The 227,617-nt window shown below is 58.3% G+C and carries 212 protein-coding genes, 4 pseudogenes and 2 riboswitches (1 of these 218 running past the window's edge); of the genes and pseudogenes, 102 read left to right on the top strand and 114 right to left on the bottom strand.

The genetic code is table 11. From position 1 onward, the window contains the following. Positions 1-150: 150 nt before the first annotated feature. The 12 genes from betI (at position 151) to yccS (ending at position 16,420) form a co-directional block, all read left to right on the top strand. Positions 151-744, top strand: coding sequence for a transcriptional regulator BetI (gene betI, locus KFS80_RS13300; protein ID WP_212545045.1), 594 nt, complete (start codon positions 151-153; stop codon positions 742-744). 88 nt (positions 745-832) lie between these two features. Further along, on the top strand, positions 833-2,305 hold the full coding sequence (gene betB, locus KFS80_RS13305; protein ID WP_159814756.1) for a betaine-aldehyde dehydrogenase: 1,473 nt from the start codon (positions 833-835) through the stop codon (positions 2,303-2,305). Between the two features lie 181 nt (positions 2,306-2,486). Then, complete coding sequence (betA, locus tag KFS80_RS13310) at positions 2,487-4,190, top strand: choline dehydrogenase (RefSeq protein WP_212545046.1); 1,704 nt, start codon at positions 2,487-2,489, stop codon at positions 4,188-4,190. Between the two features lie 196 nt (positions 4,191-4,386). Continuing rightward, positions 4,387-5,385 (top strand): hypothetical protein, encoded by a 999-nt coding sequence (locus KFS80_RS13315; protein ID WP_212545047.1) that lies wholly within the window; start codon positions 4,387-4,389, stop codon positions 5,383-5,385. Further along, positions 5,385-6,110 (top strand): AzlC family ABC transporter permease, encoded by a 726-nt coding sequence (locus tag KFS80_RS13320; RefSeq protein ID WP_212545048.1) that lies wholly within the window; start codon positions 5,385-5,387, stop codon positions 6,108-6,110. The genes KFS80_RS13315 and KFS80_RS13320 overlap by 1 nt, the downstream gene beginning before the upstream one ends. Beyond that, positions 6,107-6,451, top strand: a complete 345-nt coding sequence (locus tag KFS80_RS13325; protein ID WP_159814760.1) for an AzlD domain-containing protein — start codon at positions 6,107-6,109, stop codon at positions 6,449-6,451. The genes KFS80_RS13320 and KFS80_RS13325 overlap by 4 nt, the downstream gene beginning before the upstream one ends. Positions 6,452-6,682: 231 nt before the next feature. Then, positions 6,683-8,125: a TldD/PmbA family protein gene (locus KFS80_RS13330; RefSeq protein ID WP_212545049.1), complete on the top strand. Its 1,443-nt coding sequence runs from the start codon at positions 6,683-6,685 to the stop codon at positions 8,123-8,125. Next, entirely contained in the window at positions 8,125-9,462 is a 1,338-nt protein-coding gene (locus KFS80_RS13335; RefSeq protein ID WP_212545050.1) for a TldD/PmbA family protein, read from the top strand. The genes KFS80_RS13330 and KFS80_RS13335 overlap by 1 nt, the downstream gene beginning before the upstream one ends. A gap of 149 nt (positions 9,463-9,611) precedes the next feature. Then, positions 9,612-11,039, top strand: coding sequence for a multidrug transporter subunit MdtD (gene mdtD / locus KFS80_RS13340; RefSeq protein WP_212545051.1), 1,428 nt, complete (start codon positions 9,612-9,614; stop codon positions 11,037-11,039). A 256-nt stretch (positions 11,040-11,295) separates the two neighbouring features. Continuing rightward, complete coding sequence (gene dbpA, locus KFS80_RS13345) at positions 11,296-12,681, top strand: ATP-dependent RNA helicase DbpA (RefSeq protein WP_008085781.1); 1,386 nt, start codon at positions 11,296-11,298, stop codon at positions 12,679-12,681. A gap of 152 nt (positions 12,682-12,833) precedes the next feature. After that, positions 12,834-14,012 (top strand): BaiN/RdsA family NAD(P)/FAD-dependent oxidoreductase, encoded by a 1,179-nt coding sequence (locus KFS80_RS13350; protein WP_159814763.1) that lies wholly within the window; start codon positions 12,834-12,836, stop codon positions 14,010-14,012. A gap of 215 nt (positions 14,013-14,227) precedes the next feature. Further along, a complete protein-coding gene (yccS, locus tag KFS80_RS13355; RefSeq protein WP_159811845.1) occupies positions 14,228-16,420 on the top strand; it encodes a YccS family putative transporter in 2,193 nt (730 codons plus the stop codon). A 113-nt stretch (positions 16,421-16,533) separates the two neighbouring features. Here the strand turns inward: yccS and KFS80_RS13360 are convergent, their stop codons facing one another. Next, the gene (locus KFS80_RS13360; RefSeq protein WP_053124610.1) at positions 16,534-17,271 is read right to left on the bottom strand and encodes a substrate-binding periplasmic protein; all 738 of its coding nucleotides are present in this window, start codon (positions 17,269-17,271) and stop codon (positions 16,534-16,536) included. Between the two features lie 255 nt (positions 17,272-17,526). On the opposite strand from KFS80_RS13360, the gene KFS80_RS13365 reads away from it, so the two are divergent. Continuing rightward, complete coding sequence (locus KFS80_RS13365; protein ID WP_212545052.1) at positions 17,527-17,979, top strand: GNAT family N-acetyltransferase; 453 nt, start codon at positions 17,527-17,529, stop codon at positions 17,977-17,979. A 97-nt stretch (positions 17,980-18,076) separates the two neighbouring features. Here the strand turns inward: KFS80_RS13365 and KFS80_RS13370 are convergent, their stop codons facing one another. From KFS80_RS13370 to KFS80_RS13380, 3 genes are read right to left on the bottom strand one after another with little or no spacing between them, the layout of a single operon-like run. Beyond that, positions 18,077-18,373, bottom strand: coding sequence for a winged helix-turn-helix domain-containing protein (locus tag KFS80_RS13370; RefSeq protein WP_016772794.1), 297 nt, complete (start codon positions 18,371-18,373; stop codon positions 18,077-18,079). Between the two features lie 50 nt (positions 18,374-18,423). Next, the gene (locus KFS80_RS13375; RefSeq protein ID WP_159811846.1) at positions 18,424-18,912 is read right to left on the bottom strand and encodes a YgjP-like metallopeptidase domain-containing protein; all 489 of its coding nucleotides are present in this window, start codon (positions 18,910-18,912) and stop codon (positions 18,424-18,426) included. Between the two features lie 46 nt (positions 18,913-18,958). Beyond that, positions 18,959-21,082 carry a putative bifunctional diguanylate cyclase/phosphodiesterase gene (locus tag KFS80_RS13380; RefSeq protein ID WP_212545053.1) on the bottom strand — a complete coding sequence of 708 codons (2,124 nt, stop codon included), beginning with the start codon at positions 21,080-21,082 and terminating at the stop codon, positions 18,959-18,961. Between the two features lie 322 nt (positions 21,083-21,404). On the opposite strand from KFS80_RS13380, the gene KFS80_RS13385 reads away from it, so the two are divergent. Next, positions 21,405-22,073: a polysaccharide lyase family 7 protein gene (locus KFS80_RS13385; protein WP_212545054.1), complete on the top strand. Its 669-nt coding sequence runs from the start codon at positions 21,405-21,407 to the stop codon at positions 22,071-22,073. A 341-nt stretch (positions 22,074-22,414) separates the two neighbouring features. Further along, positions 22,415-22,726: a hypothetical protein gene (locus KFS80_RS13390; RefSeq protein ID WP_159811849.1), complete on the top strand. Its 312-nt coding sequence runs from the start codon at positions 22,415-22,417 to the stop codon at positions 22,724-22,726. Positions 22,727-22,820: 94 nt separating this feature from the next. Here the strand turns inward: KFS80_RS13390 and fba are convergent, their stop codons facing one another. From fba to tkt, 6 genes are all read right to left on the bottom strand, one after another. Further along, entirely contained in the window at positions 22,821-23,885 is a 1,065-nt protein-coding gene (gene fba / locus KFS80_RS13395; protein WP_007913760.1) for a class II fructose-bisphosphate aldolase, read from the bottom strand. 271 nt (positions 23,886-24,156) lie between these two features. Beyond that, positions 24,157-24,489 (bottom strand): MliC family protein, encoded by a 333-nt coding sequence (locus KFS80_RS13400; protein ID WP_159811850.1) that lies wholly within the window; start codon positions 24,487-24,489, stop codon positions 24,157-24,159. A gap of 57 nt (positions 24,490-24,546) precedes the next feature. Further along, complete coding sequence (locus KFS80_RS13405) at positions 24,547-24,768, bottom strand: hypothetical protein (protein WP_007913756.1); 222 nt, start codon at positions 24,766-24,768, stop codon at positions 24,547-24,549. A 34-nt stretch (positions 24,769-24,802) separates the two neighbouring features. Next, on the bottom strand, positions 24,803-25,966 hold the full coding sequence (locus KFS80_RS13410; protein ID WP_008081033.1) for a phosphoglycerate kinase: 1,164 nt from the start codon (positions 25,964-25,966) through the stop codon (positions 24,803-24,805). Positions 25,967-25,978: 12 nt separating this feature from the next. Further along, on the bottom strand, positions 25,979-27,031 hold the full coding sequence (gene epd, locus KFS80_RS13415; RefSeq protein WP_053124623.1) for an erythrose-4-phosphate dehydrogenase: 1,053 nt from the start codon (positions 27,029-27,031) through the stop codon (positions 25,979-25,981). A gap of 150 nt (positions 27,032-27,181) precedes the next feature. Next, positions 27,182-29,179 (bottom strand): transketolase, encoded by a 1,998-nt coding sequence (gene tkt / locus KFS80_RS13420; protein WP_212545055.1) that lies wholly within the window; start codon positions 29,177-29,179, stop codon positions 27,182-27,184. Between the two features lie 283 nt (positions 29,180-29,462). On the opposite strand from tkt, the gene KFS80_RS13425 reads away from it, so the two are divergent. The 4 genes from KFS80_RS13425 (at position 29,463) to KFS80_RS13440 (ending at position 34,099) form a co-directional block, all read left to right on the top strand. Further along, a complete protein-coding gene (locus tag KFS80_RS13425) occupies positions 29,463-30,458 on the top strand; it encodes an ArsR/SmtB family transcription factor (protein ID WP_212545056.1) in 996 nt (331 codons plus the stop codon). A gap of 18 nt (positions 30,459-30,476) precedes the next feature. Continuing rightward, positions 30,477-31,667 carry a methionine adenosyltransferase gene (metK, locus tag KFS80_RS13430; protein WP_053124627.1) on the top strand — a complete coding sequence of 397 codons (1,191 nt, stop codon included), beginning with the start codon at positions 30,477-30,479 and terminating at the stop codon, positions 31,665-31,667. Positions 31,668-31,929: 262 nt separating this feature from the next. Beyond that, the gene (gene ligB, locus KFS80_RS13435; protein WP_212545057.1) at positions 31,930-33,606 is read left to right on the top strand and encodes an NAD-dependent DNA ligase LigB; all 1,677 of its coding nucleotides are present in this window, start codon (positions 31,930-31,932) and stop codon (positions 33,604-33,606) included. A 97-nt stretch (positions 33,607-33,703) separates the two neighbouring features. Continuing rightward, positions 33,704-34,099 (top strand): DUF1090 domain-containing protein, encoded by a 396-nt coding sequence (locus KFS80_RS13440; RefSeq protein WP_159811855.1) that lies wholly within the window; start codon positions 33,704-33,706, stop codon positions 34,097-34,099. A gap of 167 nt (positions 34,100-34,266) precedes the next feature. Here KFS80_RS13440 and KFS80_RS13445 read toward each other — a convergent pair whose 3' ends face one another. Next, positions 34,267-34,716 (bottom strand): c-type cytochrome, encoded by a 450-nt coding sequence (locus KFS80_RS13445; protein WP_212545058.1) that lies wholly within the window; start codon positions 34,714-34,716, stop codon positions 34,267-34,269. Positions 34,717-34,843: 127 nt separating this feature from the next. Between KFS80_RS13445 and mltA the strand changes: the two genes are divergently transcribed. Continuing rightward, the gene (mltA, locus tag KFS80_RS13450) at positions 34,844-36,022 is read left to right on the top strand and encodes a murein transglycosylase A (RefSeq protein ID WP_212545059.1); all 1,179 of its coding nucleotides are present in this window, start codon (positions 34,844-34,846) and stop codon (positions 36,020-36,022) included. A 121-nt stretch (positions 36,023-36,143) separates the two neighbouring features. Here the strand turns inward: mltA and KFS80_RS13455 are convergent, their stop codons facing one another. Then, positions 36,144-36,527 (bottom strand): MAPEG family protein, encoded by a 384-nt coding sequence (locus KFS80_RS13455; RefSeq protein WP_053124636.1) that lies wholly within the window; start codon positions 36,525-36,527, stop codon positions 36,144-36,146. 39 nt (positions 36,528-36,566) lie between these two features. Beyond that, entirely contained in the window at positions 36,567-37,400 is an 834-nt protein-coding gene (locus tag KFS80_RS13460) for an EamA family transporter (RefSeq protein WP_212545060.1), read from the bottom strand. Between the two features lie 314 nt (positions 37,401-37,714). Between KFS80_RS13460 and KFS80_RS13465 the strand changes: the two genes are divergently transcribed. Beyond that, on the top strand, positions 37,715-38,884 hold the full coding sequence (locus KFS80_RS13465) for an MFS transporter (protein WP_212545061.1): 1,170 nt from the start codon (positions 37,715-37,717) through the stop codon (positions 38,882-38,884). 239 nt (positions 38,885-39,123) lie between these two features. Then, positions 39,124-39,636 (top strand): annotated as a pseudogene (locus tag KFS80_RS13470) (cation:proton antiporter domain-containing protein); the annotation flags it as partial. Between the two features lie 153 nt (positions 39,637-39,789). On the opposite strand, the gene KFS80_RS13475 reads toward KFS80_RS13470, so the two are convergent. The 3 genes from KFS80_RS13475 to KFS80_RS13485 all read right to left on the bottom strand — a co-directional run bounded on the left by KFS80_RS13475 (position 39,790) and on the right by KFS80_RS13485 (position 42,126). Then, positions 39,790-40,917: a nucleotidyltransferase-like protein gene (locus KFS80_RS13475; RefSeq protein WP_095023257.1), complete on the bottom strand. Its 1,128-nt coding sequence runs from the start codon at positions 40,915-40,917 to the stop codon at positions 39,790-39,792. Further along, entirely contained in the window at positions 40,901-41,545 is a 645-nt protein-coding gene (locus tag KFS80_RS13480; RefSeq protein WP_095023256.1) for a Cap15 family cyclic dinucleotide receptor domain-containing protein, read from the bottom strand. The genes KFS80_RS13475 and KFS80_RS13480 overlap by 17 nt, the downstream gene beginning before the upstream one ends. A gap of 326 nt (positions 41,546-41,871) precedes the next feature. Then, entirely contained in the window at positions 41,872-42,126 is a 255-nt protein-coding gene (locus KFS80_RS13485; RefSeq protein WP_011167585.1) for a hypothetical protein, read from the bottom strand. Positions 42,127-42,900: 774 nt separating this feature from the next. Here KFS80_RS13485 and KFS80_RS13490 point away from each other — a divergent pair. Then, entirely contained in the window at positions 42,901-43,722 is an 822-nt protein-coding gene (locus KFS80_RS13490) for a hypothetical protein (protein WP_070414817.1), read from the top strand. A 270-nt stretch (positions 43,723-43,992) separates the two neighbouring features. On the opposite strand, the gene KFS80_RS13495 is transcribed toward KFS80_RS13490, so the two are convergent. The 5 genes from KFS80_RS13495 to arsN2 form a co-directional block, all read right to left on the bottom strand. Next, positions 43,993-44,745, bottom strand: a complete 753-nt coding sequence (locus KFS80_RS13495) for a hypothetical protein (protein WP_153338151.1) — start codon at positions 44,743-44,745, stop codon at positions 43,993-43,995. A gap of 423 nt (positions 44,746-45,168) precedes the next feature. Beyond that, positions 45,169-45,600, bottom strand: a complete 432-nt coding sequence (locus KFS80_RS13500) for a hypothetical protein (protein ID WP_227496826.1) — start codon at positions 45,598-45,600, stop codon at positions 45,169-45,171. Positions 45,601-45,675: 75 nt separating this feature from the next. Next, entirely contained in the window at positions 45,676-46,848 is a 1,173-nt protein-coding gene (locus tag KFS80_RS13505) for a DUF3800 domain-containing protein (RefSeq protein WP_131670581.1), read from the bottom strand. Positions 46,849-46,909: 61 nt separating this feature from the next. Next, complete coding sequence (locus KFS80_RS13510; RefSeq protein ID WP_131670582.1) at positions 46,910-47,278, bottom strand: hypothetical protein; 369 nt, start codon at positions 47,276-47,278, stop codon at positions 46,910-46,912. A 72-nt stretch (positions 47,279-47,350) separates the two neighbouring features. Further along, positions 47,351-47,803 carry an arsenic resistance N-acetyltransferase ArsN2 gene (gene arsN2 / locus KFS80_RS13515; protein ID WP_131670583.1) on the bottom strand — a complete coding sequence of 151 codons (453 nt, stop codon included), beginning with the start codon at positions 47,801-47,803 and terminating at the stop codon, positions 47,351-47,353. 140 nt (positions 47,804-47,943) lie between these two features. Here arsN2 and KFS80_RS13520 point away from each other — a divergent pair, with 140 nt between their 5' ends. From KFS80_RS13520 to KFS80_RS13550, 7 genes are read left to right on the top strand one after another with little or no spacing between them, the layout of a single operon-like run. Next, positions 47,944-48,366 carry an arsenate reductase ArsC gene (locus KFS80_RS13520; protein WP_131670584.1) on the top strand — a complete coding sequence of 141 codons (423 nt, stop codon included), beginning with the start codon at positions 47,944-47,946 and terminating at the stop codon, positions 48,364-48,366. A gap of 8 nt (positions 48,367-48,374) precedes the next feature. After that, positions 48,375-48,719, top strand: coding sequence for a metalloregulator ArsR/SmtB family transcription factor (locus KFS80_RS13525; protein ID WP_007247283.1), 345 nt, complete (start codon positions 48,375-48,377; stop codon positions 48,717-48,719). 24 nt (positions 48,720-48,743) lie between these two features. After that, positions 48,744-50,027 (top strand): arsenic transporter, encoded by a 1,284-nt coding sequence (locus tag KFS80_RS13530; protein WP_131670585.1) that lies wholly within the window; start codon positions 48,744-48,746, stop codon positions 50,025-50,027. A 16-nt stretch (positions 50,028-50,043) separates the two neighbouring features. Further along, positions 50,044-50,514 (top strand): arsenate reductase ArsC, encoded by a 471-nt coding sequence (locus KFS80_RS13535; RefSeq protein WP_131670586.1) that lies wholly within the window; start codon positions 50,044-50,046, stop codon positions 50,512-50,514. A gap of 47 nt (positions 50,515-50,561) precedes the next feature. Next, positions 50,562-51,275 (top strand): arsenical resistance protein ArsH, encoded by a 714-nt coding sequence (gene arsH / locus KFS80_RS13540; protein WP_131670587.1) that lies wholly within the window; start codon positions 50,562-50,564, stop codon positions 51,273-51,275. A gap of 20 nt (positions 51,276-51,295) precedes the next feature. Next, positions 51,296-51,718 carry an arsenate reductase (glutaredoxin) gene (gene arsC, locus KFS80_RS13545; protein ID WP_131670588.1) on the top strand — a complete coding sequence of 141 codons (423 nt, stop codon included), beginning with the start codon at positions 51,296-51,298 and terminating at the stop codon, positions 51,716-51,718. Positions 51,719-51,755: 37 nt separating this feature from the next. Continuing rightward, the gene (locus KFS80_RS13550; RefSeq protein WP_131670589.1) at positions 51,756-52,829 is read left to right on the top strand and encodes an ArsO family NAD(P)H-dependent flavin-containing monooxygenase; all 1,074 of its coding nucleotides are present in this window, start codon (positions 51,756-51,758) and stop codon (positions 52,827-52,829) included. Positions 52,830-52,855: 26 nt separating this feature from the next. Here KFS80_RS13550 and KFS80_RS13555 read toward each other — a convergent pair whose 3' ends face one another. Further along, positions 52,856-53,407 carry an arsinothricin resistance N-acetyltransferase ArsN1 family B gene (locus KFS80_RS13555; protein ID WP_131670590.1) on the bottom strand — a complete coding sequence of 184 codons (552 nt, stop codon included), beginning with the start codon at positions 53,405-53,407 and terminating at the stop codon, positions 52,856-52,858. An 808-nt stretch (positions 53,408-54,215) separates the two neighbouring features. Here KFS80_RS13555 and KFS80_RS27400 point away from each other — a divergent pair. Together KFS80_RS27400 and KFS80_RS27405 are read left to right on the top strand one after the other, a co-directional pair. Continuing rightward, a pseudogene (locus tag KFS80_RS27400) lies at positions 54,216-54,986 on the top strand (MCP four helix bundle domain-containing protein); the annotation flags it as partial. 129 nt (positions 54,987-55,115) lie between these two features. After that, positions 55,116-55,844 (top strand): methyl-accepting chemotaxis protein, encoded by a 729-nt coding sequence (locus KFS80_RS27405; RefSeq protein ID WP_442968582.1) that lies wholly within the window; start codon positions 55,116-55,118, stop codon positions 55,842-55,844. A 323-nt stretch (positions 55,845-56,167) separates the two neighbouring features. Here the strand turns inward: KFS80_RS27405 and chrA are convergent, their stop codons facing one another. Beyond that, on the bottom strand, positions 56,168-57,388 hold the full coding sequence (gene chrA / locus KFS80_RS13565) for a chromate efflux transporter (protein ID WP_372242223.1): 1,221 nt from the start codon (positions 57,386-57,388) through the stop codon (positions 56,168-56,170). 591 nt (positions 57,389-57,979) lie between these two features. Here chrA and KFS80_RS13570 point away from each other — a divergent pair. The 3 genes and pseudogenes from KFS80_RS13570 to KFS80_RS13580 all read left to right on the top strand — a co-directional run bounded on the left by KFS80_RS13570 (position 57,980) and on the right by KFS80_RS13580 (position 60,956). Then, a complete protein-coding gene (locus tag KFS80_RS13570) occupies positions 57,980-59,467 on the top strand; it encodes a SulP family inorganic anion transporter (RefSeq protein WP_131670592.1) in 1,488 nt (495 codons plus the stop codon). An 11-nt stretch (positions 59,468-59,478) separates the two neighbouring features. Then, positions 59,479-60,330 (top strand): universal stress protein, encoded by an 852-nt coding sequence (locus tag KFS80_RS13575; protein ID WP_131670593.1) that lies wholly within the window; start codon positions 59,479-59,481, stop codon positions 60,328-60,330. 92 nt (positions 60,331-60,422) lie between these two features. Further along, a pseudogene (locus KFS80_RS13580) lies at positions 60,423-60,956 on the top strand (NUDIX hydrolase). A 112-nt stretch (positions 60,957-61,068) separates the two neighbouring features. Here KFS80_RS13580 and nhaA read toward each other — a convergent pair. From nhaA to KFS80_RS13610, 6 genes are all read right to left on the bottom strand, one after another. Beyond that, on the bottom strand, positions 61,069-62,271 hold the full coding sequence (gene nhaA, locus KFS80_RS13585; protein WP_106115699.1) for a Na+/H+ antiporter NhaA: 1,203 nt from the start codon (positions 62,269-62,271) through the stop codon (positions 61,069-61,071). Positions 62,272-62,581: 310 nt separating this feature from the next. Then, the gene (ppa, locus tag KFS80_RS13590) at positions 62,582-63,112 is read right to left on the bottom strand and encodes an inorganic diphosphatase (RefSeq protein ID WP_131670594.1); all 531 of its coding nucleotides are present in this window, start codon (positions 63,110-63,112) and stop codon (positions 62,582-62,584) included. A gap of 2 nt (positions 63,113-63,114) precedes the next feature. Next, entirely contained in the window at positions 63,115-63,468 is a 354-nt protein-coding gene (locus KFS80_RS13595; RefSeq protein ID WP_131670595.1) for a DUF190 domain-containing protein, read from the bottom strand. 10 nt (positions 63,469-63,478) lie between these two features. After that, a complete protein-coding gene (crcB, locus tag KFS80_RS13600; RefSeq protein ID WP_017337059.1) occupies positions 63,479-63,862 on the bottom strand; it encodes a fluoride efflux transporter CrcB in 384 nt (127 codons plus the stop codon). Between the two features lie 138 nt (positions 63,863-64,000). Then, a riboswitch (Fluoride riboswitch) is annotated at positions 64,001-64,062 on the bottom strand. A 144-nt stretch (positions 64,063-64,206) separates the two neighbouring features. After that, positions 64,207-64,542, bottom strand: coding sequence for a hypothetical protein (locus tag KFS80_RS13605; protein ID WP_131670596.1), 336 nt, complete (start codon positions 64,540-64,542; stop codon positions 64,207-64,209). A 473-nt stretch (positions 64,543-65,015) separates the two neighbouring features. Next, positions 65,016-65,498: a helix-turn-helix domain-containing protein gene (locus KFS80_RS13610; RefSeq protein ID WP_131670597.1), complete on the bottom strand. Its 483-nt coding sequence runs from the start codon at positions 65,496-65,498 to the stop codon at positions 65,016-65,018. Between the two features lie 230 nt (positions 65,499-65,728). On the opposite strand from KFS80_RS13610, the gene KFS80_RS13615 reads away from it, so the two are divergent. The 3 genes from KFS80_RS13615 (at position 65,729) to KFS80_RS13625 (ending at position 67,083) form a co-directional block, all read left to right on the top strand. Further along, positions 65,729-66,121, top strand: coding sequence for a DUF6957 family protein (locus KFS80_RS13615; protein WP_131670598.1), 393 nt, complete (start codon positions 65,729-65,731; stop codon positions 66,119-66,121). Between the two features lie 41 nt (positions 66,122-66,162). Continuing rightward, positions 66,163-66,609 (top strand): hypothetical protein, encoded by a 447-nt coding sequence (locus KFS80_RS13620; protein WP_131670599.1) that lies wholly within the window; start codon positions 66,163-66,165, stop codon positions 66,607-66,609. A gap of 90 nt (positions 66,610-66,699) precedes the next feature. After that, the gene (locus tag KFS80_RS13625; RefSeq protein WP_131670600.1) at positions 66,700-67,083 is read left to right on the top strand and encodes a hypothetical protein; all 384 of its coding nucleotides are present in this window, start codon (positions 66,700-66,702) and stop codon (positions 67,081-67,083) included. Positions 67,084-67,124: 41 nt separating this feature from the next. On the opposite strand, the gene KFS80_RS13630 is transcribed toward KFS80_RS13625, so the two are convergent. Together KFS80_RS13630 and KFS80_RS13635 are read right to left on the bottom strand one after the other, a co-directional pair. Further along, complete coding sequence (locus KFS80_RS13630; RefSeq protein WP_131670601.1) at positions 67,125-67,733, bottom strand: hypothetical protein; 609 nt, start codon at positions 67,731-67,733, stop codon at positions 67,125-67,127. Further along, positions 67,723-68,853, bottom strand: coding sequence for an XRE family transcriptional regulator (locus tag KFS80_RS13635; RefSeq protein WP_131670602.1), 1,131 nt, complete (start codon positions 68,851-68,853; stop codon positions 67,723-67,725). The genes KFS80_RS13630 and KFS80_RS13635 overlap by 11 nt, the downstream gene beginning before the upstream one ends. 235 nt (positions 68,854-69,088) lie before the next feature. Here KFS80_RS13635 and KFS80_RS13640 point away from each other — a divergent pair, with 235 nt between their 5' ends. Together KFS80_RS13640 and KFS80_RS13645 are read left to right on the top strand one after the other, a co-directional pair. Further along, on the top strand, positions 69,089-71,077 hold the full coding sequence (locus KFS80_RS13640; protein WP_131670603.1) for an ATP-binding protein: 1,989 nt from the start codon (positions 69,089-69,091) through the stop codon (positions 71,075-71,077). Positions 71,078-71,203: 126 nt separating this feature from the next. Next, entirely contained in the window at positions 71,204-71,851 is a 648-nt protein-coding gene (locus tag KFS80_RS13645; RefSeq protein ID WP_131670604.1) for a transglutaminase-like domain-containing protein, read from the top strand. 31 nt (positions 71,852-71,882) lie between these two features. Here KFS80_RS13645 and KFS80_RS13650 read toward each other — a convergent pair whose 3' ends face one another. From KFS80_RS13650 to KFS80_RS13660, 3 genes are all read right to left on the bottom strand, one after another. Continuing rightward, positions 71,883-72,359 (bottom strand): hypothetical protein, encoded by a 477-nt coding sequence (locus tag KFS80_RS13650; protein WP_131670605.1) that lies wholly within the window; start codon positions 72,357-72,359, stop codon positions 71,883-71,885. Continuing rightward, on the bottom strand, positions 72,356-72,565 hold the full coding sequence (locus KFS80_RS13655) for a hypothetical protein (RefSeq protein WP_127649286.1): 210 nt from the start codon (positions 72,563-72,565) through the stop codon (positions 72,356-72,358). Before KFS80_RS13655 ends, KFS80_RS13650 begins: the two co-directional genes overlap by 4 nt. A 191-nt stretch (positions 72,566-72,756) precedes the next feature. Then, on the bottom strand, positions 72,757-73,437 hold the full coding sequence (locus KFS80_RS13660) for a competence protein CoiA (RefSeq protein ID WP_033898335.1): 681 nt from the start codon (positions 73,435-73,437) through the stop codon (positions 72,757-72,759). 547 nt (positions 73,438-73,984) lie between these two features. On the opposite strand from KFS80_RS13660, the gene KFS80_RS13665 reads away from it, so the two are divergent. The 4 genes from KFS80_RS13665 to KFS80_RS13675 all read left to right on the top strand — a co-directional run bounded on the left by KFS80_RS13665 (position 73,985) and on the right by KFS80_RS13675 (position 77,620). Then, entirely contained in the window at positions 73,985-74,392 is a 408-nt protein-coding gene (locus tag KFS80_RS13665) for a hypothetical protein (protein ID WP_038448081.1), read from the top strand. Between the two features lie 18 nt (positions 74,393-74,410). Then, a complete protein-coding gene (locus tag KFS80_RS27165) occupies positions 74,411-74,626 on the top strand; it encodes a hypothetical protein (RefSeq protein WP_007246723.1) in 216 nt (71 codons plus the stop codon). Between the two features lie 518 nt (positions 74,627-75,144). Then, positions 75,145-75,312, top strand: coding sequence for a hypothetical protein (locus KFS80_RS13670; RefSeq protein ID WP_010203399.1), 168 nt, complete (start codon positions 75,145-75,147; stop codon positions 75,310-75,312). A gap of 94 nt (positions 75,313-75,406) precedes the next feature. Further along, positions 75,407-77,620: a hypothetical protein gene (locus KFS80_RS13675; protein WP_010203400.1), complete on the top strand. Its 2,214-nt coding sequence runs from the start codon at positions 75,407-75,409 to the stop codon at positions 77,618-77,620. Positions 77,621-77,956: 336 nt separating this feature from the next. Here the strand turns inward: KFS80_RS13675 and KFS80_RS13680 are convergent, their stop codons facing one another. After that, positions 77,957-78,508: a hypothetical protein gene (locus tag KFS80_RS13680; RefSeq protein WP_007246725.1), complete on the bottom strand. Its 552-nt coding sequence runs from the start codon at positions 78,506-78,508 to the stop codon at positions 77,957-77,959. 672 nt (positions 78,509-79,180) lie between these two features. Between KFS80_RS13680 and KFS80_RS13685 the strand changes: the two genes are divergently transcribed. The 5 genes and pseudogenes from KFS80_RS13685 to KFS80_RS13710 all read left to right on the top strand — a co-directional run. Further along, positions 79,181-80,593 (top strand): site-specific integrase, encoded by a 1,413-nt coding sequence (locus KFS80_RS13685; protein ID WP_103452362.1) that lies wholly within the window; start codon positions 79,181-79,183, stop codon positions 80,591-80,593. Positions 80,594-80,919: 326 nt separating this feature from the next. After that, positions 80,920-82,512 (top strand): hypothetical protein, encoded by a 1,593-nt coding sequence (locus tag KFS80_RS26960; RefSeq protein WP_227496829.1) that lies wholly within the window; start codon positions 80,920-80,922, stop codon positions 82,510-82,512. Beyond that, a complete protein-coding gene (locus tag KFS80_RS26965) occupies positions 82,512-84,470 on the top strand; it encodes a tyrosine-type recombinase/integrase (protein WP_131670606.1) in 1,959 nt (652 codons plus the stop codon). The genes KFS80_RS26960 and KFS80_RS26965 overlap by 1 nt, the downstream gene beginning before the upstream one ends. Further along, positions 84,467-84,865, top strand: a complete 399-nt coding sequence (locus KFS80_RS13705) for a hypothetical protein (protein WP_095023237.1) — start codon at positions 84,467-84,469, stop codon at positions 84,863-84,865. Before KFS80_RS26965 ends, KFS80_RS13705 begins: the two co-directional genes overlap by 4 nt. Before the next feature lie 444 nt (positions 84,866-85,309). Continuing rightward, positions 85,310-86,068: pseudogene (locus KFS80_RS13710) on the top strand (cation:proton antiporter); the annotation flags it as partial. A 4-nt stretch (positions 86,069-86,072) separates the two neighbouring features. Here the strand turns inward: KFS80_RS13710 and KFS80_RS13715 are convergent. Both KFS80_RS13715 and KFS80_RS13720 read right to left on the bottom strand, forming a co-directional pair. Continuing rightward, on the bottom strand, positions 86,073-87,371 hold the full coding sequence (locus tag KFS80_RS13715) for an amidase (protein WP_212545063.1): 1,299 nt from the start codon (positions 87,369-87,371) through the stop codon (positions 86,073-86,075). Continuing rightward, the gene (locus KFS80_RS13720; RefSeq protein ID WP_212545143.1) at positions 87,358-87,774 is read right to left on the bottom strand and encodes a VOC family protein; all 417 of its coding nucleotides are present in this window, start codon (positions 87,772-87,774) and stop codon (positions 87,358-87,360) included. Before KFS80_RS13720 ends, KFS80_RS13715 begins: the two co-directional genes overlap by 14 nt. 112 nt (positions 87,775-87,886) lie before the next feature. On the opposite strand from KFS80_RS13720, the gene KFS80_RS13725 reads away from it, so the two are divergent. Further along, the gene (locus KFS80_RS13725; RefSeq protein WP_212545064.1) at positions 87,887-88,783 is read left to right on the top strand and encodes a LysR substrate-binding domain-containing protein; all 897 of its coding nucleotides are present in this window, start codon (positions 87,887-87,889) and stop codon (positions 88,781-88,783) included. On the opposite strand, the gene KFS80_RS13730 is transcribed toward KFS80_RS13725, so the two are convergent. Next, the gene (locus tag KFS80_RS13730) at positions 88,750-89,640 is read right to left on the bottom strand and encodes a formate/nitrite transporter family protein (protein WP_053124651.1); all 891 of its coding nucleotides are present in this window, start codon (positions 89,638-89,640) and stop codon (positions 88,750-88,752) included. The two genes, KFS80_RS13725 and KFS80_RS13730, sit on opposite strands and share 34 nt — an antisense overlap. A gap of 184 nt (positions 89,641-89,824) precedes the next feature. Continuing rightward, entirely contained in the window at positions 89,825-90,232 is a 408-nt protein-coding gene (locus tag KFS80_RS13735; RefSeq protein ID WP_007913723.1) for an acyl-CoA thioesterase, read from the bottom strand. Between the two features lie 198 nt (positions 90,233-90,430). Beyond that, positions 90,431-90,530, top strand: a riboswitch (S-adenosyl-L-homocysteine riboswitch). A 23-nt stretch (positions 90,531-90,553) separates the two neighbouring features. Between KFS80_RS13735 and ahcY the strand changes: the two genes are divergently transcribed. The 4 genes from ahcY (at position 90,554) to KFS80_RS13755 (ending at position 96,067) form a co-directional block, all read left to right on the top strand. Further along, positions 90,554-91,963 (top strand): adenosylhomocysteinase, encoded by a 1,410-nt coding sequence (gene ahcY / locus KFS80_RS13740; protein ID WP_159811865.1) that lies wholly within the window; start codon positions 90,554-90,556, stop codon positions 91,961-91,963. Positions 91,964-92,136: 173 nt separating this feature from the next. Then, entirely contained in the window at positions 92,137-92,982 is an 846-nt protein-coding gene (gene metF, locus KFS80_RS13745; protein ID WP_212545065.1) for a methylenetetrahydrofolate reductase [NAD(P)H], read from the top strand. Between the two features lie 169 nt (positions 92,983-93,151). Beyond that, the gene (locus tag KFS80_RS13750) at positions 93,152-93,964 is read left to right on the top strand and encodes a substrate-binding periplasmic protein (protein WP_212545066.1); all 813 of its coding nucleotides are present in this window, start codon (positions 93,152-93,154) and stop codon (positions 93,962-93,964) included. A 222-nt stretch (positions 93,965-94,186) separates the two neighbouring features. Next, positions 94,187-96,067, top strand: a complete 1,881-nt coding sequence (locus KFS80_RS13755; protein WP_053124657.1) for an RNA helicase RhlE2 — start codon at positions 94,187-94,189, stop codon at positions 96,065-96,067. 250 nt (positions 96,068-96,317) lie between these two features. On the opposite strand, the gene KFS80_RS13760 is transcribed toward KFS80_RS13755, so the two are convergent. From KFS80_RS13760 to KFS80_RS13770, 3 genes are all read right to left on the bottom strand, one after another. Then, positions 96,318-96,893 carry a YceI family protein gene (locus KFS80_RS13760; RefSeq protein ID WP_053124658.1) on the bottom strand — a complete coding sequence of 192 codons (576 nt, stop codon included), beginning with the start codon at positions 96,891-96,893 and terminating at the stop codon, positions 96,318-96,320. Positions 96,894-96,924: 31 nt separating this feature from the next. Continuing rightward, complete coding sequence (locus KFS80_RS13765) at positions 96,925-97,476, bottom strand: cytochrome b (protein ID WP_053124660.1); 552 nt, start codon at positions 97,474-97,476, stop codon at positions 96,925-96,927. 337 nt (positions 97,477-97,813) lie between these two features. After that, positions 97,814-99,577 (bottom strand): flavin monoamine oxidase family protein, encoded by a 1,764-nt coding sequence (locus tag KFS80_RS13770; RefSeq protein WP_212545067.1) that lies wholly within the window; start codon positions 99,575-99,577, stop codon positions 97,814-97,816. 222 nt (positions 99,578-99,799) lie between these two features. Between KFS80_RS13770 and KFS80_RS13775 the strand changes: the two genes are divergently transcribed. Both KFS80_RS13775 and KFS80_RS13780 read left to right on the top strand, forming a co-directional pair. Further along, complete coding sequence (locus KFS80_RS13775; RefSeq protein WP_008083109.1) at positions 99,800-101,206, top strand: adenosylmethionine--8-amino-7-oxononanoate transaminase; 1,407 nt, start codon at positions 99,800-99,802, stop codon at positions 101,204-101,206. 209 nt (positions 101,207-101,415) lie between these two features. Beyond that, complete coding sequence (locus KFS80_RS13780; protein ID WP_212545068.1) at positions 101,416-102,135, top strand: 16S rRNA (uracil(1498)-N(3))-methyltransferase; 720 nt, start codon at positions 101,416-101,418, stop codon at positions 102,133-102,135. 121 nt (positions 102,136-102,256) lie between these two features. On the opposite strand, the gene KFS80_RS13785 is transcribed toward KFS80_RS13780, so the two are convergent. Both KFS80_RS13785 and KFS80_RS13790 read right to left on the bottom strand, forming a co-directional pair. Beyond that, on the bottom strand, positions 102,257-103,159 hold the full coding sequence (locus KFS80_RS13785) for a transporter substrate-binding domain-containing protein (RefSeq protein WP_212545069.1): 903 nt from the start codon (positions 103,157-103,159) through the stop codon (positions 102,257-102,259). Positions 103,160-103,210: 51 nt separating this feature from the next. Next, a complete protein-coding gene (locus KFS80_RS13790; protein ID WP_212545070.1) occupies positions 103,211-104,452 on the bottom strand; it encodes a D-amino acid dehydrogenase in 1,242 nt (413 codons plus the stop codon). Between the two features lie 108 nt (positions 104,453-104,560). Between KFS80_RS13790 and KFS80_RS13795 the strand changes: the two genes are divergently transcribed. Further along, a complete protein-coding gene (locus KFS80_RS13795; RefSeq protein ID WP_053124671.1) occupies positions 104,561-105,472 on the top strand; it encodes a LysR family transcriptional regulator in 912 nt (303 codons plus the stop codon). A gap of 102 nt (positions 105,473-105,574) precedes the next feature. Here KFS80_RS13795 and trhA read toward each other — a convergent pair whose 3' ends face one another. Continuing rightward, the gene (gene trhA, locus KFS80_RS13800) at positions 105,575-106,192 is read right to left on the bottom strand and encodes a PAQR family membrane homeostasis protein TrhA (protein ID WP_212545071.1); all 618 of its coding nucleotides are present in this window, start codon (positions 106,190-106,192) and stop codon (positions 105,575-105,577) included. A 208-nt stretch (positions 106,193-106,400) separates the two neighbouring features. Here trhA and KFS80_RS13805 point away from each other — a divergent pair, with 208 nt between their 5' ends. Further along, a complete protein-coding gene (locus KFS80_RS13805; protein WP_053124675.1) occupies positions 106,401-107,321 on the top strand; it encodes a LysR family transcriptional regulator in 921 nt (306 codons plus the stop codon). Between the two features lie 114 nt (positions 107,322-107,435). Here the strand turns inward: KFS80_RS13805 and madM are convergent, their stop codons facing one another. The 15 genes from madM to pilG form a co-directional block, all read right to left on the bottom strand. Further along, positions 107,436-108,200 carry a malonate transporter subunit MadM gene (gene madM / locus KFS80_RS13810; RefSeq protein ID WP_053124677.1) on the bottom strand — a complete coding sequence of 255 codons (765 nt, stop codon included), beginning with the start codon at positions 108,198-108,200 and terminating at the stop codon, positions 107,436-107,438. A 1-nt stretch (position 108,201) separates the two neighbouring features. Then, positions 108,202-108,618, bottom strand: a complete 417-nt coding sequence (gene madL / locus KFS80_RS13815) for a malonate transporter subunit MadL (RefSeq protein WP_053124679.1) — start codon at positions 108,616-108,618, stop codon at positions 108,202-108,204. 66 nt (positions 108,619-108,684) lie between these two features. Next, complete coding sequence (mdcH, locus tag KFS80_RS13820; protein ID WP_212545072.1) at positions 108,685-109,605, bottom strand: malonate decarboxylase subunit epsilon; 921 nt, start codon at positions 109,603-109,605, stop codon at positions 108,685-108,687. Next, positions 109,602-110,222 (bottom strand): malonate decarboxylase holo-ACP synthase, encoded by a 621-nt coding sequence (locus KFS80_RS13825; protein ID WP_212545073.1) that lies wholly within the window; start codon positions 110,220-110,222, stop codon positions 109,602-109,604. The genes mdcH and KFS80_RS13825 overlap by 4 nt, the downstream gene beginning before the upstream one ends. Next, entirely contained in the window at positions 110,216-111,001 is a 786-nt protein-coding gene (gene mdcE / locus KFS80_RS13830) for a biotin-independent malonate decarboxylase subunit gamma (protein ID WP_212545074.1), read from the bottom strand. The genes KFS80_RS13825 and mdcE overlap by 7 nt, the downstream gene beginning before the upstream one ends. Continuing rightward, positions 110,998-111,849 (bottom strand): biotin-independent malonate decarboxylase subunit beta, encoded by an 852-nt coding sequence (locus KFS80_RS13835; RefSeq protein WP_212545075.1) that lies wholly within the window; start codon positions 111,847-111,849, stop codon positions 110,998-111,000. The genes mdcE and KFS80_RS13835 overlap by 4 nt, the downstream gene beginning before the upstream one ends. Next, the gene (locus KFS80_RS13840; protein ID WP_007913697.1) at positions 111,842-112,141 is read right to left on the bottom strand and encodes a malonate decarboxylase subunit delta; all 300 of its coding nucleotides are present in this window, start codon (positions 112,139-112,141) and stop codon (positions 111,842-111,844) included. Before KFS80_RS13840 ends, KFS80_RS13835 begins: the two co-directional genes overlap by 8 nt. Further along, positions 112,141-113,013: a triphosphoribosyl-dephospho-CoA synthase gene (locus KFS80_RS13845; protein WP_212545076.1), complete on the bottom strand. Its 873-nt coding sequence runs from the start codon at positions 113,011-113,013 to the stop codon at positions 112,141-112,143. The genes KFS80_RS13840 and KFS80_RS13845 overlap by 1 nt, the downstream gene beginning before the upstream one ends. Continuing rightward, positions 113,013-114,683 carry a malonate decarboxylase subunit alpha gene (gene mdcA / locus KFS80_RS13850; RefSeq protein ID WP_212545077.1) on the bottom strand — a complete coding sequence of 557 codons (1,671 nt, stop codon included), beginning with the start codon at positions 114,681-114,683 and terminating at the stop codon, positions 113,013-113,015. The genes KFS80_RS13845 and mdcA overlap by 1 nt, the downstream gene beginning before the upstream one ends. A 291-nt stretch (positions 114,684-114,974) precedes the next feature. Further along, the gene (locus KFS80_RS13855; RefSeq protein ID WP_053124693.1) at positions 114,975-115,442 is read right to left on the bottom strand and encodes a chemotaxis protein CheW; all 468 of its coding nucleotides are present in this window, start codon (positions 115,440-115,442) and stop codon (positions 114,975-114,977) included. Further along, positions 115,435-121,335, bottom strand: coding sequence for an Hpt domain-containing protein (locus KFS80_RS13860; protein WP_212545078.1), 5,901 nt, complete (start codon positions 121,333-121,335; stop codon positions 115,435-115,437). The genes KFS80_RS13855 and KFS80_RS13860 overlap by 8 nt, the downstream gene beginning before the upstream one ends. Before the next feature lie 11 nt (positions 121,336-121,346). Continuing rightward, positions 121,347-123,395: a methyl-accepting chemotaxis protein gene (locus tag KFS80_RS13865; RefSeq protein ID WP_212545079.1), complete on the bottom strand. Its 2,049-nt coding sequence runs from the start codon at positions 123,393-123,395 to the stop codon at positions 121,347-121,349. A 143-nt stretch (positions 123,396-123,538) separates the two neighbouring features. After that, entirely contained in the window at positions 123,539-124,078 is a 540-nt protein-coding gene (locus tag KFS80_RS13870; protein ID WP_007913675.1) for a chemotaxis protein CheW, read from the bottom strand. 10 nt (positions 124,079-124,088) lie between these two features. Next, a complete protein-coding gene (pilH, locus tag KFS80_RS13875) occupies positions 124,089-124,454 on the bottom strand; it encodes a twitching motility response regulator PilH (RefSeq protein WP_053124759.1) in 366 nt (121 codons plus the stop codon). Between the two features lie 60 nt (positions 124,455-124,514). Beyond that, positions 124,515-124,919: a twitching motility response regulator PilG gene (pilG, locus tag KFS80_RS13880; protein WP_007913673.1), complete on the bottom strand. Its 405-nt coding sequence runs from the start codon at positions 124,917-124,919 to the stop codon at positions 124,515-124,517. A 225-nt stretch (positions 124,920-125,144) separates the two neighbouring features. Here pilG and gshB point away from each other — a divergent pair, with 225 nt between their 5' ends. The 7 genes from gshB (at position 125,145) to KFS80_RS13915 (ending at position 131,108) form a co-directional block, all read left to right on the top strand. Continuing rightward, on the top strand, positions 125,145-126,098 hold the full coding sequence (gene gshB / locus KFS80_RS13885) for a glutathione synthase (protein ID WP_053124703.1): 954 nt from the start codon (positions 125,145-125,147) through the stop codon (positions 126,096-126,098). A 77-nt stretch (positions 126,099-126,175) separates the two neighbouring features. Beyond that, positions 126,176-127,075 carry an energy transducer TonB gene (locus KFS80_RS13890; RefSeq protein ID WP_053124705.1) on the top strand — a complete coding sequence of 300 codons (900 nt, stop codon included), beginning with the start codon at positions 126,176-126,178 and terminating at the stop codon, positions 127,073-127,075. 136 nt (positions 127,076-127,211) lie between these two features. Next, positions 127,212-127,784, top strand: a complete 573-nt coding sequence (locus tag KFS80_RS13895) for a YqgE/AlgH family protein (RefSeq protein WP_053124707.1) — start codon at positions 127,212-127,214, stop codon at positions 127,782-127,784. After that, complete coding sequence (gene ruvX / locus KFS80_RS13900) at positions 127,784-128,221, top strand: Holliday junction resolvase RuvX (RefSeq protein WP_007913667.1); 438 nt, start codon at positions 127,784-127,786, stop codon at positions 128,219-128,221. Before KFS80_RS13895 ends, ruvX begins: the two co-directional genes overlap by 1 nt. Before the next feature lie 80 nt (positions 128,222-128,301). Beyond that, positions 128,302-128,808: a bifunctional pyr operon transcriptional regulator/uracil phosphoribosyltransferase PyrR gene (gene pyrR / locus KFS80_RS13905; RefSeq protein WP_212545080.1), complete on the top strand. Its 507-nt coding sequence runs from the start codon at positions 128,302-128,304 to the stop codon at positions 128,806-128,808. Positions 128,809-128,835: 27 nt separating this feature from the next. Next, entirely contained in the window at positions 128,836-129,840 is a 1,005-nt protein-coding gene (locus KFS80_RS13910; protein ID WP_007913665.1) for an aspartate carbamoyltransferase catalytic subunit, read from the top strand. After that, positions 129,837-131,108, top strand: coding sequence for a dihydroorotase (locus KFS80_RS13915; RefSeq protein WP_159811883.1), 1,272 nt, complete (start codon positions 129,837-129,839; stop codon positions 131,106-131,108). The genes KFS80_RS13910 and KFS80_RS13915 overlap by 4 nt, the downstream gene beginning before the upstream one ends. A gap of 147 nt (positions 131,109-131,255) precedes the next feature. Here KFS80_RS13915 and KFS80_RS13920 read toward each other — a convergent pair whose 3' ends face one another. Then, positions 131,256-131,687, bottom strand: a complete 432-nt coding sequence (locus KFS80_RS13920) for an NINE protein (protein WP_053124713.1) — start codon at positions 131,685-131,687, stop codon at positions 131,256-131,258. Between the two features lie 250 nt (positions 131,688-131,937). On the opposite strand from KFS80_RS13920, the gene KFS80_RS13925 reads away from it, so the two are divergent. Next, positions 131,938-132,561: a C40 family peptidase gene (locus tag KFS80_RS13925; protein ID WP_053124715.1), complete on the top strand. Its 624-nt coding sequence runs from the start codon at positions 131,938-131,940 to the stop codon at positions 132,559-132,561. Positions 132,562-132,641: 80 nt separating this feature from the next. Here the strand turns inward: KFS80_RS13925 and rpoH are convergent, their stop codons facing one another. The 4 genes from rpoH to ftsY all read right to left on the bottom strand — a co-directional run bounded on the left by rpoH (position 132,642) and on the right by ftsY (position 136,819). Continuing rightward, a complete protein-coding gene (gene rpoH / locus KFS80_RS13930; protein ID WP_042561557.1) occupies positions 132,642-133,496 on the bottom strand; it encodes an RNA polymerase sigma factor RpoH in 855 nt (284 codons plus the stop codon). 115 nt (positions 133,497-133,611) lie between these two features. Continuing rightward, positions 133,612-134,637, bottom strand: a complete 1,026-nt coding sequence (ftsX, locus tag KFS80_RS13935) for a permease-like cell division protein FtsX (protein WP_053124717.1) — start codon at positions 134,635-134,637, stop codon at positions 133,612-133,614. Further along, on the bottom strand, positions 134,634-135,305 hold the full coding sequence (ftsE, locus tag KFS80_RS13940) for a cell division ATP-binding protein FtsE (protein ID WP_003229148.1): 672 nt from the start codon (positions 135,303-135,305) through the stop codon (positions 134,634-134,636). The genes ftsX and ftsE overlap by 4 nt, the downstream gene beginning before the upstream one ends. After that, entirely contained in the window at positions 135,302-136,819 is a 1,518-nt protein-coding gene (ftsY, locus tag KFS80_RS13945; protein ID WP_212545081.1) for a signal recognition particle-docking protein FtsY, read from the bottom strand. Before ftsY ends, ftsE begins: the two co-directional genes overlap by 4 nt. Between ftsY and KFS80_RS13950 the strand changes: the two genes are divergently transcribed. From KFS80_RS13950 to KFS80_RS13975, 6 genes are all read left to right on the top strand, one after another. After that, positions 136,818-137,012, top strand: a complete 195-nt coding sequence (locus KFS80_RS13950) for a hypothetical protein (protein ID WP_053124721.1) — start codon at positions 136,818-136,820, stop codon at positions 137,010-137,012. The genes ftsY and KFS80_RS13950 overlap by 2 nt on opposite strands. A 152-nt stretch (positions 137,013-137,164) precedes the next feature. Further along, on the top strand, positions 137,165-138,520 hold the full coding sequence (locus KFS80_RS13955) for a M16 family metallopeptidase (RefSeq protein ID WP_212545082.1): 1,356 nt from the start codon (positions 137,165-137,167) through the stop codon (positions 138,518-138,520). Next, the gene (locus KFS80_RS13960; protein ID WP_212545083.1) at positions 138,513-140,003 is read left to right on the top strand and encodes a M16 family metallopeptidase; all 1,491 of its coding nucleotides are present in this window, start codon (positions 138,513-138,515) and stop codon (positions 140,001-140,003) included. The genes KFS80_RS13955 and KFS80_RS13960 overlap by 8 nt, the downstream gene beginning before the upstream one ends. Then, positions 140,003-140,617 (top strand): 16S rRNA (guanine(966)-N(2))-methyltransferase RsmD, encoded by a 615-nt coding sequence (gene rsmD, locus KFS80_RS13965; protein ID WP_212545084.1) that lies wholly within the window; start codon positions 140,003-140,005, stop codon positions 140,615-140,617. The genes KFS80_RS13960 and rsmD overlap by 1 nt, the downstream gene beginning before the upstream one ends. Positions 140,618-140,798: 181 nt before the next feature. Then, on the top strand, positions 140,799-141,794 hold the full coding sequence (locus KFS80_RS13970) for a hydrolase (RefSeq protein WP_212545085.1): 996 nt from the start codon (positions 140,799-140,801) through the stop codon (positions 141,792-141,794). Next, positions 141,791-142,621 carry an AraC family transcriptional regulator gene (locus KFS80_RS13975; RefSeq protein ID WP_212545144.1) on the top strand — a complete coding sequence of 277 codons (831 nt, stop codon included), beginning with the start codon at positions 141,791-141,793 and terminating at the stop codon, positions 142,619-142,621. The genes KFS80_RS13970 and KFS80_RS13975 overlap by 4 nt, the downstream gene beginning before the upstream one ends. A 77-nt stretch (positions 142,622-142,698) precedes the next feature. Here the strand turns inward: KFS80_RS13975 and KFS80_RS13980 are convergent, their stop codons facing one another. Together KFS80_RS13980 and KFS80_RS13985 are read right to left on the bottom strand one after the other, a co-directional pair. Further along, positions 142,699-143,553, bottom strand: a complete 855-nt coding sequence (locus KFS80_RS13980; RefSeq protein ID WP_212545086.1) for a sulfurtransferase — start codon at positions 143,551-143,553, stop codon at positions 142,699-142,701. 31 nt (positions 143,554-143,584) lie between these two features. After that, on the bottom strand, positions 143,585-144,256 hold the full coding sequence (locus tag KFS80_RS13985; protein WP_053124733.1) for a TetR/AcrR family transcriptional regulator: 672 nt from the start codon (positions 144,254-144,256) through the stop codon (positions 143,585-143,587). Between the two features lie 128 nt (positions 144,257-144,384). Here KFS80_RS13985 and KFS80_RS13990 point away from each other — a divergent pair, with 128 nt between their 5' ends. The 5 genes from KFS80_RS13990 (at position 144,385) to KFS80_RS14010 (ending at position 149,116) form a co-directional block, all read left to right on the top strand. Then, positions 144,385-145,833, top strand: a complete 1,449-nt coding sequence (locus KFS80_RS13990; protein ID WP_305728908.1) for a coniferyl aldehyde dehydrogenase — start codon at positions 144,385-144,387, stop codon at positions 145,831-145,833. A gap of 29 nt (positions 145,834-145,862) precedes the next feature. Next, positions 145,863-146,408 carry a twin-arginine translocation pathway signal protein gene (locus KFS80_RS13995; RefSeq protein WP_212545087.1) on the top strand — a complete coding sequence of 182 codons (546 nt, stop codon included), beginning with the start codon at positions 145,863-145,865 and terminating at the stop codon, positions 146,406-146,408. Positions 146,409-146,527: 119 nt separating this feature from the next. Then, positions 146,528-148,123: a GMC family oxidoreductase gene (locus KFS80_RS14000; protein WP_053124738.1), complete on the top strand. Its 1,596-nt coding sequence runs from the start codon at positions 146,528-146,530 to the stop codon at positions 148,121-148,123. 115 nt (positions 148,124-148,238) lie between these two features. Continuing rightward, positions 148,239-148,718, top strand: coding sequence for a pantetheine-phosphate adenylyltransferase (coaD, locus tag KFS80_RS14005; RefSeq protein WP_003176711.1), 480 nt, complete (start codon positions 148,239-148,241; stop codon positions 148,716-148,718). Between the two features lie 146 nt (positions 148,719-148,864). Further along, positions 148,865-149,116 (top strand): YfhL family 4Fe-4S dicluster ferredoxin, encoded by a 252-nt coding sequence (locus KFS80_RS14010; RefSeq protein WP_038358877.1) that lies wholly within the window; start codon positions 148,865-148,867, stop codon positions 149,114-149,116. A 150-nt stretch (positions 149,117-149,266) separates the two neighbouring features. Here KFS80_RS14010 and KFS80_RS14015 read toward each other — a convergent pair whose 3' ends face one another. From KFS80_RS14015 to KFS80_RS14025, 3 genes are read right to left on the bottom strand one after another with little or no spacing between them, the layout of a single operon-like run. Continuing rightward, on the bottom strand, positions 149,267-149,590 hold the full coding sequence (locus tag KFS80_RS14015) for a multidrug transporter (protein ID WP_212545088.1): 324 nt from the start codon (positions 149,588-149,590) through the stop codon (positions 149,267-149,269). A 56-nt stretch (positions 149,591-149,646) separates the two neighbouring features. Beyond that, positions 149,647-150,459: a bifunctional DNA-formamidopyrimidine glycosylase/DNA-(apurinic or apyrimidinic site) lyase gene (gene mutM, locus KFS80_RS14020; protein ID WP_053124742.1), complete on the bottom strand. Its 813-nt coding sequence runs from the start codon at positions 150,457-150,459 to the stop codon at positions 149,647-149,649. A 12-nt stretch (positions 150,460-150,471) separates the two neighbouring features. Further along, positions 150,472-151,284 (bottom strand): HDOD domain-containing protein, encoded by an 813-nt coding sequence (locus tag KFS80_RS14025; protein WP_212545145.1) that lies wholly within the window; start codon positions 151,282-151,284, stop codon positions 150,472-150,474. Positions 151,285-151,511: 227 nt separating this feature from the next. Here KFS80_RS14025 and KFS80_RS14030 point away from each other — a divergent pair, with 227 nt between their 5' ends. The 6 genes from KFS80_RS14030 (at position 151,512) to ilvD (ending at position 159,386) form a co-directional block, all read left to right on the top strand. Next, positions 151,512-152,051, top strand: a complete 540-nt coding sequence (locus KFS80_RS14030; protein WP_212545089.1) for a type 1 glutamine amidotransferase domain-containing protein — start codon at positions 151,512-151,514, stop codon at positions 152,049-152,051. Between the two features lie 323 nt (positions 152,052-152,374). Further along, on the top strand, positions 152,375-153,571 hold the full coding sequence (locus KFS80_RS14035) for a class I SAM-dependent rRNA methyltransferase (protein ID WP_212545090.1): 1,197 nt from the start codon (positions 152,375-152,377) through the stop codon (positions 153,569-153,571). A 445-nt stretch (positions 153,572-154,016) separates the two neighbouring features. Continuing rightward, positions 154,017-155,090, top strand: coding sequence for a SagB family peptide dehydrogenase (locus KFS80_RS14040; protein WP_212545091.1), 1,074 nt, complete (start codon positions 154,017-154,019; stop codon positions 155,088-155,090). Continuing rightward, on the top strand, positions 155,087-156,064 hold the full coding sequence (locus tag KFS80_RS14045; RefSeq protein WP_212545092.1) for a diiron oxygenase: 978 nt from the start codon (positions 155,087-155,089) through the stop codon (positions 156,062-156,064). The genes KFS80_RS14040 and KFS80_RS14045 overlap by 4 nt, the downstream gene beginning before the upstream one ends. Beyond that, positions 156,057-157,289, top strand: coding sequence for an MFS transporter (locus KFS80_RS14050; RefSeq protein ID WP_212545093.1), 1,233 nt, complete (start codon positions 156,057-156,059; stop codon positions 157,287-157,289). Before KFS80_RS14045 ends, KFS80_RS14050 begins: the two co-directional genes overlap by 8 nt. 255 nt (positions 157,290-157,544) lie before the next feature. Further along, entirely contained in the window at positions 157,545-159,386 is a 1,842-nt protein-coding gene (gene ilvD, locus KFS80_RS14055) for a dihydroxy-acid dehydratase (RefSeq protein WP_212545094.1), read from the top strand. 140 nt (positions 159,387-159,526) lie between these two features. On the opposite strand, the gene KFS80_RS14060 is transcribed toward ilvD, so the two are convergent. Next, a complete protein-coding gene (locus KFS80_RS14060) occupies positions 159,527-160,588 on the bottom strand; it encodes an HAD family hydrolase (RefSeq protein ID WP_212545095.1) in 1,062 nt (353 codons plus the stop codon). Between the two features lie 241 nt (positions 160,589-160,829). Between KFS80_RS14060 and KFS80_RS14065 the strand changes: the two genes are divergently transcribed. Continuing rightward, on the top strand, positions 160,830-162,221 hold the full coding sequence (locus KFS80_RS14065) for an L-cystine transporter (protein WP_212545096.1): 1,392 nt from the start codon (positions 160,830-160,832) through the stop codon (positions 162,219-162,221). 110 nt (positions 162,222-162,331) lie between these two features. On the opposite strand, the gene KFS80_RS14070 is transcribed toward KFS80_RS14065, so the two are convergent. Beyond that, positions 162,332-162,844, bottom strand: coding sequence for a dihydrofolate reductase (locus tag KFS80_RS14070; RefSeq protein ID WP_212545097.1), 513 nt, complete (start codon positions 162,842-162,844; stop codon positions 162,332-162,334). Positions 162,845-162,929: 85 nt separating this feature from the next. Between KFS80_RS14070 and KFS80_RS14075 the strand changes: the two genes are divergently transcribed. Beyond that, positions 162,930-164,303 (top strand): DUF2868 domain-containing protein, encoded by a 1,374-nt coding sequence (locus KFS80_RS14075; protein WP_212545098.1) that lies wholly within the window; start codon positions 162,930-162,932, stop codon positions 164,301-164,303. Further along, positions 164,296-165,681, top strand: a complete 1,386-nt coding sequence (locus KFS80_RS14080; RefSeq protein ID WP_212545099.1) for a GTPase/DUF3482 domain-containing protein — start codon at positions 164,296-164,298, stop codon at positions 165,679-165,681. The genes KFS80_RS14075 and KFS80_RS14080 overlap by 8 nt, the downstream gene beginning before the upstream one ends. Before the next feature lie 161 nt (positions 165,682-165,842). On the opposite strand, the gene KFS80_RS14085 is transcribed toward KFS80_RS14080, so the two are convergent. From KFS80_RS14085 to KFS80_RS14115, 7 genes are all read right to left on the bottom strand, one after another. Next, positions 165,843-166,403, bottom strand: coding sequence for a phosphonate degradation HD-domain oxygenase (locus KFS80_RS14085; protein WP_212545100.1), 561 nt, complete (start codon positions 166,401-166,403; stop codon positions 165,843-165,845). Further along, the gene (locus KFS80_RS14090; RefSeq protein ID WP_212545101.1) at positions 166,403-167,536 is read right to left on the bottom strand and encodes a TIGR03364 family FAD-dependent oxidoreductase; all 1,134 of its coding nucleotides are present in this window, start codon (positions 167,534-167,536) and stop codon (positions 166,403-166,405) included. The genes KFS80_RS14085 and KFS80_RS14090 overlap by 1 nt, the downstream gene beginning before the upstream one ends. A 169-nt stretch (positions 167,537-167,705) precedes the next feature. Continuing rightward, positions 167,706-168,731, bottom strand: a complete 1,026-nt coding sequence (locus KFS80_RS14095) for a putative 2-aminoethylphosphonate ABC transporter substrate-binding protein (RefSeq protein ID WP_212545102.1) — start codon at positions 168,729-168,731, stop codon at positions 167,706-167,708. Between the two features lie 35 nt (positions 168,732-168,766). After that, a complete protein-coding gene (locus tag KFS80_RS14100) occupies positions 168,767-170,491 on the bottom strand; it encodes a putative 2-aminoethylphosphonate ABC transporter permease subunit (RefSeq protein WP_212545103.1) in 1,725 nt (574 codons plus the stop codon). Then, complete coding sequence (locus KFS80_RS14105; RefSeq protein ID WP_122594646.1) at positions 170,491-171,567, bottom strand: putative 2-aminoethylphosphonate ABC transporter ATP-binding protein; 1,077 nt, start codon at positions 171,565-171,567, stop codon at positions 170,491-170,493. Before KFS80_RS14105 ends, KFS80_RS14100 begins: the two co-directional genes overlap by 1 nt. A 221-nt stretch (positions 171,568-171,788) precedes the next feature. Next, positions 171,789-172,652 (bottom strand): LysR family transcriptional regulator, encoded by an 864-nt coding sequence (locus KFS80_RS14110; RefSeq protein WP_008088437.1) that lies wholly within the window; start codon positions 172,650-172,652, stop codon positions 171,789-171,791. Between the two features lie 14 nt (positions 172,653-172,666). Further along, the gene (locus KFS80_RS14115; protein WP_212545104.1) at positions 172,667-174,976 is read right to left on the bottom strand and encodes a heavy metal translocating P-type ATPase; all 2,310 of its coding nucleotides are present in this window, start codon (positions 174,974-174,976) and stop codon (positions 172,667-172,669) included. An 84-nt stretch (positions 174,977-175,060) separates the two neighbouring features. Here KFS80_RS14115 and cadR point away from each other — a divergent pair, with 84 nt between their 5' ends. After that, positions 175,061-175,510 (top strand): Cd(II)/Pb(II)-responsive transcriptional regulator, encoded by a 450-nt coding sequence (gene cadR, locus KFS80_RS14120; protein WP_008088440.1) that lies wholly within the window; start codon positions 175,061-175,063, stop codon positions 175,508-175,510. Positions 175,511-175,636: 126 nt separating this feature from the next. Here the strand turns inward: cadR and KFS80_RS14125 are convergent, their stop codons facing one another. The 3 genes from KFS80_RS14125 to KFS80_RS14135 all read right to left on the bottom strand — a co-directional run bounded on the left by KFS80_RS14125 (position 175,637) and on the right by KFS80_RS14135 (position 178,336). Further along, positions 175,637-176,608 carry a thymidylate synthase gene (locus KFS80_RS14125; RefSeq protein ID WP_212545105.1) on the bottom strand — a complete coding sequence of 324 codons (972 nt, stop codon included), beginning with the start codon at positions 176,606-176,608 and terminating at the stop codon, positions 175,637-175,639. 50 nt (positions 176,609-176,658) lie between these two features. Further along, positions 176,659-177,474: a prolipoprotein diacylglyceryl transferase gene (gene lgt / locus KFS80_RS14130; RefSeq protein WP_007913003.1), complete on the bottom strand. Its 816-nt coding sequence runs from the start codon at positions 177,472-177,474 to the stop codon at positions 176,659-176,661. A 79-nt stretch (positions 177,475-177,553) separates the two neighbouring features. Continuing rightward, complete coding sequence (locus KFS80_RS14135; RefSeq protein WP_212545106.1) at positions 177,554-178,336, bottom strand: sulfite exporter TauE/SafE family protein; 783 nt, start codon at positions 178,334-178,336, stop codon at positions 177,554-177,556. 129 nt (positions 178,337-178,465) lie between these two features. Between KFS80_RS14135 and KFS80_RS14140 the strand changes: the two genes are divergently transcribed. Next, a complete protein-coding gene (locus tag KFS80_RS14140) occupies positions 178,466-179,212 on the top strand; it encodes an NRDE family protein (protein ID WP_212545107.1) in 747 nt (248 codons plus the stop codon). Positions 179,213-179,328: 116 nt separating this feature from the next. Here KFS80_RS14140 and ptsP read toward each other — a convergent pair whose 3' ends face one another. Further along, the gene (gene ptsP, locus KFS80_RS14145; RefSeq protein ID WP_159811911.1) at positions 179,329-181,608 is read right to left on the bottom strand and encodes a phosphoenolpyruvate--protein phosphotransferase; all 2,280 of its coding nucleotides are present in this window, start codon (positions 181,606-181,608) and stop codon (positions 179,329-179,331) included. A 22-nt stretch (positions 181,609-181,630) separates the two neighbouring features. Next, positions 181,631-182,110 (bottom strand): RNA pyrophosphohydrolase, encoded by a 480-nt coding sequence (locus KFS80_RS14150; protein ID WP_003229203.1) that lies wholly within the window; start codon positions 182,108-182,110, stop codon positions 181,631-181,633. A 143-nt stretch (positions 182,111-182,253) separates the two neighbouring features. Here KFS80_RS14150 and KFS80_RS14155 point away from each other — a divergent pair, with 143 nt between their 5' ends. Next, positions 182,254-182,910: a histidinol-phosphatase gene (locus KFS80_RS14155; protein ID WP_159811912.1), complete on the top strand. Its 657-nt coding sequence runs from the start codon at positions 182,254-182,256 to the stop codon at positions 182,908-182,910. A 113-nt stretch (positions 182,911-183,023) separates the two neighbouring features. On the opposite strand, the gene KFS80_RS14160 is transcribed toward KFS80_RS14155, so the two are convergent. Further along, complete coding sequence (locus tag KFS80_RS14160) at positions 183,024-183,449, bottom strand: DUF2269 domain-containing protein (RefSeq protein WP_212545108.1); 426 nt, start codon at positions 183,447-183,449, stop codon at positions 183,024-183,026. 39 nt (positions 183,450-183,488) lie between these two features. Further along, positions 183,489-185,003 carry a threonine ammonia-lyase, biosynthetic gene (gene ilvA / locus KFS80_RS14165; protein WP_212545109.1) on the bottom strand — a complete coding sequence of 505 codons (1,515 nt, stop codon included), beginning with the start codon at positions 185,001-185,003 and terminating at the stop codon, positions 183,489-183,491. Positions 185,004-185,263: 260 nt separating this feature from the next. Between ilvA and rpiA the strand changes: the two genes are divergently transcribed. Then, positions 185,264-185,938 carry a ribose-5-phosphate isomerase RpiA gene (gene rpiA, locus KFS80_RS14170; RefSeq protein ID WP_007913886.1) on the top strand — a complete coding sequence of 225 codons (675 nt, stop codon included), beginning with the start codon at positions 185,264-185,266 and terminating at the stop codon, positions 185,936-185,938. A gap of 150 nt (positions 185,939-186,088) precedes the next feature. Here rpiA and KFS80_RS14175 read toward each other — a convergent pair whose 3' ends face one another. From KFS80_RS14175 to KFS80_RS14190, 4 genes are all read right to left on the bottom strand, one after another. Further along, a complete protein-coding gene (locus KFS80_RS14175) occupies positions 186,089-187,006 on the bottom strand; it encodes an SdiA-regulated domain-containing protein (RefSeq protein WP_212545110.1) in 918 nt (305 codons plus the stop codon). Between the two features lie 218 nt (positions 187,007-187,224). Then, entirely contained in the window at positions 187,225-188,148 is a 924-nt protein-coding gene (locus tag KFS80_RS14180) for an SdiA-regulated domain-containing protein (protein ID WP_212545111.1), read from the bottom strand. 288 nt (positions 188,149-188,436) lie between these two features. Beyond that, on the bottom strand, positions 188,437-189,102 hold the full coding sequence (locus tag KFS80_RS14185; protein WP_053124802.1) for a fumarylacetoacetate hydrolase family protein: 666 nt from the start codon (positions 189,100-189,102) through the stop codon (positions 188,437-188,439). A 41-nt stretch (positions 189,103-189,143) separates the two neighbouring features. Then, a complete protein-coding gene (locus tag KFS80_RS14190) occupies positions 189,144-190,538 on the bottom strand; it encodes an FAD-binding oxidoreductase (RefSeq protein WP_053124803.1) in 1,395 nt (464 codons plus the stop codon). A 204-nt stretch (positions 190,539-190,742) separates the two neighbouring features. Between KFS80_RS14190 and serA the strand changes: the two genes are divergently transcribed. After that, positions 190,743-191,972 (top strand): phosphoglycerate dehydrogenase, encoded by a 1,230-nt coding sequence (gene serA, locus KFS80_RS14195; protein ID WP_053124806.1) that lies wholly within the window; start codon positions 190,743-190,745, stop codon positions 191,970-191,972. Between the two features lie 119 nt (positions 191,973-192,091). On the opposite strand, the gene KFS80_RS14200 is transcribed toward serA, so the two are convergent. Beyond that, the gene (locus KFS80_RS14200; RefSeq protein ID WP_053124809.1) at positions 192,092-192,517 is read right to left on the bottom strand and encodes a DUF4399 domain-containing protein; all 426 of its coding nucleotides are present in this window, start codon (positions 192,515-192,517) and stop codon (positions 192,092-192,094) included. 135 nt (positions 192,518-192,652) lie between these two features. Between KFS80_RS14200 and KFS80_RS14205 the strand changes: the two genes are divergently transcribed. Next, positions 192,653-193,228, top strand: coding sequence for a transporter substrate-binding domain-containing protein (locus KFS80_RS14205; RefSeq protein WP_212545112.1), 576 nt, complete (start codon positions 192,653-192,655; stop codon positions 193,226-193,228). 87 nt (positions 193,229-193,315) lie between these two features. Here the strand turns inward: KFS80_RS14205 and KFS80_RS14210 are convergent, their stop codons facing one another. Together KFS80_RS14210 and KFS80_RS14215 are read right to left on the bottom strand one after the other, a co-directional pair. After that, positions 193,316-193,807, bottom strand: coding sequence for a 2-thiouracil desulfurase family protein (locus KFS80_RS14210; RefSeq protein WP_212545113.1), 492 nt, complete (start codon positions 193,805-193,807; stop codon positions 193,316-193,318). Further along, entirely contained in the window at positions 193,807-194,439 is a 633-nt protein-coding gene (locus KFS80_RS14215) for a 2OG-Fe(II) oxygenase (protein WP_212545114.1), read from the bottom strand. The genes KFS80_RS14210 and KFS80_RS14215 overlap by 1 nt, the downstream gene beginning before the upstream one ends. A gap of 108 nt (positions 194,440-194,547) precedes the next feature. On the opposite strand from KFS80_RS14215, the gene KFS80_RS14220 reads away from it, so the two are divergent. Beyond that, positions 194,548-195,279, top strand: coding sequence for a DUF2059 domain-containing protein (locus KFS80_RS14220; protein WP_212545115.1), 732 nt, complete (start codon positions 194,548-194,550; stop codon positions 195,277-195,279). 104 nt (positions 195,280-195,383) lie between these two features. Here KFS80_RS14220 and bipL read toward each other — a convergent pair whose 3' ends face one another. Continuing rightward, a complete protein-coding gene (bipL, locus tag KFS80_RS14225; RefSeq protein WP_053124818.1) occupies positions 195,384-196,331 on the bottom strand; it encodes a phospholipase BipL in 948 nt (315 codons plus the stop codon). 99 nt (positions 196,332-196,430) lie between these two features. Here bipL and KFS80_RS14230 point away from each other — a divergent pair, with 99 nt between their 5' ends. Together KFS80_RS14230 and KFS80_RS14235 are read left to right on the top strand one after the other, a co-directional pair. Further along, positions 196,431-197,009, top strand: a complete 579-nt coding sequence (locus KFS80_RS14230; RefSeq protein WP_212545116.1) for a DUF6436 domain-containing protein — start codon at positions 196,431-196,433, stop codon at positions 197,007-197,009. Positions 197,010-197,111: 102 nt separating this feature from the next. After that, the gene (locus KFS80_RS14235) at positions 197,112-199,523 is read left to right on the top strand and encodes a penicillin acylase family protein (RefSeq protein ID WP_212545117.1); all 2,412 of its coding nucleotides are present in this window, start codon (positions 197,112-197,114) and stop codon (positions 199,521-199,523) included. A gap of 180 nt (positions 199,524-199,703) precedes the next feature. Here the strand turns inward: KFS80_RS14235 and KFS80_RS14240 are convergent, their stop codons facing one another. Further along, positions 199,704-200,669 carry a GlxA family transcriptional regulator gene (locus tag KFS80_RS14240; RefSeq protein WP_212545118.1) on the bottom strand — a complete coding sequence of 322 codons (966 nt, stop codon included), beginning with the start codon at positions 200,667-200,669 and terminating at the stop codon, positions 199,704-199,706. Positions 200,670-200,975: 306 nt separating this feature from the next. Between KFS80_RS14240 and KFS80_RS14245 the strand changes: the two genes are divergently transcribed. Next, a complete protein-coding gene (locus tag KFS80_RS14245) occupies positions 200,976-201,617 on the top strand; it encodes an HD domain-containing protein (RefSeq protein WP_212545119.1) in 642 nt (213 codons plus the stop codon). Between the two features lie 89 nt (positions 201,618-201,706). On the opposite strand, the gene KFS80_RS14250 is transcribed toward KFS80_RS14245, so the two are convergent. From KFS80_RS14250 to KFS80_RS14285, 8 genes are all read right to left on the bottom strand, one after another. Further along, entirely contained in the window at positions 201,707-202,597 is an 891-nt protein-coding gene (locus KFS80_RS14250; RefSeq protein WP_053124828.1) for an ABC transporter permease subunit, read from the bottom strand. Next, positions 202,594-203,475: an ABC transporter permease subunit gene (locus KFS80_RS14255; protein WP_212545146.1), complete on the bottom strand. Its 882-nt coding sequence runs from the start codon at positions 203,473-203,475 to the stop codon at positions 202,594-202,596. The genes KFS80_RS14250 and KFS80_RS14255 overlap by 4 nt, the downstream gene beginning before the upstream one ends. A 35-nt stretch (positions 203,476-203,510) precedes the next feature. After that, positions 203,511-204,653: an ABC transporter ATP-binding protein gene (locus KFS80_RS14260; protein ID WP_008085321.1), complete on the bottom strand. Its 1,143-nt coding sequence runs from the start codon at positions 204,651-204,653 to the stop codon at positions 203,511-203,513. 66 nt (positions 204,654-204,719) lie between these two features. Then, positions 204,720-205,817: a polyamine ABC transporter substrate-binding protein gene (locus KFS80_RS14265; protein WP_053124832.1), complete on the bottom strand. Its 1,098-nt coding sequence runs from the start codon at positions 205,815-205,817 to the stop codon at positions 204,720-204,722. Between the two features lie 186 nt (positions 205,818-206,003). Further along, the gene (locus tag KFS80_RS14270) at positions 206,004-207,116 is read right to left on the bottom strand and encodes a polyamine ABC transporter substrate-binding protein (RefSeq protein ID WP_053124834.1); all 1,113 of its coding nucleotides are present in this window, start codon (positions 207,114-207,116) and stop codon (positions 206,004-206,006) included. 171 nt (positions 207,117-207,287) lie between these two features. Beyond that, the gene (locus KFS80_RS14275; protein WP_212545120.1) at positions 207,288-208,652 is read right to left on the bottom strand and encodes an aspartate aminotransferase family protein; all 1,365 of its coding nucleotides are present in this window, start codon (positions 208,650-208,652) and stop codon (positions 207,288-207,290) included. A 56-nt stretch (positions 208,653-208,708) separates the two neighbouring features. After that, positions 208,709-210,067: a glutamine synthetase family protein gene (locus tag KFS80_RS14280; protein ID WP_007913846.1), complete on the bottom strand. Its 1,359-nt coding sequence runs from the start codon at positions 210,065-210,067 to the stop codon at positions 208,709-208,711. A 93-nt stretch (positions 210,068-210,160) separates the two neighbouring features. Then, the gene (locus KFS80_RS14285; RefSeq protein ID WP_156316191.1) at positions 210,161-210,517 is read right to left on the bottom strand and encodes a glutamine amidotransferase; all 357 of its coding nucleotides are present in this window, start codon (positions 210,515-210,517) and stop codon (positions 210,161-210,163) included. A 278-nt stretch (positions 210,518-210,795) separates the two neighbouring features. On the opposite strand from KFS80_RS14285, the gene KFS80_RS14290 reads away from it, so the two are divergent. Both KFS80_RS14290 and KFS80_RS14295 read left to right on the top strand, forming a co-directional pair. Beyond that, a complete protein-coding gene (locus tag KFS80_RS14290) occupies positions 210,796-212,172 on the top strand; it encodes a glutamine synthetase family protein (RefSeq protein WP_007913842.1) in 1,377 nt (458 codons plus the stop codon). 269 nt (positions 212,173-212,441) lie between these two features. Next, the gene (locus KFS80_RS14295) at positions 212,442-213,068 is read left to right on the top strand and encodes a TetR/AcrR family transcriptional regulator (protein ID WP_159811925.1); all 627 of its coding nucleotides are present in this window, start codon (positions 212,442-212,444) and stop codon (positions 213,066-213,068) included. Between the two features lie 160 nt (positions 213,069-213,228). Here KFS80_RS14295 and KFS80_RS14300 read toward each other — a convergent pair whose 3' ends face one another. The 8 genes from KFS80_RS14300 to KFS80_RS14335 all read right to left on the bottom strand — a co-directional run bounded on the left by KFS80_RS14300 (position 213,229) and on the right by KFS80_RS14335 (position 220,468). Further along, positions 213,229-213,444 (bottom strand): TOBE domain-containing protein, encoded by a 216-nt coding sequence (locus KFS80_RS14300; RefSeq protein WP_003229256.1) that lies wholly within the window; start codon positions 213,442-213,444, stop codon positions 213,229-213,231. 32 nt (positions 213,445-213,476) lie between these two features. Further along, a complete protein-coding gene (ssuB, locus tag KFS80_RS14305) occupies positions 213,477-214,283 on the bottom strand; it encodes an aliphatic sulfonates ABC transporter ATP-binding protein (RefSeq protein WP_212545121.1) in 807 nt (268 codons plus the stop codon). Then, a complete protein-coding gene (gene ssuC / locus KFS80_RS14310; RefSeq protein WP_003229260.1) occupies positions 214,280-215,062 on the bottom strand; it encodes an aliphatic sulfonate ABC transporter permease SsuC in 783 nt (260 codons plus the stop codon). The genes ssuB and ssuC overlap by 4 nt, the downstream gene beginning before the upstream one ends. Before the next feature lie 8 nt (positions 215,063-215,070). Then, positions 215,071-216,219 carry an FMNH2-dependent alkanesulfonate monooxygenase gene (gene ssuD / locus KFS80_RS14315; protein WP_008085337.1) on the bottom strand — a complete coding sequence of 383 codons (1,149 nt, stop codon included), beginning with the start codon at positions 216,217-216,219 and terminating at the stop codon, positions 215,071-215,073. A 25-nt stretch (positions 216,220-216,244) separates the two neighbouring features. Then, positions 216,245-217,210 carry a sulfonate ABC transporter substrate-binding protein gene (locus KFS80_RS14320; RefSeq protein ID WP_053124845.1) on the bottom strand — a complete coding sequence of 322 codons (966 nt, stop codon included), beginning with the start codon at positions 217,208-217,210 and terminating at the stop codon, positions 216,245-216,247. Between the two features lie 90 nt (positions 217,211-217,300). Next, on the bottom strand, positions 217,301-217,894 hold the full coding sequence (ssuE, locus tag KFS80_RS14325) for an NADPH-dependent FMN reductase (protein ID WP_008085340.1): 594 nt from the start codon (positions 217,892-217,894) through the stop codon (positions 217,301-217,303). A gap of 283 nt (positions 217,895-218,177) precedes the next feature. Further along, a complete protein-coding gene (locus KFS80_RS14330; protein ID WP_159811927.1) occupies positions 218,178-218,816 on the bottom strand; it encodes a peroxiredoxin in 639 nt (212 codons plus the stop codon). A gap of 293 nt (positions 218,817-219,109) precedes the next feature. After that, complete coding sequence (locus KFS80_RS14335; RefSeq protein WP_053124851.1) at positions 219,110-220,468, bottom strand: OprD family porin; 1,359 nt, start codon at positions 220,466-220,468, stop codon at positions 219,110-219,112. Between the two features lie 367 nt (positions 220,469-220,835). Between KFS80_RS14335 and tauA the strand changes: the two genes are divergently transcribed. Beyond that, positions 220,836-221,822, top strand: coding sequence for a taurine ABC transporter substrate-binding protein (gene tauA / locus KFS80_RS14340; RefSeq protein WP_218959284.1), 987 nt, complete (start codon positions 220,836-220,838; stop codon positions 221,820-221,822). 146 nt (positions 221,823-221,968) lie between these two features. On the opposite strand, the gene argA is transcribed toward tauA, so the two are convergent. Together argA and argE are read right to left on the bottom strand one after the other, a co-directional pair. Beyond that, the gene (gene argA, locus KFS80_RS14345; protein WP_053124855.1) at positions 221,969-223,267 is read right to left on the bottom strand and encodes an amino-acid N-acetyltransferase; all 1,299 of its coding nucleotides are present in this window, start codon (positions 223,265-223,267) and stop codon (positions 221,969-221,971) included. Between the two features lie 239 nt (positions 223,268-223,506). Then, positions 223,507-224,664: an acetylornithine deacetylase gene (argE, locus tag KFS80_RS14350; protein ID WP_212545122.1), complete on the bottom strand. Its 1,158-nt coding sequence runs from the start codon at positions 224,662-224,664 to the stop codon at positions 223,507-223,509. A gap of 155 nt (positions 224,665-224,819) precedes the next feature. On the opposite strand from argE, the gene KFS80_RS14355 reads away from it, so the two are divergent. Further along, entirely contained in the window at positions 224,820-226,190 is a 1,371-nt protein-coding gene (locus KFS80_RS14355; RefSeq protein ID WP_053124859.1) for a CYTH domain-containing protein, read from the top strand. Between the two features lie 135 nt (positions 226,191-226,325). Here KFS80_RS14355 and KFS80_RS14360 read toward each other — a convergent pair whose 3' ends face one another. Further along, positions 226,326-226,790, bottom strand: coding sequence for an Lrp/AsnC family transcriptional regulator (locus KFS80_RS14360; protein ID WP_016983809.1), 465 nt, complete (start codon positions 226,788-226,790; stop codon positions 226,326-226,328). A 126-nt stretch (positions 226,791-226,916) separates the two neighbouring features. On the opposite strand from KFS80_RS14360, the gene KFS80_RS14365 reads away from it, so the two are divergent. Both KFS80_RS14365 and tfpB read left to right on the top strand, forming a co-directional pair. Next, positions 226,917-227,255: a hypothetical protein gene (locus KFS80_RS14365; RefSeq protein ID WP_212545123.1), complete on the top strand. Its 339-nt coding sequence runs from the start codon at positions 226,917-226,919 to the stop codon at positions 227,253-227,255. A gap of 92 nt (positions 227,256-227,347) precedes the next feature. Continuing rightward, positions 227,348-227,617 carry the start of a type IV pilus assembly ATPase TfpB gene (gene tfpB / locus KFS80_RS14370; RefSeq protein WP_212545124.1) on the top strand. Its footprint extends 1,515 nt past the window's final position, so the window shows 270 of its 1,785 coding nt (coding positions 1-270); its start codon is at positions 227,348-227,350; the stop codon falls past the right edge of the window.

Here is a 227,617-nt window from a genome sequence, read left to right on the forward strand (position 1 = left end):
CCATTCACATGTGGGAAAAATCTGTAAACAGCGACGATTTGTCGCAGATCTTATTCTTTGTTGATTGAACGTTCAATCAAAACAAAATAGACTGGCCCTCAATCCGATGAGCGTTGATCGCCCCTCGGAAGGCCTAAGGAGATGTGCAAGATGCCCAAGGTCGGTATGCAACCCATCCGCCGCCAACAACTGATCGAAGCCACTTTGCAGGCGGTCGATCAGGTCGGAATGGGGGACGCCAGCATTGCGCTGATCGCCCGTTTGGCCGGTGTCTCGAATGGCATCATCAGTCATTACTTTCAGGACAAGAACGGCCTGATTGCCGCCACGATGCGGTATCTGATGAGCGACCTCAGCGAGAACGTCACCCTGCGCCGCCAAGCGCTGGCAGATGACAGCCCACGGGCGCATCTGCAGGTGATCATCGAAGGCAACTTCGACGCCAGCCAGGTCAATGGCCCGGCAATGAAAACCTGGCTGGCCTTTTGGGCCACCAGCATGCACCAGCCGTCTTTGCACAGGTTGCAGCGGATCAACGATCACCGTCTGTATTCCAACCTGTGCTGCGAGTTCCGCCGTGTGTTGCCGCTTGAAGATGCGCGCACCGCAGCGCGTGGCCTGGCAGCGTTGATTGACGGTTTGTGGTTGCGCGGCGCGCTGTCGGGAGATGCTTTCGACACGGCGCAGGCGCAACAGATCGCTTACGAATACATGGATTTCCAATTGGCCAAGAAGGTGAGCTAGAGCACACAGAAAACGCTCGGCCCCTCACTGCCACCGCAGCCTCACCGCGGTGGTCAACGCCAACCACTAATGCACTTGCGAGGACACTATGGCCCGTTTCGAACTGCAAAAACTTTACATCGATGGCGCGTACTCGGACGCCGGCAGCGATGCCACCTTCGAAGCCATCAACCCGGCTAACGGTGAAGTCCTCGCACAGGTGCAACGTGCGACCAAGGAAGACGTCGAGCGCGCTGTAGTCGCCGCTGAAAAGGGCCAGAAAATCTGGGCCGCGATGACTGCCATGGAGCGTTCGCGCATCCTGCGTCGTGCCGTCGACATCCTGCGCGAGCGCAACGATGAACTGGCCGCGCTGGAAACCCTGGACACCGGTAAATCCTTCTCCGAAACCAAGTACGTCGACATCGTTACCGGCGCTGACGTGCTGGAATACTACGCAGGCCTGGTGCCGGCGATCGAAGGCGAGCAGATTCCACTGCGCGACACTTCTTTCGTCTACACCCGTCGCGAGCCGCTGGGCGTTGTCGCCGGTATCGGCGCGTGGAACTACCCGATCCAGATCGCGCTGTGGAAATCCGCGCCAGCCCTGGCCGCCGGTAACGCGATGATCTTCAAGCCAAGCGAAGTCACCTCGCTGACCACGCTGAAGCTGGCCGAGATCTTCACCGAAGCCGGTCTGCCAAACGGCGTGTTCAACGTCCTGACCGGCAGCGGCCGTGAAGTCGGTACCTGGCTGACCGAGCACCCGCGCATCGAAAAAATCTCCTTCACCGGCGGCACCGACACTGGCAAGAAGGTAATGGCCAGCGCTTCGGCTTCGTCGCTGAAAGACGTGACCATGGAACTGGGCGGCAAGTCCCCGCTGATCATCTGCGACGACGCCGATCTCGATCGCGCTGCCGACACCGCGATGATGGCCAACTTCTACAGCTCCGGTCAGGTCTGCACCAACGGCACTCGCGTGTTCGTTCCGGCGCACCTGAAAGCCGCTTTCGAAGCCAAGATCGTTGAACGCGTTGCACGCATCCGCATCGGCAACCCGGAAGACGAAAACACCAACTTCGGCCCGCTAGTCAGCTTCGCGCACATGGAAAGCGTGCTGGGCTACATCGCCAAGGGTAAAGAGCAAGGCGCCCGCGTACTGTGCGGCGGCGAGCGTCTGACCGACGGCGAATTCGCCAAAGGCGCATTCGTCGCACCGACCGTGTTCACCGATTGCACCGACGACATGACCATCGTTCGTGAAGAAATCTTTGGCCCGGTCATGGCGATCCTCTCCTACGAAACCGAAGAAGAAGTGATCCGCCGCGCCAACGACACCGACTTCGGCCTGGCCGCCGGTATCGTCACCAAAGACCTGAACCGTGCCCACCGCGTGATTCATCAACTGGAAGCCGGTATCTGCTGGATCAACGCCTGGGGCGAGTCCGACGCAAAAATGCCGGTCGGCGGCTACAAGCAGTCGGGTGTTGGCCGTGAAAACGGCATCAGCTCGCTGAACAACTTCACCCGCATCAAATCGGTACAGGTCGAGCTGGGCGATTACGTTTCGGTGTTCTAAAACCCGAGATCTGTATTGCCCGCGAGGGCCTCTTCGCGAGCAAGCCCGCTCCCACAAGGAGCCCGTGGCGGACACATATCCTGTGTACACCAGAGTTCAAATGTGGGAGCGGGCTTGCTCGCGAATCGAGTGCGAAGCACTCGTCAGGCCGACATGACCACATCTAAAGAGGGTGCATTCAATGTCCCAAGAATTCGATTACATCATCATCGGTGCCGGCTCGGCCGGTAACACCCTGGCGACCCGTCTGACTGAAGACGCCGGCGTCACCGTTCTGCTGCTCGAAGCAGGCGGCCCTGATTACCGTCTCGACTTCCGCACGCAAATGCCGGCTGCTCTGGCGTTCCCGCTGCAAGGTCGTCGCTACAACTGGGCTTACGAAACCGACCCCGAGCCACACATGGACGGTCGCCGGATGGAATGCGGTCGCGGCAAAGGCCTCGGCGGTTCCTCGCTGATCAACGGCATGTGCTACATCCGTGGTAACGCAATGGACTACGACGGCTGGGCGAAACTGCCGGGCCTGGAAAACTGGTCGTACCTCGACTGCCTGCCGTACTTCCGCAAAGCCGAAACCCGCGACATCGGCCCGAACGATTACCACGGTGGCGAAGGCCCGGTCAGCGTGACCACGCCGAAGGCTGGCAACAACCCGTTGTTCCACGCCATGGTTGAAGCGGGCGTACAAGCCGGTTACCCGCGCACCGAAGACTTGAACGGTTACCAGCAGGAAGGCTTCGGCCCGATGGACCGCACCGTGACGCCGAACGGCCGTCGTGCTTCCACCGCCCGTGGCTACCTCGACACCGCGAAAAAGCGTTCGACCCTGACCATCGTCACCCACGCCCTGACCGACAAGATTCTGTTCGAAGGCAAGCGTGCGGTTGGCGTGCGTTATCTGGTCGGTTCGGCTGAAGAGCGCGTTGAAGTCAAAGCGCGCAAAGAAGTGCTGCTGTGCTCCGGCGCCATCGCTTCGCCGCAGATTCTGCAGCGTTCCGGTGTCGGCCCGGCCGAACTGCTGAAGTCGCTCGACATCCCGGTGGTTCACGACCTGCCAGGCGTCGGTGAAAACCTGCAGGATCACCTTGAGCTGTACCTGCAATACGCCTGCACCCAACCGGTTTCGCTGTACCCGTCGCTGCTCTGGTACAACCAGCCAGCCATCGGTGCCGAATGGTTGTTCAACGGCACCGGCATCGGCGCCAGCAACCAGTTCGAAGCCGGCGGTTTCATCCGTTCGCGTCCGGAATTCGAATGGCCGAACATTCAGTACCACTTCCTGCCGGTGGCGATTAATTACAACGGCAGCAACGGTGTGAAAGAGCACGGTTTCCAGGCGCACATGGGTTCCATGCGCTCGCCAAGCCGTGGTCGCATCCAGGCCAAGTCGAAAGACCCGCGCCAGCACCCGAGCATCCTGTTCAACTACATGGCCACCGAGCAAGACTGGCAGGAATTCCGCGACGGCATCCGCCTGACCCGTGAAATCATGCAGCAGCCTGCGCTGGACGCTTTCCGTGGCCGCGAAATCAGCCCGGGCATCGAAGTGCAAACCGATGAGCAACTCGACAAGTTCATTCGCGAGCACGCCGAAACCGCGTTCCACCCGTCCTGCTCGTGCAAGATGGGCACCGACGAGATGGCTGTGGTTGATGGCGAAGGTCGCGTGCACGGCATGCAGAGCCTGCGTGTGGTCGATGCTTCGATCATGCCGATCATCACCACCGGCAACCTCAACGCGCCGACGATCATGATCGCCGAGAAAATCGCCGACAAGATCCGTGGCCGCCAGTCGCTGCCACGCAGCACCGCACCGTACTACGTCGCGGGCGATGCACCGGTGAAGGGCAAGCCGATGCGTGATATCACCCCGGCTGCGCACTGACAGCCCGCTACTCACGCAATCGAAAGCCGCCGTTTCTTTTTATAGAATCGGCGGCTTTTTTATTCGCTTTGCACAACTCACTCTGGGCAATTAGCCATCCGCAGAACAAACAAGTCTTGTAATAATTGCCAACAACTGCTTTCAAATAAAAACATTAGTATGCGCGCCAGCAAAAACCATAACCCAAGGAAGGCCAATGGCGCTCAACTGCAATAAACGATTTATGTCTGCCGATTTATTTCGCCAGAAACTTTCCCGAGAAACAACTGTTACTCTTGATTTCAGTTACCTGAGCGGCGTCATTGAGTCGTGGTGGAAAAAGAACAGCGCACAAGATATACACACCCTCAAAATAAAACTGACAAGCTTGTTTCTCGAACACCTTCACTCAGAAGACGCTGCCTATTTTGATAAAATCGGCTGCGCTGGCGGCGTTGCCGCCGTATGCATCCGAAACATATTCAAAATCGACTCTCCCAAACTGGCCCTCACTGTCCACGAAGCATTGGCCGACCTGTTCCACTTGACCGATATTAAATATGAGTATGAAGATCATAAAGCGCTGTATCTGAAACCGTTCGGTGAAAACTTTCGGGAATGGGGTAACGGCCACGGCGACATTACGCCGCACTCTGATGATCTTTATGAACATCTGAATGTCGATTTACTTGCGCTCACCGTATGCCGAGACACAACCCAAACGCCGACCGCTTATTATTATCCTGCCGACTTGCTGCTCCCCCTCGACGACGAAGAACTGCAAACTTTATTCGGCATGCGGGCGATTTTTGTGTCCGGCAAAAACGTCACCGGGACGAAAGAAAGAGTGCGTAATGTCGTTGAATATGACGATTGGAATGGTTACCGATTTTCACTGGACTTCCGTATCGACGCTCAAAGTGGCGAGCGGATGCGGGCAATCAACGGTGGTCAAGAGGTGCTGGATAAAATCCGCGCAGGACTGTCAGCCGCGAAATGCAACCTTTCCACTGCAGAAACAGGCACGTTCCTGATTGTTGCCAACAACAAAGTACTGCATGCGCGCCCCACGCTTGATATCAGCGTCAATGAGGCTCGCTCACGCGCTGCCGAATCAACATTTGCTACAACACCACGCCTGCTGTTTCGCAGTAAAGGGCCTCGCAAGCAGTACTATTCGTTGAACGAACAGCCAGCCCTGTTGGTAGCCAACTGATGAGTGCTTGCCAACCACTACACCAATCCACTTTCATGCAAACGCTTAGAGATGGCGGACGCGACGCTATCAGTTTTGGCGTCGCGTTCATCTTTCTATATCTATCAATCGGGATGCTGGGCGCAACACAAGCACTCTCGCTGAGTCAGGTGCTGGCGACAACGTTGTTCATTTTTTCCACACCTTTGCAGTTTCTGCTAATACAAAACCATAGCGACGGCTGGTTGTTGATTCCAATCATCCTGGCGCTCAATGCTCGTTTTGTCTTGCTTTCAGCGACACTGGTACCTCATCTGAAAACGACGTCGACGCGCCAGATTCTGGCGTCGCTGATTTTGTTTACGCCATCAATCTTCACAGCCTGCATGACACGTTTCAAACAAAGCGCCAGCTTCCCTTTTGCGTATTTGCTTGGCGTAGGCGCGCCGATCTTCGCCGTATCGATTATCTGCACCTACATCGGATTTGTGGCTGGAGCAGGTTTGAGCTCACCGGTGATCGCTGCCGCCATTACCATGCTACTACCCCTTCAATTTACCGCGCTGGCCGGCAAGCACTGGCCACACTACATGGAGGTTTCCAGCTATTGGCTGGGTTTCATCAGCGCCCCTCTGCTAGTCCTGCTGTTCAAAGACTACAGCCTGTTGATAACGCCCTTCGTCATTGGCGGCTTGATAGTGATGATTGAAAATTGCTGCAGTCGCAAAGGAGCAACCAGTCAATGATGCTCTGGTTACTCATCAGCTTCGCGGCTGTAACAGCTTTTGCTTTCAGGGCTCTGCCATTCGCTTTCAAGAACACTCCGGCGCTGACGCACACCAACGGTTCGTTCTACCGTTTTGTCAGTTACAGCGCCCAAGCCATGTTAGGCGTGATCATCTACGACACCGCTTTCAACAAACTTGATGCGCCGAGTTTTCTACAGCAGTTTCAGATAATCGACGGGTTGAAAATACTGCTGCTGGCAGGAACATTCGTTGTCGTCGCCAAAACGAAAAAAATACTCCCCAGCTTCCTTGCAAGCCTGGTGATTTATTTACTCGCGTTCGTCTATCTGAATAACTGATTTTAAACACCTGTACTTCGTGCACAGTTACCCCTCGTGGGCAGCCCGGGACTGGCGTGCTCACGAATTCACGCGCGCCTGTCGCGATGAACGTCCACTCGGCAACAGATTCCCCTCTTCGGCACCGCCCTTGATCCTACCCCCACGCAGGCCTACTCTAGACCTCGCGCAACCGTTTCACCCCCTCCCCGCCGTCGCTTTACCGCTTCCCCCTGACAAGGAGGTTCCCGAATGTTCGATTTCCACCCCCAGCTCAAGCAGCGCTTCGCTGCCTTGCGCACGGGCGCTGAGTTTTTTTCCCTGCGGTATGTACGCGAGTCCGGGCAGTACCTGTCGGTGCGCAAGAACGTCGCCGAACCGCCAAGCCTGAGCCGTGACGAAGGCGCTATGCTCACCGTTCGCGTCAACGGCGTTGAGGCCTACGCGGCGACCAACGACCTCTCGCAACAAGGCCTGCAAGCTGCGCTTGAACGCGCCGAAACTCAGGCCCGTCGCCTGAAGCCGCACGCCTTGCTCGACCTGCGCGATCAGCCAGTGTCCAGCGATCGCGCTGATTACTTTTCGCCCAATCTCGAACAACCCTTCCCTTCCCTGAGCGAATGCTTTGAGCTGCTCGGCGCGGAATCCGCCTCGGTGCCAAAGGATGAGCGCCTGGTGAATTGGCAGGTGAGCATCGGCATTACTCACGTCGAACAGATCTACCTGAGCAGCGCCGGGGCTGAATTGCGCCAGGCCCAGCGCTTCGTCTACCCAGGCCTCGACGTTACCGCCTACGACGGCAACGACAGCCAGACCCGCAGCCTCGGCCGCGAAAACTTCGGCCAACAGGGCGGCGCTGATGTGATCAGCCGCTGCGGCTTGATCGGCGCCGGCCCGCAAGTCGCCGATCAGGCCCTGCAATTGCTGCTCGCGCCAAACACCCCGCAAGGCCCGCGCGATCTGCTGTTGATGCCCGATCAGATGATGCTGCAGATCCACGAATCCATCGGCCACCCGCTGGAGCTCGACCGCATCCTCGGCGATGAACGCAATTACGCCGGCACCAGTTTCGTCAAGGCCAGTGACTTCGGCAGCCTGCAATACGGCTCGAAGCTGCTCAACGTAACCTTCGATCCGGGCATTCCCGAAGAACTCGCCAGCTACGGCCATGACGACGACGGCACCGAGGCCAGCAAACAATTTCTGATCCGCGAAGGTCTGTTGCTGCGGCCGCTGGGCGGTGCGCTGTCGCAATTCCGTGCCGGCATGGATGGCGTTGCCAACAGCCGCGCCTGCGGCTGGAATCGTGCGCCGATTGATCGCATGGCCAACCTCAATATCGAACCGGGCGATCAGCCGTTGAACAAGCTGATCGAAGGCATCGAGCACGGCATTTTGATGAGCACCAACCGTTCGTGGTCGATCGACGATGCTCGCAACAAATTCCAGTTCGGCTGCGAATGGGGCCAGTTGATCGAAGACGGTGAACTTAAAGGCGTGGTGAAAAATCCGAACTACCGGGCGATTTCCGCGCACTTCTGGAAAAGCCTGCGCGCCGTCGGCGACGCCAACACCGTCAAGGTGCTCGGCACGCCAAACTGCGGCAAGGGCGAACCGAATCAGGTGATCCGCGTCGGCCACGCTTCGCCGGCCTGCGTATTCAGCAACGTTGATGTGTTTGGGGGAGACGCCTGATGAGCATTTCGAAGAGTCAGTCCGACGCCTTCAAGGTCATGGTCAATTGGCTGCGCGACAGCGTCCGTGAGCCGGAACAGTTCACCCTCAGCTATGCCGCTGAATCCTCGGCGTTCGTGCGTTTCAATCACGCCAAAGTGCGTCAGGCCGGGCAGGTGCAGCAGGCCAACATCGTTCTGAAGCTGATCAACGACGGCCGTCATGCCGACCTGCAAGTCACCCTCTCGGGTGATCAGGAAGGCGATCTGCAACGCCTCGCCGAAGGCCTGCAACAACTGCGCGAAACTCTGCCGCTGTTGCCGCAGGATCCGTATCTACTGCTCAATCACAACGGCTGGCAGAGCAAGAATGTGCAGGAACATCCGCTGCCGGACACGGAACAGGTGGTCGATGAAATCTGCGCCGCTGCTGAAGGTCTGGACTTGGTGGGCTTCTATGCCGCCGGGCCGATCAGCCGTGGTTTTGCCAGTTCTTCGGGGGCGTTTGGCTGGCATCAGGCCAATAGCTTCAACTTCGATTTCAGCCTGTTTCACGAGAACGGCGAAGCGGTGAAAGCCAGCTACGCCGGGCATGACTGGAGCAGCGAAGGGTTCGCCAAGCGCTTCGGTCAGGCGCGCGAGCAACTGGAATTTCTCGGTCGGCCGTTGCGCACCCTGGCGCCGGGGCAGTACCGCGCCTATCTGGCGCCAGCGGCGCTGGAAGAAATCATGGGCATGTTGAGCTGGGGTGGATTTTCGGCGCAGTCGATTGCCAGCAAAAGCAGTCCGTTGCAGAAGCTGTATGTCGGCGATCAAGCGTTCAGCCCACTGGTGTCGTTGGACGAAAAGGTCAGCGACTCGCTGAGCCCGGCATTTTCCGGCGAAGGTTATCCACGCAGTGATCTGCGTTTGATCGCCGAGGGCAAGGCTGGGGATCAATTGGTTGGTTCGCGCAGTGCGGCGGAATACGGTCTGGCCGCCAACGGCGCCGGTGGTGGTGAAATGCCAAGTGCGTTGAACATGGCGGCGGGGGATCTGTCGCAAGCAGAGATCCTCAAGCAGTTGGGCACCGGGCTGTACATCAGCAACCTCTGGTACCTGAACTACTCGGATCAACCGGCGGCGCGCATGACCGGCATGACCCGTTTTGCGACCTTCTGGGTCGAGAACGGCGAAATTCAGGCGCCGGTGAGCACCATGCGTTTTGACGACAGCGCGTACAGCCTGCTGGGTTCGCAGCTGGAAGCGTTGACTGCGGAGCGTGAGTTGCTGCTGTCAGCGAGCACGTACAGCCAGCGCAATACCTCGTCGGCATTGCTGCCGGGGGCGCTGGTTAGCCGACTCACGTTAACGCTCTGACAGCGATCGTTCCCACGCTCTGCGTGGGAATGCAGCCCGGGACGCTCTGCGTTCCTGCCAAAAGCGGACGCGGAGCGTCCGTTGAGGCATTCCCACGCAGAGCGTGGGAACGATCATCAAATTTGGATTAACCACCCATCAGAGGTTCCATGCCCAACCGCCCGCCTCTCGACGCCATCACCGCCCGCTGGTTGCCTTGGGTCGTCGCCATTGCGTTTTTCATGCAGTCCCTCGACGGGACAATCCTCAATACCGCCCTGCCCGCCATGGCCCGCGATCTCGCCGAGGATCCGTTGCGCATGCAGGGTGTGATCATCGCCTACATGCTCACCGTGGCGTTGCTGATCCCCGCCTCAGGCTGGATCGCCGACCGCTTCGGCACCAAGAAAATCTTCTTCGGTGCGATTCTGCTGTTCAGCTTCGGCTCGCTGCTTTGTGCGCTGTCGAGCAGCCTGAGCATGCTGATCGGCGCTCGCGTCATTCAAGGCCTGGGCGGTGCGCTGATGTTGCCGGTCGGGCGGCTGGTGGTGTTGCGTGCTTATCCGCGATCCGAACTGGTGCGGATCATGGGCTTCATCACCATCCCCGGTCTGCTCGGCCCGTTGATCGGCCCGACCATGGGCGGCTGGATGGTCGAATACCTGACGTGGCACTGGATCTTTCTGATCAACCTGCCGGTCGGCGTGATCGGCTGCTACGCGGTGTGGAAATTCATTCCCGACCTGCGCGGCAGCGAGCGTACGCGTTTCGATAGCCTCGGTTTCCTGTTGTTCGGCGCGGCGATGATCCTCATCACCATCGCCATGGAAGGCCTCGGCGAACTGCACTTGCCGCACCTGCGGGTGATGTTGCTGCTGTTCGGCGGCATGGCCTGTCTGGCGGCGTACTGGTTGCGCGCCGGGCATATCGAAAACCCGCTGTTCGCGCCGTCACTGTTCAAGACCCGCACGTTTGCCGTCGGCATTCTTGGCAACCTGTTTGCCCGTTTGGGCAGCGGCGCGTTGCCGTTTCTGGTGCCGTTGCTGCTGCAGGTGGCGCTGGGTTATTCACCGTCGCAAGCGGGGATGAGCATGTTGCCGCTGGCCGCTGCGGCGATGATCGCCAAGTGGGTGGCGCGACCGCTGATTGAGCGACTTGGTTATCGCATCGTCCTCACCGGCAACACGCTGGCGCTGGGGATCATGCTGGCGAGCATGGGCCTGGTCAGCGAGCAGACGCCGTACTGGTTGCTGCTGTGTCTGCTGGCGGTACTTGGCGCGATCAACTCGCTGCAATTTACGGCGATGAACACGGTGACGTTGATCGATCTGGATGACGCGAGCGCCAGTAGCGGCAACAGTTTGCTATCGGTGGTCGCGCAGTTGTCGTTGAGTCTAGGTGTTGCCTGCGCGGGTGCGTTGCTTGGCGGGTTTACGGCGGAGGTCGGTAATGATGGTGTGGAGACTGTGCTAGGTGCCTTCCAGCTGACCTTTGTCACGGTCGGGATCATGGCGATGTTGGCGGCGACGATATTCTCACAGCTGTCGAAAGAAGACGGCCGCCGCGCGAAACGGCCGGAAGAACACATTGAACATTAATTTGCCATGCTGGCTTTTGTGGCGAGGGGATTTATCCCCGTTGGGTTGCGTAGCAGCCCCAAAAGGTTGAATGCGATCGGTCTGATGTACCGAGGTGGCAGGTATAGGGGGGTGCTGCGCACCCCAACGGGGATAAATCCCCTCGCCACAGGTAAATCCTTCACTTCTGGTTTTAGTCGCTGTTCGTCCAGAACTTTCGAGGAAAGTGGCACGGGGCTGCTACACTGCGCGACATTTTGTTTTGCAGGCCAGTCCCGTGACCACCATCGCCACCGCTTTTAATACTCTGCCGCTGTCCGCCGCCATGCTGGCTAACCTCGAATCCCTCGGTTATGCCCAGATGACGCCGATCCAGGCGCAGAGCTTGCCGGTGATCCTCAAAGGGATGGATCTGATCGCTCAGGCCAAGACTGGCAGCGGCAAGACCGCCGCGTTCGGCATCGGTTTGCTGAATCCGATCAACCCGCGCTACTTCGGTTGCCAGGCACTGGTGATCTGCCCGACGCGTGAGCTGGCCGACCAGGTCGCCAAGGAAATCCGTCGTCTGGCCCGTGCCGAAGACAACATCAAGGTCCTGACCCTGTGCGGCGGCGTGTCCTTCGGCCCGCAGATCGCTTCGCTGGAGCACGGCGCGCACATCATCGTCGGCACCCCGGGGCGCATTCAGCAGCACCTGCGCAAGGGTTCGCTGGTACTCGATGGCTTGAACACGCTGATCCTCGACGAAGCCGATCGCATGCTCGACATGGGCTTCTACGACGCCATCGAAGACATCATCGTCAAGACCCCGGAGCGTCGTCAGACCCTGCTGTTCTCCGCGACGTACCCGGTGGGCATCAAGCAACTGGCGTCGAAATTCATGCGTGACCCGCAAACGGTGAAAGCCGAAGCGTTCCACGATGACACGCAGATCGAGCAGCGCTTCTACGAGATTTCCCCGGAAGATCGCATGAGCGTGGTGACCAAGGTCCTGCACCACTTCCGCCCGGCGTCGTGCGTGGCGTTCTGCTTCACCAAGCAGCAAGTGCAGGAAACTGTTGATCACCTGACCGCCAAAGGCATTTCCGCCGTCGGCCTGCACGGCGATCTGGAACAGCGTGATCGCGATCAGGTGCTGGCGATGTTCGCCAACCGCAGTACTTCGGTATTGGTTGCCACCGACGTCGCCGCCCGTGGTCTGGACATCGATGCACTGGACATGGTGATCAACGTCGAACTGGCGCGCGATTCGGAAATCCACATTCACCGCGTCGGCCGTACCGGTCGCGCTGGCGAGAAAGGCATCGCGATCAGCCTGGTTGCTCCGGGTGAAGCGCATCGCGCGCAAGCCATCGAACAGCTGCAAAAATCGCCGCTGAACTGGGATCAGGTCGATAACCTCAAATCCCAGGGCCTCGCCCCGCTGCAACCGCCGATGACCACGCTGTGCATCGGTGCTGGCCGTAAAGACAAAGTGCGTCCGGGCGACATTCTGGGTGCACTGACGGGTGATGCCGGTATTCCGGGCGCGCAGGTTGGCAAGATCGCGATCTTCGATTTCCAGGCTTATGTGGCTGTCGACCGCACCGTGGCCATGCAAGCGTTGCAGCGCCTGAACGACGGCAAGATCAAGGGCCGTTCGCTGCGCGTGCGTATCCTGTAACCGATCTTCCATTTAACGAAGATCCCCTGTGGGAGCGAGCTTGCTCGCGAATGCAATCTGTCAGTCGACATCACGTTGAATGACACACCGCTTTCGCGAGCAAGCTCGCTCCCACAGTTTGTTTTGTAGCGACCCACCATGAGGACACCGTTTTGCGCTCTACCGAAGTCGTGATCATTGGCGCTGGCGCCGCTGGGTTGATGTGTGCACTGACCGCCGCCGGGCGTGGGCGTCAGGTGTTGCTGCTCGACCACGCGAACAAGGCCGGCAAGAAAATCCTGATGTCGGGCGGTGGCCGCTGCAATTTCACCAACATGTACACCGAGCCGAGCAATTTCCTCTCGCAGAATGCGCACTTCTGCAAATCCGCACTGGCGCGTTACACCCAGTGGGATTTCATCGGCATGGTCGGCAAACACGCCGTGCCGTATCACGAGAAAAAACTCGGCCAGCTGTTCTGCGATAACAAATCCAGCGACATCCTCGAAATGCTCCTCACCGAGTGCGATCAGGCCGGCGTCGAGTTGCACCTCGACACGTCGATCCAGACCATTGAGAAAGTCGAGAGCGGTTACCTGCTCGACACCACCCTCGGCCAGGTTCAGTGCCAGTCGCTGGTGATCGCTACCGGCGGCCTGTCGATCCCGACGCTCGGCGCCACCGGTTTTGGTTATCAAGTGGCCAAGCAATTCGGCCATGAACTGCTGCCGACCCGCGCCGGCCTGGTGCCGTTCACCATCACCGACCAGCTCAAGGAATTGTGCACCGAGCTGTCCGGGACGTCGGTGGATTGTCTGGTCAGCTGCAACGATCAGAGCTTTCGCGAGAACATCCTGTTCACTCACCGCGGCCTCAGCGGCCCGGCGATTTTGCAGATCTCGTCGTTCTGGGAATCGGGCGATACAGTGGAGATCAACCTGCTGCCGGATCACGACGCGGCGAGCTGGCTGCAACAGCAAGTGGCCGAGCGTCCGAACAGTGAATTGAAAACTTTGCTGGGTGAGATTTTCACCAAGAAGATGGCCAATCTGCTGGCGGATAACTGGTTTGTCTCCAAGCCGATGAAGCAGTACACCCACGCAGAGCTGGCGGAGATCGCCGAGAAGCTGGGCAGCTGGAAAGTCGTGCCGGCGGGAACTGAAGGTTATCGCACGGCCGAAGTGACTCTCGGTGGCGTTGATACCCGCGAAGTGTCGTCCAAGACCATGGAATCGCTGAAAAGCCCCGGCCTGTATTTCATTGGCGAAGTGCTCGACGTCACTGGCCACTTGGGTGGCTTCAACTTCCAGTGGGCCTGGGCCTCCGGCTACGCCGCCGCGCAATACGCCTGACCGAAACAACACTCCCCCTGTAGGAGCTGCCGAAGGCTGCGATCTTTTGATCCTGTTTTAAGATCAAGATCAAAAGATCGCAGCCTTCGGCAGCTCCTACAGGGGTAGCGGGCGATCAAGGAACACTTTTTGCTGTCAGATGTGATCGCCGCCATTGCGTCGGCGTCATTACTGGCTCAATTTAGCGGCATCGCCTCGGAAGGCCTTCGCACTTCATGTCCTCGACCTCGTTTCGTCAGTCTTTGCGGCGCCTGTGGGCGCTGGATAAATTCAGCTACAGCGTGCGGGTGTTCATCGCCCTGACCGGCAGCATGGCGCTGTGTTGGTATCAGGATGAAATGGGCCTGTTGATCCCGTTGTTCCTCGGCATCATCGCCAGCGCCCTGGCCGAAACCGACGACAGTTGGCAGGGCCGCCTCAACGCCCTCGCCGTGACGCTGGTGTGTTTCAGCATCGCCGCGCTGTCGGTGGAATTGCTCTTCCCCTACCCCATCGTGTTTGCCATTGCCCTGGCGCTGGCGAGTTTCGGCCTGACCATGCTCGGTGCGCTCGGCGAGCGCTACGGGGCGATTGCCTCGGCGACGCTGATTCTGTCCGTGTACACGATGATCGGCGTCGATCAACGCGGCGGCGCGGTCACCGATTTTTGGCACGAACCGATGCTGCTGGTCGCCGGCGCCGCGTGGTACGGCTTGCTCTCGGTGTTGTGGCAGGCGCTGTTTTCCAATCAACCGGTGCAGCAAAGTCTGGCGCGACTGTTCCGCGAACTGGGCTTTTACCTGAAGCTGAAATCCTCGCTGTTCGAGCCGATTAGGCAGATGGACGTCGAAGCGCGGCGTCTGGAACTGGCCCAGCAAAACGGTCGTGTGGTGGCGGCGCTGAACAGTGCCAAAGAAATCATCCTGCACCGGGTCGGCAACGGTCGCCCCGGCTCGAAAGTCAGCCGCTACTTGAAGCTGTACTTCCTCGCGCAGGACATTCACGAACGCGCCAGTTCTTCGCACTATCCGTACAACGCCCTCGCTGATGCGTTTTTCCACAGCGACGTGCTGTTCCGCTGCCAACGCCTGTTGCGCCAGCAAGGCAAAGCCTGCCGAGCGCTGGCCGAGTCGATCCAGTTGCGTCAGCCGTTCATCTACGACGCCAGTTTTGCCGAAGCCCTCAGCGACCTCGACGCGTCCCTCGAACACCTGCGCATCCAGAGCAACCCGGCCTGGCGCGGGCTGCTGCGCTCGCTGCGCGCACTGGCGGCCAACCTCGGCACCCTCGACCGCTTGCTCAGCGACGCGAGCAATCCCGATGCCTTGGCTGACGCGACCGACAGCAGCCTGCTCGACCGTTCACCACGCAATTTCAAAGACGTCTGGATTCGCCTGCGCACACAACTGACGCCGACGTCGCTGCTGTTCCGTCATGCCCTGCGCCTGCCATTGGCGCTGAGTATCGGCTACGGCATGGTGCATTTGATTCACCCGTCGCAAGGCTACTGGATCATTCTCACCACGCTGTTCGTCTGCCAGCCGAACTACGGCGCGACGCGGCGCAAACTCGGTCAGCGGATTTTCGGCACCGCCATCGGCCTGACCGTGGCGTGGGCGCTGTTCGATCTGTTCCCGAACCCGTTGGTGCAATCGTGTTTCGCCATCGCCGCCGGCGTGGTGTTCTTTACCAACCGCACCACGCGCTACACCTTGGCGACCGCGGCGATCACCATCATGGTGTTGTTCTGCTTCAATCAGGTCGGCGACGGTTACGGGCTGTTCCTGCCACGGCTGTTCGATACCTTGCTCGGCAGCTTGATTGCGGGGCTCGCGGTGTTCCTGTTCCTGCCGGACTGGCAGGGTCGACGCCTGAACAAAGTGCTGGCCAACACCCTGACCTGCAACAGCATCTATCTGCGGCAGATCATGCAGCAATACGCCGCCGGCAAAAGCGACGACCTCGCTTATCGTCTCGCCCGGCGCAATGCGCACAACGCCGATGCGGCGCTGTCGACGACACTGGCGAACATGCTCATGGAGCCGGGGCATTTCAGGAAGGAAGCGGATGTCGGTTTCCGCTTTCTGGTGCTGTCGCACACGTTGCTGAGTTATCTGTCAGGCCTGGGCGCGCATCGCGAGACGCAGTTGCCGGCGGAGGTGCGCGAACAGTTGATCGATGGCGCCGGAGTGAAACTGGCGGCGAGCATTGATGAAATCGCTCAAGGGCTGGCGAGCAAGCAGCCGATTGCGATTCAGAGTGATGAAGAAGAAGCGCTGGCCAATGAGCTGGAGCAGATGGCCGATGAGATTGATGAAGGGCAGCGGTTGGTGCAGACGCAATTGGCGCTGATTTGCCGGCAGTTGGGGCCGTTGCGCACTTTGGCGGCGCATCTGATCAAGGATACCAGTGAGGTTAGTGCTGGCTGACCAGACGCCTTCGCGAGCAAGCCCGCTCCCACAGTTGGAATGCGGTTTAAATGTGGGAGCGGGCTTGCTCGCGAAGAGGCCATCAGCAACAACACTACTCCGGGATCAAAAACTCACATCCCATGCTGGCGCAGCATCCGCTCATAACTCCCATCCGCCTTCATCGCCGCAATCGCCTTATCAAACCCCGCGACAATCTGCGCATGCTGCGGATTCTTCAGGCTGACCAAAATATGCAGGCTGTTCTCACTCAACGGCTTGGGCAAAAACTCCACCGAGTTGCGCACCTTGGCTGATTCCCGCGCCAGGTAATACTTCGCCACGTACTCATCTTCCAGCGTCAACTTGACCCGATCCGCCGCGAGCATGCGCACGGCCATGGCGAAGTTATGCACAGGGACTTTCTGCAATGCCGTGTCGGCATCGAACGGCGCCGAATAGGCATAACCGCGCACCACCGCAATCGGATAGGTGTGCAGTTGTTGCAAATTGGAATAGTCGAGTGGCGTGTCTTTGCGCTTGAGAAAGCGGATGCGGTTGAGCAGATATTCGCCGGAAAACTGTCCGAGTCTGGTGCGGTCTTCGTTGTACCAAGCGTTGACCAACACGTCATAACGCCCTTCGCCCACCCCCATCAGCGCCCGCGCCCACGGCACTTGCTCGTAGCCACTGGCATATCCGGCGCGGGCCAGCGCGGTGCTGACGATGTCGGTGGCCAGGCCGCCATTGACCAGCGTGTCGTCGGTAAAGGGCGGCCAGATATCAAACACCAGCCGCAGCTTGTCCGCTGCAGCGGTTTGAGCCAGCAGGAGCAGTCCGATCAACGCAAAGGCTCGATACACACGCGGCATGCTTGAAAATCCTTAGCGGGCGGGCTGCCCGGCCTGTTTTCAGTCAAAACCCCAAGGCCCCTTACCGGCAAAACCCAGGCACTAACAGTAGCTCAACGGAGCCAGTGCACAGCGCTCTCCAGCAGATTACACAAAGACGTGACGACCGCGAGAAAGGAATGATGGCATTTTGATCTTTGTCACAGACTCTTACGCCATGCAGACATCAAAGGCGTGGGCGCTTAGTATCCGGACACACGTTCAAGGAGTCGGCAAATGAATATCGAGTGGATCTGCAAACATCACAGCGATCTGGGCAAGGAGCAGCTGTACGCCATTTTGAAGCTGCGCTCGGAAGTGTTCGTGGTCGAACAGAAATGTGCCTACCTGGATCCGGATGGTCAGGATCTGGCGGGCGACACCTACCATTTGATGGGTTGGGCCGATGATCAACTGGTCGCCTACCTGCGCCTGCTGGATCCGGAATCCCAGGGCGGTGACGTGGTGATTGGCCGCGTGCTGACCTCAACGGAGGGACGCGGTAAAGGCCTGGGCCACGAGATGCTGGAAGAGGCGTTGAAACAGGCTGAGAAGAACTGGCCAGCGATACCGATCTATCTGTCGGCGCAGGCGCATTTGCAGGGGTATTACGGCAAGTACGGGTTTGTGGCGGCGGGTGAGGAATATCTGGAGGATGACATTCCGCATATTGGAATGCGTCGCTCTTAAGGGCCCTTTCGCGAGCAAGCCCGCTCCCACACCTGGGATGCATTCCCCTGTGGGAGCGGGCTTGCTCGCGAAGGCGTCAGCTCAGGCACAGCAACTTTCAGGGATATTCCAGCACCGCTTTTATCTGCCGCAAATTACGCTCAATCCACCCCCGATCAATCGCCCCCCACTCGCGAATCCGATAACGCCCGGCATGGTTGCGTGCGCCCTCTTCCTGCTCGAATTCACAAATGATATCCAGATCCGCCAGCGCCGCGATCGTGTCCTGCGCCGTGCGCCGGGGCATGCCGGTCACTTCGGTCAGCGTCGGCACACTCGGCGCCAGGCCGCTGTCGATCAGGTACGCTACGTATAGGCGGCGATAGAAACTGCTTTTGGTCTTGCTGACGTCCATGCATGGGCCCATTAATTGGAAAATCAAAAGATCGCAGCCTGCGGCAGCTCCTACAAATCCCGCCACGTCAGGTACACACGCAGATCAAACTCGATCTGGTGATACCCCGGCAGCATGTGCTCGCACAATTTATAAAACGCCTTGTTGTGATCCGACTCTTTGAAGTGCGCCAGTTCGTGCACGACGATCATTTTCAGAAAGTCCGGCGCGGCGTCCTTGAACAACGAGGCGATACGAATTTCTTTCTTCGATTTGAGCTTGCCGCCCTGCACCCGCGACACCGTGGTGTGCAGACCGAGGGCGCGGTGGGTCAGGTCGAGGCGGTTGTCGAACAGCACCTTGTCGATGGCCGGGGCGTTGCGCAGGTATTCCTGCTTGAGATCCAGCGCGTAGCTGTACAACGCCTTGTCGCTCTGCACATCGTGCCGCCCCGGATAACGCTGGCTCAGGTAATCGCCCAAACGCCCTTCGGCGATCAGTTGGCGCACCTGATCCTGCAATTGCGCGGGATAGGCCTGGAGGTACTTCAACACGGTCATGGACGGGCGGCACGGTTCGAAAAAAAGGTGCGCCAGTGTAGCGAATTCAACCGGGCAGCGCGCTCCAGTCGAAAGGCTCGGCGAAGCTGGCGGCGTCTTCGGCGATCAACGGCCGCGCGACGAGGAAACCTTGCACGTACTCGCAGCCATGCGCCTGCAGCCATTGGTATTGCTCGATGGTTTCGACCCCTTCGGCGATCACCAGCAAACCGTACTGTTTGCACAGGTTGAGCACGGTGCTCACCAGCGAAGCGTCGCGTGCAGAGTCGGGTAATCGAGCGATGAGGTGGCGATCGAGTTTAAGCGTGTCCAGCTCCAGATCACGCAGATGCGCCAGCGAACACGGGCCAGAACCGAAATCATCCAGCGCCACCCGCACGCCGAGATTGCGCAACAAGCGCAGTTGCTTGCGGGTTTCGTCAGGGTTTTGCATCAAGGCTTCTTCGGTGACTTCAACTTCCAGTTGCCGAGGCTGCAGCGCATGGCGCTCCATGACCTGACGCAATTCAGTGACCAGATTCGGCATGCTGAACTGGGTGTTGCTCAAACTCACACCAAGCACCAGATCTTCAGCGAACAAGGCTTCCCAGGCTTTGCGTTGACCAGCGCCGCGATGATAAATCCAGCTGCCGAGCCGACTGATCAACCGCGCCTCTTCCAGCAACGGCAAAAACAGCCCCGGCGGGACATCGCCAACGCTCGGGTGCTGCCAGCGCAGCAGTGCTTCAAACCCACGGATCTGGCCAGTGTCGATGGCCACTTGCGGCTGATAAACCAGATTGAAATCACGGTTCTCGATGGCGGTGCGCACGCTCTCTTCGAGCATCAAGCGCGAACGGGCGCGGCCATTCATTTCGTGATCATAGAAGCGATATTGCTGACGACCGGCGCGTTTGGCTTCGTACATGGCAATGTCGGAGGCGCGCAGCAAACCGTCGAGGTTTGAGCCGCAGTCCGGAAACGTCGCGATACCGATACTGGCGCCGAGGGCGATATCCAGTCCTTCGATCTGCTGGCAGATGGAAACGCGCTCGATGAGTTTCTCGGCAATCTTTGCCGCTTGCTCAGGGAATTCCAGATCCAGCAGTGCGGTGAATTCATCGCCGCCCATACGCGCGAGGATATCGAACGGTCGCAGGCAAGCCTTCAACTGTTCAGAAACCCAACGCAATACGCGGTCGCCAGCATCGTGACCCAGCGAATCGTTGACCCGTTTGAAGCCATCGAGATCCAGATACAGCAGCACCCAACTGCTGTCGCTGCGCTCCCCACGCAGCAGCAGGTTTTCAACGGTCTGGTAGAAACCTCGGCGATTGAGCAAACCGGTCAAAGGATCGGTAACCGCTTGGAATTCCAGTTGCTGATGAAGGTGACGTACGACCGACATGTCCAGCACGGTCACCACCATCGCGTGCTGCTCAGACGGCAGCGCAGCACATGAAAGCGCCACCGGCACCTGCTGGCCCGGCGCGGTGCGTAATAAAGCGTCGTGCAGTCTTAGCGTTTCCCCACGTTTGTAGCCGGCATAAAACTCGGAATCGGCCCACACGGGAATGTGCGGTTTCTGCAGGTAGTCGAGAAACTCCTTACCCTCCAGCTCCGTTACTGGCGCGTTGAGCAGCCGGGAAATCGCCGGGTTGGCAAAACGGATCACGCCGTCCTCGCCCACCACCAAAATCCCTTCGGCAGCGTTATCCAATACCGAAGCATTAAAGGCTCGCGCCGCTTCCAGATCATGACTCAAACGCTGCAAGGCGCGGCGATTACGCTGGTGTTCCAGCAACGCCTGCACCTTGGGCTTGAGAATCTGTGGATCGAACGGTTTGAACAGGTAATCCACTGCACCGCTGGCGTAACCCTTGATCACGGCATCCTGAGATTGCTCGTTGGCGGTGAGGAAAATAATTGGCGTAAGGCGCGTACGCTGACTGCCGCGCATCAGCCGCGCGACCTCGAAACCGTCCATACCCGGCATCTGCACATCGAGCAGTACCAGATCGACGTCGTGTTCCAGCAACAGACTGAGCGCCTCGAAACCGGAGGCGGCGGTGATGACCTGCCAGTCCTGACGCTGCAGCAACGCGCGCATGCTGATCAGGTTTTCAGGGTAATCATCAACAATCAATAGGACAGAGTTGCCTTCACCTGGCGGGGGTTGCGCGCATTCCATGCTGCTTCTCTTCTCGGGACTACAGGTCGGTTCCGGTAAAAACCGTACACATACTGAGCGTTCACTCTAGTCCGGGATCTGTAAAAGCAATAGCTGTCATCAGGCCATCATTTAACCAAACGTGCCATTTACCGACTAACGGTCACCGCTGCAGCCCCCGGAATCCGGGAAAGATGGCATTTCGACAGGATGTTGACGTCAATCATCTGCCAAACGGGCGTTAACAAAAAACGCCTCTACGCTTATAAAGGCCGCCCCCCAAAAGGCGCGGGCTAGAGCTTCTGGCACCCGCGTTCAGGATGAACTGAGTGGAAGAACCGACATGATCGATCTCGCAACCTGGAACCTCAGCGTTCCCGTCGGCAGTCCGCCGTACACCGTCGAAACCTCAAAACTGGTGAATGGCTTCAAAGATCAGTACTTCCATTCCGACACCGGCACCTTGTTCTTCTGGTCACCGGTCACCGGCTCTAAAACCGAAAACGCCATCTATCCGCGCACTGAACTGCGCGAGACCTACAGCAATGGCACGCTGCGAAACTGGTACTACCCGGATGCGGACAACCTGCTGCGCGCGACGGTCACGGTCAACAAAGTGCCGAGCTCGGGCAAAATCGTGATCGGCCAGATTCATGCGTATGAAAGCCAGCGGCCAATGGTGAAACTCGAATATCAGTACAAGACCAAGACTGAAACCGGCAATCTCGTGATCAAAGTGCGCATGCACCCGGATGACAAAGAAAGCCGCGTTATTACTTTGGCCACCGGGATCAAACTGGATAACGAATTCAACTACCTCATCCACCTGAGCCCGGGCGGCGCGCTAGGCGTGAGCGCGGCCGGTTATCAATGGGATTCCCAGATCAGCGCAACGTGGCGGGATAAGCCGCTGTACTTCAAGGCCGGGGTTTACGTACAAGACAACACCGGTTACACCAGCGAAGGCGGCCAGGTGACCTTCACCAAACTGGATATCGATCACGATAAATAACCCACCGAGGCCCCCCTGTGGGAGTTGGCTTGCCAACGATGACGGCCTCGCAGACACCTCCTACCTGGCAGATCACATCCGATCCAACTGTAGGAGTGAGCCTGCTCGCGATGTCGGACCAGCATTCAACATCTGTGCTGAATGACCCATCGCGATCGCGAGCAGGCTCACTCCTACAGGTGATCACTTGTTTACTGCACAAGTATCGCGAAATGTTATTAAAAACTGTCAACTCTGACAGGCGACACAGAAAAAGGCATAGTTTAAGTTTCTCTCTGCAATTAAAAATCAAGCATCAATTCTGGTTCACCTAGAAACCTTATACAAAAAGGATTTTTATCATGGGCAAGCTAGTTGGAAACTACTATGGCGCTTTCGGCGGAGCCAATATTTACCTTTACGTAACTTACAGTGATGACATCGGCGGAGCAGTGACAGCAACTGCCAGCATCAGCGGCCCCACAGGCACACTGACGGGACATCAAACCATCGGTGCAACCACCACGACTGTGATGCTGACCGGGACTGTCGGAGAAAACGCCGAAAGCTGGACATTTAACACGTCGGACTTTAATACCTTAAGTGGAGGCCGCAACTATGCAGGCCCCAATGGTGTTTGGACATATCAAGGTTTTGGCCTCGGCCGAACTTAATACGTATCAACACTCAAGGAGAAAAGTTGCCGCGTTCAAAACCAACAAAAAACCCGCCTCTCGGCGGGTTTCCTTAACAGGTCAGACCAAACGCTTAGTTAACCTTAGCGTTCAACTCACCTTTCAGATAACGCTGATACATCGCTTCCAGCGAGATCGGTTTGATCTTCGAAGCATTGCCCGCAGTACCGAACGCTTCATAACGAGCGATACACACATCACGCATTGCGGTCACGGTCGCGCCGAAGAATTTACGTGGGTCGAATTCGCTCGGGTTGGTGGCCATCAGGCGACGCATCGCACCGGTGGATGCCAGACGCAGGTCGGTGTCGATGTTGACTTTGCGTACGCCGTATTTGATGCCTTCGACGATTTCTTCAACCGGTACGCCGTAGGTTTCTTTGATGTCGCCGCCGTACTGGTTGATGATCGCCAGCCACTCTTGTGGCACCGACGAGGAACCGTGCATCACCAGGTGGGTGTTCGGGATGCGTTTGTGGATTTCCTTGATACGGTCGATCGCCAACACGTCGCCAGTAGGTGGCTTGGTGAACTTGTAGGCGCCGTGGCTGGTGCCGATGGCGATGGCCAGGGCATCGACCTGGGTGCGTTTAACGAAGTCAGCGGCTTCTTCCGGGTCGGTCAGCATTTGGCTGTGATCCAGAACGCCTTCGGCGCCGATGCCGTCTTCTTCACCGGCCATGCCGGTTTCCAGCGAACCCAGGCAGCCCAGCTCGCCTTCTACCGAAACGCCGCAGGCGTGAGCCATGGCCACGGTTTGTTGGGTAACGCGGACGTTGTAGTCGTAGTCGGTCGGGGTCTTGCCGTCTTCGCCCAGCGAGCCGTCCATCATTACCGAGCTGAAGCCCAGTTGGATCGAACGCTGGCAGACGTCAGGGCTGGTGCCGTGATCCTGGTGCATGCACACCGGGATGTGCGGGAACTCTTCGATCGCGGCCAGGATCAGGTGACGCAGGAATGGTGCGCCGGCGTATTTGCGAGCGCCGGCCGAAGCCTGAACGATCACCGGGGAGTCAGTCTTGTCAGCGGCTTCCATGATGGCGCGCATCTGCTCAAGGTTGTTGACGTTGAAAGCTGGAACGCCGTAGCCGAATTCGGCTGCGTGGTCCAACATCTGGCGCATGCTGATAAGTGCCATTGTGTGTGTCTCTCCCGGTTGAGGGTCGTTAATCGTGCCAGCCTGCCGGAGCGGCGGCGGCTATTCAAGTGATTGCAGATCGGGGGTTGAGGCCCGGTCTGGTGATTCGATAAAGCAGAATCCTGAGAGCTACACAGAACCCCTGTGGGAGCGAGCTTGCTCGCGAATGCATTTCAACACCCAACATTGATGCAAGCTGATCCACCGCTTTCGCGAGCAAGCTCGCTCCCACAGTTGGATCTGTTTCCACATTGGGCCTGCGGTGTTGCAATTACTCGGCTTTGCAGCCGCGGCCGATCAGGTCATTGGTGGCGACCCAGTACACCAGGCCTTCCTCTCCCTTGACGTGAAACGCCAGCATGCCGTCGCTGTACAGCGTGCCCGAAGCGCCCGGCTCTTCTTTCAGGCGATAGACCTGATCACCGCCACCCAGTCGAACGTCGACTTCCTTCTTGTCGGCATCGGCGTAGCGCCACAGCACTTTGGCCTGGCTGTCGCAGGTCCAGGTCGTCCAGTTATCCGCCGGGGCAGACGACTGGAACAGGTTCAACTGCGCGCAACCGCCCAACAATGCCAACGCCGCAATGGCGATCAAGCCTTTCATCCGTGTTCCTCGACTGACGGCGCACGCCGCCAGCCCTGAGTTAAAGAGTCAGACCCGTCAAGGACAACCATGTTCCTTGGCCGGGGTTTGCGTCTCGTATTTGTCCAGACCGTCCGGCCCCGAGCGCTTGTTCAGCACCGGGTTGGTTTCGGCCTGCCAGTCGGCCTGATAACAGCCCTTCTGCGACTCGCTCGGCGCCGGCGTAGCTTCGGCCTTCGGGTTACTCCCGCAGGCCGCCAGCGTACCGGTCAGCAACAACAGCGCTAACGACTTGACCATGTAAACACTCCTTTGCCTGGCCAAACGGGCGGCCTCAGGCCTTGGCCCGGCTTTCCAGGACTTCAACGGCTGGCAGCACTTTGCCCTCGACGAATTCGAGGAACGCGCCACCACCGGTGGAAATGTAGGAGATTTGCTCAGCCACGCCATATTTATCGATGGCGGCCAGGGTGTCGCCACCGCCAGCAATGGAAAATGCCGAGCTTTCAGCGATGGCCTGAGCCAGCACTTTGGTGCCGTTGCCGAACTGGTCGAATTCAAACACGCCGACCGGGCCGTTCCACAGAATGGTTTTCGACGACTTCAGCAGTTCGGCGAAGTTGGCTGCGGTTTGCGGGCCGATGTCCAGAATCATGTCGTCAGCAGCGACGTCAGCGATCAGCTTAACCGTGGCTTCTGCGGTTTCGGCGAATTCTTTGGCAACCACGACGTCAACCGGCAATGGCACGCTGACTTTGGCGGCGATTGCACGCGCGGTGTCGAGCAGATCCGGCTCGTACAGCGATTTGCCCACCGGGTGACCAGCCGCCGCGAGGAAGGTGTTGGCGATGCCGCCGCCGACGATCAGCTGATTGCAGATCTGGCTCAGGCTGTTCAGCACGTCGAGTTTGGTCGACACCTTGGAGCCGGCAACGATGGCTGCCATTGGTTGAGCCGGTGCGCCAAGGGCTTTGCCCAGTGCATCCAGTTCAGCGGCCAACAGTGGGCCAGCAGCGGCGACTTTGGCGAACTTGGCCACGCCGTGGGTCGAACCTTCGGCGCGGTGAGCGGTGCCGAACGCGTCCATCACGAACACGTCGCACAGGGCGGCGTATTGCTGGGCCAGTTCGTCAGCGTTCTTTTTCTCGCCTTTGTTGAAGCGCACGTTTTCGAACAGCACGATGTCGCCAGCCTTGACGTCAACGCCACCGAGGTAATCAGCCACCAGCGGCACTTCGCGGCCCAGCGCTTTGCTCAGGTAGTCAGCGACAGGCTTGAGGCTGTTCTCGGCGGAGAACTCGCCTTCGGTCGGACGGCCAAGGTGCGAGCAGACCATCACGGCCGCGCCTTTTTCCAGGGCCAGCTTGATGGTCGGCAGCGAAGCCAGGATACGCGCATCGCTGGTGACAACACCGTCCTTGACTGGGACGTTGAGGTCTTCGCGGATCAATACGCGCTTACCTTGCAGATCGAGGTCGGACATCTTCAACACGGTCATGGGTCGCACTTCCTACGGTTTTTTTGAAATGGCTGTTTGCAGATAGTGTTCTGCAACGTCCAGCATTCGGTTGGCAAAACCCCATTCGTTGTCGAACCAGGCCAGGATGTTCACCAGTTTTGGGCCGGAAACACGGGTCTGACTGGCATCGACGATGGCCGAATGTGGGTCATGGTTGAAATCACAGCTGGCGTGCGGCAACTCGGTATAGGCGAGCAGGCCTTTGAGCGGGCCGCTGGTGGCGGCCTCGCGCAGGATCCGGTTGACCTCATTGGCGTCGGTCGCGGTGGCGGTCTGCATCGTGATGTCGAGGCAGGACACGTTGACCGTCGGCACGCGTACGGCTTTGGCTTGAATTCGCCCGGCAAGTTCCGGCAGCAGACGCTCGATCCCGCGCGCCAGACCAGTGGACACCGGGATCACCGACTGGAACGCCGAGCGCGTGCGGCGCAGGTCTTCGTGGTGATAGGCGTCGATCACTGGCTGATCGTTCATCGCCGAGTGAATGGTGGTGATCGACACGTAATCGAGGCCGATGGCCTTGTCGAGCAGGCGCAACAGCGGCACGCCGCAGTTGGTGGTGCAGGAGGCGTTGGACACCAGCAGTTCGTCGCCGGTCAGGCAATCCTGATTGACGCCGTAAACGATGGTGGCGTCGACATCCGCCTCGCTGGCCATCGGCTGCGAGAACAACACGCGTGGCGCGCCGGCGTCGAGAAAGCGCTGGCCGTCTTCGCGGGTGTTGTAGGCACCGGAACACTCAAGCACCAGATCGACGCCAAGCGACGCCCAATCAATACCTTCGGGGGTGGCACTGCGCAGAACCTTCACGCAGTCGCCATTAATATAGAGACAATCGCCTTCTACTCGCACCTCGCCCGGAAAACGGCCGTGGGTGGAGTCGAAGCGTGTCAGGTATTCGATGCTGGCCATGTCCGCCAGATCGTTGATCGCGACAATTTCAAACCCGGCTTTCTCGCCTCGCTCAAACAACGCACGCAAGACGCAACGACCAATCCGGCCGTAGCCGTTGAGTGCAACTTTGTAAGGACGCGGTTGAGGCATGGGGTTCTCGATTACCGTGGTGAATCAGGCAGTGCGATGTTGCCCGAACCAACGCTTTCGCGAGCAGGCTCGCTCCCACAGGGAAATGCATTCCAATGTGGGAGCGAGCCTGCTCGCGAAGACGTCAGCTCAGGCGACATCTTTTCCGGATCAGTCTTCCAGCAGTTCTTCAGCCTGACCCAGGATGTTTTCCAGGGTGAAGCCAAACTCTTCGAACAGTGCCGAAGCCGGAGCCGATTCGCCGTAAGTGGTCATGCCGATCACGCGACCTTCCAGCCCCACGTACTTGAACCAGAAGTCGGCGTGCGCCGCTTCGATCGCGATACGCGCGCCAACCTGCAACGGCAGCACGTCCTGCTTGTAGCCAGCGTCCTGAGCATCGAACACGCTGGTGCAAGGCATCGAAACAACGCGCACCTTGCGGCCCTGTTCGGTCAGCTTGTCGTAAGCCTGAACCGCCAGACCGACTTCCGAACCGGTCGAAATCAGGATCAGCTCAGGCTCGCCTGCGCAGTCCTTCAGTACATAACCGCCACGGCTGATGTCGGCAATCTGGCCAGCATCGCGTTCCTGGTGTTGCAGGTTCTGACGCGAGAAGATCAGCGCCGAAGGGCCGTCCTTGCGCTCCAGCGCATTTTTCCAGGCCACGGCCGATTCAACGGCATCGGCTGGACGCCAGGTGTCGAGGTTCGGTGTGGTACGCAGGCTGGTCAGTTGCTCGATCGGCTGGTGCGTCGGGCCGTCTTCGCCCAGACCGATGGAGTCGTGGGTGTAGACGTGGATGACTTGCTTCTTCATCAGCGCGGACATGCGCACGGCGTTGCGCGCGTATTCCATGAACATCAGGAAGGTCGCGCCGTAAGGCACCAGGCCGCCGTGCAGGGTCACGCCGTTCATGATCGCGGTCATGCCGAATTCGCGCACGCCGTAGTACATGTAGTTGCCGCTGGCATCTTCAGCGCTGACGCCTTTGCAACCTTTCCACAGGGTCAGGTTGGAACCGGCGAGGTCAGCGGAGCCGCCAAGCAGTTCCGGCAGCAGCGGGCCGAAGGCGTTCAAGGTGTTCTGGCTGGCTTTACGGCTGGCGATGGTTTCGCCCTTGGCCGCGACTTCAGCGATGTAGGCCGAAGCTTTTTCGGAGAAGTCAGCCGGCAGCTCACCGCTCAAGCGACGGATCAGTTCGTTGGCTTCGGTCGGGAACGCGGCGGAGTAAGCAGCGAAACGCTGATCCCACTCGGCTTCGGCCGCGCGACCTTTTTCCTTGGCATCCCACTCGGCATAGATGTCGGCCGGGATTTCGAACGGGCCGTAGTTCCAGTTCAGCGCCTTGCGGGTCAGAGCGATTTCCGCGTCACCCAATGGGGCGCCGTGGCAGTCTTCTTTGCCCTGCTTGTTCGGCGAACCGAAACCGATGGTGGTCTTGCAGCAGATCAGGGTCGGCTGCGCGCTCTTGCGCGCGGTTTCGATGGCAGTCTTGATCTCTTCCGGGTCGTGACCGTCAACGTTGCGGATCACTTGCCAGTTGTAGGCTTCGAAACGCTTCGGGGTGTCATCGGTGAACCAGCCTTCGACTTCGCCGTCGATGGAGATGCCGTTGTCATCGTAGAAAGCGATCAGCTTGCCCAGACCCAACGTACCGGCCAGGGAAGCAACTTCGTGGGAAATGCCTTCCATCATGCAGCCATCACCCAGGAACACATAGGTGTGGTGGTCGACGATGTCGTGGCCTGGACGATTGAACTGCGCGCCCAGGACTTTTTCAGCCAGGGCGAAACCGACGGCGTTGGCAAGACCCTGACCCAACGGGCCAGTGGTGGTTTCAACGCCCGGGGTGTAACCGAATTCCGGGTGGCCCGGGGTGCGGCTGTGCAATTGACGGAACTGCTTGAGGTCGTCGATCGACAGGTCGTAACCGGTCAGGTGCAGCAGCGAGTAGATCAACATCGAGCCGTGGCCGTTGGACAGCACGAAGCGGTCACGGTCGGCGAACGATGGATTGCTCGGGTTGTGCTTGAGGTAGTCGCGCCAAAGCACTTCGGCGATATCTGCCATACCCATAGGTGCACCGGGATGGCCGCTGTTGGCTTTTTGCACGGCATCCATGCTGAGGGCACGAATGGCGTTGGCACGCTCACGACGGCTAGGCATCGCTGATCTCCTGGGGTTCTGAAACTAAGGGTGAATAATCGGAACGGAAAAAAGGCGAGCATTTTCCCTCACCGGGACGCCTCGGGGCAATGATAGATAGTCATCGGCAGGCGTTTTTCCCATGCTTAACGGCGGTTTCGGCTGGTGAAACCTTTCCGCTGTTCGTTTGTAGAGTGAACCGCTTGGTTAGAAGTGCAATAAAAAGCGCCATTGATCGAGCAATATCAAAACTTTTTGATATTGCCCTTGCGAGGAATTCTCACCGTCACTAGACTGCGGCCCTATGAATTTACGCGTGCCTTCCATTCGCCATGACGATTGCGACGAGCTGGCGGCCCTGTGCAAGGCCGGCGGCGATCCGTTGCGGCTGAATGTATTGCGCGCGCTGGCCAACGACTCGTTCGGTGTACTGGAGCTGGCGCAGATTTTCGGCATCGGTCAGTCCGGCATGAGCCATCACCTTAAAGTGTTGGCGCAGGCCGATCTGGTGGCAACGCGCCGCGAAGGCAACGCGATTTTTTATCGCCGCGCCCTGCCCCACACCGAATTGCTTGGCGGCAAATTGCACGCTGCATTGTTAGAAGAAGTCGACAACCTCGACCTGCCTGACGACGTGCAAGCGCGGATCGAACAGGTGCATGGCCAACGTGCCGCGGCCAGTCAGGACTTTTTCGCTCGGGTCGCGGAGAAATTTCGCGCCCAGCAAGACTTGATCGCCGGCCTGCCGCAGTACCGCGACAGCGTGCTGGCCCTGCTCGACAAACTGAACTTCAATGGTGCGGCCACGGCCATTGAAATCGGCCCCGGCGATGGTGCTTTTCTGCCGGAACTGGCGCGTCGCTTCGGCACTGTAACCGCGCTGGACAACAGCCCGGCGATGCTCGAACTGGCGCGTCAGGTATGTGAACGTGAACAGCTGGCTAACGTCAGCCTGCAATTGGCCGATGCATTGAACGGCACAAGCCTTCAGGCCGATTGCGTTGTACTGAATATGGTCTTGCACCATTTCGCCGCGCCGGCCGATGCGCTCAAGCACATGGCCGACCTGCTGCAACCGGGCGGTAGTCTGCTCGTGACAGAGTTATGTAGCCACAACCAGAGTTGGGCCAGGGAGGCCTGCGGTGATCTATGGTTGGGGTTTGAACAGGACGATTTGGCCCGTTGGGCCACCGCTGCGGGACTCGTTCCCGGGGAAAGCCTCTATGTAGGCTTACGTAATGGTTTCCAGATCCAGGTTCGCCACTTTCAGCGACCGGCTGGCGACACTCACCATCGGTAAATTCAGGAAAACATCGAGATGAGCGAATACTCCCTCTTCACCTCCGAGTCCGTGTCTGAAGGACATCCGGACAAAATCGCCGACCAGATTTCCGATGCGGTGCTGGACGCCATCATTACCCAGGACAAACACGCACGCGTTGCCGTGGAAACTCTGGTCAAGACTGGCGTGGCCATCGTTGCCGGTGAAGTGACCACCAGCGCCTGGGTCGATCTGGAAGAGATCGTGCGTAACGTGATTCTCGACATCGGCTACGACAGCTCCGACGTCGGCTTCGACGGCGCGACCTGCGGCGTGATGAACATCATCGGCAAGCAGTCCCCAGACATCAACCAGGGTGTTGACCGTGCCAAGCCTGAAGATCAGGGCGCCGGCGACCAGGGCCTGATGTTCGGCTACGCCAGTAACGAAACCGACGTTTTGATGCCTGCACCGATCACCTTCTCGCACCAGTTGGTGCAGCGCCAGGCTGAAGCCCGTAAATCGGGTCTGCTGCCTTGGCTGCGCCCGGACGCCAAGTCGCAAGTGACTTGCCGTTACGAAGGCGGCAAGGTTGTCGGTATCGACGCGGTTGTTCTGTCGACCCAGCACAACCCTGAAGTGTCGTACAAAGACCTGCGCGAAGGCGTGATGGAGCTGATCGTCAAGCACGTACTGCCTGCCGAACTGCTGAGCAAAGACACCCAGTTCCACATCAACCCGACCGGCCAGTTCATCATTGGCGGCCCGGTAGGTGACTGCGGTCTGACCGGTCGCAAGATCATCGTCGACAGCTACGGCGGCATGGCCCGTCACGGCGGCGGCGCGTTCTCCGGCAAAGATCCATCGAAGGTTGACCGTTCGGCTGCGTACGCTGGCCGTTACGTTGCCAAGAACATCGTCGCTGCCGGCCTGGCCGAGCGTTGCGAGATTCAGGTTTCCTACGCGATCGGTGTGGCTCAGCCTACTTCGATCTCACTGAACACCTTCGGTACCGGCAAGATCAGCGACGACAAGATCGTCAAACTGGTGCGTGAAGTGTTCGACCTGCGTCCATACGCAATCACCACCATGCTCGACCTGCTGCACCCGATGTACCAGGAAACTGCAGCGTACGGCCACTTCGGTCGCACGCCAGAGACCAAGACCGTTGGCGAAGACACCTTCACCACGTTCACCTGGGAAAAAACCGACCGCGCCGACGCCCTGCGCGCTGCTGCTGGTCTGTAAGACTTTCCCCGGCGGCACAAAAAGCCCCGCACGGTTCGCGCCGTGCGGGGTTTTTTTGTGCTTGAAACCCGGAGTTCAACTCAGAACGTTCAGGTCGATGCATATCCAACAAACCACTCGGTCAGTCCCCTCTCCCCCCCGGGAGAGGGCTAGGGTGAGGGGCTCTTTTCATTGCACAGAAACAAGCCGTAAAACACCCACCCGGCAGAGTAAATATCTTCGCCTAACCTTCAATCATTCCCCTCGAGCAAGGACGCTCACGATGCTTGCCACGCTGCGCCTGTTATTTATTGTCCTGCTGATGCCCGCAACATTCAGCGCCCACGCCACCTGCCCGAACTGGCCCGGGCCCCAAGCCCAACGCGAAATCACCACCCTGCAAAAACAGATCAACCAATGGGACGACGCCTACCACCGCGAAGGCCGTTCACTGATTGCCGACGAACTCTACGACCAATCCGTTGCGCAACTGAACGAATGGCGGGCGTGCTTCAACCTGCCCTCGCCGCCCGATCCCTTGCGCACAGCCGCAGGCTCGGTCGCGCACCCTATCGCCCATACCGGTCTGGATAAAATCCACAAAGATGAGGCCGTGGGTGCATGGCTACATGATCGCAAGGATGTCTGGATTCAACCCAAAGTCGACGGTGTCGCCGTGACGCTGATTTATCGCGCGGGCGTTTTGCAACAAGCCATCAGCCGTGGCGACGGGGTTAGCGGGCAGGACTGGACGGCCTCAGCGAAGAAAATCGGCGCCATCCCGCAACGCCTGTCACAACCCTTGGATTTGCTGGTGCAGGGCGAACTCTACTGGCGTCTGAACGAACACGTGCAAGTTCGATCCGGCAGCGTTAACGCGCGCGCCACCGTCGCCGGCCTGATGGGGCGAAAATCTTTGGATGCCGAGCAAGCTTCCGGGGTTGGATTGTTCGTTTGGGACTGGCCCCAAGGCCCAGCGCAATTGCCCGAGCGAATCGCCACGTTGGCGACGCTGGGTTTCGCCACAATTGAACCGTACAGCCACCCCGTCACCGATTTTGCTGCAGCTCAGAAATGGCGCGATCACTGGTATCGCTCGCCCCTGCCCTTTGCCACTGACGGCGTGGTATTGCGCCAGAGCCAACGACCACCCGCCGAGCGCTGGCAGGTGCGCGCTCCGTATTGGGCAATTGCCTGGAAGTATCCTTTTGCCCAAGCGCTGGCCGAAGTACGTAAGGTCAACTTCAAGATCGGGCGCACCGGGCGCATCACGCCGGTACTCGAACTCAAACCCGTCATGCTCGATGACCGCGAAATCAAACGGGTCAGCGCCAGCTCGTTCAAACGCTGGCAAGACCTGGACATTCGCCCCGGTGATCAAGTGTCAATCAGCCTCGCCGGCCTGACCATTCCACGGCTCGATAGCGTTGTGCTGCGCGCCACCGAACGCACAGCCCTCAACATCCCCAACGCCGACGACTTCCACGCGCTGAGCTGCTGGCAACCCACCCCCGGTTGCGAGAGCCAGTTTCTCGCGCGCTTGACCTGGCTCAGTGGCAAGCAAGGATTGGCGATGCAGAATGTCGGGCGCGGCACTTGGGAGAAACTTCTCGAAACACGCCGCGTGAACAACCTGCTGGATTGGTTAACCCTCGACGCGCCAGAGCTTGCTAACATTACCGGCTTCGGCGAGCGCAGCAGCGCGCGTTTGCTCAACAGTTTTAACAGCGCGCGCCAACGGCCGTTCGCTCAATGGCTGAAAGCTTTGGGCATGCCGCCAACCGGTCAGGCACAACTGCCTGACTCGTGGCAGGCGCTGGCACAACGTGACACCGAACAATGGCAGGCAGAAGCCGGTATCGGCCCGGGACGCGCGGCGCAATTGAGCGCATTCTTTCGCGACCCGCAAGTGCTGGCTCTGAGTGAAACCTTACAGGCCGCCGCAATCGACGGTTTCTGAACACGCAACCCCCGCAAGCCGGGAACCCAACGGCCGGCAAAGCGCTCCAACAGCGCAGTGCCCTACCGACCCGATTGCCTTTGCACATGGAGCTTTTATGAAATTTCTCGCACCGCTCGCCCTGCTGACCCTTTGCGGCGTAATGGCCGCCCCCGTGATGGCTGACGAAGACGCCCCGGGCCTGACCGGTTGCGCTGCTAAAAAGCAGGGCATCATGAACCAGATCGAACAAGCCAAATCCCGTGGCAATGCCGATCAGCAGGCCGGTCTGGAAACTGCACTGAATGAAGTGACCAAGAACTGCACCGACGCTGGCCTGAAGAAAGAACGCGAAAACAAAGTGCTCGAAGCCAAACACGAAGTGAGCCAGCGCCAGGCTGATCTCGACAAGGCGATGAAGAAAGGCGATCCGGAAAAGATCAACAAGCGCAAAGACAAACTCGCCGAGTCGCGCAAAGAACTGCAAGACGCGCTGGATGAAATCGATAAGTAATTGATGCCCTTGTGGCGAGGGGATTTATCCCCGCTCGGCGGCGAAGCCGTCGCAAATCCGGCTGGCCGGGTCTGACTGAAAAAACTCGGCTGTATGGTTTTGGGGCTGCTTCGCAGCCCAACGGGGATAAATCCCCTCGCCACAGGGTTACTCAGCAGTATTGAAGATCAATGATCCCGAAACTGTTTATGGCAAGCGCTGCAGGCGTCTTCAACCTTCTGCACCGCAGGCCCGAGGTTACTGGCCTTGTACGGCTGAACCTGGCTGGCGATCACCAATTCACCGGTGGCCGCTTCCAGCTTGCGGGCCATGTCCTGAAACTGCGCCTGTTTTTGCCAGACATCGTCCTTGGCGCTGGTGTGATCTTCTTCGCGCACCTGCGGGAAATGCTTCCACGGCTCATGGGACAGCGCATCGAGTTTGACCGCGCCTTCGGCAAATTTCGGCCCGTCGAACGGAATGCGTCCGCGCAACATGCCACCGAGGTCTTCGCCGGTTTTGAGCATTTGTTTGAAGATTGCCTTGCGTTGACCCAGTGGAGAGTTCGGATCGACACCGCCACAGGCGGACAAGGTCAGACAGGCCAGCAATACAACAGAAAGTCTTTTAAGAGTCATGGTGGCTTCAGGTCACGGAATCGGCGGCCAGTATCCCCGCGTCACCGACAAACACCAATAGCCCTATTAAAATTAAGGGTTGTCTGAACGCATGGAGCATTCGGGCGACCGGCACAGGAATTACTCCATGAACAGCCGCTTCAAGGCCTGGCGTCACCCACTGATCGCAACCCTTCCGCTGCTGGCGATCCTCGCCGGCTGCACCGGTGGCGAGACTGCCAAGCCGAAAACCCACGCACTGGCCACTTACTCCAGCGCCAAGTGGGAAGCACTGCCGGTTGTGTCCGACAGCGATTTGGTCGCCGGTTTTGGCTCGTGGCGCAGCGCCTGCACCCGACTCAAGGCTGATACGGTCTGGGGCCCGACCTGCGCAGCAGCGGCCACTGTGCCGCAGAGCGCCGACGAGATTCGCGCCTTTCTCAAACAGAACCTCGATGTCTTCGGCCTGCGTGCTGAAAACGACAATCCCAACGGCTTGATCACCGGTTACTACGAACCGGTCTACCCCGGCAGCCTGACTCCAACCGACGTAGCGAATGTCCCGGTGTACGGCGTGCCCGAAGACATGATCATCGTCTCGCTCGACAGCATCTATCCGGAATTGAAGGGCAAACGCCTGCGCGGTCGTCTCGAAGGTCGCGTGCTCAAACCTTACGACGACGCCGCGACCATCGAAGCCAAAGGTGTGAAAGCCCCAGTGGTGGCTTACCTGACCGATCCAATGAACCTGCAATTCCTGCAAATTCAGGGTTCCGGGCGCATCCAGACTCAGGACGGCAAACAGCTGCGCATCGCCTATGCCGATCAGAACGGTCATCCGTACCGGCCGATTGGTCGTTGGCTGGTCGAGCAAGGCGAGTTGAAGAAAGAAGACGTGACCATGAGCGCGATCAGCAATTGGGCCAAGGCCAACCCGTCGCGCATCCCGGAATTGCTGGGCAGCAACCCGAGCTACGTGTTCTTCACCCGCAACCCGGACAGCAACGAAGGCCCGCGCGGTTCGCTGAACGTACCGCTAACGGCTGGCTATAGCGCGGCGGTGGATCGCAAGGTGATTCCATTGGGCAGTCTGTTGTGGCTGTCGACCACACGCCCGGATGGCACCGCACTGGTTCGCCCGGTCGCGGCGCAGGATACCGGCGGCGCGATTGCTGGCGAGGTGCGTGCGGATCTGTTTTGGGGCACGGGTGATGCAGCCGGGCAACTGGCCGGGGACATGAAACAGCAGGGGCAAATCTGGATGCTCTGGCCAAAAGGCGCGCCGCTGCCGCAAGTGCCGCAGGTGGCTGATACAGAGAAGAAGTAAGCCCTGAGATTATCGATGGCTGTTAGATAGCCTTCGCGAGCAAGCCCGCTCCCACATGGATAGGCATTCCAACTGTGGGAGCGGGCTTGCTCGCGAAGAGGCCATCAGCCACACCCGATAATCAGACTGATACAAAGAAGAACGAAGCAATCAACCCCATCCCCACAAACCACACCAGCGAGCGCAAGATCGCCCAGTCGGCCAGATAGCAAATGATGTACAGCAGGCGACTGGTGATAAACATCACCGCCAGCACATTCACTGTCACCAACTGCGCAGTCCCCACCAGATGCGCGACGAGCACCGCCGCGGCAAACGCCGGCATCACTTCAAAGCTGTTCAATTGCGCCGCATGCGCCCGTCGAGCCACACCATTCAGGCTTTCGAGAAAGTCGCGCGGATCATGATTGTCACTCAGCCGATAGCCGCCAACAGCCTTGGCCACACCGGTGCAGACATACGGCAAAAATATCGCGATCAACACACACCACAGAGCCACCGTCATAACGCCGTCCTTTTTTCGAGTTATAGAATTCGCGGGCTGTCAGAACTTCATGATCAGCATGCCAATCAGCACCAGCCCACAGGCTAAGAGCCGCGGTCGGCCGAAAGGTTCTTTGAGGTAGCGCATTCCGAACAGCACCACCAGGATCACGCTGATCTCACGTAACGCCGCCGCTTCGGCAATCGAGCCCAACTGCATCGCCCACAGCACCAGAGCGTAGCTGGCCAACACGCAGAAGCCCACCGCCAGACCGAGCTTCCATTGCTCGCGCCAGAACAGCATGAACGCCGGACGCTTGGCGACCCACGCCAGCAACGGAAACGGCCAGGCGCTGAGCAGCGTGACCCAGACCAGATAATCCAGCGGATGCGACCAGCGCCGCAGCGCCTGGCCATCGATATAGGTGTAGCAACCGATGCACAAGCCGATCAGCGCCACCACGGGCAGCATCGACCACGGCAAGTGTTTGCCACCGCCGCCCTGCCAAAGCAGGCAGACCATGCCAAACGGAATCAGCATGATCCCGAAGATCTGCTGGGGGGTGAGCACCTCACCGGCGAAGATCAGGGTCAGCGCCAGTACCACCAGCGGCGACAATCCGCGCATCAGTGGATAGACCAGCCCCAGATCGCCCACCCGATACGCCTGAATCAACAAATAGCGATAGAGCAGTTCAAACGCCGCCGACGCCAGAATCCATGGCCAGATTTCCATGGGCGGCAGGCTCACAAACGGAAACGCGATGGCGACGACCAGCAGCGCCACGGTGTCCATGCACGCCACCACCAGCAGCCGCTCGGCGCTGAATTTGATCAACGTATTCCACGTCGCATGCAACAGCGCCGCCATCAATACCAAACCCGTCGCCAGCACCTTTCACCTCTTATTTTTTTGAATCCCCGTGTAGGAGCTGCCGCAGGCTGCGATCTTTTGATCCTGATTTTTAAGAGCAAGATCAAAAGATCGCAGCCTTCGGCAGCTCCTACAGTGAAAATCGATAATTCGAATAGTCAGATTATTGATTCGCGATGTGTCAGCAGCTGTTTATACTGCAAGCGACCACGCCGCACTCAGTTGCGCACAGAAAAATTCCAATAATTCCCGCCTGCACCGCCTCTCTCCGAGAACGGTCGATGGCCTGCGTACGCCTGATCACAGCGTCAAGACTACCGACAGAGACCTTGCGCATGCCACTCGCTTTGCTTGCCCTCGCTGTTGCCGCATTCGGCATCGGCACTACTGAATTCGTCATCATGGGCCTGCTGCCCGACGTCGCCCGCGACCTCGCCGTGAGCATTCCCCACGCTGGTTTGTTGATCACCGGGTACGCGCTGGGCGTGGTTTTCGGCGCGCCGATCCTGGCGGTCGGCACCGCCAACATGCCGCGCAAAGCGACGCTGCTGGGCATGACGCTGATGTTCATCCTCGGCAACATCCTCTGCGCCCTCGCCCCGAACTACGCGACGCTGATGGCTGCACGCGTGGTCACGGCGCTGTGCCACGGTGCGTTTTTCGGCATCGGCTCGGTGGTTGCCGCCGGGCTCGTTGCGCCGAACAAACGTGCGCAAGCAATTGCGATGATGTTCACCGGCCTGACTTTGGCCAACGTCCTCGGCGTGCCGCTGGGCACAGCGCTCGGCCAGTACGCCGGGTGGCGATCGACGTTCTGGGCAGTGTCGGTAATCGGCGTCATCGCCGCCCTCGCGCAGTGGTTCTGGCTGCCGAAACACATCCCGATGGACAAGGCCAACCTCGCCAGCGAGTTCAAAGTGCTGGGCAAGGTCAATGTGCTGCTGGCGCTGGGCATGAGCGTGCTGGCCTCGACCAGTCTGTTCAGCGTGTTCACTTACATCGCGCCGATCCTGCAGGACATCACCGGCGTCAGCCCGCATGGCGTGACCGTGATGTTGCTGTTGTTCGGCGTGGGCTTGACCGGTGGCAGCATGCTCGGTGGACGTCTGGCGGACAGCCGTTTGTTGCCTTCGCTGGTCGGTGTGGCGCTGGCGGTTGTGGTGATTCTGGCGGCGTTTAGTCAGACCAGCCGTTCGGTGGTACCCGCCGCAATCACGCTGGTGCTGTGGGGGATTTTTGCCTTTGCGCTGTGCCCGATTTTGCAGTTGCTGATTATTGATCAGGCGCATGAAGCACCGAATCTGGGTTCGACGTTGAACCAGAGCGCATTCAATCTGGGTAACGCGGCGGGTGCATGGATCGGCGGGCTGGTGGTTGCCAGCGGTGCGGATCTGGCGGATCTGCCGTGGACGGGGGCGCTGGTCGGCGGGTTGACGGTGCTGACGGCGCTTTTGTTTATTTATCTGCAACGTCGAGGGGCGGTTGCGGTCAATGTGTCCGGCTAGCCCTCACCCTGACCCTCTCCCAGAGGGAGAGGGGACTGACCGAGGTGAATGTGCGAGTTACGCCGACCTGAAACTTCGAGTCGAACTCAGGATTTGAACTCGACCAAGATCGGCTCCTTCTCCCTCCGGGAGAGGGCTGGGGTGAGGGAAGCTTGTGCCCTCAGCCACTGTCACCCCATCAAACCCTTGCGCCCAAGTATGGCCGCACCTCAAAAACCCCTCCATCCAAAGGACCCCGGATGCTTGAACTTGTCGCCGCTTTCATCTGCCTCACCACCCTCCTCACCTTCGTCAACTTCCGCTTCATCGGACTGCCGCCGACCATCGGCGTGATGGTCACCGCGCTGCTGTTCTCGCTGATCCTGCAAGGCCTGAGCGTACTCGGCTACCCCGGTCTCGAAGAACGCGTGCAGCAACTGATCGGCCAGATCGACTTCGGTGATCTGCTGATGAACTGGATGCTCTCGTTCCTGCTGTTCGCCGGCGCCTTGCACGTCAACCTCAACGACCTGCGCAGCTACCGCTGGCCGATTGGCCTGCTGGCGACCTTCGGTGTGTTGATCGCCACCACGGTGATCGGCAGCCTCGCCTTTTACATCTTTGCCCTGTTCGGCTGGCACGTGAGTTTCCTTTACTGCCTGCTGTTCGGCGCGCTGATTTCGCCCACCGACCCGATCGCGGTGCTCGGCGTGTTGCGTACCGCCAACGCCTCGAAACCACTGAAAACCACCATCGTCGGCGAGTCACTCTTCCCCCCATATGGCCGTATGGACAGACACCTGAACGTCCCGTTTTCATTGGCCTGCGTCTAAATAGGCACTGTCCATACGATATTTGGTTTCTATGGACACCCGTCGTTGTCTCAAGGTTGCGTGCATGCTTCCTCAATTCCCCACTGACTGCCTTTAAAAAATTAGCGCGTTGGTCACCGCTGCCCTACTGGCATCCAAGAGTGGTTTCTCGGATAAGCTCAGCAGGAAGCTTTGCTCTTTAGCGACCTCCCGAAGGAGACTGTCCATGGCCACGGAGAGATGCATCAAGCCGTTAAACTTGTCTTCCGTGTTAAATATAAAGCGAGATCCATCTGGCACTATCAGTCGCCTCGCTTCTTCCTTGTTGTTCCACAAGTAATCCAAATATCTTTGGGTCTCAGCTAATATCGCTAATTCATAGTAGGCGCCAACGGAGAGACTATGCATGTTGGCGTGGTACATTATTGAGGCAATATCAAAGCTGGAGATCGTTACAGCTTTTCCTTCCGCCTCGAGATCTGCCTTTATGTTTTTACATAATCTTATTGATTTGCGGAGCCCGCCACTCGTGGTTTCACATCGTTCTCGTATTTTTTTGATGTGCAGGAAAGGCCAGTTTTCAATCGTGGTGTTTTTATGCGAATCTAGGATGGTGACAGCACGGTCGTGTTTCTGACCAGATGCTTGATAACTAATAGTGTCATGCCAGTGGGAAGGCACGACATCAACTGGACGCGCTAACGACCCTCCTTGCAATTTAATGGCCTTGGAGCCAGAGGTGTCAATTGTCGCTGCGGGAAACGCATCGCGAAGAGCTTTACTAATTTCCCCCCTGCGAGCAGTCAACACGCCAACTGAGGTGCGTGAGGTCGGTGAACGATACTGACCCGATGTACTCATGTACCCACGCGCATCATAGGTATGAAAGTCAGCTTCTATCGCTAAAAGGTCGACATCACTGACCCCTCGAATATGGACATTAAGCGGTACTGAACCCTGTAGCTCGAATTCAAGATTGCCGCTTGTCCTCTTCGACAACTGGTTGCTAACCCGTTCTGCGGTTTCGATGCTGATGCGTGTGTAGGTAGGGTCTACCTCTTGCATAGCGCCTAAAGCAAATGTTGTATTCGGCTTGTCTTTAACCCTATGTTCCCACGCCTCTTTTGTAAGGCTTCGGTTCACGATGAAATCCTTCGCATCCATCGCGATTACAGCGGATCTATCAAGGCCCGAGCGTCTGGAGCGCAGACGATTGATTCGTTCGTTAATTGGTGTGTTCATTTTTTCTCCTAAGCTCCATTCGCCCATAGGTGGGCCGACCGTAACCGTTAAAATAGTCACCCTTTGCGCAATCTAGTGATTTAGCAAACAAAAGGTTTGCGCTGCCAACATGTCCCCGAAGCTCAGGTTCGCCGGGGTTAGGATCATTCTGGTAGTTATAAAGAAGGCGGTATCCGTCAGCTTCATCGTGAACCAATGCCGCAGTGATACTGTTGGAGCCTGATTGATGTGTCTTCAATCGCACTCTAATCTTGTCCCAAGTTTGACAAATATATACATCGGCTTGCCAAGAACGAATCGGATTTCCTTCGGTGTCCAGTGTTGTTCCAGTGCACTGCCACTCTCCCGAAAGATCAGGAACTTTTAGATATTTAACTGCCCAGCGCCATTTCCAAACTGTCTTATTGAATAGTGCGTACAGCAGGGCAAAAACTATACCTGCGCCAATTAGTGACAGGGCTGTCGGTGGAAGATTTACAGGCAGGTCATACTTTTTAGCCAAATCTTCAGCTGACAGCAGCAAAAAAACCGCAATGCCGGAAATCGCGCTTGCCAGTAGTGTCAAGTACCGGCCAATCAGAGCTCGATTTACCCCGCCCAATAGGCTGTATTCATGATCGTGAATCATTAGACGCAACCTTCATCAGACGCAACTTTGAATAGACTTAATGTCCCGGAAGCCCATTAACCTGCAGAAGATGGGCAGCAGCAAAGCCGCCCAGAGCTTCCGATGAGACTTCAAAAATTACTGGGTATGGCATACCGAGGAACACGTCCGGCAACCGTTCGACTGCTGGTAGGTGTTGCGAGCCTGGCGAACAGCGGTCACACAGGTGGTGTGATAGCCAAGATCAAGGCGGTTATGGAGTGCCGGCAAATAGATGCACGTACTGGTATGCACCTCGTGGTCACCATTGGTCTGTGCATTACGGTTCACGAAATACTGAGCCATTTTTACTCACCCCGCTCTTTGTTCGATTGGGCGAGTACCGAGGCCGCTAGGGTCTTGGTGGTGGCGTTGTACTTGTTGCTGTCGAGGACATGACTGGCTTTAGTCTCCATATCGGCACCGGTTTGCTTGCCGGTCGAAGCTTGAGCCATGGCCGACCCTGCCAATTCCTTCTGGATGGCCGAGGAGCTATCACTACGCAGGATTTTGGAGGCCAAGCTGGCCACGTGAGACGAAGTTTGTTTAGGATTTTTCGGCACGATTAGGTGCTCCTGTATCTAGAAAAAATCGAGTAGGCAGGAGCAACCCTTGAGCGGAAAGCCGAGCTGAATGGTTGACATCCAAAGTCGGTTTTTCTCTAATGCGCGTCCCACCAATGTCCGCATTGGCTCAGGGATTGGCGGGTATGTGTGCTCGGCGTCCAAACTTTGCACGCATACCCGCTGTGTTCACTGAAACCTCAGCCTCTCGCCAAAAACACAACATGTAGTGTTGTTGTCGAGATGACCTACAAGATAATGGGGTCAAAATGACATTGCAAGGCAACAAGCCTGTGGATAACTTGTGCGCAAATCAGTGGTTGGATCCACTTTGCCCCTGTATGCATGCCCAGCCCTTCTAAATCGCGGGCTACGACGTTTCGTTCTTGAAATATTTTGAAACACACTCATTTCGCATGTCTCTGTTCACTCTCGAACAGTGCCCCTCAGCGTTTAAAAGTGACAATCTAGTGGCGTCATTTCTTCGTTAAATCTAGTTTGGTTTTACCATCAGTTGCTGTTCTTGAACTCTTTCCACTGCCAGTAGGTGACGCTAAAAAACCGTCCATTGAAAACATTCGGGCGGGGTATTGCGGGGCTATTTCCTCTGACCTATGATCCCAATAGGCGGTGATGGTCGCCTGGCGCCTGTTTCGCGAAGCAATAGCCCATCTGTGACACCCTTCAGTTTTACATCGGCATGTCCCTAACCAGACGCTGCCCGGTGAACAGGCAATCGGACACCTAAGCGTCGTAGATTTAGGAACCATTGCCATGTCTGATTTTTCCCCGCTAAACATCTTTAAATCCCAAGCTAAACAGCTTGCTCGTGATCAGGGCCTGAAGCTTTCTGTCGCTCAAGAAACCCTTGTGCAAAAAGCGGGCTTCGCTGATTACCATGAGTTTTCTGTCGTCGCCCAACGGAACCTCAAGGATCCGCGTCTGATGTTGGCCGTTTTTGGGATCAAAGACTTTTCCCAAGCGATCCATGAGGATGATGTCTACGCCAACCTGGATCTAGAATTGGAGGATCAGCTCTCCGGCGCGATTGCGGATACCAATGCGAGTGGATTCACTATTGATGCTCTTGAAGTTGAAACCGCTGACTACAGCGACGCAACCGGGAAGCTTTCTTTAGAGGTTTCCCTGACCTACCAGGGGCAGCAAGATCAGGAGAGGATGTATCACGGTGCAGCGTTCTATCTCAAAGCCACGGTCGAATTGCTACGCCGTGATGGTATATGGCTGCTTGCTGAGAAAGGTGTGGTCATCTCCAGCGGTGAATCTGATGCTGACCGCGACCGTAGATCTGAGCAGGAGTATTGGGCAACCGTGGAAGAAGCCCGGAGTAGTAACCGGATGTCCATGGCTCAAGCGCTTGCTATTGAGCTGGGGATATCTGTCGATGACGCCGAGCTTTTGTCCGGAGCAGAGATCACGACTAACGAATCGGATGACGGGCTCGTATATAGCTACTGGATCAATCTCGAACCGGAAGCTGAAGGCGAGCTGAGAGCAGACCTGCTTGCGCGATTCGGCTCTCTGGAGTACGAGTTAGACCCAAACTTCTTCGATGATGTTGAGCACGAGTTCTGAAATCAATGAGGAAGTGGCCAGCTGAAAGCTGGCCATTCAAAACAACCTCACTCACATCTCTGCTCACAAAAAATGGCCCCTCTTTACCGGATTTACCTATCTTCTGGCCGACAGCCAGCAGATAGTGATCGACCTTTCGTGAGCGTTCCACGCAGCAGATTCTGCCAATGCGCTGAAGGGCTGTGTGAGCGCTTCGATCCTGTCCACGGGAGACACCATCGACGCTTCCCGTCGTAACAAGAAACCGGCCCGGTAGACCGGCTTCCTGAGTCATCTAAACTTTACGAACTGGGGATGAGCTTGCTGAAGGTAGTCTTTGACAAGACCCGTGATGAACTGATGGCCTTCATCAATCGTCATTGATACCTGCGCGGGCTGTTGCATCATTTCTTGAAAGCCGTGCCTAGCATCGAACCCGTTCAAACTGAAATTGTTGGCTGAACAGGTGAATTTCTTCTCTTTTCGCTTGCTTCTAAAAGCCTTTAGACCCTTCCGCCTTTCCCATGTCTCAAGAGTGTCCAGTATCTTGTAGTAGGTGATCCAACTGCTGTCTTGGTCGAGAAATTTGAGGAAGAGGTAAATATCCTCATGCTCAGCGGCCAGCATCATAAGGCTGATTTTCTGTGATGTGCCAAGAGCCTTCCTGAGATCATCGGCCCAAGCTTGGCTGGAGACAGCAGGCTTGGTAAGCATCCCCGGAATGTTCCTTTTTTCTTGCCTAGCGAGCTCGCCCCCCTCAAGCAGGATCTTGTAGATACTCAGCTTGTATGGTTCGCGCTCCAACAGCGTCGATGCACCATTGAAAAGACTCAAAAGCTCATAGGTGATCTGCCAGACTCCTTCCTGAGTTTGACCCTCGAACAGATTTGAATTAAATCGGAAGTCGTCGTTAGGGCAGTCGTTCCAGTCATCTACTCCCCCCCAGAGCCTGAAGTAATTGATGCTGTGCCCCCATGTGCAAAGCTGCCTGATCTCCTGCGGGTCGCCGTTGAGCAACACTTCCCAATCACCTTGCATTTGCATCAGATCCCCCCAAACTTGAGATCCAGATGCTAGCAAAAAAAGCAGTCAGTAACCGGCCCTCCTGGGCTCCCAAAGTTATCCGTAGCTGGCAACCGGAGATGATTGATCAAGAGCATCCCGTTTCCCGAAGCACATTGGATTGGATGCAAGCTATCTAACCGCGCACCTTGAAATCAGGCTTCGGTCTGGTGTTGTTTGGTTAGGTGAGATGCCAGCTGAGCAGTCATGGTGCAGGTCGCAGCTGGTGAGGGATGTGAAGCCTTCCTCTCATCGTAGTCTGCATTCCGTCGCTCAGCTTAATGTGCCCAAATAGGGTCATTAAGCCTAAAAATTGTGGTTAATGTGCCGTATTAGGGACATTAGCCTGGCTCGTCACACGGGGCATATCCACAGCATTCTGCGTCCAGACGGCGGTTAATACTCTTAGTCGCTAGGCTCATGGCGAGCCCAGCGCAACGTAGCTATCGACATGAATTGCCTAATAGCCAACGCACCACGTTCATTTCTGGCTTTCGACCCAGGCACGGTCAGCGCTGCCTCTACCTTGGCACGACTTGCTTCGTACATTGCAAATGCGTTGAACTCAGAATCAAGCAGTACCAAGAGCACAGTATCAAAGGGTTGTCGTAGATCAATTGCACCCATACGGCCCGTAATCTTTTGCGGGTTCAGGATACAGCGCCCCTTGATCTTGATTCTCGCGACGCCAACTTCCAGCGTCTCTGTAGCGTCGTAACCTGCCTGCCTTGCAGGATGTAGTAACAGGCCGAGTCTAGTGGCAGCTTCGTACTCTGCGATCTCGCCTGTCACGCCCAGCGGCTTGCCGGTCAGGCGATAGAATCTACGCGCGAGCACCTGGCCTCTTTCAAGATCTCTAGGATTTCATCCTGGATCAATGCAGCCTGCTGAGGTTCGTTGCCATGACTGAGCTCAGTCATCTGCAAACGCCTCGAGCGCAGTGAGCAGCTTGGCAAGCTCAGTCAGGTTGGCTGCAGTCACGATGTCATATTCTCCTCGACTACTCAGCCGATACACCTCTCGAGCCTTTTTGACACGTTCCAGCAGAGGGACGACTATGCCTGACGCCCTTTCCAGAAACTCGTTGATGTCAGCCCGTGTCTGAGGAATTTTGTAGCCTTTGGCCGCGCTTGTGATAATCACGTCCGAATCGCGAAGCTTGGCGATGCCGCTGGAGCGGATCCTCTGGTCGTTGATATCTCCGAAGCCGCTATCTTTTAGGTGGCCGACTATTTCTGCGGTTGGCACGTAGTCTTTGGTGACGAATTCGCTTTGGAATCTCAGGAACCGCAAGATGCTCAGCTGCAGGCGCTCATCCTCATTAGGGTGCTCACCAGCCCGTTCGCTAAAAAGGTCAGCCTGGCGGAGAGCTTCTTGGTGTACCTGGTAGTCTGCATACCCAGATTCATCCGCCGGCGGCGGCAGAAGAGACTGGTACTTGGATGGCCACTCAAGCATTCCAAGGGTCAGGCTTCGTAGAATCTTTTTGTAGGCAAGAACTGCTTCTTCCGATGCTTTCTCTTCGTAGATCTGAGCGACTGAGCCAGCAAAAAAATCTGCAACCTGAACCAAGACGTTGTCCTTACTGGCCATCGTCTGGAAGGCATCCTTATCGCCAAATAGGTCGTCCACGAATCGTTCTGCAACGTAGCTTTTGAGGCTCTCCTGAAATTCCTGGCCACCATGTTCGTCTACGACCATCTGGAGGTCAGGGTATGCGCGGAACAAACGTTCATAGAGCAACCCGTTCACGTATTTTATGAACGAGGTCTTGATACGGAGGCCGCCGTCTTTGTGAATTCGAGACTTATCAACGACGGTGAAATAGAGCTTGAATGGCAGCTCAGCTAGCTCGTTGAGGATTCGGGCACGGCGATCTGAATCTTTGGGCTTCAGATTGCTAGATTTGATCTCGCCTGTTTGAAAATGACGCATGCGGAGTGCTTCAGCTTGGGCATAAGCAGCTTCCAGATCTTTCTCTGCCACCAGAATGGAGCACACGATGAAGAAGCCCGAGCTTCCTCCCTTTGACGTATCAAGGTCGGAATTCCCGGACTCATCCACGAATGCATACGTTCTGTCCATGAGCTTGCTCCATCAACAACGTACTGAGTGCGGTGGGTCGCCCAATGGCAAGGTGGCGAACTTAGTTCGTCGCAGTGGTACTGCCTGGAGCGGGGCCTTCGCTGAACGTGTAGTTGATGACCACGTCATTTCGGATCAAGACGTCGAGAGTTTTCTGGGTGCCCCTAGTCGTCACCTTCATGGTGACCACGTAGCTTTGAGCATGGGCTGAGCCATTGGTGTAGGTGTAGATCCACTTTTCGTCAGTCTCGCTGACTGCGCTCTTGGCGTAGGGCTCACCAAACAGGGACTTCAACTCGGTAGTCGTCGTTTTGCCTTTGGTGATGCTAGCTACACTGGCCGACGGAAAGTCTCGTCCTGCGGTGTAGTGGGACGTAGCGCAACCGCCGAGCGCGACACACACACCCATTACTGCGATGAGCTTTTTCATATCCTTCCTTGATCGTAGAAAGCTTTAAATCTAGCTGGCATCGAGGCTAAAAGCCATCACCAAGGTGATCAGCTACTTTCGTGCATTCGCAGATAATGCTTTGCACATGTAGCAAGCCGAGCCAGGGCAAAGCCCCCTGAACTGCTCCGTCTGAGAAATAAGAGGTGGCGCAGAGCCTTGTTGATTTACTGCATAGCCCTGCTGCTTAAAAAAGCCTGAAGCAGTTGTTGTCAGCAAATGAAATCGAGCGATTCCCTGCTCGGCGGCTTTCGCTTCAATGACCCGAAGCACCGCGACACCGACCCCCTTCGATCTGAATGTCGACACTACGACCAGAGAACGCAACAACCCGTCCGTACCATGCGTTTCGAATCCTCCCCATGCGACCGTCTCGCTATCCAGTGTGAACTCAAAAAAGGTTCGGCCTGGAAGATCAATATCGCCTGCTGGAAGGTCAGCAGATTTCAGTGCATCGCGAAAGCGCTGCGACTGCCCTCCGGCTATTTCCGTTGCCTGGATCATCATACCCCCTCCCTCCTCTGATCACCGTTATGCCGACACGCATGGAACGTTAGAGCACATGCCGAAACAGCAGACATCATATTCGCTTTACCGAATATTCGCCAAAGCGTATATTCGATTTTCCATATGCGTCGAGTTCCACAATGAGCCCTGCTATCAAAGTGCTTTTCGTGTGCGTTGCCAACTCAGCCCGCTCCTTGCTTGCAGAGGCTTTGCTGCGGCACACCGACCCGCGCTTCGAGGCCTTCAGCGCAGGGTCTGAACCGTCTGAGGTTGATCCGCGCACGACTCAGGCATTGGAGGCAGTTGGAGCCGATGCAACGGGCCTGCGCAGCAAGTCCCTCAGCGAGTTTCAAGCTGATCGATTCGATTACGTAATCACTCTTTGTGATAAATCCGCAAGCGAGTGCCTACCAATGCCTAATGCAGGTGAAATCATTGCCTGGGATTTTCCTGACCCAGTAACCAGCGATGATCCTGGCGCATTTCGCCACACGCTCCACGACATCCACGAGCGCATCAAGCTCTTCGTTTTGGTCAAGACCAAACACCTGGAGGATCTGTGACAGAACCTATGAACCCCACCACCTTATTCAAGTGCCTGGCGGATGACACCCGAGCAAAAATTTCGCTGCTTGTCGTGAGTGAAGGTGAGCTGTGTGTTTGCGAGCTAACGGCAGCACTCGACCTGAGTCAGCCAAAGATTTCTCGTCATTTGGCGCTGCTGCGCTCTGCCGGTTTGCTGTTGGATCGTCGCCAAGGCCAATGGGTGTACTACCGGCTGAATCCTGATTTGCCCACGTGGGTGACTGCAGTTTTGAAGGAAGTGGTAGACGCCAATCAGCAATGGCTGGAAACCGAGGCTAAGCGCCTCTGCGGCATGAACGACCGTCCGATCAACCAAGCCGTGTGTAGCTGATTCACGCCCAACCGGATTAATGAAATGCTGATTGCCGTATTGATCTTTATCGCCACCATCGTCCTTGTCATCTGGCAGCCCAAGGGGCTTGGGGTGGGCTGGAGTGCGATGTTCGGTGCCATCGTGGCGTTGCTGGCAGGTGTCGTTACCCTTGCCGACATACCAGAGGTTTGGCGCATTGTCTGGAATGCCACTGGGACTTTCATCGCGGTCATCATCATTAGTCTGCTGCTTGATGAGGCAGGTTTTTTCAAGTGGGCTGCGCTGCATGTGGCCCGATGGGGAGGCGGGAGCACCCGCAAGCTGTTCGCATTTATCGTCCTGCTGGGCGCAGCGGTGTCGGCCCTGTTCGCCAATGACGGAGCAGCATTGATCCTCACACCCATTGTGATCGCGATGTTGCTGGCGTTGCGTTTTTCTCCTGCGGCCACTTTGGCATTCGTCATGGCAGCTGGTTTTATCGCCGATACGGCGAGCTTACCGCTGGTGGTTTCCAACCTGGTCAACATCGTCTCTGCCGACTACTTCGATATCGGCTTCAACGAATATGCTTCGATCATGGTGCCGGTAAACATCGTCAGCGTGGCGGCGACATTAGCCATGCTGTTATGGTTTTTCCGCAAGGATTTACCAAAGACGTATGACCTCAACCAACTGGACAATCCGGACGAGGCAATCCACGACCGGGCCACTTTCGTAGCTGGCTGGTGGGTGTTGGCACTACTCCTGATCGGCTTCTTTGTCATTGAGCCACTGGGGGTGCCAATCAGCGCCATTGCAGCAGTCTGTGCATTCATTCTTTACATCATCGCGGCTCGTGGTCACGCCATCAATACAAGCAAGGTACTCAAAGAGGCGCCATGGCAGGTAGTGATCTTTTCTTTGGGTATGTACCTGGTTGTTTATGGTCTGAAGAACGCCGGTCTGACCGACCACATTGCACAGATCCTGAACGTGTTCGCCGGTTATGGCGTTTGGGGCGCGTCCCTTGGTACAGGGCTGCTAACAGCGTTGCTGTCTTCGATCATGAACAACATGCCCACCGTTCTGGTAGGTGCCTTATCCATTCATGCCGCTGAAGTCGATGGTGTAGTCCAGCAAGCGATGGTTTACGCCAACATCATCGGCTGCGATTTGGGCCCGAAGATCACTCCAATTGGGAGCTTGGCAACTCTGTTGTGGCTGCACGTGCTCGCCCGGAAAAACATAACGATCAGTTGGGGTTACTACTTCAAGACTGGGATCGTGCTGACCGTACCCATCCTCGTCGCCACATTGTCCGCCCTGGCACTGCGCCTCAGTTTCTGAATCAAGGAATCGTCTGATGAAAGTCTTGTTCATGTGCACCCACAACAGCTGCCGCAGCATTCTGTCCGAGGCGCTTTTCAACCACTTGGCGCCCGAGGGTGTAGAAGCAGTCAGCTCAGGAAGCTTTCCCAGTGGCCGGGTGAATCAACGGGCATTGCAAACGCTGGAGGCGGCGGGTATCTCCACGGCGGGCTTGAGCAGCAAGGCTTCGGATGCTTTTGAAGGCTCACCTCCAGACATCGTGATCACTGTCTGTGACCGGGCAGCGGGTGAGGCATGCCCAATCTTCTTTGGGCCAGCTTTGAAGGCGCATTGGGGTCTGGCCGACCCGTCTGACGCTAGCGGTTCGCAAGCCGAGATCACCGCAGCGTTTGAAACCACACTCGCCAAAATTCACGAGCGCGTGAGCGCGTTTCTTGCGCTGCCACTGAAGACCATCAGCGCTGAACAGTTGAAAGCTGAACTGAACCGCATCGGTTCGCTTTAAAGATCAACCGAGGCGGCACCCAACCAGGCGCCGCCTTAGGAGTTTATATGCAAGACACATTGCCGAACGTACACGCCGACCTGATCGACATTCCGTCGCTGGAGCAACTGTCGCCTCGCACGCCTTCGCTCCATAAACCTCGCATTCTTCTGCTGTATGGATCAACGCGAGAACGCTCATTTAGCCGATTAGTCACGCAAGAGGCGGCACGCCTGCTGAATGAGTTTGGTGCTGAAACCAAGATCTTTGACCCAGCGGGTCTGCCGCTGCCGGATGACGCTCCCGACACACATCCCAAGGTCGCTGAGCTGCGCGAGCTGATGCAATGGTCTGAGGGGCAGGTATGGTGCTCCCCTGAGCGTCACGGCTCCATGAGTGCAGTATTCAAAGCCCAAATTGACTGGGTTCCGCTGGCGATAGGTGCTGTACGACCTACGCAAGGAAAGACCCTTGCAGTGATGCAGGTATGCGGTGGCTCGCAATCTTTCAACGTGGTTAATCAGCTGCGCGTACTGGGCCGATGGATGCGGATGTTCACCATCCCAAACCAATCTTCGGTTGCCAAGGCATTTACCGAGTTCGACGAGGCAGGTCGTATGAAGCCGTCCTCGTACTACGACCGTCTCGTGGACGTGATGGAAGAGCTGATGAAGTTCACCCTGCTTTTGCGGGATCGCCAGGATTATTTGGTTGATCGGTACTCCGAGCGTAAAGAGTCCGCCGAAGAGCTTTCCAAACGCGTCAACCAGCGCTCCATCTAACGTCATTACGAGGAAGCGATATGAGCCAGATCACGATCTACCACAACCCAGAATGCGGCACCTCTCGCAACACCTTGGAGTTGATCCGTAACAGCGGGGAAGAACCGACGGTTATCGAGTACCTGAAGACCCCGCCTGATCGCACCACACTTGCAAGGCTCATCGGGGATATGGGTATCGGGGTGCGGGCTCTTTTGCGTATCAAAGGAACTCCGTACGAAGAGCTGGGATTGGGTGAAGCTTCGCTGACGGACGAACAGCTCATCGATGCCATGATGGCTCACCCTATCCTGATCAATCGCCCCATCGTCGTGACGCCTTTGGGGACGCGTTTGTGTCGTCCGTCAGAAGCTGTGCTCGATTTGTTACCGCAAGAGCAGCATGGGAGTTTCGCCAAAGAGGACGGCCAAGTGGTCATTGATGAGCACGGTCGCAGAGTCTGATACGACGACGGTGAGGTGCCGCGATTGAGCCTGGAGGATGCTGGTGAGTCAGAATTCGAAACTTGATGTTGTGGTCATTGGCGGTGGTCAATCAGCGCTCACAGTCGCCTATTTTTTGAAGCGGTCAGGCTTGTCTTACGTGCTGCTCGATGCGGAGTCGGCACCAGGAGGAGCCTGGCGGCATGGCTGGGACTCGCTGCGACTCTTCTCTCCATCGGCGTGGAGCTCGATTGCGGGCTGGCCGATGCCTGCCGTATCAGAAGAAACGCCTCAACGTGATGATGTTATCGACTATCTGACTCTGTACGAGCGTCGATATGACTTCCCCATCATCCGATCCACCAGGGTGACCCGTGTCGAGAAAATCGAAGAAGGATTACGGGTTGTCTCCGGGGATAGATACTGGGATGCCAAAGCAGTTATCAGTGCAACAGGCACCTGGAGCCGCCCATTTACCCCAAGCTATCCCGGACAGGAGTTGTTCGTAGGGCAGCAGCTTCATTCCGCTCATTACGTTGGGCCGGATGAGTTTGAGGGGAAAACCGTCCTTGTCGTGGGTGGCGGCAACTCGGGAGCCCAGATTTACGCCGAGGTATCTAAAGTGGCTCAGGCAACCTGGGTGACTCAAGAGGCTCCAAAGTTTCTACCTGATGAGGTTGATGGGCGCGTCCTGTTCGAACGAGCTACTGCTCGATTGAAGGCGCAACAGGAAGGTGTGGAGCCTGAACAACCCGCTGGGGGGCTGGGCGACATCGTAATGGTGCCATCGGTGAAGGACGCTCGTGAACGCGGTGTATTGAGCGCAGTACGGCCATTCACGCACTTCACTTCAACAGGCGTTGTCTGGTCATCAGGAGGCGAAACAACGGCGGATGTCGTCATCTGGTGCACTGGGTTTTCCCCAGCGCTCGACCACCTAAACAGCTTGGGCATTGTAGGCCAGGATGGCAAAGTGGCTGTGAACGAAAACCGGAGTGTTGCTTCACCCAATCTGTGGCTGGTGGGTTACGGCGATTGGACGGGGCTCGCCTCTGCGACATTGATCGGAGTAACCCGCACCGCTCGAGATGTAGTCAAGCAAGTGCAAAGCTATCTCATAAGCGAATCCTAGTGGCTCGCAACGCAAATCGAGTGAGCCTACTGTAATGCGACTTCCAGCTGGGGGAAGAGAATAGGCTCCAGTGGCGGAGTTGCCTGGCACAGTCCGAGCCGCCAGTAGCCGACGTCGTGCCATTTCCCAAGCTTGAAGCCAACCTCCGGATATGTACCGATATGGACGAATCCCAGCGACTCGTGCAGACCCACACTGCCTTCATTGGGCTGAGCAATTCCAGCGTAAGCTGCGCGAAATCTCTGTTTTTCAAGTATAGGAAGCAAAGTCTCATAAAGCTTACGGCCAACGCGCTGTCGGCGAGCCGATTCAGCTATGTATACCGTCACGTCCACCGCCCACCTGTAGGCCGGACGTGCGCGGTGCTGGCTGGCATAGGCGTAGCCCTTGATCTCCCCACCGTCTTCGGCCACAAGGTAGGGATATGTCTGAAGCGTTGTAGCTATTCGCTGAGCGATTTCCTCAGCGCTTGGCGGAATCTCTTCGAAGGAGATCGCTGTTTTAGAAACGATGGGGGCGTAAATGCGCTGTATGGCTACAGCATCTGCTACCGCCGCCGTACGGATTTTCAAAGCCATGTATGTCGTCCCTGATTCGAAAGCTGAACATTACCCTTTTTAGATCAGCCTTGGACATGCTCGAGATAGAGAAATGTTACGGGCGCTGCCATTCGCCTAAGTAGGGCAGATGGGGCGTCTGCAACGATTTGGTCGGAACTACGTCCACATACTTGCATTTCTTCTTAGTAGCCTTTAGAGCCGCTTGCCCAGCAATCAACGAGATCAACGTATCAGCCTAGTGAATCAACTCAATAATTTCCCCTCAAACCCATCCCCAACCGGAGAGTGCACATCGAACTACGAGACGCTTTTCGATACCATCATATTGTTTACTGGGTTTGCTCCAACGCTCCATCATCTGGGCAATCTACGAATCGCTGGTAATGACGCCAAAGTCGTCGTGTATGAAATTCGAAGTGTCGCCTCATTTGATCTGTGAATGGTGGCTTATGGAGATTGGGCGGAGCTTGCCTGGTCTACATTGATCGAATTAACACTCGCCGCTCTGAATATAGTGAAGCAAGTGAAAATACCTCACTGGGTGATGGCGAAAGCACTCATATGCAATGCGAATACCCTATAAATGATTTACTAGGTTATTACTTGGTAAGCGCTAATTTAAAATTTCTATATGTTCAAATGAAGCATGCCCTAAATCCTATTTCGGTCGACGCCTCCGCATAAATCCTCAATGCTCACATTCAGAAACATAATATCTAAAATAGAAGGCCAGCCTTCTCGAGCTACATTGAATTGCCCGACGAACGGTGCTCAAGCTCGCGTGGCGATTGACGACATTGCTGATAATTCACACGAGGCTCTAATTATGATACTGCGCAAACTCAACCTTGCTCCGCGCTCGGCTCTATGCTTTGGTTTCTTTTGCCTTATGATTATTGCACTTGGGATCATCGCCCTTAAGCAGACGTCAAGTTTGAAGGATTCTGAAAGTTTCGTTGAAACGAATGTTGTTCCCAGCATATCCATACTTGGGATAATTGACAGGGAGTTTGTAAGCATCAGAGGTAGCAACGCACGGTTGCGCAACCCTGTAGAGCCCGCAAGTCGCAAAACTCAAGCTCTAGAGGAATTAAATAAGGCTAGAGTTAATATCCAGAATTCGCTGACGAATTTGCAACCTCTAATCGTAACCCCGATAGGCAAGCAGAAAATTGATGAGCTTTCAAAAAGCCTTGCCAGCTATCAAACTGTTCAAGATCAATACTTATCTCTAATTTCCTCAGGAAGTTTAGATGAGGCAGTCAAGCTTTCCAGCGAGTCGATGAAACAATCTGCTGATGCTGTTGAAGGCCATATCGAAGAAATGATAGACGTTAATAATAACAAAGCTAAACGAGCCGGGGAGGAGGCGAGTCAAACTTATGAGCAAGCTAAGTTAATCGTTGGGGCATTTATATTGATAAGTACCTTGGCAGCTATTGCACTGGCCTTGATGTACACCCGGAGTATTACCAGCCCGATCAGCCAATTACTAGCTATTGCCGAGCGCATTGCTAAAAACGATCTCACCGGAGTTATCGAAGCTCAAGGACACGATGAGGTGGCTAGACTTATGCGAGCTTTAAGTGTAATGCAGCATGGTCTACGAAATACCCTTTCTTTGATATCTGATTCCTCCAACCAGTTGGCTTCGACGTCTGAAGAAATGCATGCTGTCACCGAAGACGCAAATAAAGGCATGCTGCGTCAAAATAACGAAGTTGAAATGGCAGCCACTGCCGTCACTGAGATGAGTGCAGCGGTAGAAGAGGTAGCTAGAAATGCCTCGCAAGCCTCTGAAGCAGCCAATCGATCCAACTCCGCCGCGTTGGCTGGTCGTGCACGCGTCGATGAAACCGTGCAGGCCATCAGCCTGATGGTCGCAAATGTTGAAGACGCATCCCAAGAGGTACAAGGGCTCGCCGTAATGGCCACCGACATCAGCAAGGTTTTGGATGTGATACGCGCTATCGCCGAACAAACCAATCTTCTTGCGTTGAATGCGGCTATCGAAGCCGCTCGTGCGGGTGAGGCGGGTCGAGGCTTCGCAGTAGTCGCTGATGAAGTCCGAGCTTTAGCTCATCGTACTCAGCAATCAACCAGTGAAATTGAGCAGATGATCAGCTCAATTCAAAAAGGCACTGGGTCTGCTGTGTCTGCAATGACTCACACAAACACCCAAGCCCAGAAAACACTGGACACTGCTCAAGGCGCTGGTTCCGCGTTGGTGGAGATTACCGAATCTATCGACAATATTACTGAGCGCAACGTTTTGATTGCGACCGCATCGGAGGAGCAGGCTCAGGTTGCAAGGGAGGTAGATCGCAGCCTGGTGAGTATCCGTGATCTTTCAAATCAAGCGGCAGAGGGCTCAAGTCAGACAGCTATTGCAACGTCCGAACTCACAAAACTAGCGGTCGAGTTGAACAGGCTGGTAAAGCAGTTTCAAATGTAGTTATAGCCCTCTTTACTGGAGCGTTACGTGCATAAACTATCAATTTTTATCAGGTAGTTCGCAACTTTCAAGTGGGGTTTAGGTGCTCCGGGCCTGCGGAGCACCGGTAGCTCGACTCTTTGATATCCGCCGTGGGATTGCCATCCTGTAGAAGTAGAACGTATCTGGGATTGATGAGCAGGCTGAGTTGGAGGATCGCTGGAGTCACTCACGCTGAGCTTAACAGTGTGTTGCAGTCAACGTCTGCTTGAGCGCGGTCGCAAAAATTGTGGGCACAGCGACTACCCAAAATTCGAGGCAAGCACATATCTGTTTAACCGACCTCAAAACTCTATGCTGAGTAACCATCCGAGAAGACCTCCCACCAGGACGACCAACCATGGAGGAACCTTCCAGAACATCAAAGCCACAAGCGCTATCAGCGCCAAGCCAAAGTCTGTAGGAGTCAATATGGCGCTCGTCCAGACTGGATTATACAAGGCTGCCAGGAGAAGACCTACAACTGCTGCGTTTACGCCTGAAAGTGCGGCTTGGGTGCGTAAGCTTTTCCGCAGTTGCTCCCAAAATGGCAACACGCCGATTACGAGCAAGAACGAAGGAGCAAAAATTGCAACGACGCACGCGGTAGCCCCGAGCCAACCAGAAGGTTGGGCATTCATGGACGCGCCAAGAAATGCTGCGAATGTAAAAAGCGGGCCTGGTACGGCCTGTGCTAAACCATATCCGGCAAGAAACGTGTCATTGGCTACCCATCCGTTCGGTACGGTAGCTGACTGAAGCAACGGCAGCACAACGTGCCCACCTCCGAAAACTAATGACCCAGTACGGAAAAAGACGTTTACCACAGCTAACGCTTGAGAGGGCCACACTTGAACCAGTAATGGCAAGCCAGCTAACAGGCCGAAGAACAGCAGCAATAACACCGCACCGACTTTCCTGCTCACCGATATCGGCAAAGACTCCGTAGTTTGGCTCTGATGGGTTTTGAAGAGCATCAATCCTATGACGGCACCGAAGAAAATCACGCCAATCTGCCCCCAAGCATGCGGCCAAAGCAGTGCAGCATAAGCAGCAAACACGGCGACGGCTATTCGAGGGGCATCAGTGCAAAGACTACGGCCCATTCCCCAGACGGCTTGAGCAACGACAGCCACTGCAACAATTTTAAGACCATGTAAAAGACCGCTCGGAAGAGCCCGTCCCCACGAGGACATGCCCTGAGCGAATAAAACCAGGATTGTTGCCGAAGGCAATGTGAAGCCTGCCCACGCAGCTACTGCTCCAGGAACCCCGGCACGAGATAGTCCTAAACCTATTCCAACCTGGCTACTGGCGGGCCCCGGTAAGAACTGGCACAGAGCAATCAAATCCCCATAACTACGCTCGCTCAGCCATTGGCGTCGAGCGACAAATTCTTCGCGAAAGTAAGCTAGATGTGCAATCGGGCCTCCGAAGGAGGTGAGCCCTAGGCGCAGAAACACCAGAAAAACCGCCCAAGGGGAGTCAGTCGTGACGGCCTTTACACTATCTTCGGCTGCCAATATCCATCCCTCCCAAAATGACTGCTGCACAAAACCAAATACTTTGGAGCCAACGGTATATAGGCTAACCGATGGCCTTCCTTAGGCATACGCGGCTAGCCCTGCGAGTGGATCAGAACTTGGTTTCATAATGATGTACCAACTCAGCGAAAACCAGTTCGAGCTCTAAGCGGGTCTCGCGAGATGCTTACCGCTTTCACCGTTGCCACCCGTAACAGAGCCATACTTGCAAATTAGACGTTGCTCAAAAACCAACTCTTCAGCTACCTCTCTTTTAGCATTAAATGTTCGTGGAGCTTGACACTGGGTCGCGATCAAGGGTGGATTTACTGTATACTGCCTGCTCTGCATACCCTTGAGCTACAGGAACACTCGCATGACTGTACTCCAAACGATCTACTGGCAGCCTACGCCGCCTTAGCGCTACGCCCCCTCGCAACATCCTGCTTCCGCTAGCCTCGCTCGCGGGTGCGCACTGCTGTACGCCTGGTTTTACACCTTAAGCACACAGCAAAAAATCCTCAAAATTTGAATTTGTATCGATTCGCTCGCCGTTCCCTTGGCGTGCGCGATGCTTTGCCTTGGATATTTTCTATGCTGCAAAAACTTAGACAAACGTGGTTTTCCAATGTCCGTGGCGACGTGCTCGCGGGGTTAGTGGTCGCACTCGCGCTTATCCCTGAAGCAATTGCCTTTTCCATCATCGCCGGTGTAGACCCCAAAGTCGGTCTCTACGCCTCATTCTGTATCTGTGCTGTCATCGCCTTTGTCGGTGGGCGCCCCGGAATGATCTCGGCGGCTACCGGCGCCATGGCACTGCTCATGGTTACGTTGGTTAAAGAGCACGGACTTCAGTATTTGCTGGCCGCGACCCTTCTATGTGGCGTACTTCAAATCCTTGCCGGCTACCTGAAGCTTGGCTCGTTGATGCGGTTCGTTTCACGGTCGGTAGTCACCGGTTTCGTAAACGCATTGGCGATCCTGATTTTCATGGCGCAGTTGCCGGAACTTACGAATGTCACCTGGCGCGTCTACGCCATGACGGCAGCGGGCCTCGGGATCATCTACCTGTTCCCATACGTACCGAAGATCGGCAAGCTGATTCCGTCACCGTTGGTGTGCATCCTGACGCTGACTGCCGTCGTCATTTACCTCGGTTTGGATATCCGCACCGTCGGTGACATGGGCCAACTGCCGGATACGTTGCCGATTTTCCTTTGGCCCGAAGTGCCGCTGAACTTTGAAACCCTGCGCATCATTTTCCCGTACTCGGCTGCCTTGGCCGTAGTGGGTCTACTCGAGTCAATGATGACCGCGACCATCGTCGACGACCTTACCGATACCACCAGCAACAAAAACCGCGAGTGCAAAGGCCAGGGTGTGGCCAACATCGCTGCCGGCATGCTTGGCGGCATGGCAGGTTGCGCCATGATCGGCCAGTCGATCATCAACGTGAAATCTGGTGGCCGCACCCGTCTCTCGACATTGTGTGCCGGCGTTTTCCTGCTGCTGATGGTGGTATTTCTTGGCGAATGGCTCTCCAAAATCCCTATGGCGGCACTCGTGGCTGTGATGATCATGGTGTCCATCGGCACCTTTAGCTGGGATTCTTTGCGTAATCTGAAAGAGCATCCGCTGTCGACCAACCTTGTCATGGTGGCGACCGTCGTGGTCGTCGTGGCTACTCACAACCTGGCCTACGGCGTACTGGTAGGTGTGCTGCTAGCTTCGCTGTTTTTTGCCAATAAGGTTGGGCACTACCTGGATATCAAGAGCACTCTGGAAGAGACGGAATCGCATCGGACTTACCACGTCGTGGGCCAGGTGTTCTTTAGCTCTGCGGACAAGTTCACTGAAGTTTTTGACTTCAAGGAAGCTCTCAACAAAGTCACCATCGATCTCACACAGGCGCATTTCTGGGATATCACCGCCGTCGCAGCCCTAGATAAGGTCGTGATCAAGTTCCGACGTGAAGGGGCTGAGGTTGAAGTGCTAGGTCTCAATGATGCCAGCGCAACAATCGTTGACCGCTTCGGCGTTCATGACAAACCCGGTGCCATCGACAAGCTCATGAGCCACTAAGGAGAACAACAATGACCCACGTAATGGCGTGCATTGATAACTCACAATCCTCACTGGCGGTCTGCGATTACGCAGCATGGGCCTCGCAACGACTCAGCGCTCCCCTGACCTTGCTTCATGTGCTGGATAAGGAGAAATATCCTGCATCCACTGACCTCAGCGGCAATATCGGTCTCGGTAGCAGAGAACATCTACTGGAGGAGTTGGCCACGCTGGATGCGCAGCGTGCAAAACTGGCCTTGGAGCATGGGCAGCACATGCTTGAAAAAGCTCGCGAGCGAACAGTCATCTCTGGCGCCATGTCACCTGATCTGAAGCAGCGCCACGGCCATCTCGTCGAGAGCCTGAGCGATCTCCAAGACGACATTCGATTGCTGGTGATTGGAAGAGTCGGTGAGGACAGCGCGCGCAGTGCCCAAAGTCTTGGCAGCCAGATTGAAGCGGTAGTCCGAACTATCCACCGCCCCATCCTGATTACAACCAGCCATTTCAGAAAACCTGAAACGGTCATGGTGGCATTTGACGGCAGCGCTGCAGGCCACAAGACCGTACAGATGCTTGCTTCAAGCCCGCTATGCGAGGGCCTGCCAATTCATATCGTCATGGTTGGTACGGACTCTGAAGAAAATCAAAACGAGCTGGAGAAAGCACGAGCCACACTTGCCTCTTCTGGCCTGCTAGTGCATGCCGAGATCCACCCAGGCGAAGTAGAGTCGGTACTGCATGCGTATCAGGCAGAGCATGGCATTGACCTCCTGGTCATGGGTGCGTACGGGCACTCACGCATCAGGCAGTTTCTTGTAGGCAGCACGACCACGACGATGCTGCGGACATCCACTTTACCCGTATTGCTGCTTCGCTGAGCCAGTGCCACTGGCCACAGTATTTCCAGAATTGCGGAAATGCCGTGGCCACCCTGGACGATGACTAACTGATCTTGCGGTAACGAAACTACATGCAACTCATAACTGAAATTGTTCACCCCGAGCTGAAATCCAAACAGGGCAGAGTATTCCGTCGACATGCAGCACGCGGCATCGTGATGCGGGATGAACAGATCCTGTTGCTGTTCACCGAGCGCTATAACGACTTCAGCTTTCCTGGAGGCGGTCTTGATGGTGACGAGAGCATTGTCACAGGCTTGAAGCGTGAGCTTGAGGAAGAGACTGGTGCCCGTGAAATACAGGTGCTCCAGCACTACGGTTACATCGAGGAGTACCGGCCCTATTGGAAGCCACAGTACGATCTGATGCACATGACCTCGCATTTTTATCAATGCGAAGTCGCGCCCCAGCTAGCGCCCGTAAGAATGGAAAGCCACGAAATCGCTAATGGTATGCGGCCTGTCTAGATCAACCTGCATGAAGCCATAACGCATAATGAAGCCGTGATGCAGCGTCAGGAGTCATCGATGGGGCAGTTCATTCAGCGCGAAACGTTCATGCTGAAAAAAATCGCGTCCGAGTTGATGCCGCCAATCAGCCTTTGAGGGGATATTTCAGCAACTTGTGGCGTAAAGCACGATGACCTCGCTTCGCGAGACGATGTTCCGGCCACAGGATTTCTGTCAGGGAGAAACTCCGTGGCCGGCTCGCTTACGCTTATTTAGAAACCGTGGCGGCGACAATGGCGGGCGCAGCGCTGCGTCGCAAAATCAGGACTCCACCGATTGCAGCCAGGGTCGAACCAATCAACACGCCGACTTTTACCTCATCGATCAGGTGAGCTGATCCAGCAAACGCCAGGTTTCCGATGAACAGGCTCATGGTGAAGCCGATGCCACACAAGAGCGCAACGCCGTAAAGCTGTGCCCAATTGCTGCCTTCCGGCAGTTTGGCCAAGCCCATACGAATGGCCAGAGCAGCCAATAGGAAGATGCCAATCTGCTTGCCCACCAACAAGCCGAGCGCAACACCCAGCGGAACCGGATCGACTAGGTTTTCCATCGAAATACCGGCCAATGAAACACCCGCATTGGCGAAGCCAAAAATCGGCACCACAGCGAACGCTACCCACATATGCAGCTTTTCTTCTAGGAACAGCAGTGGAGACCGGGCTTCCTCTTCAGGCTTACCCATTGGAACGCACAGCGCTACAGCGACACCCGCAAGGGTGGCGTGCACTCCCGATTGCAGCACGAAGAACCACAGCACACCACCTACCAGCAGATACGGGAACAATCGTCTGACGCCCAATCGATTCATTGCGATCAGAATGGCCAAGGTTGCAAGCGATGCCAGCAACATCGGCATGGAAAGACCAGAGGTGTAGAAAAAGGCAATGATGACTACAGCACCCAGGTCGTCAATGATCGCCAAGGCGGCGAGGAAGACCTTCAGCGACGTAGGGACTCGCCTCCCCAGCAACGACAAGACGCCCAAGGCGAATGCGATGTCGGTAGCGGCTGGGATAGCCCACCCCTTCAAAGTCTCAGAATTACCCCAGTTGATTGCGATGTAGATCAGCGCAGGCACAACCATGCCACCTAAAGCACCAAACCCCGGCAGGGCGCGCTGGCCCCAAGTAGAAAGCCCACCTGCCAGAACCTCTCTTTTGATCTCTAGGCCGACCATCAGGAAGAAGATGGCCATGAGGCCATCATTGACCCAATGCTCCACAGACATGCCCAACCAGACACTGTGCAAGGCGGCAAAATAACCTTGCGAGAGAGGCGAGTTCGCCACGATTAGGGCCGCGAGTGCTGCGCCCATCAGTACAAGACCGCCAGCGGATTCCGACGATAGGAAGCGAGCCAGAATCGCGGCTGCTCTAGGGGTTTCTGCGGGAGCTCTACTATGAGTCATCAGTGTCCTTGCGCTTTGATCCAAAGCGATTATTTTAACATCCGAGGTTTACCAGCGCGGCAGGGCACATAGCCTGTAACGATTTACACCGAGCCTTAATCAGCCTTCAGTGTGTTCCCAGGCACGGGCTCGCTCATGAAACGTAGGAGCGCGCTCCAAGCACATAGCCTCACTAGGCGAGCGAGCATCGATCCTTCTTTACAGGCGTGTGGCTCCTCGGATATTTGATGATTGAAGCAACTGAGGCCCAGCATAAATGCACGCACCTCAGCGCGATCCTACGACAGTGGCATTTGAATCTGGAGTAAGCCTATTTGGGGATATACGCCGCTACCGACTTGCGAATCTCTTCCCGCGCCTCATCCGCGCTCCCCCAACGCCCCATCTTCACCCACTTACCCGGCTCCAATGCTTTGTAGTTTTCGAAGAAGTGCTGGATCTGTGCGAGGAGTAACGCAGGGAGGTCTGAGCACTCTTTCACGTCGGTGTACATTGAACTAAGTTTTTCATGAGGCACTGCGATCACCTTGGCATCCGCACCAGCTTCATCCGTCATGTAGATCACACCAACCGGGCGACTGCGGATGACAACTCCAGGTGAGACGGGATATAGGCAAACCACCAGGACGTCCAGCGGATCGCCATCGTCGCTCAGCGTGTTCGGGATAAACCCGTAGTTGGCCGGGTAGAACATCGGCGTGCTGAGGAAGCGGTCAACAAAAATTTGTCCGCTCGGCTTGTCCACTTCGTACTTAATCGGCAAGTGGTTTGCAGGAATCTCGATAACGGTGAAAAAGTCATCGGGGATGGCGTTGCCAGCTGGGATGTCCGCGTAGCTCATGTTCATAGCTCCGAAGTTGTGGAGGGTGTTGAGCTGGAAGGTGTTTTTCCAAGGGTGCCCATCTCGATTGGCGTCTTCGTGAAAAACACCGATATTTCCTCAGAGTCCAATCGTTTGAACAATCGTTTTGCCTCATCTTCCGTGATTGCAAAGCGAATCTCCGTGGGTTGATCCGCCAGCTCAAAAAAGTGCGATGAATGCAGTTTTCCTGTGTGCCCAAACCCTTCGATTCCGGTGCAGAGCGTGGCGCCTCGCAACCCCATTTCTTTAGCCACGTCGACGATCCATTCGCCTAGCATCTTTCCCTGATAACGACGGTTTTGTTGGGTGAAGAAAACGACCATATAGCCTTTCATTTCTATCTCCTCAGCGAGTACCAATCATTTGGTAGGACAGAAGCCCGGCAGCGGTCATCGCTAACGAGCCTGCAACGTGCAACGAAATTGAGCCAAGCGCCCATACCAGTCTGCCCTCCTGAATCAAGGCAACCGTTTCGGCTGAAAATGTAGAGAAGGTAGTAAGCCCACCACAGAAGCCCGTGATGATCAGGAGACGCCACTCTGGACTAAGGGTAGGGGAAGCGGCCAAGAAGGCGATGGCCAGGCCGATGATGTAGCCCCCAACCATGTTCGCGACCACAGTACCTGGAGGAATCGTAGGAAACAGAGCATTCAGTTTCATGCCCAATATCCAGCGCAACCAGGCTCCAAGTGAAGCGCCAACGGCGATGACCATTAATGACTTCAGCATGGCGAGCCCACCTCATCAGACCTGAGTGGACTAACTCGCAAGCGGCTCGCGCTGAAAGAAAAGGGAAACTCGGAGGGTAAGATCATAGCCTGTCCTAAAATGGAGGACAGGGAGACGCACCTACGCACCCTGTCCAGGGTTCACGTAGGCATCATCAGCACGAAGGCGGTTAAAGGAGGAATGCCATCTCCTGATCTGATCCTATAGCATCAGCGCCAATGGCATCAAGAGGCATCAAGAGCAGTTGCATGTAAGCGATCTGAAGGCCCTTTAGCCATGCAAGATGTTTGATCAATGATCCATGTACGGGCCGACCCTTTGCACGATTAGGTCATTTGGCGCATTTACATGGATTTAACCGATACCACTTCCACGTACTTGTACTTCTTCCTAGCAGCCTTCACAGCCTCCTGCTCAGCAAGCAATGAGCTCAACGTATCAGCCTCGTGAATCAACTCGACCATTTTCCCTTCAAACTCGTTTCCAACGCGTAACGTGACCCTCAACCTGGGCGTGAATGCTTTCGCTACTTTCTTCTTGGCTGCTGGAGCGACCACCGGTTTCGCGAGCACAACTTCTTCCACTGGCTCCTCTACTACAGGAGCAGACATCTGCTCCTCGGACTGAGGCGTACCGAATAACGCACGACGCATTTCTTCTTCAGTTAATTCAGAGTTCATAGAACATCTCAAAGGGGGCCGTAATCAGCTCGACGAATTCTACTAGGATGGCTGCTCCAGCGTGTCCTCTGGAAGTATGTATGAATCACCCGTTGCTCGACCTACATTCCTAGATCGACCTCGAGCCTGGCCCCCTTCAAGCTGGGCGGCAGCTTTTCGACTGGCATGGCCTTCAACAACTTGTCGGCGAGATGCTCCGCGTGAGCCGAATAGATCGCGATCCTGTCTGGCTCTAGTGGCCTGTAAGGTACTACCGCACCGACAGATGCTTGGGCAATTCTCAGTATATTCAGCACGTCATTGCTAATGTGAAGACTTTCCAGGTACTCGACGGTTGCGCGTGCTCGCGGCTCTGCCTTTGTCCATAGTTCGACAACGATGTGATGAAGCCCTACGGGCCAAGGTGTTGCAGAGCACTCTTCCACAGCAAACCTTCTTGGGACATTTTCAGCCTGGTGCTGGTCATCCAGAAGTCACGGCTGTTCGGGCTTGGTTGTTTTCAAATACCTACGAACAGTCGCTTCAGAAAGCCCCAACCTTTCCGCGATCTCAGCAACAGAAATTCCCCACTGCTTCAATCGATTGGCCTCAATGGTATTTCTAGCCGCATCAGGACGAGCTGGCCGCCCAGGACGTGGCTTTCCAGTTCGAGCCTGCGACTCAATCTCAAGATCGATCCCTGCCTTCCTAATTCTTGCGAGTTGCTTCGTAAGACGTTTCTGACCGTCCTTGAATGACTCGTGATTTTGCATGGAGGTCGCCATCAGCAGGAGCGTAGCCGGATCGAGGTCTAGGATCCCGGCGAGCCTCACCAGGACGTCGAGTCCAATACTGACTTCTCCGCGCTCTATACGGCTGAAATGAGAGCGCCCAAGATTGTTGATGTCCTCTTGGGACAGACCTTGGCCTCTGCGAATTCCACGAACCACGACAGCCAGTGCTTCTGCCGCATCCATCGGTATTTTCCCCAACCAAATCTGAGGATAAAGCCACACCCAGTCGCTTCATAACACGCCCAATCAGGTTCGTTATGATTGCCTTGGGGCTTATCTAGAGGTTTAATAGCTTTACCCATGCGCCACGGCCACGAAAAAGCAGCCCTGTCGTGGATCAGCCAAGCCATCGTGAACGGCGGGCAGAGAGAGTTGAATTGTCAATTTGATGGTAATTACTGAGGGGAAGCCTTATGGCTAGCGTCGTAGAACCCGACTTTATGAAGGGGCCACGTACACCACTGGAAGGCCTGTCGAGCAGCTCTGATGCACGAGCGCTGGCGAACCAACGTTTTCCCGAAAAGCCTTACTGCTTGGTTCGAGACTGGACAATATTTCGCATTGAAGTCACCCGCGACGAACTCTTCAAATGCCAAGCAGCGGGCCAGCTCCCGATGATCCTGTTTGCTCACAACGTGGCAGAGGACAGCCAAGGTCGTTTCGAACGCGGCGATTGGGTTCGTTCAAGCATGTGCACAGGTCTCCACGACGGTGTTGCGTTCGAGACCAGAAACTCTATTTACGTGTTGATTGGCCCTGGTCATGAACAGCTCGCGAGCCTGAAAGACGTTTTCTCCCTCTTTTAACTGCGCTCTATATCGGAGCCCGTTCAGGCCAAGGACATACGATGTTTAGAACACACGACGCCGACATGCTCGGTCTACCAGGTATGTTTGGTGAAGGTCAGTACCAATGGCATCAGGTATCCAAAGTGCTTCGTAATCACTGGTATCACGTAACTGTCCAGGCCAAGTACGAGGACAGAATTTCAGAGGCGGTTCTGATGATCGACAGCGAACCACGGCTTCAGCAACTGCTGATTTCCCAGGACGCGGAGACGATCATCACAGAGGTGCAAGTAGTCACACCTGCCCACATGAATGGCACGGGAGTTTGGCGCATGGAGAAACTGACCAAAGTGACGCTTGGTGAAGACCAAAACGAGTGTGTTGTGTGCCTGCTAGAGGTGGAGACCGGCTCCAAATACCACAGCTCTCACCAACCTGGCTTCAACACTGATGTGCTGAGCAACCTTCGTCCGATCTATCACGCAAACATGATTCGTACAGCCTGAGATTTACCAAGATTCCTGCACGATACCAGCACAGTTGGTTGCGTGTGGTTTTCCTGGTAACGCCATACTGGCTGCGAAAGGAGCGCAATTATGCTGAACACTGTGGATGTGAATCTTCATGGAAAACGACATACAGATTTCGATCTTGCACGAATCCTAAAAGCACAGGCGCAAGGCTTCGACAAACCGATAACAGCCTATCTCTGCGGAGTATCCATAAAGGCTCGTGCTGGATTAGGCGTCGTGTTTGGTCACAACCGCAAAGACCAATATGGACGGTTCGGCGACGGTCACCTGATCCGGACTTCTGACGTGATTAAGGCGGAGCGCGAGGGCCGATTTTGGGTACTTACCACAGAGAATTCACGCTACGTGATCGCGACGTTTCAGCACGGTAATGGGCGTGCGAGTCTTCGCCAGTTTCTGCGATTGTCAGACGGCCAACACCATCTTTCCCCGCACTTACTGCAGTAGTGGCGCAGCCCTCAACGCCCTCATTCTGCGGTATGCCTTTTTCAAAGCAAGGCATCGAAATCTGGTGTCTTGTTGGAAGCATGGATGTTCAGCCGGCACTGCAGCGCCATACCGTAAGCTGTCTCCAGATGCGTAGCCAGCGAGCCACCCATTTCGATATGTTGAGATAAAACCACCTGGTGATCTGCATCTGTAAGAACATTGGTGAAAATGAGCCAGGAATGCATGTGTGGCGTTGTCTGGGTTATCGCTTGAGCAACACTTTCTGAGAGAGCTCTGGCCTTGCGATCATCAGTGATGAAGGCTTGGCGGATTCTGCTTGCGAAGGCGATTGACGACAGCTCGCCTTTTCCGAGTTTTTTTCGGCTTTCAAGGGCTGCGATGGCTTGGAGATCGTCAATGCTGCAGGAATGGGACGCGAATTTGCCCTTGGTCTGCTCTTGCTTGAGGCGCTCTCTCAACTCGAGGTCTGCTTCGGTGGCGGCTGTGCGGGGCTTGACCAGGCATTCGTATAGGACGAATCCAGTCATGCAGAACTCACACTTGGCTTCTTGAGCTGCCGCATACAGTCGGCGCGAAGACAAAATGTTCCACACCGAGCAGGTGTCGGCCACATTGATCTTGTGGAATTTCGATGGATCAATAGCCATGTATTGTCCTTCCATATAGAGAGGCAAGTGCTGCCAGTTCGCCATAGCCGCAGAGAAGAGCTTCGGCCAGCCTGCCGAGGCTGATGATGCCTTGGCTATGTGCGTCCAGGCAAAGCTTCACGTAATGGTCGGACAGACCGCGTTCGAGCAGAGCGACTTTTCTCGCGCGTTGCTGGAGGGTGAGGCTCTCAGGTAGTTCGGGGTCTATCTTGGCTTGTCGAGTAACACGGTAACCTCGGATTCGTCGACTGGTATCAATGTCGGCTCGCTTCGCGGCCTTCAAGGCTATACCCAAGGCGTCACAGCTCACTCGAAACTTATTAGCCCATCCTTGAGCTTCCTCTTCAGACCAAGTAGTTGGGTCAGGAAGCAAGCTGAGCGTTTCTGGAGGCATGAGGTAACAGGAGGCGAACCTATTCGCCCGCACCTCCCGGATGTCTTTGTCTCCCGGGATGGTTACGCTTGCTCCTTCTTCACTATCAAAAATGCAGTGAGCCATCTCGTGCGCTGCACTGAATCGCTGTCGGTAAACGTCCTCGGTGTAGTTAACTAAAATGCATTTGCCGGCGACGGGGTGCATCACAAAGAGGCCTGAGATTTTGGAGTTGTCTAGCTTTCGCCGGAACACATGCACACCGACTGAGCGAAACTCGGAGTAGATGTCTCGGGGCACCTCTCGGTCTGTATGACCCATTTGCCGGCGAAATGCCTTTGCCGCGCCCTCGGCATGAGATAGGAAGTAGTTACCCCGTGGGGTGTAGGCAAAGGTACTGACAGCACCACGGAGTTCTTGGGTTAAAAATTCTTCGGTTTCGCAGATGTACAGAAACTCTTGAATGGCAGAGCGATCTTCCTTCGAGAACTCACGGCCATGCGCCCGGTAGAGCGTTTCAGTTTGCTCAAATGGGGCGACCTGCTCGTTTGAAATAAAGAATTTGAAGTCGCATCGATAGTAGTCGGCAAGGATGAGCACCTCGTCTCCGGTAGGCTCCAACGCACCTTTCTCGATACTACTCAGGCGCTCAACGTTGATTGCTGTGAAAGCTGCGACTTCGTCAACGGTTCGCTGAAGCTGAATACGGTAGCGTTGAAGCTTGTCACCAAGGGCCTGGAGATTCATGCGCTGTTTGACGTCCTGTTAGGCAATGCACCGAGACATCATAGTCGGTTTTCAAGGCGCTCCACTTCTCGAGTCCACATCTATATCGCTTTATTGGAGCTTGAATCGCCGGATTGTTAGTTGGATCGCTGAGGGTGCGAGTCTTCCCCATCTCACCATTCGTTGAGGTAGCATCAGCAGCACAAACTGCGCTTACCAGCCCAAACCGCGCTATGCAATTTCCAGGAGGAAGTCCATGTCCGACGAATCTAGTCGTTTGTCTTTGTTTGAAGAGGACTATCTTCTACGTGAGCTTGGGCCTGTGGCCCATGTACCGCAGGTGGCGCTTACTGAGCTGGTCGCGAACGCTTGGGATGCAGGCGCAAGTCTAGTTGAACTGTTTCTTCCATCTGAACTGGGTGGCACCTTGACTGTGATCGACGATGGTCATGGCATGACGCCCAAACAGTTTAGTCGGCGTTGGATGACGCTTCGCTACAACCGACTGAAGCATCAAAGCTGGAAAGTGGAGTTTCCTAAAGGGAAGGATGGTAAAGCCAGAAAAGCTTATGGCCGAAATGGTGTCGGTCGCCACGGACTTCTCTGTTTCGCGGATGAGTACCGTGTAGAAACATGGCGAGATGGGATACTCAGCACATTTGTCGTGGGTACGGAATCAGGGCCGAGTCCATTTGTGGTTCGCTCTGAAGAGTTCAGTGAGCGAGAGGGTGAAGGCACTAGGTTGTCGGTTGTAGTCAATCGCAAAATGCCCGACCTTGAAGAAATCATCACCGTTCTTGCAGCACGCTTCATCCACGATCCTGGATTTCAGATCCGAGTTAATGGAACCCCCCTGACGTTAGCAAAGCTTGAGCAGCACGCCAGGTCGCACACGCTGACCCTCAGTGAGGGGCGGACGGCGAAGGTGATCGTTATTGATTCTACTCAGCAGAATCACTCATCGATTCATCAAGGCGTTGCGTTTTGGGTAGATCATCGACTTGTCGGTGATCCAACATGGGCTATCGGTCAGGTAGCAAATTTCGATGGCCGAACTCGATTCGCCAAACGGTACAAGATCATCGTCGACACTTTGGGTTTCGAGGATCACGTACTTGCGGACTGGACAGGATTTCGTACAACGCCAGCAGTAAAAGAGTTGTATCAGGCTACAGCCGACCACATCAGTCAGGTTGCTGATGAGTTAGCAGCAGAAGTTGTCGAGTCCACTTCAGAAGACGCTCTTGTCCAGAATCGTGCTGAACTCAAGTCGTTGGGCCAGGGGGCGCAGCTCGAAGTCACTGAATTTACCAAAGCTGTTGCTCAGGCGCATCCGATGGTATCTCCGGAGTTTTTGGCGACAGCAGTCAAAGCGGTGATCAATCTGGAAAAGTCCAAGAGTGGGGCTGCGCTCCTTCATAAACTCGCCAACCTAGATACAAAGGATGTTGAGGGACTCGATACGTTGTTGGCTGATTGGTCTGTCAAAGACGCACTTCGCGTGTTGGATGAGATAGATGACAGACTGAGCGTCATAGAGGCCATTGCTAGGCTGGCAGAGGATCCGAACACAGATGAGCTCCACACCCTCCACCCACTGATCCTGCGATCCCGCTGGCTTTTCGGCCCGGAGTTCGAATCAGTGGAATACTGTTCGAACACCACATTGCGAAGCGTAGCCAAACAGCTATGGGGCGACGGGGACGCATCGTTTCAGAACGAGAAAAAACGCCCAGACGTTGTTGTCTTGCCTGATCGCAGCATGGTGCAGCTGGTGGGTATAGAGCGATTTGATCCGCAAGACCCGACCATCGCGCAGATGCAGAACATCCTTCTGATCGAGCTGAAGAGAGGGGGATTCAAAATCAAGCGGGACGAGGTCAATCAGGCCGACGGTTATGTGCAGGATATTGCTAATTCTGGATATGTAAATGGCGCGCCCTTTGTCACGGCCTGGGTGGTCGGACAGTCAATTGCATCGGGAGTGGGTACCGAGAAAACTGTAGGTGATGACTCGCGCAAATATGGTCAAGTCAGAGCAACGACTTATGGGGCACTTGTGGGCACGGCTAACCTGCGACTGATGCGCTTGCGTAAGACGCTGGAGGAACGATATGACAACCTGCCAACCGACACGTTGCTCGCTAAGGTGTTATCGATCCAAGAACAGGCAACGCTCGATTTAAATACGTCAAACCCAGTGCAACATCAGGATGAGAGTGCTGCGCTGGCAGTCGCTCAGTGAAGCATCGTATCAATCTATGGGTTGATTACAGGTATTAGCGCCGTCGCAATTCCGGCCTGTCGTCAGCATCATAGATTTTTCCGCCTGTGCTGAAGCAATCAGCAAGGCTAGTTTTGCCAAAACCCAATGAAAGATACCTTCAAGCCGGTGTCAAATACTCAAGGACTCTTTGTGCCTTCAACTCTAGTAGACATTATCATCCGCGACCGAGGCGCGCAGGCTTATACCGATTACGCGGAGTTTCAAATTACCGATCCTGATGTGATCGTTAGTGCCGCTAGGCAAACGCTCGAATCGATCCCTCCATCATTTGGTTCTTGCGTCATGGTCAGTGCTGGCTTCACTGCAATTCTCAAATCTCAAGGGATACCCGCAGTTGTCGTCCTGGGAGACCTGCTGATTAACGGCCAGTATGCTTTCGAATGCAGGGGGAACATTCCAGGGGCAACCTACGAGGGAGAGTTTGTGGACGCCAAGTGGGACGGTCACGCCTGGGTAATGCTCGCAGGTGTCCTCTGCGACCTGTCGATCTTCCGAAGCGCCTACGCCACTAAAACGCCAAGCAACCTCAAAACCTTCATCAGCCAGCAGTTCGGTGAGGGTAAGGGAGCACTGATGTGTCCTCACGATAGCTTGCCGGTCGGCATGGAGTTTGTGCCCAAATTTGCGCTCAATGACGATCAGATTCTGGGGATTCTGGACGGTTTGTCCAGGCAGCACTTGAGACTAAGTGACGAAATTCGAGGCGGCATTCCCGGCTGTGTCGGGAGCTGAATACGGCTAGAAAATAAGGGCGGCGCTGACATCAGTGCGAGATTAGCCAGGCTTCCATTTTTTGCAGTCTGCCCATTTCGAGAAGCTTCGGTTTTCCTAAATCTAAAAGCATGAGTAGCTCTTGCCTGCACTCTGGTGATGAAAACCATTCAGCGACCTCGACATTGCAGTGCCTGGACTCACTCAGGGCCCATTTCACAACCATGTCCGCTGCTGCTCGGTAGTGATCCGCCATGAAGAGTCGTCGCCCCTCTGCAAACCAACCAAGCTTGGCTAGTTGTTCAGTGACGTCAATGACGCCCGCGTGATCAAAAAAACCGGTGGTGTCTGGATAGTGAATACCTGCCAGGGACACCTTCGCCGCCCCTGCTTCTCGGTCAAAGTAGGACAGAAAATGCCACCCACCTGTAGTGCTTCCAGCGTGCGGAAAGTTGATCGCGGCCTTGCCAGTGATGTAGTGCGTGCGGGAAACGCGTTTGAGATCAAAATCGAACAGTGGCTGCCTCATGGGAGCTTTTTGAGCCGGGCTAGACCCTGTTTGATATGACCAGCGTTCTCACCAATTGTGTAGAGCGCGCCACGAACGTTGTCCCCGACCTCCGCATGCCCCTGGGCTTCGACCTGGAGGGTCAGCTCCATGAGAGCAGCTTCAAGGGCGAGCTGATTTTGGTACATCCTTTCCAGCACATCTGATAGCGAGTATTCACTGGGCATCTACATGGACTCCTTGATGTCGACCCAGCATAGCTCGATGATGAGTCAGCAAGTGTCTTGCGGGTATAGGCATACCCTGAGAGCACCTTATGAGCGTCCCGTCCCTAAGTAGTCTCAAGGTGTTTGATTTGCAAGCTAGAACAGCAAGAAGCCCGAAGGACAGAGATGCCCGCTAGACACTTGGTCGGTTTTTATTGACCCGCCGTACCGGATTTATCAGAGGCCGGGCCTCCATTGAAGCTAAAATCGGTGGTGCCGTTGGTGATCCATTCGACCAGCTTTTCCTTGTGAGTGTAAGCCACCACTCCACGTTTTTGAGTCGGATCGAATCTTAAGACGCGCCATATACCGAAATCGGGGCCGAAGTCGATGAACACGGGTTTGGAAACCCACCAGCGAGCAAAAAGCTTGCTGCGGGAATGCCAGCTAAATGAAGCCAGTCCATTCTCCGACACTTTCGACAAACCCATTCTGAAGTTGTACCTGTCGAACTCAGTCCGCGTGCCATCGATCACCCAGATCATATTTTGATAGTAGTTTTGCCTCGCGATTACCTCTTCAGGATGTATCGTCGATCTCTGAAACTCAATAACCATCCCTGAAGGCGTTCGGACATCTGCTATATGTCTCTCCCCTGAGGACGCTTGCAACACAACTTCCTGCCACTCGGTTGGGAACATATTCTTCCAATCGCGATGCCATGCCGTTTCCGTTTCCCACCACGGATCGCAATTGTCCAAACGTTTATGAGCCCAATGCCAGACGACATGGTTCCCGCATTTAGCGACAGTCTGGGAACCACAAAAACTGCAAACACCACGTGCTTTTGGAGTGGCCTCTACACGAGCGCCTTCAAGCAATGAGTATTTCATTTTCTTCCTTGATGATAAAAATGAGGGGCGGTAGCTCTTAACTTCCTAGTTGTCAGTACCTTGTGACCCACAGGACGAAAGACAAATATCTGAACACGGTAGTCGTCGTGTCGCTCTGGCCTCTTTCAACAATTGCTCAGCGTACATAGCCGGATCATCATCTGGCAGCGGGTAGCCTGCAGCAGATAGAGCTTCGGCGCGCTCTTCAATGAGCAGACGCTCGGGATCGCGAACCGTTTGGTAGGCTCTGCCTGGTACGCGTCGAGTCGTGTCCATTCTCGGCTCCCCAGAAGGCTGATGGCTAAGAGCGACTAAATTACTTTTAGAACGATAACAGAACGCTCTGAATAGCGATGCTCCGCTGCGAGTCACGAGGGAGGGTGCGTTACGATCTATGTTTCACAGAGGCGCAAACACCAAGCAAGCGGAGCGCGCAGGCGTGAGGGATGCGAGCCCGCAGGGTCGAGACACGCCTTGGCGGGGCTCGATTTACGGCAGCCTGACGCCGCAGGCGGCACGCCATCAACGCCAACAAGAGGTAACTCAAATGCCCGACGATGAACTGCGCGAACTGGAGGCCAAGAGACGAAAGGCTTTGTGGATACTTGCGCACATATCTCCAGGCGATTCGAAGGCGTTCGATGCCTTATCCATCCTTGATGACCTTGACCTTCAAGAACGGAAATACTCCCCCAATGCTGACAAGGCACTTGATCTCAACCAGCTTCGGGATTGTGTCACGCTGCAGCATCACAACTCCGGAATCGACATCATTTTGGAGCAGACTATCCCCCAGCCCTGGAGGGAGCGCTTCAATCAGGCGAGTATCGGGTCGACCAGATTGTTAGATGGGCCTTACGCTGCGGACTGGTATAAATTCCTGGCTTGTTGGGAATCAGAGATGCAGCACCTCGAGGCACACAGAACTGCCAGAAGTAAGCCCAAGCTGGATTGATGCAGACGGAGAATAGACGTGGAACGAGACAGCGATGACACCGTGTATTGCGACATCCAAATGCCGGTGGCTCAAGGGCGTGAGCTATTGGCGTTAGTGAATGCCCTGCGAGAGTCGAAAGCTCATCCAAGTCTCGACAGAGTTTTTGAACACATGCAGGACGAGCTCAGCACCTCAATCGACATCGTTAAGAATCCTCCATCGTGGGGCCCATGGGGGCCGACGCATAACTGAGCCTTTAGTCGGCTATCCTTTCCATTCAGACGAGCAAACGCTGACTGGGAGCATGGAAGACTCAAAAAACGTCGCTCCGGCGCCCTATAAAGGGGCGAAAATAACGGCAAAATACACTTTAAGTGGGTGATTGCCATATGCCATACTCGGTTATCAACGATTTTTCGCCCAGCTTGGCCACCTCCCTGATGGAGGTTTTAGTCGCTATGGTAACGACTAGCAGGAGAAGAGCCTTAATGGCGTTCCTGAGAAGCGGAGCTGTGACGGGGCTGCCGTTTGCCGAGTTCTGAGGCTGCTTGTTTATTGAACCTTGGGGGCTTTCGCCAAGTCTGAACTATAGTCGTAAAGCCGCTTGTCGGCTGACGGCAGGTACTGCTTGTGAAGCTTGGTGAACGAGCTCGATAATCCGCACCGCTTTTGCTAGCGAGGCAGTATTACGTTTTTTTCCATTGAAAGCAGTGGTCGCGCATTGGAATTCGTTGATGCACCGTGGAACAAAATTCTTAGAGGATGGAGCTATGACTCTTGAGCGTATGATCGAAGAGGCCCGTAACCGTAACGGTTCTCATGAAGCCAGCCTAAAGGCGGCTCGTGATCGCATGGCCGCGACTAACCACCGTCTGGCACGTGAATTCGCTAAACAAGAAGTCACTGCGACGCTGCTTGCCAAGACCTGCAGCCTCTAATAAATCCCTTCATCCGAAAGCAGCCTAATGGGCTGCTTTTTTTTGCGCGATCACAATGACTCCATACCTCATCACCAGCTTCGAAGAGGCGACGATGGCAGCGTTGATTCATGAGCCATACGGCTATGATCACGCTGACATCTTCAAAAAACCTCAGATCAAGTACATCTATAACTACTTGAAGTCCTTCATGCCCGAGATTCCGAAGGGTAAGAAGACGGTAGGAAGCATCCTGCTTGAGCACGAATACATCGACCGAGACTTCCTCGAGGACTACTCGCGTTTTTACCTGGGGCGTTTCGGCAACGATGGCTACAAGTGCGCTCGGCTTCACTTCTTCAGTTGCGATCTGACTCACAAGCGGCTCGACGCTCTACTGGCGGGTGACGTGGGAGAAATGTTAGATGATGCTGAGGATGACAATGCTGTAAAAACTCTAGAGCAACTCCAGTCGCACTACCTCGGTTTCATGGTTATCAAACCTCTCACCAGGACATTCGTGGGGAAAACCTGCCTTCGTGTCAGTGGTGACCGAGGTGTGGGCAAGAAGAAAATTGACAAGCCTTATGATGTGAATCTCTTTGGCATCAAGCTGACAATCGACTCAATTGCATTCCAAGAACAGGACAAGGTGGTTGCCGCGTGTGCTACCACCGCCATTTGGACAGCGTTGCACAGTTCGCCTGGTCGTAGTGTTAAGGACATTAAATCCTGCAGTGAGATCACCACCGCCGCCCTGAATTTTGTGGACGGTTCCAGTAATGGATTCCCAAATAAAGAGCTTACCAATAAGCAGATCCAGCGAACGCTTGATATTGAGGGGCTGCGATATCACAACAATAGCCTTGAGGAATCAACTCCTGAATCTTTCCGAGAGTCCCTCGTTGCTCACATTAATAGCAACCTGCCCGTCATTTTGACGGGAAAAGTATACGGCGTGGAACCCAACGAAGCTGGTGAGTACGTCAAAGCTGGGCACGCAATTACCGCCCTTGGTTATGACTTCCGGGGTGATTCGAAATGGGTATACGTTCATGACGACCGACTCGGGCCGTACGCACGAGCAGAAATGGTCATGCTTGACGAATTTTTCGGGGAATCCACTCCTGAGGCCGTAAAAGGTCGTTGGGGGCTGGCGATGTCCATTCGAGAACCGGATGCCACTAACTGGGTGGCTCCCCATGAGATTATTGTTCCAGATATCTCGATCATCCCGGCAGATAGAAAGACGCGCATCGACTTCAAGTTCGCTCATGGCACAGCAGAGCGTATTCGTGATCAGGTATTGGGATACCTGGAAGATGAAATGTGTCCTCTGCTTGAGATCCCGGTTCCTTCGGTCAGGTACGAGATCAAACTGGCATCGATTGCTCAAGCGCGAGACGATGTCCGTAAACATTACACCCACCGCAAGGTCAATGACGTGTTGGGTACTTACACCCTCGATGAAGAGAGAATGATTCGCTGGCGTAAGGAAAAACTCAGTTTCTTGACTGGCAGCCTCGCACGCTTACAGTGGCAAATTGATGTCTACTGGGATTCCGAGTGTGCTTTCCAGGTGTTCTTGGATGCGACTGACATTCCCTTGGGCAACGCTGTATCTGGCATTTACATTCATGACCCAATTTATGCAGATGCGATGCTGGCCGGCTTCAAGGGGCAGGAGAGCCAGATCGCCGGTCTAGATGATCAGCACTTCTTCCCGGCGTTCACCAGGGCTGTGAAGCAGCGCCGAGATGACTACGAAAGTCATCTCAATAGCATGTATGGGACATTGCGTGCGCCCAACCACATTAAAGAGAACGAGGTCTCGCGGAACGGAAAAGGCACCAACAAGACCGCGAAAAAATTCTGGGATCCGCAACAAATCCGTTTGGTTGATGTTCACGAGGCCTACAAGAAAGTGGCCGATTCAGTGGCTAACGACCCATCCTCTGAGAGTAAGCTTATCTGGGCCATAGGTAAGGACGGCGTGTTATTCGTCGCTGAGGACATTCCAAAACCTGATGAGCTCGGTCACCCAAGTATGACTGGGATGCAGGCCGCTCGGATTGCGGGAGAAATACGGCCAAAGGCTGGCTATTGGGAGGTCAACTTCTTCTCTGGAAGGTACAGCGGTGATTACGCCGATATAGAGAAGACTCAGTTTCTTACAAACGCCGTGTACAAAATTCAGTCACTCTTCCCGTATGACAAGTTTGAAGCTTTTTACCCTTATGCCCCTTCCTCCCAAGGTCTGGTTTCGCCTGATCTAGCGGCACAGGGAGGCGGTGACGATACGGCGGAACCCGCTGCTGTGCTCGCTTAATCCGAATAAACCCGGCTTCAGGGCATCGCCCTCGGTCGGGTTCACTCCTATCAAGCTGTTCACCGCACTGGTGAATGCCCTTTTCTCAGCCTGCATCCAATCTGGGCGTTTATCCCTTCAGAAAGCCAGTGCCAGACTCACGTTTGACTTTTCAATGGATCAGAATGTGCGAGCTACAGGCACTGTCCAGGGAGGAACTGATCTCTGCATACCGCAAGCGGAGCGCGCAGGCGTGCGGGATGAAAGCCCGAAGGGCCGAGACGCAGGCTTTGCCAAGGCTCGGTTCACGACAGCCGCTACCCGCAGGGGCACGCCGTGACCGAAAACTCAGGGTCATCAGAGCTCCGCATTCCATGCATCCATAGCCTCGCTCACAGCCGCGTACCACTGGAGATCATCGAGCTGTAGGGCATTCGCGATTTGCCTGTTGGTATTGCCGTCGACCCAAGTCGGGAGACTCTCCATGGCCTCTGTGAACAGACTGGCTGTAGCGACAGCGAATCGCCCCGTACTTGTAGACTGGAGGCACACGTAGCGCACAGCAGCGCCACTATGGAGCCGACGCCAAGCCACCACCTCAATACAGTCCTGCAGCTCTACAGGGGCCTCAGCAGCGGGGTAAGCCTTCTGCCCCACCTCGTTCTCTGCCACAGGTTGGAATGGCCTGCTTGGCTTTCCTGGCTGGTGGACAAGGTGCTGCAACTGCTCGCGTGCCGCGATTATCTGATCTCGGAGTTCTTCGGGATCGATGGACATTCCGCCCTCTGGTGTCACCTTGAGGGTCTTCAAGGAGTTGGCCGCCTGGATGAACTCGCGTTCACGCACTTTCTCACGCTCGGGGCGGCGGTCAAGGAATAGCCAGGCGGCGAGTCGCTGGAAAGTGATCATCGATAATCCGGAGGTAACAATGGGATGAGCTGTTGTTAGCAAGTAGACTAACACCTGATACGAATGAAGGATTAACGGGCTTCATAAAGAGCATCCGTGTGCGGTGCCCGTAGGCCTCAGTGCGATGTGAAACACAGGCAGAACCCGCCATCAATGATGCACGCCGCCGGAAAGCTGCAGTGAACCTGAATTAGCAATCCTATCTGCTTCATCATAGGAAAAATAAGCTCGCGTCTACGATGCACAGCGGCCTCTGCCACCAAGCCGTCTTAGGCTGAAACCGTGCACCCCTCCCAGAAAGACAATCAAAACGGAAAAAATTCTCATAGATATGGGATATAAACATTTATCCACAAATTGACAATATATCTACTAGCCCTGACTTTTTAAGTTAACAACTATAGATTTCATCACCCCCCCTCAAGAACATTGGGCCCGCCTGAATACAAGCAGATAATCTCTCCTGCAAAGTCCTGCCAACCTCTGCTAGGAGACGGTAATCAGATCATATAAATATTTAACGGATATTGTCATACAAGTATATATTCTCTTAAAAAAACCTATTGCAAAGCCAATTACACGACGCTAGCCTTTTCAAATCACTTGAAACCTAAGCTACTCGCAGCGAGCACTCACTCGACTGCGCCCCTTGTGTATGGACATAAGAAAATCATGAGCAATGCAGGCCTGATCAGAATCGAAAACCGTCCTCCGACAGGGGAACTTTCGATTAAAAAAATTGCAAAACTAAAACTACTTCAAGCAGTAGAACTGGAAGAGCGTGAGCCTAAAAAAAATATAACTTACTACTCAGCCAGCAAATCTCCAGATAACTTGTTCCCCCTAATGCCTATGGAGAGTGTTGAGAAACAAATTTTCAGCCACTTTCCATGTTTGCTGCAACCGGACGGTTCTCCATGGGCACTTGGCAATCTTTACCTGCTCGATCTTGTGGCTACCGGCGCTACAGCCAGCCAGGCGACTGTAGAAAAGCATGCAATAGCTTTAAAAGACTTCTTTCGCATCATGTTGGATCTCGGCCTTAACTTTTTAAACTTCCCCCTAAGAAAGGCCAGAAGACCCACATACGCTTACTCGGACTATTATCGTGATGTCGTCAAAGAGTTCCCTAAAGAAGGACAAAAAGCCAATGCAATGATTCGAAAAATCATTGCATTCTATCGCTGGTTACTGCACAGAGGATTCGTTCCCGAGCAGGCTATGTGGAGGGAATCAACAGGATACATACGCATCAAGAACAAAGCAGGTATGTCTTATGACAAGAAAATCACACGCACCGATCTGACGCTAAAAGTTATAAAAAACCTAGGCGCTAAAGCTCTCAGGGCGTATGACGAAACAGAGCAAAAAGCACTCATTGAGACACTGCTCCAAATCGACAATACGGAGATGACCCTAGGTTTTCTTCTCGCAATCCTTACGGGAGCTAGGCTTCAAACAGTATTCACGCTACAAGCTAGTGCTTTGGATGACTACGACGGAAGTGACTACCATCCAGTAGTGGTCGGCGAACAGGGATTCGCAGATAGTAAATTTCAGAAAAGATTTCCGATACTGATCCCTGGATGGCTTGTGTTAGCTCTCAAAACATATCTCGTTTCTGAGAGGTACGCAGCACGCAAGGATAAATCCTTTTACTCTAATGCGAAGAGCACCTATATTTTTTTGACAAAAACCGGAGCACCGTATTACGCCAAGGGAGACGATACTTTCGCAAGTGAATATCGAAGTCAACGCGTAGGGAAGTCCGTACAAGCTTTTATCTTTCAGCAATTAAACCCTGCGCTAGCGCAATCGGGTAATACATTTAAAGTTCGCTTCCACAACTTGCGCGCATCGTTCAGTGAAAACGTAGTGATTGACAATCTTGATCGCCTCAACTCTGGTAGTATCACGTGGCTTGAACTCCTGAATATTGTTTCCGAAAGGCTTGCCCATTCAAGCATAGAGGAGACTGAAAACTATATTAATAGCGTACGCAAGAAACAAATAAAAGCAGTAGCTCAAAGAAAGTTCGAATCCTATTTGGAGGCAAAGCTCCGAACCACCTGGGAAGCGAATTAATGGCAGAACAAGTGGCTTTCGTTTCGCGCCAAATAAATCTGGACGAAAGTAGTTACGACGAATGCATGCGACTATTGGATGAAATTCCTGTCGCCTCATTGCAGTTGTCACTTCGATGTGGCGCGACTGTGCACCGGCTAAATGTCGGCGCGTATCTATATCACGTAAGAGTCAAGGCAAGGCCCTACAACCCAGCGTTCGTGGATCTCCAAACAGTCTCCTACAGCAGAATACAGGCTGTTCTAAACTGGGCTATAAGCATAGTAGAGCAATACTTTCGCATACTACGACCTGCATCTGTGCATGAGGATTGGAGTCGAACGGCTATGTTTTTGGACTGGTGCGATACAAATGGCCATCCAGCAGCGCTTGATAGTATTGAAGACTATCACCTTGCACTTGTGGAATACTCTCGCCACCTTTGTTCGACAGCAGATCCTGAGCGTCGAAACACCCCACAACGCAAACTCACGGTCGCAATGCAATCAGCTGAGAAGTTCTATCCAGAACATACTCATAACGTAGGTATTGGTATACAACATCCTGGATACAGTAATAATGAGAAAATCAATACTGAAGTTCCGTCCGAAGACGCATTTCTTCCGACCTTAGCAGGTGCGCGCGGCCTGTTTGACTCTATTAGCGCATTCATGGAGGGAACACAAAGTGTACCTGTCGCCCTGAAAGGTTTTGGGCATACTTATTGGTTTACTTCCTGCTATTACCCTGTGATGTCTGAGTCGGCGATCTTACATTACCAGACCAATAAAACACCGGGTAGGATTTTGAGCTCAATTAGGCGTGATGTGCTGAATCACGTGCAAGCAACAGGGAACGACGCTTCAGATGGATTCCAAATCGTATTTGACCTTCTAAAAGACAGAGGTTGGATCCAAGATGCAGCAAATAATGAAAAACTCATTTCCCTCGATAGAATACTGACCAAAACGGAGCAATTGCAGTTATGCAAAGTCGCTCACGACTGTTTCTTGTTCATGTTCATTTTGTACACTGAGGGAAACGAGTCTCCAGTGGGCGCAATACCTTGGGATGCAACATCGTCTGTTGATACGGTTATACAAAGTTTTCGAACGATCAAATGGCGTAGCCATACCGAGTTAGACTTGTCGTTCGAGGCGAGATTTCTTGTGCACTTTCGCGCATATCTGCGAATCAGGGAAACTCTCGTTGATGGTCACGATTTCAAGTATCTTTTTGGTACGTTTGGTCGCAAGAACGGCCCACTCCCTCTAGACAATGGCTACTCATCAACTGTAGGAAAACAGCTTAGGCGTCTGGTGGATCCAAATCTTACGATCTTTGGGTTTCGGGAGCTCCGCGCCTACCACCATCATTATAAAACCACGCATCATGGCATCGAAGCCGCCGCTGCGGATGCAAACCACACTCTGGGCACCGCCCTTGCCAGTTACCAGGCAGGTAACGTTGCAGACAACATTGCTCAAGCTGGAGCCTTCTTCACCAATTTGGGCTTGATTCTGGCCAGCGTAGAGCAGCAGCAGGCAGCTCGAACGACTCAAGCTGGGTCATGTGATGGTCAACTCATACCAGCAAAGCAGCTGGATGAAGTTTCAATTCAGCCAAACTGCCGCAACTTCCTTGGCTGCTTATTTTGTGATAGCAACTTAATTCATTTTAATGCCCAAGATGCCCACAAACTATTAAGCATGGCCTACATCATAGAACAGCTTCGGCTGATACAGATCAGCCCAACAGAACATGGCCAGGTTTTTGATCTCACCTTGAATAAGATCTACTGGATTATCAAGAAAATGGAGGGCAACCCCTCCCTCGCGGCAGAGATTACTCAGATTCGAATTGATGTTTTCGAATTTGAAAACCTGACTCCCTACTGGCAAAACAAGCTACGAATATTTTCTGAAATTGGGGTTCTGTAATGCAGTTTGCAAAATTTTTTCTAACTGAATATTTGGATTCCGAGCAAACACCTTGGTCGGCATCTGCTGAAGATTATGTATATCCATCGGATTATTTCGTGGTCGCGACCCAGGCTGACGGTACCCCAGTCGAATTTTGGGAGAACACTTGGCCGATTCAGGGGCGCGAGCGAGGGATATCGCAAAGAAAGGTTGTTTATTTGGGTTACGAGGGAGAGCACACCGAGACAAATTGGGGAACCAATCTGAAACAGTCCAAGAGCATTCTGCTTGCCTTGGACAGGCACGCTTATAAATCACCTGGAACACCGCTAGGTGTCGACTCCATGAACAGGTACAACCTGGTTCTGCAAAAAGCACGAAAGTATTGCTACCAAAACAACATATCGGTATTCCAAGCCTTGTCTTCAATCGAGCACGTAAAAGGCATCCATAAGCTGTGCCTTGAACAAGCTAAGAGCAATGCGGCAGCACTTGAAGACTTGCTGCCAAAGATTTCAATGCTGCCGTTTAGATACCTGGGATTTAAGCCTGCAGTGGCTAAATTCCAGGCACCGCCCCTCTCTAAAAACACTAAAAACGACCAAACACTGGTAATACCTACTGCCATCTACGTTGAGTTGCTTGTCGAGTACAAAAAGAAGATCGCCAATTACATGGAGCATCGCGGACAATTACAACAGCTGGCAGTGCTGATCTCATGGAATAACGACCACGGCACAGCTCCATCAGAAGACCATAAAGAAAGTTTCGTAAAAGCTCTAGCTCACTGCGATCTCGCTAACTACGCAGATGCCAACAATATCACGGACAAAAAGGAGCTGTTGGGACATTTTGGCGTCATAAACTATTGTTCAGCAATGTTGATTTACTCCTTCACAGGCATGAGGCGGTCTGAACTTTATTCCTTGCGGCTTAGCGCACTTCGGCAAGACATAAAAAATGGGGTGGTGATTTCTAGAAGTCTGCATGGTTTCACGACCAAACTGCATAAAAGAAGAAAACATGTGGACTGGTATTCATCATCTGACGTTGAGTTGCCATTTGCGGCAGCGTCTCACGTCTGTAAAACGATTTTAGCTTGTAACGGAATGTTCCCAGACGATCAGTATGTTTTTATCTCTACCGCGTATTTCCCTTTCAGCAACACTGTACTGGATGCGGCGACCATTAACTCAGATGAACCGGTCGCCGGGAACTATGAACCATCTCGTTTCCAACGGAGGCTTACCACTCCGACAATCAACTCCGCCGATATGGTGGAGCTTAAGAACGTTGATCCATTGCGCATCTGGAATGCAACCAGTGAAGTCAATATCGGAAACGCATGGCCTCTAAGCATTCACCAGCTTCGGCGCTCTACTGCAATTTACGCAATCAGAAGCGGAATCGTTACCCTTCCAGCCCTGAAGTCCATGCTCAAGCACATAAGTATAGTCATGACCAAATACTATAGTCGTGGATCTATCTACGCGCCCGACATCCTTAAAGCTTTTAGCGGCAAGAAAGATAGCATGGTAGCTCTTTTCCAAGAGTCTGAACGTCACGTTGCATCCTGGCAATATACTAATGAGGTGATTATGTCAGAAGAGGCTCTCTATGGCGCTCATGGCGTCTGGGCTCAAATCCATGGCAAGAAAGCGTTGCTCAAGTTGAACTATGCAGAGCGTTTCGATGAAACCCTCAAGCGAGTGAACAAAGGTCAGCTATCGTATCGCGCCACACCACTGGGCGGGTGTACGTCGAATAGCATTTGTACTAAACGTATTACCGTTGATCTCCTAGGCTGTGATGGCTGCGCTTCTGCAGTCGTTATCAAGCCAAAACTCCTCAAGCTTATTGCCCTTCAGAATGTGACCGTAGAGGCCTGCAACCAAGGAAGCATGGAGCACACTGCAGAGCTTCAGACGCAGTATGAGTTGTCATCCTTCGCTACTCGCCTGGGGATCCAAGCATGACCGAACTCTGCGATCTAATCATCTTTTGGGATGCCTTAAATAGAATCCTTGCTGGCAAACCGCTGATCGTCAGCAGAAACATGCCTATCACCTATGACTTGGTCGCGCTTGAGGCTGGGAGAACTAGGGGGTCGATCAGAGCTGATCGCCCTCAGTTCGCGGCGCTGAGGCAAGCCGTCAGGGACGCAGCGGCTGCGCAGAAGCCCCCACCAAAGAAAGCTTCCGCTCAGCAGGAAAAAGACAAACTCAAAGCTAAGAACCGGGAAATTGCCGACCTCAAAAATGAGTGCGACGGAGTTCGTAGTCGCGAGTTGATGCTTGTCCGATACATCGACGAGCTTGAAAGGGAGATTGTAAGGCTGCGTAAGCCAAGGCTGGTCAGTTCCATTGGCTGAGTCTCTTGGCAAAGTTTCCAGAGTACGAATGTTGGGATGCCTCATTGCCAACATTCGTTCTCCCGTCAGGAAGCTGGCAATGCACCTTGTCTCGCAATCGTCCAGTTCTAAGAAGGTTTAATATCAACTTCGCATCGGGCAATTCATTACGTCCGGTCGCCTACATCATGCAAGTTCTATTTTGACTCACAGGCTCATTCCTACTCTGGAATAGTGCCCCGAGTCCTGGAGCGCCGAGCTGCTAGAGCAATCGCCCAGCCAAATTCCATTGCCCCTCATCCTTCTAGTCATGTGTATAGGCTCTCTCCCTATGTCCATGCTTGCCTGAAGCTTTCTGAAGTCTGCTCTGATGCGCGTTCAAGGTAGCCGGCACGCTCCATGGAAAGGTGTCTGTCCACATGGTCACATGTACGGCATAGGTTTTAGGTGTCTATATAGACCGTATCGCTGTTCAACGACGGCACTGCCGTTGTGGTGTTCACCGTGTTGCTCGGCATCGCCCAACTCGGCGAAACCCCGACCGTCAGCGCCACGGCCATGCTGTTCGTTCACGAAGCGATTGGCGGTGTGCTGTTCGGCGGGCTGATCGGTTACCTGGTCTATCGGATGATCAAAAGCATCGAGCAGCACCAGATCACTGTGATGCTGACGCTGGCGCTGGTCATCGGCGGTTCGGCGATGGCCACCGAGATTCATGTGTCAGCGCCGATCGCGATGGTGGTCGCCGGTCTGATCATCGGCAACGTCGGGCGCAATCTGGCGATGAACGAAATGACTCGTCGTTATCTCGACGGTTTCTGGGAATTGCTCGATGACATGCTCAACGCGCTGCTGTTCGCGCTGATCGGCATGGAGCTGTTGCTGCTGCCGTTCAACTGGTTGCACATGGCCGCGGCCGGTGTGTTGGCGGTCGCGATTCTGTTGTCGCGTCTGCTCACCGTCGCTCCGGCGATTCTGCTGCTACGGCGCTGGCGCACAGTGCCCGCCGGCACCATCCGCATTCTGACCTGGGGTGGTTTGCGCGGCGGTGTTTCGGTGGCACTGGCGCTGGCCCTGCCGCTGGGGCCGGAGCGTGACCTTTTGCTGAGCATCACCTACATCGTGGTGCTGTCGTCGATCCTGTTGCAGGGCCTGACCATCGGCAAACTGGTCAAGCATGCAACGCGCAATGAGCCGAAAGCGGCGACTGAATCTGCGCACTGACGCATCACTGTGGCGCCGCCTGGCGGGCAGTGCTCAGCACTGCCTCAACCTGCCCGGCAGCGTGTAACAGATGACTGTCGGCTCTGAACGCGCCAATCATTTGCAGGCCAATGGGCAACGCCCCGGTCTTGCGGACGAGAGGAAGGTTGATTTGCGGCAAGCCAAACGCCATCCAGAACTTGCTGAAATCGGATGGGCCCGTCGCGCCAAGCCCCAACGGCGCGACGATACCGCAGCTCGCACCCAGCACCGCGTCGAACGGTTGGAATATCGGCTCCAACACCGCGGCTAACGTTGCCAGGCGTTTCTTCGCCGCTGACTCTTGCGCCCACGTCGTCAGACGGGCGCGCTCGATCATCGCCAGTAATTCCTCACTGAGTTGGTCAGGGTGCGCTTGCAGCTCCTTGGCCAGTGATCGGGCGCCCTCACAATCGTTGATCAACAGATGATCATCGAATACCGACGCAAACTCTTCAGGCAGCACCACCTCAATGACTTGATGGCCCGCCATTCGCAAATCCTCAACAGCGCCTTCCAATGCTGTGGCTACCTCTTCATCAACCTGATCCCAACGCGCCGTACGACAGAAGCCGAACGTGCAAACGCTCTGTTGATGAGCAAGCGTCGGGAGACCGGGGATCAAGACTTGCGCCATCAGCTCGAGATCGCGCACCGAGCGGCCATACCAACCCACCGTGTCGAAACTCGGCGCCAATGGCTTTACCCCTTCCAGCGAAACCAGCCCGTACGAAGGTTTGAACGCATACAGACCGCAGTAGGATGCTGGCTTGATCAATGACCCGGCGGTCTGCGTGCCCAACGCGAGCGGAAAAAAACCGGCCGCCATCCCCGCTGCCGAGCCGGCACTGGAGCTTCCGGGCGTTCTGTAAAGATCATGCGGATTGCGAGTTGGCCCGGTGTGCATGTAAGCGAATTCGGTGGTGTGGGTCTTGCCCATGATCACCGCCCCGGCCTGGCGCAGCAGTGCGACGACATGGGCATCACGCGAAGGACGATTGTCCTCGTAGATCGGCGAGTAAAAACGGGTCGGATGATCCACGGTGTCATAAATGTCTTTGACCCCCACCGGCACACCCGCCAGCAGGCCTTTCGCGTGACCGTTCTGCAGTTGGCGAGCCTGGCGGCGTACCTCTTTCGGGTCGAACGAAACAAACGCTTTTATGATGGGCTCGCGCGTATCGACGCATTCAAGAAAATGCTCGGCAACGGTCTCCGTATTCACAACAGCGGAGCGCACGCTTTCGGCAATGGCGGTGGCATCAGCGTGATCAAAATTGTGCATAAACACCCTGCAAGTCAGTGAAGCCCTTTATCTCAATCGGATTGCCGGCAGGATCCAGAAAAAACATCGTGGCTTGCTCACCGGGCTCTCCGAGAAAACGAATGTGTGGACGAAGCACAAATTGTACCTGGCCTTCGATCAAGCGCTCCTTCAACGCAACCCAGTCCGACATCTCGAGGATCACGCCGAGATGGGGCATCGGCACGTCATGCTCACCGACTTTGCCGGTGTTGCTGACCGCAAAGGGTTCGCCCAAGTGCAACGACAATTGATGGCCGAAAAAATCGAAATCGACCCACGTCTCGGTACTGCGACCTTCTTTACACCCCAGCAAGCCTCCATAAAAATCGCGGGAAACCTGCAAATCGCGGACGTGCATAGCGAGATGAAAAATCGACTGCATAAAGAACTCCTGACGATCACCGGACGATGGAAACAGCGGAATGCTTGAAGACTGTGCGGTTTCGATCAAAAGAGATAGCCTGTAATTCTTACTGCCATCGAAAGCATTTCTTATGGATACGCGATATTTAAAGAGCCTGATCACCGTCGTCGAATGCGGCTCGATCGCCCATGCTGCACGAATTGAGGGACTGACGGCCGCCGCAATCAGTCAGCGCATTCTCGCGCTCGAACGGCAGCTCGGTTTTGAGCTGTTATCCCGCGTCGGGCATGCCGCCAAACCGAGTCAGGCCTGTCTCGGTTTGTTGCCCAGAGCCAGACGTATCGTTCGTGAAGTGGCCTTATTGGCGGGAGACGCTGACGGCGCGGGGCTGACCGGACAGTTGCGAATCGGCGCGATTTCCACGGTTCTGACCGGGCTGATGCCGGAAGCATTGCGCGCGCTGACCGTGTCGGCGCCGGGTTTGACGCCGGTGATCGTGCCGGGAACATCGCGATCGCTGTATCAGGCACTTCTTTCAGGCGAGGTGGACGCGGCGATCCTCGTCGCTCCGCCGTTCGAATTGCCCAAAGCCCTGCAAGCGGTGTCCCTGCGCAAGGAACCGCTGGTGTTTCTGTCGAAAGAAAAGTCCTCGATCAGCATTCCTGCGCAACTCATGAGCCAGCCTTACATCCGCTACGACCCGGACGCTTGGGGCGGACGCTACGCCGAGCAATATCTGGCGGATCAAGGATTGAAGCCGACACCGATGGTCGATCTGGATGCGCTGGAGACCATTGCCATGCTGGTGACGGGCGGCATGGGTGTGAGCCTCGTGCCCTATTGGTCCGGTTTTGAGCAATGGGGCCATCAATGCGCAGTGAGCCAGATTGGCAATGATCGCTATGACCGCGAGATCGCGCTGATCAGCCCGGCCCAGACCGATCGGCCAAACATGATCAGCGCTTTGTGCGCGGCACTTTCAACGACCACGCCTCATCGCTCGGAATCCTTCTTCGACTCGCCTTGATCCTCATCAGGGCCGCTGGATTTCGGCGTCCCGCTCTCACTGCGAATCTGCGCGTGGCTGATCAACGCAAAGATAAAACTGCCGCCGATGATATTCCCCGCCAGCGTCGGCCCGGCGAAGACCATCCAGAAATCACTCCACGGCAACTCGCCGGCAAACACCAGGTACGAAACCTCCGCCGAACCGACGACGATGTGGGTGAAGTCGCCGAGCGCCATCAGGTAGGTGATGAGGATGATGATCCACATCTTCGCGCTCTCCATGGACGGGATCATCCAGACCATGGTGGCGATCATCCAGCCGGAGACGATGCCTTTGGCGAACATCTGGCTGGCGTGGTTTTCCATGACCTTGCGGCCAATTTCGAGGAAGGCGTGATCGGTCTTGGTGTCGAAGATCGGCAGTTCGAGCATCACGTACGCCACCAGAATCGTGCCGCAGAGGTTGCCGACCAGCACCACCGTCCACAGACGAATCAGCCGGCCGAAGTTTTGAAGGGTCGGTTTGGTCATGACCGGCAGCACGGCGGTCAGGGTATTTTCGGTGAACAGTTGCTGGCGGGCGAGGATCACCGCGAGGAAACCGGCGCAGTAGCCGAAACTGGCGATCACTTTGAATTCGTCACCGTCGGGCAGGCGCGAGTTGAGCAGGCCCATGCCCATCAGCGACAGGCCCATGGTCAACCCGGCCGCCAGCGCCGACCACCAGAGTGCGGCGATGCTGCGCTCCAGCTCCTGATCGCCTTGCGAGCGGATGATTTCATGCAGAACGGCCGCGCGGGGCGGCTGGTTTTTCTCGACTTCGTGCTGTTCTTTGGCCGAGAGATCGGGGGTCTTGCCGTCGGTGGGGGTGGTCATGGCGTGGGAACCGTGGGGGTGGTGTTTAGCTACGACCCTCGCGGCTTGGAATACGTTCTGTAGGTGCCACGCAAATCCTGCGTCGGACATGTAGGAGCTGCCGAAGGCTGCGATCTTTTGATTTTGATTTTTTAGAAACAAGATCAAAAGATCGCAGCCTGCGGCAGCTCCTACGGGGCTCGCATTACTCGCTGACTAACTCATCTTCCTGAAACTGGTCTTTCACATATTTGATTTCAGTGCGGCCGTGCGGTGCCGGCAAGCCGTCTTCGCCGAGGTTCACGAAAACCATCTTCTCAACGGTGAGAATGCTCTTGCGGGTGATCTTGTTGCGCACTTCGCAGGTCAGGGTGATCGAAGTGCGACCGAACTCGGTGGCGGTGATGCCCAGTTCGATGATGTCGCCCTGACGCGAGGCGCTGACGAAGTTGATTTCGGAAATGTACTTGGTCACCACGCGCTGATTGCCCAACTGCACGATCGCGTAAATCGCCGCTTCTTCGTCGATCCAGCGCAACAGGCTGCCACCGAACAGGGTGCCGTTGGGGTTGAGGTCTTCGGGTTTTACCCATTTGCGGGTGTGGAAATTCATCTTCACTCCTGAGTGTCTTGCCGAACGATGGGCGGTATCTTGGCAGACTGAGCGGTCATGCTCCATGCGGCTTCGACTATGGTCGCCATTAGCGATCTTCATTTGGCCGACAGAAACCCTTTGGAAGATCAGTCTAGACGGCTATAATCGCCACCGTTTCAAAACGGTCATCTTCAATTGATACCGTTTTCCCGCCACCTGTCCGAGGGGCGCTGCAGCAGGTTCAACCTGTCAGGCTCGGATGGGGCGTTGACCGGCCTGACGCTGGACACTAAACGCACAACGGCGCCCATTCGCATACATTACGAATGGAGGCTCTTCATGAGCGCTGTTATCACGCCTGCAGATTTTAACGATTACAAAGTTGCCGACATGTCCCTGGCTGCCTGGGGCCGTCGCGAAACCATCATCGCCGAATCGGAAATGCCGGCTCTGATGGGTCTGCGTCGCAAGTACTCCGGCGAACAGCCGTTGAAAGGCGCCAAGATCCTCGGCTGCATCCACATGACCATTCAGACTGCCGTGCTGATCGAAACCCTGGTTGCCCTGGGTGCCGAAGTACGCTGGTCGTCGTGCAACATTTTCTCGACTCAGGATCAGGCTGCTGCCGCTATCGCTGCTGCCGGCATCCCGGTTTTCGCCTGGAAAGGCGAAACTGAAGAAGAGTACGAGTGGTGCCTGGAACAAACCATCCTCAAGGATGGCGCGCCATGGGACGCCAACATGATCCTCGACGACGGCGGCGACCTGACTCAGCTGCTGCACGACAAGTACCCACAAGTACTGGATCGCGTACACGGCGTGACCGAAGAAACCACCACCGGCGTACACCGTCTGCTGGACATGCTGGCCAAGGGCGAACTGCGCATCCCGGCCATCAACGTCAACGACTCGGTAACCAAGTCCAAGAACGACAACAAGTACGGCTGCCGTCACAGCCTGAACGACGCGATCAAGCGTGGTACTGACCACCTGCTGTCCGGCAAGCAAGCGCTGGTCATCGGTTACGGTGACGTGGGCAAGGGCTCCGCGCAGTCCCTGCGTCAGGAAGGCATGATCGTCAAGGTTTCCGAAGTTGACCCGATCTGCGCCATGCAAGCGTGCATGGACGGTTTCGAACTGGTGTCGCCGTTCATCGACGGTATCAACGACGGTTCCGAAGCCAGCATCGACAAAGCACTGCTGGGCAAGATCGACCTGATCGTGACCACCACCGGTAACGTCAATGTCTGCGACTCGAACATGCTCAAAGCTCTGAAGAAACGCGCCGTTGTCTGCAACATCGGTCACTTCGACAACGAAATCGACACCGCTTTCATGCGCAAGAACTGGGCATGGGAAGAAGTGAAGCCACAGGTACACAAGATTCACCGTACCGGCCCGGGCGCTTTCGACGCGCAGAACGACGACTACCTGATCCTGCTGGCCGAAGGCCGTCTGGTGAACCTGGGTAACGCCACTGGCCACCCAAGCCGCATCATGGACGGTTCGTTCGCCAACCAGGTTCTGGCGCAGATCTTCCTGTTCGACCAGAAGTACGCCGACCTGTCGCCAGCCCAGAAAGCCGAGCGTCTGACCGTTGAAGTACTGCCGAAGAAACTCGACGAAGAAGTGGCCCTGGAAATGGTTCGCGGCTTCGGCGGCGTGGTCACCCAACTGACCAAGCAACAGGCTGACTACATCGGCGTGACCGTCGAAGGCCCGTTCAAGCCGCACGCTTACCGCTACTGATTGGCTGAGCGTCGACGCGGTGTGCCTGGCGCACCGCGTTGCCTGACTGGCGCTGCTGACCGCTCTGTGTAGGAGCTGCCGCAGGCTGCGATCTTTTGATCTGCAAAGATCGCAGCCTGCGGCAGCTCCTACAGGGTGCAGCGTCCGGCTTACGTGTTTTCAAGGTAATGACCATGTCCCAAGACCGTCGCTACAGCTTCGAGTTCTTCCCGACCAAGACCGATGCTGGGCATGAAAAACTGCTCGCCACTGCTCATCAGTTGGCCACTTACAACCCTGATTTCTTTTCCTGCACCTATGGCGCTGGTGGTTCGACCCGTGATCGCACCCTCAACACCGTTCTGCAACTGGAAAGCGAAGTCAAAGTACCGGCCGCACCGCACCTGTCGTGCGTCGGCGACAGCAAGGACGACCTGCGCGGCCTGCTGAACGAGTACAAGGCTGCCGGCATCAAGCGCATCGTTGCCCTGCGCGGTGACCTGCCGTCCGGCATGGGCATGACCAGCGGTGAGCTGCGTCACGCCAATGAACTGGTTGAATTCATTCGTGAAGAAACCGGCGATCATTTCCACATCGAAGTCGCCGCTTACCCGGAGATGCATCCGCAAGCGCGCAACTACGAAGACGATCTGGCCAACTTCGTGCGCAAAGCCAAGGCTGGCGCCGACAGCGCGATCACCCAGTACTTCTTCAACGCCGACAGCTACTTCTACTTTGTCGACCGTTTGCAGGCACAGGGTGTGGATCTGCCGATCGTCCCGGGGATCATGCCGATCACCAACTACAGCAAACTCGCACGCTTCTCCGATGCCTGCGGTGCGGAAATCCCGCGCTGGATCCGCAAGCAACTGGAAGCCTACGGCGATGACACGCAAAGCATTCAGCGCTTTGGTGAGCAAGTCGTCAGCGAGATGTGCGAACGCCTGTTGCAGGGCGGCGCACCGGGGCTGCACTTCTATTCCATGAACCAGGCTGAACCGAGTCTGGCGATCTGGAATAACCTGAAGTTGCCGCGCTAAGTTTCAAAGAAAGATCAAAAGATCGCAGCCTTCGGCAGCTCCTACACAGGGTGATTAATACCAATGTAGGAGCTGCCGTGGGCTGCGATCTTTTGCTTTTAAACGCCCGAAACAGAGCTTCTGCTGCCACCTTCTGGCTCTTTCGCGTTTCTCGTCGTAATCTCAAGCCATGCCCTTGATCACACAGTTATTCGCCGTGCTGGTTTTTGCTTGCCTGAGCTTCGCTGCTCGAGGCGAGAAGTTGCGTATTGTCACCGAGCCGTGGGCGCCTTACGTCTACGAAGAGAACGGCAAAAACCTCGGGCTCGACTACGAAACTACCGCCATTGTCTTCAAACGACTGGGCATCGAAGTCGAATGGCAGTTCCTGCCATGGAAGCGTTGCCTGTCGATGCTCGAAACCGGTCAGGCCGACGGTGCGCTGGATATCTTTCACAGCGATGAGCGCGACGCCACCCTGCTCTACCCGAGCGAACCGTTGTCGGACGTCGAGTTCGTGATGTTCTACGCCAACGATCGACCGCACCCGTTCAGCACACTCGAAGAACTCAAAGGCCTGACAATCGGCACCTCGCCGGGCTATCTATATAGCCCCGACTTCAGCAATTCGACTCTGTTTACTCGCGAACCGGCACCGACCCACGAAGCCAATTTCGGCAAACTGGTGCGTGGTCGTATCGACTTGCTGATCACCGATCGCCGCGTCGGTCAGCACTTGCTCGATGAACTGGATATCCGCAATCAGATCACTGAAAACCCGACCGTAATTAGCCGCCAGAGCCAGTTTTTGGCAGTTCGGCGCAATGCCGGCATGGATTTACTGGTGCAGCGTTTCGGTGCCGAGCTCAAGCGTTTCAAGCGCGAACCGGCCTACGCCGAGCTAAGCGCGCGCTATGGCGCGGCCCCGTCCGATGTCGCGCCGCTGGGCAATGCCTCGGCCAGCCGCAAAACCGTTGAGCAGCAGGAAAGCAGCGCGCAGTGATTGCTCTGTTATACTCCGGCGTTCCCGCCAGGCTCACGCCCGGACGCCCGGAACCGTAAAAGGCCTCTCGACCCGCTACAGCGCAGCTTCCCAGCCCGCGCGAGCACTCCAGACGTGCCTTCGGAACCGCAGCAGGACCGGACGGGATTGCGTCCTCTTAAACGTGATTCGCGCCAGGCAAGACTCCCATTGGGCCAAGCCCTAACTAAAACAGGATTACTCATGTCCTTTGCTTCCCTCGGTCTCTCCGAGGCTTTAGTCCGCGCCATCGAAGATGCGGGCTATACCGAGCCTACTCCGGTGCAACAGCGGGCCATTCCCGCCGTGTTGCAAGGTCGCGACCTGATGGTGGCGGCTCAGACAGGTACCGGTAAAACCGGCGGTTTCGCCCTTCCGATCCTGGAGCGGTTGTTCCCCAACGGTCACCCGGACAAATCCCAGCGTCATGGCCCGCGCCAACCACGCGTACTGGTCCTGACCCCGACCCGCGAACTCGCGGCCCAGGTACACGAGAGCTTCAAGATCTACGCCCGTGACCTGAAATTCGTCAGCGCCTGCATCTTCGGCGGCGTCGGCATGAACCCACAGGTTCAGGCCATGTCCCGCGGTGTTGACGTGCTCGTTGCCTGCCCGGGTCGTTTGCTCGATCTGTGTGGCCAGGGCAGCGTTGACCTGTCCCACGTGGAAATCCTCGTCCTCGACGAAGCCGACCGCATGCTCGACATGGGCTTCGTGCACGACGTGAAGAAAGTCCTCGCGCGCCTGCCGTCCAAGCGTCAGAACCTGCTGTTCTCGGCGACGTTCTCCAAGGACATCACCGACCTCGCCGGCAAGCTGCTGCACAACCCGGAACGCATCGAAGTGACGCCGCCGAACACCACGGTCGAGCGCATCGAACAACGCGTCTTCCGTCTGCCGGCCAGCCACAAGCGTGCGCTGCTGGCGCACCTGATCACCGCCGGCGCGTGGGAACAGGTGCTGGTCTTCACTCGCACCAAGCACGGCGCCAACCGTCTGGCCGAATACCTGGACAAACACGGCCTGCCGGCTGTGGCGATCCACGGTAACAAGAGCCAGAACGCGCGCACCAAAGCGCTGGCCGACTTCAAGGCCAACCAGGTACGCATTCTGGTTGCGACCGACATCGCTGCTCGCGGTCTGGACATCGATCAGTTGCCACACGTGGTCAACTTCGAACTGCCGAACGTCGATGAAGATTACGTACACCGTATCGGCCGTACCGGCCGTGCCGGTCGTTCGGGCGAGGCGATTTCGCTGGTCGCACCGGACGAAGAAAAACTGCTGAAAAGCATCGAACGCATGACCAAGCAGAAAATCGCCGACGGCGACCTGATGGGCTTCGATTCGAGCACCATTGAAGCCGAGAAGCCGGAAGTGCGTGAGCGTCCGGACGTGCGTAACCCGCGCAATCCACGTGGCCCACGCGGCGACGGGCCGAATGGCGGCGGCGGTGGCGGCGGTCGTAAAGACAAAGGCAAAGACAAGGGCAAAGAGAAGCCGGCCGGTGAACGTGGCGAGCGCCCTGCCCGTCAGCAGAAACCGCGCGAAGGCACCCCGGCCCGTGAACAGCGTCCAAGCCAGCCGCCACGTGCGGCAGCTGATCGTGCGCCGGACGAGTTCCTCGATGACGATGTGGATAACTTCGGTAACCGCGTTGACTACGTGCCCAAGCCGGCTCCGGCTGGCGGTCGCGGCCGTCGTCCAGGCGCACCGGCTCAAGGTGCTGGCGCAGGTTCGGGCGCACCGCGTGGCGGTCAGCCACAAGGTCGCCAGAACGGCCCGCGCAACAGCAACGGTTCGAGCACTGGCACCCCACCGGCCAAACGCAGCGGCCCGCGCAACGGCGCACCGCGTGATGGTCAGCCGGCGCGTCGCGATGATGCTTCGTCCTCGCGCAACCGCCGTCCGGCCCGTGACGATCAGCCACGCAGCGAGCCAGCCGTGCAAAACCCGCGCAGCACTGGCCCGAAGATCATGCACAAGGAATCGAAAGCCGACCGCTTCCCGACGCCTGAGCAGCTCGATCAACTGCCAAGCCGCCCACGTGGCGAAAAACCAGCCTTGCTGACCCGCAATCGCTGAGTTAACGCTGCACTGAAAAATGCCCCGCCTCGCAAGAGCCGGGGCATTTTTTATGGACGACCCAAACCCGCTTTCTGTAGGAGCTGCCGAAGGCTCGGGCCGCGATCGGACGATCTTTTGATCTTCGAAAAACCAACATCAAAAGATCGCAGCCTTCGGCAGCTCCTACAGGGGGAATTGTGTTGTGACGGGCAATAAAAAACGCCCCCGGCCTTTCAACCGGGGGCGTTTTTGTGTGGCAGGGGGAAAGTTACTTAACTTTCACGCCTTCCAGCGAGATGTCCAGATCCGCAGTTTGCGAGGTAGGACCTGGGCCCTTGATCCCGAAATCGTTCAGGTTCAGGGTGGTGGTGGCGTTGAAGCCAGCACGCTCGCCGCCCCATGGATCCTTGCCTTCGCCATTGAACGTGGCCTTGAAGGTCACAGGCTTGGTCACGCCGTGCAGGGTCAGGTCGCCGGTCACGTCAGCGGTCTTTTCACCGGTCGATTTAACGGCGGTGGAGACGAACTTGGCATCAGCAAACTTGCCAACATCGAGGAAGTCTTTGCTGGCGATGTGCTTGTCACGCTCAGCGTGGTTCGACCACAGGCTGGCGGTTTTCACATCAACAGCGATCTTGCTGGCTTCAGGCTTGGCCGAATCCCACGAGAAGGTACCGTCGAAATCTTTGAAAGTACCGTGAATGAAGCTGTAACCCAGGTGGCTGATTTTCCAGTCAACGAAGGCGTGCTGGCCTTCCTTGTCGATTTTGTAGTCCGCTGCCATGGCCTGAGCCGAGAGCAGTGCAGAACCGATTGCCAGAGCGGCCAGAGTCTTTTTCAACATGCTTTCTTTTCCTTTGAGTCGAGGTTGAATTTCAGGCTTTGCGACCGAGCATTCGCGTCAGGGTCACATCACGATCGATAAAGTGGTGCTTCAAAGCTGCCAACGCATGGAGACCGGAAAAAATTACCAGTATCCACGCCAGCCACAGGTGAATCACCCCAGCGGTATCTGCCTGATCCGGTAGCCCGGAAAGCAGTGCAGGAACTTCAAACAGGCCAAACACCGGGATCCCGACACCGTCTGCGGTGGAAATCAGGTAACCGGCAATCATCACAGCGAACAGCGCGAGATACAGAAACCCGTGGCCGAATTTGGCGCCGAGACGGGTCATGCGGCTGTAGCTTTGCAGCGTCGGCGGCGGTGGGCTGATAAAGCGCCACAGCACCCGTAACACCATCACGGCCAGCAATACCAGGCCGATGCTCTTGTGCAGATCCGGCGCCTCTTTGCGCCAGCTGCTGTAGTAATCCAGCCCGACCATCCACAGACCCAGCGCAAACAATCCGAAGACCACCAGCGCCACGCCCCAGTGCATGAAGATGCTGACCCAACCGTAGCGCGAAGAAGAGTTACGTAGCTGCATTGCCCAAATCCTGTGAGAACTGCGAACCAAGACTAGCGAGTTATCTATCGAATTAAAGCGGAAAATTTCGCTTTGAAATATCGAGAAATACGATCAAGAGTCTGTAAGTGGCGTGTTAAGGAAAGATTAACGGGGAAAGTGTGGCGGGATGTTGTTGCCGCGCAATGGATTTGCGTTGTCTGAGCGGGCCCCTTCGCGAGCAGGCTCACTCCTACAGTTGGCCGTATTCCAACTGAAGAAATGCGATCCCCTGTAGGAGTGAGCCTGCTCGCGAAAGCGGTCTTTCAGGCAAAAAAAAGCGCGGCATAAACGCCGCGCTTTTCATTCACCGCAAGGCTTACTGCGCCTTGGTCTCGGTCGTTGCAGCAGGCTTGGCCGCTGGCTTCTTCGCCGGTTCAGCCTTCTTCGCTGCCGGTTTCGCCGCAGGCTTTTTCGCTTCGGTTTTAGCCGTTGGTTTCTTCGCCGCAGGCTTGGCCGTCGCTTTCTTCGCTGGCTCAGCCTTCACCGGGGTCGCTGGCTTCGGTGCTTCCACCGGAGCTGGCGCAACTGCCGGAGTCGGCGCAGGTGCTGGTGCGACCGGAGCAGGAGCCGGCTCTGGCGCCTTCACTGGCTCAGGCTTCTTCTCGTCATCCGAACCGCCAAACAGGTTGCTGAAGAAGTTGCCCTTCTTCGCCGCCACGGCACCCGCCGCCGCTGCTGCAGCCGGCACCACTTTCACCGGTTCAAAGGATTTGCCTGCCGCCAGATCTTCAACCTGACTGGCCGCACGCTGACCGGTGCGCAGTGCGCCTTCCAGCGTGCCCGGGTACAAGGTGTCGGTGTGTTCGCCAGCGAACGCTACGCGTTGCAGCGGACGTTCCCACAGGCGCCAGAACTTGCTGATCTGGCCCGGGCCGTAAGCCAGGTAAGCGCCGCCCATCGACGGGTCGGTGCTGTAGCGACGGATTTCATAACCGGTGAACGAGCCACGGGCCTGTGGATAAAACGCGTGCAAACGGATCAGCACCTGATCGACCATCTGCTTGTCGCCGAACGCCTGCATCACGCGGGCATTGTCGCCGGACAGGTTGATCACCACGTTGGCGCCGCCCTTCAGCGCAGGCTCGATCCAGAGCATGCCGAGACCGGTGTTGCTGTAGATCTCGCCGGACATGCGCGCCTTGGGTTCCCACACTGGAGTCTTGAACTTCAGCATGATCTGGTCGCGCCAGCCGTAGTTGGTGCCTTTGATCGCGGCCAGGTGCTGAGCATCCAGCGCCGGTGTCAGGGCAATCTTGTTCAGCGCACGCAGCGGCACGGCCAACACGACGTAGTCCGCCTGGTAGCCAACGCTGCCGACTTTGACGGTCACGCCGTCCTTGTCCTGAACGATCGCCGATACCGGCGAGTTGGTCTTGATGGTTTTGATCTGTTTGACGAACGCCTGCGCCAGCACCTGGCTGCCGCCGACCAGACGCGAAGCACGCAGGTCACGGTCGGAAACGCCGCGATAAACGCGGTTCTGCTGCGCGAAGTACAGCAGCGACAGACGCGAAGGTTCGTCGTAGTGAGTGCGGATGTCCTGGTTGATCAACTGACGCGCAGTGGTCGGCAGGTTCTGCCGGTCGAGCCAGCTCGCCACGGTGATCTGATCCAGCGCGTGCAGGGTGTTGGTCGCGGCCGGGTTCTGCGGATCATCGATCGAACGCGCCAGGTCATCGACGGTTTTCTCGTAACGCTTGATCGCTTCGGCGGTGGCCGGTTGCTTGGTTGCCAGATCAGCGGCGGAGAAATACTCGCCGTCGATCAGATAACTCGGCGTACGCACGAATTCCGGCGCCGGCGTGGTGCCCAGCTTGAACGTCGACACGTACTTGTTCAGCACCGGCTGCGTCTTGTCGTTGCCGATCCACTCGCTGGTGGCCATGCCCGAGCGCCCGCCCATGCTCGGTTTGGCTTCCAGCAGCGTGACCTGCCAGCCCTTGTTTTGCAGTTCGTAAGCGGCGGTCAGGCCCGACAGGCCGCCGCCGATCACGATTGCAGTTTTATCCTTGGCCAGCGCCGTAACGCTGAACAGCCCCAACATCACCAGCGCACAGGCGCGCAGCCAACCGACAGACATTCAGCGAACTCCGGAAATACCACAGAAAAAAGCAGTTGTGCGGATCAGACGACCCAAAGAACCGCGAAGAATACGTTAGCCATCAAAACGCCGCCAGCGACGTCTATCGGCTCATACAAAGTAGCTCAATCGACACAATGGGTTGTTCCCGCGCGACGCATTGCATAGGCTTGCGCGATTGTTTGCCCGTGCCTGACGCGAGCCGCCTCGAGGAGACTGTAAATGGGCCTGAATAACCAGTGGATGCAACGCGACCTCGCGGTGTTGTGGCATCCCTGCACCCAGATGAAAGACCACGAACAGCTGCCGCTGATCCCGATCAAGCGCGGTGAAGGCGTCTGGCTCGAAGACTTCGAAGGCAAGCGTTACCTCGATGCGGTCAGCTCGTGGTGGGTCAACGTATTCGGCCACGCCAACCCGCGGATCAACCAGCGCATCAAGGATCAGGTCGATCAGCTGGAGCACGTGATTCTGGCCGGCTTCAGCCATCAACCGGTGATCGAGCTGTCCGAGCGACTGGTGAAGATGACGCCGGAAGGCCTGAACCGGGTGTTCTACGCCGATAACGGTTCGTCCTGCATCGAAGTCGCGCTGAAAATGAGCTTTCACTACTGGCTCAATCGCGGCCAACCGAACAAAAAGCGCTTCGTCACCCTGACCAATAGCTACCACGGCGAAACCATGGCAGCGATGGCGGTCGGCGACGTGCCGCTGTTCACCGAAACCTACAAAGCGCTGCTGATGGACACCATCAAAGTGCCGAGCCCGGATTGCTACGGCCGCCCCGAAGGCATGAGCTGGGAAGAACACTCGCGCAACATGTTTGCGGCCATGGAACAGACCCTGGCAGAGAATCATGACAGCGTCGCGGCAGTGATCGTCGAGCCGTTGATTCAGGGCGCTGGCGGCATGCGCATGTATCACCCGGTGTATCTCAAGTTGCTGCGTGAATCATGCGATCGCTACGGCGTGCATTTGATTCTCGACGAAATCGCCGTTGGTTTCGGTCGCACCGGGACGATGTTTGCCTGCGAGCAGGCCGGCATTCGCCCGGACTTCCTCTGCCTGTCGAAAGCCCTGACCGGAGGCTATCTGCCGCTGGCGGCGTGCCTGACCACCGATGAGGTCTACAGCGCGTTTTACGACGACTATCCAACCTTGCGCGCCTTCCTCCATTCGCACAGCTACACCGGCAACCCGCTGGCGTGCGCGGCGGCACTGGCGACGCTGGATATCTTCGAGCACGACAACGTCATCGAGAACAACAAGGCCCTGGCCCAGCGTATGGCCTCGGCCACGGCGCATCTGGTCGATCACCCGAACGTCTCCGAAGTGCGCCAGACCGGCATGGTGCTGGCCATCGAGATGGTCAAGGATAAAGCCACCAAAGAGGCCTACCCTTGGCAGGAGCGTCGCGGTTTGAAGGTGTTCCAGCATGCGCTGGAACGCGGCGCGTTGCTGCGTCCGCTGGGCAGCGTGGTGTATTTCCTGCCGCCGTACGTGATCACCCCGGAGCAGATCGACTTCCTCGCCGAAGTCGCCAGCGAAGGCATCGACATTGCTACGCGTGACAGCGTCAGCGTCGCCGTGCCAAAAGACTTCCACCCCGGCTTCCGCGATCCGGGTTGATTGCCATCTAAAGGTTTGAAAAGAACCCTGTGGCGAGGGGATTTATCCCCGTTCGGCTGCGCAGCAGTCGTGAAATCAGCACACCCGGTACTCCTGACTCACCGCGTGAGCAGATTTTGGGGCGGCTTCGCCACCCAACGGGGATAAATCCCCTCGCCACAAAAGCTCTTCACCACAGTGACTACGCGCCAATTTTTTAGAGACCCGAAATGAGACTGTCCCGCTTCTTTATCGACGCCCCCCTGAGCACCGGCGAACACGAATTGCCGGAGGCCCAGGCGCATTACATCAGCCGCGTGCTGCGCATGGCCGAGGGCGATGCGGTGCAGATGTTCGACGGTTCCGGTCATGAGTTTCGCGGCGCCCTGCTGGAAGTCGGCAAGAAACGCGTGACCGTGCAGATCAACGAGCAATTCGCCGGTCAGGTTGAATCGCCGCTGCACATCCACCTCGGCCAGGGCCTGTCCCGTGGCGAGCGCATGGATTGGGCGATTCAGAAAGCCACCGAGTTGGGCGTGAATGAAATCACGCCGATCTTCAGCGACCGCTGCGAAGTCCGCCTCAAGGACGAACGCGCCGACAAACGCCTGCTGCACTGGCGTCAGGTGGCGATCAGTGCGTGTGAACAATGTGGTCGTTCGCGAGTGCCGGTGATTCACCCGCCGGTGTTGTTGGCGGACTGGATCAAGCAGACCGAAGCCGAGTTGAAACTGGTGCTGCACCCGGTGGCGGAGCCGTTGGTGAGTCATGCGAAACCGGCGACGCTGGCGTTTCTGATCGGGCCTGAGGGCGGGTTGACGGATGCTGAGGTTGAGCAGGCCAAGGGCAACGGTTTCCATGCGGCCCGGCTTGGGCCTCGGGTGTTGCGCACCGAGACTGCGCCGGTGGTTGCATTGGCGGTGGCTCAACAACTTTGGGGTGATTTTTAGGCCCCCTTCGCGAGCAAGCCCGCTCCCACATGGGTACTTGGGTGGACACATATTTTGTGTTCACTGAAGATCCAATGTGGGAGCGGGCTTGCTCGCGAATGGCCGCACCTCGATCTGAAATTTACTGAACCGGATCACTCACCGGTTTGGCAATAATCGCCTTCAACTCGCTGGTCATCGGAAACTCCAGGTTCAACCCCTTCGGCGGAATCGGCTGTTCAAACCAGCGCTGATAAATCCCGTTGATCTCCCCCGAACGATACAGATCCGCCAACGCGCCATTCACCAGCGCCAGAAACTGCGGATCATCCTTGCGCACCATGCAGCTGTAGATTTCCCGCGACTGCTCCTCCCCCACCACCACCCAGTTATGCGGATCGCGCGCCTTGGCCCGCTCGCCGTAAAGCAGCGCGTCGTCCATATAGAACGCCGCTGCACGTCCCGACTCGAGCATCTGGAACGCCTCACCATGATCCTTGGCGCTGATCACTGACATGTCGAGTTTGTGATCGTGGTTGTAGCTCTTCAGGTAGCGCTCGTTGGTCGTGCCCGCCGTGGTCACCACGTTCTTGCCGCGCAGGTCGTCGAAGCTTTTGATGCCGCTGTCCTTGGCCGTCAGCAACTGACCTTTGACGTAGATGAACCCATAGGAAAACGACACCTGTTTCTGCCGCTCGGCGGTGACGCCGGTGGAGCCGCACTCAAGGTCGACCGTGCCGTTCTGCACCAGCGGAATCCGCGTCTGCGAAGTGACGAGGTTGTAATTCACTTTCAAATCCGGCCGCGCCAGTTGCTGCTGAATGCGCTCGACAATCTTGCCCGCCAGATCCACCGAATAACCCATCGGTTTGCCGGTGTTGTCGCCCACGTAAGAGAACGGCACCGAGGCGTCGCGATAGCCCAGGGTGATGCTGTTGGCGCTGGCGATCTTGCCGAGCGTGCCGGTCAGCGGCGCCTCATTGGCGTGGGCCTGACTGCCGATCAGCAGTCCCAACGTACAGGCAAGCAACGTGATTTTTTGCATTGTTATTCTCCGTTGTCGGTGTGGTTGTTTGAACGGTAAAGCGTTGATCAATCAAGCCGCACGGGGATTGAAACCGTGCAGATCAATCGACGTGTGTTGTTGGCCGATCAGCTCGCTGAGCAACTGTGCGCTGCCGCACGCGAGGGTAAAACCGAGCGCACCGTGACCGAGATTCAGCCATAGATTGCGATAGGCCGTGGCGCCCAAAAGAGGCACACCGGTTGGCGTCGCCGGGCGCATACCAGCCCACTCGACAGCGGCGTCGTAGTTTCCGGCCTCGGGAAAAGTGTCGCGGGCCTGACGCTTGATCAGCGCCAATCGCTGCGGATCGACCGCCGGATCGAAGCCGACAATATCCACCATCGCCGCCACGCGCAGTTGTTCGCCGATGCGCGCGTAAACGATTTTGCGGTCGTAGTCGGTGATGCTCACGTCGGGCGCGTGGTGCTCGCTGCCGATTGGCACGGTCAAGCTGTAGCCCTTCAGCGGATACAGCGGCAAACGCAAACCGGGCAGCGCCAGCAATGAACTGCGATGGCCGGCGGCGATCACCAGTTGCTCGACGGGCAGCGTTTCATCGCCTAATTCGATGGCGGTAACCGCGCCGTTACTGTGCCGAATCGCGGTCACTGGTTGGCCGAGGCGAAACTCGCAACGCCCGGACGCCTTCAATCGCGCCGCCAGTTGCTGACAGAAACCGTGGCAATCGCCGACCTCTTCGTCTGGCGTATAGATCGCACCCACGAACGGCGCATCGGCCAGCGCCGGTTCCAGTTGCGCGCACTCGCTGGCGGACATCACCTGCTGTTGCTGCGGATCGGCCAGGCCTTTGCGTGCATGCTCAAAGCTGCCGGCGTTGCGGAAGGTCACCAGTTTGCCGTTGCGCCGCCAGTTGAATCCGTCCAGCCCATCGTCCTCGCGCCAGCGCTTCAGCGTGCTCTGACTGAACAGCGCCAAACGCAGCAGATGCGCGGCATTTTCTCGGTTGACCGAGGTGCGGCAGGCGGCGAGAAACGCCGCCATCCAGCGCCACTGCGCAGGATCCAGACGCGGACGCAGCTTGAGCGGTGAGTCGCCGCGCAGCATCCAGCCAATCGCCTGCACCGGCACGCCGGCATCGGCCAGCGGCGCGACGTAGCGATAGGACAACTGGCCGCCGTTGGCAAAACTGGTCTCGCTGCCGAGGGAATCCCGCGCCTCGATCACCGTCACCTCAAAACCGTCGCGCACCAGCGCATACGCCGTTGCCAGGCCGATCACGCCGCCGCCGATGATGCACACACGCTGAGCCATTGCTGCCTCTGAATCCTGCTAAAGACGGATCCGAGGTTAGAGCCAGGTGACAGCCGCCGGACAATGAATAAAGATGCCTGAACCATAAACAAAGGTTATGGACTCGCCATGCGTCTACGTCACATCGAGATTTTCCAGGCCATTCGCCAGACCGGCTCGGTCAGCGGCGCCGCGCAGTTGCTGCACGTCTCGCAACCGGCGGTGAGCAAAGTGTTGCAGCACGCCGAGCAGCAACTGGGGTTTCCGTTGTTTCTGCGCGTGCGTGGCAAGTTGCAGGCGACCCCGGAAGCGCTGGAGCTGGAGCGCGAAGTCGACAAGGTCACGGAAAGCCTGCAAGGCGTGCGGCGTCTGGCGCAGAGTCTGCGTCGCGAGCCGGGACACAGTTTGCGCATCGGCGCGACGCCGGCGCTGGCCTTGTCGCTGCTGCCGCCGGCAATTCATCAGTGGACAACGCGTTACCCGGACATCGCCTGCGAACTGTCCAGCGCGCACAGCCGTGAGCTGATGCAGAATTTGTTGATGCGTGAAGTGGATGTTGCGCTGACGTTGCAGTTGCCCGATCACCCGGGTCTGAAGGCGCAAGCGCTGGCTTCAGGGGTGTTGGTGGCGTTGGCGCCGAAGGATTTCTGGCCGGTTGAAGAGGCAGGAAAACCGTTGCCGTTGATGGCGCTGGCGGGGGCGTCGTTGATTGGTTTGTCGAGTGCCGATCCGTTGGCGGCGCGGCTCGACAGTTACCTGGAAGCGGTCGAACCGCCGCCGTTGGTGCGGATTGCCGTGCAGACGTATTCACTGGCGCGGGCGATGGTGGAATCGGGCGCGGGGGTGGCGGTGATTGATCCGTTTACTGCGCTGGGCGCGTCATCGGCAACTACCACGATTCGCCCGCTGGCCCCGCCGCTGCCGATCACCCTGTACGCCGTGACCCGCGCCAGCGAACCACCGCCGCATACCCTCAACGATCTGCTGAAAATCTTCAGCGATCGTGCGCAAAAGCAACTGGATGAACTCGTTCCCCTGTAGGAGTGAGCCTGCTCGCGATGGCGGTGGATCAGCCAAAAACTCTGTCGCCTGACCTGACGCTATCGCGAGCAGGCTCACTCCTACAGGGGGATGGTGGCGTGCCTAAAGGACATAAAACATAATCGCCACAAAGTGCAGCAGACTCCCGGCGATCACGAACAAATGCCAGATCCCGTGCGCATGCCGCAAGCGATGATCAAGGGCAAAAAAGATAATCCCCACCGTGTACAAAACCCCGCCCGACGCCAGCCAGGCAAACCCGGTCGTGCCCAGCGCCGCAATCAAAGGCTTCACCGCTACCAACACAATCCAGCCCATCACCGCGTAAATCACGATCGACAGAATCCGCGCCTCCGAACGCGGTTTGATCTCTTGCAGAATACCAATCAGCGCCAGCCCCCAGATAATCCCGAACAACGTCCAGCCCCACGGCCCGCGCAGGGTTACCAGGCAGAATGGCGTGTAGCTGCCGGCGATCAACAGATAGATCGAAAAGTGATCGACCTTCTTCATGATCGCTTTCTTGCGCCGGCGCACGCTGTGGTACACGGTCGAGGCGCTGTAGAGCACCAGCAAGGTGAACGCATAAATCGCCACACTGACAATCTTCCACGGGCTGCCGTCGAGGCAGGCGATCACCAACATCCACACGCCACCAATAAATGCTGCCACCGCCCCGACCAGATGGGTCCAGGCGTTCAATCGTTCTCCGTGATACATGTATTGCTCACCTCACATTCATTACCGCAGCGCGCAAGGCTCGGGCCTTGAGCGTAAAAGCGCAATGTTTCTGTTCAAAGCCAAGATCAAAAGATCGCAGCCTTCGGCAGCTCCTACAGGTGATCGCATTGCAATGTAGGAGCTGCCGAAGGCTGCGATCTTTTGATCTTCCGTGCACAATCGGCCGATACCAAAAAGAGTCCGCGCCATGCTGATCGACGAAGAGTTGACCCTGAAAAAACTCGAGGTGTTCCTCGCCTTCATGCGCACCGGCAACCTCGCCCGTGCTGCGGCCGAGCTGCAGACCAGCAACGTCAGCGTGCACCGCGCCATTCATTCGCTGGAAAGTGCCTTGCGCTGCCCGTTGTTCAAACACGAAGGCCGCAACCTGACGCCGCTGGAAAGCGCTTACGTCCTCGAAGAACGCGCACAGAAACTGATCAACGACGTCGTCGAAAGCGTGCGCCTGACCCGCGAAGCAGCCGGATTCTCCGCCGAACGTTTCAAACTCGGCTCCCTGTATTCGCTGACGGTAAAAACCGTACCGCAACTGATCATGGGCCTGAAGATCCGTCGCAGCGAACTCAACATCGACCTGATCCTCGGCTCGAACATCGACCTGCTCTACAAGCTGAAAAACATGGAAGTCGACGCGATTCTGGTGTCGCTGGACGACAGCATCAACGACCCGGACTGCGAGCAGATTGCGCTGTTCTCCGACGACATCTTCCTCGCCACCCCGGCGGATTCAAAGTTTGCTCAGCGCAGTGAAGTCGATCTGGCGGAAGTGCGTGATGAAACGTTCATCACCTTGACCCAGGGCTTTGCCACGCATCAGGACGGTAACCGGGTGTTCAAGCAGGCGGGGTTCGAGCCGAAAGTGGCAATGCAGGTGAATGACATTTTCACGCTGTTGAGCATGGTCAGTTCGGGGGTGGGTTATGCGTTGCTGCCGGGGCGGATTGCGGCGGTGTATGAGAACCGGGTGAAGCTGATTCCGTTGCAGGCGAAGTACCGGTTGCAGCAGCACATTGGGGTGGTGTTTTTGAAGGCCAAGGAGCGCGATCCGAATTTGCTGGCGTTGTTGGCGGAGTGTCGGATGTATGCGAATCGGCAGATCACCCCATGATCGTTCCCATGCTCCGCGTGGGAATGCCTCAATGGACGCTCCGCGTCCGCTTTGGGACGCAAAGCGTCCCGGGCTGCATTCCCACGCAGAGCGTGGGAACGATCAGTTAGAGGCTCAGCCCACAATCCCGCGAACAATGAAGAACAACAGCGATGGCCCCAGCAAGCACCCCAGCCCGGTATGGAACGTCGCCGTCAACGCGCCATAAGGCACCAACCGCCGATCCGTCGCCGCCAGCCCAGCAGTCACGCCGCTGACAGTCCCGGCCAGACCACCAAACACCATCGCCGAACGCGGGTTATCCAACCCCATCCAGCGCGCCGCCACCGGCGTACCGACCATCACCAGAATCGCCTTGATCAACCCGGTCGCAATCGACAACGCCATCACATCCGACGTCGCACCAATCGCCGCACCCGTCACCGGCCCGACAATATAAGTCACCGCGCCCGCACCAATGGTGGTCATGCTCACCGCATCACGATATCCAAATACCCAAGCCATACACGCGCCAACAATGAACGGCAGAATCGTGCCCAGCAACAACGCGACCACACCGATCAACCCGGCCTTTTTCGCCTCGGTCGCCTGCACTTCAAACGCTGTGGCCACAATCGCAAAATCACGCAGCATCGCCCCGCCCATCAGGCCGATGCCAGAGAACAACGTCAGGTCCGCCAGGCCTTTCTGCCCGCCAGTCATGGTGCCGCCAACCCACGCCAATACCAGCCCGATAACGATGGCAATCGCCGAGCCGTGAATGCGTCCGAACGTCAGGCGTTTGGAGAGCACCACCGACACCCACATGATCACGCCGACGAAGGCGAATGCAGTGACCAGACCGTTGTGTTCCAGACCTTTTTCGATGAGATCCCACATATCAGCGCCCCCCTACTGGCGTGCCGACCGGGGAGATTTCCAGCGGTTCGTCAGGCAACGGTTCACCTTTGTGGGTGCGGCTGATCAAGGCAATCGTGCAGCCGCAGACCACCACCGAACCAATCGCGGCCAGCACCGCCACCGTGCCGCCATGCAGCGCAGTGACGACGTTCTGTTGCGCGGCCATCGCCACCACCACCGGAATGTACATGGCGCCCCAGAAGCCGACGCCCATCTCGCAATCCTTGGTCATGCCGCCGCGTTTCTGCATCCACAACCGCGCGCAAATCAGCAGGATCATGGCGATGCCGACCCCGCCGACGTTGGATTTGACGCCCAACAACGCGCCGAGCATGTCACCCATGATCACCCCTGCCAGCGTACAGATCGCGAGCAGCGCCACACCGTAAATAATCATTGTTGTAGTCCTCAAAGTGCATCGTCGAATGTTGTTTTTGTTGTTCGAAGCTTGAGTCGCGGCGGTTTAGGGTTGGCGGCTACCCTCCTCACGCAGCAGCGCTTGCAGGGTGTCGAGGCGAGCGCTGTCGAAGGCCGTCACGGTGCCTTGTTCAAACACCCGGCGCGCCAGTCCGGTGAGTACCGCACCGGGTGGTAATTCGATCTGTAGCCGTACGCCTCGCTCGAAAGCGCTTTGCACGGTGCCGCGCCAATCCACCACGCGGCACATGTTGAAGGCGAGGTCGTCGCGCAGCGCTTCTACTTTGCTCACGGGGCGTGCGCGACTGCCGCTCAGGTAGGCGATCTGCGGTGTCTTCAACTCGACTTTGGCGAAGGCCTCAGCGAGTGTTTGCGCCGGTTTCTCCAGCAGCGGACAGTGCGACGGCACGCTCACCGCCAGACGTTTTGCCAGACCGGCGCCGCGACTGCGCGCCAGATCCGCTACCGTTTGCATCGCCTCGTCACTGCCAGCAATCACCACTTGGTTGTCGGCGTTGATGTTGGCCAGATACACCGGCGAATCCTCGCTGTGCACCTGCGCCAGCAGCGTTTCGACTGTGGATAATTGCAGGCCGATGATCGCGGTCATGCCATAGCCCTGTGGATAAGCTTGCTGCATCAACTCACCGCGCAGGCTGACCAGATGCAACGCATCGCTAAAGCTCAAGGCCCCCGCAACCACTGCTGCGGGATAAGCGCCGATGGACAGACCGGCGACGTAATCCGCCGTGAGTCCGTCCTGCAACAACTGCCGCGAAGCAGCGACACCAGCGATCAGCAGGCAGAGTTGAACTGTTCTTGTCGTGCGCAGTGCCTGAGCAGAATCGAGCAGCAAAACATCTTCACCAAGCACATCACTGGCCTCGACCAGCGTTTCCCGAGGCAGGCGCTGAAGCATGCCTGCCTGCTGCGCGCCCTGACCGGGGAATACCAACAAGCTGCTCACGCTGCCTGCTCCTGCGGGTTCCACGGATCAATCACCAGACAGGCCTGATAAGCATTTTTCAGCAGCACGCGCGCCGAGCCGCCGGCCCACTCACGCAACGCCACAGCACCGAATGGCGTCTGCAATTGCATGTCGACTCGGCACGCGGCTTGATCGAAAAGCTCAACGAACTTGCCTGCCTGATTACGCGTGATCATCTGCGGTGTCCGCAAAATCAAATCGAGATCGCTGGCCGCGTGCATCGCGGTAAAACCACTGGCCAATTCAAACCCGACACTGCCGCTGACTCCCCAGACCCAACCGCAATCGTCGAGCATCGGCCGCAGTTGTTTGAGCGCCTGCATGACTGGCAGATCGCGCTCGCTGTCGATCTGACACAGCGCTTCCGGGCTGACCCGACAGGCAATCGAATCAACCGCCATAAACGCCGCCAAGCGCTGCTCGCGTAATACGCCGCGCACGCCGACCGCAACAAAACCGTCAGCACTCAACGCCCGCCGCACGACCACCGGTTGCCCGGCGGCCAGCGACTCGACGGCCCACAACGGCGCATCCGCCGGCAACTGCGCCGGGGTCATGCCCCAGAGCAGATCGTGGGCCAGAGGGCTGCTCACCACTGCGCCCTCAACAGTTCGCGCACACGGCTGGAAGCCGCACGATTTTTTGCGCCGAGACGATTGCTCAAGTCAGTACCGGTGATATCACCGATGGCTTGTTTAAGGCACTCGTTGACCCTTGATAGATCCTCCGCCGTCGGCTGTTCAATCTGCTGCACCGACAAGGTTTCCCAGAGCAATCCGAGGCTCGCGTAACTGTCGATGTCATAAGCCATCGGCGGCACACTGGCGGCCAGCGCTTCCAGCTCTTCAACACTGCGCAAGGTCACCCGCGCCGCCGAAGCCTTGCCCATCGCATGCACCATCACGCCCGGATCACGCAGCGCAATCAAACGATTGGCCTGATAACCATGAGCCAGAAACGCCCCGGACATCGCCTTGCCCACCAACAACGCAATCACCGGATGCCCGGCCAGACGCGCACGGGCATAACTGTCCGCCGCCCCGGCCAGCGCCTGATGAATGCCGAGCGCTTCTTCGCGGCGACCATAAGCCTGGCTCGGCACATCGACGATGGCGATGATCGGGCGCTTCTGCGCTTTATCGCGGTCAGCCGTGATCGCGTCATCCACAGCCTTGGCCAGACCCCAGCCTTCGAGCAAGCCGACTTCGCCATTACGAGCACGCGGAAAACGATTGTCCGGATCAGCGACCACAGCGATAAAACGCCCCAATTCACCGTCAGCAACCCTCAACGATGGCGGCAGTCCTTCAACCGCCACAGCGCCCGCGCTCAAGGCGTTGAACCAGTTCAAACCGCGCAGTGAATAGCCGCTCATGAGCGCTCTCCTTGATACAGATCGCGAACCACCGACGGTTCGATTTGCGGGTCAGTGTTCAGACTGCTCAGGCGTTGCAGGAACCATTCGGCGCGCTGGCTGCGTGACTGTGCCGGCAAACCCTGCTGCAGTAATTCACCGACCTGCTGACGAATCTTCGCCACGTCATCGGCGACATAACGATCGACCAGACCACTGGCGAAACGCTGCTCGCCACCGGTCAGGCTCCAAATGAACGGCCGGTCGCGCGAGTCGTATTCCTCGATCCCCGCTTCCTGCTCAATCACTTGCGGGCCGTTCAAACCGAGGCGCGCTTCCTGAGTCACCAACAAATAGCTGCACAATGCCGCCGCTATCGACATACCACCGAAGCAACCGACGCTGCCGGCGACCACACCGACCACCGGTTGGTACTGCTGCAAATCGACAATCGCCGCATGAATATCAGCAATCGCCGCCAGCCCGAGATTGGCTTCCTGCAAGCGCACGCCACCGGTTTCCAGCAGCAACACCGCGCGGGTCGGAATGCCTTTGCGGTTGTCTTCAGCCGCCAGTTCCAGCGCGCCGGCAATCTTCGCCCCGCCGACTTCGCCAAGGCTGCCACCCTGAAAGGCGCCTTCAATCGCGGCAATCACCACCGGCAACCCGTCGAGGCTGCCCTTGGCGATCACCACACCGTCATCGGCCTGCGGCACCACGCCCTGACGTTCAAGCCACGGCGACATCACCCGTTGAAACGGATCAAGCAATTCGCGAAAACTGCCGGCATCGAGCAAGGCCTTGGCCCGTTGCCGCGCGCCGAGTTCGACGAAGCTGTGTTTGTTGAGCAACGCGGCGCCGTCAGTCATGGCCGATCTCCTCGAAACCTTGTTCCAGTCGCAAGCGCACCACACCCGGCGTCGCGCCGAAATCGTGGATATCGATGGCCATCGCCGGCGGCGTGGTGCCGTCGAACATCCGCGCAAACAGGTGCTGCCAGCGCAGCTGCGCGCCGTTGACCGAAGTCTGCACATTGATCGTCAGCTTGCCGGCCAGGCCCGGTTCGATCAGCACTTCCAGATCACCGGAGCCGACACAACCGACCAGCGCGCGACCGCGTGGCGGCTGCCCGGCGGGGAATTCAAACGATAGGGTTTCCATCAAAACGCTCCCTGAAGGATGCCGTTGTGCTCGATACGGTCGAGCAGCAGCGTGGCGGCGAGCAAGTCGGCGGCGCCACCGGGCGAGGCATTCAATGCGATGAGTTGTTGATCGAGTTCGTGCAGCCGGCGGCGACCACTGAGGCTGGCGCTGCCACCGGCGTCGAGCACCGCTTGCGCGCCGAGTTGCATGGCCTGCAAACCCTCTTCGCCGGCGCGGTAGAGCACGCAGGTGTCGGCCAGATTGGTCATGATTGCGAGCAAGGCGTCGAGCCGGGCGTTCTGTTCGCCGCTGGCGTTGGCGCGGCTGCGTTTGAGTTGTGGCAGACCGCGTTGCAACACCGAAGGGAAGCCGAGTTGTGCTTCTTCGCGAGCGCCGCGTGCGCCGTAACGCAGGGCGACTTGCGCGCCATGGCTCAAGGGTTTGGGTGCGTGGCGATCGTCCAGCAAGGCCAAACGTGCAGCGCGCAGAGAGACTGCGTTGGCACTAGAGGATTGTGGTTCCAGCGCAGCGGCGGTCACCAATAATCCCAAGGCCCAGATCGCCCCACGATGCGTGTTCACGCCGTTGGTGGTGGTGAGCATCGCTTGTTCGCCTTCGCGCCCGATACGGCCAATCGCTTCGCGCAACGTTGAATCGACTTCACCGATTGCAACCGCCGCTTCAGCCATTTCCTTGAACGCCGGCCACAACGACAACGCCGAAGCGTGCATCAGGCCCAAGTGCAGATCGGTGTGCGCGCCGTTGCCGCGACGGTCGACCAGTGCCGGTTTCGGCGACAGATCGGCTTCGTCGATCAGCGCGTCCACCGCCAGATCGGCCAATCGATCAGCCAGGGACAGCGGTTTCGCTTGCAGGTTAAGTGCGTGCATTACCAGCTCCTGAATTTCGCGGGCGGGTTGTACAAGCCGCCGGACCACTCGACCAGATCGGCCACGCTTTTCGCCGCGAGCAATTCGCGGGTGGCGTCGGTGCGGCGGATACCGAGGTCTTCGGGCAAGGCGATCAGGCCTTCGCGGCGCATGCGTTCGGTGTCTTTCGGGTTGTGGCGCAGGCCGATGGCGGTGACGCCCGCGACGGCGGCGATCATCGCCTGGCGTTCTTCCAGCGAGCGCGCCTTGTACAGGTAGGCGATGCCTTCTTCGGTGAGCAGGTGGGTGACGTCGTCACCGTAGATCATGATCGGCGCCAGCGGCATGCCGCTTTTCTTCGCCACTTCGACCGCGTCGAGGGTTTCGACGAAGGTCGGTTTGCCGCCCTCCTGGAACGTCTCGACCATTTGCACCACGAGTTTCTTGCCGCGTTCGAGCATCGGTTGCTGCGAGTCGTCGTGGCGCATGTCCAGCCACGCCGGGGTGCCGTGACGGCGACCACGCGGGTCGTGGCCCATGTTCGGCGCGCCACCGAAACCGGCGAGGCGGCCACGGGTGACGGTCGAGGAATGGCCATCGCCATCGACCTGCAGCGTCGCGCCGATAAACAGATCCACCGCGTATTGCCCGGCGAGTTGGCAGAACATCCGATTGGAACGCAGCGAGCCGTCACGGCCGGTGAAGAACACGTCCGGGCGCGCGGCGATGTAGTTTTCCATGCCCAGTTCGGTGCCGAAGCAATGCACGCTTTCGACCCAGCCGCTCTCGATCGCCGGGATCAGCGTCGGATGCGGATTCAGCGTCCAGTTGCGGCAGATCTTGCCTTTGAGGCCGAGGGATTCGCCGTAGGTCGGCAGGATCAGCTCAATGGCGGCGGTGTTGAAACCGATGCCGTGGTTGAGCGACTGCACGTTGTGTTTTTCGTAGATCCCGCGAATCGCCATCATCGCCATCAACACGTGCACAGGCTTGATGTGCCGTGGGTCGCGGGTGAACAGCGGTTCGATGTAGAACGGCTTGTCGGCCACCACGACGAAATCGACCCATGACGCAGGAATATCTACGCGGGGCAGTTCGCTGACGTCGTCGACCAATTGGTTGACCTGAACGATGACAATGCCGTCGCTGAACGCGGCCGGTTCGATCAGTGCCGGGGTGTCTTCGGTGCTCGGGCCGGTGTAGATGTTGCCGGCGCGGTCGGCCATGAACCCGGCGGAAAGCACGACGTTGGGGATCAGATCCACCACCAGCCGGGCGTAGAGTTCGATGTAAGTGTGGATCGCGCCGATTTCCAGCAGGCCGTCTTCGAGCAACTGGCTGATGCGCAGGCTCTGGGTGCCGGCGAAGGAGAAATCGAGCTTGCGGGCAATGCCGCGTTCGAACAGATCCAGATGCTCAGAGCGGCCGACACTGGGCATGATCATGTGCAGGTCGTGGAGCTTTTCCGGGTTGGCCTTGGCCAGCGAACGGGAGAGGAAATCCGCCTGCTTCTGGTTGTTGCCCTCCAGCACCACACGGTCGCCGGGATGGATCAGCGCTTCAAGCGCGGCGACGATCTTGTCGGTGGGCAACACCACACCGTCGGCCAGCCCGCGTACCTTGTCGAGGCGGCGCTGCTTCTCATCGCGCCGCCGCGTCCAGCGCGAATCGGGGGAAATTGTTGTTGTCATGCTCACTCCACGGGGTTCGCTGTCGTGGAGCTAAGGTAGGCGCGTGGGGTGGGGGCATCAATCAAGCACGGTGGCGAATCATTACGCTCAGAGTAATGGTCAAAAGCCCCTCACCCTAGCCCTCTCCCGGAGGGAGAGGGGACTGACCGCAGCGTCTTGCGCCATACATCGACCTGCCAATCCGAGTCGATTATGGATTCACAACAACATTTTCAGGTCGGCGTCGATTGTGAGCATCCTGCGGTCGGCCCCCTCTCCCTCCGGGAGAGGGCTGGGGTGAGGGTCAGGCCGTTAAACCAGATCTGCCTCAACCAACAGTCGCTCCAACCCCAACAAATCCGGCACCTTCGCCACTTGTTCCCCGACCTGCACCGCCGCCTGCTCCAGCGCACACAACGGCACGTCGACATAGCTCAACTGGCTATCAAGCTTGTACGACCGCGGAATCCCCTGCACCAGCAGCGCAATGAACTTCAACTCCGGCAACCCACCGAGCGCATTCAAGATCACGATCCGCGCGCGCTCGCCAATCACAATTTTCTGCCCACACGCCGACTCAAAACTCAGCAACGGAATCCGCCGCTCACGCCACGTCACCCTGCCGAGATACCACGGCGGCGTATCCAGATCGAAGGCACTGGCCTGATAGTCGATCAGCTCAGCCACGGCGACGTTGGGCAGGATCAAATTGCGATCCGCCAACGGCAGCAGCAGCCCGGTCAGTTGGCTGCTGCGCTGATTGTGCCGGCGTTCATGCATGTTTCTTGCTCCATTGGGCAATGCTTTCGAGCAGCACCGATTCCTGGTACGGCTTGCCGAGGTAGTCGTTGACGCCGATGGCCATCGCACGATCACGGTGTTTCTGCCCGGTGCGCGAGGTGATCATGATGATCGGCAGGTGTTGCAGGCGTTCGTCGTTGCGCACCTGGGTGGCGACTTCGAAGCCGTCCATGCGCGGCATTTCGATGTCGAGCAGCATCAGGTCGGGCATGTGCTCTTCGAGCAGCAGCATGGCATCGACACCGTCCTTGGCGGTCAGCACGTTCATGCCATGGCGTTCGAGCAAACGGCTGGTGACCTTGCGCACGGTGACCGAGTCGTCGACCACCATCACCAGCAGCGGTTTCTGTGGTTCGCTGTCGATCTCCGGCAGCGTCGGCGTTTGCGCAATGCGCGCCTGCATCGCCCGAATCGGTGCGAGCAGATCGAGAATCAGCACCACCCGGCCATCGCCAAGAATCGTCGCCCCGGACACGCCCTGCAGCGCCGCGAATTGCGCGCCGAGACTCTTCACCACGATCTCGCGAGTGCCCGCCATCACGTCCACTTGCACGGCAATATGCCGGTCGTTGTAGTGCACCAGCAGCACCGGCAATGGCAGGTTCTGCCCGAGCAGTTTCGGCCGTGGCGCAGTTTTCAGCAGTTCGCCGAGGTAGCACAGTTCATAGGTCTGGCCGCCGTACTGATAACGCGGCGGATCCTGACGGAAGTGCCCTTCGAGATCATTCGGCAACACGCGAACAATGCCTTCGATGGTGTTCAGCGGAATCGCGTATTGATCCTCGCCACACTGCACCATCAATGCGCGGTTGACCGACACGGTGAAGGGCAGACGAATGCGGAAATGCACGCCCTGCCCCGGCACCGAGTCGATGCTCATGGTGCCGCCGAGTTGCCGCACTTCTTCGTGCACCACGTCCATGCCGACGCCACGCCCGGAAATCTGGGTGATTTTTTCCGCTGTGGAAAAGCCCGGCTGAAGGATGAACTGCAACACATCGCGGTCGCTGATCTCGGCATTCGGCGCGAGCAAACCACGCTTGATCGCCTTGTTGCGCACCGCTTCCAGTGGCACACCGGCGCCGTCATCGCGGATGTCGAAAACGATGTCGCCGCCCTCGCGAGACAGGTCGAGGCTGATCTGCCCTTGCGCCGGTTTACCCGCCGCCAGCCGCACTTCGGCGGACTCCAGACCATGATCGACGGCGTTGCGCAGCATGTGTTCCAGCGGCGCGGCCATGCGTTCGAGCACGTTGCGATCCATCTCGCCTTCGGCGTTGCCGACGACAAACGCGACGTCTTTGTTCAGCTCTTCGGCGACCTGACGGACGATGCGTTTCAGGCGCGGCAACATGCGCTCGAACGGCACCATGCGCGTGCGCATCAGGCCTTCCTGCAACTCGGTGTTGATACGGCCCTGTTGCTGCAACAAGTTCTCGGCGTCGTGGTTGCGGCGGTCGAGGGTTTCTTTCAGATCGAGCAAGTCAGAGGCCGATTCAAACAACGCCCGCGACAGTTGCTGCAACTGCGAATGGCGATCCATTTCCAGCGGATCGAATTCTTCGTAACCGAGGCGTTCGGCATCTGCTTGCTGGCGACTGAGAATCCGTCCCTGGGTTTCGGTGTCGAGACGGCGCAACTGATCGCGCATCCGTTCGATGGTGGTTTCCATCTCGTTCAGGGCAATCTGTGCGTCGTTGACTTGCTGCTCGATACGGCCCCGGAAGATCGAGGTTTCCCCGGCCAGATTGACCAGTTCATCAAGCAGTTCGGCGGAGACCTTGACCATGTCCGCGCCAACGTCGGCCGCCGGCGGTGCGGCCTCGGTTTTAGCTGCAACCGGCAGCAGCACCGGCGGCGTTTCAATGGTCGCCGGATGACTGAAATTCTGGATCGCATTGATCAGCCGATCGGCCGGCGGGCACGGTTGCCCGGCACGCACCGCGTCGAGCATCTGCGCCAGTCGGTCATGCCCGCGCTGCACCAGCGCAAACAGTTCGGTCGAGGCTTGCAGCGAACCGGCCGACAGACTTTCGTAAAGGTATTCCAGCTCATGGGCGAGGTCGCCGATCGGGCCGATCTCGACCATCCGCGCGCCACCCTTGAGGGTGTGCAGATCGCGCAGCAGGGTTTCGATTTCCTGACGATTGCCCGGCTCGGCCTGCCAGCGCAGCAGCGCGGCGCCGGAGTTTTCAATGATGTCGAAACCTTCTTCGAGGAAGATCTCCAGCAGCTCCGGATCGTGACTGGCGCTGTCATGATCGGCGGTGGCTGGCGGCGTTTCGGCGATGCCTGGCCCCTGCCGCACTTGGCGGATCGCCTCAATCAGATCGTGCGCCGGCGTCAGTGGCTGATGGTTTTGCAACTGATCAAGCAACAGCGCCAAGCGGTCATGACTCTTGAGCAGCAAGCGGCCCAGCGTTTCGCTGTAGTTGTAGCGACGATCGACCAGGCCTTCGTAAAGGCTTTCCAGCTCCTGAGCGAGATCGCCGATGGCCTCGACTTCAGCCATGCGCGCGCCGCCCTTGAGCGTGTGCAAATCGCGCTGCAAGGATGACAACGGCGCGCTGTTGTCCGGGTCACTTAGCCAGCGCTGCAAGGCCTGGCCGGCGCTGTCGAGAATGTCCACGGCCTCTTCGAGGAAGATCTCGACGATCTCGTCGTCCGCTTCAAAAGCACTGGCCGTTTGTTGCAGTTCGGCGGTGGCGCTGCCCAGTTCGCGGATGCTCAGGGTGCGGCTGCCGTCGCTGCGAATCAGGCCCATCGACGACGGGTCGAGGCTTTCATCGAGCAGATCATGCAGGGCGCGAATCCGCTCAGGCTGCGGGGTGACTTCCTGGCCGGCAGCCAGTTCGTCGAGCATGTTGATCAGCGCTTCGTGGGCATTTTGCGCTTCGTGAAAAAAACGCTCGCTGACCGCCAGACTGCTTTCTTCGACGGCGCCGTAAAGATCGAGCAAAGCCTCGCACAACACATCGACCGGCAGCAGATCGGCGAGGTGCGCGCCCTCGCCCAGCGTGGTCAATTCATCGAGCAGCGCGCTGAGTTCCTGACGCTCGCCGGGGTGCTGCTGCCAGCGCTGCAACAGGCTTTCGGCGTCGAGGAGGATGTCCATGCCTTGGGCGAGAAAGTTGTTGATCAGTTGCGGGTCGCGCTTGATCCGCAGGCCGGTGTTCGGCGCATCGAGGATCGACGCCAGACGCTCGGCCAGCAGTTCATCGGTGCGCTTGATCAGCGACTGCGCGCCGACAATCGGCGCCAGCGGATCGTGTTTGAGCTGACGCAAACCGACGCGAAACAAGCCCTCGGCTTCAAGGAGCAATTCCACTTCGTCGAGATCCAGCGGCAACTGGTGCGCCTTGAATTCGCGGGCCAGTTGATCGAGCGGCGCCGCCAGTTCGGCAATCGGCAACACGCCGGCCATCGACGCGCTGCCCTTGAGCGTGTGCAAGGCGCGCTGCAATTCGTCGCTGGCTTGCAACGGCACATGCTCGGCGGCTTGATCGAGGAAACGGTTGAGGCTGGCGAGGTGGGTTTCCGCTTCGTTGCGGAAGATCTCCAGCAACAGTGGGTCGAGCGCCGCGACATCGTCGACGTCTTCAGCGGCCATCGGCTCGTCACCCTTGGCCAAGGCGTGCGCGCGGGCGGCGAGTTGATCGACATCGCTGCGCTGACGCTGGCGGTTGATGGCGAATTCGCTGATCAGTTCCGGCAGCAACAGCACCGTGTCGGTCAGCAGTTGCTGGACGACCGAGCCGGGTTCGACGCTTTGTTCGAGCACACGGTTGAGCAGGTTTTCCACCGACCAGGCCAGCTCACCGAGAATCAGCGCGCGCACCATGCGTCCGCTGCCCTTCAAGGTGTGGAAGGCGCGGCGCAGCTCAGTCAGCGCATCGCGATCCTGCGGATTGGCAGCCCAGCGCGGCAGGTATTCGTGGAGGACTTCGAGGACTTCATCGGTCTCTTCGAGGAACACCTCGCGCAGCTCATCATCGACCGGTTCTTCATCGGCCGGCGGCGGCATCAGGCTGCCGGGGGTGATCAGCGCCGGCGGGTTGAGCGCTGACACCGGGCTGGCCAACACGTCGGCCAGCGACTGCACGATGTCCGGATCGTCGAGTGCTTGCATGTCCTGCATCACCAGCGCTTCGCTGGGGCTGAGCACGTCGTCGAGCACGGGAACATGCGGCTCATTTGGAAAGAACCCCAGACTGGCGAGGGATTTCTGCGCGACATCCAGCAGTTGTTCGCCCGGTGCCTGCGGGTCATCGCTCAAGCGTTCCAGGTAATACTCGAGGCTGCTGATGACATCGGCCAGATGATCGAGTTGCTCCCAACCCGGTTCGTGCGGATCAAGCAGCAAATGATCGCGGATAAAACCGTTGCAGGCCTCGACCAGACTCGCCGCGCGGTTCAGTGGAATCATCGCCAATGCGCCACGCACTTGAGTCAGCAGCGCCGGCAGCGGTTGCAGGTGTTGGCGATCCCAATCGGCGTCGATGTAGTCGACGATCATGTCCTTGGCCTGTTGCAGGCAGATGTGCGCTTCCTTGATGACGATCTGATGGATCTGCGTCAGGTCGGTGGTCGGCAGGCGCGCGTCTTCCGGGCTTTCCGGCTCGACGGTGCCGACCATCCCGGCCAGCGTCGCCTCGACGTAGAGCAAGGCGCCGGCGACGTCCATCAGGATTGCGTCGTTCGGTTCGCGCTGGCCCTGGGCAAGGCTCAGCACCACCGCCAATTGATCGATGATGACTTTGCGCGGCTGACCGAATCCGAGCACGGCGAGGGTGTCGGCGATCTGCCGCAGCGGCGCGAGCAGGCTTTCCAGATCCGAAGTGTGCTGGCGGTCGCTGCGCACGAACAGGTCGAGGCGCTCCTTGACCCGCACCAGCTCTTCGCACAATGCCGCCAACACCGAGCGCATCGCATCGCGATCCGGGCCAGCGAGGCGCGCGCGTTCTTCATCGACCATCGCGCTGTCGGGCAGCGCGTCGTCCAGGGAGTAGCGATCTTTCATGGTCAGCATCTGCCCGGTGGGATGTTCGGCTTTGGCAATATAGAACAACAGGCTTTTCAGCAGCTCCGGCGGTGGCGGCTGGTTGAGGCCGGCCATGCCTTGATCGAGCAGACGCTTGAGCTCTTTGTCGGCGTCCTTGAACAGGCTGCGCAGCGCCGGGCTGTTGGCGATCACGCCTTCGCGCATGCCTTCGACCAGCGCCGAGGCGACTTGCCACAATGGACTCAGCGGTGTGTCGCCGCTTAACGCTTCGAGGCGAGTAAAGACTTTCGCCAGATAACCGAGGTGGGTCTGGTCGTCCTGTTCACGCAGCAAGCCGACCAGGGCCATTTGCAGTGTCTGCCGGAGTTTGCGCAGCACGTTCGGCAACTCTGGCGGTTCCAGCAGCGCCAAGGCCTGTGCGCTCAGCGGCGGCAGCTCGGGCAATTGCGGGCTGAACAGGCTGGTTTCCGACAACAGGCTTTCGCCACGGGCGCTGCGCAGATCGTTGATCAGCGGCAGCACCACCAGCGGCAAATCACGCCGAGCGCTCTGCACGCGGTCGAGGTAGATCGGCAATTGTCCGAGCGCTTGCAGCAGCAGATGCAGCGCTTCGTCGCGATGGCTGACGCGCTCTTGCTGCAGGGCTTCGACCAGATGTTCCATCTCTTCGGCGAGCAAGGCTGCGCCGTAGAACTCGACCATCTGCAGGCTGCCGTGCACCTGATGGATGTAATCCAGACATTCGTCCAGACCGGGAAACGCCTGTGGATCATCGAGCACGGCTTCAATCGCCTGATGCGCCTGTTTCAGCGTTTCGGCAATTTCGCCTTTGACCCATTCGAGGGCCACATAGTCGTGCCGATCACCCATAACCACTCCACTCACGCTTTGTCTTTCGCCGCCGGCAAGGTGAATCCGGACACCGAGCGCCGCAGCTGGCTGGCCATTTTCGTCAGGTTGCCGATGCTCTCAGCGGTAGCGGTGGAGCCTGACGAGGTCTGCGAGGTGATCTGCTGGATCACATTCATCGTCAGGGAAATCTGCCCGGCCGACGTCGTCTGCTGCTGCGCCGCGTTGGAGATGCTTTGAATCAGCGCCGCGAGGGTTTTCGACACGCCTTCGATTTCTTCCAGGGCCACACCGGCATCCTGCGCCAGTCGCGCGCCGCGCACCACTTCGGTGGTGGTTTGCTCCATGGAAATAACGGCTTCATTGGTGTCGGTCTGAATCGCCCGCACCAGGGTTTCGATCTGCCGAGTGGCGGCGGACGAACGCTCGGCCAACCGTTGCACTTCGTCGGCAACCACAGCAAAACCGCGCCCGGCATCACCGGCCATCGACGCCTGAATCGCCGCGTTGAGGGCGAGGATGTTGGTCTGGTCAGCGATGTCATCGATCAGGCTGACGATATCGCCGATTTCCTGCGACGACTCGCCGAGACGCTTGATGCGTTTGGCGGTGTCCTGAATCTGTTCGCGAATGTTGTCCATGCCGTGGATGGTGTTGTGCACCACCTCGTTGCCTTTGTTGGCGATCTCCACGGAACGCTCGGCTACCGCCGAAGACTCGGCGGCGTTGGCCGAGACCTGATCGATGGATTCAGCCATGTCGCTGATCGCCGTCGAGGCTTCGGAGATCTGCTGGGCCTGATGCTCCGAGGCTTGCGCCAGGTGCATGGCGGTGGCTTGGGTTTCCTGCACGGCGGCGGCGACCTGGCCGGCGGTGAGGTTGATGGTGGCGACCAGATCGCGCAGTTGGTCGACGGAATAGTTGATCGAGTCGGCGATGGTGCCGGTGAAGTCTTCGGTCACCGAGGCGGTCACGGTGAGATCGCCGTCGGCAAGGTCTTCGATTTCGTCGAGCAGGCGCATGATCGCATTCTGGTTGCGCTCGTTCTTCTCGGCGGTTTCGCGCAGTTGCCGGTTGGTTTCGCGCACCATGACCATGCCGATCAGGATGATCGAGGCCAGTGCCAGCAAACCGAGGACGTAACCGCCGATGGTGTCGGTGTTGCGCCCGCCCGCGAGGTTTTCGAAACCGGTGGCCAGGTGCGAGGCTTCGTCGAGCAGGGTTTGCGAGAGGCTGAAGATATTGCTCGCCGATTCGCGAACCTTGAACAGCTCGGGCGAGGTTTCGAGGATTTCATCGACGGAGCCGGAGACAAACTGGAACAGCTCGGAGATTTCGCTCAAACGCGCACGGGCGTCACGGTCTTCGACCTGAGTGATTTTCAGCGTCGGGTTGCCTTGCAGCATGCCATTGAGCACTTGGCCGAAACGGGTGGCGTCGCGGCCAAAGGCATCGGCGGCTTGCTGCGAGTTTTCGTCACCGGCGAGCACGGTGTTGACCGCGCCAAGAATGCGCTCAGCCAGCAACGACTGACGTTGGGCCATCGCCACTTGTGCAGCCGGGGCACCACGCTGGAGGAGGATTTCGACAACTTTTTCGTATTCGATCTGCAACTGCGGCACGGTTTCAGCGAGGGTAGCGGCGACCTGATGCAGCGACAGCACGGTCTGTTCGCTGGAGAGAATCGCGTCGGTGTTTTTCAGCAGTCGTTCCCAGTCCAGCTGCACGGTGCGCATTTCCGGGCGCACAGTGGCAGGGGCTGGCGGCAGGCCGGTGACCGGGTCGCCTTTCTTCAGGTAACCCCAGCGCAGGGCGAAATCGTTGCGCGCATCGCTCAGCAACTTGAACGCGGCAGCCTTGCCGGCGGCGGCTTCGGTGGCGTTTTTGGCGATGCGTTGCGAGAGCACGCGCAGCTCACCGGCGTGGCCGATGTACTGTTTGTCGTAGTTCGCCTGGGTGTTGAGGTAAGCGAAGTTGGCGAACAGCAGCATGATGAACACGATCAGTGCGATGAACAGCACGATGATCTGCGAGCGACTGCGCGATCCTTCCGCCGGCTTGCCTGTTTTTGCTTTTATCATCGGTCCTCGCCTTGGGAACGGTTCACTTACCCTGTAGGAGCTGAGCTTGCTCGCGAAAGCGGTGGGTCAGCCAACATTGATTGCGCCTGACACGCCCTCTTCGCGAGCAAGCTCGGCTCCTACAAGGGACGGTGTTGAATCTGTTATATCGCGACGCTCATGAACACCGGGGATTTCGCCAGTGCAAACAGGCTGAACACCCGCCAGTTCTGCTCGCGCCGAAAATAGCCTTTGACGAACTCGGCCTTGGAGCCCTGGCGCTTGCTGATCGAGATCGGTTCGAAGCTGTCCTGCTCGAAATGCTGCAAGCCAATAACCTCATCGACCATCAGCCCGGCAAACACGTCCCCATGCTCCACCACCAACACCCGCCGCTGTTTGCGCAGCGGCGACAGTTCATGCCCGAAGAAACCACACAAATCCATGATCGGCAGCAGCCGCCCACGCAGGTTAGCCACGCCTTTGACCCACGGCTTGACCCCGGGCAACTGGGTGAAGCGCGGTTCGTGCAGCACTTCGCTGACTTCGCCCATCGGCGCCACATACCAGTGTTCGCCGAGGCGAAAGCCGATGCCGCTCCAGCGATCCTGGCGCGCCGGTTGCGACGGCAAGTCCGCCGCCAGCAAGCGGCAGCGCTGGTCGATCTGCCAGAGCAGTTCGAACGCGGTCAGCGATTCGCTCATGGTTGCGCGATCAGCCTTTGAGTACGTTGTTCAGGGTCTTGATCAGGGTGTCTTCGTCGACCGGTTTGGTCAGGTAGTCCTTGGCGCCCTGACGAGTGCCCCAGACCTTGTCGGTTTCCTGATCCTTGGTGGTGATGATGATCACCGGGATGTGTGTGGTGTCGGCATCCTTGGTCAACTGGCGGGTTGCCTGAAAACCGTTGAGGCCGGGCATGACGATGTCCATCAGTACCGCATCAGGTTTTTCCTGCCGGGCCAGGGCCACGCCGTCCGCGCCGTTTTCGGCCTTCAACACTTCATGGCCGTGCTTTTCCAGCATGCCGGTGAGTTTGTACATTTCAGTCGGCGAATCATCGACGATCAGGATACGTGCCATGGTTTTCCCCATTTTTCTTGTCGACGCCCGGCCCGCTGACCGCGCGTCTCTGTACGTGTCTTACTGCGGCAAAACGGCGGCAAAGCCCGGAACATGGGCCTGAATCGCGTTGAGCAGTTCTTCCTTGCTGAAAGGCTTGGTCAAAAATTGATCAGAACCGACAATCCGCCCCTTGGCCTTGTCGAACAGCCCGTCGCGCGATGACAACATGATCACCGGTGTCGCCTTGAACGCGCTGTTGTTCTTGATTAAAGCGCAGGTCTGATAACCATCCAGACGCGGCATCATGATGTCGACAAAAATGATCCCGGGGTGGTTATCGGCGATCTTGGCCAGGGCGTCGAAACCGTCGATCGCCGTGATCACTTCGCAACCGACATTCTTCAACAATGTTTCGGCGGTACGACGAATCGTTTTCGAGTCGTCGATCACCATGACCTTCAAGGCGCTGGACTGCTGTTCCATAAGAGGGCTCTACCGTCGCCTTTGCGAATCAAATTGTCCGTTTTGCTATGAGTAATGGCCGGAAACCCTTGATGCTTAAGGGCCAGCACGATATGCCAGCCTTTTTAGCACAGTCTCCAGATCCAATCTATCGACGGGTTTTCCCTTGACCGAAAACCCACCCGGCGCCACTCTGGCGGCACTTTTTCAATACCGATCCGGTAGCCAATTTTCGAGGAAAACCCAATGAGCGTTCGCGTCGGGATTGTCATGGACCCTATCGCCAGCATCTCCTATAAAAAGGATAGCTCGCTGGCCATGCTGCTGGCCGCGCAAAAGCGCGGCTGGGAACTGTTCTATATGGAACAGCGCGACCTGTATCAGGGCGAAGGTCAGGCACGTGCGCGCATGAAGCCGCTGAAAGTCTTCGCCAACCCGGAAAAATGGTTCGAACTGGACGCCGAGCAGGACAACCTGCTGAGCGATCTGGACGTGATCCTGATGCGCAAGGATCCGCCGTTCGACATGGAGTTCGTTTACTCCACCTACCTGCTCGAACAGGCCGAAACCGCCGGCGTACTGGTGGTGAACAAACCGCAGAGCCTGCGCGACTGCAATGAAAAGCTGTTCGCCACGCTATTCCCGCAGTGCACGCCGCCAACCATCGTCAGCCGTCGCGCCGATGTGCTGCGCGAATTTGCCGCGAAACACGGCGACGTGATCCTCAAGCCGCTGGACGGCATGGGCGGCACTTCGATCTTCCGTCACCGCGCGGGCGACCCGAACCTGTCGGTGATTCTGGAAACCCTGACCGCCCTCGGTGGCCAGCAGATCATGGGCCAGGCCTACCTGCCAGCGATCAAGGACGGCGACAAACGCATCCTGATGATCGACGGCGAGCCGGTGGATTACTGCCTGGCACGCATTCCGGCGCAGGGCGAAACCCGTGGCAACCTCGCCGCCGGTGGTCGTGGCGAAGCGCGTCCGCTGACCGAGAAAGATCGCTGGATCGCCGCCCAAGTCGGCCCGACCCTGCGTGAGAAGGGCCTGCTGTTCGTCGGTCTCGACGTGATCGGCGAGAGCCTCACAGAAATCAACGTGACCAGCCCGACCTGCATCCGTGAAATCGACAACGCGTTTGGCACTGATATCGGCGGCATGCTCATGGATGCCATCGATCAGAAGCTTAAAGCTCGTTGAGATAGAACAACCAAGATGCGACCAACATTGCGTTATCATGCCCGGCCTCTGAAAAACGCGATGTTGGTTTTCTTGAAATGACCCTCCCGTCCGATCTGCCCGCTGAACTCGCCCATCGTGGCGTGCGCCCGGCCGATCGCCTCGGTTTTACCCTATTCCTTGCGGCGCTGATCCATTTGGCGTTGCTGCTTGGCGTCGGCTTCACGATGGTCGAGCCCAAGCAAATCAGCAAAACCCTGGAAATTACCCTCGCCACTTTCAAGAGCGAAAAGAAGCCGGAGAAGGCGGATTTTCTCGCTCAGGAAAATCAGGAAGGCAGCGGCACGCTGGACAAAAAGGCGATTCCGAAGACCACTGAGGTCGCGCCGTTCCAGGACAATCAGGTCAAAAAAGTCACGCCGCCACCGGCCGCCAAGCCGGAAGTGCAGGAGGCTGCGCCCAAAGCCGCGGTGACCACCGTGGCGCCGAAGCCGAAAAAAGCGCCGACCAAGAAAGAAGAAACCAAGACTGAAGTGAAACCGTCGGTCGACGCGCCGACGTTCGACAGCTCGCAGCTATCTAGCGACATCGCCAGCCTTGAAGCCGAACTGGCCAAAGAACAACAGCTGTACGCCAAACGCCCGCGCATTCATCGCTTGAGCGCTGCGTCGACCATGCGCGACAAGGGCGCCTGGTACAAAGACGAATGGCGCAAGAAGGTCGAGCGCATCGGTAACCTGAATTATCCCGACGAAGCGCGGCGCAAGCAGATCTACGGCAATTTGCGCCTGATGGTCTCGATCAACCGCGACGGCTCGCTGTATGAAGTGTTGGTGCTGGAATCGTCTGGCCAGCCGCTACTGGATCAAGCGGCGCAGCGCATCGTCCGCCTGGCGGCGCCGTTTGCACCGTTTACCGGCGACCTGTCGGACATCGACCGCCTGGAAATCATCCGCACCTGGAAATTCGCCCGCGGCGACCGCTTGTCCAGCAATTAAGGGCAAGATCAAAAGATCGCAGCCTTCGGCAGCTCCTACAGTTTGGCCTGTGCTCCCCTGTAGGAGCTGCCGAAGGCTGCGATCTTTTGGCGGCTTCAGCTTGTCAGTTTGCCCCCCGAACGCCACACTAGCGCACATGAAAAACGTCAGCCCCAGCTACCTCAAGCATCACTTCCTGATCGCCATGCCTCACATGGCCGACCCGAACTTTGCCCATACCTTGACCTACATCGTCGAGCACACGGCCAATGGCGCGATGGGGATTGTGGTCAATCGACCGCAAGAGCTGAATCTGGCCGACATTCTCGAGCAACTGCGCCCGGACATCGACCCGCCAGCACTGTGCCAGCACGTGCCGATCTTCATCGGCGGGCCGGTACAGACTGATCGCGGTTTTGTCCTGCATCCGGCGGGCAAAACCTTCCAGGCCACCGCACAGCTGGACGGCGACCTGTCGCTGTCGACCTCGCAAGACGTGCTGTTCGCCATCGCAGACGGCGTTGGCCCGGCGAAAAGCCTGATCGCCCTCGGCTATGCGGGTTGGGAAGCCGGGCAACTGGAAGCGGAAATGGCCGACAACGCTTGGCTGACCTGCCCGTACGACGCCGACATCCTCTTCAACACCAGCAGCGAACTGCGTCTCGAAGCGGCGGCCAAGCACTTGGGGATCAACCTCAGCCTGCTGACCAGCCAGGCAGGTCACGCCTGATGGCGCTGCGTCTGATTCTCGGCTTCGACTACGGCACCAAACAGATCGGCGTCGCGGTCGGCCAGGTCATTACCGGCCAGGCCCGCGAGCTGTGCACACTGAAAGCGCAAAACGGCATTCCCGACTGGAATCAGGTGGAAGCGCTGTTCAAGGAATGGAAACCCGACGCCGTGGTCGTCGGCCTGCCGCTGAACATGGACGGCACGCCGAGCGAAATGTGCCTGCGCGCGGAGAAATTCGCCCGCCGCCTCAATGGCCGCTTCAATGTGCCCTTCTATACCCACGACGAACGCCTGACCACTTTTGAGGCCAAGGGCGAGCGCCTGGTGCGCGGCGGCCAGAAAGGCAGTTACCGCGACAACCCGGTGGACGCCATCGCTGCCGCGCTGCTGTTGCAGGGCTGGCTCGATGAAAACACTGCATTGTTTGAATCCTGACAAGCGCTTCGGCGCTTTTCTTTTGAGTGAAAAACCGAGTCGTGTCCAAGGATCCGACTCGCCCCCAACAAGGAGCAACCATGAGCCTGCCAAATCCCGCCGATCTGATCAGTCAGATGGCGACCCGCCTCAAGGCGCACCTTGCCCAGCGTGACATCACTGAACCGCGCTACATCGGCATCCGCACCGGCGGCATCTGGGTCGCGCAGGCCTTGCTCAAGGAATTGGGCAGCGACGCGCCACTGGGCACGCTGGACGTGTCCTTCTACCGCGACGACTTCAGCCAGAACGGCCTGCACCCACAAGTGCGCCCGTCCGCCCTGCCCTTCGAGATCGAAGGCCAGCATCTGGTGCTGATCGACGACGTACTGATGAGCGGCCGCACCATCCGCGCCGCCCTCAATGAATTGTTCGACTACGGCCGCCCGGCCAGCGTGACCCTGGTCTGCCTGCTGGATCTGGACGCTGGTGAGCTGCCGATCCGCCCGAACGTGGTCGGCGCGACACTGTCGCTGGCCGCTCACGAACGGGTGAAGCTGTCCGGCCCCGAGCCGTTGACGCTCGAACTGCAAGACATGTCCCTTTAATCCGCCCTATTGAGAGTCCCCTTCGCGATGACGCCTCTAGATACCAAGCGCCCGCTGCAGCTCAATGATCAGGGCCAGCTGCGCCACTTCCTCTCGCTCGACGGCCTGCGCCGCGAGTTGCTGACGGAAATCCTCGACACTGCCGACTCGTTCCTCGAAGTCGGTGCCCGGGCGGTGAAGAAAGTCCCGTTGCTGCGCGGCAAGACCGTGTGCAACGTGTTCTTCGAAAACTCCACGCGCACCCGCACCACCTTCGAACTGGCGGCCCAGCGGCTGTCGGCGGACGTGATCACCCTGAACGTATCGACCTCGTCGGCGAGCAAGGGTGAAACGCTACTCGACACCCTGCGCAACCTCGAAGCCATGGCCGCCGACATGTTCGTCGTGCGCCACGGTGATTCCGGTGCCGCGCACTTCATCGCCGAACACGTATGCCCGCAAGTGGCGATCATCAACGGCGGCGACGGCCGTCACGCGCACCCGACGCAGGGCATGCTCGACATGCTCACCATTCGTCGGCACAAGGGCGGCTTTGAAAACCTCTCGGTGGCCATCGTCGGCGACATCCTGCACTCGCGGGTCGCGCGCTCGAACATGCTCGCCCTGAAAACCCTCGGTTGTCCGGACATCCGTGTGATCGCGCCGAAAACCCTCCTGCCGATCGGCATCGAGCAATACGGCGTGAAGGTCTACACCGACATGACCGAAGGCCTGAAAGACGTCGACGTGGTGATCATGTTGCGCCTGCAGCGTGAACGCATGACCGGCGGCCTGCTGCCGAGCGAAGGCGAGTTCTACCGCCTGTTCGGCCTGACCACCGCGCGTCTGGCCGGGGCCAAACCCGATTGCATCGTCATGCACCCGGGGCCGATCAACCGTGGCGTGGAAATCGAGTCAGCAGTGGCCGACGGCCCGCACTCGGTGATCCTCAATCAGGTCACCTACGGCATCGCAATTCGTATGGCTGTGCTGTCCATGGCCATGAGCGGACAAACCGCGCAGCGTCAATTCGAGCAGGAGAACGCCCAGTGAAGCTCAGCATTCTCGGCGCACGCGTCATCGATCCAAGCAGCGGCCTGGATCAAATCACCGACATTCACGTTGAAGCCTGCAAGATCGTCGCCCTCGGCGCCGCTCCAGCGGGTTTCACGGCAGTAGAAACCATCGACGCCCAAGGCCTCGTCGCAGCCCCGGGCCTCGTCGACCTGAACGTGGCCCTGCGCGAGCCGGGTTACAGCCGCAAAGGCTCGATCATCAGCGAAACCCGCGCCGCCGCTGCCGGTGGCGTGACCAGCCTGTGTTGCCCGCCGAAAACCAAACCGGTGCTCGACACCTCCGCCGTGGCCGAGCTGATCCTCGACCGCGCCCGCGAAGCCGGCAACACCAAGGTGTTCCCGATTGGCGCGTTGAGCAAAGGTCTGGACGGCGAGCAACTGGCTGAACTGGTGGCGCTGCGCGACGCCGGTTGTGTGGCGTTCGGCAACGGTCTGGAGAGCTTTCGCAATACCCGCACGCTGTGCCGGGCGCTGGAATATGCGGCGACGTTTGATCTGACGGTGATTTTCAACTCGCAGGATCATGATCTGGCCGAAGGTGGTTTGGCTCACGAAGGCGCGGTGGCCAGCTTCCTCGGTCTGCCGGGGATTCCGGAAACCGCTGAGACTGTGGCGCTGGCTCGCGATCTGCTGCTGGTCGAGCAATCCGGCGTGCGTGCGCACTTCAGCCAGTTGACCAGCGCGCGCGGCGTCGCCCTGATCGCTCAGGCGCAGGCCCGTGGTTTGAAGGTGACGGCGGATGTCGCGCTGTATCAGCTGATTCTGACCGACGAAGCGCTGATCGACTTCAGCAGCCTCTATCATGTGCAACCGCCACTGCGTACCCGCGCCGACCGCGACGGTCTGCGTGAAGCGGTGAAATCCGGGGTGATCTCGGCGATTTCCAGCCATCACCAGCCACACGAACGTGACGCCAAACTGGCACCGTTCGGCGCGACCGAGCCGGGCATCAGCAGCGTTGAGTTGTTGCTGCCATTGGCGATGACGCTGGTGGAGGATGGTTTGCTGGATCTGCCGACCTTGCTCGCACGTCTGAGCGCAGGCCCGGCTGAGGCGTTGCGCCTGCCGGCGGGCAAGCTAGCGGTGGGTGGGGCGGCGGATATCGTGCTGTTCGACCCGCAGGCATCGACGGTGGCCGGTGAGAACTGGCTGTCGAAGGGCGAGAACTGCCCGTTCCTGGGGCACAGTCTGCCGGGTGTGGTTCGCTATACGCTGGTGGATGGGCGGATTAGCCACCAGGCTTGATGCTGAGGGATCTTGTGGCGAGGGGATTTATCCCCGTTCGGCTGCGAAGCAGTCGCGAAGCTATTGCACGCGGTGGATCATCTCCACCGCGTTCTCAGATTCAGGGCCGCTTCGCAGCCCAACGGGGATAAATCCCCTCGCCACAGGTTATTGGAAAGCGCCGCGATTCTGCGCGTTACGCACCGAGACCTGATCATTCAGCGTCCAGAAGTCATACAGCACGCCAATAAAGAACAACCCGCCCGTGAGCAGATACACCAGCCCGCTGATCCATTTCCCCTGATACATCCGGTGTACGCCGAATACCCCGAGGAACGTCAGCAGAATCCACGCGACGTTGTATTCGATCGGCCCTGCGGTAAAACGCAGATCCGCCTCACGATCCATCGCCGGGATCAGGAACAGGTCGATCAGCCAGCCGATGCCGAGCAAACCGAAGGTGAAAAACCAGATCGTCCCGGTCACCGGTTTGCCGTAATAGAAGCGGTGAGCGCCGGTGAAGCCAAGAATCCACAGCAGATAACCGATCACCTTGCTGTGCGTGTCCTGCGGTTGAGCAACCTGCTGATAGCGGTTCATGAATGACCTCATTTGCCTCGATAGATAAATATTTTCTGCATCTTTGTGACTTTTTTGTGTCGAGCCGACAAGTGGCTCTTCACTGTTACACATTGCGCAAAGCCTTGTGGGGCTTGGGTTCTGTCCGACAATTGAGTCAATTTGCCGCTTGTTGAACGAAATTGACCACCGGGTTGAATCGACCAACGGCCTCGGAAGGGACAAAAAAGCTGTTATAAAGTTGCGCGCTACCACTTAAGAGCCACGCCTAATGCGACCATTTTTCAAGACATGGCTAACCATCTGCCTATTAATGCCACTGGCCGCCCACGCCACCAATCGTGAGCAACGTCTTCCTAACGTTAACGGCTTTACCCCTAAATCCCATGCTTCGGCTCCTTCGAGCAAAAGCAGCAAAAGCAAAACCACCACGCTGAGCAGCAAGAACCACAGCAAGCTGGTGCCACCGATGGCGAGCAAGGAAAGCAGTAACGTGCTCAGCCGCGCTGTAAACGTCCTCGGTACACCTTATCGTTGGGGCGGCAGCAGCCCAAGTAAAGGCTTCGATTGCAGCGGTCTGGTGAAATACGCGTTTAACGACGCCACATTCGACCTGCCACGCACTTCCAACGCCATGGCCAGCGGTCATGGGGTGAAAGTCGAGCGCAACGATCTCAAGCCCGGTGACCTGATCTTTTTCAACATCAAGAGCCGTCGAGTCAACCACGTTGCCATCTACCTGGGCAATGATCGCTTTATCCATGCGCCGCGTCGTGGCAAGTCGGTGAGCATCGATACGCTGAACAAGCCGTATTGGGAAAAGCATTACGTCGTCGCCAAGCGCGTATTGCCTAATGAACCGGCCAGCAAGCAATTGCGCGTTGTTCAGCGCTGATCTGATTCAGCTTTAAACGCGACATACAAAAACGCCCCGATCATTGCTGATCGGGGCGTTTTTTATTGCCTGTTCGCCGGTTACGCAGCGATCGACAACTTGAGCTTGTTCATCGCGCTCTTCTCGAGCTGACGGATACGCTCAGCCGACACGTTGTACTTCTGCGCCAGGTCGTGCAGCGTGGCTTTCTCTTCTGCCAGCCAGCGCTGGTAGAGGATGTCACGGCTGCGTTCGTCCAGCACTTCGAGTGCTTCGTGCAGGTTGTTGTTGGAGTTGTCGCTCCAGTCGGCATCTTCCAGTTGACGCGCCGGGTCGTACCGGTGGTCTTCCAGATAGTTGGCCGGCGACTGGAAAGCGCTGTCGTCATCGGCTTCAGCAGCCGGGTCGAAGGCCATGTCATGGCCGGTCAGGCGACTTTCCATCTCGCGCACTTCACGCGGTTCCACGCCGAGGCTTTCCGCCACACGGTGGACTTCCTCGTTGTTCAGCCACGCCAGACGTTTCTTCTGGCTGCGCAGGTTGAAGAACAGCTTGCGCTGGGCCTTGGTGGTCGCGACTTTCACAATGCGCCAGTTGCGCAGGATGAACTCGTGAATTTCCGCCTTGATCCAGTGCACGGCGAACGACACCAGACGCACACCCATTTCCGGGTTGAAGCGCTTGACCGCCTTCATCAGGCCGACGTTACCTTCCTGGATCAGGTCAGCCTGAGCCAGACCGTAGCCGGAATAGCTACGGGCAATGTGTACGACAAAACGCAGGTGGGCGAGCACCATCTGCCGAGCCGCCCCCAAATCCTGCTCATAGTAGAGACTCTCGGCCAGTTCACGCTCCTGCTCCGGCGTCAGCAATGGAATGCTGTTGACGGTGTGCACGTAAGCTTCCAGGTTCGCACCCGGAACCAACGCATACGCAGGTTGCAAAGAATTGGTCATACGAAAAAACCTCCGACTTACATACTCGTGCTTCTCAGCACTGCGAAAAATTGACCGGGAATTCAAACGAGAGTTCCCATAAAAACCGCGAGGTCAATCACGCGCAAAAAAGATTCTACTTCGGCGCCAGCTCCCTGAGATGACGTGCGACTGCAATCCATGCACCGATATAACCCAACAGCACCGCGCCAAGCAAGAGCGACAGACCGTCGGCTACTGGCACGCCGGCCAGTGCGAAATCACTGCCGTACAACCCGGCCAGCCCAACCACCGCATCGTTCAGCCAGTTCAGGCCGAACGCCAATACACCCCAGGACAACAGCCCCGCACCGAAGCCATACAACGCGCCCATATAGAGGAAGGGGCGTCGCACATAACTGTCAGTGCCGCCGACGAGTTTAATCACTTCTATCTCGGTGCGGCGGTTTTCAATATGAAGACGAATGGTATTGCCTATCACCAAAAGTAATGCAGAAACCAGCAACACCGTCAGACCGAAGACAAAACGATCGCCAAGCTTGAGGATGGCGGCCAGACGCTCGACCCAGACTAGATCAAGTTGCGCCTGTTGTACCTTGGGCAGCTCGGAAAGTTTTTGTCTTAATGCTTCCAGGGTTGGCTTGTCGACTTCGTTCGGCGTCACCAGCACCACGCCCGGCAATGGGTTCTCAGGCAACTCGCGCAGGGCTTCGCCCAGTCCGGACTGTTGCTGGAATTCTTCCAGCGCCTGATCACGGCCGACATATTCAGCATCAGCAACGCCGGGCATGCCTTTGATCTGCTCGCGCAACGACTCGCCCTGCTCCGGGCTCGCGTCGAGTTGCAGATACAACGAGATCTGCGCCGCACGCTGCCACGATCCACCGAGACGCTCGACGTTGTTCAGCAGCAACGACAAGCCCATTGGCAGGCTCAAGGCCACGGCCATCACCATGCAGGTGAAGAAGCTGCCGATCGGCTGCTTGCCGAGGCGACGCAGGCTGTCGAGCAGGCTGGCGCGATGGCTTTCGATCCACGCGCGGAACAGCGTGGCGAAGTCCGGGCCATCGTCATCGTCGTGCTTTTTCTTTTTCTGCGGCTGCGGATCGGCGGCTTTCGGCGCCACGCGCTCGGAAACCTTGGGGCTGCGCGTCGCACTCATACTCCGGCCTCCCCGTCGCCGATCAATCGGCCACGTTGCAGGGTCAGCATGCGGTGCCGCATGCGCGCGATCAATGCCAGGTCGTGACTGGCGATCAGCACGCTGGTGCCCAGCCGGTTGATGTCTTCGAACACGCCCATGATTTCCGCGGCCAGACGCGGGTCGAGGTTACCGGTCGGTTCGTCCGCCAGCAGCAAGGCCGGGCGGTGCACGATGGCGCGGGCGATGCCGACGCGCTGTTGCTGACCGGTCGACAGATCGCCTGGGTACAGATCGGTTTTATCCGACAGCGCCACACGCTCCAGCGCCGAATCGACACGCTTGGCGATTTCGGCCTTGGACAGCCCGAGAATCTGCAGCGGCAACGCGACATTGTTGAACACCGTGCGATCGAACAGCAACTGGTGATTCTGGAACACCACGCCGATCTGCCGGCGCAGGAACGGAATCTGCGCGTTGCTGATGGTGCTCAGGTCTTGCCCGGCCAGCAGCAGTTTGCCGCTGGTCGGACGTTCCATCGCCAGCAACAGGCGCAACAACGTGGATTTACCGGCACCGGAGTGGCCGGTGACAAACAAGAACTCGCCACGACGGACTCGAAAGCTCAGCTCATGCAAGCCGACGTGACCGTTCGGGTAGCGTTTACCGACCTGTTCGAAACGAATCATGAACGCTCCCGCTCGGCAAAGAGTGCCTGGACAAAGGGTTCTGCTTCAAAAGTACGCAAGTCGTCGATGCCTTCACCGACGCCGATGTAGCGGATCGGCAGGCCGAACTGCTTGGCCAGGGCGAAAATCACCCCGCCCTTGGCAGTACCGTCGAGCTTGGTCAACGCCAGACCGGTCAGTTCGACGGTCTGGTTGAATTGTTTGGCTTGATTGATGGCGTTCTGGCCAGTACCGGCATCGAGCACCAGCAGCACTTCGTGCGGCGCGTCGGCGTCGAGCTTGCCGATCACCCGGCGAACCTTTTTCAGCTCTTCCATCAGGTTGTCTTTTGTGTGCAGACGACCGGCGGTATCAGCGATCAACACGTCGATGCCACGGGCCTTGGCGGCTTGCACGGCGTCGAAGATCACCGAGGCGGAGTCGGCGCCGGTGTGCTGAGCAATCACCGGAATCTTGTTGCGCTCGCCCCAGACCTGCAATTGCTCCACGGCAGCGGCGCGGAAGGTGTCACCGGCGGCGAGCATGACTTTCTTGCCTTCCAGTTGCAGCTTCTTCGCCAGTTTGCCGATGGTGGTGGTTTTGCCGGCGCCGTTGACGCCGACCACCAAAATCACGAATGGCTTGTTCTGCGAGGCGATTTTCAGCGGTTGTTCAACCGGTTTGAGCATCGCGGCCAGTTCGGCCTGCAGGGATTTGTACAGCGCGTCGGCGTCGGCCAGTTCTTTACGAGCGACCTTCTGGGTCAGGCGCTGGATGATCTGCGTGGTGGCTTCGACACCAACGTCGGCGGTGAGCAGACGGGTTTCGAGGTCATCGAGCAGATCGTCGTCAATGGTTTTGCGGCCGAGGAACAGGCTGGCCATGCCCTCGCCGATGCTGGCGCTGGTTTTCGACAGGCCTTGCTTGAGGCGGGCGAAGAAACCGGCTTTGGTTTCTTCGGTACGCGGGGCTTCGACGGGGGCTTCAGCGACCACTTCAACTGGCGCAACTGGCGCAACTGGCTCAGCGATAACCGGTGCAGGTAAAGGTGCAGGCTGTTGAACAACCGGCGCAACTGGCTCAACGAATACCGGGGCAACCGGCTCAGCAACCACCGGCGCAGGCTCGACAATCGGCTCAACCACAGGTGCGGGAGCTACTTCCGGCTCAAACGCGACTGGCGCAGGAATCACCGGCGTAATGTGCGGCGCAGCCTCTTCAACCAACGCCACCGGCTCTTCCGCCACCGGCAAGGTCAGCCACGGCTCGGCCGCCGGGGTCAGCGGCAATTCCGCCGCTACTGGCACTTGCGGCTCGGGTTCCGGCTCAACCGGTTGCAACACCGGTTCGGCAATCGGCAGAACGATCGGTGCCGGCTCTTCTTCTATTACCGGCGCCGGCGCGGGAGCGGGCTCAGGAATCGCGGGCGGCTGTTCGACGACGGGTTCCTGCGGTTTCTTACGCAGCCATCCGAACAGGCTTTTCTTCTCGCCAGCCGCAGCTGGGGTCTTCTTGTCGTCGTTGGAACCAAACATGGAGGACGGCTATCTCACGGTAGCGACGCGCCATAAGGGCGCCCCGGCAAATAAATATTCGATGCAGAACAGACTGTGTTTCATCCAGCTTGTTCACGCGCAACATTTTGTCGAGGCGCCAGAGGCACCTCAAAGGTCGATTAATACGAAGGACTGGAACGGCATCTTCGGCGAAAACGCAGAGTTTAGCTGACAAACTCAAAGCTTCTGCCGGGAACCCATACAACCTATCTACCGATCAGTGGCTTGATAGGCGTGGCCGCCAGTAAAACGGATCAGTATCCTAGCACCCTCTCGCCCGCCGACGCTAAGACCAAGCGGGCAGCCCAACAGGTTAAAAAACGAATGAATGCTCTAGCCCGCCGCGCCGCAGGCCTGCTGCTCAGCACAGTCTGCCTGCCCCTTTCGGCCCTGGCGGCCGACCCGCAACCGACCCACGAATTCACCCTCGACAACGGCCTCAAGGTCGTCGTGCGCGAAGATCATCGCGCGCCAGTGGTGGTCTCGCAGGTCTGGTACAAGGTCGGCTCCAGCTACGAAACCCCGGGCCAGACCGGTCTGTCTCACGCGCTTGAGCACATGATGTTCAAGGGCAGCGAGAAAGTCGGCCCCGGCGAAGCGTCGCTGATCCTTCGCGACCTCGGCGCCGAAGAGAACGCTTTCACCAGCGACGACTTCACCGCTTATTACCAGGTGCTGGCCCGCGACCGTCTGGGCGTAGCCTTTGAGCTGGAAGCCGACCGCATGGCCAATCTGCGCCTGCCGGCTGACGAGTTCGTCAAGGAGATCGAAGTCATCAAGGAAGAGCGCCGCTTGCGCACTGATGACAAGCCGATGTCCAAAGCCTACGAGCGCTACAAGGCCATGGCCTACCCGGCCAGCGGCTACCACACGCCGACCATCGGCTGGATGGCCGACCTCGACCGCATGAAGGTCGAAGAGCTGCGCCACTGGTACCAATCCTGGTACGTGCCGAACAACGCCACGTTGGTAGTAGTCGGCGACGTCACCCCGGACGAAGTGAAAACCCTCGCCCAACGCTACTTCGGCCCGATCGCCAAGCGCGACGTGCCTCCGGCGAAAAAACCGCTGGAACTGGCCGAACCCGGCGAACGCCAAATCACCCTGCACGTGCAGACACAACTGCCTAGCCTGATGCTCGGTTTCAACGTGCCAAGCATCGCCACCGCTGAAGACAAACGCTCGGTCAACGCCTTGCGCCTGATCTCGGCTTTGCTCGACGGCGGCTACAGCGGTCGCATCCCGACACAACTGGAGCGCGGCGAAGAACTGGTCTCCGGTGGTTCATCGAACTACGACGCCTACACCCGTGGCGACAGCCTGTTCACCCTCTCGGCAACGCCAAACACGCAGAAGAAAAAGACCATGGCGCAAGCCGAAGCCGGTCTGTGGAAACTGCTGGAACAGCTGAAAACCACCGCACCGTCCGCCGAAGAGCTGGAGCGCGTGCGTGCCCAAGTGATCGCCGGTCTGGTCTTCGAACGTGATTCGATCACCAGCCAGGCCACTGCGATTGGTCAACTGGAAACCGTCGGCCTGTCATGGAAACTGATGGACACCGAACTTGCCGATCTGGAAAGCGTGACCCCACAAGACATCCAGAACGCCGCCAAGCTGTATTTCACCCGCGAACGTCTCAGCGTCGCCCACGTCCTGCCACTGGAGACGACTCATGAGTGAGCGCAAAACCCCACGTTTGATGCTGCTCGGCCTGATCGCCGTGGCGGTGATCGGCTCTGCTGCTTTCTATCTGTCGCCAAGCGCTGACAGCAAGGCCAGCGAAGCCCTCGACAACGCCAAGACCAGCCAGAAGCTGCAATCGCTGGCCGAACTCGACGGCAAGGCCCCGGCCAGCCGCAAACTCGACGTGCAGACCTGGAACACCGCCGACGGCGCCAAGGTGTTGTTCGTCGAAGCCCATGAGCTGCCGATGTTCGACATGCGCCTGATCTTCGCCGCCGGCAGCAGCCAGGACGGCAGCGCGTCGGGTCTGGCAGTGCTGACCAACGCGATGCTCAACGAAGGTGTGGCTGGCAAAGACGTCGGCGCCATCGCTCAAGGCTTCGAAGGTCTCGGTGCGGATTTCGGCAACGGTGCTTTCAAAGACATGGCGCTGGCCTCGCTGCGCAGCTTGAGTGCCGTCGACAAGCGCGAACCGGCCTTGAAGCTGTTCTCGGAAGTGGTCGGCAAACCGACCTTCCCGGCTGACTCCTTTGCCCGCATCAAAAACCAGATGCTCGCCGGTTTCGAATACCAGAAGCAGAACCCCGGCAAACTCGCCAGCCTCGAGCTGATGAAGCGTCTGTACGGCGATCACCCGTACGCGCACTCGAGCGACGGCAATCCGCAAAGCGTGCCGAAGATCACCCTCGCGCAATTGCGTGAGTTCCACGCCAAGGCCTACGCGGCTGGCAACGTGGTGATTGCATTGGTCGGCGATTTGTCTCGCGCTGAGGCCGAGGCGATTGCCAATCAGGTTTCCGGTGCACTGCCCAAAGGCCCGGCGCTGGCAAAGATCGCGCAGCCGCAGGAACCGAAGGCCAGCGTTAATCACATCGAGTTCCCGTCGAAGCAGACCAACCTGCTGCTCGCGCAACTGGGCATCGACCGTGACGATCCGGATTACGCGGCGCTGTCGATGGGCAACCAGATCCTCGGCGGCGGCGGTTTCGGTACACGTCTGATGAGCGAAGTGCGCGAGAAGCGTGGCCTGACTTACGGCGTGTATTCGGGTTTCAGCCCGATGCAGGCGCGCGGCCCGTTCATGATCAATCTGCAGACCCGCGCGGAAATGAGTGAAGGCACCCTGAAACTGGTGCAAGACGTGCTCGCCGACTACCTGAAAACCGGCCCGACGCAGAAAGAACTCGACGACGCCAAACGCGAGCTGGCCGGCAGTTTCCCGCTGTCCACCGCGAGCAATGCCGATATCGTCGGCCAACTCGGCGCGATGGGCTTCTATAATCTGCCGTTGAGCTATTTGGACGATTTCATGCGTCAGTCGCAAAGCCTGACCGTGGAACAAGTCCGCGACGCCCTGAACAAACACCTGAGCACGGACAAAATGGTCATCGTCACCGCTGGCCCGACCGTGCCGCAAAAGCCGTTACCGGCCCCATCTGATAAACCTGCCGAGCAACCGCTCGGGGTTCCGGAGCATTAATGGCAACTCGTTCCCCTAAAAAGCCTGCGCACAACGTTCACAACGGTGTGAACCAGTTGCGCATCATTGGTGGCCAATGGCGCAGCCGCAAGCTGAGCTTCCCCGATGCGCCGGGCCTGCGCCCGACGCCGGATCGCGTGCGTGAAACCCTGTTCAACTGGCTCGCGCCGTACGTTGAAGGGGCCAAGGTACTCGACCCGTTCGCCGGCAGCGGCGCGCTGTTTCTCGAAGCGCTGTCCCGTGGCGCGGCCATGGGTCAGGCGCTGGACGCGAGCAACATTGCGGTGTCCAGCCTGAAAGAACACCTCGGCACCCTGCGCTGCACCAACGGCCAGGTGCAGACGGCGGACGCGCTGCGTTATCTGGAAACCCAGACCGCCAGTGCGTACGACCTGGTGTTCCTCGACCCACCGTTCAACCAGAACCTGCTGCCCGCCGTGTGCAACCTGCTCGAAGAGCGTCAGTGGCTGGCCGCCGACTCGTGGATCTACACTGAAAGTGAAACGGCGCCATCGACGCTGGGCCTGCCGGGCAACTGGCGCCTGCACCGCGAACAGAAATCCGGCCGGGTTTACTACGCGCTGTGGCAACGTACGGCCGAAGTCGCCGCTTAACCCAAGGCGAGCAAAAACCTGTGGCGAGGGAGCTTGCTCCCGCTGGGCTGCGCAGCAGTCCGAAAAAGGGCCGCTGCGCGCCCCGTCGGGAGCAAGCTCCCTCGCCACACTGAGCCTGTGTACTCTGGAAATTGACTAACAGCTTTGTGGGCCTCATCACATCGCTGCATCGAGAACCATCGTGTCCGCCTCTTCAGAACGCTTCATCCCCGCCCTCGGCCTCGGCAATCCGCACCTGCAAACCTTGTGGGGGCCGCTGTGGCGCAAAACCGTGCATATCCAGCGTGAGCGCGAGCGCTTGTGGCTTGAGGATGGCGACTTTCTTGACCTCGACTGGCATGGCCCGCACACGGCCGATGCGCCGTTGGTGCTGGTGCTGCATGGCCTGACCGGTTCTTCCAATTCGCCTTATGTTGCCGGCGTGCAAAAAGCCTTGGCCGATCAGGGCTGGGCCAGTGTTGCGCTGAACTGGCGCGGTTGTTCGGGCGAACCGAATCTGCTGCCGCGCAGCTACCATTCCGGCGCCAGCGAAGACCTCGCCGAAACCATCCAACACCTGCGCGCGAAACGCCCGTTGGCGCCGTTGTACGCCGTCGGCTATTCGCTGGGCGGCAACGTGTTGCTCAAACATCTGGGTGAAACCGGTAGCGCCAGTGGCGTGGTCGGTGCGGTGGCGGTATCGGTACCGTTCCGCCTCGACCAGTGCGCCGACCGTATCGGCCAAGGCTTTTCCAAGGTGTATCAGGCGCACTTCATGCGTGAGATGGTCGCCTACATCAAGAACAAGCAACGGCAGTTTCAGCACGATGGGCGCGAGGATGGGCTGGCGGCTTTGGCAGCGCTCGGTTCGCTGGAGAACATGCGCACGTTCTGGGATTTCGATGGCCGCGTGACCGCGCCACTGCACGGTTTTACTGATGCCGAGGATTATTACCGTCGAGCGTCGAGCCGTTATTTCCTCGGCGAGATCCGCACACCGACGTTGATCATTCAGGCAGCGGACGATCCATTTGTGTTCCCGCACAGCCTGCCTTCGGAAAGCGAACTGTCGGCCTCGACCGCTTTTGAATTGCAGGCGCGCGGCGGGCACGTTGGATTCGTCGACGGCTCAGTGCGCCAGCCCGGCTACTACCTCGAACGCCGCATCCCGCAATGGCTGGCCAGCGTGCCCGCATGAGCGATCAGGGCGAGTCGATCCGATTCTGGCAAACCGCGCCACTGGCCGGGGTCGAGTTGTTGTCGGCGCGCTATATCGAGCAACGCTTCGCCCCGCATGTACACGACGGTTTTGTCATCGGCATGATCATGGCCGGCGCTCAGCGCTACCGCTATCGCGGCGCTGAACACTTGGCGGGCAGCGGCACGTTGGTGCTGATCAATCCGGACGAACTGCACACCGGCCACAAAGGCACCGAGGACGGCTGGCTGTACCGGGCGTTTTATCCGGATACCGGCAAGATTGTTTCGCTGCTGGATGAGCTGGAGTTGCCGACCACCAGTCTGCCGGCCTTCGGCGCCACGCTGTATCGCGACCCGGATCTGGTCAACGGTTTCTGCCAGTTGCACCGTTTGCTGGAAAGCCCCGCGACCGCACTGCAACAGCAAACGGTGTGGCGCGAGATGATGTTGCTGCTGTTGCAGCGTCACGCGGCGGTGCGCGAGGTTGCCAATCCCGGCAAAGAGCACCGCGCGGTGCTGTTGGCCAAGGACGTCATGCACGCACAACTGGCGGCGCCGCCATCGCTGGAAGAACTGGCGGCGGCGGTCAATCTGTCGCCCTTCCATTTCGCCCGGGTATTCCGCCGCGCGACCGGCATGCCGCCGCACACCTGGCTGATGCAACAACGCATCGCCCAGGCGCGGGCATTGTTGCAGAGTGGTTGTTTGCCGCTGGAAGTCGCGACTCAGTTGGGCTTTGCCGATCAGAGCCACTTGAGCCGACAGTTCAAGCAGGCTTATGGCGTCGGGCCCGCGGCGTATCGCAGTGCCCGCCTGGAAAGCTAAAAGATCGCAGCCTGCGGCAGCTCCTACAGGGAATGCATTCCAATGTAGGAGCTGCCGCAGGCTGCGATCCTTTGATCTTATTCGCCGGTGGCTATGCCGCGCGCCGGCTCGTTGATCCACTCACTCCACGACCCGGCATACAACGAACCCAACGGATAACCCGCCAGACACAACGCAAACAAGTTGTGACACGCCGTCACCCCGGAGCCGCAATACGCGACCAGATCCGACGGCGAACGATCACCCAGCTTCGCGGCAAAACGCTGCTGCAACTGATCCGCCGGCAAAAACCGCCCGTCACTACCCAAGTTGTCAGTAAACGCCGCGCACTGTGCCCCCGGAATATGCCCGGCCACAGGATCAATCGGCTCAACCTCACCCTTGAATCGCGGCAAGGCCCGAGCATCGATCAAGGTCAACGCTGGTTGCCCGAGACGCTTTTGCAATTTCTCAGCACTGATCAACAAGCCCATGTCGGGCTGACCACTGAAATCCCCAAGAGTGACCTCCGGCGCATCCAGACTCAACGGCAAACCCGCCGCATGCCACGCCTTCAGTCCGCCATCAAGAATAAACACGCCATCGCGCTTGCCCAGCCACGCCAGCAACCACCATGCCCGCGCCGCATAAGCACCAGGGCCGTCGTCATACAAAACCACGTCACTGTCGTTGTTGATGCCCCACGCTTGCAGCCGCTCAATCAACGCCGCCGGCTCGGGCAGCGGATGACGTCCGGTCACGCCTTTCACCACTTTGCCGCTGAGATCGCGCTCAAGATCGGCGAAGCGCGCGCCGGCAATGTGTCCTTCGGCGTAGCTGCGCTGCCCGTAATCCGGGTCTTCGAGGGCAAAACGACAATCGAGAATCACCAGCCCCGGCTGTTCCTTGCGGGCATCCAAGGCTTGCGGGCTGAGCAACTGCGCAATCGGCATAACGAGCTCCTGTGGAGTTTCAACGGAATGTTTACTTTACGTCTTCGAGGGCCTGGGCCAGCGGTACATAAAACTCGTCGAACAGTGCATTGACCGCATCCCGCGACTCATCAGTGACGAACCCGGCTTCCAGCACCAAGACCTGATACACGCCGCGTTTAACGGCTTGCTCGCTGAGGTGGTTGGAATTCTCGCGGGTGGTGCACAGAAAGCGCACCCACGAGGTCAGGATGATCCACGCGTTGAGGGTCAGCGACTCGATCTGCACGCGATCCATCTTGAGGATCCCGGCGGCGACAAAGCCTTCGTAGATCGCCGCGCCCTGAATCACGCAGCGCTGGGAAAAGCGCCGGTAACGCGCGGCCAGTTCCGGGTCGCTGTCGAGCAAATGTTCAAGGTCGCGGTGCAGAAAGCGGTAACCCCACATCGCCGAGAGCAGCTCCTTGAGATAGAAACGCTTGTCTTCGACGGTCGCGGCACGCCCCTGCGGCGGGCGCAGAAAGCTGTCCACCAAGGCTTCGTACTCACTGAACAGCACCGAGATGATCGCCTGCTTGTTGGGGAAGTGGTAGTACAGGTTGCCCGGAGAAATCTCCATATGGGCGGCAATGTGGTTGGTGCTGATGCTGCGCTCGCCCTGCTGATTGAACAGCTCGAGGCTGTTCTGCACGATGCGCTCGCTGGTTTTTATTCGTGGGGCCATGGCTTGAGCTTTAATTCAGAGTGCGGTGAGGGGCATCTTACGACCTATCCGGAAATGGATAAAACAAAGCTGCACACGGAAGTCATTTGACTTTATAGAGCATAGACTCTAAAAAGTTCATCACTACAATAAATCCGGAGCCTACGATGACTGCCGATATTGCCTACCTGCAAACGCTGCAACAGCCCCTGGAAGAGCTCGATCGGTTATTTGAGGCGCAACGGGCCGCATACGCCGCCAACCCGATGCCGCCCGCCGCGCAGCGCCAGCAATGGCTGAAGTCGTTGCGCGACTTGCTGAGCAATGAACGCCAGGCTTTGATCGAGGCGATCAGCGCGGATTTCAGTCATCGCAGTGCCGACGAAACCCTGCTCGCCGAACTGATGCCGAGCCTGCACGGCATCCATTACGCAAGCAGCCATCTCAAGGGCTGGATGAAGGATTCGCGGCGCAAGGTCGGCGTGGCATTCCAACCGGCTTCGGCGAAAGTCGTGTACCAGCCGTTGGGCGTAGTCGGCGTGATCGTGCCGTGGAATTACCCGTTGTATCTGGCCATCGGCCCGTTGGTCGGCGCGCTGGCAGCGGGCAACCGGGTGATGCTCAAACTCAGCGAATCGACCCCGGCCACCGGGCAGTTGATGAAGGAATTGTTCGCGCGCATTTTCCCCGAAGATCTGGTCTGCGTGGTGCTCGGCGAGGCCGACATCGGCGTGGCATTTTCCCGTCTGCGCTTCGATCATTTGCTGTTCACCGGCGCCACCAGCATCGGCAAACATGTCATGCGCGCAGCCGCGGAAAACCTGACGCCGGTCACGCTGGAACTGGGCGGCAAGTCGCCGGCCATCGTCTCCCGCGACGTGCCGCTGAAGGACGCCGCCGAGCGCATCGCCTTCGGCAAAACCCTCAATGCCGGGCAAACCTGCGTCGCTCCAGACTACGTTTTGGTGCCGGAAGACCGCGTCGGCGGCTTCGTCGAAGCCTATCGCCAAGCGGTGCAGAGCTTCTATCCAACCCTCGCCGATAACCCGGATTACACGGCGATCATCAACGAACGCCAATTGGCCCGGCTCAACAGTTACGTCAGCGATGCGACCAGCAAAGGCGCGCTGTTGATTCCATTGTTCGAACAAGGTCAGGGCCGACGCATGCCGCACAGCGTGCTGCTGAATGTCAGCGACGACATGACCGTGATGCAGGACGAAATCTTCGGCCCGTTGCTGCCGATCGTGCCCTACCGCGATCTGGAGCAGGCATTCGCTTACATCAATCAGCGCCCACGACCTCTGGCTCTTTACTACTTTGGCTACGACAAACGCGAACAAACCCGCGTGCTGCACGAAACCCATTCGGGCGGCGTGTGCCTGAACGACACGCTGCTGCATGTCGCCCAGGATGATATGCCGTTTGGCGGTATCGGCCCTTCCGGCATGGGCCATTACCACGGGCATGAAGGCTTTCTGACCTTCAGCAAGGCCAAAGGCGTGCTGATTAAACAGCGCTTCAACGCCGCCAAACTGATCTACCCGCCGTACGGCAAATCGATTCAGAAACTGATCCAGAAGCTGTTTATTCGCTAATCACTTGTCACCGCCGGGTAATAAAAACAATGCACCCAAGCCTGACCGAAACACCTGCCCTGTCGCGCCGTGGCCTGCTGAAATTCAGCCTCGGTGCCACGGCCTTCCTCGCCACCGCTGGCTTTGGTGCCAGCCTCAGTGGTTGTTCCTCCAGCATCGCGGCCAACGGCTTCATCAGCTTGCGCGACGGCGATCTGCTGTTTCTGCGCGCGCTGATTCCGGTGATGCTCGACGGCGCCGTGGCTACTGAAAAGATGCCGAGCGCGGTGGATGGCACGCTGAAGACACTGGATTACAGCCTCGATCACCTGTCGCCGGAAATGCTCAAACTCACTCGCCAGCTGTTCGACGTGCTTGGCATGGCCGTGACGCGCGGGCCGCTCACCGGGATTTGGGGCAGTTGGGAAAATGCCAGCGCCGAGGCGATGCGCAACTTCCTCGATCGCTGGGAAAACAGTTCGTTGAGTTTGTTGAAAATGGGGCATAGCTCGTTGCAGCAAATGGTCACGATGGCCTGGTACACCCGCGCGGAATCGTGGGGGCATTGCGGCTATCCCGGGCCGCCTACTGTCTGAAATTGTGTCGCGCCCATCGCGAGCAGGCTCACTCCTACAGGGGATTGCATTCCAAATGTAGGAGTGAGCCTGCTCGCGATGAGGCCAGCAAAAACAACAAAAACAAGAGAACCTGACCGATGCCTGTACCCGACCCCTTCCGCGAAGGCCTCGCCCGAGGCTGGAAAACCTACAACGGCGCGCAACTCACCGATAACCTGACCCTCGAAGCCGACGTCGCGATCATCGGCAGCGGCGCCGGTGGTGGCACCACGGCGGAAATCCTCAGCGCCGCCGGCTACAAAGTCCTGCTGATCGAAGAAGGCCCGCTGAAAACCAGTTCCGACTTCAAAATGCTTGAAGATCAGGCCTACAGCAGCCTCTATCAGGAAGGCATCGGCCGCATGAGCAAGGACGGTGCGATCACCATCCTGCAGGGCCGCGCGGTCGGCGGCACGACGTTGATCAACTGGACATCAAGCTTCCGCACCCCGGAACCCACCCTCGAACACTGGGCCACCGAGCACAACGTCAAAGGCCACAGCGTTGCCGAGATGGCGCCGTGGTTCGAGAAAATGGAGCAGCGCCTCGGCGTCGCCCCGTGGTTGGTGCCGCCCAACGCCAACAACGACGTGATCCGCAAAGGCTGCGAGCAACTCGGCTACAGCTGGCACGTGATCCCGCGCAATGTTCGCGGCTGCTGGAACCTCGGCTACTGCGGCATGGGCTGCCCGACCAACGCCAAACAATCGATGATGGTCACCACCATTCCGGCGACATTGGAAAAGGGTGGCGAGCTGCTTTATCTGGCCCGCGCGGAAAAACTGCTGATCAGCGGCGACAAGGTCACCGGCCTGCAATGCGTGGCGATGGACGAGCGCTGTGTCGCGCCGACCGGGCGCACCATCACGGTCAAGGCGCGGCATTACGTGCTGGCCGGTGGCGGCATCAACAGCCCGGCGTTGCTGCTGCGCTCCGATGCGCCGGATCCGCACAAGAATGTCGGTAAGCGTACATTTCTGCATCCGGTGAACATGTCCGCCGCGCGTTTCGACGAAGTGGTCAATCCGTTTTACGGGGCGCCGCAGTCGATCTACTCCGACCATTTCCAGTGGAAGGACGGCACCACCGGGCCGATGGCGTTCAAACTTGAAGTGCCGCCACTGCACCCGGCACTGGCGGCGACGTTGCTCGGTGGTTTCGGCCAGGAGAACGCGCAGCACATGGCCGACCTGCCGCACACCCACGCCATGCTCGCCCTGCTGCGCGATGGTTTTCACCCGGACAGCAGCGGCGGCGCCGTGGAATTACGCGGTGACGGCACGCCGGTGCTCGACTATCAGGTTTCGCCCTACGCCTGGGAAGGTTTGCGCAAAGCGTTCCACGTCATGGCCGAGATCCAGTTTGCCGGTGGCGCAAAATCGGTGATGCCGATGCACGCCGACGCGCGTTACGTGAAAACCCTGGCCGAAGCCCGAACGCTGATCGATGGCCTGAGCCTTGAGCTGTACCGCACGCGACTGGGCAGCGCCCACGTCATGGGCGGTTGCGCGATGGGCGAAGAGGCGAAATCGGCGGTCACTGACAGCCTCGGCCGCCATCATCAACTGAGCAATCTGTCGATCCACGACGGCTCGCTGTTCCCCACCAGCATTGGCGCCAACCCACAGTTGTCGGTGTATGGCCTCACTGCGCAACTGGCGACCGCCCTCGCCGATCGATTGAAAAACCCATGAAAAAACCGATTATTCCCGTCGTCTATAGTGCTTTCTTACCCAACAGGCGACTTTCCCGACCGGGACGGCTGCGATACCATCCGACTCCCCAACGGACTCCCGCCAGGACGACGCGATGAACCGAGTGTTGTACCCAGGTACCTTCGACCCTATTACCAAGGGCCATGGCGATCTGGTCGAACGCGCCTCGCGCCTGTTCGATCACGTGATCATTGCGGTCGCCGCCAGCCCGAAGAAAAACCCGCTGTTCCCGCTGGAACAACGGGTTGAACTGGCTCGCGAGGTCACCAAACACCTGCCGAACGTGGAAGTGGTCGGTTTCTCGACGCTGCTCGCGCATTTCGCCAAAGAGCAGAACGCCAACGTGTTCCTGCGTGGTTTGCGCGCGGTGTCGGACTTCGAATACGAATTCCAGCTGGCCAACATGAACCGCCAGTTGGCGCCGGACGTGGAGAGCCTGTTTCTCACGCCGTCCGAGCGTTATTCGTTCATTTCTTCGACGCTGGTGCGGGAAATTGCTGCGCTGGGCGGCGACATCACCAAGTTCGTCCACCCTGCCGTGGCCGACGCCCTGACCCTACGCTTCAAAAAGTAGGCGCTGCCGAAGGCTGCGATCTTTTGATCTTGATCGCAGCCACGCACAGCAGTTGATCGCAGCAACGTGCACTGCGCTCGCCAATGCGGCACAATTGCGCGCATTGATTTATAGCGCCCGGGCCTGCCGCCCCGGCTGGAGTTAGCATGTCCCTGATCATCACCGACGATTGCATCAACTGCGACGTCTGCGAACCCGAGTGCCCGAACGCCGCCATCTCCCAAGGCGAAGAGATCTACGTGATCGACCCGAACCTGTGCACCCAGTGCGTCGGCCACTACGACGAACCGCAGTGCCAACAGGTCTGCCCGGTGGATTGCATCCCGCTGGACGAGGCGCATCCGGAGACTGAAGAACAGTTGATGGAGAAATATCGCATCATCACCGGCAAGGCCTAAGCCTTCAGCGCTCTTTCGGGCCTCTTCGCGAGCAAGCCCGCTCCCACAGTGTTTTGTGGTGGAACACAAATTTTGTGAACACCAAAATACCTGTGGGAGCGGGCTTGCTCGCGAAAGGGCCATCAGCCACACCGCAAACTCCTGATCAGTTCACTCGCGCTGCTCAAACCCCTCCCCCGTACACCCCAGACACCTTACAAACGCCGCCCGCGCCGGATCCACCACCAGCGCCTGCCCCGCATCGCCAATCCCGCCACCCAGCGCGGTAAACGGCAACGACACCACAAACGCCCCCGCACCAATCACCGTGGCCACCACCAATAACGGTCGGGCAATCAGCAAATCGCCGATCATGGCGTAGGCAGGCGGGTTTTGAATGGTGTAACGCGGGTCGCCGCTGCCGCTTTCCGTGGCCTGAACCGCCAGGCTGGAACACAGCAGCAACGCGACAAAGAGGACTTGCAGGGATTTCATGGCACGATCCTTCGGGCTGAACAGTGAGTCACCTCACTATAGACCCCAGGACTTTTTCAGCTCTGGCAGCGTGGGCAAAACACACTGGCGCGCTGGCCGAGCTTCACTTCGCGCAGGCCGGTGCCGCAGACCTTGCAGTGCTCACCACCCCGGCCATAGACAAACAGTTCCTGCTGGAAATACCCCGGCTGACCGTCGCCACCAATGAAATCGCGCAACGTCGTGCCGCCACGTTCGATGGCGGCGGCGAGGATGCGTTTGATCTCGATCGCCAGCTTCAGATAGCGCCCACGGGAGATGCCCCCGGCCTCGCGGCGCGGATCGATACCGGCGGCGAACAGCGCTTCCGTCGCATAAATATTGCCGACGCCGACCACGATTGCGTTGTCCATGATGAACGGCTTGACCGCCATCGAACGCCCGCGCGACAGCTGAAACAAACGCTCGCCATCGAACAGATCGGTCAACGGCTCCGGCCCGAGGCGAATCAGCAATTCATGGTTGAGCGGATCGGTGCTCCACAGCATAGCTCCGAACCGGCGCGGATCGGTGTAGCGCAGCGCCAGCCCCGACTCGAGTTCGATGTCGACGTGCTCATGCTTGAGCGCCGGCAGCCCCGCTTCGACCAGACGCAAATTGCCCGACATGCCCAAATGGCTGATCAACGTGCCGACTTCAGCGTTGATCAACAAATATTTGGCACGCCGCTCGACCAGCACAATGCGCTGCCCGGACAGGCGCACATCGAGGTCTTCGGGGATCGGCCAGCGCAACCGCCGGTCACGCACGATCACCCGGCTGACACGCTGGCCTTCCAGATGCGGGGCGATCCCGCGACGGGTGGTTTCGACTTCCGGCAGTTCAGGCATGGTGTCCTCGAATCAATGCGCGCCGAGGTCGCGAATCGTTTGTTTGAGGGTTTCGAAATCGTAGTCCGACAGACCGACGTAATCGAGAATCAGCGGGCCGATGCTGTTCCACTCGTGGTCTTCGGTCTGGTTGCCCAGCACGCGATACGACGCACAAATGTGTTCGGCCATCTTCAACAGCGCCAACAGATTCTTCAACTGGCTGTTGCGCGACGACTCGTCGCTGAAAATCGCCAAGGCGTTGTGGTGATTGGCGATCGCGGCACTGACATGCTCCGGCAAACGCCACGACTTCGCTGTGTAATAGCCGACCACCGCATGGTTGGTGTTGAACGTACGGTTTTCGGTATCGACCACGCGACAGGTCTGGCTGGCGTTGGCATACGCCTCTTCCAGCACCGACATGTAATTGGGGAAACGCTGCAGCATCAACGGCACGCCGCAATCGTGGAACAGGCCCAGCGCATAGGCTTCATCGCCGGCCTGAGTGCCGATGCGTTTGGCCAGCGTCAGGCAGGTCATCGCCACGTCTTGGGCGGTGTCCCAGAAACGGTTGAGCGTGACGATGGTGTCGTCATTCATCTCGCCCTTGATCGACTGCGCGTTGATCAGATTGATGATCGAACGGCTGCCCAGCAGATTCACCGCGCGCTGAATCGAAGTGATCTTGTTGCTCAAGCCGTAATAAGGCGAGTTGACGATTTTCAGCAACGAACCGGACAGGCCGGGATCCTGGGCGATCAGCTTGGCGATCACCTCCAGATCCGGGTCGGGCATGTACTGCTCCATTTGCAGATCCACCATGATCTGCGGTTGCGCCGGCACACTGATGCCTTGCAGCGATTGTTGAATCTGTTCGGTGGTCAGCTCTTGGGACATATGTACACACTCAGGGACAGGCGGCGATTCTAACCGCTGAGACCGCAGGGCGACACACCGACGGGCACATCGGAGGAACTTTCATTCAAGCTCAGGCTTCGGATTTGGTAAGGCGCGGCGAAAATTTTCTGGCCGCTGCGCCAACAAATTCCCACTGACTCAGGAGCTTATCGATGGCCACTTCCCTCAACGGCAAGCGCGTCGCTTTTTTGGTAACCGACGGTTTCGAACAGGTCGAACTGACCGGCCCCAAGCAAGCGCTGGAACAGGCTGGCGCGCAAGTCGACATCCTCTCGGCCGAGACCGGTACGGTCAAAGGCTGGAACCACGACAAACCGGCGGATGACTTCAAGGTCGATCAGACCTTCCAGGCTGCCAGCATTGAGCAGTACGACGCGGTGGTGTTGCCGGGCGGCGTGCAAAACTCCGACACCATTCGCATCGATCAGGACGCCCAGCATCTGGTCAAGACCGGCGCCTCGGCCGGCAAACCGATTGCGGTGATCTGCCATGGCAGCTGGCTGTTGATTTCGGCGGGGCTGGTGAATGGCAAAACCATGACCAGCTATAAAACCGTCAAGGATGATCTGGTCAACGCCGGCGCACATTGGGTGGATAAAGAAGTGGTCAAGGACGGCAACCTGATCAGCAGCCGCCAGCCGGATGATATTCCGGCGTTCAGCAAAGAGCTGATCGATACATTGTCTGCCTAGCGTTCAAGGCAGTCTTCGCGAGCAAGCCCGCTCCCACATGTGAATTCATTTCTCCTTTCACACTGATCTATTGTGGCGAGGGGATTTATCCCCGTTCGGCTGCGCAGCAGTCGCAAAACCTGACAGCGCGGTGTATCAGACATGCCGTGTCAGATGGATTTGGGACGGCTGCGCCGTCCAACGGGGATAAATCCCCTCGCCACAGATAAATCCCCTCGCCACAAGTAAATCCCATCGCCGCTGGAACGCACCACATGTCCATTTGCCGGCCAATCAGCCGGCCTGACGCGCTATACTCCCGCTCTTTTTTCCGGAGCGACGTCATGTCCCTGCCTAGCCTGCGCCTCAAAGCCAACGCCGACCGTCGCCTGCGCAACGGCCACTTGTGGGTCTACAGCAACGAAATCGATGTGGCCGCCACCCCGTTGCACGGCTTCAAGGCCGGCGATCAGGCGATCCTCGAAGCCGCCGGCGGCAAGACTTTGGGCATCGTTGCGATGAGCCCGAACAACCTGATCTGCGCCCGTCTGGTGTCCCGCGACATCAAGGTGCAACTGGACAAGTCGCTGCTGGTGCACCGTCTGAACGTGGCCCTGTCGCTGCGCGATCGCCTGTTCGACAAGCCGTTCTACCGTCTGGTCTACGGCGACTCCGACCTGTTGCCGGGTCTGGTGGTTGACCGTTTCGGCGACATCCTCGTAGTCCAGATCGCCTCGGCGACCATGGAAGCGCACAAAGATGACGTGATCGCAGCGCTGACCCAAGTGCTCAAGCCAAGCGGCATCCTCTTCAAGAACGACTCCGCCGCGCGTGACGCCGAAGGCCTCAATCGTTACGTCGAAACCGTGTTCGGCCTGGTGCCGGAGTGGGTGGCGCTGGAAGAGAACGGCGTGAAATTCGAAGCCCCGGTCATTCAGGGTCAGAAAACCGGCTGGTTCTACGACCACCGCATGAACCGCGCACGCATGGCGCCTTACGCCAAGGGCAAACGCGTTCTCGACCTTTATAGCTACATCGGTGGCTGGGGCGTGCAAGCTGCTGCCTTCGGCGCCAGCGAAGTGTTCTGCGTCGATGCCTCTGCCTTCGCTCTCGACGGCGTTGAGCGCAACGCCGCACTGAACGGCTTTGCCGACAAGATGACCTGCATCGAAGGCGACGTCTTCGAAGCGCTGAAAGAGCTGAAAGCCAGCGAAGAGCGTTTCGACGTGATCGTTGCCGATCCGCCGGCGTTCATCAAACGCAAGAAAGACATGAAGAACGGCGAAGGCGCCTACCGTCGTCTGAACGAGCAAGCCATGCGCCTGCTCAACAAGGACGGCATCCTGATCAGCGCTTCGTGCTCGATGCACCTGCCGGAAGACGATCTGCAGAACATTCTGCTGACCAGCGCCCGTCATCTGGATCGCAACATCCAGATGCTCGAGCGCGGCGGTCAGGGCCCGGATCACCCGGTGCACCCAGCCATCGCCGAAACCCGCTACATCAAAAGCATCACCTGCCGTCTGCTGCCAAACAGCTGATTGGTCAGTAAAAACGGGGGGCCCAAGGGCTCCCCGTTTGTTTTTGGGCGGTGCAAGGCCGTCTATTTCACTTCAAATCCAGCCGACTCCTACAATTAACTTCCTACAGTCTTGCAGGAATTTTCCGCACATCTGTTAATTACAGAAAAACAACTGACAAGTTTGTACAAGGGGCGAGATCGCTCCGACAAAATTACTGGATTTTTCCTACTTAATCTCCACTTGCCATTAATCGATTACAAACTATTATTGAGTTGTCACCACGAGGTGGCATTCAATCTTAATGAACAAGGAGTTCATACTATGAAAGCAATTACTCTGGAAACCAACAAAATCGCAAACCTCGCTTTTCTGGTTGCGCCTAAAGCCCGCTAAGTAAGTCAGGACGCTGGGGAGTGCCGGCACCCCAGCGTCCATCAGCCCTTTCCAGAGTGAAGCATTGAACATGCACATCAATCCGTACTTATTCATATTGCCGCGCACGCCCGGACAAATCGTCTGGAACTATAAAGAACACACTCAACATGAACTTGATCTTGATTACGCTTCAAGACTGGCGAAACTTATCGACAACCCGAACGCATTCGACAGTCGCAACATAATAGACATACAACTATTGAGCGTGGGTATTTTAACCATTGCAAAAATAGACAACCCGCCCTGGGGCTGGGATGAGTTATCCAAGATATTTCATATAGGCACGCAGAACATTCCCTGCGAAGCGACACCCAAGAACATTAATGAATGGTCCAGACAATATCTGGATCATTGCAATGACGTACTGAGCAAACCACCGCCCGATAAAGAACGCCCCACACTGGAAGGCGCGCGACGCATCGCGCTGCCGGCGCCTGCCGTGCTAAGCAACGACCGCTTGGGAAACGTCCTGCGCCAGCGTAAAACCAGTCGTTCCTTTACCGGTGAAGCGGTCACGCTGAATGACGTTTCCACCCTGCTCTATCTTTCCCTCGGTTATCTGCACGAACGCCAGCAGGATCGTGACAGCAGTATCGCCCTCGGGCTTGATGCCCGTCGCAGCAGTCCTTCCGGCGGCGGTTTGAATGCGTGCGAAGGTTTTGCGCTGGTGCAGAACGTCAGCGGCTTGAAACCCGGCATCTACGCCTATCACCCGGTAGAGCACGCCTTGAGCCTGATAAACCCGCTGCCCGACACGGCGCTGGGTCAACTGCTCGGCGGACAACACTTCATCAACAACCTGCCGCTGGGCCTGTTCATTACCGCGCGTTTCGACAAGCTCTGGTGGAAATATGAACACTCACGCGCCTATCGCATGGCGTTCGTGGAGGCTGGGCACTTGTCGCAATCCTTTCAGTTGGTTGCCACGGCCCTCGGTCTCGGCACCTGGCTGACCGGCGCGTTTTCTGATGATCAGGTTGAAGCCCTGCTGAAAATTACCGGCAGCGCGGAACAACCATTGTTCTTCGTCGGTTGCGGCGCCAGCGACGGTCAAGCGATGTGTCAGGAAATGCAGGCGCTGTTGCTGGAGGTGCAAGCATGAACGCAATCACCTCCGATCAACTGGAAGCCTCGCTGTCTTGGGCGCACAAGTTCACCCTCGATGACTGGAACAGCCGCGCTTCGGTGCGCACCTCTCAACACACCTATCAATTGCCGGACGACCTGCAAGAACAGCTGAAAACCCGCCACTGGTTTCCCCCGGCCTTTTTGCCGTACCTCTCACATCCGGCCATTCGCGCTGCTGGCAGCGAGGTCATACAACGGCTGACGGCCAATCATCTGGTGCATTTCCTCGATTACACCACGCTGCTCGAACACCGCATCGTCAACCGCGCAGTAGAAACCATCGTTCACGGCGAGTTGCCCGCGTTCGTGCCCTCGCGCATGAAAAATGCGGCGCTGCAGCTGTACACCGACGAGGGGTATCACGCGCTGTTCTCCAGTCAACTGGCCGAGCAGATCGCCAGCCAGTACGGCATTACCGAGCGCCCGGTGATGCCCTTGCGCATTACCCAGTTGAACACCGCGATTACCCGAGTGCCCGAGACGGATCGCCCACTCGCGTGGTTTCTGCTCGGCTTCGTCTCGGAGACGATCATTGCCCGGGAGTTGCTCGAGGTTTGCCGTGACACGCTGGTCTCCAGCGTCAGCGACATGCTGCGCGATCACCTCGCCGACGAGGCCCGTCACAGCCGCTATTTTTCAGAAGTGTTCCATTACCTGTGGCTGACCCTGAACAGCCGCCAACGCACCTTCAGCGCCAGAATGCTCCTGGAGTTCCTGCGAATCTTTTTCGAAGTCGACGAGCGCTGGCTGAAACAGAGCCTGCGCAGTGTCGGGATTGCCGACGACGTCATTCGCAAAATCCTCGACGGATTGATCAGCCCCAGAGCCAGTCGTCAGCGCACCAAGGCCGGGGCGAAGGCAACGCTGGAGGCGATGACAAAAGCAGGATTCTTTGCCCTCATCAATAACCGCAAATTGTTCGCCAAGGCAGGCCTGGTCGATGAATAGAGGAAAAGCCGCAGTGACCGCCGGGCAACGCCGCGGCGCGGTCAGTCTGCTGATGGCGATGGTGCTGCTGGGAGTGTTTCCGCTGGATGTGCTGCTGCCATCGTTTCCGGCACTGGCCGAGCACTTCAGCACCACTCCGGCCAACATTGCGCTGTCGATCAGCCTGTTTGCGGTGGGCATCGCTTTTGCGCAACTGCTGATCGGGCCGCTGTCGGATGCCATCGGGCGCAAGGGTTTGCTGCTTGTGGGCATGAGCATTTCGATGCTCGGTGCCCTCGGTTGCGTAAGCACCAGCGATTACACGCTGTTCCTGATATTCCGCGTGATGCAGGCCCTGGGCTGTGGCTGTTTCGTGTTGTCGCAAGCCTTGGTGCAGGATCTGTTCGAAGGCGAGCAGCGCGATCGGCTGCGGATCCTGATGGTCACCGCCTCTGGGATTTTCATCTCGATATCGCCGCTGGCCGGCACCTTCCTGCAGGCCACACTTGGCTGGCGCGGCAGTTTCTGGGTGTTTATCGGGTTGGCCGCCGTGGTGCTGATCAAGGCGTGGCTGTTTCTGGACAACAGCCGGCCGTCTCACAGCGGCGCTCGCCCCGGCTTCATTCGCTCTTATCGGCGAGTGCTGGGCGACTTCGAATTCGTCAGCTACTGGCTGATATCCGCGTTCGCCTTCGCCTGCCACTTTTCCTTCATCGTGATTTCACCGTTGATCTTCATGGATCAACTGCAAATGGCGCCTTATGAATTTTCACTGATTCTGTTGATCTACGGCGCGGCCTACATTGTCGGAGGGCTCGTCGCCACAGTCCTCAGCCGACGAATCAAACCCGGCCAACAAATGCTCGTCGGGCTTGGCCTGATCCTGCTGTCGGGGCTGGCGATGCTGTACCTGTCGTCGAACTTCGCGTTGACGTCAGCGACCGTGCTGATTCCGATGCTGATCTGCACCGCCGGCACCACCATCGCGCGCCCGGCCGCCACGTCGAAAGCCATGGGCCTGTTCCCCGAGCTTGCCGGTACCTCGGCGGCGGCCGGCAGTACCCTCACTTTTATCTGCGGCGGCCTTATCAGCGCATTGATCAGCCTGAGCCCGGCCAACCTGCAAGCCACGCTGGGTTATAGCTTTGTCCTGCTCAGTGGCGTGGCGCTGGCGTTGAACAGTCGGATCAGCCGTCGCGCCAGAATCCATGAAAGCCATGCCATGACGCAGCCGGGCGGTGATTAAAGCTGCCGGTCGTCATGCCACACGCGCCGTCGGCACTGGAACAACACTTTGCGCCATTCCCTCCAGACGCCAGCGGTGTAGAATCGGCAGATTCATCGCCATTCATCCCCGGCGGGTTTATGAGCTCAGGCTGAGACCAGCGGCGATCCCGCAACGTCATCGGCAACTTCCGGACACACGGCCATTTCTGAGTGTTCCAGAGGTCAATAGAAGCTCACTCCCATTTAGTACCTGATTAGCCGCCCGGAGTGCTCCATGCCAGATTATCGCTCGAAAACATCCACCCACGGCCGCAACATGGCCGGCGCCCGCGCACTGTGGCGCGCCACGGGGATGAAAGATGACGACTTCAAAAAGCCGATCATCGCCATTGCCAACTCGTTCACCCAGTTCGTACCGGGCCACGTGCATCTGAAGGATCTGGGCCAACTGGTCGCCCGCGAAATCGAACGCGCTGGCGGTGTAGCGAAAGAATTCAACACCATCGCCGTGGATGACGGCATCGCCATGGGTCACGACGGCATGCTGTACTCGCTGCCGAGCCGCGAGATCATCGCCGACTCTGTCGAGTACATGGTCAACGCCCACTGCGCCGACGCCATCGTGTGCATCTCCAATTGCGACAAGATCACCCCGGGCATGTTGATGGCTGCCTTGCGCCTGAACATTCCGGTGATCTTCGTTTCCGGCGGCCCGATGGAAGCCGGCAAGACCAAACTCGCCTCCCACGGCCTCGACCTTGTCGATGCCATGGTGATCGCTGCCGACGAAAGCGCTTCTGACGAGAAAGTCGCTGAGTACGAGCGCAGCGCCTGCCCGACGTGCGGTTCGTGCTCCGGCATGTTCACCGCCAACTCGATGAACTGCCTGACCGAAGCACTGGGTCTGGCATTGCCGGGCAACGGTTCGACCCTCGCCACCCACAGCGATCGCGAGCAGTTGTTCCTGCAGGCCGGCCGCACCATCGTCGAGCTGTGCAAGCGTTACTACGGCGAGAACGACGAATCGGTACTGCCGCGCAACATTGCCAACTTCAAGGCGTTCGAGAACGCGATGACGCTCGACATCGCCATGGGCGGTTCGACCAACACCATCCTGCACTTGCTCGCTGCCGCCCAGGAAGCCGAGATCGATTTCGACCTGCGCGACATCGACCGTCTTTCGCGCAGCGTTCCGCAGCTGTGCAAAGTCGCGCCGAACATCCAGAAGTACCACATGGAAGACGTGCACCGCGCTGGCGGTATCTTCAGCATCCTCGGTTCGCTGGCCCGTGGCGGTCTGCTGCACACCGACCTGCCGACCGTGCACAGCCGCAGCATGGAAGAAGGCATCGCCAAGTGGGACATCACCCAGACTGACGATGAAGCCGTGCACCACTTCTTCAAGGCCGGCCCTGCCGGTATTCCGACGCAGACGGCGTTCAGCCAGTCGACCCGTTGGGAAACCCTCGATGACGACCGTGAAAACGGCTGCATCCGCAGCGTCGAACACGCCTATTCGCAAGAAGGTGGTTTGGCCGTGCTGTACGGCAACATTGCTCTCGATGGCTGCGTGGTGAAAACCGCCGGTGTCGACGAGTCGATCCACGTCTTCGAAGGCAACGCGAAGATCTTCGAAAGCCAGGACAGCGCCGTACGCGGCATCCTCGCTGACGAAGTGAAGGCTGGCGACATCGTCATCATTCGCTACGAAGGCCCGAAAGGCGGCCCGGGCATGCAGGAAATGCTCTACCCGACTTCGTACCTGAAATCCAAAGGCCTGGGCAAAGCCTGCGCATTGCTCACCGACGGTCGTTTCTCCGGCGGTACGTCCGGCCTGTCCATCGGTCACGCTTCGCCAGAAGCAGCGGCCGGCGGCGCGATCGGTCTGGTGCAGGACGGCGACAAAGTGCTGATCGACATCCCTAACCGCTCGATCAACCTGTTGGTCAGCGACGAAGAACTGGCGGCACGCCGCGCCGAACAGGACAAGAAAGGCTGGAAACCGGTCGAGATTCGTCCACGCAAAGTGACCACCGCCCTCAAGGCCTACGCCCTGCTGGCGACCAGCGCCGACAAAGGTGCTGTGCGTAACAAAGCGATGCTTGACGGGCTGTAAGCCTTAAACGTCGAAAAAAATGCCCCGCCTGAGCGCGGGGCTGATCGTTCCCTGTAGGAGCTGCCGAAGGCTGCGATCTTTTGATCTTGCCCTTAAAACAAGATCAAAAGATCGCAGCCTTCGGCAGCTCCTACAGGGGGTTACTGGATTTCTTCAGGCTTGACGATCACCCAGTTCTTGTCCGCCGTCACCGGCAACCCTTCCTTCGCCTGCGCCGCCGCGTGTTTGGCCATCATGCCGTTCAACTGCGTCATGTACTTGTCCTTGCGGTTGATCCACAAGTGAATCCCGCCCTTGGCCACGTCAACATCGTGGAACAGCATGTAACCGTCGCTGGTCGGCGTATCGCCACCGACCAACACCGGTTTTTTCCACTCGTCGATGTAAGTGAGGATCGCCGCATGTTTGCCGGCCATCCACGTCGCCGGCGTCCACAGGTATGGCGTCAGCTCCAGACCCAAATTGGCCTTCTCGTCATATTTACCGGCGGTGATCTGCTTGCGTGCAGTGGTCAGTTCGTTAGTCTCGCGGTTTTTCAGCAGCGTGGTCACGCCGATAACGTTCTGCGGTTTGACGTTGTAGCCGTACTTCGGATCCGCCGCGACCATGCGCACCAGTTCCTCGGAAGCCGCGGTCATCACGTAAACCTCGATGCCGTTCTCCATCAGCTTGTTGTACAGCTCAACCTGGCCGGTGAAGATTTTCGGCGGCTGCACGTCGAGCTTCTTGACCACATCACCTTCGTAATACGTCGCCGGCACCGGTTTGCCCGAGGCCATCAGCTCATCGACGTAGCCTTTGAGTTCCTTGAGGGTGAAGCCGGAGAACACCTGCGCCACCCACGGATAGCAGACCATGTCGTCGACTTCACAGAGGCGGTAGTAGTAACTGAACAGGCTTTCCTTGTGGTCGGCGGTGTCCTTGAACGGCATCAATTTCAGGGAGGGGTCGAGTTTGTCGCGGGTGATCAGGCCCTTGTTTTCCATGAACGGCAGCAACGACTCTTCGAGGTCGTAGCGGTAACTGGTGTTGTCCATGTCGAACACCGCGTAGTTACCTTTGTTGGCGTTGGCCGCGATCATCGCGTCCAGCGCTTTGGCCTGATCGGCGGGCCAGTGTTTCAGTTCAGTTGCGAAAGCCTGAGAAGCCAGGCCCATGCCCACCGCCAGTGCGACAGCCAGAAATTTCGGTGCGAATTTCATCGACGCTTTCTCCCTGATGTAAAAGCATCGACGCTAACAAATGTGTATGACAGTCCTCGTCTGTCAGCGACCGCCCACGCCGCTATTTGCGCCAGATGCATTGCCGAGAGCGACAAGCGCTTATTCCAAAAACGACGGACGCCCTAAGATTTCGGTATTAAATCATTGCAAATCAAGCTGTTAGGCTTGCCGGTTCGCAGCAGCCCCGGAAGGCTGTTGGCAAAGTCTTTCTGGAGTTCTCATGAACCTACCGTTGATTCTCAACCTGCTGGTGTTCCTCGCCCTGCTGTTCGGTCTGGCGCAAACCCGCCACACCACGTGGAGCCTGGCGAAAAAAGTCCTGCTCGCACTCGCGCTAGGCGTGGCCTTCGGCGTGGCGTTGCACACCGTTTACGGTGCCGGCAACCCGGTGCTGAAAACCTCGATCGGCTGGTTCGATCTGGTCGGCAACGGCTACGTGCAGTTGCTGCAAATGATCGTTATCCCGCTGGTGTTCGCCTCGATCCTCAGCGCCGTGGCGCGTCTGCACAATGCGTCGTCGTTGGGCAAAATCAGCTTCCTGACCATCGGCACCCTGCTGTTCACCACCGCGATTGCGGCGCTGATCGGCATCGGCCTGACCAACCTGTTCGGCCTCACCGCTGAAGGTCTGGTCGCCGGCACCCAGGAAATGGCCCGTCTGCAAACCATTCAGACCGACTACGCCGGCAAGGTCGCCGACCTGAATGTGCCGCAACTGCTGCTGTCGTTCATCCCGCAAAACCCGTTCGCCGATCTGGCGCGGGCCAAGCCGACCTCGATCATCAGCGTGGTGATTTTCGCCGTATTCCTCGGGGTTGCCGCGCTGCAACTGCTCAAGGATGACGTCGAGAAAGGTCAGAAAGTGATCAACGCCATCGACACCCTGCAAGCCTGGGTGATGCGTCTGGTGCGTCTGGTGATGAAGCTGACCCCGTACGGCGTGCTGGCGCTGATGACCAAAGTGGTCGCCGGTTCCAACCTGCAGGACATCATCAAGCTCGGCAGTTTTGTCGTGGTGTCGTACCTCGGTCTCGGCCTGATGTTCGTCGTACACGGTTTGCTGGTGTCGGCGGCCGGGATCAACCCGCTGCGTTTCTTCCGCAAGATCTGGCCAGTGCTGACGTTCGCGTTTACCAGCCGTTCGAGCGCGGCGAGCATTCCACTGAGCATTGAAGCGCAGACGCGTCGTCTGGGAATTCCGCAGTCGGTGGCGAGTTTTGCCGCATCGTTCGGTGCGACGATTGGCCAGAACGGTTGCGCGGGGCTGTACCCGGCGATGTTGGCGGTGATGGTTGCGCCGACTGTGGGCATCAACCCGCTGGATCCGCTGTGGATCGCGACGTTGGTGGCGATTGTGACGCTGAGCTCAGCCGGTGTGGCCGGTGTCGGTGGCGGCGCGACGTTCGCGGCGCTGATCGTGCTGCCGGCGATGGGTTTGCCGGTGTCACTGGTGGCGTTGCTGATTTCGGTTGAACCACTGATTGATATGGGGCGTACGGCGTTGAACGTGAGTGGCTCGATCACGGCGGGTGCGATTACCAGTCAGGTGATGCAGCAGACTGATAAAGAACTGCTGGATGCTGATGAGCATGCGGAGCTTGCTCAGGCTTAACTGCAACACATACTTGTGGCGAGGGGATTTATCCCCGTTGGGTTGCGTAGCGACCCCATTATTTTGGGGCTGCTGCGCAACCCAACGGGGATAAATCCCCTCGCCACAATTTAGGCTTTTTCCCAGACTTCGAAGTTGTACGCGGGTTTGTCGCCTTCAGCCGGATTCGGCACATTCGACACCAGCTTCCACTGCTCCAAATCAAACTCCGGAAACCACGCATCCCCTTCCGGGCTCAACGCCACGCGCGTCAGATACAGACGATCCGCCTGCGCCAGCCCTTGCGCGTACAACTGCGCGCCACCAATCAGCATCAGCTCATCAACGCCCTGCTCTTTCGCCCATTCTTCGGCGCGAACCACCGCTGCTTCCAGCGACGGATACACCTCGGCACCTTCCAGCACCAGATCGGCCTGACGGCTGACGACGATGTTCAAGCGCCCCGGCAACGGTCGGCCAAGCGAATCCCAGGTCTTGCGACCCATGATGATCGGCTTGCCCAAGGTGGTGGCCTTGAAGTATTTGAAGTCCCCCGGCAGGTGCCAGGGCATGCTGTTGTCGACGCCGATCACGCGGTTTTCACCGAGGGCTGCGATCAGGCTGAGGGGGAGTGATTTAGTCATGCCGGCGAGGATACCAGAGCCGCGCTTACCCCGATAAGCGCCACAGCGGTTATGCTCAGCGCTGGATTAAGCGACGGGATGCCGCGTGACTGAACTGACTCCACTGCAAAACCTCTGGCTCACCGAAACCGTGCGCCTGCGCGAAGAACACGCAGGCCCGCTGGAAGATCTGGAAGCCAATCGACTAGCCCGCGCGGCCGGCGGCGATCTGCCGAGCCGTATTCAACGCCGCGCGTTATGGCTGGCCGAACGTGACGGGCTGACGGCAGCACTCAAACACTGGCTGCAAGGCGCGCGTCTGGCGCTGGTGTTGCTGATGATCTTCGCGGTACTGAGCGGCGCCGGTCTGGCCTTCGCCGCACTCGGCCAGACGCCGGTCAATGTGTTCTGGGCCTTGGGCAGTCTGCTCGGGCTGAACCTGATTCTGCTGCTGAGCTGGTTGCTGGGCTTGATCTTTGCCGGCGAACACGGCGCCACGCTCGGGCGATTGTGGTTATGGCTCAGCGAAAAAATGGCCCGCGACGCCAAAGCCGCGCAACTGGCGCCCGCCCTGCTGCTGATGCTGCAACGCAAGAAACTCAATCGCTGGGCGCTCGGTACGCTGGTCAACGGTTTGTGGTTGCTGGCGATGCTCAGCGCGCTGATTCTGCTGCTGACGCTGATGGCGACCCGGCGCTACGGCTTCGTCTGGGAAACCACGATTCTCAGCGCCGACACCTTTATCCATGTCACCCACGCGCTCGGTTATCTACCGTCGCTGCTCGGTTTCAACGTGCCGACGGTGGAGATGATCCGCGCCAGCGGCGATGGTGCGCTCGACATCGAAAGCGCTCGCCAGGCCTGGGCGACCTGGCTGGTTGGCGTTTTGATGGTGTACGGCGTGCTGCCGCGTCTGCTGCTGACGTTGCTGTGTTTCTGGCGCTGGAACAGCGGCAAAACCGCGCTGCGTCTGGACTTGAACCTGCCCGGCTACGCGCAATTGCGCGAACGTCTGATGCCGACCAGTGAACGCCTCGGCGTCAACGATCCGGAGCCTGCGCAACTGCACCGCGTTGAAAGCAGCGTCGGCGAACTCGCCAGCGAAGGTGCGTTGCTGGTCGCCATCGAACTCGACGAACAACGTCCATGGCCGCCCGCGCTACCGAAAAACGTCAGCAACGCCGGCATCCTCGACAGCCGCGAATCGCGCCATAAACTTCTCGAACAACTCAGTCGCTTCCCTCCGGCACGTCTGGCGATTGCCTGCGACCCACGGCGCTCGCCGGATCGCGGCAGCCTCGCCTTGATCGCCGAACTGGCGCGCAACGCCGGAGAAACCCGCGTCTGGCTGCTGCAAGCGCCGCCCGGTGAAGCGCTGGATGCCGAACGCCTCGGCGACTGGCACATCGCGCTGCAACAGCTTGATCTGCAGTTTGCCGATTGCGCGCCGTTGAACTGGCTGGAGACGGGTCATGACTGATGCCTGGAAAGCGCCGCTGAAACTCGCGGTGGTCGGCCACACCAACGTCGGCAAGACCTCACTGTTGCGCACGCTGACCCGCGACGTCGGTTTTGGCGAAGTCTCCCATCGCCCGAGCACCACGCGGCATGTCGAAGGCGCGCGGTTGTCGGTGGACGGCGAGCCATTGCTCGACCTCTACGACACGCCGGGGCTGGAAGATGCCATCGCGCTGCTGGATTTCCTCGAACGTCTGGAACGCCCCGGCGAACGCCTCGATGGCCCGGCGCGACTGGCGCGGTTTCTTGACGGCAGCGAGGCGCGCCAGCGTTTCGAGCAGGAGGCGAAAGTGCTGCGGCAACTGCTCGCCTCCGACGCCGGTTTGTATGTGATCGATGCGCGCGAGCCGGTGCTGGCCAAGTACCGCGATGAACTGGAAGTGCTCGCCAGTTGCGGCAAACCCTTGCTGCCGGTGTTGAATTTCGTCAGCAGCGCCAATCATCGCGAGCCGGATTGGCGCGAGGCGCTGGCGCGGCTGGGGCTACATGCACTGGTGCGTTTCGACAGTGTGGCGCCGCCTGAAGATGGCGAGCGGCGGCTGTATGAAAGCCTCGCGCTGCTGCTGGAAAATGCTCGTCCGCAACTGGAACGGTTGATTGCTGATCAACAGGCTCAGCGCCAGGCGCGTCAGCAAAGTGCGGCGCGGTTGATTGCTGAATTGTTGATCGACTGTGCAGCTTGTCGGCGCAGTGTGGTCAGTGAAGCCGAGCAGGAACAGCAAGCCATCAGCGAATTGCGCAAGGCTGTGCGTCAGCGCGAGCAGAAGTGTGTTGAGGCGTTGCTCAAGCTGTATGCGTTTCGTCCGCAGGATGCGGCGGCGAGTGATTTGCCGTTGCTCGATGGGCGTTGGGGTGATGACCTGTTCAACCCGGAAACCTTGAAGCAACTCGGGGTGCGCGTGGGCGGCGGGATTGCTGCCGGTGCAGCGGCGGGGGCTGGTGTGGATTTGCTGGTTGGCGGGATTACCCTTGGCGCAGCGGCGTTGGCGGGGGCGATTGCCGGGGGTGCGCTGCAAACGGCGCGCAGTTATGGCAGCCGCTTGCTCGGCAAGATCAAGGGGCAGCGTGAGCTGACGGTGGATGACGGGGTGTTGCGACTGTTGGCGCTGCGCCAGCGGCAGTTGGTGTTGGCGCTGGATCAGCGTGGGCATGCGGCGATGGATGCGGTTCAGGTCGCTACTCCGCAGGATAAGACCTGGCGCGAGGGCAAGTTGCCGGAGGCGCTGAACAAGGCGCGGGCGCATCCGCAGTGGTCGTCGTTGAATCCGCAGGCGAAGTTGAATCAGGCGGAAAGGCAGGAGCAGATTGAGGGGCTGGTGGAGAAAGTGCTTGAGCTGTAAACGCCGACCCTCACCCCAGCCCTCTCCCGGAGGGAGAGGGAGCTGACCGTGTTGTTCTTCCGTCATACATCGACCTGAGATATCCAGTCGAACTCAGGTTTTGAAAGGCATGAAGATCGGCTCCCTCTCCCTCCGGGAGAGGGCTGGGGTGAGGGCGACAATCACCCTGCCGACAACAAAACCTCAGCCTTGCGCTTGAGCACCGCCAAATCCATCACCGGCACCGCCCTCTCCTTGGCCAGCTCATCCCACTGCCGCATCCGCAGACTGACCGCACACAACGGATCCCGCTCAAACACCTCCGCCTCCGCCTCCGTCATCACCCCACCCTGATACTCCAGCGTCCGCCGACTCGCCTCACTCAGCCGCTCGAAATACCCCGGCTCACGCAACGTCAGATACCGCTTGGCCTGCACGTGATATTCCACCAGCCGCGCCATACGTTCGCTGAAACCGGCCTCGCGCAAATAATCCGCACCCAGGCGTTCATGACTGACCACGCCATACCCGCCCATGTTCTCCGCCCCTTCGGCACACAAATGGCCGATGTCATGGAAGAACGCCGCCAGCACCACTTCATCATCAAAACCCTCGGCGATCGCCAGTTCGGCCGCTTGGGACATGTGTTCGATCTGCGACACCGGTTCGCCGATGTAATCGCTGGAGCCAAAACGCTCATACAGCGCGAATACCTTGGCGACGGTTTGCTCGTGACCTGTCATCAAATCTCCTCCAACAACTGCGCAACGTTGCGTTCGGCCATCGCCGGGCCGACGCTCATGCCGACGCCGGTGTGCATCAGCGCCACACTCAACCCCGGTGCCGGGCGCAGCAACGAAAACGGCCCCGGCCCCCGAGAACCATAGACGCCCTGCCAGCGCTCGACCACTTGCACCTTGCAGCCCAGGGTCTGCTCGGCCAGTTCGATCATCCAGTTGTCCACTTGCTCGGCGTTGAACGGTGAAGCGTCGCTGCCGTAATGGTGCGAGTCGCCGATGATCAGTTCGCCGTAGGGCGTCGGGCTGATCAGCAGGTGGATGCCGTTGTCGTGCAGGTGCGGTTGCTCACGGAGGATTTGCGCCTGCACCGCCGCCGCTTCCGGCAGATCGGCGAAGGCGCCGTAATGCACGCAGCTGAGGCCGGTGAGCAAGGCGTGCTGGAGATTCAGATCGATCTGCGGTTTGGCGCGGAGCATTTGTAGACGGCAGATTTGCGGGTCGAGCGCGGCGATTGGTTCGGCCAGCAGGGTTTGATAATCGTGGCCGGAGCAGACAATGATCTGCTTCGCGGTAAACGTGCCGGCAGTGCTGTGCAGGTGACCGGGTTCGACGTCGCGCACCAGCGTCGAGAAGTGGAACTCTACGCCGAGGTCGCGGCGCAGGTATTCGATCAGTGCAGGAATCGCTTCGCGAGAGTAAAGCTGTTGATCGTCGAGGCCATGAAGCGCGGCGCGGTGATGGCGGAACTGGCCGTTGTAGAGATCGCGCAGCGCGGCGCCGCGTAGCAGGTCGACGTTGTAGTTGTGTTCAATGGCGCGAGTGGCGCAGAAGGTTTCGAGCAGGTGTTCTTCGGCTTCGGTTCTGGCGAATAGATACGAGCCGTTGCGCTTGGTTTGCAGGCCGGCGAGTTGCGCCCAATCGCCCCAGATCTCGCGGCTGGCCTTGGCCAGTTCAAGCATCGGGCCGGGGGGCTGGCCGGTGACCAGAGCCTGGCCGAAGTTGCGCACCGAAGCGCCGAGGGGGGTGGCGGTGCGTTCGAAAACGGCGACCTTGAGGCCGCGTTTGGCGGCGGCGTAGGCGTGGGACAGGCCCAGAATGCCGGCGCCAACGATGAGCAGGTCTTTGTGGTGTGTCATGAAGCTACCTCAATGATCGTTCCCACGCTCCGCGTGGGAATGCAGCCAAGGACGCTCTGCGTCCATAGTGACGCGGAGCGTCACGGGATTCATTCCCACGCGGAGCGTGGGAACGATCAGTGTGGGAGCGAGCTTGCTCGCGAAGGGGCCCTGTCAGTCGATAAAGATCTTACTTGGCAGCCACTTTCTCGGACTTGCCGTCATAACGCTTGCGCCACTCAGTCAGAATCTCGTCGCGATTCTTCGAGGCCCAGGCAAAGTCGTTCTTGATCAAACGCTGCTCATAATCCGCCGGCAATTCGGTCTGCGGCTTGGCGATCCCCGGCTGTGCAAGAACAGCGAAGTTCTCTTTATACAGATCCATCGCCTCAGCACTCGCCGAGAAGTCAGCCAGTTTCTTCGCTGCCTCTTCATGCGGCGTTCCTTTGATCACGGCAGTCGCTTCGATCTCCCAGCCCAGACCTTCCTTCGGCAGGATGATGTCCAGCGGCGCGCCCTGACGCTTCAGCTGTACCGCCGGATACTCAAAGGAAATCCCGATCGGAAACTCGCCCGCCGCTGCCAGTTTGCAAGGCTTGGAACCGGAGTGAACGTACTGGCCGATGTTCTGGTGCAGGCCATCCATGTACGCCCAGCCCTGCTTCTCGCCGAAGGTTTGCAGCCAGGCGCTGACGTCGAGGAAACCGGTGCCGGACGACGCCGGGTTCGGCATAACAATCTTGCCCTTGTACTCAGGCTTGGTCAGATCCTGCCAGCTCACTGGCTTGGTCAAACCCTGCTTCTCGGCTTCGACGGTGTTGAAGCAGATGGTCGCGGCCCAGACGTCCATGCCGACCCACGCTGGCGGGTTGGCGGCGTCGCGGTAGTTCGTGCCGATCTTGCCGAGATCCTTCGGCGCGTAGCTTTGCAGCATGCCTTGCTGATCGAGGATCGCCAGACTGGAAGCCGCCAGGCCCCACACCGCGTCAGCCTGCGGACGGGCCTTTTCGGCGAGCAATTTGGCGGTGATGATCCCGGTGGAATCGCGTACCCATTTGATCTCGACGTCCGGGTTGGCTTTTTCGAAGGCTTCTTTGTAGGACTTCAGTTGCTCGGCTTCGAGGGCGGTGTACACCGTCAACTCGGTTTTTGCCGCGAAGGCATTCAGGCTGAAAGTAGCGAGCACAGCAGCGGCCAGGGCCAAAGGCTTGAACATGATCGGTATCCTGTCTTTTGAGTTGAGGGTGTGAATCAGTGACCGGGCGCGGTTTGCCGCCAGGCTTGAGAACGGCGCAGCAAGCCGCGCGACGCCCACGCCAGCAGCAAGGACACGCCCGCCGAGGTGAACAGAATCAGGGTCGACATCGCTGCCGCGCCGCCGACGTTGCCGGCGTCATCCATGTTCAGCACCGCCACCGCCGCGAGGATGGTGTCGGGGCTGTAGAGGAAGATCGCGGCAGAAACCGTGGTCATCGCCGAGACGAACAGGTAGCGAACGATATCGAGCAACGCCGGCAGGCAGATCGGCACGGTGACGCGCAGGTAATGCCGGTACAGCGGCGCCTTCAGCGACAGCGCAGCGGCTTCGAACTCGGCGTCGAGTTGGCGCAAGGCAGTAGTCGCGGTCATCTGTGCGGTGGTCAGGTAGTGCGCAATGGTGCAGACGATCAGCAGCGTCATCGTCCCGTACAGCACGTGCAGCGGGTTACCCGTGAGGTTGAAGAAGAAGACGTAACCGAGCCCGAGCACCAACCCCGGCACCGCCATCGGCACAAAACTGAGCATACGCAACGCCAGGTTGAGGCCGCGTTGATCGCGGGTTTTCTCCATCAGATAAGCACCGGTGAAAATCAGCACGCTGCCGATCAACGCCGTGCCCAGCGCCATCTTCAAACTGTTGCTGTAAGCCAGCCAGCCACCGCCAGCGGTTTCGTTGAACTGGTAATGGTTGAGCGACAGCGACAGGTTGTACGGCCAGAACTTAACCAGCGACGAAAACACCGCCATGCCGAACACCAAGATCAACGCCGCGCTGATCAGCAGAACAATCGCCAGATAGCAGCCATCGCGCAGTTTCGACGGTGCCGGTTTGAACACCTGTGCCCGACCGCTCATGGAGTCGCCGTGACGCCGACGCAGCCACGCATCGACGCCAAAGCTGAACAGCGCCGGCAGCAACAGCACCATGCCGATCAACGCGCCGCGACCGAATTGCTGCTGGCCGACCACGGCTTTGTAGGCTTCCAGCGCGAGCACTTGATAGTCACCGCCGACCACCACTGGCACACCGAAATCGGTGATGGTCAGGGTGAACACCAGACAGAACGCGGCGAACACAGCCTGGCGAGTTGCCGGCCAAGTGATGCTGCGAAAGGCTTTCGCCGGACTGGCGCCCATGCTCGACGCGGCATCGAACAATCGCGCATCGGCCAGCGACAGTGCCGAGAGCAGAATCATCAGCGCATGGGGAAAGGTGTAAATCACCTCGCCCAGCACAATCCCCCAGAACCCATAAATGTTGTCCGAGAGCAGCCCGCGCAACATGCCCTGGTTGCCAAACAGATAGACCAGTGCAATCCCCGGCAGCATTGACGGCGCCATCAGCGGCAGCAAGGAAATCCCGCGCCAGATGCCCTTCGCCGGAATCATTGTGCGTTGCAACGCGTAGGCAAACAGGTAAGCCAGCGGTACGACGATGGCCGCAACGCTGAGGGACACTTTCAGACTGTTGCCGAGCAGCCAGTGGAAATTCTCGCTAGTGACCATCTCCTTCGCCGCGATCCAGCCACCGCCCTGCCCGGCCTCATTACTAAAGCCACGCCAGAAGATCGCCAGCAACGGCAGCAACACCGCGATACCAAGCAGCACCAGCAAGAGGATTTTGCCGCCGACGACAAAAATGCGGTCGCCGATCTCGGCTTTCGAGGACTGTCGCACCTGCTTGTGCGGTAGCGGCAGCGCGAGGTTGCTGTTCATCAGGCAAACACCTGCAGGCTGCGCGGCGGCAAGGCGACCATGATTTGCTGGGCGCCGAGGCGCGGCATGGCTTCCGGGGCGAGTTCGGCGAGCAAGGCGTGGCCAGGCAATTGGTCGAGTTCGAAGCTCATGCGGCAGCGATTGCCGAGGAAGGTGATCTCGCGGACTTTGGCCGGGAACAGGTTTTCTTCGTGTACCGGTGGATTAACGTTGATCGCTTCCGGGCGGCAGAACAAACGACCCGAAGCACGCTGAACGCTGCCGTCGCTGAGGCGCAGGTTCATCCCGCCGACCTGAGCGTGACTGTCGCTGCTGCGCTGGAACGGCAGCCAGTTGCCTTGGCCGACGAACTCGGCCACGAACGGCGTGGCCGGGCGGTTGTAGATTTCCTGCGGGGTGGCGTACTGCTCGACGCGGCCGTTGTTCATCACCGCGATACGGTCGGCCATCAGCATGGCTTCGTCCTGATTGTGCGTGACCATCAGCGTGGTGATGCCCAGGCTGCGTTGCAGCTGGCGCAGTTCGGTGCACAGATGCTCGCGGACGCGGGCGTCGAGGGCGGACATCGGTTCATCGAGCAACAGCAGCGATGGCGCGGGTGCCAAGGCCCGAGCTAGAGCAACGCGCTGTTGTTGGCCGCCGGACAATTGACCGGGGTATTTTTTCTCGCTGCCGATGAGGCCGACCAGTTCCAGCATCTGGCCGACACGACGGCGCACTTCGTCGCGACCGCTGCCGGCGAGGCCGTAGGCAATGTTCGCTTCGACGGTCAGATTGGGGAACAGCGCGTAGGACTGGAACAGAATCCCGTAGTCGCGAGCCTGCGGGGCGAGGTGCGAAACGTCACGATCGCCGAGGTACAGCTCGCCGCTGTCCTGTTTCTCCAGACCGGCGATGCAGCGCAGCAACGTGGTTTTGCCGCAGCCCGATGGGCCGAGCAGGCACACCAGTTCACCGGCGGCGACGTCGAGGGAGACGTTATCCAGCGCGGTGAACGCGCCGAAGCGTTTCTGCACGCCGCGCACTTTCATCGGCGCACCGGGATTGGTCAGGGCAGTTGCGATGGCAGGATTCATGGACAGACCTCATCAAGCAGATGGGGCCAATCCTAGAGTTGTAATGCGTCCGTCATGTGGCAACGAGGCAAAAACTGCTGATAGTGTTATTCAGGGATTTTGGTTCACCAGAGATCGTTCCCACGCTCTGCGTGGGAACGCCTCATCGGACGCTCCGCGTTCGGCTCTTGGGACGCAGAGCGTCCCGGGCTGCATTCCCACGCGGAGCGTGGGAACGATCATTACGCGGGGGACATTTCTTGGGCCAGGCCTAGGAACGCCGCAGGCAACCGCGCGCCCTTGCGCTCTTTCAGGCAATACAGATACTCAGGAATCTGCGGCGCATTCTCGATCGTCAGCACGCGCAACTGCGGATCATGCGGCACTTCCTGCCGGGCAATGATGCTGATGCCGATATTGCGCAACACCGCCTCCCGAATCGACTCACGGCTGCCAATCTCCAGCAACGGACCGAAACTCACCCCGGCACTCGCCAGCAATTCTTCGGTCAACCGCCGCGTGGTCGACCCCGACTCACGCATCAACAACGTATGCCCGGCCAGCGCACTCAACGTCACATGCTCCTGCACAGCCAACGGATGATTGCGATGCACCGCCAGCACCAGCGGATCAGTACCGAGCACCCGGCGAATCAACCGCGCGTCATCGAGCAATTGCGACGACGCGGCGATATCCACCCGATAATCCTCCAGCGCTTCGAGTACCTGCTGCGAGTTGCCGATTTCCACCGACACCTCCACTTGCGGCAAGCGCTCACGAAAGGTCTTCACCAGATCGAGAATGTAATACGGCGCTGTCGCGGCAATGCGCAACGTGCCCTGCACCTGACCGCTGTTGCGCAGGAAAAACTCGATGTCGGCTTCCTGCTGCAACAGCGTCTTGACCATCGGCAGCAACCGCGCACCTTCGTCACTGACGCTCAACCGTCGACCACCGCGATAAAACAGTTCCACCGAATACTGACTTTCCAGATTGCGGATCTGTGTGGTCACGGTCGGTTGGCTGAGGCCGAGTTTTTTCGCCGCCAGCGTGATGCTGCCCAGGCGGGCGACCATGTAAAACGCTTTCAGCTCGGCACTCAGCACAACCTTTCCTCACTCTATTTGCGCAGCAGGCGCAAACCGTTGAACACCACCAACAGGCTCACGCCCATGTCGGCGAACACCGCCATCCACATGGTGGCGAGTCCGGCGAAGGTTACCGCAAGAAAGATCGCTTTGATCACCAGTGCCAACGCGATGTTCTGTTTCAGGATGCTCGCGGTGTTGCGCGACAGGCTAATGAACGCCGGGATCTTGCGCAGATCGTCGTCCATCAGGGCGACATCAGCGGTTTCGATCGCCGTGTCGGTGCCAGCAGCGGCCATGGCGAAACCGATCTCGGCGCGGGCCAGTGCCGGCGCGTCGTTGATGCCGTCGCCGACCATGCCCACACGATGGCCCTGCTTGTACAGATCTTCAATGGCTTGCAGTTTGTCGGTTGGCAGCAAATCACCGCGAGCTTCGTCGATGCCGACCTGCGCGGCAATCGCCTGCGCGGTGTGGACGTTGTCGCCAGTGAGCATCAAGGTTTTCACCCCGAGTTCATGCAACTGACGGATTGCTTCGCGGCTGGTTTCCTTGACGGTATCGGCCACGGCGAACAGCGCCAGTGGGCCGGAGCTGTCGAGCAGCAGCACCACGGATTTGCCCTGTTTCTCCAGCGCGAAGAGTTTTTCTTCCAGTGCTGGCGAGCACAGGCCGAGCTCTTCGACCAGACGATGGTTGCCCAAGTGATAAGTCTGGCCGTTGATTTCGCCTTTGACGCCACGGCCGCCCAGCGCTTCGAAGTTATCCACAATCAACGCATCGAAGTTTTTATCCACAGCGGCGTTGGCGATGGCCAGCGACACCGGGTGATCGGAGCGACCGGCCAATGCTGCAGCGATGGCCGGCGCCGTGGCATCGGCGGTTGGGTCGAGGGACAGGTAATCGGTCTGCACCGGTTTGCCGTGGGTGATCGTGCCGGTTTTATCCAGCGCCAGATAATCCAGTTTGAAACCGCCCTCCAGGTACACGCCGCCCTTGACCAGAATGCCTTTGCGCGCCGCTGCGGCGAGGCCGCTGACGATGGTCACCGGGGTGGAAATCACCAGTGCACACGGGCACGCGACCACCAGCAACACCAGCGCGCGGTAGATCCAGTCGAACCACACAGCGCCCATGAACAGCGGCGGAATGATCGCCACGGCCAAGGCAAAGACGAACACCACAGGCGTGTAGATTTTCGAGAACTGATCGACGAAACGCTGGGTCGGCGCGCGCGCGCCTTGGGCCTGTTCGACGGCGTGGATGATTCGCGCCAGCGTCGAGTTGTTCGCCGCAGCGGTAACCGCGTATTCCAGCGAACCAGCCTGATTGATGGTGCCGGCGAAGACTTTGTCGCCGATGGTTTTTTCTACCGGCAGGCTTTCCCCGGTGATCGGCGCCTGGTCGATGGTCGAGTTGCCGCTGAGCACTTCACCGTCCAGCGCAATACGCTCGCCCGGTTTCACCCGCACGCGCGCGCCGAGTTCGACGCTTTTTACGTCTTGTTCAATCCACGAACCGTCAGCCTGCAGCACCGTGGCTTGCTCTGGCGTCATCTGCATCAGGCCGCTGATCGCATTGCGCGCACGGTCAAGCGAACGCGCTTCGATCAGCTCGGCGACGGTGAACAGGAACATCACCATCGCCGCTTCCGGCCACTGGCCGATGAGGATGGCACCGGTCACGGCGATGCTCATCAGCGCGTTGATGTTGAGGTTGCGGTTCTTCAGGGCGATCCAGCCCTTTTTGTAGGTGGTCAGGCCACCGCTGAGGATCGACACCAGCGCGATAATCGCCACCACCCAGGTGGGCGCGGCGTTGGTGAAGTGGATGACTTCAGCGGCGAGCGCACCAATGCCGGACAACGCCAGCGGCCACCAGTGTTTTTTCACTGGCGCCGGGGCTGGCGAATCGACGCCCGCCTCCAGCGGCTCGGCGTGCATGCCGAGGGATTTGATCGCTTCGGTGATGGGCTCGGTACCCGGCAGATTGTGGGTCACGCCAAGTACACGGTTGATCAGATTGAATTCCAACTGCTGCACGCCGGCGAGTTTGCCGAGCTTGTTCTGGATCAGCGTCTGCTCGGTCGGGCAATCCATCGCCTCGATGCGGAAACTGCTCAGCCGCGCATCGGCACTGGTTTTCTCGCTCAGTTGCACCAACGCAGGCGCGGCGGCTGTCGACGAGCAGCAGGCGTCATCGTGCGCATGAACCGGTGCCGGTGCCGCGATTTTCGACCCGCAGCAAGAATCGCCGCCCTGTGAATGCTTATGCACAGGCTGCAATTTATGACTGTGATCGTGGCCGTCGCCGGGCTTGTGGGTGTGCTGGGAATCGCTCATTGGTCGCGTCCATGAAGGTGCCTGTTGCCAAGTAAAGACCCTGTAGCCACTATAGGGTCAAGCACCCTTTTGGAGATTGCCGTCATGAAGATCGGAGAACTGGCCAAACTCACCGACTGCGCCGTGGAAACCATCCGCTACTACGAGCGCGAAAACCTCCTGCCGGAGCCGGCCCGCAGCGACGGCAACTACCGCGTCTACACCCAGGCCCACGCCGAACGCCTGACCTTCATCCGCAACTGCCGCACCCTCGACATGACCCTCGAAGAAATCCGCAGCCTGCTGGCCATGCGTGACAGCCCGCAAGATCAGTGTGAAAGCGTGAACACGCTGATCGATGAACACATCCAGCATGTGAAGGCGCGGATTGATGGGTTGCTGGCGTTGCAGACACAACTGCTCGACCTGCGCCAACGCTGTGGCGAAGGGCCGGGGGCGGATCAATGCGGGATTTTGCAGCGACTGGAAGTGAGTGGCGGAGTCGTCGCCACCGAAGTCGAACACTCCCACGTAGGCCGCAGCCACGGCCACTAAAGAACACCGCATAACGCTCGTTCCCATGCTCCGCGTGGGAATGCCGCCATGGACGCTCCGCGTCCAAAGTGACGCAGAGCGTCACGGGATTCATTCCCACGCAGAGCGTGGGAACGATCCTACCGACTAGACCGCCATTGGCGCGGTCATTGGTGCGTGGTGTTCGTAGCCTTCCAGCGAGAAATCACTTGGTTCGACCAGTTCCAGCCATTCCGGCTGGTACACGCCAGTCTTGGCAAACTCCGGCACGCGATCGGAGATTTTCAGCTTAGGCATGGCGAACGGCTCGCGCTTGAGCTGTTCGTTGAGCATGTCCAGGTGGTTCTCGTAGACGTGCGCATCACCGATGAAATAGGTGAACCAGCGCGGCGTGTAGCCGGTCAGGCGACCGATCAGGCTCAGCAGCGCGGCGCCTTCGGTGAGGTTGAACGGCGTGCCCAGGCCCAGATCATTCGAGCGAATGTAGAGGGTCAGGGAGATTTCCTTGGTCTCGACATTCGGGTGGAACTGGTACAGCAGGTGGCACGGCGGCAGGGCCATTTCATCCAGCTGAGCGACGTTCCAGCCGTGGAACAGAATCCGGCGGCTGCCCGGATCCTTGATGATCGTGTCGACGCACTGACGCACCTGGTCGATGGCTTTGTACAGCACCACGTAGGCCTGGCCGTCTTCTTCGCCCTGAGCGATCTGCTTGTAGCCGTTGCTCAAGGTTTGTTCGATGGCGGCGCTGTTGCTCAGCGGGATCTGCTTGTACGCCGGCCATTTGCGCCATTGCACGCCGTAGATTTCGCCGAGGTCGTCGTCGCCCTGACGGAACGGGTTGGCCAGCCACTGCGCGTTTTCGTTGGCGTTCTGATCCCAGACCTTGCAGCCCAGCGCACGGAATTCAGCGGCGTTGTTCACGCCACGAAGAAATCCGCACATCTCGCCGATGGCCGATTTGAAGGCCATTTTGCGCGTGGTGATCGCCGGGAAACCTTCCTGCAGATCGAAACGCAGCATCGCACCCGGGAAACTGATGGTGTTGATGCCGGTGCGGTTGGCCTGTTTGCTGCCGTTCTGAATGACGTGCGAGACCAGTTCGAGATATTGCTTCATGAGTTACCTGTGTCCTTTGAGCCCCGACGTCGCGCGCCGGGGTTCGTAGTTTAAGCCGTCGGCGCCAGCGGTGCTGCCGGTGCGCGACGATAGGCCAGCCAGATCAGGAACAGCCCGCCGACGATCATCGGCACGCAAAGCACCTGGCCCATGGTCAGCCAGTTCCAGGCCAAGTAGCCGAGTTGCGCATCCGGTACGCGAACGAATTCGACGATGAACCGGAAGATGCCGTAGAACAGCGCGAACATGCCGGAAACGGCCATGGTCGGACGCGGCTTGCGCGAGAAAATCCACAGGATCAGGAACAGCGCCACGCCTTCGAGTGCGAACTGATACAGCTGCGACGGGTGACGCGGCAGTTGCGCCGGGTCGCTGAATGGCGGGAAGACCATGGCCCACGGTACGTCGGTGGCTTTGCCCCACAACTCGGCGTTGATGAAGTTACCGATGCGCCCGGCGCCCAGACCGATCGGCACCATTGGTGCGACGAAGTCCATCAACTGGAAGAACGACTTGCCATTGCGCTTGCCGAACCACAACGCGGCCAGCATCACCCCGATGAAGCCGCCGTGGAACGACATGCCGCCCTTCCACACTTCGAAAATCAGCGTCGGGTTGGCCAGATAAGCGCTCAGATCGTAGAACAGCACATAGCCCAGACGTCCGCCGACGATCACGCCCATCGACATCCAGAAGACCATGTCGGAGAGTTTCTCCTTGGTCCAGGTCGGGTCGAAACGGTTGAGCCGGCGCGACGCCAGCAGCCACGCACCGCCGATGCCGATCAGGTACATCAGACCGTACCAGTGGATTTTCAGCGGACCGATGGCCAGGGCCACCGGGTCGATCTGCGGGTAAGGCAGCATTGCGACTCCTCGTTAGAGTTGAAACCAAAATTCCCGGGCGACGCTGCCACCTCAGGATTAAGCCAGGATTGCGACGCGGCTAAAGCAGAAAGCTCAAACCCACGCTGAACAGCAAAGCGGCGAACAGCCGTTTCAGCAAGCGCGGCGACAACCTGTGCGCCAATCGCGCACCGATGCGGGCGAAGATCATGCTGGTCAGGGCAATGCCCAATAACGCCGGCAAATACACAAAACCGAGACTATGCGGCGGCAACAACGGATCGTGCCACCCCAGAATCATGAAACTTAATGCACTGACCAAGGCAATCGGCAGACCGCAAGCCGATGACGTCGCCACCGCTTGCTGCATCGGCACACTGCGCCAGGTCAGGAACGGCACGGTCAGCGAACCGCCGCCAACGCCAAAAATCGCCGAGGCCCAACCGATCACACTGCCGGCCACGGTCAGACCCACTTTGCCCGGCACGGTTCGACTGGCCTTGGGTTTGACGTCCAGCGCCAACTGCACCGAGATCACCAAAGCGAACACGCCGATGATCTTTTGCAGGTGCGGCCCGGAAATCGCCTCGGCCGTCACTGCACCGAAACCGGCGCCGAGCAGGATACCCACGGCCATCCACATAAAGATCGGCCAGCGCACTGCGCCTCGACGATGATGCTCACGCACGGCGTTGACCGAGGTGAAAATAATCGTCGCCAGCGACGTGCCGACTGCCAGATGCGTGAGGATCGACTGGTCGAAGCCCTGCAAGGTAAAACTGAACACCAGCACCGGGACAATAATGATCCCGCCGCCCACCCCGAACAGCCCGGCCAGCACGCCAGCACAGGCGCCCAGCGCCAGATAGAGCAGAAATTCCATGTCCCTCTCCCAGACGCATCCCGAAACCGGAGCGGCATGGTAACGGATGCATGGCCTCCTGCTCCACTTGCGATGGATGCACGGGCGCTGGATGCGTAGAGTGAGCAAAAAACACACAAGGATCACCTTATGTGCCTGATTGTTTTCGCCTGGCGCCCGGGCCATGCCCAGCCGCTGATCGTCGCGGCCAACCGTGACGAATTCTACGCCCGACCGAGCCTGCCGCTGGCGCCATGGCCCGAAGCGCCGCACGTGCACGCGGGGCGCGATCTTGAGGCTGGGGGCACCTGGCTGGGGATTGGCGCTAATGGGCGCTTTGCGGCGCTGACCAATATTCGTGATCCGCAGCAGCCGCCGGCGCGCAAATCGCGAGGGGAACTGGTGGCGCGGTTTCTGACCGGTGATCTGTCGATTGATGATTATTTGATCGATGTGGTTGGGCGTTCGGCGGAATATGCCGGGTTTAACCTGCTGCTCGGCAACAGCCATGAGTTGTGGCATTTCAATGCAAGGTTGTCGGAGCCGGTGATGTTGGCGGCTGGCGTCTATGGGTTATCCAATGCGGGGCTGGATACGCCTTGGCCGAAGTTGCTCAAGGCCAAGGCTGCGTTGAGTGCAGTGCTGGATGATCCGCAACCAGAGCTTTTGCTGGGGTTGTTGAGTGATGCGCAGGTTGCGCCGTCGGCTGAGCTGCCGGATACCGGTGTGGGGATGGCGACGGAGACGTTGTTGTCGAGTGTGTTTATTGCCAGCCAGAGTTATGGGACGCGGGCGAGTACGGCGTTGGTGGTGCAGACGGATGGGACGCGGCGGATGGTCGAGCGGAGTTTTGGGCCGTATGGCGGGCATTTGGGCGAGGTGGAGATTGTTGTTTAGCGGTGTTTGAACTGACGCCTTCGCGAGCAAGCCCGCTCCCACATTCGACCACATTCCAAGATTAGAACGCGGTCAAATGTGGGAGCGGGCTTGCTCGCGAAGAGGCCCTCAAGGTTTTAGAGAGCCTTGACGACCGCCGGCGGATTCATCTTCGACAACCCAAGGTTCTTCAGCGCCAATTGCAGCGAGCTGTGGATAACTTGCGGGTTGTCGATGGTCATCAGTTCAGCCAGCAAATCCTTGGCCTTGCTCAAATTCACCTGACGCAACATCCACTTCACCTTCGGCAAGTTGGTGGCGTTCATCGACAAACTATCGAAGCCCATCGCCATCAACAGCACCGCCGCCGCCGGATCACCGGCCATCTCGCCGCAGATACTCACCGGTTTGCCTTCCGCATGCGCATCACGCACCACCGTTTGCAGGGCTTGCAACACCGCCGGATGCAGGTAGTCGTAAAGATCGGCCACACGCGGGTTGTTACGGTCGACCGCCAGCAAATACTGGGTCAAATCGTTGGAGCCGACCGAAAGGAAGTCGACCATCCGCGCCAATTCCTTGGTCTGATACACCGCCGCCGGAATTTCGATCATCACGCCAATCGGCGGCATCGGCACGTCGGTGCCTTCGTCGCGCACTTCGCCCCAGGCCCGGTGGATCAGGTGCAGGGCTTCTTCGAGTTCATGGGTGCCGGAGATCATCGGCAGCAGAATCCGCAGGTTGTTCAGGCCTTCGCTGGCCTTGAGCATCGCGCGGGTCTGCACCAGGAAGATTTCCGGGTGGTCGAGGGTGACGCGGATGCCGCGCCAGCCGAGGAACGGGTTGTCTTCCTTGATCGGGAAATACGACAGCGACTTGTCACCGCCGATGTCGAGGCTGCGCATGGTCACCGGTTGCGGGTGGAACGCGGCGAGTTGCTCGCGGTAGATCGCCAGTTGTTCCTTCTCGCTCGGGAAGCGCTGGTTGATCATGAACGGCACTTCGGTGCGGTACAGGCCGACACCTTCGGCGCCACGCTTCTGCGCCCGCGCCACATCGGCGAGCAGACCGGTGTTGACCCACAGCGGCATGCGGTGGCCATCGAGGGTCACGCACGGCAGGTCGCGCAGGGTGTCGAGGCCCAGCGCCAGTTGTTTCTCTTCTTCGACGACTTCAGCGAACTGCTTGCGCAGCACTTCGCTCGGGTTGGTGTAAACCTCGCCGCGTGTGCCGTCGACGATCATTTCGATACCGTCGACCTTGGCGTACGGCAGGTCGACCAGACCCATCACCGTCGGAATGCCCATCGCCCGGGCAAGGATCGCCACGTGCGAGTTACCCGAACCGAGTACCGAAACCAGACCGACCAGCGTGCCTTCCGGAACCTCGCCGAGCATTGCCGGCGTCAGTTCTTCGCTGACCAGAATGGTTTTTTCCGGGTAGACCAGGTTCTGCTGACGCTCTTCCTGCAAATAGGCGAGCAGACGGCGACCGAGATCTTTGACGTCCGACGCCCGCTCACGCAGGTAGGCGTCGTCCATCAGTTCGAAACGGTTGACGTGTTCCGTAACCACCTGACGCAGCGCGCCCTGCGCCCACTGGCCGGTCTTGATCACGGTGGTGATTTCGCTGCCCAGCGAGGCATCGTCGAGCATCATCAGATAGACGTCGAACAGCGCGCGCTCTTCCGGGCGCAGCTGCGTCGCGAGTTTGGCCGACAACGCGCGCATGTCGGCGCGCACACCTTCGATGGCGGTCTTGAACAGCGCCAGCTCAGCGTCGATGTCGGTGATGTTTTTGTCCGGCACCACGTCGAGATCGGCCGGCGGCAACATGACCACCGCCGTACCGACCGCCGCACCCGGTGAACCCGGCACGCCGACGAACTTGGCTTCCTGAATGCCCTTGCCCTGACGGCCCAGACCCCGGATCGAACCGGTGGCCTCGGCGTGGGCGATAACGCCGGCGAGCTGCGCGCTCATGGTCACGAGGAAGGCTTCTTCACCTTCATCGAACTGGCGGCGTTCTTTTTGCTGGATGACCAACACGCCGACGACGCGGCGGTGGTGAATGATCGGTGCACCGAGGAACGAGGCGTAACGCTCTTCACCGGTTTCGGCGAAGTAGCGATAGCGCGGGTGAACAGACGCGTTTTCGAGGTTCAGGGGTTCTTCACGCGTGCCGACCAGACCGACCAGACCTTCGTTGGGTGCCATGCTGACCTTGCCGATCGAGCGCTTGTTCAAGCCCTCGGTGGCCATCAGGACGAAGCGGTTGGTCTCGGGATCAAGCAGGTAGACCGAGCAGACCTGGCTGCCCATGGCCTCTTTGACGCGCAACACAATAATCCCCAACGCCGCCTTGAGATCCTTGGCGGAGTTAACTTCCTGGACGATCTTGCGCAGCGTATTGAGCATGGCTCGGGGTCGAACTCCGTCGTCAGTCGCGCGCTAAAAGGCGCGGGGCAAGCTCTTTGAGGGCGCGGCGATACACCTCGCGCTTGAATGTCACCACCTGGCCCAACGGATACCAATAGCTGACCCAGCGCCAGCCATCGAACTCCGGTTTACCGGTCAAATCCATCCGCACCCGCTGCTCGTTGGAGATCAGGCGCAGGAGAAACCATTTCTGTTTCTGGCCGATGCACAGCGGTTGGCTGTGGGTACGCACCAGACGTTGCGGCAAACGATAGCGCAACCAGCCCCGAGTACAGGCCAGTATTTCAACATCTTCACGTTCCAGGCCAACTTCTTCGTTCAGCTCGCGGTACAAGGCGTCTTCCGGCGTCTCTTCAGGGTTGATTCCCCCTTGCGGAAACTGCCAGGCATCTTGATTGATACGGCGAGCCCATAGCACCTGGCCGGCGTCATTCGTCAGAATGATCCCGACATTGGGGCGGAAACCATCGGGGTCGATCACGGGCACAACCTCGCAAACGCATGTCGCCGCATTGTTCCACAAAGGTTGATGAGGCGGCAACGAAGCTTCCTACCTTATGTGCACTCTTGTGAAAAGACCGTATTCTTGTCGCCTTTTTACAGACTTATCAGCGGGTAACTGCAATGCGCCTGGCTCTATTCGATTTGGACAACACCCTTCTGGGCGGCGACAGCGATCACGCCTGGGGCGACTATCTGTGTGAACGCGGCTTCCTCGACCCGATTGCGTACAAAGCGCGCAACGACGAGTTCTATCAGGATTACCTGGCCGGCAAACTGGATAACGCCGCATACCTGAACTTCTGCCTGGAGATCCTCGGCCGCACCGACATGGCCGTGCTCGAGCAATGGCACAGCGATTACATGCGCGACTGCATCGAACCGATCGTCCTGCCGCAGGCGCTGGAACTGCTGAAAAAACACCGTGATGCCGGCGACAAACTGGTGATCATCACCGCGACCAACCGTTTCGTCACCGCGCCGATTGCTGTTCGACTGGGCGTTGAAACTCTGATCGCTACCGAATGTGAAATGGTTGATGGCCGTTATAGCGGGCGTAGCACGGATATTCCGTGCTTCCGTGAAGGCAAGGTGACGCGCCTGAATCGTTGGCTGGAAGAGACCGGGTATTCGTTGGACGACAGCTATTTCTATAGCGACTCGATGAATGATTTGCCGCTGTTGGAGCAGGTGGCGAATCCGGTGGCTGTCGATCCGGATCCGAATCTGCGGGCTGAGGCCGAGAAGCGTGGTTGGCCGGTGATTTCGTTGCGCGACTGAAGATCAACAGATCGCAGCCTTCGGCAGCTCCTACAGGTTCGGAGTCAGATCACATTTTTTGTGATCGACAAAAATCCCCTGTAGGAGCTGCCGCAGGCTGCGATCTTTTCGCTTCACACCGGTTTGGCGCCCATCAACCCGGCAATCGCGACAAAACACACAAAACTGAACAACGCCAAAGCAAAGCTGAACCTGCCCACCCCGCCCGGCGCCTTGCGCAACCGGTTCAACCGCACCAGCAACCACAACCACGCCAACGCCGCCACGGTGTACAGCACGCTCGACGCCAGAATCCACGTCTGCCCCAGCGGCCAGCCCACCAGATGCACCATCCACCAGCCAGTAAACGGCATGCTCAGCAGCGCCAGGCCCATCAGCAGCCAGACAAACACACGAGGCCGCTGCAACGTGCGGCTGCCCGCCGTCGCATCACCTTTGCGCTTCGCGAGAAAAACCCAGATCGCCAGACCCAGCGCGCTGGTCAGCAAAACCACGGTGGCGACCACGTGGGCCATTTTCAGGGCCGTTAACGTTTCCATTGTCAAAATTCCTTATTACTTGCCCATCAGCGTAGCCGCTCAGCCGAGAAACAGCTGATAGGCCGGGTTCTCGCTTTCATCCCAGTACGGGTAGCCGATCTCTTCCAGCGCCGCCGGCACCAGATGACGCTCGTCGTGCGGCACCTGCAGGCCGGCGACCACACGGCCATCAGCAGCGCCATGGTTGCGGTAGTGGAACATCGAGATGTTCCAGCGACCGCCGAGCTTATTAAGGAAGTTGAACAGCGCACCCGGACGCTCCGGGAATTCGAAGCGGAACACCACTTCATCAATCACGTGCGCCGCGTGCCCGCCAACCATGTGGCGGATGTGCAGCTTGGCCAGTTCGTTGTCGGTCAGATCAGTGACCGGGAAACCTTGCTCGGTCAGGCTCGCCAGCAGTGCGCTGCGCGGATCGTTTTCCGGGTGGGTCTGCACACCAACGAAGATGTGCGCTTCGCTGCCGGTGTTGTAGCGGTAGTTGAATTCGGTGATCTGGCGCTTGCCGATGGCTTCGCAGAAGTTTTTGAAGCTGCCGGCCTTCTCGGGGATGGTCACGGCGATGATCGCTTCGCGGCCTTCACCCAGTTCAGCGCGCTCGGCGACGTGGCGCAAGCGGTCGAAGTTGACATTGGCGCCGGAGTCGATGGCGACGAAGGTCTGGCCGCTGACACCGCGTTGTTCGACGTACTTCTTGATCCCGGCCACGCCCAACGCACCCGCAGGTTCGGTGATCGAGCGGGTATCGTCGTAGATATCCTTGATTGCCGCACAGATCTCGTCAGTGCTGACGGTGATCACTTCATCGACGTAGTCTTTGCAGATGTCGAAGGTGTGCTGGCCGATCTGCGCCACCGCCACGCCGTCGGCAAAGATGCCCACGGTCGGCAACACCACACGCTCGCCGGCAGCCATCGCGGCTTGCAGGCAGTTGGAGTCGTCTGGCTCGACGCCGATGACTTTGATGTCCGGGCGCAGGTATTTCACGTACGCGGCGATACCGGCGATCAGACCGCCGCCACCAACCGGGACAAAAATCGCGTCCAGCGGCTGCGGGTGCTGGCGCAGAATTTCCATCGCCACGGTGCCCTGCCCGGCGATGGTGTGCGGATCGTCGTACGGGTGGATGTAGACGTAGCCTTTTTCATCGACCAGTTTCAGCGAGTAGGCCAAGGCTTCCGGGAACGAATCACCGTGCAGCACAACCTTGCCGCCGCGCGAACGCACGCCTTCGACCTTGATCTCGGGGGTGGTCTTGGGCATGACGATAGTGGCTTTTACGCCCAGCACTTTCGCCGCCAGGGCCAGACCTTGCGCATGGTTGCCCGCCGACGCGGTGACCACGCCACGGGCGCGCTCTTCTTCGGTCAGTTGGGTCAACTTGTTGTAGGCGCCGCGAATCTTGAACGAGAACACCGGCTGCAAGTCTTCGCGCTTGAGCCAAATGTCATTGCCCAGCCGCTCGGAGAGCTGGCGAGCGTTCTGCAGCGGGGTTTCTACGGCAACGTCATAAACGCGCGAGGTGAGGATCTTTTTGACGTACTGTTCGAGCATCGGAAAGCATCACTGAGCGGGTTGGGCAGGGCCAAGGAGTCTAACCCGGCTTTTGCCCGGGCGACCACACGAATCCAGAGGTTTTAGCCGCGCCTTAAAAGATCGCAGCCTTCGGCAGCTCCTACAGAATGCATGCGATTCCTGTAGGAGCTGCCGCAGGCTGCGATCTTTTGATCTGCCAATAGGACAATGACCTTCCCAGACATGGGGCCTATAATGCCGGCCTTTCCGTTCTCACCTTGCCCGCTTCCGGAGCCCGCATGACCCAGGATCAACTCAAACAGGCAGTGGCTCAGGCCGCCGTCGACTTCATCCTTCCGAAACTCGACGACAAGAGCATCGTTGGGGTCGGCACCGGCTCCACCGCCAACTGCTTCATCGACGCCCTGGCCCAGCACAAGGGCGCATTCGACGGCGCGGTTGCCAGTTCCGAAGCCACTGCCGCGCGCCTCAAGGGCCACGGGATTCCGGTGTATGAGCTGAACACCGTCAGCGATCTGGAGTTCTACGTCGACGGCGCCGATGAAAGCGACGCGCACCTGAACCTGATCAAGGGCGGCGGCGCAGCTCTGACCCGCGAGAAGATCGTTGCGGCCGTGGCCAAGACCTTCATCTGCATCGCCGACGCCAGCAAACTGGTGCCGGTGCTAGGCGAATTTCCGCTGCCAGTCGAAGTGATCCCGATGGCCCGCAGCCACGTTGCCCGCCAACTGGTGAAACTGGGCGGCGACCCGGTGTACCGCGAAGGTGTATTGACCGACAACGGCAACATCATTCTGGATGTGTTCAACCTGCAGATCACCAACCCGGTGGAGCTGGAAGCGCAGATCAATGCAATTGTTGGCGTGGTGACTAACGGCTTGTTCGCGGCACGTCCGGCTGATTTGTTGTTGCTGGGTACATCTGAGGGCGTGAAAACCCTTAAAGCTGAGTAATCAGCCCGCCCACGATTTTGTGGGCGGATTGAAGTCAAAAATGTGGGAGCGGGCTTGCTCGCGAATGCGGTGGATCAGTCAAAGTAGATGTCGACTGACCTGACGCCTTCGCGAGCAAGCCCGCTCCCACATTGGTTTTCAGGGTGCCCGTTAGTGGGATGCCGGTTTTTTGAAGACGTAAAACAGGTTCGGCTCGCTCACCATGTACAGCGTGCCATCGTCGTCCATCGCAATGCCTTCCGCCTGCGGCACGGTTTTCTTCAAACCCTGACGCCCGCCACTGATGGACATCGTGCTCAACGGCCGCCCATCGACATCCAGTTCCAGAATCAACCGCGACTCATCCGACAGTGCCAGTAAATGGCCGCTGCGTTCGTCGTACTGCAAACTCGACAGATCACGCACAAACATCCCGGCATCGCGCTTGGGGTTGTTGATCACGTGCACCGCGTAGGATTTTTCCGGGTTGAAGTGCGGAAAACCATGCACTTCGTAGATGAGCATCGGGTCGCGCTCTTTCGCCACGAACAGGCGCTTGCCCACCGAGTCGTAAGCCAGACCTTCAAACCCCTTGTTGCCGCTCATGTGCACGCCGAGGGTCATCTGCTCGGCATCCGCCGCATCGAGGAACGTGGTGCCTTCTTCCAGATGAATCTTGATCAGCCGCTGCTCACGCTCGTCGGTGATCACGTAGGTGTCGGCGCTGATGAATTCGACAGCCTCCGCATCGCCAAAGCCGATCAGCGAGATGCGCCGCAGGATCTTGCCTTCCAGCGACAGCTCAACCAGCTCGGCATTTTTGTTGGTCACGGTGAACAGGCTTTTGCGCACCGGATCGAAGGTCAGCGCTGACACATCGTCGTCCAGACCGTCGATAACTCGTCCTTCAATCTCCACACGGTATTGATCCAGACCAATGGATTCCGTGCTTTGCGGTTGCCATAAGGTGTGCAGGTTGAACCAGGCACGCTCGAACAGGCGCAGGTATTGGCCGATCGCAATCAACGCGATCAGCGCAATCACCAAGACGATGATGACCAGAGGTTTGGGACGGGCAAGTCGACGCATTCGGGCGGGCTCGGAATCAAAACAGGCGGATGAAATATCACGCCCGTCTGAACTGAAGCTTAATGGCCACTTGCCTCAAACCACAAGACAACCCTGTATTTGATCGTTCCCACGCTCTGCGTGGGAATGCAGCCGGGGATGCTCTGCGTCCCACAGTCAAAAGATCGTCCGAACGCGGCCCGAACCTTCGGCAGCTCCTACAGGATTCGAGGAGGCTGTTATTTCTGTTTTTCGAAGCGGTAGAACAGGTTCGGCTCACTGACCATGTACAGCGTGCCCGCCTCGTCCATGGTCACGCCTTCGGCGCGCGGGATGGTTTTCTTGATGCCGTTGAAGCCGCCGAGCAAGGTCATGAAGCTGACTTGATCGCCCTTCTCATCCAGCTCCAGCAATAGATGCGAATCAGCGGACAGCACCAGTGTGTGGCCGGTGCGCGGATCCACCGCCAGCGCCGAGAGATTACGGATGTCCAGCTCATCGCTGGCGAGTTTTTGCTTGTCGCCCGTCAGCGTCTGGGTGCCGTCGCTTTTCCAGGTGAACAGCGCCGGTGGCCGTTCTTCGCCCAGCAACAGTTGCTGATTGCGCGGATCCCAGGCAATCGCTTCGAAGGCTTTGTTCTGGTCTTTCGAGGGGCCGAGGTCGTATTTGGGGAAGTCGGCGATGTTCAGTTCGCGGGTGTCGGCGTCGACTTTGACGATGGAGAGTATGTGCTCGCGCTCATCGACGATGGCCATCAGGCCGTTTTCCATCACGGTCAGGCCTTCCGGATTGCTCCAGCCCTTAAGCGGCATTTTGCGCAGCACGTCGCCTTGCAGGCTCAGTTCGGCGAGGAACGGATTTTTGCCCATTACCGAAAACAGGGTTTTGGTCTGCGGGTTATAGGACAGGTCGGAGGCTTCGTCTTTCTCCATGCCCGGCAGCAACTTCGCATCGATCACCGCGTGGTAGTCCGGCAACCAGACGCTTTCCTTTTGCTCGGTCGGGCTCTCGAAACGCTCCAGCACCCACAGCACGCCACGGTCATCCCAATGCATGGCGAACGCCAGGCCATAGGCGGCGGCAAGGGCCAGCGCCAGCCAGGTATACCAACGCAGGGCAAAACGTGGACGGCGGGCGGATTTGAGCTGAGTTTGAGATGACATCGAGGGACGCGTTCCGAAAATTCAGGCTATGGGTAATAGCACAAAGAGGCCGGCTCAGACGCCAGATTTTCCGGAATTATCCAGACAGGATGTGAAAAAAACGGCAAATGGCGGGATTGCCGTGTGGGTTTGTGGGCCAAGACACAAAAATACCGGCCAGGCCTCTGTGGCGAGGGGATTTATCCCCGTTGGGTCGCGCAGCGGCCCCAAAGATCTTGGGCCTGCTGCGCAGTCCAACGGGGATAAATCCCCTCGCCACAAAAGCTCACACCATCAGGAAATGGCGGGTTAGCGAACGCTGCTGTTAAAGCTGCTCGCGCCCACCAGTTCCAGGACGATGTCGTCGCCCACATTCAGCGGGCCGACGCCCACTGGCGTACCAGTGAGGATCACGTCACCGGCCTGCAGCGAGAAGCAGCCGGCCATGTGCTGGATCATCGGCACGATCGGGTTGAGCATCGCGCTGCTGTTGCCGTCCTGACGGACTTCGCCGTTGATGGTCAGGCGAATGCCGATGTCGGTCAGGTCAGCAAACGTGCTGCCAACCACGAACGGAGCAATCACTGCCGCGCCGTCGAACGACTTGGCGATTTCCCACGGCAGGCCCTTGGCTTTCAGCTCGGCCTGCTTGTCGCGCAGGGTCAGATCCAGCGCCGGGGCGAAACCGGAGATCGCATCCAGCACTTCTTCACGGCTCGGCTTGGTCGACAACGGCTTGCCGATCAACACGGCGATTTCCGCTTCGTAGTGCACCGAACCGCGCTCGGTCGGAATGGCGAAACCGCCTTCCAGCTCAACCACGCAACTGCCCGGCTTGATGAACAGCAACGGCTCGGTAGGCACCGGGTTGTCCAGTTCTTTGGCGTGTTCGGCGTAATTACGGCCAATGCACACGACTTTCCCGATCGGGAAGTGGATGCGCGTGCCGTCGACGTACTGGTGCTGATAGCTCATTTACCGACTCCTGCCTTCATTGATTCATCAAAGATTACAGATCAAACCGCGAAGATCTTGCCCGGGTTCATGATGCCGTTCGGGTCGAACACCGCTTTTACCGCTTTCATGTACTCGATCTCAACCGGCGAGCGGCTGTAGGTCAAATAATCACGTTTGGTCATGCCGACGCCGTGTTCGGCGGAGATCGAACCGTTGTACTTCTCGACGGTTTCGAACACCCACTTGTTGACGGTCGCGCACTTGGCGAAGAACTCATCCTTGCTGAGGTTATCCGGCTTGAGGATGTTCAAATGCAGGTTGCCGTCGCCGATGTGGCCGAACCAGACAATTTCGAAGTCTGGATAGTGTTCGCCGACGATCGCGTCGATTTCCTTCAGAAATGCCGGCACTTTCGACACGGTGACCGAGATGTCGTTTTTGTACGGCGTCCAGTGCGAGATGGTTTCGGAGATGTACTCGCGCAGCTTCCACAGATTCTGCAGCTGGGTTTCGCTCTGGCTCATGACGCCGTCCAGCACCCAGCCCTGCTCGACGCAATGTTCGAAGGTCTCCAGTGCGCTGTTGGCCACTTCTTCGGTGGTCGCTTCGAATTCCAGCAACGCGTAGAACGGGCAATCGGTTTCAAACGGCGCCGGTACGTCGCCACGACCCATGACTTTCGCCAGGGCTTTGTCGGAGAAGAATTCGAACGCGGTCAGGTCGAGTTTGCCCTGGAAGGCGTGCAGCACCGGCATGATCGAGTCGAAATCGGCGGTGCCGAGCACCATCGCGGTGAGGTTTTTCGGCGCACGATCGAGGCGCATGGTCGCTTCGACGACGAAACCCAGCGTGCCTTCAGCGCCGATGAACAGCTGACGCAGGTCGTAACCGGTGGCGTTCTTGATCAGGTCTTTGTTCAGTTCCAGCACATCGCCCTTGCCGGTGACGACTTTCATGCCAGCCACCCAGTTGCGGGTCATACCGTAGCGAATCACTTTGATCCCGCCGGCGTTGGTGCCGATGTTGCCGCCAATCTGGCTGGAGCCTGCCGAGGCGAAGTCGACCGGGTAGTACAGGCCTTTTTCTTCGGCGACGTTCTGCAAATGCTCGGTGACCACGCCCGGCTGACAAACGGCGGTGCGGTCAGTGAGGTTCACGTCGAGAATCTGATTCATGTAATCGAACGAGACGACTACTTCGCCATTCGCCGCCACGGCAGCGGCGGAAAGCCCGGTGCGCCCGCCCGATGGCACCAGCGCGACCTTGTGTTGATTGGCCCAACGGACAACCGCCTGCACCTGTTCAATGGTCTTGGGAAACACGATAGCGCTCGGCGCCGGGGCGAAGTGCTTGGTCCAATCCTTGCCGTACGCATTCAGGGAGTCGGCGTCGGTGAGGACTTTGCCAGGCTCAACCAGGGTCTTCAGTTCATCAATCAGGGCAGGATTGGTCATCGACAGAACTCTCGAACAATTCATGGTCATCCTGAGAACGCTTCACGTCGCAGGAATGAGTGTTTAGCGGGGAGGCTATGCTAGCATATCGACCCCGCAGGACAGTGCCTAAGGCCAGATCCGCGGAGACGACATTCTTGTCGTCCGGGTCAGCGTCTGTTGACCATTTCCTGCCATTTTTCTCCGGGATACAGGTTTACGCAGATGAGCAAGACTTCTCTCGATAAGAGCAAGATCAAGTTCCTTCTTCTCGAAGGCGTCCACCAATCGGCTGTCGACGTCCTCAAGGCGGCGGGCTACACCAGCATTGAGTACCTCACCGGTTCTCTGCCGGAAGCCCAGCTCAAGGAAAAGATTGCTGACGCTCACTTCATCGGCATTCGTTCGCGCACGCAACTGACCGAAGAGATCTTCGATCACGCGAAGAAGCTGGTAGCGGTCGGCTGTTTCTGCATCGGCACCAACCAGGTTGACCTGAGTGCTGCCCGTGAGCGCGGTATCGCCGTGTTCAACGCGCCGTACTCCAACACTCGCTCCGTAGCGGAACTGGTGCTGGCCGAAGCGATCCTGCTGCTGCGCGGCATCCCGGAGAAAAACGCTTCCTGCCACCGTGGCGGCTGGATCAAATCCGCAGCCAACTCCTTCGAGATCCGTGGCAAGAAACTCGGCATCGTCGGCTACGGCTCGATCGGTACTCAGCTGTCGGTTCTGGCTGAAGGTCTGGGTATGCAGGTGTATTTCTACGACACCGTGACCAAGCTGCCGCTGGGCAACGCCACTCAGGTCGGTAATCTGACCGAGCTGCTGGGCATGTCCGACATCGTCACCCTGCACGTTCCGGAAACCGCTGCGACCCAGTGGATGATCGGCGAGAAGGAAATCCGCGCCATCAAGAAGGGCGGCATCCTGATCAACGCTGCTCGCGGTACCGTGGTCGAGCTGGACGCCCTGGCGGACGCGATCAAGGACAAGCACCTGATCGGCGCGGCCATCGACGTGTTCCCGGTGGAGCCACGCTCCAACGACGAAGAGTTCGAAAGCCCGCTGCGTGGCCTCGACAACGTGATTCTGACCCCGCACATCGGTGGTTCGACCGCCGAAGCGCAAGCCAACATCGGTCTGGAAGTGGCAGAAAAACTGGTCAAGTACAGCGACAACGGTACTTCGGTTTCGTCGGTCAACTTCCCGGAAGTGGCCCTGCCGGCTCACCCTGGCAAGCACCGCCTGCTGCACATCCACGAGAACATTCCGGGTGTGATGAGCGAGATCAACAAGGTCTTCGCCGAAAACGGCATCAACATCTCCGGTCAGTTCCTGCAGACCAACGAGAAGGTTGGCTACGTGGTGATCGACGTCGACGCCGAGTACTCGGATCTGGCGCAAGAGAAGCTGCAGCACATCAACGGCACTATCCGTAGCCGCGTTCTTTTCTAAGAACAGCTACAAGCCGCGAGCGACAAGCAGCAAGTGATGTTCGCTTAGCTTTTGCTTGAAGCTCGTAGCTCGCAACTCGCCGCTGATAAAAAAAGGGAGCCCCGAAAGGGCTCCCTTTTTTATTCGACGTTAATGGTGATTTTCTTCGAGACGATTGGCGGGTCGAACGCCATGTGGTTCTTGTCACCCAGCTCCAGTTGCAAGGTGTGCTTGCCCGGGGCCAGTTTGATTTCAGCGAAGGTCTGCGCCTTGCCGAAGTGCATGTGGTTGGCGTCAGTCGGCACCACTGCGCCGGCCGGAACGATTTCCTTGGCGTCGATCAGCAGATGGTGGTGACCGGTGTTGGCGGTGACGTCACCGGCCGGTGCCAGTGCGACGTCCTTGGTGCCGAACTTGACCTTGAACTGCTGGGAAACCGTGGCCCCGTCCTCGGGAGAAACGATGAACACTTCGGCACCTTTTGGCGCAGGGGTGGCAGCACTGGCCAGCACCGAAACACCCATCAGCACACCGGCCAATGCTGCACGTGACATAAAGCTTTTCATTTTCTTCTCCAGTTTTTCCGTAAAATCCGCACGGTCATGACAACTTCATGACCATTCGTTGTCGAAGGCACTCGACAACCATAGCAAAGCGAGCCTGAATCAGAGCATCGCGATAATGATTTCAAAGGAGTGACCATGCGTTTTCTGCCTGGCCTGATCTGCCTGCTACCCCTTCTGAGCCCATTGGCTCACGCCGAACTTATAGATGACGTCAATGATCGCGGTGAGCTGCGCATAGCCCTTGAGGCTAATACACCGCCCTTCAATTACAAGGACGATGGCGACAAACTCACGGGGTTCGAGGTCGAGCTGGGGCAAATGCTCGCCAACGAGCTGGATGTGCGCGCCGACTTCATCGTCACCGACGAAGCCGACCTGTACCAGGGCGTTGAAAGCGGCAAATACGACGTTGCGCTCAACCACATAGCACTGACCGCCGAACTCAAGGATCGTTTCGACGTAGAGCCTTATGGCAAGGTCGAGGCGCAGATGCTGGCGAAGAAGGATGAGCCGGCACAGCCGCAACCGATGGTGCTGGTGCAGGCGTTGACGGATGCCAAACCGAAGGCGAGCGCGCCGGTGGAATTGGCGATTCCGTTTCAGAAGGGAAACCCGGCGTTTCACGCCAGCCTTGAGAGCGCGATGCAGCGGATCAGGGCGGATGGGCGCTTGGCGGCGCTGACCGAGAAGTGGCTCACTGAACCCAAGTGAAACCTGTAGGAGCTGCGGCACGCTGCGATCTTTTGATGTTGATTCGAAAGATCAAAAAGATCAAAAGATCGCAGCGTGCCGCAGCTCCTACAGGTGATCGAGTTGGGTCAGGGCTTCTGCGGCTTGCGGGAGTTCGAGTTCGCTGAAAACCTGCACACCATGGCGCTTGAGCAGTGCAGCCGTCACGCCTTCGCCAGTGACTTTCACGCCACTGAAAGTCCCGTCATAGGTCAGCAGGTTGCCACAGGATGGACTGTTGGCTTTCAGCACTGCCACGCGGATGCCGTGTTTCTGCACCAACGCCAGCGCCTGCCGCGCACCGTCGAGAAACTGCGCACTGACATCCTCGCCCTCGGTGGTGATCACCGCAGCAGTTCCATCCAGCACCTCAGCGCCCTGCCCTCCGGGAATCTCCGCCGCCGCCCGTGGCGTCGGCAAACCGCCCGCCACTTCCGGACACAACGGCACCACACGCCCTTCGGCAATCCACTGCTCGAGCAAATCAAACGGCCCGCTCGCGCCACCGTCGTAACGCACGCGATGACCCAACAGGCAGCGGCTGACCAGAATCTTTTCCATCAGAACGGCTCGTTGCCACGGCGGCGGAACCAGCCGGTCAGCGACAAACGCTCACGGCTCGCCGGCAGCACTTCGTGCGGCACTTCGCCAGAAAGAAACACCACCAGACAACCGCCGGTAGGCTGCACGTCGTGCACGCGATCCTCGTTCAGGTACATGCGCAACTGACCACCGTCCTCCGGCAGCCAGGCGTCATTGAGGTAGACCACCACCGAGACCATGCGCTTGTCGTCATCGCGAAAACGATCGACGTGCCGGCGATAAAACGCGCCCGGCGGATACAGGGCGAAATGGCATTCAAAATCTTCAAGGCCGAGGAACAAGCCACGATTGAGCGCCTCGCGCAGGCTCTCCATCAGATTCAGGTAACGGTCACTGGACTCGGCCTGACCCGGGTCGATCCACTGGATATGGTCGCCACGAATCCCCTCGCGAATCTCTGAAAACGGCCCACGGCCAACCGCTGCCGGCGCCAGTTCACCTTCGGCCTCGCGTTTACGGCACTCGGCCGCCAACTCGCGGGTCAAACCGGCGGGCAGGAAAATGTTCTGCTGCGACCAGCCGTGATCGGCCAGGTCGTCGACAATGCGTAACAGCAGCGGGTGTTCAGAGGATATTTGCATGGCGCGCATAGTATGCCGCCGGCGAAAAATCCGACAGAGCCACGCAGCGGCTTGATACGAATTCTCGACAAGTACCGGCACCGCACGGAGAATAGTCCGCTGCTGACAGGAGTCCCTATGCGCCGTTTGCTTTTTTCACTGTTGATGTTCTGTGTTTTGCCCGCTTGGGCGGACGGCCACGATCAGCTGTACAAGGTCGCCGGCTGGCCAGAACAACGCGCGCATTTCAACGACGCCCTGGCGGCCGCCCAGCAGCGCTATCAAAACAGCCTGCCGCCCGCCGTGTTTCAAGCGCTGCTGAACAACAGCAACCAGCGCTTCGCCCCGCAAGCCGTGGATCAACGCGCCGAAGCGCAACTGCGGCAGAACCTCGCCGACCCGAAACCGGCGCTGACCTTCTTTCAATCGCCATTGGGCAAAAAAATCGTCGCCGCTGAATTGCTCGCGACCCGCCGCGATCAACTGGCGAAAAACGCCAAGGGTCTGCCGAAGATGCAGGTCAGCGACAGCCGTCTGCTGATCATCGGCCACCTCGCTCAAGCATTGCCCGCGCGTGAAGCGGGCGCCGAAGTGAGCCTGGCGATTGCCGGCGTCGCGGCAGACAGTTTGAGTTCGATGATTCCGGGATTGCTCGGCGGTGGTCAGGCGCAGAGCATGTTGAACGGTCAGCGTCAGCGCCTGATGGATCAGATTGGCGCGGACATGAACAACACGTTGCTTTACGTTTATCGCGATCTGTCGGATGAAGAGCTGGAAGAGTTTGCGACGTTTGCCGAATCGGCTGAGGGCAAGGCTTATTATCAGGCGGCGCTGGCGGCGATTCGGGCGGGGTTGGCGGTTGGGCAGTGATCTTCTTCGCCAGATAGACCGCCATCGCGAGCAAGCTTTGCTCCTACGGGATTACGCTCCCCTTGTAGGAGCTGAGCTTGCTCGCGAAGAGGCCCTCCCAGACGCTAAAGATTCCGCCCCCTGATCCGCTTGCTCAGAAACTCGAAATACTCCTCTCGCATCTCCACCGTCTCATTCGCCAGATGATGCCGCGCCTCCGCCAACAGCAGAATCTGCGGCCGATCAAACTTCCACTTCAACACCTGCAAATTGTGCTGCCAGTCCACTGTCATGTCCGCCTGCCCCTGAATGATCAGCGGCCGTCGCGGACTTTTTTTCGCGTGTTCAACGCGCACAATCCAGCGTGACAACGCCCCGACCCACGCCGTCGGCAAGCGTTTTGGCTGCAACGGATCTTTCAGCAGAAACGGCAGAAAATCCGGGTCATTCGAGTTCTCGCTGAAACGCCGCGCGATGCCTCGAACAAACGGCCTCAACACGTAATAACTCAGCTGCGACCAACCCCACGCCCGAGGTCGCACCAGCGGCGACAATAAAATCACCTGGCCCTGCGCCGGACTGCTCTCGCCATGGTTGAGCAAATGATCAACCACAATCGCGCCGCCGGTACTCTGCCCGCACAAATGCCACGGCTCAGGCAGTGCAATCGAACGCGCTTCGGCGAACAACGCTTGCAGGGTGTCCTGATATTCGGAGAAGTCGCGAATGCTCGCGCGCGGCCCGCTCGACAGACCATGGCCCGGCAAGTCGCAGGCGATCACGGCAAAATCCTGATCCAGCGCCCACTCGATCACATGTCGATAGAGCCCGACGTGATCGTAAAAACCGTGCAGCAGAAACAGCGTCGCCTTGACCTTCTCCGGCCACCAGCAATGGCTGACCAGTTCGTAGCCATCGACTTCGAAACGGCCCATCCCACACCACAAATCGCGCTCGGGAAAGTCAGTCTGATAGAAGCGCTGATACGCCTTGGCCTCATCCGACAACGGCTGCCACTCAGCCAACGGCTTGAGGCTGGCGCGTATTTGATCGGGGTCGAAAGTGGCAGGCATGCAAAGATTCCAAAACGGTAAACAGACTTTATCGGCCTGCGATATTCATCTGTCGGGGCAAGCATGGCAAGCTAGCCCACCTCTTTGGGATCGAAAACCATGCGTTCGCCCTACCGCACCGCACTGTTTGCCAGCCTGCTCGCGCTTATTTGTGCCGGGGTGCTGTGGGCGGCGTACGACTGGTTTCAGGGTCGTTACCTGCGCGCGTTCAGCGAACACACCGCGGTGTTTTCCGGTGATCCGCTGCGCCTGCCCGCTGATCTCGCCGGGCCCGGGCCGATTCGTCTGGTGCATTTCTGGGATCCGGCCTGCCCGTGCAACGTCGGCAATCAACAGCACCTGACCGAGATGGTCGAGCAATTCAGCGCCAAGGGCGTCGAGTTCTTTGCCGTGCAAAGAGCCGGCAGCCACGGCCAGTTGCCCGCCACGCTCAGCAGCTTGAAAACCCTCACGATCTTGCCCGGCTCCGAGCAGGTGCCCGCCAGCCCGGCCGTGGCGATCTGGGATCGCAGCGGCAAACTGGCGTATTTCGGCCCGTACAGCGAAGGCCTGACCTGCAACTCCAGCAACAGTTTTATCGAACCAATCCTCAACGCGCTGACCGACGATCGCCCGGTGAATGCCACGCACACTTTGGCGGTCGGCTGTTATTGCCCGTGGCCGGTGGAAGCGCAGTAAGGCATTCCGGACTTTTCGAGGACAACACTGCACGGCACAGATGGACTGTGCTAATTGTTTGCAGCCCGACGGGCGGCAATCCCGCAAGCACAAGGAGTCACCATGAAGCGCGTGTTCACCGTACTGGCCCTGCTCATCGTTGTTCTGCTCGCCGGCGCCGGCTGGTATGTCTACAGCAAACAACCGACGCGACAGGGTCAGGTCGAACTGCGCAACCTGCAGGGTTCGGTGACCGTGCGCTACGACGAGCGCGGCGTGCCGCACATCCGCGCCGAAAATGAAACCGACCTCTACCGCGCCCTCGGTTATGTGCATGCGCAGGATCGTCTGTTCCAGATGGAAGCCATGCGCCGCCTCGCCCGTGGTGAACTGGCCGAGGTGCTCGGGCCAAAACTGCTCGACACCGACAAGCTGTTCCGCAGCCTGCGCATCCGTGAGCGCGCTGCCAGTTATGTCGCCAGCCTCGATAAACAGTCGCCGTCGTGGAAGGCCCTGCAAGCCTATCTGGATGGCATCAACCAGTATCAGGACACCCACGCCGCGCCGATCGAGTTCGACGTGCTGGGCATCCCGAAACGGCCGTTCACTGCTGAGGACAGCATCAGCGTCGCCGGTTACATGGCTTACAGCTTTGCCGCCGCGTTTCGCACCGAGCCGCTGCTGACCTATGTGCGCGATCAACTCGGCGCTGATTACCTCAACGTCTTCGATCTCGACTGGCAGCCCAAAGGCGTGCTCGCCAAAGGCCACAGCACATCGACGCCGGCTCTCGCGGCTGGCGACTGGAAAGACCTCAAAGCCCTCGCCCGTCTCAGCGAACAAGCACTGATCGACAACGGCTTGCCGCAGTTCGAAGGCAGCAACGCCTGGGTGATTGCCGGCAGCCGCAGCCAGAGCGGCAAACCGCTGCTGGCCGGAGACCCGCACATTCGTTTCTCGGTGCCGTCGGTGTGGTACGAGGCGCAATTGTCGGCGCCGGGTTTTGAGCTGTACGGCCATCATCAGGCGCTGGTGCCGTTTGCGTTTCTGGGGCACAACCTCGATTTCGGCTGGAGCCTGACCATGTTCCAGAATGACGATCTGGATCTGATCGCCGAGAAGGTCAATCCGGACAATGCCAATCAGGTCTGGTATCGCGGCCAGTGGACGGACATGGTCGTCAGCGAACAGCAGATCAATGTGAAGGGCCAATCGCCGGTGACCCTCACCCTGCGCCAATCGCCCCACGGCCCGATCGTCAACGACGCACTCGGCACCGCAGCGGGCAGGACGCCGATCGCGATGTGGTGGGCGTTCCTCGAAACACCGAATCCGATTCTCGAAGGTTTCTATCAGCTCAACCGTGCCGACACGTTGGCCAAGGCCCGCGCGGCTGCGGCGAAAGTGCAGGCGCCGGGGCTGAACCTGGTTTACGCCAACGCCAAGGGTGATATCGCCTGTTGGGCGTCGGCGTTGCTGCCCAAGCGCCCGGCCGGGGTAAGGCCGGAATTCATTCTCGACGGCAGCAGCAATCAGGCGGACAAGGACGGTTACTACCCGTTCAGCGCCAACCCGCAGGAAGAAAACCCGGCGCGCGGTTACATCGTCTCGGCCAACTTCCAGCCGCTGTCGCCGACCGGCATGGAGATTCCCGGTTACTACAACCTCGCCGATCGCGGCCAACAGCTCAATCGTCAGCTCAGCGACAAGAACATCAAGTGGACGAACGAGGCCAACCAGAAGCTGCAACTCGGCACCGCGACCGGTTACGGCCCGCGCGTGTTGGCGCCTTTGCTGCCGGTGCTGCGTGAAGTGGTGAGCGATCCAGCGCAGCTGAAACTGGTCGAGCAACTGGCGCAGTGGCCCGGTGACTATCCGCTGGATTCGGTGAGTGCGACGGTGTTTAGCCAGTTCCTCTACGACCTCGCCGATGCGGCGATGCGTGATGAATTGGGCAATGAGTTTTTCGACACGCTGTTGTCGACGCGAGTGATCGATTCGGCGCTGCCACGACTGGCGGCGAACGCTGATTCACCGTGGTGGGATAACCGCAACACGCCGGCCAAAGAGACTCGCGCTGATGTTGTGCGCACGGCGTGGGCTGCGAGCATGGCGCACCTGAAGCTGACGCTTGGCGACGATGTGGCGGCTTGGAAATGGGGCGCGGCGCATACGCTCACGCATGGCCATCCATTGGGGCAGCAGAAGCCGCTGGATCGGATTTTCAACGTCGGGCCGTTTGCGGCGCCGGGCAGTCATGAGGTGCCAAACAATCTTTCGGCGAAGATCGGCCCGGCGCCGTGGCCAGTGACGTATGGGCCGTCGACGCGGCGCTTGGTGGATTTTGCGGATCCGGCGCATGGGCTGACGATTAACCCGGTTGGGCAGAGTGGTGTGCCGTTTGATAGCCACTATGACGATCAGGCTGAGGCATATGTTGATGGGATTTATGTGCAGGCGCACTTCAGTGAGGAAGAGGTGACGGCGAATACGCATAGCACGTTGAAGCTGTTGCCGATGCGGGCGAAACCTTAAAAGCCCCTCACCCTAGCCCTCTCCCGGAGGGAGAGGGGACTGACCGAGGTGTCTTTCGCTATGCACCGACTTGAGAGATCGAGTCGATTATGGATTCGATACAGCAACATCACGTCGGCGTATCTCCCCAATATCCCCGAATCGGCCCCCTCTCCCTCTGGGAGAGGGCTGGGGTGAGGGTCAAACCATCACCGCAAAATTCAGCCGAAACTGCTGCGGCGTCACGCCCAACCTGCGGTTAAACACCCCGCGCATATGCTGCGCATCGCGAAACCCGCACTGATACGCCACCGTCTTCAGCGGCGCCGTCGTGCTCTCCAGCATCACCCGCGCCGCATCCACCCGCGCCCGCTCGACAAACTCCGCCGGCGTCACCTTCGCTTCCCGGGCAAACACCCGCGAGAAATTACGCGCGCTCATGTTCGCCGCGTTGGCCAGATCGGCAATGGTCAGATCACCCGTCAGATTGGCCAGCACATACAACTGCACCATCGCCACCGCCGACGTCGGCTCCGCATGCGGCGTGAGGAACGGGCTGAACTGCGACTGCCCGCCCGAGCGCTGAGTGAACACCACCAGCCGCTTCGCCACACTGAGCGCCACTTCAGCACCGTGATCACGCGCCAGTAAATACAGCGACAGATCAATCCCCGCCGTCACCCCGGCCGAGGTGTAGAGCGTGCGGTCCTCGACGTACAAACGATCCGCGTCAACCTGCGTCGATGGACACAACTGCACCAAAGCCTCGGCATCGTTCCAGTGCGTGGTCACCGTGCGCCCTTCCAGCAACCCGGCGCGCGCGAGCATGAAGGCGCCGTTGCAGATCGAGCCGAAACGCTGAGCGCGGGCGCAGGCCTCACGCAGCCAGGTGTCGAACGTCGCACCGAAATCCATGAACGGCAGTTGCGGCCCGCCGGCGACCAGCAGCAGGTCGTAGGCGTCCAGCGCTTCGCTGAAATGGCGATGGGCGTTGAGGATCAAGCCGTTGGAACAGGCCATCGGTGTTTTTTCCAGGCCGATCACTTCCAGCCGATAGTGATCTTCCGGCGCGAGGAAGCGGTTGGCCTCGGCGAACACATCCATGGGGCCGGTGACGTCGAGTGACTGCACACCTGCGAACACCACGATGGCGACGGTTTTGTTCATGTTTTTGAAGTCCCCTGTAACCCTGTGGCGAGGGGATTTATCCCCGTTGGGTTGCGAAGCAGCCCCAAGACCATACACCTCGTTGTGTCAGGCAGTCTTCATGGCTGGATTTACGACTGCTGCGCAGCCGAACGGGGATAAATCCCCTCGCCACAATGGATCGCATTCCGACCTGTGACGGGCAGTTGGCACGATTTGCAGGTGGATTGGCAAGGATCGCAGCCATGCGCCGATTGTTCGCTTGCAGCGTCGGGAACAGACTTTCCCCATCAGCGCCACGACGGCGCTTTCAGAAAGGAAAGCACCATGAGCACGACCATCGCCGGCATCAAAATCCCCGACAGCGCCCTCGCCCGCGCCACCACCGAGTACATCCGCGACATCGAATCCGATCTGCTTTACCACCACTCACGCCGGGTATTTCTGTTCGGCGCGCTGAGCGGTGAACGCCAGCAACTGGCCTATGATCCAGAGCTGCTCTATGTCGGCGCGATGTTCCACGACCTCGCTCTGGTCGAAGGTCATCGCAGCGCTGACGAGCGTTTTGAAGTGGACGGCGCCAACGCGGCGGCGGCGTTTCTCAAGCCGTACGGTTTGAGCGATGACGACATCGAACAAGTCTGGTTATCGATTGCCCTGCACACCACGCCGGGCGTGCCGAAACACTTGCGCCCGACCGTGGCGCTGGTGACGGCGGGTGTCGAGATGGACGTGCTGGGCATGGATTACGCGGCGTTCAGCACCGTACAGCGCGAAGCGGTGGTGCATGCGCATCCACGTGGGGAAGGTTTCAAGGAATGCATCATCTGCGCGTTCGCCGACGGCTTGCGCCATCGTCCGCAGACCACGTTTGGCAACGTGAAGACCGATGTGCTGAAGGATCAGGTGCCGGGGTTCAAACCGATGAACTTCGTCGAAGTCATCCGCAATTCCCCTTGGGTGAACTGAGGGCAAAATCAAAAGATCGCAGCCTGCGGCAGCTCCTACATTGGAATGTGTTCCCTGTAGGAGCTGCCGCAGGCTGCGATCTTTTGCTGTTAGGCCGCTTCCGGCGCAGGCGCGCGGCGGACGTCCGGTTGCTTCCACGAATCGGCAGCGCTTTCTTCGATGGCTTGCTGGATGGCTTTCTTGCGCGCTTCTTCGGCACGGCGGCTGAAGAACCAGACGAGGAACGTCACGATCGACACCGCCAGCAGAATCAGACTCGCCACGGCGTTGATCTCAGGCTTCACGCCCAGACGCACCGCCGAGAACACTTCCATCGGCAACGTCGTCGAACCCGGGCCGGAAACGAAGCTCGCCAATACCAGATCGTCCAGCGACAGGGCGAAGGACATCATGCCGCCCGCCGCCAGCGATGGCGCGATCATCGGGATGGTGATCAGGAAGAACACCTTCCACGGCCGCGCGCCAAGGTCCATCGCCGCTTCTTCGATCGACAGATCGAGCTCACGCAGACGCGCCGACACCACCACCGCTACATACGCCGCACAGAATGTGGTGTGCGCGATCCAGATGGTGACGATGCCGCGTTCCTGCGGCCAGCCGATCATCTGCGCCATGGCCACAAACAGCAGCAACAGCGACAGACCGGTGATCACTTCGGGCATGACCAACGGCGCGGTCACCAGGCCGCCGAACAGCGTGCGCCCCTTGAAGTGAGTGATACGGGTCAGCACGAATGCCGCCAGCGTACCCAGCGCCACCGCAGCAACCGCGGTGTAGCAGGCGATTTCCAGCGAGCGCACCACCGAGCCCATCAGTTGGGTGTTGTCGAGCAGGCCGACGTACCACTTGATCGACCAGCCGCCCCACACCGTCACCAGTTTCGAGGCGTTGAACGAGTAGATCACGAGGATCAGCATCGGCAAGTAGATGAACAACAAACCCAGTACCAGCATCAGGCTGGAGAAACGGATGCGCTTCATTCTTTACCCTCCATTTCCTTGGCCTGACTGCGGTTGAACAGAATGATCGGCACAATCAGGATCGCCAGCATCACCACCGCCAGCGCGGACGCCACGGGCCAGTCACGGTTGTTGAAGAACTCTTGCCAGAGCACTTTACCGATCATCAGGGTTTCCGGACCACCGAGCAGTTCCGGGATCACGAACTCGCCCACCACCGGGATGAACACCAGCATGCAGCCGGCAATAATCCCGTTCTTGGACAGCGGAATGGTGATTTTCCAGAAGCTGTTGAAGGTGCTCGAACCGAGGTCGGACGCGGCTTCCAGCAGGCTGTGATCGTGCTTCACCAGGTTGGCGTACAGCGGCAGGATCATGAACGGCAGGTACGAATAGACAACACCGATGTACACCGCGAGGTTGGTGTTGAGGATCTGCAGCGGCTCGTCGATAAAGCCCATGTTCATCAGGAAACCATTGAGCAGGCCGTTGTTGCTGAGGATGCCCATCCACGCGTAAACGCGGATCAGGATCGCCGTCCAGGTCGGCATCATGATCAGCAGCACCAGCACCGTTTGCATCTCTTTACGGGCGGTGGCGATGGCATAGGCCATCGGGTAGCCGATCAACAGGCAGAGGACGGTGCTGATCAGCGCCATCTTCAACGAGCCGAGGTAGGCGGCGATGTACAACTCGTCGCCCGCCAGCATCGCGTAGTTGCCCAGGTTCAGCAGCAGTTGCAGCTTCTGCTCAACGAAGGTGTAGATCTCGGTGTACGGCGGAATCGCCACATCGGCTTCGGCGAAGCTGATCTTCAAAACGATGAAGAACGGCAACATGAAGAACAGGAACAGCCAGATGAACGGGACCCCGATGACCAGTTGCCGGCCACTGGGGATTATTCGGTTGATGCGGCGTTTGAATTTGCGCATGTTCATGAGCGAAGTACCACGCCGCTGTCGTCTTCCCAGTACACGTAAACCTGATCACCCCAGGTCGGACGTGCGCCACGGCGTTCGGCGTTGGCCACGAACGACTGCACCAGTTTGCCGCTCGGCAACTCGACGTAGAACACCGAGTGACCACCCAGATAGGCGATGTCGTGCACCTTGCCGCTCGACCAGTTGTACTCGCAGGTCGGTTGATCAGCGGTGACCAGCAGCTTCTCCGGACGAATCGCGTAAGTCACCGATTTGTCCTGCACCGAGGTGCTGATGCCGTGGCCGACGTAGATCTGCCGATCGAGGTCTTTGCAGGTGATGGTCGCGTGGCCTTCGGCGTCGTCGATCACTTCGCCTTCGAAGATGTTGACGTTACCGATGAATTCGCAGACCAGACGGCTGGTCGGGGTTTCGTAGATATCGATCGGGCTGCCGATCTGAGCGATCCAGCCCAAGTGCATGATCGCGATGCGCTCGGCCATGGTCATGGCCTCTTCCTGGTCGTGCGTCACCATCACGCACGTCACACCGACGCGCTCGATGATCTCGACCAGTTCCAGCTGCATTTGCGAACGCAGTTTCTTGTCGAGTGCGCCCATTGGTTCGTCGAGCAACAGCAGCTTCGGCCGTTTGGCCAGCGAACGCGCCAGTGCCACACGCTGACGCTGACCGCCGGACAGTTGATGCGGCTTGCGCTTGGCGTACTGGCTCATCTGCACGAGCTTGAGCATTTCAGCCACGCGGGCGTCGACTTCAGCCGCCGGAATCTTGTCCTGCTTGAGGCCGAAGGCAATGTTCTGCGCCACGGTCATGTGCGGGAACAAGGCGTACGACTGGAACATCATGTTGATCGGACGTTCGTACGGCGGCATGTCGGTGATGTCGACGCCGTCGAGGAAAATGCGCCCCTCCGTGGGCCGTTCGAACCCTGCCAGCATCCGCAGCAGAGTGGATTTGCCCGATCCCGATCCGCCGAGCAGAGCGAAGATTTCGCCCTTTTTGATTTCCAGGGACACATCGTCCACGGCAATCGTCTCGTCGAACTTCTTCGTGACCCGGTCGATTTTGACCAACACCTGTTTCGGTGTCTGGTCGCCCTCGAGGGCTTTCTTATAGGCGCCGGAGGCAACTGCCATTTACGAAACTCCCAGATAAAAACAATGCAGTCCGCCCCGCAAGGCGAACCCAGGATAGTGTGTGCCTTACATCCCCGACTTGACCTTGGTCCAGCTGCGGGTCATCAGGCGCTGAATGTTCGGTGGCAACTCGGTCGACACGTAGGCCTTGTCGATAACGGCCTGCGGTGGGTACACCGACTCATCGGTACGGATGGACTGTTCCATCAGTTTGTCCGAACCCGGATTAGGGTTGGCGTAACCGACGTAATCACTGACCTGGGCAATTACCTCAGGTTTCAGCAAATAGTTGATGAAGGCATGAGCCTCCTTCACGTTCGACGAATCCTTCGGAATCGCCAGCATGTCGAACCACAGCGCGCCGCCCTCTTTCGGCACCGAGTAGGCGATGTTCACACCTTTCTTGGCTTCGGCTGCGCGGTTCTTCGCCTGGAAAATATCGCCGGAGAAACCGATGGCCACGCAGATGTCGCCGTTGGCCAGGTCACCGATGTATTTCGAGGAGTGGAAGTAGGTCACGTAAGGACGCACCGCGAGCAGCTTGGCGGTGGCTTTTTCGTAGTCCTTGGGATTGGTGCTGTTGGCGTTCAGGCCCATGTAGTTGAGCACGGTCGGCATCATTTCATCCGCCGAATCGAGGAACGCTACGCCGCAGCTTTGCAGCTTCTTGATGTTCTCTGGTTCGAACAAAACGCCCCAGGAATCGATCTTGTCGACACCCAGCACAGCCTTCACTTTATCGACGTTGTAACCGATGCCGTTGGTGCCCCACAGGTACGGCACGGCGTACAAGTTGCCCGGATCGTTCTGCTCCAGACGCTTGAGCAGCGCCGGGTCGAGATTCGAATAATTCGGCAGCTGCGAGCGGTCGAGCTTCTGGAACGCGCCTGCCTTGATCTGCTTGCCGAGGAAGTGGTTCGACGGCACGACCACGTCGTAACCGGTGCGCCCGGCCAGCAGTTTGCCTTCCAGGGTTTCGTTGGAATCGAACACGTCGTAAACCGGTTTGATCCCGGTGGCTTTCTGGAAGTCAGCCAGGGTCGTCTCGCCGATGTAGTCCGACCAGTTATAAATATGCACCGTACCGGCGGCCTGGGCACCGACAGCAATCGTCAGGCCGGCAGTGGCCAGCAGGGCATTGCGCAAAGAAGAAAAAATAGGCAAGTGGAGGTCCTCTAAATTAGTTGGGCCCAAGTTGCCCCGCGCTGCATGACAGCCATGGCTGCCCGGCAACAAAACCGGCGCGCAACTTACCCTCGAAAAACCGTTCCAGCAAAACTTTTGTCATTTAATTGATCCGCTGGCCGCCATCGCGAGGGCGACGGCCGGCGGTTATTGCTTCAAACCGGCTTATTTACCGGATTTGATCTTGGTCCAGCTGCGGGTCATGATCCGCTGAGTTGCGGCCGGCAAGTCGGCGATCGCGTACAGCTTGGCCAGTACGTCAGCCGGTGGGTAAACGCCCGGGTCGCTGGTGATGTCTTTATCGACCAGTGGCGTTGCAGCGGCGTTACCGTTCGGGAAGCGCACGGCGTTGGTGATTTCAGCCATGATTTCCGGCTTCTGCAGGAAGGTCATGAACTTGTAGGCGCCTTCGACGTTTTCGGCATCTTTAGGGATGGCGACCATGTCGTAGAAGCTGCCCGCACCTTCTTTCGGAATGTTGTAGCTGACTTTCACCTTGTCACCGGCTTCAGCCGCGCGGGACTTGGCCTGGTAGATGTCACCCGAGTAACCGACGGCTACGCAGATGTTGCCGTTGGCCAGGTCGGAGATGTACTTGGAAGAGTGGAAGTAGGCGATCGAAGGACGCACCTTCATGATCAGCGCTTCAGCCTTGTCGATGTCTTCTTTCTTCTGGCTGTCGGTTGGCAGGCCCAGGTAGTGCAACGCCACCGGAATCATCTCGGTTGGCGAGTCGAGCAGGCTGATGCCGCAGGATTTCAGCTTGGCCGCGTTTTCCGGCTTGAAGATCAGATCCCACGAATCGACAGGTGCGTCGGCACCCAGTGCAGCCTTGACCTTCTCGGCGTTGAAGCCGATGCCGATCGAGCCCCACATGTACGGGAAAGCGTGCTCGTTGCCCGGGTCGCTGACCGACACGGCTTTGAGCAAATCGGTGTTGAGGTTTTTCCAGTTAGGCAGCTTGGACTTGTCCAGCGTCTGGTAAACACCGGCCTTGATCTGCTTGGCGAGGAAGTTGTTCGACGGTACGACGATGTCGTAGCCAGACTTGCCTGCGAGCAGTTTGGCTTCGAGGGTTTCGTTGCTGTCGAAGACGTCGTAAACGACTTTGATGCCCGACTCGTCTTCAAACTTCTTGATGGTGTCCGGAGCGATGTAGTCCGACCAGTTGTAGACGTGCAACACCTTGTCGTCCGCCTGAGCCGCAGCCGCCATGATTCCCATCAGGGACATGGCGAGCAGAGTCTTGCCAGCGAGCTTTTTGCCTAATGCCTTCATGCGTAATGCTCCAAATTTTCTTTTTTTGAACCACTTTGTTCAGCGGCCGAACCCGGACAACTGGAACCGCGGCTAGTCTGGCAAGATCCGAGGCGGTCTTTCAAGAAAAGACCAGCCTTTCTGACAGCTTTGAGCGAGAGCGCCGCGGCTCCCCCGCTCAGAGCCTAGCACTTAGCCCTGCAACGCACTGAGGGTCAGATCCAGGCACTTGCGTGCCTTTGTAACCAGTTCATCGATCTCCGCTTTGCTGATCACCAGCGGCGGCGCGATGATCATGGTGTCGCCGACCGCGCGCATGATCAGGCCGTTATCAAAGCAGAACTGACGGCAGATCATGCCGACGCCCTTGCCTTCGTAACGCTTGCGAGTGGCCTTGTCCTGCACCAGCTCGATGGCCCCCAACAGACCGACGCCGCGAACTTCACCCACCAACGGATGATCATTCAGTTCCCGCAGACGTTTCTGCAAATACGGTGCCGTTTCGTTGTGCGCGTTCTCGATAATTTTTTCGTCGCGCAGAATGCGGATGTTTTCCAGACCCACCGCTGCCGCCACCGGGTGACCGGAGTAGGTGAAGCCGTGGTTGAAATCGCCACCTTCGTTAAGCACTGCCACCACGGTGTCGCGCACGATCAGGCCACCCATCGGGATGTAGCCGGAAGTCAGGCCTTTGGCGATGGTCATCATGTCAGGCTTGAGGTCGTAGAAATCGCTACCGAACCACTCACCGGTACGGCCGAAACCGCAGATCACTTCGTCCGCCACGAACAGGATGTCGTACTTGGCGAGAATTTCCTTGATGCGCGGCCAGTAGGTGTCTGGCGGAATGATCACGCCGCCGGCGCCCTGAATCGGCTCGGCAATAAAGGCACCGACATTGTCCACGCCGACTTCGAGAATCTTTTCTTCCAGCTGATTGGCCGCCCAGATACCGAACTCTTCCGGGGACATGTCGCCACCTTCAGCGAACCAGTACGGCTGCGCGATGTGGACGATGCCCGGGATCGGCAAGTCGCCTTGTTCGTGCATATAGGTCATGCCACCGAGGCTCGCGCCGGCCACGGTCGAACCGTGATAACCGTTCTTGCGGCTGATGATGACTTTCTTGTTTGGCTGGCCTTTGATTGCCCAGTAGTGACGAACCATACGCAGCATGGTGTCGTTGCCTTCGGAGCCGGAGCCGGTAAAGAACACATGGTTCATGCCTTCTGGCGCCACGTCGGCGATCGACTTGGCCAGTTCCAGTGCCGGCGGGTGCGCGGTCTGGAAGAACAGGTTGTAGTACGGCAGTTCACGCATTTGTTTGGCGGCGGCGTCGGCCAGTTCCTCACGACCGTAACCGATGGCCACGCACCACAGACCGGCCATGCCGTCGAGGATCTTGTTGCCCTCACTGTCCCACAGGTACACGCCCTTGGCGCTGGTAATGATCCGCGGACCTTTCTCTTTCAGCTGCTTGAAGTCGCTGAACGGCGCCAGGTGGTGATCATTGCTGAGTGCTTGCCACTCGCGGGTTTGCGGGTTGTTGCTGGTCATGCCAATTCTCCTTGTTATCGGTGAAGGCGCGGCGTCTGCACGCCGCGCCCGGCGTATCAGACGGCGAAGAGCAGGTACTCGCGCTCCCACGAACTGATCACGCGCTTGAAGTTTTCATGCTCGGCCCGCTTGACCGCGACGTAGCCAGTGATGAAAGTTTTGCCCAGGTACTTCTCGATGGTTGCACTGTTTTCCATACGCTCCAGTGCATCCTCGATGGTCAGCGGCAGGCGTAAGTTACGGCGTTCATAACCGCGTCCGACCACTGGCGCACTCGGGTTGAGGCCTTCGACCATGCCGATGTAACCGCAGAGCAGGCTCGCGGCAATCGCCAGGTACGGGTTGGCGTCGGCGCCCGGCAGACGGTTTTCCACGCGACGGTTCTGCGGGCCGGCATCCGGTACGCGCAGACCCACGGTGCGGTTTTCTTCGCCCCATTCCACGTTCACCGGTGCCGAGGTGTCCGGCAGGAAGCGGCGAAACGAGTTGACGTTCGGCGCGAACAGCGGCAACAGCTCAGGAATCAGTTTCTGCAAACCACCGATGTGGTGCAGGAACAGCTGGCTCATGGTGCCGTCTTCATTAGAGAAGACGTTTTTGCCGGTTTCGATGTCGATGATGCTCTGGTGCAAGTGCATCGCACTGCCCGGCTCGCCCGTCATCGGTTTGGCCATAAAGGTCGCAGCCACATCGTGCTTCAGCGCGGCTTCGCGCATGGTGCGTTTGAACACCAGAATCTGGTCGGCCAGCGACAGTGCGTCGCCGTGACGGAAGTTGATTTCCATCTGCGCCGTGCCGTCTTCGTGGATCAGCGTGTCGAGATCCAGCTCCTGCAGTTCGCACCAGTCGTAGACGTCTTCGAACAGCGGGTCGAATTCGTTCGCCGCTTCAATGGAGAATGACTGACGACCGATTTCCGGACGGCCCGAGCGACCGATTGGCGGCTGCAATGGATAGTCAGGGTCGTCGCTGCGCTTGGTCAGGTAGAACTCCATCTCCGGCGCGACGATTGGCTGCCAGCCTTTGTCGGCATAGAGTTTGAGAACTTTCTTGAGGACGTTGCGCGGCGACAGCTCGATCGGGTTGCCTTGCTTGTCGTAGGTGTCGTGGATCACCTGCGCGGTCGGCTCGATGGCCCACGGCACCATGTACACGGCGTTCTGGTCGGGGCGGCAGATCATGTCGATGTCGGCCGGGTCGAGCAGTTCGTAATAGATGTCGTCTTCGACGTAATCGCCGGTCACCGTCTGCAACAGAACGCTTTCTGGCAGGCGCATGCCTTTTTCGGCGATGAACTTGTTGGTCGGCGAAATCTTGCCACGGGTGATCCCGGTCAAGTCGGCGATCATGCATTCGACTTCTGTGATCTTGTGGTCTTTCAACCAATCGGTGAGCTGGTCGAGGTTGTTACTCATAAATGCCTCTGGGCTGAGTCTCCTGACGCTATGTCAGGCAAAGTTTGACGCCGGGGCGTCGCGATAAAGGGCTTGCTTGTGCGCAGTGCGGGCTTACGCCAGGCACCGCGCATAGACAATGAAAGAGGAGCTTACCTGCCCTTTACGCTGGCGTTGCATTTCCTGTGCACAGTTCAGGCGTGCAGAATCGTGAGCACGGCTTGGCAGCCGGCACAGGCTTTGAGAGTAAAAGAGATCTATATTGGAAGGGGACGCCATAAACAGAGTGCCTTGTCGTACGTCCAGAATATCGGACGCTGCCGTTTTGCCTGCTGCTGACGAGAACCTCGTCGACAGGCTGCGCGCCTTATTGGCGGAGCGTTGGACGGATTTGTCGCCACTGATGTGATAAGCATGCAGACCGGACTGTTGCGAGCAGTCGGTGATGCCGATTAACGGCAGGCGAGACATGAAGCACCCCGGTATTATTGCTGTTATGGGTTTGATCCGAGCTTAGCCTTGTTCATTTTTTTACACAACACCCCCGTAAAAAATACAACACGGCCTGCTCAAGCCCGCGGGTGGCAAGCGTCCCGGCGTCTCAAAAACGCCCCAAAGTGCCCCATAAATGCCCTTGCAGCGCTTTTTTAGGGCAAAAAAGGCCTCGCTTGACTTCGGCAGGCCGTTCGGGTTGACTGAAACCAGAAAAGATCAATGATTGATATTTTTAACAACAAAGGTGTTGCATCATGTCGGTACCCCCGCGTGCCGTTCAGCTTAACGAAGCGAACGCGTTCCTTAAGGAACATCCTGAGGTTCTGTACGTTGACCTTCTGATTGCGGATATGAATGGTGTGGTGCGCGGCAAGCGCATTGAACGCACCAGTCTCCACAAGGTTTACGAGAAAGGCATCAACCTGCCGGCCTCTCTATTTGCTCTGGACATCAACGGCTCCACGGTGGAAAGCACCGGCCTGGGTCTGGACATCGGCGACGCCGATCGAATCTGCTATCCAATCCCCGATACTCTGTGCAACGAGCCATGGCAGAAGCGCCCAACCGCGCAACTGTTGATGACCATGCACGAACTCGAAGGCGACCCTTTCTTCGCCGATCCGCGCGAAGTGCTCCGTCAAGTTGTTGCAAAGTTTGACGAGCTGGGTCTGACCATCTGCGCCGCATTCGAACTCGAGTTCTACCTGATCGACCAGGAGAACGTGAACGGCCGTCCACAGCCGCCACGCTCGCCGATCTCCGGTAAACGCCCGCACTCGACTCAGGTCTACCTGATCGACGACCTCGACGAATACGTCGACTGCCTCCAGGACATTCTGGAAGGCGCGAAAGAGCAAGGCATCCCGGCCGACGCCATCGTCAAGGAAAGTGCCCCGGCGCAGTTCGAAGTGAACCTGCACCACGTCGCCGATCCGATCAAGGCCTGCGACTACGCGGTACTGCTCAAGCGTCTGATCAAGAACATCGCTTACGACCATGAAATGGACACCACCTTCATGGCCAAGCCGTACCCGGGCCAGGCGGGTAATGGTCTGCACGTCCACATTTCGATTCTGGATAAAGAAGGCAAAAACATTTTTGCCAGCGAGGATCCCGAGCAGAACGCCGCGCTGCGTCACGCGATCGGCGGTGTGCTCGAGACCCTGCCCGCGCAGATGGCTTTCCTCTGCCCGAACGTCAACTCCTACCGTCGTTTCGGCGCACAGTTCTACGTGCCGAACTCGCCGTGCTGGGGCCTGGACAACCGCACCGTGGCGATTCGCGTACCGACCGGCTCGTCCGATGCCGTACGCATCGAACACCGCGTTGCCGGCGCAGACGCCAACCCGTACCTGCTGATGGCTTCGGTACTGGCCGGCGTGCACCACGGTCTGACCAACAAGATCGAGCCGGGCGCGCCTGTCGAAGGCAACAGCTACGAGCAGAACGAACAAAGCCTGCCGAACAACTTGCGCGATGCCTTGCGCGAGCTGGACGACAGCGAGGTGATGGCCAAGTACATCGATCCGAAGTACATCGATATCTTCGTCGCCTGCAAGGAAAGCGAGCTGGAGGAGTTCGAACACTCCATCTCCGACCTTGAGTACAACTGGTATCTGCATACCGTTTAAGCGGTTGTAGCACCAAAAAGAACGCCGTCGGCTGATTCAGCCAACGGCGTTTTTTTATGGCCGAATACAAACCTGTGGCGAGGGGATTTATCCCCGATCGGCTGCGCAGCAGTCGTAAAACCTGAGAGCCGGATACTCCTGACACACCGAGTGGGATGGCTTTGGGGCTGCTTCGCAACCCATCGGGGATAAATCCCCTCGCCACAGGGTACTGGCAGACAACACGGAACCCGGCTCGTACAATGCCCGCTGCCCCGCAGGAGACTTTCATGACGCGTCCCGCCCCCGTTCGCAAACCCCGTGCCCGCAGTCAGGCGCGCATCGATTCGATACTCGACGCCGCGCGCACGCTGCTGGCTGCCGAGGGCGTGGCGAGTCTGTCGATCTACAGCGTCGCCGAACGCGCGCAGATTCCGCCCTCCTCCGTGTACCACTTTTTCGCCAGCGTACCGGCCTTGCTCGAAGCGCTGACGGCGGATGTGCACGCGGCATTTCGCGCCTGCCTGCAAGCGCCGATCGATCACGAAGCGCTGCGCGACTGGCGCGATCTGTCGCGGTTGGTCGAGCAACGGATGCTGGAGATCTACGACGAAGACGCCGCCGCACGCCAGTTGATTCTCGCTCAGCACGGCTTGACCGAAGTGACCCAGGCTGACCGGCAGCACGACATCGAACTGGGCGACCTGATGCACAAGCTGTTCAATCATCACTTCGAGTTGCCGAGGCTGCCGGAGGATGTTGATGTGTTTGCCCTGGCGATGGAGTTGGGTGACCGGGTGTATGCGCGCTCGGTGCAGCAGCATGGGCAGATCACGCCGCGCATGGCCGAGGAAGGGATGCGCGTGTTTGATGCTTATATCGGCCTGTATTTGCCACCTTATCTGCCCAAGCGCTGAGCCATGATCGTTCCCACGCTCTGCGTGGGAATGCAGCCCGTGACGCTCCGCGTCACTGGACGCGGAGCGTCCCTAGAGGCATTCCCACGCGGAGCGTGGGTACGATCACAAAAAACCCCGAAGGGCTCACGCCGTTCGGGGTTGTTTTTTACTCACTGGCTTACAACTTGGCGATCGACACCTCGGTGGATTTCACAAAGGCGATCACTTCGCTGCCCACCACCAGTTCCAGCTCCTTGACCGAACGGGTGGTGATCACCGAAGTGACGATGCCCGAAGCGGTTTGCACGTCGATTTCCGACAGCACGTCGCCGAGGACGATTTCCTTGATCGAGCCTTTGAACTGGTTGCGCACGTTGATGGCTTTAATAGTCATGGCATTGATTCCTGTCGTTGATAAAACTTGAGTTATTGCGCCCAACGCAATTGCGTAGGCAGTGGTGAAACAGGTTCCGGCGCCGGCGGTTCGCCGGGCAGGGACAAAACTCGGTTGAGCACTTCGGTTTCCAGCGCGGCCAGTCGGTGCGAACCGCGTACCCGTGGACGCGGCAGTTCGACGTGCAGGTCAAGGCCGACTTCGCCGTCCTCGATCAGAATCACCCGGTCGGCAATCGCCACCGCTTCGCTGACGTCGTGGGTCACCAGCAACACCGTGAAGCCGTGTTGCTGCCAGAGACGTTCGATCAGTTGCTGCATTTCAATGCGGGTCAGCGCGTCCAGTGCGCCGAGCGGTTCGTCGAGCAGCAGCAGCCGTGGCTGATGGATCAGCGCCCGGGCCAGTGCGACGCGCTGCTTCTGTCCGCCAGACAAAGCTGCCGGCCACTCATTGGCGCGATCGGCCAGACCTACCGCTTCCAGCGCATCCAATGCCTGCGGACGCCAGTTGCCTTTAAGGCCGAGCCCAACGTTGTCGATGATCTTTTTCCACGGCAGCAGACGCGCTTCCTGGAACATCAATCGGGTGTCTTCCCGCGCATCGCTCAGCGGCGCAGATCCGGCGAGCAAGTCACCGCCAGTCGGTTGATCGAGGCCGGCGAGCAAGCGCAGCAAAGTACTTTTGCCGCAGCCACTGCGCCCGACCACAGCGACGAATTGCCCCGCCGGAATGTGCAGATCGATGTCACGCAGCACCTGCCGCGAACCGAAGGTTTTCTGCAGGTTGCGCACTGCCAGCGGAATCCCGCGCAGCAGGCGTGGAGGTTGTTGAGCGGTCATGCTGCACCTCCTTTGGCAACCTGATACGCCGGATGCCAGCGCAACCACACACGCTCAAGTCCACGGGCGGCGAGGTCGGCGAGTTTGCCGAGCACCGCGTAAAGCAGGATCGCCAGCACCACCACGTCGGTCTGCAAAAACTCCCGGGCATTCATTGCCAGGTAGCCGATGCCGGAGCTGGCGGAAATGGTTTCGGCGACGATCAGCGTCAGCCACATAAAGCCCAGCGCGAAGCGCACACCGACCAGAATCGAAGGCAGCGCGCCCGGCAGAATCACCTGCCAGAACAGGCTGAAACCGCTCAAGCCATAACTGCGCGCCATCTCCACCAGCGCCGGGTCGACGTTGCGAATGCCGTGATAGGTGTTGAGGTAGATCGGGAACAACGTGCCCAGCGCCACCAGAAAAATCTTCGCCGACTCGTCGATGCCGAACCACAGGATCACCAGCGGAATCAGCGCCAGGTGCGGCACGTTGCGGATCATCTGCACCGAACTGTCGAGCAGGCGTTCGCCCCATTTCGACAGGCCGGTAATGAAACCCAAGACCAGACCGATGCTGCCGCCGATGGTGAAACCCAGCGCCGCACGCCAGCCGCTGATCGCCAGATGCGTCCAGATTTCGCCGCTGCGCACCAGGCTCACGCCGGCTTCGATCACCGCCACCGGTGCCGGCAGAATCCGTGTCGACAACCAGCCCGCCGACACCGACAACTGCCACACCGCCAGCAACAACACCGGCAACGCCCAGGGCGCGAGGCTGTGGATGATTTTCTTCATGGCGCGCCTCAGCTCTGCGACGCGGCTTTGGGAAGAATGTCGTTGGCGACCATCTCGCCGAACGGGCTGACGTAACCTGCGCTTTTCGGCAGTTCCGGACGCTCGATGTCGAGGTGCGGGAACAGCAGTTCAGCGACGCGATACGACTCTTCGAGGTGTGGATAACCGGAGAAGATAAAGGTGTCGATACCCAAATCCGCGTACTCCTTCACGCGCGCGGCCACAGTCGGGCCATCGCCAACCAGCGCCGTACCGGCACCGCCGCGCACCAGACCGACGCCGGCCCACAGATTCGGGCTGACTTCGAGGTTGTCGCGGCTGCCACCGTGCAGTGCGGCCATGCGTTGCTGGCCGACCGAATCGAAACGCGCCAGCGAAGCTTGAGCGCGAGCGATGGTGTCGTCGTCCAGGTGCGAGATCAAACGATCCGCCGCTTGCCACGCTTCTGCGTTGGTTTCGCGGACGATCACGTGCAGACGAATACCGAAGCGCACAGTGCGGCCAAGCTTGGCGGCTTTAGCGCGGACTTGGGCGATCTTCTCGGCCACCGCGGCTGGCGGCTCGCCCCAGGTCAGCACCATTTCCACTTGTTCGGCGGCCAGATCCTGCGCCGCTTCCGACGAGCCACCGAAGTACAGCGGCGGACGTGGTTGCTGAATCGGCGGATAAAGCAGCTTCGCGCCTTTCACGCTGATGTGCTCGCCGTCGTAATCAACGGTTTCGCCTTCCAGCACTCGGCGCCAGATGCGGGTGAATTCCACCGAGGCTTGATAGCGTTCTTCGTGGCTGAGGAACAGACCGTCGCCGGCCAACTCTTCTGGGTCACCGCCGGTTACCAGGTTGAACAGCGCACGGCCGCCGGACAGACGATCCAGTGTCGCTGCCTGCCGCGCCGCGACCGTCGGGGAAATGATCCCGGGGCGCAGCGCAACAAGAAACTTCAGACGTTGGGTCACCGGGATCAGCGACGCCGCCACCAGCCACGAGTCTTCGCAAGAGCGGCCGGTCGGAATCAGCACGCCGCCGAAACCCAGACGATCCGCCGCTTGCGCGACCTGTTGCAGATAACCGTGGTCGACGGCGCGAGCGCCTTCGGCGGTGCCAAGGTAATGGCCGTCACCGTGGGTAGGCAGGAACCAGAAGATATTGAGGCTCATGGAGTGGTCTCCTTGGGGATTCGAATTACAGCGCTTTGGCCACAGCGGCCGGTGGTGTCCAGATCACATCCTTGATGCTCAGCGGCTTCGGAATCAGCTTGAGCTGGTAGAACGTGTCAGCGATCTTTTGCTGCGCAGCGACCACTTCCGGGGTCAGGAACAGCGCGCCGTAGCCCTGGCGTTTCACCGAGGTCAGGGTGATGTCCGCCGGCAGGCCGAGCAGTGGCGCGACTTGTTGAGTCACGTCTTCAGGGTTGGCTTTCGACCACTCGCCGACGGCGCGCACTTCCTCAACGAGGGCTTTGATCACCTCAGGATTTTTCTGTGCGTAAGGCTTGGTGGCGAGATAAAACTGGTGGTTGTCGACGATGCCTTTGCCGTCGCGCAGGGTGTGCGCTTGCAGTTGTTTTTCGGCGGCAGCCTGGTACGGATCCCAGATGACCCAGGCGTCGACGCTGCCACGTTCGAACGCGGCGCGGGCATCGGCCGGCGGCAGGAATACGGTTTGAATGTCGGTGTACTTGAGACCGGCATCTTCCAGCGCACGCACCAGCAGGTAGTGGACGTTGGAGCCTTTGTTCAGCACGACTTTCTTGCCCTTGAGATCGGCCACCGATTTAATCGGCGAGTCTTTCGGCACAAGGATCGCTTCGCTGTTGGGCGCTGGCGGTTCGTAGGCAACGTAGAGCAGATCAGCGCCAGCAGCCTGAGCGAACACCGGTGGAGTTTCGCCAGTGACGCCGAAGTCGATCGAGCCGACGTTCAGGCCTTCCAGCAGCTGCGGGCCGCCGGGGAATTCAGTCCATTGCACGTCGACGCCTTGGGCGGCCAGACGTTTTTCCAGCGTGCCTTTGGCTTTGAGCAGCACCAGCGTGCCGTACTTCTGATAACCGATCCGAAGAGTCTCGGCTTGAGCTTGAGTGATGGCGCCGAAGGTGACAGCCGCAGCAAACAGAGCGACCAGACCACGACGCAAAAATACAGTGCGCATAGCGCTCTCCTTTTTGCTGTTGGGTTTTGGCTGCACCTGCTTGGCCGTTAGCGGCTGAGTAAGGTGAAGTACATCAAATGCGGGTGAGGCTTAAATGCTCCAGCGAGCACTCAACAAACGTTCGTTCAACAGGCCCGGTTCCAGCGGTTTCGGCCGGCGGGCCATGGCGCCGACAAACTGATCGAGCGCTTCATGCAGACGCTGCTCCAGCGCCGGGGCCAGTTGCGCGGCGGCACTGCCTTCGCCGTAAGCGATCTGGCTGTCCTCGGCGAAAATCCCCTGGAGCATTTCCTGGGCTTTCAATGCCGACAGCACAGGCTTGAGGGCGTAATCGACCACCAGCATGTGGGCGATGCTGCCGCCGGTGGCCATCGGCAAGACAATCTTGTGATTCAGGGCACGCTCTGGGAGCAGATCCAGCAGCGTCTTCAACGCGCCAGAGAAAGACGCTTTGTAAACCGGTGTGGCGATCAACAGGCCGTCGGCGTTTTCAATCTGTTGCAGCAGGTCGAGCACCTTCGGGCTGTCGAAGCGGGCATGGAGCAAATCCTCGGCCGGGAAATCCCGAATCTGATAACTCACCACTTCCACGCCTTGCTGCTGCAACCAACGTTGCGAGCGCTCCAGCAGCACCCCGGAACGGGAGCGCAGGCTGGGACTGCCACCGAGTGAGACAACCAGCATTGAGACGATTCCTTAAGCGTTACAGGCGATTCGCGGGTTGCGATCTCGCTTCGATGGGAGTGACCTTACCAGCTGATTTATATATCCATAAATCATATTTATTCATTTGGTTATGCGTTTTGGAGATATGCGGATTGCTTTGTTTCGGACGAAAAAAAAGGCCGTCGAAACGGCCTGAAATCCCCTGCTTTGTGGATGCCTCGAAAAGATCGCAGCCTTCGGCAGCTCCTACAGGGAGCGGCGTACTCCTGTAGGAGCTGCCGCAGGCTGCGATCTTTTGATCTTAACGATTCGGCTGTGGCGTCAGGCGCAGATACGGCTTCACCGCCCGATAGCCCTTCGGAAAGCGCTGCTTGATCTCTTCCTCATCCTTCAACGAAGGCACGATCACCACCTCATCACCGTCCTGCCAGTTGGCCGGCGTGGCCACTTTGTAGTTGTCGGTGAGTTGCAGCGAATCGATCACCCGCAGAATCTCGTGGAAGTTGCGCCCGGTGCTCGCCGGGTAGGTGATGGTCAGGCGAATCTTTTTGTTCGGATCGATCACGAACAGCGAACGCACGGTCAACGTGTCGTTGGCGTTCGGGTGGATCAGGTCATACAAATCCGAGACCTTGCGATCGGCATCGGCCAGGATCGGAAAGTTGACGAGGGTGTTCTGGGTTTCGTTGATGTCTTCGATCCACTTGTGGTGCGAATCCACCGGGTCGACCGACAGCGCGATGGCTTTGACGCCGCGCTTGCTGAATTCATCTTTGAGTTTGGCGGTGAAGCCCAGCTCGGTGGTGCACACCGGGGTGAAGTCCGCCGGGTGGGAGAACAGCACGCCCCAGCTATTGCCCAGCCACTCGTGAAAACGAATCTTTCCGGCGCTGGAATCCTGTTCGAAGTCGGGGGCGATATCGCCGAGTCTGAGGCTCATGGTGCTGCTCCTGATGAGTTGTTGGAGACCTCAACTGTAGCTCGGGATTTGCCATCATGAAAAAGAATAAATAATCAGATATCTAGATCATAAGTGAATATTAAACATCTGTTCACTGGACGCTGAACGGCATCCCGACGAACATCGGTCGCAAGGTTCGAGAAGGCCTTGAGTTGCAGTAAAGAGGGAAATTCGGGGAGGGCTTACGGGGGTGGGCCTGACTCGAAAACGCAAAAGCCCCGTCCGGCGCGATGCCGGACGGGGCTTTTTTTACGTCAGATTTGAAAACGCTATTACAGCAGCGGCAGCGAGTAGCTGAGGATCAGACGGTTTTCGTCCTGATCGCGCTGACCGGCGATGTCGTTGCGCCACGAAGCGTTTTTCCACATGAAGCCCACGTTCTTCAACGGGCCTTCCGGGATCACGTACGCTACGGTCAAATCGCGTTCCCACTCGGAAGCGCCGTTCGAGGTTTGAACGCGACCGGCGTTGTAGGTATCGATGTTGTCGCCACGCAGGTAAACCATGCCAGCGGTCAAGCCAGGCACGCCCACTTTGGCGAAGTCATAGGAGTAGCGTGCTTGCCAGGTGCGCTCGCCGGCACGGCCGAACTTCTGGATTTGCATGTCGGTGATGGTGTAGTTCGACGAACCGTCGCCCTGGTTCAGCCAAGGGAAGTCGCTGCTGCCGTTGCTGACCTGATAGCCACCACCGAAGGTGTGACCGGCAACGGTGTACAGGAACAAGCCGCTGTACAGGTTGTTGTCGACTTTACCGCGACCGTTGGCGAAACCAGCGTAGCTACCGGTGCTGTAGTAAGCAGGCGTGTCGCCGTTGGCGCCGTCATCAGAGCTGTTGAAGTAACGCAGATCGGACTTCAACACGCCCGGGCCGATTGCCCAGTTGTGAACCAGACCCAGGAAGTGTTGCTTGTAGAAATCTTCCAGGTTGCCGTAGTAGTACTGGGCAGTCAGGTCTTTGGTGATTTTGTAGTCACCACCGGCGTAGATGAACTTGTTGCTGTCGCGACCGGTGATGGTTGGGCTGTTAGCGCCACCAATCGACAGTTGCTCGTTGTTGCTGGAGTTACGACCTTTCACGGCTTCGATCTGACCACCGACCAGGGTCAGGTCTTTGATGTCGCCGGAAGTGATCTGGCCACCCTGCCAGGTTTGTGGCAGCAGACGACCGTCGTTGGTCACGATGACCGGCAGTTTTGGCTGCAGGGTGCCCAATTTCAGTTCGGTCTGGGAGATCTTGGCTTTGGCAGTCAGGCCCAGGCTCGAGTAGTTATCAACCGCTTCGCCGTTGGACTTGCTCGGGAACACAGTGCCGCCGTAAGAGGTAGCAGTAGCGCCGTTAGTGCCGCCGCCCGAATCCAGCTTGATGCCCAGCAGGCCGATGGCGTCGATACCGAAGCCGACGGTGCCTTGGGTGTAACCGGAGATGAAACGCAGATCGAAGCCTTGGCCCCATTCTTCGTTCTTGCTCTGAGCGCCAGCGGCTTTGGTGCCGGAGTCACGGTTATCGGTATTGATGTAGAAGTTACGCAGCCCCAGTGTGGCCTTGCTGTCTTCGATGAAACCGGCGGCGCCTGCCTGCTGCGCCATAACCCCTACGGCCACAGCCAGGGCCAAGGTGGACTTGTTCATGTATAGCTCCTCTCGTTTCTAATTTTTGTGTTCCTGGCCCGGGGTCTGATGCCCTGGATCCTAAGATGCGCGATTAGCGCCAGACCGTGACTGACAAGTCAATCGTAACCTCGTGTGTCTACGACCAAGGTCTAATCGCAGTGATTTGGTCCCTGCACAGTACTGATTTCCTGATAACCCCAAAAAGAATTATTTCATTCTTTTTAATACCATTCGAGTATATGGCCCATTAATGGCCACCTGCAGCGGGATACAGGATATCGGCTACTAAGCTCATTCCTAAATGGTATTTGTTAGCATTTTTTTAGATCGATTAGCTTTGGCGTATTCAAATCACGTCAAACTCTATCCAAAAGGCGACGCCATCATGGCCAAACGCGCACTATCGAGTCAATTTGTTACAGTTTGTGTATCGGCAATATTTTCTTTTTCCGCACAGGCAGCCAACCTCACGGTTGGTTACCAAACCGGTATCGATCCGAGCAAAGTCCCGCAGGCTGACGGTGTCTACGAGAAAACCATCGGCGAGAAGATCGACTGGCGTCGCTTCAACAGCGGCCCGGAAGTTGTGACAGCCATTGCTTCGGGCGACGTGCAGATCGGCAATCTCGGTTCCAGCCCTTTAGCGGCGGCGGCCTCGCGTAATCTGCCGATCGTCGCATTCATCGTTTCGGCACAGATCAACGCCGCCGAAGCACTGGTGGTGCGCAATGGCAGCGGCATCAATACCCCGCAGGATCTGGTCGGCAAGACCATCGCCACACCCTTCGTTTCCACCTCGCATTACAGCTTGCTCGGTGCCCTGAAGCATTGGGGCCTCGACGCTTCGAAAGTCAAAGTGGTGAACCTGCAACCGGCAGAAATCGCCGCGGCGTGGAAGCGTGGCGATATTGATGGCGCGTTTGTCTGGTCGCCGGCGCTGGGTGAAATCCGCAAGACCGGCAAGACGTTGACCGATGCTGCGCAAGTTGGCCAGTGGGGCGCGCCGACCTTTGAAGTGTGGGTCGCACGCAAGGACTTTGCCGAGAAGCACCCGGACGTCGTGGCCAAATTCGCCAAGGTCACGCTGGACTCGTTTGCTGATTACGCGGCGCACAAAGACAGCTGGACGGCTGACTCGGTGCCTGTGCAAAAAATCGCCAAACTGACCGGTGCCAATGCCGCCGACGTGCCGGAATTGCTCGCCGGTTCCGCATTCCCGGATGCCAAGGCACAACAAACCACGGCGCTGCTGGACGGCGGCACGGCGAAGGCGATTGGCGAGACGGCGAAGTTTTTGAAGGAACAGGGCAAAGTTGAGACGGTGCTGCCGGATTATTCGCCGTACGTGAGCGCGAAGTTCATCACCGAGTAATTGATCGTTCCCACGCCGATCGCTGATCGTTCCCACGCTCCGCGTGGGAATTCAGCCCGGGACGCTCCGCGTCCCATCGAAAGCCGAACGCGGAGCGTCCGTTGAGGCATTCCCACGCAGAGCGTGGGAACGATCGATGAACCGGGTCAGAGGGTTTTTTCAAAGATCTTCGAGTTGCGTTGGTAGTTGTACAGCGACGCCCGCGCCGCTGGCAGGCGTTCAACGCTGCTCGGTTCGAAGCCACGTTCACGGAACCAGTGCGCGGTACGCGTGGTAAGCACGAACAACGTTTTCAAGCCCTGCGCCCGCGCACGTGTCTCGATGCGCTCCAGCAGCTCATCGCCGCGACGACCGTGGCGATATTCCGGGTTCACTGCCAGGCACGCCAGTTCACCGGCGTCCGATTCGGCAATCTGATACAGCGCCGCACAGGCGATGATCATGCCTTCACGTTCGACCACGCTGAACTGCTCGATCTCACGTTCCAGCACTTCGCGCGAACGACGCACCAGAATCCCCTGCTCTTCCAGCGGACTGATCAAGTCGAGCAAACCGCCGACGTCTTCAATCGCCGCTTCGCGTACCAACTCGAATTGCTCTTGCGCGACCAGCGTACCGCCACCGTCACGGGTAAACAGCTCGGTCAGCAGCGCACCGTCTTCGACGTAACTGACGATATGGCTACGCGCGACACCGCCACGGCACGCTTCGGCAGCGGCATCAAGCAGTTCCGCCTGATAGTTGCTGCCCAGACGCTGCAAATGTGCCGGCACTTGTTGCGGGCGCAGTTCGCGCACCAGTTTGCCGTTTTCGTCGATCAGGCCGAGGTCAGCGCCGAACAGCAGCAGCTTATCGGCACCCAGATCAATGGCGGCGCGGGTAGCGACGTCTTCGCAGGCGAGGTTGAAGATTTCACCGGTCGGCGAGTAGCCCAGCGGCGACAGCAGCACGATCGAACGCTCATCGAGCAGGCGATTGATGCCCTTGCGGTCGACCCGGCGCACTTCGCCGGTGTGGTGATAGTCGACGCCTTCCAGCACGCCGATCGGCCGCGCGGTAACGAGGTTGCCGCTGGCCACGCGCAGACGCGAGCCCTGCATCGGCGACGAGGCCATGTCCATCGACAACCGCGCTTCAATGGCAATGCGCAACTGACCGACCGCGTCGATCACACACTCCAGCGTCGCGGCATCGGTGATGCGCATGCCGTGATGGTAATGCGGGGTCAGGCCGCGCGCGGCGAGGCGGGTTTCAATCTGCGGGCGCGAACCGTGCACCAGCACCAGTCGTACGCCAAGGCTGTGCAGCAAGACCAGGTCGTGGACGATGTTGCCGAAATTAGGATGCTCCACGCCGTCGCCGGGCAGCATGACGACGAAAGTGCAATCGCGGTGGGCATTGATGTAAGGGGACGCGTGACGAAGCCAATTAACGTATTCGGGCATGAACCTGGGCCTGTAATAAATAGCAGCCGGAAAAAGGGCGAAACGGAAAACGCACAGCGGGCTGATGGTTATCGTCGGAACAGGCTTGGCGACACGCGCGCTCTCCTCATGAATACGGGTTCAATTCCCACAAATTTAACGACCTCCCCCTGTAGGAGCTGCCGCAGGCTGCGATCTTTTGCGCTTTAAAACCAAGATCAAAAGATCGCAGCCTGCGGCAGCTCCTACAAGGGAGGCGTTCAATTCTTCAGGCAGTAATGTTCAATCAGTTGCCGTAATAGATGCACGGTAGGCTGCAAACGTGACATTTCAAGGTACTCGCCGGGCTGATGCGCGCAGGCAATGTCGCCGGGGCCGAGGACGATGGTTTCGCAGCCGAGGCGCTGAAGATAAGGCGCTTCGGTGCCGAACGCTACTGCTTCGGCGCTATGACCGGTGAGCTTTTCGGCGATGCGCACCAGTTCGGCGTCTGCATCCTGCTCGAACGGCGGCACTTCCGGGAACAGCGGTTTGTAATCGATCTTCACCTGATGCCGCTCGGCCACCGGGTTGAGCTTGCGCAGAATCTCCGCGCGCAGGACTTTCGGATCCATGCCCGGCAGCGGTCGCAGATCGAACTCCAGCGAACACTGGCCGCAAATCCGGTTGGGATTATCGCCGCCATGGATGCAGCCGAAGTTCATCGTCGGCTGCGGCACGCTGAACTGCGGGTTGTTGAATTCACGCTGCCACAACAGGCGCAGACCGCGCAGTTCGCCGATCGCATCGTGCATCGCTTCGAGAGCGCTGTGGCCCAGGCGCGGATCCGACGAATGGCCGCTCTGCCCGAGAATGTCGATGCGCTCCATCATGATGCCTTTGTGCATGCGGATCGGCTTGAGCCCGGTCGGCTCGCCGATCACCGCCGCACGCCCCAGCGGACGCCCCAGCGGACGCCCGGCCTCGGCCAGCGCGCGGGCGCCGGACATCGAGCTTTCTTCATCGCAGGTGGCGAGGATCAACAGCGGTTGTTTGAACGGCTGATCGAGCAGCGGCAACACCGCTTCGATGATCAGCGCGAAAAAGCCCTTCATGTCGCAACTGCCGAGGCCGACCCAGCGGCCATCGACTTCGGTCAATTTCAGCGGATCGGTCTGCCACAACGCATCGTCGTACGGCACCGTGTCGCTGTGCCCGGCCAGCACCAGCCCGCCGGGGCCGCTGCCGAAACTGGCGAGCAGGTTGAATTTGCCGGGGCTGACTTGCTGGATATCGCAGCTGAAACCCAGATCACCCAGCCAGCCGGCGAGCAAATCGATCACCGCGCGGTTGGACTGATCAAGGTTCGGTTGGGTACAGCTGACCGACGGCGCGGCGATCAGCGCAGCGAACTGGTCTTGCATGGACGGCAAAGGCATCGCTGACTCCAACTCCCGATTTGAAGTCCATCATAGAACCATCCGGCGTCAGGAATAAACCGCCGCAGGGCGTAGGACGAATCAGTCCTGTACACTGCACGGCCTTGGCAGCCACATATTCCCCGGCTGCGCTCCCGATCCTGGATTTTCCGGCCATGCAGAAAGAAACCGAAATCAAACTCCGCGTCAGCCGCGAAACCCTCGCCGCCCTGCGCGAGCACCCGTTACTGAAAAAACGCAACAAAAGTGGCTGGGAACGCCGTGAGTTGATGAACCAGTACTTCGACACCCCCGAGCGCGATCTGGCTCAGGCCAAAGTTGCCCTGCGCCTGCGCAAGGACGGTGACGAAGTGATTCAGACCCTCAAGACCCGTGGCCAGAGCGTCGCCGGCCTGTCCGAGCGTAATGAATACGACTGGAAGTTGCCGAAAGCCAAACTCGACGTGAAGAAACTCGACGGCGAATGCTGGCCCGAGTCGCTGGCCGAGCTGGACAAGAAAACCCTCAAGCCGATCTTCACCACCGATTTCGTCCGCGAACGCGCCGAAATTGCCTGGGGCCGTGGCAAGAGCAAAGTGGTTATCGAAGCCGCGCTGGATCTCGGTCACGTTGTGGTCGGCAAGCAGAAAGAAGAAATCTGCGAACTGGAGCTGGAACTGCGCGAAGGCGAGCCTGCTGCGCTGCTGGAACTGGCCGCTGAACTGGCCGCTACCCTCGCGCTGATGCCGTGCGACATCAGCAAGGCTGAGCGCGGTTATCGTCTGTACGATGCCAACAGCTACTCGCTGAGCCTGCCAGCGCCAGAGCTGACCCCGGAAACCCAGCTCGACGACGCTTTTGCCGCGCTGAGCTGGCACTTGCTCGGCAGCAGCCAGCGTCTGGCTGAACAGTACCGTTTCAACGGCCACTGGCGCCTGCTGCTCGACTGGGTCGAGAACCTCGCGGAAATGCGCGCCCTGCTCAGCAGCCTCGGCCAGGCCGCGCCGCGTCAGTCGACCCACGACTTGCGCGTTGCTCTGGATGCGTTGCTGGAAGACTGGCGCCCGCTGGTGCAGGCCGGTATCGAGGACGAAGACGTGCGCAAAGCCGCGCCGGAGCAGTTCCTCGAAGAACTCGAAGACCCGCGTTGGGGCCTGTTCTCGCTGAACACTTCGCGCTGGTTGCTGGCTCGCACCTGGACCGCCGAGCGTAACGTGCGTGGCAATCGTCAGGGCGGCGCGCAATTGCACAGCTGGCTGCCGCGCACCTTGGGCGAAGAAGCGACCGCTCTGCAATTGCAGCGTTATCAGCAGCAGCCGGAAGATCTGGCTGAGCAACTGCCACGTATCGAGCGCATTCAGGTCTGGCTGCACCACGCACGCAACGTGCTGGAGATCCCGGAAATGGATCGCCTGTACGGCGAACTGAACAAACTGGCACAACTGGCCAACGAGCCGACGATCACTGACGAACTGCTCGATGCACGCAAGCAGCAGGCGATTGCGGTTTACCAGAATCGTGCGTGGAAAATGCTGCTGCGCATGTAACACCCCTGTGATGATCGTTCCCACGCTCTGCGTGGGAATGCAGCCCGGGACGCTCCGCGTCCCAAAGCGGACGCAGAGCGTCCATTGAGGCGTTCCCACGCAGAGCGTGGGAACGATCAGTGGGAACGATCAGGGTCAAACCGGGAGGCTGGTGGTGGACTTGATCTCCGACAGCGCCACAATCGAATTTACTTCCTGGATCCCCGGCACCAGCGACAACTTCTCGAAGAAGAACCGCTCATACGCCTCAATGTCCGCCGCGACGATCCGCAACAAAAAATCCACCGCGCCCATCAGCACATAACACTCCAGCACCTCCGGAAAGCCGCGAATCGCTTCGGTAAATTCGGTGAAGTTCGAACGCCCGTGCGCGTTGAGTTTGATCTCGGCGAAGATCTGCGTGTTCAGGCCAATCTTCTTGCGATCAAGCAACGTCACCTGGCCACGAATGATGCCCTCCTCCTTCATCCGCTGAATCCGCCGCCAGCACGGCGATTGCGAGAGTCCGACCTGCTCGGCGATCTGCGCGCTCGACAGTGAAGCGTCCTCTTGCAGCAGGGCGAGAATCTTGCGGTCATAGCTGTCCAGCTCACTGTGCATAGAAAAACCTCTAATCAACAGCCTTGCGAATAGATCCATTCGATCAATCGCCAATAACGCCGATCATAGCCAAGAAATACCCCGCACCGAATGTAAAAATTCCTCCAGAGAATTTGGAGACTCGTCATGCCGCACCTCGAAGCCGTCACCACCACGCCCACCCGCGCCGATGTCTGGAACGTCAGCAACGCCCATTGCCTGGCGCAATATCAAATCCTCGCCGAAGCCGAGCCGGATTTGCTGGTGCGGGTGCTGAATCTGTTCGCCCTGCAATTCCTCACGCCCGAACAGGTCAACGTGCAGCGCATGGACGACCTAATTTCGATCGACATCGTCATGGGCGGACTCAGTTGGCATCGCGCGCAAGTGATCGCGGAAAAACTTCGTAACCTGATCAGCGTCTGCTCAGTGGATCTGCAAAACGCCGACAGCGCTTGGGATGCGCCTGCACAAGCGGCCGGCTGACAAATCCGGCAACGGCTTCGTCGGGTAGTGGCCCAACGGTCTGCCCGGCCGCGACTATCCTTTTGCGCACTGTCGTTTAAAAGGAAGCCCGCATGTCCGTTCAATTCGCCACTCAGGACCGCTGGCTGGAACTCAATGATGTGCTGCGTGAACTGGTCGCCCAAGGCTTTATTTGCCAGGACGCGGCGGAGCAGGCGCTGAATGCGCGCCGCCGGCACGCCGCACATGGCCAGATGCACCCGCTGGAATTTATCGCCAGCCAGCAACTCGACGACCTCAGCCGGCCGGGCAAACACCTCGACCTGGAAAGCCTGACTTTGTGGCTGGCGCAACAGGCCGGCCAAGCGTATTTGCGCATTGAT

The sequence above is a fragment of the Pseudomonas rustica genome (genome assembly GCF_018336155.1).
GTDB classification, from domain to species: domain Bacteria; phylum Pseudomonadota; class Gammaproteobacteria; order Pseudomonadales; family Pseudomonadaceae; genus Aquipseudomonas; species Aquipseudomonas rustica.

Excerpts from the sequence above, each read along its gene's own strand:
- betI (WP_212545045.1), top strand. The coding sequence starts at position 151 with ATGCCCAAGGTCGGTATGCAACCCATCCGCCGCCAACAACTGATCGAA.
- betB (WP_159814756.1), top strand. The coding sequence starts at position 833 with ATGGCCCGTTTCGAACTGCAAAAACTTTACATCGATGGCGCGTACTCG.
- betA (WP_212545046.1), top strand. The coding sequence starts at position 2,487 with ATGTCCCAAGAATTCGATTACATCATCATCGGTGCCGGCTCGGCCGGT.
- KFS80_RS13315 (WP_212545047.1), top strand. The coding sequence starts at position 4,387 with ATGGCGCTCAACTGCAATAAACGATTTATGTCTGCCGATTTATTTCGC.
- KFS80_RS13320 (WP_212545048.1), top strand. The coding sequence starts at position 5,385 with ATGAGTGCTTGCCAACCACTACACCAATCCACTTTCATGCAAACGCTT.
- KFS80_RS13325 (WP_159814760.1), top strand. The coding sequence starts at position 6,107 with ATGATGCTCTGGTTACTCATCAGCTTCGCGGCTGTAACAGCTTTTGCT.
- KFS80_RS13330 (WP_212545049.1), top strand. The coding sequence starts at position 6,683 with ATGTTCGATTTCCACCCCCAGCTCAAGCAGCGCTTCGCTGCCTTGCGC.
- KFS80_RS13335 (WP_212545050.1), top strand. The coding sequence starts at position 8,125 with ATGAGCATTTCGAAGAGTCAGTCCGACGCCTTCAAGGTCATGGTCAAT.
- mdtD (WP_212545051.1), top strand. The coding sequence starts at position 9,612 with ATGCCCAACCGCCCGCCTCTCGACGCCATCACCGCCCGCTGGTTGCCT.
- yccS (WP_159811845.1), top strand. The coding sequence starts at position 14,228 with ATGTCCTCGACCTCGTTTCGTCAGTCTTTGCGGCGCCTGTGGGCGCTG.
- KFS80_RS13360 (WP_053124610.1), bottom strand. The coding sequence starts at position 17,271 with ATGCCGCGTGTGTATCGAGCCTTTGCGTTGATCGGACTGCTCCTGCTG.
- KFS80_RS13365 (WP_212545052.1), top strand. The coding sequence starts at position 17,527 with ATGAATATCGAGTGGATCTGCAAACATCACAGCGATCTGGGCAAGGAG.
- KFS80_RS13370 (WP_016772794.1), bottom strand. The coding sequence starts at position 18,373 with ATGGACGTCAGCAAGACCAAAAGCAGTTTCTATCGCCGCCTATACGTA.
- KFS80_RS13375 (WP_159811846.1), bottom strand. The coding sequence starts at position 18,912 with ATGACCGTGTTGAAGTACCTCCAGGCCTATCCCGCGCAATTGCAGGAT.
- KFS80_RS13380 (WP_212545053.1), bottom strand. The coding sequence starts at position 21,082 with ATGGAATGCGCGCAACCCCCGCCAGGTGAAGGCAACTCTGTCCTATTG.
- KFS80_RS13385 (WP_212545054.1), top strand. The coding sequence starts at position 21,405 with ATGATCGATCTCGCAACCTGGAACCTCAGCGTTCCCGTCGGCAGTCCG.
- KFS80_RS13390 (WP_159811849.1), top strand. The coding sequence starts at position 22,415 with ATGGGCAAGCTAGTTGGAAACTACTATGGCGCTTTCGGCGGAGCCAAT.
- fba (WP_007913760.1), bottom strand. The coding sequence starts at position 23,885 with ATGGCACTTATCAGCATGCGCCAGATGTTGGACCACGCAGCCGAATTC.
- KFS80_RS13400 (WP_159811850.1), bottom strand. The coding sequence starts at position 24,489 with ATGAAAGGCTTGATCGCCATTGCGGCGTTGGCATTGTTGGGCGGTTGC.
- KFS80_RS13405 (WP_007913756.1), bottom strand. The coding sequence starts at position 24,768 with ATGGTCAAGTCGTTAGCGCTGTTGTTGCTGACCGGTACGCTGGCGGCC.
- KFS80_RS13410 (WP_008081033.1), bottom strand. The coding sequence starts at position 25,966 with ATGACCGTGTTGAAGATGTCCGACCTCGATCTGCAAGGTAAGCGCGTA.
- epd (WP_053124623.1), bottom strand. The coding sequence starts at position 27,031 with ATGCCTCAACCGCGTCCTTACAAAGTTGCACTCAACGGCTACGGCCGG.
- tkt (WP_212545055.1), bottom strand. The coding sequence starts at position 29,179 with ATGCCTAGCCGTCGTGAGCGTGCCAACGCCATTCGTGCCCTCAGCATG.
- KFS80_RS13425 (WP_212545056.1), top strand. The coding sequence starts at position 29,463 with ATGAATTTACGCGTGCCTTCCATTCGCCATGACGATTGCGACGAGCTG.
- metK (WP_053124627.1), top strand. The coding sequence starts at position 30,477 with ATGAGCGAATACTCCCTCTTCACCTCCGAGTCCGTGTCTGAAGGACAT.
- ligB (WP_212545057.1), top strand. The coding sequence starts at position 31,930 with ATGCTTGCCACGCTGCGCCTGTTATTTATTGTCCTGCTGATGCCCGCA.
- KFS80_RS13440 (WP_159811855.1), top strand. The coding sequence starts at position 33,704 with ATGAAATTTCTCGCACCGCTCGCCCTGCTGACCCTTTGCGGCGTAATG.
- KFS80_RS13445 (WP_212545058.1), bottom strand. The coding sequence starts at position 34,716 with ATGACTCTTAAAAGACTTTCTGTTGTATTGCTGGCCTGTCTGACCTTG.
- mltA (WP_212545059.1), top strand. The coding sequence starts at position 34,844 with ATGAACAGCCGCTTCAAGGCCTGGCGTCACCCACTGATCGCAACCCTT.
- KFS80_RS13455 (WP_053124636.1), bottom strand. The coding sequence starts at position 36,527 with ATGACGGTGGCTCTGTGGTGTGTGTTGATCGCGATATTTTTGCCGTAT.
- KFS80_RS13465 (WP_212545061.1), top strand. The coding sequence starts at position 37,715 with ATGCCACTCGCTTTGCTTGCCCTCGCTGTTGCCGCATTCGGCATCGGC.
- KFS80_RS13475 (WP_095023257.1), bottom strand. The coding sequence starts at position 40,917 with ATGAACACACCAATTAACGAACGAATCAATCGTCTGCGCTCCAGACGC.
- KFS80_RS13480 (WP_095023256.1), bottom strand. The coding sequence starts at position 41,545 with ATGATTCACGATCATGAATACAGCCTATTGGGCGGGGTAAATCGAGCT.
- KFS80_RS13490 (WP_070414817.1), top strand. The coding sequence starts at position 42,901 with ATGTCTGATTTTTCCCCGCTAAACATCTTTAAATCCCAAGCTAAACAG.
- KFS80_RS13495 (WP_153338151.1), bottom strand. The coding sequence starts at position 44,745 with ATGCAAATGCAAGGTGATTGGGAAGTGTTGCTCAACGGCGACCCGCAG.
- KFS80_RS13505 (WP_131670581.1), bottom strand. The coding sequence starts at position 46,848 with ATGGACAGAACGTATGCATTCGTGGATGAGTCCGGGAATTCCGACCTT.
- KFS80_RS13510 (WP_131670582.1), bottom strand. The coding sequence starts at position 47,278 with ATGAAAAAGCTCATCGCAGTAATGGGTGTGTGTGTCGCGCTCGGCGGT.
- arsN2 (WP_131670583.1), bottom strand. The coding sequence starts at position 47,803 with ATGATGATCCAGGCAACGGAAATAGCCGGAGGGCAGTCGCAGCGCTTT.
- KFS80_RS13520 (WP_131670584.1), top strand. The coding sequence starts at position 47,944 with ATGAGCCCTGCTATCAAAGTGCTTTTCGTGTGCGTTGCCAACTCAGCC.
- KFS80_RS13525 (WP_007247283.1), top strand. The coding sequence starts at position 48,375 with ATGAACCCCACCACCTTATTCAAGTGCCTGGCGGATGACACCCGAGCA.
- KFS80_RS13530 (WP_131670585.1), top strand. The coding sequence starts at position 48,744 with ATGCTGATTGCCGTATTGATCTTTATCGCCACCATCGTCCTTGTCATC.
- KFS80_RS13535 (WP_131670586.1), top strand. The coding sequence starts at position 50,044 with ATGAAAGTCTTGTTCATGTGCACCCACAACAGCTGCCGCAGCATTCTG.
- arsH (WP_131670587.1), top strand. The coding sequence starts at position 50,562 with ATGCAAGACACATTGCCGAACGTACACGCCGACCTGATCGACATTCCG.
- arsC (WP_131670588.1), top strand. The coding sequence starts at position 51,296 with ATGAGCCAGATCACGATCTACCACAACCCAGAATGCGGCACCTCTCGC.
- KFS80_RS13550 (WP_131670589.1), top strand. The coding sequence starts at position 51,756 with ATGCTGGTGAGTCAGAATTCGAAACTTGATGTTGTGGTCATTGGCGGT.
- KFS80_RS13555 (WP_131670590.1), bottom strand. The coding sequence starts at position 53,407 with ATGGCTTTGAAAATCCGTACGGCGGCGGTAGCAGATGCTGTAGCCATA.
- KFS80_RS27405 (WP_442968582.1), top strand. The coding sequence starts at position 55,116 with ATGGCAGCCACTGCCGTCACTGAGATGAGTGCAGCGGTAGAAGAGGTA.
- KFS80_RS13570 (WP_131670592.1), top strand. The coding sequence starts at position 57,980 with ATGCTGCAAAAACTTAGACAAACGTGGTTTTCCAATGTCCGTGGCGAC.
- KFS80_RS13575 (WP_131670593.1), top strand. The coding sequence starts at position 59,479 with ATGACCCACGTAATGGCGTGCATTGATAACTCACAATCCTCACTGGCG.
- nhaA (WP_106115699.1), bottom strand. The coding sequence starts at position 62,271 with ATGACTCATAGTAGAGCTCCCGCAGAAACCCCTAGAGCAGCCGCGATT.
- ppa (WP_131670594.1), bottom strand. The coding sequence starts at position 63,112 with ATGAGCTACGCGGACATCCCAGCTGGCAACGCCATCCCCGATGACTTT.
- KFS80_RS13595 (WP_131670595.1), bottom strand. The coding sequence starts at position 63,468 with ATGAAAGGCTATATGGTCGTTTTCTTCACCCAACAAAACCGTCGTTAT.
- crcB (WP_017337059.1), bottom strand. The coding sequence starts at position 63,862 with ATGCTGAAGTCATTAATGGTCATCGCCGTTGGCGCTTCACTTGGAGCC.
- KFS80_RS13605 (WP_131670596.1), bottom strand. The coding sequence starts at position 64,542 with ATGAACTCTGAATTAACTGAAGAAGAAATGCGTCGTGCGTTATTCGGT.
- KFS80_RS13610 (WP_131670597.1), bottom strand. The coding sequence starts at position 65,498 with ATGGATGCGGCAGAAGCACTGGCTGTCGTGGTTCGTGGAATTCGCAGA.
- KFS80_RS13615 (WP_131670598.1), top strand. The coding sequence starts at position 65,729 with ATGGCTAGCGTCGTAGAACCCGACTTTATGAAGGGGCCACGTACACCA.
- KFS80_RS13620 (WP_131670599.1), top strand. The coding sequence starts at position 66,163 with ATGTTTAGAACACACGACGCCGACATGCTCGGTCTACCAGGTATGTTT.
- KFS80_RS13625 (WP_131670600.1), top strand. The coding sequence starts at position 66,700 with ATGCTGAACACTGTGGATGTGAATCTTCATGGAAAACGACATACAGAT.
- KFS80_RS13630 (WP_131670601.1), bottom strand. The coding sequence starts at position 67,733 with ATGGCTATTGATCCATCGAAATTCCACAAGATCAATGTGGCCGACACC.
- KFS80_RS13635 (WP_131670602.1), bottom strand. The coding sequence starts at position 68,853 with ATGAATCTCCAGGCCCTTGGTGACAAGCTTCAACGCTACCGTATTCAG.
- KFS80_RS13640 (WP_131670603.1), top strand. The coding sequence starts at position 69,089 with ATGTCCGACGAATCTAGTCGTTTGTCTTTGTTTGAAGAGGACTATCTT.
- KFS80_RS13645 (WP_131670604.1), top strand. The coding sequence starts at position 71,204 with ATGAAAGATACCTTCAAGCCGGTGTCAAATACTCAAGGACTCTTTGTG.
- KFS80_RS13650 (WP_131670605.1), bottom strand. The coding sequence starts at position 72,359 with ATGAGGCAGCCACTGTTCGATTTTGATCTCAAACGCGTTTCCCGCACG.
- KFS80_RS13655 (WP_127649286.1), bottom strand. The coding sequence starts at position 72,565 with ATGCCCAGTGAATACTCGCTATCAGATGTGCTGGAAAGGATGTACCAA.
- KFS80_RS13660 (WP_033898335.1), bottom strand. The coding sequence starts at position 73,437 with ATGAAATACTCATTGCTTGAAGGCGCTCGTGTAGAGGCCACTCCAAAA.
- KFS80_RS13665 (WP_038448081.1), top strand. The coding sequence starts at position 73,985 with ATGCCCGACGATGAACTGCGCGAACTGGAGGCCAAGAGACGAAAGGCT.
- KFS80_RS13670 (WP_010203399.1), top strand. The coding sequence starts at position 75,145 with ATGACTCTTGAGCGTATGATCGAAGAGGCCCGTAACCGTAACGGTTCT.
- KFS80_RS13675 (WP_010203400.1), top strand. The coding sequence starts at position 75,407 with ATGGCAGCGTTGATTCATGAGCCATACGGCTATGATCACGCTGACATC.
- KFS80_RS13680 (WP_007246725.1), bottom strand. The coding sequence starts at position 78,508 with ATGATCACTTTCCAGCGACTCGCCGCCTGGCTATTCCTTGACCGCCGC.
- KFS80_RS13685 (WP_103452362.1), top strand. The coding sequence starts at position 79,181 with ATGAGCAATGCAGGCCTGATCAGAATCGAAAACCGTCCTCCGACAGGG.
- KFS80_RS26960 (WP_227496829.1), top strand. The coding sequence starts at position 80,920 with ATGTTTTTGGACTGGTGCGATACAAATGGCCATCCAGCAGCGCTTGAT.
- KFS80_RS26965 (WP_131670606.1), top strand. The coding sequence starts at position 82,512 with ATGCAGTTTGCAAAATTTTTTCTAACTGAATATTTGGATTCCGAGCAA.
- KFS80_RS13705 (WP_095023237.1), top strand. The coding sequence starts at position 84,467 with ATGACCGAACTCTGCGATCTAATCATCTTTTGGGATGCCTTAAATAGA.
- KFS80_RS13715 (WP_212545063.1), bottom strand. The coding sequence starts at position 87,371 with ATGCACAATTTTGATCACGCTGATGCCACCGCCATTGCCGAAAGCGTG.
- KFS80_RS13720 (WP_212545143.1), bottom strand. The coding sequence starts at position 87,774 with ATGCAGTCGATTTTTCATCTCGCTATGCACGTCCGCGATTTGCAGGTT.
- KFS80_RS13725 (WP_212545064.1), top strand. The coding sequence starts at position 87,887 with ATGGATACGCGATATTTAAAGAGCCTGATCACCGTCGTCGAATGCGGC.
- KFS80_RS13730 (WP_053124651.1), bottom strand. The coding sequence starts at position 89,640 with ATGACCACCCCCACCGACGGCAAGACCCCCGATCTCTCGGCCAAAGAA.
- KFS80_RS13735 (WP_007913723.1), bottom strand. The coding sequence starts at position 90,232 with ATGAATTTCCACACCCGCAAATGGGTAAAACCCGAAGACCTCAACCCC.
- ahcY (WP_159811865.1), top strand. The coding sequence starts at position 90,554 with ATGAGCGCTGTTATCACGCCTGCAGATTTTAACGATTACAAAGTTGCC.
- metF (WP_212545065.1), top strand. The coding sequence starts at position 92,137 with ATGTCCCAAGACCGTCGCTACAGCTTCGAGTTCTTCCCGACCAAGACC.
- KFS80_RS13750 (WP_212545066.1), top strand. The coding sequence starts at position 93,152 with ATGCCCTTGATCACACAGTTATTCGCCGTGCTGGTTTTTGCTTGCCTG.
- KFS80_RS13755 (WP_053124657.1), top strand. The coding sequence starts at position 94,187 with ATGTCCTTTGCTTCCCTCGGTCTCTCCGAGGCTTTAGTCCGCGCCATC.
- KFS80_RS13760 (WP_053124658.1), bottom strand. The coding sequence starts at position 96,893 with ATGTTGAAAAAGACTCTGGCCGCTCTGGCAATCGGTTCTGCACTGCTC.
- KFS80_RS13765 (WP_053124660.1), bottom strand. The coding sequence starts at position 97,476 with ATGCAGCTACGTAACTCTTCTTCGCGCTACGGTTGGGTCAGCATCTTC.
- KFS80_RS13770 (WP_212545067.1), bottom strand. The coding sequence starts at position 99,577 with ATGTCTGTCGGTTGGCTGCGCGCCTGTGCGCTGGTGATGTTGGGGCTG.
- KFS80_RS13775 (WP_008083109.1), top strand. The coding sequence starts at position 99,800 with ATGGGCCTGAATAACCAGTGGATGCAACGCGACCTCGCGGTGTTGTGG.
- KFS80_RS13780 (WP_212545068.1), top strand. The coding sequence starts at position 101,416 with ATGAGACTGTCCCGCTTCTTTATCGACGCCCCCCTGAGCACCGGCGAA.
- KFS80_RS13785 (WP_212545069.1), bottom strand. The coding sequence starts at position 103,159 with ATGCAAAAAATCACGTTGCTTGCCTGTACGTTGGGACTGCTGATCGGC.
- KFS80_RS13790 (WP_212545070.1), bottom strand. The coding sequence starts at position 104,452 with ATGGCTCAGCGTGTGTGCATCATCGGCGGCGGCGTGATCGGCCTGGCA.
- KFS80_RS13795 (WP_053124671.1), top strand. The coding sequence starts at position 104,561 with ATGCGTCTACGTCACATCGAGATTTTCCAGGCCATTCGCCAGACCGGC.
- trhA (WP_212545071.1), bottom strand. The coding sequence starts at position 106,192 with ATGTATCACGGAGAACGATTGAACGCCTGGACCCATCTGGTCGGGGCG.
- KFS80_RS13805 (WP_053124675.1), top strand. The coding sequence starts at position 106,401 with ATGCTGATCGACGAAGAGTTGACCCTGAAAAAACTCGAGGTGTTCCTC.
- madM (WP_053124677.1), bottom strand. The coding sequence starts at position 108,200 with ATGTGGGATCTCATCGAAAAAGGTCTGGAACACAACGGTCTGGTCACT.
- madL (WP_053124679.1), bottom strand. The coding sequence starts at position 108,618 with ATGATTATTTACGGTGTGGCGCTGCTCGCGATCTGTACGCTGGCAGGG.
- mdcE (WP_212545074.1), bottom strand. The coding sequence starts at position 111,001 with ATGAGCGGCTATTCACTGCGCGGTTTGAACTGGTTCAACGCCTTGAGC.
- KFS80_RS13835 (WP_212545075.1), bottom strand. The coding sequence starts at position 111,849 with ATGACTGACGGCGCCGCGTTGCTCAACAAACACAGCTTCGTCGAACTC.
- KFS80_RS13840 (WP_007913697.1), bottom strand. The coding sequence starts at position 112,141 with ATGGAAACCCTATCGTTTGAATTCCCCGCCGGGCAGCCGCCACGCGGT.
- KFS80_RS13845 (WP_212545076.1), bottom strand. The coding sequence starts at position 113,013 with ATGCACGCACTTAACCTGCAAGCGAAACCGCTGTCCCTGGCTGATCGA.
- mdcA (WP_212545077.1), bottom strand. The coding sequence starts at position 114,683 with ATGACAACAACAATTTCCCCCGATTCGCGCTGGACGCGGCGGCGCGAT.
- KFS80_RS13855 (WP_053124693.1), bottom strand. The coding sequence starts at position 115,442 with ATGCATGAACGCCGGCACAATCAGCGCAGCAGCCAACTGACCGGGCTG.
- KFS80_RS13860 (WP_212545078.1), bottom strand. The coding sequence starts at position 121,335 with ATGGGTGATCGGCACGACTATGTGGCCCTCGAATGGGTCAAAGGCGAA.
- KFS80_RS13865 (WP_212545079.1), bottom strand. The coding sequence starts at position 123,395 with ATGATAAAAGCAAAAACAGGCAAGCCGGCGGAAGGATCGCGCAGTCGC.
- KFS80_RS13870 (WP_007913675.1), bottom strand. The coding sequence starts at position 124,078 with ATGAGCGAATCGCTGACCGCGTTCGAACTGCTCTGGCAGATCGACCAG.
- pilH (WP_053124759.1), bottom strand. The coding sequence starts at position 124,454 with ATGGCACGTATCCTGATCGTCGATGATTCGCCGACTGAAATGTACAAA.
- pilG (WP_007913673.1), bottom strand. The coding sequence starts at position 124,919 with ATGGAACAGCAGTCCAGCGCCTTGAAGGTCATGGTGATCGACGACTCG.
- gshB (WP_053124703.1), top strand. The coding sequence starts at position 125,145 with ATGAGCGTTCGCGTCGGGATTGTCATGGACCCTATCGCCAGCATCTCC.
- KFS80_RS13890 (WP_053124705.1), top strand. The coding sequence starts at position 126,176 with ATGACCCTCCCGTCCGATCTGCCCGCTGAACTCGCCCATCGTGGCGTG.
- KFS80_RS13895 (WP_053124707.1), top strand. The coding sequence starts at position 127,212 with ATGAAAAACGTCAGCCCCAGCTACCTCAAGCATCACTTCCTGATCGCC.
- ruvX (WP_007913667.1), top strand. The coding sequence starts at position 127,784 with ATGGCGCTGCGTCTGATTCTCGGCTTCGACTACGGCACCAAACAGATC.
- pyrR (WP_212545080.1), top strand. The coding sequence starts at position 128,302 with ATGAGCCTGCCAAATCCCGCCGATCTGATCAGTCAGATGGCGACCCGC.
- KFS80_RS13910 (WP_007913665.1), top strand. The coding sequence starts at position 128,836 with ATGACGCCTCTAGATACCAAGCGCCCGCTGCAGCTCAATGATCAGGGC.
- KFS80_RS13920 (WP_053124713.1), bottom strand. The coding sequence starts at position 131,687 with ATGAACCGCTATCAGCAGGTTGCTCAACCGCAGGACACGCACAGCAAG.
- KFS80_RS13925 (WP_053124715.1), top strand. The coding sequence starts at position 131,938 with ATGCGACCATTTTTCAAGACATGGCTAACCATCTGCCTATTAATGCCA.
- rpoH (WP_042561557.1), bottom strand. The coding sequence starts at position 133,496 with ATGACCAATTCTTTGCAACCTGCGTATGCGTTGGTTCCGGGTGCGAAC.
- ftsX (WP_053124717.1), bottom strand. The coding sequence starts at position 134,637 with ATGAGTGCGACGCGCAGCCCCAAGGTTTCCGAGCGCGTGGCGCCGAAA.
- ftsE (WP_003229148.1), bottom strand. The coding sequence starts at position 135,305 with ATGATTCGTTTCGAACAGGTCGGTAAACGCTACCCGAACGGTCACGTC.
- KFS80_RS13950 (WP_053124721.1), top strand. The coding sequence starts at position 136,818 with ATGGAGGACGGCTATCTCACGGTAGCGACGCGCCATAAGGGCGCCCCG.
- ftsY (WP_212545081.1), bottom strand. The coding sequence starts at position 136,819 with ATGTTTGGTTCCAACGACGACAAGAAGACCCCAGCTGCGGCTGGCGAG.
- KFS80_RS13955 (WP_212545082.1), top strand. The coding sequence starts at position 137,165 with ATGAATGCTCTAGCCCGCCGCGCCGCAGGCCTGCTGCTCAGCACAGTC.
- KFS80_RS13960 (WP_212545083.1), top strand. The coding sequence starts at position 138,513 with ATGAGTGAGCGCAAAACCCCACGTTTGATGCTGCTCGGCCTGATCGCC.
- rsmD (WP_212545084.1), top strand. The coding sequence starts at position 140,003 with ATGGCAACTCGTTCCCCTAAAAAGCCTGCGCACAACGTTCACAACGGT.
- KFS80_RS13975 (WP_212545144.1), top strand. The coding sequence starts at position 141,791 with ATGAGCGATCAGGGCGAGTCGATCCGATTCTGGCAAACCGCGCCACTG.
- KFS80_RS13980 (WP_212545086.1), bottom strand. The coding sequence starts at position 143,553 with ATGCCGATTGCGCAGTTGCTCAGCCCGCAAGCCTTGGATGCCCGCAAG.
- KFS80_RS13985 (WP_053124733.1), bottom strand. The coding sequence starts at position 144,256 with ATGGCCCCACGAATAAAAACCAGCGAGCGCATCGTGCAGAACAGCCTC.
- KFS80_RS13995 (WP_212545087.1), top strand. The coding sequence starts at position 145,863 with ATGCACCCAAGCCTGACCGAAACACCTGCCCTGTCGCGCCGTGGCCTG.
- KFS80_RS14000 (WP_053124738.1), top strand. The coding sequence starts at position 146,528 with ATGCCTGTACCCGACCCCTTCCGCGAAGGCCTCGCCCGAGGCTGGAAA.
- coaD (WP_003176711.1), top strand. The coding sequence starts at position 148,239 with ATGAACCGAGTGTTGTACCCAGGTACCTTCGACCCTATTACCAAGGGC.
- KFS80_RS14010 (WP_038358877.1), top strand. The coding sequence starts at position 148,865 with ATGTCCCTGATCATCACCGACGATTGCATCAACTGCGACGTCTGCGAA.
- KFS80_RS14015 (WP_212545088.1), bottom strand. The coding sequence starts at position 149,590 with ATGAAATCCCTGCAAGTCCTCTTTGTCGCGTTGCTGCTGTGTTCCAGC.
- mutM (WP_053124742.1), bottom strand. The coding sequence starts at position 150,459 with ATGCCTGAACTGCCGGAAGTCGAAACCACCCGTCGCGGGATCGCCCCG.
- KFS80_RS14030 (WP_212545089.1), top strand. The coding sequence starts at position 151,512 with ATGGCCACTTCCCTCAACGGCAAGCGCGTCGCTTTTTTGGTAACCGAC.
- KFS80_RS14035 (WP_212545090.1), top strand. The coding sequence starts at position 152,375 with ATGTCCCTGCCTAGCCTGCGCCTCAAAGCCAACGCCGACCGTCGCCTG.
- KFS80_RS14040 (WP_212545091.1), top strand. The coding sequence starts at position 154,017 with ATGCACATCAATCCGTACTTATTCATATTGCCGCGCACGCCCGGACAA.
- KFS80_RS14045 (WP_212545092.1), top strand. The coding sequence starts at position 155,087 with ATGAACGCAATCACCTCCGATCAACTGGAAGCCTCGCTGTCTTGGGCG.
- KFS80_RS14050 (WP_212545093.1), top strand. The coding sequence starts at position 156,057 with ATGAATAGAGGAAAAGCCGCAGTGACCGCCGGGCAACGCCGCGGCGCG.
- ilvD (WP_212545094.1), top strand. The coding sequence starts at position 157,545 with ATGCCAGATTATCGCTCGAAAACATCCACCCACGGCCGCAACATGGCC.
- KFS80_RS14060 (WP_212545095.1), bottom strand. The coding sequence starts at position 160,588 with ATGAAATTCGCACCGAAATTTCTGGCTGTCGCACTGGCGGTGGGCATG.
- KFS80_RS14065 (WP_212545096.1), top strand. The coding sequence starts at position 160,830 with ATGAACCTACCGTTGATTCTCAACCTGCTGGTGTTCCTCGCCCTGCTG.
- KFS80_RS14070 (WP_212545097.1), bottom strand. The coding sequence starts at position 162,844 with ATGACTAAATCACTCCCCCTCAGCCTGATCGCAGCCCTCGGTGAAAAC.
- KFS80_RS14080 (WP_212545099.1), top strand. The coding sequence starts at position 164,296 with ATGACTGATGCCTGGAAAGCGCCGCTGAAACTCGCGGTGGTCGGCCAC.
- KFS80_RS14085 (WP_212545100.1), bottom strand. The coding sequence starts at position 166,403 with ATGACAGGTCACGAGCAAACCGTCGCCAAGGTATTCGCGCTGTATGAG.
- KFS80_RS14090 (WP_212545101.1), bottom strand. The coding sequence starts at position 167,536 with ATGACACACCACAAAGACCTGCTCATCGTTGGCGCCGGCATTCTGGGC.
- KFS80_RS14095 (WP_212545102.1), bottom strand. The coding sequence starts at position 168,731 with ATGTTCAAGCCTTTGGCCCTGGCCGCTGCTGTGCTCGCTACTTTCAGC.
- KFS80_RS14100 (WP_212545103.1), bottom strand. The coding sequence starts at position 170,491 with ATGAACAGCAACCTCGCGCTGCCGCTACCGCACAAGCAGGTGCGACAG.
- KFS80_RS14105 (WP_122594646.1), bottom strand. The coding sequence starts at position 171,567 with ATGAATCCTGCCATCGCAACTGCCCTGACCAATCCCGGTGCGCCGATG.
- KFS80_RS14115 (WP_212545104.1), bottom strand. The coding sequence starts at position 174,976 with ATGAGCGATTCCCAGCACACCCACAAGCCCGGCGACGGCCACGATCAC.
- cadR (WP_008088440.1), top strand. The coding sequence starts at position 175,061 with ATGAAGATCGGAGAACTGGCCAAACTCACCGACTGCGCCGTGGAAACC.
- KFS80_RS14125 (WP_212545105.1), bottom strand. The coding sequence starts at position 176,608 with ATGAAGCAATATCTCGAACTGGTCTCGCACGTCATTCAGAACGGCAGC.
- lgt (WP_007913003.1), bottom strand. The coding sequence starts at position 177,474 with ATGCTGCCTTACCCGCAGATCGACCCGGTGGCCCTGGCCATCGGTCCG.
- KFS80_RS14135 (WP_212545106.1), bottom strand. The coding sequence starts at position 178,336 with ATGGAATTTCTGCTCTATCTGGCGCTGGGCGCCTGTGCTGGCGTGCTG.
- KFS80_RS14140 (WP_212545107.1), top strand. The coding sequence starts at position 178,466 with ATGTGCCTGATTGTTTTCGCCTGGCGCCCGGGCCATGCCCAGCCGCTG.
- ptsP (WP_159811911.1), bottom strand. The coding sequence starts at position 181,608 with ATGCTCAATACGCTGCGCAAGATCGTCCAGGAAGTTAACTCCGCCAAG.
- KFS80_RS14155 (WP_159811912.1), top strand. The coding sequence starts at position 182,254 with ATGCGCCTGGCTCTATTCGATTTGGACAACACCCTTCTGGGCGGCGAC.
- KFS80_RS14160 (WP_212545108.1), bottom strand. The coding sequence starts at position 183,449 with ATGGAAACGTTAACGGCCCTGAAAATGGCCCACGTGGTCGCCACCGTG.
- ilvA (WP_212545109.1), bottom strand. The coding sequence starts at position 185,003 with ATGCTCGAACAGTACGTCAAAAAGATCCTCACCTCGCGCGTTTATGAC.
- rpiA (WP_007913886.1), top strand. The coding sequence starts at position 185,264 with ATGACCCAGGATCAACTCAAACAGGCAGTGGCTCAGGCCGCCGTCGAC.
- KFS80_RS14175 (WP_212545110.1), bottom strand. The coding sequence starts at position 187,006 with ATGCGTCGACTTGCCCGTCCCAAACCTCTGGTCATCATCGTCTTGGTG.
- KFS80_RS14180 (WP_212545111.1), bottom strand. The coding sequence starts at position 188,148 with ATGTCATCTCAAACTCAGCTCAAATCCGCCCGCCGTCCACGTTTTGCC.
- KFS80_RS14185 (WP_053124802.1), bottom strand. The coding sequence starts at position 189,102 with ATGAGCTATCAGCACCAGTACGTCGACGGCACGCGCATCCACTTCCCG.
- KFS80_RS14190 (WP_053124803.1), bottom strand. The coding sequence starts at position 190,538 with ATGACCAATCCTGCCCTGATTGATGAACTGAAGACCCTGGTTGAGCCT.
- serA (WP_053124806.1), top strand. The coding sequence starts at position 190,743 with ATGAGCAAGACTTCTCTCGATAAGAGCAAGATCAAGTTCCTTCTTCTC.
- KFS80_RS14200 (WP_053124809.1), bottom strand. The coding sequence starts at position 192,517 with ATGAAAAGCTTTATGTCACGTGCAGCATTGGCCGGTGTGCTGATGGGT.
- KFS80_RS14205 (WP_212545112.1), top strand. The coding sequence starts at position 192,653 with ATGCGTTTTCTGCCTGGCCTGATCTGCCTGCTACCCCTTCTGAGCCCA.
- KFS80_RS14210 (WP_212545113.1), bottom strand. The coding sequence starts at position 193,807 with ATGGAAAAGATTCTGGTCAGCCGCTGCCTGTTGGGTCATCGCGTGCGT.
- KFS80_RS14215 (WP_212545114.1), bottom strand. The coding sequence starts at position 194,439 with ATGCGCGCCATGCAAATATCCTCTGAACACCCGCTGCTGTTACGCATT.
- KFS80_RS14220 (WP_212545115.1), top strand. The coding sequence starts at position 194,548 with ATGCGCCGTTTGCTTTTTTCACTGTTGATGTTCTGTGTTTTGCCCGCT.
- bipL (WP_053124818.1), bottom strand. The coding sequence starts at position 196,331 with ATGCCTGCCACTTTCGACCCCGATCAAATACGCGCCAGCCTCAAGCCG.
- KFS80_RS14230 (WP_212545116.1), top strand. The coding sequence starts at position 196,431 with ATGCGTTCGCCCTACCGCACCGCACTGTTTGCCAGCCTGCTCGCGCTT.
- KFS80_RS14235 (WP_212545117.1), top strand. The coding sequence starts at position 197,112 with ATGAAGCGCGTGTTCACCGTACTGGCCCTGCTCATCGTTGTTCTGCTC.
- KFS80_RS14240 (WP_212545118.1), bottom strand. The coding sequence starts at position 200,669 with ATGAACAAAACCGTCGCCATCGTGGTGTTCGCAGGTGTGCAGTCACTC.
- KFS80_RS14245 (WP_212545119.1), top strand. The coding sequence starts at position 200,976 with ATGAGCACGACCATCGCCGGCATCAAAATCCCCGACAGCGCCCTCGCC.
- KFS80_RS14250 (WP_053124828.1), bottom strand. The coding sequence starts at position 202,597 with ATGAAGCGCATCCGTTTCTCCAGCCTGATGCTGGTACTGGGTTTGTTG.
- KFS80_RS14260 (WP_008085321.1), bottom strand. The coding sequence starts at position 204,653 with ATGGCAGTTGCCTCCGGCGCCTATAAGAAAGCCCTCGAGGGCGACCAG.
- KFS80_RS14270 (WP_053124834.1), bottom strand. The coding sequence starts at position 207,116 with ATGAAGGCATTAGGCAAAAAGCTCGCTGGCAAGACTCTGCTCGCCATG.
- KFS80_RS14275 (WP_212545120.1), bottom strand. The coding sequence starts at position 208,652 with ATGACCAGCAACAACCCGCAAACCCGCGAGTGGCAAGCACTCAGCAAT.
- KFS80_RS14280 (WP_007913846.1), bottom strand. The coding sequence starts at position 210,067 with ATGAGTAACAACCTCGACCAGCTCACCGATTGGTTGAAAGACCACAAG.
- KFS80_RS14285 (WP_156316191.1), bottom strand. The coding sequence starts at position 210,517 with ATGTCTCGCCTGCCGTTAATCGGCATCACCGACTGCTCGCAACAGTCC.
- KFS80_RS14290 (WP_007913842.1), top strand. The coding sequence starts at position 210,796 with ATGTCGGTACCCCCGCGTGCCGTTCAGCTTAACGAAGCGAACGCGTTC.
- KFS80_RS14295 (WP_159811925.1), top strand. The coding sequence starts at position 212,442 with ATGACGCGTCCCGCCCCCGTTCGCAAACCCCGTGCCCGCAGTCAGGCG.
- KFS80_RS14300 (WP_003229256.1), bottom strand. The coding sequence starts at position 213,444 with ATGACTATTAAAGCCATCAACGTGCGCAACCAGTTCAAAGGCTCGATC.
- ssuB (WP_212545121.1), bottom strand. The coding sequence starts at position 214,283 with ATGACCGCTCAACAACCTCCACGCCTGCTGCGCGGGATTCCGCTGGCA.
- ssuC (WP_003229260.1), bottom strand. The coding sequence starts at position 215,062 with ATGAAGAAAATCATCCACAGCCTCGCGCCCTGGGCGTTGCCGGTGTTG.
- ssuD (WP_008085337.1), bottom strand. The coding sequence starts at position 216,219 with ATGAGCCTCAATATCTTCTGGTTCCTGCCTACCCACGGTGACGGCCAT.
- KFS80_RS14320 (WP_053124845.1), bottom strand. The coding sequence starts at position 217,210 with ATGCGCACTGTATTTTTGCGTCGTGGTCTGGTCGCTCTGTTTGCTGCG.
- ssuE (WP_008085340.1), bottom strand. The coding sequence starts at position 217,894 with ATGCTGGTTGTCTCACTCGGTGGCAGTCCCAGCCTGCGCTCCCGTTCC.
- KFS80_RS14330 (WP_159811927.1), bottom strand. The coding sequence starts at position 218,816 with ATGAGCCTCAGACTCGGCGATATCGCCCCCGACTTCGAACAGGATTCC.
- KFS80_RS14335 (WP_053124851.1), bottom strand. The coding sequence starts at position 220,468 with ATGAACAAGTCCACCTTGGCCCTGGCTGTGGCCGTAGGGGTTATGGCG.
- tauA (WP_218959284.1), top strand. The coding sequence starts at position 220,836 with ATGGCCAAACGCGCACTATCGAGTCAATTTGTTACAGTTTGTGTATCG.
- argA (WP_053124855.1), bottom strand. The coding sequence starts at position 223,267 with ATGCCCGAATACGTTAATTGGCTTCGTCACGCGTCCCCTTACATCAAT.
- argE (WP_212545122.1), bottom strand. The coding sequence starts at position 224,664 with ATGCCTTTGCCGTCCATGCAAGACCAGTTCGCTGCGCTGATCGCCGCG.
- KFS80_RS14355 (WP_053124859.1), top strand. The coding sequence starts at position 224,820 with ATGCAGAAAGAAACCGAAATCAAACTCCGCGTCAGCCGCGAAACCCTC.
- KFS80_RS14360 (WP_016983809.1), bottom strand. The coding sequence starts at position 226,790 with ATGCACAGTGAGCTGGACAGCTATGACCGCAAGATTCTCGCCCTGCTG.
- KFS80_RS14365 (WP_212545123.1), top strand. The coding sequence starts at position 226,917 with ATGCCGCACCTCGAAGCCGTCACCACCACGCCCACCCGCGCCGATGTC.